Origin of the sequence: Paeniglutamicibacter quisquiliarum, assembly GCF_019084045.1 — a bacterium.
In the GTDB taxonomy this organism is placed as follows: domain Bacteria; phylum Actinomycetota; class Actinomycetes; order Actinomycetales; family Micrococcaceae; genus Paeniglutamicibacter; species Paeniglutamicibacter quisquiliarum.
Map to the genome: position 1 here is coordinate 1 of NZ_JAHRED010000003.1, position 230686 is coordinate 230686.

A 230686-nucleotide genomic window follows, 5' to 3' on the forward strand; every position below is an offset into this window, starting at 1 on the left:
TGAACACACAGTGTTCGGGGGTTCCGATGTTTAACCACCAACCCCATGCCCGCCCGGTCTGGGGTTTCCGCCGTATAGCGCCTTCCAATGTCTCGTAAGCCCCCTTCGAGGCAACAGCCGTTAGTGTTGAGGGATGGACGGACTATTCTCACACGCGGCATCAGCCAACGAACCTGGCTCCCAAGATGATTACCGCTTGCCGGAGCGCCGGCATACGGTCGACGTCCCGGTGTCTGCGGATCAAGCCTTTGAAGGTTTTTCGGAATACATCCACTTGTGGTGGCCAGTAAACAAGTTCTCTCACTTCGGCCCGGGCAGCCACGTTACCTTTGACCAAGGCAGCCTGCTCGAGGAATCGGAAGACGGCGAGCTGCATCTCTGGGGCAAGGTTGTGCATCTTGATGCACCGCACACCATCGTCCTGGACTTCACCCTGGGCATGGAAACTGCCCCTCCCACCCACGTGAGCCTCGATTTCCGTGAGCGGGGGACTGGCGCCGACCTTGTCCTGATACACGACGGTTGGAGCGCCGGTTACGTCGGCCAGGAGCAATACGAGCACTACACGCAGTGGCCAGAGATCCTTGACTACTACGCCCGCTTCATGGGGGCCAACAGCCAGCTCGACCGCTAGACCCACATCGACAAAGACCGCCGCTGCCTGTTTGCGGCACAGCCATTTCAAAATGCTCTGAAAGGGTGGCATGAGCCTCGAATCCGCCGACTCGGCCCTGATTGAAGATCTGACCCTGCACATAGGTGAGGGAGCGGTATCCACTGATCCAAAGGCACTGATGGACCATAGCCACGACTTTGGAAAGATCGTTGACCACCAACTTCCATTGGCTGTTGTTTTCGCCGAGCGGGTGGAAGACGTTCAGACGGCCCTGCGGCTGGCCTCGGCGGCCGGAGTCAAGGTCGTGCCTCGCGGCGCCGGCACGGGCGTCTCAGGCGGTGCCCACGCGACGGCACGCTGCATTGTGCTCTCCCTTGAGCGCATGGACCGGATCCTGGAGATCCGCCCCGAAGACGAAGTGGCAGTGGTTCAGCCCGGTGTCATCAATGCGGTCCTGAACAGGTCCGTTGCGAAGCACGGGCTCATGTATGCACCTGACCCTGCCAGCTACCAGCAATCAACCATCGGGGGCAACGTCGCAACCAACGCCGGAGGACTGCGCTGCGCCAAGTACGGCGTCACCACCGACTCGGTCTTGGGCCTGGACGTTGTCTTGGCTGACGGCACCTTGATCAGCACCGGGCGGAACACTTTCAAGGGCGTAGCCGGCTACGACCTGACCTCGTTGCTGGTGGGTTCGGAAGGGACCCTGGGCGTAGTCGTCTCCGTCACCGTGCGGCTGCGCTACCTCAGTGAAAAGACCTGCTCGATCGCCGCGGTGTTCACTGACGTCGCCCAGGCCGCCGCCGGGGTGGTGGCCATCGCCGGGGTGCGTGTGCAGCCGGCGATCCTGGAGCTGATGGATATCGGGACCATGCGCGTCCTGGATACCGCCTACGGCTCCGACCTCAGCGCCCGGGGCGGAGCCATGTTATTGGTTCGCACCGACGGCCACGGCGCGGAAATCGAGGCAGCCATCGTCCGCTCGGCCCTTGAAGGACTCGGCGCCCAGGTGAGCCAGCCGAACGACGAGGAAGCCGTGCGGTTGATCGAGATGCGCCGGGCCAGCCGCGGGGACGGGCAAGACGACAAGTATCGGGTGGGGGAGGACGTCGCGGTGCCCCGATCCGCCATGGTCGATTACATGGGAACGCTCGACAGGATCGCGGGACGAAACAATGTCATGGTCCGCGTCGTCGCCCATGCCGGGGACGGCAACCTTCACCCCACGTTCTGGGTCGATCCGGACGACGGAGACGAGGGCGTGGCAAGGCTTGACGCCGCCCTGGAGGAATCCATCCGGGCCGCCCTGGACGTAGGCGGAACCATTACCGGCGAGCACGGCGTTGGCACCGCAAAGCGCGACTGGCTGGCATGGGAACAGTCCGATGAGGTCCTGGAACTGCAGCGCAAGATCAAGGCGGTCTTCGACCCACAGGGCATCCTGAACCCCGGCAAGGCGATCGTGTGACGTAGAACCCCTGTCCCGATTAGGTGTTGGAGTGAAAAGTCGGTAAACTTTTTATTCGTTGGTACAACACCGGGATATGGCGCAGCTTGGTAGCGCGCGTCGTTCGGGACGACGAGGTCGCAGGTTCAAATCCTGTTATCCCGACCAATGTGAGCCCCGCAAGAAGCTTCGGTTTCTTGCGGGGCTCGTCCCATTTAATAGCCCATTTTCAAGTTGCTATTGAGTTTCCGCCGAGGTCCACATATTCCACAATGCTTCCAATTTCAGGATCCATTCGAAGCTAATGGCCCCGGGAACAGGAATCCCCGCTATGCCGCGCCAGTTCCGGTAAGCAGGGCTGTCGCGAACACTCGGCCGGATGAGCCACCAGGCGATCGTCCCGGCTCTACGCCTCATAAAAAGGTGGGGCCCGGCGTCCGCCGGGCCCCACCTCAAGGAATCAACAAACTGGCCGGTTACTTGACCAGGTAGCCGCGCAGGTCCTCGAGAACCAGCGAGGCACCAGTCGGGCCCAGGCCCAGGAACCAGACGTCGTCGTTCACGCGCTGCAACTTGCCGGCTTTGACGGCTTCGAGCTTGCTCCAGATGGGGCCCTCGAGTGCGGCCTTCTCGCCGGTGGCCTCGGGGGTTCCGTAGGAGGTGTAGAAGATCCAGTCCGAATCGGCCTCGGCGAGGTTCTCCGCGGAGATTTCCTTGGCCAGGTCGTCGATGTTCTGGTTCTCCGGGCGGGAGAGGCCTGCGTCGTTGAGGATCACGCCGATCAGCGAGGCGTTGCCATAGAGTCGGATCTTTTCGGGCATGAAGCGCAGCAAGGAGATCTTGGGATCCCCCTCGACGTCCTCGCCCAGAGCGGTCGCCTTGTCCTGGTAGCCGTTGAGCACCTCGACGGCCTTGGTCTCCTCACCAAGCGCGGCAGCTGCAAGGCGGAAGTTTTCCTTCCACGGGTAGCCCGGGCGGATGGAGAAGACGGTCGGGGCGATCTGCGAAAGCTGCGGGTAGAGCTTGTCGGCGCGCAGCTGCGAGCCGATGATCAAATCCGGCTTCAGCGCGGCAACGGCCTCGAGGTTCAGTTCCTGGATGGTGCCCACGGTCTTGGCGTCCTTGACAGCGTCTGCCAGGTAGCTGGGGATCGAGTTGGCGCCCTCGGTGGACGGGATGCCGACCGGCGTGATGCCCAGGGAAAGCACGGCGTCGAGCTCGCCGGTGTCCAGCACCACAACGCGCTCGGGCTTCTTGGCGATCTCGGTCTCGCCGTTTGCGTGGTTCAGGGTGCGCGGAAAGACGCCCGGGGCGACGTTGGCGCCGAACTTTGCGGTCGCCTCGTCCGCGGTGGAGAAGCGTTCGCCGCCCACCGCAACATCGGAATTGCCCGGCGCCGTGTCCGTGGCGCCGCCGGCTGCACAGCCTGCGGTCAATGCGATCAGGAATAGTGCGGCTGCCGTCTTGGCGGCGCCGAAGCGGGGCCTGCGGCTCGAAGAAATCAATTTCACCACGCAAATGTATCCTATTGATGTTGCCCGTGCCTAAGCGCTTTTGTTGCCAGTAGGCGGCGGCGCGGTAGTGTGGAACGGTTCGAAGCTAAGGAGATGAATCGTGGCCAGTCCCGCCCCTGCTTCGGTGAACCCGGAAAACTGCCAAGCCAGCGGCGATAAAGCCCGCCCTGGGGGCTTGCCGCCGGCCGCGGGTTCGCTGTTGCCGGCGAAGGTCCCCGGCGCACTTGCGCGCCGGATGGCACTTTTGCTCTGTTTCGGATTATTGCTCGTGCTGTTGGCGCTTTTTTCCCTGGCCGTGGGATCCAAGCACATTGAGCTCTCCGTGGTCGTCGATGCCCTGCTTGCCCCGAACGACTCGGCGGACCACGCCATCATCCGCGACTCGCGGCTCCCTCGAGCGATCCTGGGCGTCCTTGCCGGAAGCGCCCTGGGCATTGCCGGGGCGCTGGTCCAATCCATGACGCGCAATGCGCTGGCCGAACCGGGCATCCTGGGCGTGAACGCCGGCGCCTCGCTGGCCATCGTCATTGCGGTGGGAACCTTCGGGGTGAGCGGGTTCAGCGGTTACGTGTGGTTTGCCTTTGGCGGTGCGGTGCTGGCCACCGGCGCCGTGTACCTGGTCGGGATGGCCGGGGCCCGGTCCAACGATCCGGTTCGGCTGGTGCTGGCGGGGGTGGCGCTCGGGGCGGTGCTTTCGGGAATCGGAACCGCGCTGGCCCTGGTGCACCCCGGGGCATTCGACCAGCTGCGGGCGTGGACCATCGGCTCGCTGGAAGGGCGCTCCACGGAGGTCCTGGCACCGTTGGGCATCGCCGTGCTGGCTGGCTTCGTGCTGGCGGCCTTCACCGGCCGCTCGCTCAATGCCCTGGCGCTGGGGGACGACACGGCCCTGGCCCTGGGCTACAAGGTGGGACGGGCCCGCGTGCTGATCCTGCTTGCCGTCACCGTGCTGGCCGGGGCGGCAACCGCCGCGGTGGGCGCGATCAGTTTCCTGGGTCTCATGGCACCGCACCTGGCCCGCCGCTTCTCCGGCCCCGACGCCCGCTGGATGCTTGCCTACACCGCGGTGCTCGCCCCGATCATCCTGCTCGTCGCCGACGTGCTGGGCCGGGTCATCATTCCCGGTGAATTGGAGGCCGGGGTGGTCTGCGCCTTCGTCGGCGCCCCGGTGCTGATCATGCTGGCCCGCCGCAGGAAGCCGGTGGCGGTATGAGCACCGGGACCAAGGCCCCCGCCGCCACTTCCGGCAACACGTTCGTCAAGGTGCCCGGCAGGGCCAGGCGGCTGGGCCGCGAGGCCGCGCTGTGCCTGCTGCTCGCATCCCTGGCCGTGCTGTTCGCGCTGCTGGTGGTCGGCAGCGGCGACTACCCCATGGGGCCGGGCAAGGTCATCAACGTCATCCTCGGAGGCGGGGAAGGGCTGGAGAGCACCATCGTGTTCCAGTGGCGTGCCCCGCGCGCCGTGGCGGCGCTGGCCTTCGGCGCCGCGCTGGGCGTGGCGGGGGCGGTGTTCCAGTCGCTGACCCGCAACCCGTTGGGCTCGCCCGACATCATCGGCTTTTCCACCGGCGCCTACACCGGGGCGCTGCTGGCGCTGACCCTGGTGGGAGGCAGCTTCCTGGCCACCTCGCTTGGGGCGCTTGCCGGCGGGCTGCTGACCGCCGTTGCGGTGTACTTCCTGGCCTGGCGGCGCGGCTCCCACGGCTTCAGGCTGATCCTGGTGGGCATCGGCATTTCCGCGATGCTCGCGGCCCTGAACCAGTGGCTGGTGCTGCGCGCGGAGATCGAGGTGGCCATGGCCGCGGCCGTCTGGGGTGCCGGCACGCTCAACGGGGTCGGCTGGCCGGTGCTCATCCCGGCGCTTGCCGCCATCGTCCCGGTCCTGGCGCTGACGCTGGCCGGCGGACCGAAGCTGAACATGCTGGAAATGGGCGACGACACCGCCACCGCGCTGGGCGTGCGCGTGGAGCCCACCCGCCTGGCGATGATCGTGCTGGCGGTGCTGCTGACCGCCGCCACCACCGCTGTCGCCGGGCCCATCGCCTTCGTGGCCCTGGTGGCGCCGCAGCTGGCGAAGCGGCTGAACCGCGCCGCCGGCATGCGCCTGGCCCCCGCAGCCTGCATGGGAGCGCTGCTGCTGGTGGCCAGCGACCTGGTGGCCCAGCGCATCTTCGCCCCGGTGCAGCTGCCGGTGGGAGTGGTGACCGTGAGCATCGGCGGCATTTACCTGATCTGGCTGCTGGCCCGCGAGGGGCGTGCGGCCAACCGGACCTAGCCGGCGGGGGCGCGCAGCCAGGCCGCGGCGTTGGCCCCCAGCAGGCCCCCGGCGGCCAGCTCGGCCCCGTCGGCGTCCGAGAAGAGCAGCGGCTCGCCCGCCGGAAGCGGCACCGGGACGGCCGAAAGGTTCAGCACGTTCACGGTCTCCCCGTTGCGGATGGCCAGAACCTCGGGCAGCTCCGGGTTCGCGTAGAAGGCCAGCGATCCCAGCCCCAGTCCCAGCTCGCCGCGCAGGGCCAGCGCCCTGCGGTACAGGTTCAGCGTGGAGGCCGGGTCGTCCTCCTGCAGGTCGCGGGAGAACCCGGACCAGCCTTCCGGCTGCGGCAGCCAGGAGTTCCCGGTGGGGGAGAAGCCGCAGGCCGGTGCGTCGTGCACCCAGGGGATCGGCACGCGGCAGCCGTCGCGCCCGGTGCGCTCCCCGTTGCTGCGCAGGAAGGTGGGGTCCTGGCGGTGGCGGTCCTCCAGCGTGGTGTGGTCGCCCAGGCCCAGCTCCTCGCCCTGGTAGAGGTAGGCGCCCCCCGGCAGCCCCAACATGAACACCGTGGCCGCGCGGGCCCGGGCCAGGCCCAGCACCGTGTCCGGCTGCGGGTCCCGCGGGCCGATCCCGTCGCCCAGGTCCAGGGCCACGCCGTCGAGCCCGAAGCGGGTGGCGTGGCGGGAGACGTCGTGGTTGGAGAGCACCCAGGTGGTGGGCGCCCCCACGGTGTCGAAGGCGGCCAACGAGTCGCCGATGACGGTGGCCAGCGCGTCGCGGTCCCAGAGGGTGCGCAGGTAGTCGAAGTTGAACGACTGGTGCATCTGGCCCGGGGCCACCCAGTCGGCAAGGCGGGTCAGCGGGCGCACATTGGCCTCCGAGCAGAGCACCGGTTCCCCGGGGTACTCCTCGCAGATTTCCCGCCAGCGGGCGAACACCTGGTGCAGCTCCGGCTGGCCGAACATCGGTGCGTCGGCGAAGGGGAAGCCCTCGCGCGGGGTGCCGTCGGGTGCCCCGCCCCAGTCGGGCATGCCGTCCTTCTTGAACATCGCGTGGGCGACGTCGATCCGAAAGCCCCCGGCGCCGGCATCCAGCCAGAAGCGCAGCGTCTTCTCGAATTCCTCCTGCACGGCGGGGTTGCGCCAGTTGAAGTCGGGTTGGGTCGCGTCGAAGAGGTGGAAGTAGTACTGCCCGGGTGTGCCGTCGGCCTCCGTGACCCGCTTCCAGCCGGAGCCGCCGAAGAGCGAGAACCAGTTGTTCGGAGGGGTGTTCCCGCCCTCGCCGCGCCCGTCGGCAAAATGGAACATGGCGCGCTCCGGGGAGCCGGGGCCGGCGGCCAGCGCGGCCTTGAACAAGGCGTGCTCGCTGGAACAGTGGTTGGGGACGATGTCGATGATGGTGCGGATGCCGAAGGACCTTGCGGTGTCGATGAGCGTCCTGGCGTCGTCCATGGTCCCGAAGAGCGCATCCACGCCCCGGTAGTCGGACACGTCGTAGCCGGCGTCCCTTTGCGGGGAGGGGAAGAAGGGGGAGAGCCAGATGGCGTCCACACCCAGGGTCGCGATCTTCGGCAGCTCGGCGGTGATCCCGGCCAGGTCGCCCATGCCGGAACCGGTCGAATCCTTGAAGGAGCGCGGGTAGATCTGGTAGATCACCGCGCGGCGCCACCATTGGTCGCCGGCCGATGGCTCGTGCAGCACCGGCTGCAACGCATAGGGCGGAAGGGCTTCGTTCTGGGCATCCGACGCGCTGGCGGCGTCCACGGGTAGCGACATGGTGTCAAGCCTATCTAGTCGGCGGTGCAATCGGTGGGGCCGGGGCAGTGCGTTACCCGGCGGCCGGAGGCGCCGTGGAGGTGCGCAGCACGAATTCGGTGGGGAAGAATTCGTCGGCCGGCGGGGTGCCGCCCGGGCCGTCCGCGGGGACCTCGCCGAGCAGCTCCATGATGCGGGCGACCGCGGCCTCGCCCTGGGCGGCGGGGTGCTGGGCAATGGTGGTCAGCCCGACGAGCTCGCCGAGTTCGTGCCCGTCGATGCCGATCACCGAGAAGTCGCGGGGCAGCGACAGGCCCAGGTCGCGGGCCGCCATGAGGGCGCCGAAGGCCATCTCGTCCGAGGCGCAGAGCAGTGCCGTGGGCCGCCCGCGCGGGTTGGAGAGCAGGCTGCGGACCTTTTGGTAGGCCCCGGCCGTGGTGAAGTCGGCCTCCAGCAGCCATTGCGGGTTCACCGCGATGTCGGCCTGGTCCAGGGCGTACTCGAATCCGTCCAGGCGCGCCCCGGGAAGCTTGAAGTCCACGTTGAACACGTCGGCCCCGCCCAGGAAGGCGATGTCCGTGTGGCCCAGGGACACCAGGTGCTCGGTGGCCAGGGAGGCGATGTTGAAGTCGTCGACCCTGACGGTCTGGACCTCGGGAAGCAGCCCGCCCAGGGCCACCAGCGGCTTGCCCACGGAGCGCAGCTGGTGCAGCTCCGGTTCGGTGAGCTTGAGCGTGACGGTGATGACCGCGTCGAGGCGCTGGCGCATGAGCAGGTCCTGGAAGACCGCATCGCGGTGCCGCTGCTCGCCGCTGGTGTTGTACAGGGTCAGGTCGTAGCCGCGCTCGTTGAGTTCCTGGGTGGCGCCCTGCAGCACGTTGGCGTAGTACCAGCGCGAGACCGTGGGCATGACGATGCCGATGTTACGGCTGCGCCCGGAGGCCAGCGAGGAGGCGTTGTAGGACAGGACGTAGCCGAGCTCCTTGGCGGCCGTGGCGACGGCCGCACGGGAGGCCGCGGAGACCTTGCCGTTGCCGGACAGGGCGCGGGACACCGTGGCGACGGAGACCCCGGCACGAAGGGCGACGTCCTTGATGCTTGCCATGATGTGCGGCTTCCTTGTCCTCGGGCGGTGCTGTTGTCTGCGGGCTGGTCCGGCTAGGCGTTGTCCGGGCGCAGCCACACGGCGGCATCCGGATTCAGCGCCAGGCCCGACGCGGCATCCGGCCATCCGGCGACCGCCGCTGCGGAACTGGCCAACAAGACCTCTCCGGCCGGCAGCCGCACGGGTTCGGAACCCAGGTTCAGCAGGACCAGCACCCCGGAGTTCCCGAAGCCCAGCAGCCCTCCGCCGTCGGTACCCTCCACCCAGTTTAGGTTGCCCAGTCCCAGGTTGTGGCTCCGGCGGAGTCCAAGCGCCCGGCGGTAGAAGTGCAGCGTGGACTCGGGATCGGCCTCCTGCGCCTGCCGGGAGAGGGCTTCCCAGCCCCCGGGCTGCGGCAGCCAGCCGGCGGCGTCGCCGAAGCCCAGCGACGGGGCCGAGTCGGTCCAGGGCAGCGGGACCCGGCAGCCGTCGCGTCCCAGGCGCTCGCCGTTGGTGCGCGCGTAGGAGGGGTCCTGGCGGTATTCGTGGGGGAGCAGGGTATGGTCGCCCAGCCCCAACTCCTCGCCCTGGTAGAGGTAGGCGCCGCCCGGCAGCCCCAGCATGAAGAGCGTCGCGGCCCGGGCACGCGCAAGGCCGAGCACCGGGTCGGGCTGCACGTCCTCGGGCCCCAGCCCGTCCCCGGGTCGCAGTGCCGGGGAGACGGCGCCCAGCCTGGTGGCGTGGCGGGGCACGTCGTGGTTGGAGAGCACCCAGGTGCTGGGCGCGCCCACGGCGTCGAATGCCTTCAGCGAGCGGGTGATGATGCCCTTCAGCGCGGCGGCGTCCCAGCCGGTGTGCAGGAAGGGGAAATTAAAGGACTGGTGCATCTCGTCCGGGCGCACCCAATCGGCCATGGCCTCGATGGGGTGCACGTTGGCCTCGGCGCACAGCACGCGCTCGCCTGGGTACTCCTCGCAGATGGCGCGCCAGCGCCGGTAGACATCGTGCACGGCGGGCTGGCCGAACATCGGGGCGTCGGCAAACGGGTAGCCGGGGGAATCGGCGCCGTCGGCCCGGCCATGCCAGTCCGGCAGGCCGGAGGCCTTGATGAGGGCGTGGGCCACGTCCACGCGGAACCCGCCGGCGCCGCGGTCCAGCCAGAAGCGCAGGACCGATTCGAACTCGTCGCCGACCGCCGGGTTGTCCCAGTTGAAGTCGGGCTGCGAGGAATCGAAGAGGTGCAGGTAGTACTGGCCGGGGGCACCGTCCGGGTCCGGGACGCGGGTCCAGGCGGAACCGCCGAAGTGCGACTGCCAGTTGTTGGGAGGCAACTGGCCGTCCTTCCCCCGCCCGTCCCGGAAAATGAAGTGCTCCCGGGCCGCCGATCCCCGGGGGGAGGCCAGCGCCTCGCGGAACATGGCGTGTTCGCTGGAGCAGTGGTTGGGCACGATGTCCACCAGGATCTTGACCTCGAGCCGGTTGGCCTCGGCGATCAGCTCGTCAAAGTCGGCGAGTGTTCCGAAGAGCGGGTCCACGGCGCGGTAGTCGGACACGTCGTAGCCGGCGTCCTTTTGCGGGGAGGCGAAGAACGGGGAGAGCCAGATGGCATCGACGCCCAGGGAGGCAATTTGGTGCAGCTCCGCGGTGATGCCGGGGAGGTCTCCGATGCCGCTGCCAGTGGTGTCCCGGAACGAGCGTGGGTAGATCTGGTAAATGACCGATCGGCGCCACCATTCACTCCCGCTCGAAGGCGCGTGGGTCGCGTCCTCGAACCGGGTCTCCGAGTGGGCTGGTGGGGTCGCTGGGTGCTCTTCGGTCTGGGGCATGCGGTCAAGCATAACGAGGAAACCATCAAAAGTGGAAGCGTTTCCATGTTTACTTTTCGAATCTCCGGTATGGGAGCGCCGCGTCAAAGGTTGCCTCTTTGCCGAGTTTTCGCATAAAAAGGGCATTTTTTACACATCCTGGCTGTCGACGGCCAGTTCTTGCTGGAAACTTCTTCATTGTGATCTGGACGACAGCAGTGGAAGCGTTTACACTAGATCTCACGACACCAGCGCTGATGGGATCACCGGGCGCGCAACACTCGAAAGAGGAACCACCATGACGGGAAACAACTCACCCGGTGCACGTCTCACGCGCCGCACCTTTACCCTGGGTGCGGTCGGCGCCCTCTCGGCGCTGGCACTGACCGCCTGCGGCGGCGGTGCGCCGGCTAGCGCACCCTCGAGCAGCGCGGCGGCCACCAGTGCCGCAGCCAGCGTGCCGGCGACCGGGACCAGCCTGACCCTCTGGGTCGACGCCGAGCGCTCGCCGGCGCTGAAGGACATTGCCGCCAAGTTCAAGGCCGAGAAGGGCATCGACGTCAAGCTGGTTGTCAAGGACTTCGCCGCCGTGCGCGACGACTTCATCACCCAGGCACCCACCGGCAAGGGCCCGGACATCATGGTCGGCCCGCACGACTGGCTGGGAAAGCTGGTGCAGAACGGCGTGGTTGCCCCGGTGCAGCTTGGCGACAAGGCAGGGACCTTCGCCGAAAGCTCCATCAAGGCCATGACCTACGACGGGCAGACCTACGGCGTTCCCTACTCCATTGAGAACGTCGCCCTGGTCCGCAACACCAAGCTGGCTCCCGAGGCCAAGACCACCCTTGACGACGTCCTCGCCGAGGGCAAGAAGGCCGTGGCCGCGGGCGATGCCAAGTTCCCGTTCCTGGTCGGACTCGATCCCAAGCAGGCCGACCCGTACCACCTCTACCCGCTGCAGACCTCCTTCGGGGCACCGGTTTTCGCCCAGAACGCCGACGGCAGCTACGACGCCAGCGAGCTGACCCTGGACAACGAGGGCGGCAAGAAGTTCGCCCAGCTCCTGGCCGACCTCGGCGACAAGGGCTCGAAGGTCCTGAATTCCAACATCACCGGCGACATCGCCAAGGAGAAGTTCCTGGCCGGGGAATCCCCGTACTTCCTCACCGGCCCCTGGAACATCCCCGACATCGAGGCCAAGGGCATCAAGTTCGCCGTCGATCCGCTGCCCACCGCCGGGGACAAGCCGGCCCAGCCATTCATTGGCGTGAACGGCTTCTTCATCTCCGCGAAGTCAAAGAATGCCCTGGCCGCCAACGAATTCGTGGTCAACTACCTCTCGCAGCCCGACGCACAGGACGAACTGTTCAAGGTCGGCGGCCGCCCGCCGGCGCTGACCGCGTCCTTCGAGAAGGCCGCCAGCGATCCGGTGGTCAAGGCCTTCGGCGAGATCGGCGCCAACGGCGTGCCGATGCCCGCGGTTCCCGCCATGGACGCCGTCTGGGCCGACTGGGGAGGCACCGAGCTGAACCTGATCAAGGGCAAGGAAGCCGACCCGGCCGCTGCCTGGTCGAAGATGACGGCCAACATCGAGAAGAAGATTTCCGGCGGCAAGTAGCCACCGGAAGCAAGCACCGGCTGCGGGGAACCGGTGGTGCGTTCTCTACGCGCACCACCGGTTTCACGCAGCCGGATCCGGGCCAGCGGCCCGACTCCCATCGCCGGTCGGCGGTCGATCGCACGAGGAAAGATGTTGGACCCCATGGTTGAAATCGAAGAAAAGCCCAGTGCGGCACCGCCGCGGCGAAACGGAAAGCGGCCGCGTTCCGCCGGCCGGGGCCCCGATTCCCTCGGCGGCATCCTCGCCAAGATCATCCTGCTGGGCATCACGGATGCCGTGGCCGCCTTCGTCCTCTTCCAGCTGGCCCTCAGCGCCGAATGGATGATCTTCGGGATTTCCCTGCTCACCACGCTGGTGATCAACTGGATCTACCTGCGCCGTGGGGGACTGCCGGCCAAGTACTTGGCTCCGGGCATCATCTTCCTGCTGGTCTTCCAGGTCTTCGTGATGATCTTCTCCACCTACATCGCCTTCACCAACTACGGTGACGGGCACAATTCGACCAAGGCCGACGCGATCGCCTCCATCCAACTCTCGGCCTCCGAGCGCGTCCCGGATTCCCCGCAATTCCCCACCTCCGTCCTGGAAAAGGGCGGCAGCTACTTCCTGTTGGTCACCACGCCGGAGGGCGAGGCAAGAATCGGCTCGGCCGACAAACCCCTGGAAACGGTGACCCCCTCCGCCACCGGCCCCACGGGTGCCGCGACCGGCGTAGAGGGCTACACGACCCTCGATTTCGCAACCCTGCTGGCCCACCAGCAGGAAATCACCGCCCTCACGGTGCCGATCAGCGAGAACCCCGAGGAAGGGGCGCTGAAGACCGCCGACGGCTCCACCTCCTACGTGTACACGCCCAAGCTCAAGTACGACGCGAGCACCGACACCTTCACCGACACCGCCACCGGGACCACCTACGCCGACAATGGCCGCGGTTCCTTCGTGGCCGAGGACGGCTCTGCGCTGAACACCGGCTGGAAGGTCAACGTGGGACTGGACAACTTCCAGCGCGCGTTCACCGACCCGAACCTCCAGGGCCCGCTGCTGCAAGTGATCGCGTGGACCTTCGCCTTCGCCATTCTCTCGGTGGCCACCACCTTCGCGCTGGGCCTGTTCCTGGCCATCACCTTCAACCGGGCGGATTTGAAGGGGCAGAAAATCTACCGGATCCTGATGATCCTGCCCTACGCGTTCCCCGCCTTCCTCTCCGGACTGGTCTGGTCGGGCCTCCTGAACCCGGAATTCGGGTTCATCAACAACGCCCTGCTCGGCGGGGCGGACATCCCCTGGCTCACCGACCCGGTGCTGGCCAAGATCTCGGTGCTGATGGTCAATCTCTGGCTGGGCTACCCCTACATGTTCCTGGTCTGCACCGGCGCCCTGCAGTCGCTGCCCGAGGAGGTCGACGAGGCCGCCCGCATGGACGGGGCCAGCGTGTGGAAAATCTTCACCGCCATCAAGCTGCCGCTGCTGCTGGTCTCCCTCGCGCCGCTGCTGATCTCCTCCTTCGCCTTCAACTTCAACAACTTCAACGTCATCTACATGCTCACCGGCGGCGGGCCGCGCTTTGACGGCACCACCTTTGACATCGGCTCCACCGACATCCTGATCACCATGGTGTACAAGATCGCCTTCGGCACCGGCACCGGCCGCGACTACGGACTGGCCAGCGCGCTGGCCATCCTGATCTTCATCATCGTCGCCGTGGTGTCCGCGCTGAGCTTCAAGAAGACCAAGGCCCTGGAGGAACTGAACTAATGAGCACCGCGACCGCACCGCACGCCCCGGTGCTCGAAAACCTGCCCGCACCGGCCAAGGCAAACAAGCCCACGTTGGGGCAATGGTTCAGGTCAAAGGGCTGGCGCCACCTGGTGGCCATCGCGGCCACGGCCTTCTCCGTCTTCCCGCTGCTTTATGTCCTCTCCGCGGCGCTGAACCCCACCGGCACGATGGCCGGGGCCAGCACGATGTTCACCGAGTTCGGCTGGGGCAACTTCGAGGCGCTCTTCGCCAACCAGGAACGGCCCTTTGGCCGCTGGTTCGTCAACACCCTGGTCATCGGCCTGGTCACCTCCGCGGCCACGGTGTTCCTCGGGGCGCTGGCCGCCTACGCGTTTTCGCGCATGCGCTTCTCCGGCCGCCGGTTCGGCCTGCTGACGCTGTTGCTGCTGCAGATGTTCCCGCAGCTGCTCACGGTGGTGGCGATCTTCCTGCTGCTGAACTTCATTGGCGACATCATTCCGGCCCTCGGGCTGGGCTCCCAGCTCGGGCTGATCATGGTCTACCTCGGCGGCGCGCTGGGTGTGAACACCTACCTGATGTACGGCTTCTTCAACACCGTGCCAATGTCGCTTGACGAGTCCGCGCGCATCGACGGGGCCAGCCATGTGCAGGTGTTCTTCAGGATCATCATGCCCCTGGTCACCCCGATCCTTGCGGTCGTGGGCCTGCTGGCCTTCATCGGGATCTCCTCCGAGTTCGTGATCGCCTCGGTGGTGCTCACCGACCCCGAATCACAGACCCTGGCGGTTGGCCTGTACTCCTACGTGGCCCAGCAGCGCAGCGAGAACTGGGGCGTCTTCGCCGCCGGCGCAGTGATTGCAGCGGTCCCGGTGATGACCCTCTTCCTCTTCCTGCAGCGCTACATCACCTCCGGCCTGACCGCCGGCGGCGTCAAGGGATAGCGTCCATGCCCGGCACCCGGATGCACGCCATCGACTCGACGTTGTCCCTGCAGCCCCACCACGACGGATCGCCCGCCTATGTGGCCGGCCCGGCGGTGCCGCGGCTGGGGCAGGAATTCCGGGTTCGGCTCCGTGTCCCGGCCGGTGCCGCGGCACCGGTTGCGGTGTGGCTGCGCAGCCTGCGCGACGGGGAACCCCACCTGGAACCGACGGCCAAGACCGCCGGCGACGACACCCACGGCCATTTCGAGGCCACGCTGCCGATGGTGAATCCGGTGCAGCGCTATCGCTGGTACCTGAAATACCTGGACACCGAGGGCGCAGAGCACTACCGGTGGTTGAACGCCGCCGGCCTGCACCGCCGCGATGTGCCCGACGCCTTCGACTTCAGGATCCATGCGGGGCGCGGGACACCGGATTGGGTCAGGGAATCGGTCATGTACCAGGTGTTCCCCGACAGGTTCGCGAATTCCGGAGCCGAAAGGCCCAATGCGGGCTGGATGGTCCGCTGCGACTGGGACACCCCGGTGCAGGGAAACAGCGCGGACACGTCCCGGCAATTCTATGGAGGCGACCTTGCCGGGATCGAAGGCAAGCTCGACCACCTGGTTTCCCTGGGCGCAACGGTGCTCTACCTGACCCCGATCTTCCCCGCTGCCTCCAACCACCGCTACGACGCCTCCTCATTTGACGTGGTCGACCCGCTGCTCGGCGGGGATGCGGCCCTGGTCTCCCTTGTCGAGGCGGCCCATTCGCTTGGTCTGCGCGTGGTCGGCGACCTGACCACCAACCACACCGGGGCCGGGCACCACTGGTTTGTCGATGCCTATAAGAACCCCGGGGCGCCAACGGGAGAGTACTACTACTTCAACGAGGACAACAGCGACTACGAGGCGTGGCTGGGTGTGCCTTCGCTGCCCAAGCTGAATTGGAATTCCGCCGCACTGCGCGAGCGGTTCATCCTGGCCGAGGACTCTGTGGCGGTGCGCTGGCTCAAGGAACCGTTCAACCTCGATGGCTGGCGCATCGACGTGGGCAACATGACCGGTCGCCGCGGGGCAGACGACCTGAACCGCGAGATCGCCCGGATGCTGCGCGAACGCATCGAGGACGTGAAGCCCGGGGCCATGCTGCTGGCCGAATCAACCTCCGACGCGGCGCACGATGTACCGGGGGACGGCTGGCAGGGAGTGGTGAGCTACAGCAATTTCACCCGGCCGCTGTGGCAATGGCTGGCCAGGGATCCGGATCCCGAGGCGTTCAAATGGTTCTTCGGGTTGCCGCAGCCGGGACCGGCGCGCATCGACGCGGCCGACTTCGTGGCGACGCATCGGGAAATGTCAGCGGGATTCAGCTGGGAGGTGCGGCTGGCCAACGCCAACGCCCTGGACACCCACGACACCGCACGGGCCGCCAGCCACATGATTGACGGCGGACAGGAAATCGCGGCCTGCGCGCAATTCACGTTCCCCGGGATCCCGCTGGTGTTTGCCGGCGACGAATTCGGGCTGCACGGATTCAACGGCGAGGATTCCCGCACCCCCATGCCCTGGGAAAAACCCGAAAAGTGGGGCAAGGACCTGCGCCCGCTCTATGCCGAGCTGGCTGCCCTGCGATCCGGCCACCGCGCACTGGTGGACGGTTCGCTGCGATGGATTGCCGCGGAAGGCAACCTGCTTGTCTGGGTTCGTGAACATTCCACCGGTTCGGTGCTCTGCGTGCTGGCCCGCGGCGACGTCCCGGAAACCCGTCTGGGCAACGCGGTGGAACTGGTCGGCGAGCCGGGAAGCGCCCTCGCAGCGGTGGGATTCGCACCCGGTATGGTGCTGAACGAGGCGGGGGAATTGCTGGTCAGCGCCACCGGTCCCGGCGCCTCGTTCCACCTTGCCGCAGCCAGTGGAGCGTGGAGCTAGCGAGCGGGAGCCGAATCCCGGAAACGGACCTGGACGCACTCGGTCATCGCGCTCCCCGCGGCGAACACCAAGACGGCGACCAAGATCGGAAGGAACCCCCGAACCCGTCATCGGACGGCAACCTGAGCCGCAACGGCACAAGGCCGCCACTGCCACGGCAAGCCAGAGAACCAGGACCATGAGTTTCCTGCGCAAGGAAACACCTGCCCACATCGGCACTTCGCCCGCCGGATGGTCTCCGCTGAGTCCAAGCCACTTCAACACCGGAATCTTTTCCCCTCGGGTCGGTTCTCGGCTGCCCGTGTTGGATCCTTGACGCCTGGTGGCAAAGCGCACGCCGGGTCGACCTCTGGGGATCAGCCTATGCCGATAGCGGATTCGAAGGTCCGCTTTTGATGCCAGAGGGAGCGAACCGATGCAAATACTGGCCAAAGGTATTTATGCTCCGGCGTTGCGTGCGGCCCTGGCCGAAGATGGCCAGGCACACACGCAAGCCGCAGCCTAGCGGGCGACCGCGTATTGATTTGCCGCGCGGAGTTCCTTGGAAGCGCTGAACTCGTCCGCGGGTGCATCTTCCTGGTACTCGACAAGCTCCACATGGTGCTCCAGCAGGGCCTCGCGTACCTGTAGCGGCGTTGCGTAGAAATACTCGCGGCGAAGGTTCACCAAGTTCACGCGTTCTGGGGCGAATTTCTGGTGGAGCATGGTCTCGATGCCCACGGCGTCCTTGGAGAAGAACAGGGCATGCACGTCGAAGAGGAAGGGGACGGAGGCGTCGCCCAGCTCCCGGACGCGTTCCATCGGGTTGAGTCGGCGGGTCATGCCGATTTTGATGACCCCCTCGCCGAACGAACCGAGATTCGAGATGACGTACACATAGCCGGCGCGGGTGTTCAGGGCATTGTCTTCGGCGTCGGCGAGCTTGGCTTCGGCCTCGTCCAGTTGGGTCTGAACCCGTTGGACGCCATCAAGGTCGCCGGCCTCCTGCAGCTGCGCGAGCACGGTGGCGTAATGGGTGACTTCCTTTTGCTGCTTGGCTTTCAGCGCTTCCCATTCGCGCTGTGCCTTGGCGGCTTCGCGAGCCTCGGCGCGGGCTTCCGCCTCGAGCTGTTTCTGGATGGCCAGGGCCTGCAGGTGGCGGGCCGCGAGTTCGAGTTCCATGACACGCAGCCGGTGGTAGGCATTGGTGACCTGCAGCCCGATCATGGTGCCGCGTTTTGCGATCTGCTCGCGGGCCTTTTCGAGGCGGGCCTGGGCGGTGTGGAGGTTGCCGGCCTTGACGGTCTTGACGCAGTTTTCGGCCTCGGCGTTGTAGGCACGAAGCAGGAGTGCGGAGAGATCGCGGACGAACTTCCTGCCTTCCTTTTCGGAGTTGTTGAACGTGAATCCGGAGACGGTGGTGACCGCGATCTTGTCTCGCAAGCGGCCCTTGATCTGGTCCCGCACCGTGGCCAGTTCGTTGGCGAGCTTCACGGAGGTTTCGGCGGGATGTTCGTAGTCGTAGAATCCGACGTTGTGCCGGTCGGCAACCTGGCGCACGTCGAGGACCTCGCCTCGGACCGCCGCGAGTTCGATGTTGGCGGCGGCAAGCTCCCGTTGCGCCGCGGCGATGCCCTGCCTCAGCTCGGAGTCGTGGGCTTCCCTGTCGAGGGTGTCCATTGCGCCAATGCGGTTCAGGGCATCGAGCATCTGCGTGTTCGCCAGGTACACCTCGTCGGCGTAAAGCTTCAGTCCCCTTGCCGGGACCGGAGGGGCGCCCATGCTGGTGCGATAGGAGTTCTCTGCGCTCGTAGCGGGGTCCTCTGCAGCCGTGCCGAATGCTTTCTTGTACTGCCTCAGCAGATCAACGAACACCCAGACGACGCCCACTGCGGGGATGAGATTGAACCCATTTGGCACTACGACCATGAGAAGCAGGCTGATGCAAAACCACATGATGTGCTTGCTGAAGCCGCTGGCCTTCTTTTCCCGGTTGACTGGTTGCGGCGGTGGCATAGATGAAAAGTTGGACACGGTTCCCCCAAGGTTGAGTGACAATGCTCAAACCGTAGCAGTCGCCGCCGACGCCAACGCCTCCATGTCTCGCGGGCGCGAAACATAAGGTGGTCCGCGCCGTTTGATGGGGGGCTTAATCAACTGGTTGAGTAATCTCCCAAATATCCAAAACCGGCCGTCTTCGGAAACAATGATCGGGGCCCGCTACGCCGTCGGAGACTCCTCGTCCAGCCCCAACACCAGACGGGCCTCGTCCCTGCGGTGGCGCAGCACGGCCTCCACGTAGGACGCGACCGCCTCCTCCATGGGAACGTTGGAGCCACGCGCCTCGGAAATGTACCAGCGGTGCTCGAGGACCTCGTGCACGATCTGGGCAGGTTCCAGCTTGCCGTGGAACTCGCGGGGGATGGCCCCGGTGATCCGGTCAAAGACGTCGGCGACCCAGCGGGCAGCGGCAATTTCCTCGTCCGCCTCCGGATGTTTCTTGGCCCGGTAGGCATCCATGTCGTTGAGCAGCCTGCGGGCCTGGCCTTCCTCCACGTCCAGCCCGGTCAGGCGCAGGAGCCTGCGGGTGTGGTGCCCTGCGTCCACGACCTTGGGCTGGATGAGCAGCTGGCCGCCGTCGGGGGAGGTCTTGAGGCTGATTTCCTCCACGTCGAAGCCGAGTTCGTTGAGTCGGCGGATGCGCTCGTCGACCCTCCACCGTTCGGAGAGGTCGAAGGATTCCTTGTCGTTCAGTTCGGCCCAGAGCCCGCGGTAGGCGTGCAGGATGTCCTCGCTGGTGGCCACCGGGTCCACGGTGTCCTCGATAAGCCCGGCTTCCATCAGGTCCATGAGTTCCCCGGCGATGTTGACCCGGGCAATTTCCAGGTCGTATTCGCGCTGTCCGGAGGACAGCTCGGGGTACAACTCGCCGGTTTCCGCGTCCACCAGGTAGGCGGCGAAGGACTCGGCGTCGCGCCGGAACAACGTGTTGGACAGGGATACGTCTCCCCAGTAGAACCCGATCAGGTGCAGGCGGACCAGCAGCAGCGCCTGGGCGTCGATGAGCCGGGTGAGGGTGTCCCGGCGCAGCTTCTGGGAGAACAATGCCCGGTAGGGCAGCGAGTATTTCAGGTGCCGGGTGACCAGGACCGGGTCAAGGTCGTTGCCCTCGGTGTCGGTGCGACCGGTGATCACCGCCACCGGTTCCACGCAGGGTGCCGCCAGCCGGCGCAGCTTGCGCAGCATGTGGTACTCGTGCCGGGCCACGTGCTCGCCGGTTTCCTTGATGGCGATCACGGCCTTGCCCATCATTGCGAAGCGCACCACGTGCCGGGAGATGCCGCGCGGCAGCGGGGCCAGGGTGTCGCTCGGCCAGTCCTCCAAGGGGATCTGCCACGGCAGGTTCAGCAGGCCCGGATCGGCCGTGGCCGCGGTGATGGACAGCGAACCGGCAACGGGCGGGGCGGCTGCCGGGGAGGAATCGCGCGGCAACTTGCCGTTCTGGTCATGATTGGTGGGCTCGTCGTGCCAGCTGGCGGTGTGGCGGATCATGGCGTGTGCCGTCCCTTGGTGCGGTGATGAGGGAAATGGGGAAGCGGAAATGCAAAGGCGGCCGCACCCAGCGCTGGGCTGAATACGGCCGCCTTTGGCAGTGAACGTGCAATCACACGATAGCGGGCAGGGACCTAGGCCTCTGTTGCCGCTTGTGCGTGTGCGCCGTTTCGAGAAGGCTCGGCCAGGCGCTCGCCGGAGGCGGTGTCAAAGAGGTGCACATGCCCGATCTTCGGTGCAACGTGGATGGTGTCGCCCTTGAACGGGGGCTTGCGCCCATCGACGCGCACCACCATTTGGTATTCGGTGCCGCCCACGGTGGTGTGCCCGTAGACATAGGCATCGGCTCCAAGTTCCTCGACCACATCGACCTCGACGGCAAGACCCTCGTTCTCGGAGACCTGGTCCAGGTCCTCGGGCCGCACGCCCAAGGTGACCGAGTTGCCCGTTGCCGCTTCCAGCGTTGAAGAGGCCACCGGGTAGATGGATCCTCCGAAGGCCACGCCGCCGTCGGCGACCGGAAGCTCCAGCAGGTTCATGGCGGGGGAACCGATGAAGCCGGCAACGAAGACGTTGGCCGGGCGGTCGTACAGTTCGCGCGGGGTGCCGACCTGCTGCAGCAAGCCGTCCTTGAGGACCGCAACGCGGTCGCCCATGGTCAGTGCCTCGACCTGGTCGTGGGTCACGTACACGGTGGTAACGCCCAGGCGGCGGGTCAGTGAGGCGATCTGCGTACGGGTCTGCACGCGCAACTTGGCATCAAGGTTCGACAAGGGCTCATCCATGAGGAAGACCTGCGGGCTTCGCACGATGGCGCGACCCATGGCGACGCGCTGGCGCTGGCCGCCGGAGAGTGCCTTCGGCTTGCGGTCCAGATAGTCCTCGAGGTCAAGGAGCTTGGCCGCCTCCTGGACGCGGCGGGCGCGCTCTTCCTTGTCGATGCCGGCGATCTTCAGGGCGAAGCCCATGTTGTCGGCGACCGACATGTGCGGGTACAGCGCATAGTTCTGAAAAACCATGGCGATGTCGCGGTCCTTGGGCGGGACGTTGGTGACGTCGCGGTCGCCGATGAGGATTCGTCCGGAATTCACGTCCTCAAGGCCTGCGAGCATGCGCAGCGTGGTGGACTTTCCGCAGCCCGAGGGGCCGACAAGGACCAGGAATTCGCCATCGGCGATTTCCAGGGAGATCTTGTCCACGGAAGGCGTGGTGGCTCCGGGGTAAATGCGTGTGGCCTGGTCAAATGTTACTGATGCCATGAGGCAGCGATCCTTTCACGGGCAGGTACGTGCCCGACGGTCCGTAGTGAATGGAATCACAAGCTTCTCATATCAAGTACCAATTCCAAAAGGGCAGGCAATTCCCCGGGCCCATTAAGTCGGAATTCTGCGGCGGATTTCCCGGAGCCGACTTTTACCCCAATATCTCCTGGGCGGAGCACGGCAAATGCATCCTCGTCAGTGACGTCGTCACCGGCAAAAAGCACGGTGGAGGCGTCTGCAACCTCGCGCAGCCAATTCAGCCCGTCTCCCTTGGTGCCCACCAGCACGCTGGCCTCCAGCACTGCCTTGCCGTCCAGCGCCTGCAGGTTGGCGATGCCGTCAAGTTGCTCGTGGGCAGATCGCAAGGCGGTGGACGCGACCTCGGGGGCAGCCTGTCGCACATGAAGGACGATCGAGGCGGGCTTGTATTCAAGCGTGGTTCCAGGGTTGGACGAGGAAACGGCTTCCAGGATTTCGGTGGCTTTGGCCAGCGCCGACGTTTGTGCGGGGCTGAGATCGATGTGCTCGTCCTCCGCGTCGAAGTCCTTGGGTGCCCAGCGTTCTGTGCCGTGGCTGCCAACCAACAGGGTTTGTTCCGGCGGGTTGCACACGCCACGCAGCGAAGCCAGGTCGCGGCCTGAAATCACGGCGGTTACGGTGTTTTCCAGGGCGGCCAGCTTGGCCAATGACTCGGAGGTTGCCGGCAGCGGGCGGGCATCCTCGGGGCGGTCCACCAAGGGGGCCATGGTGCCGTCGAAGTCCACTGCTACGAGCAGGATCGGGGTTTCGACCAGGGATTCAATGGCATCGGCAAGTTCGGGGGAAATGGGACTCATGGGCAACCGGCTGATCCTTTCGGGCATTCGAGGCGGGTAAGGAGTGGGTAATTGGGCCAAGCAAGGTCACTCGGCGGGACCCAAGACCAACGAATGGAAGCAAGGCGCGGATGCAAGAAGGACGATTTCTCCTTTTGCACCCGCGCCGCGCCGCCAATCAGGCTAGACCAGGGAGTCGACCGGAAGGGGCTGGGCCAGCGAGGACAGGAAGGTCTGTGACCACCTGGCCACGTCGTGGTCCCGCAGGTGCCGGCGCATGCGCCGCATCCGACGGGCGGAGTCCTGCGGATCCATGCGAAGGGCACGCACGATCCCGGATTTCATCCCGTCGATGTCGTGCGGGTTCACCAGCACGGCCTGGGTGAGCTGGTCGGCGGCGCCGGTGAATTCGGAGAGCACCAGCATGCCGGTGTCGTCCGTGTGGGCCGCGACAAATTCCTTGGCGACCAGGTTCATGCCGTCACGCAGGGAAGTCACCAGCATGATGTCCGCGGCCAGGTAGAGGGCAATCATTTCCCGCAGCGGGTAGGAATGGTGCAGGTAGCGGATGGCCGTGTGCTCCATGGTGTCGTGCTCGCCGTTGAGGTTGCCGACCATGAGCTCGACCTGGTCCTTGAGCTGCTGGTAGCGCTCAACATTCTCGCGACTCGGGCTGGCGACCTGTACCAGGCATGCCTCGCCAACGCGGATCTGCCCGTCGGCCAGTAGCTCGCCGTATGCCTTGAGGCGGTGGCGGATTCCCTTGGTGTAGTCGAGGCGGTCCACGCCGAGCATGATGGTTTTCGGGTTGCCCAGCTCCTGGCGGATCTGCTTGGCACGCGCCATGATCTCGGGATCGTGGGCGAGCTCGGCAACCTGTTGGGTGTCGATGGAGATGGGATGAGCCTCGGCCCGGCAGATGTTGGCAGTGGCTCCGCTGTCCTCGGATGCAGCCGGTGGAATCGCCAACGAGCCCTTGACGGTGCGGTCGGTGTAGCGGCGCATGCAACGGAGGAAGTTGCTGGCGTCCGCGGTGCGCTGGAAGCCCACCACATCTGCGCCCGCCAATCCCTCGAGGATCTGCTTCCGCCAAGGCAGTTGGGAGAAGATGCCGGGGGAGGGGAATGGAATATGGTTGAAAAACCCAATGCGCAGGTCCGGACGGGCCTCGCGCAACAACTTGGGCACCAACTGCAACTGGTAGTCCTGCACCCACACCGTGGCGCCTTCCTTGGCTACGCTGGCGGTGGCATCGGCGAATCTCTTGTTGACCTTCTTGTAGGTGTCCCACCATGTTCGGTGGAACTCCGGGGGCACAATGACGTCGTGGTAGAGGGGCCAGAGCGTGGAGTTGGAAAACCCCTCGTAATACAACTGGACGTCGCACTCTTCCAGGGGGACCGGGATCAGATGAATCCCATCGTTTTCAAAGGGTTCAAGTTCTTCATCGGTGGCTCCGTGCCAGCCGACCCAGGCGCCGTCCGACTCCTGCATGACCGGGGCGATGGCGGTGACCAGTCCGCCGGGGGACCGCCGCCATGACAGTTCCCCATCCTCGCCCTGCACTCGGTCCACCGGCAGCCGATTGGCCACCACGATGAAGTCGTAGCTTGGTTTCTCGCTACCGGATGCATAATCACTTGCGTTATCCGCTTGCATGTTGACCCTCCATTCCTAGCTCAAGATTATTCATGAGCTTAGGGGAACCACGTGACGTAAGCGACACCATGGCGCTAAGCTACGCCTGCGCCGTGGCCTAAACTGGTTTGGTCGGGGGAGTACCAAACCAATCTCAAAGGACGTTTTGACCTATGGCATCCAATAGCCAGCGGCCGAGCAAGGCCGAGCGGACATCAAGCGCGCGGGAGCAGGCGCAGGCAATGCGTGTCGCCAAAGAAGCCGCTGACAAGCGCAAGTCATTGTTTATCAAGTTGGGCGTGCTGGTAGCCGTCCTCGCGGTGATTGCCCTGATCGTCGGCATCGTCCTGCAGAACAATGCCGGAAAGGTTGCCGATTCCGGTGCCGTGCCGAAGGGCGGAAATGCGTCCGGCGGCATTACGCTCACCTCCGACACGACCGTTGCCGAGACCTCCGGGCTCACCGTGGACGTCACCAAGGCCGGCACTCGTCCGACCGCGGCGAAGCCGGACGCCCCGCGTGAGGCAGCGGCGGCCCCCAAGGGCGAGCCGATCAACATGCTCATCTATGTCGACGTCAATTGCGTGCACTGCGCCGACTTCGAGACCCAGTATGCCGACCAGATCGGCAACTGGCTGGCGGCCGGAGACGTTCAGGTCGAGTACCGCAACGTTGCCTTCCTGGATGCCGGGTCGCCGACCAACTTCTCTTCCCGCGGCGCCAACGCGCTTGCCTGCGTAGCGGACCAGGCCCCGGCCTCGTACCTGCCATTCGCCAAGGCCGTATTTGCCCACTACCCGCAGGGTGAAATGAAGAACGCGGAACTGGCCCAGCTGGCCGAGGACAACGGAGCGGATGTCGCCGACTGCATCAACGACGGAACCTTCCGCTCGTTCGTAAAGTTCACCGACGAAGCCGCCCGCGTGGATGCCATCGCCGGCACCCCGAGCGTGTTCATCCAGGGCAAGAAATGGGATCCGAACGCCGAGCCTGACTTGGTGGCAACGGTCAATGCGGCAATCGCCGCCAACAAGTAAGAATCCGGGCCCCGGGCCTTCCTGAGATTGGGTGGTTCGCCACAAAGTTGGCGAACCACCCAATCCAAGGTCTTGGGGCCACGGTCGACAACAGCCGGTTTCATCCAGCCGGGGAATGTCGGTTACGCTAGTTCCTGCACTCGGGTCATGAAAGCATGAACCGAGGCAGCGTGCCTCCTTAGCTCAGTTGGCCAGAGCATCGCTCTTGTAAAGCGAGGGTCGCCGGTTCGAATCCGGCAGGGGGCTCCACCGAAATCCCCGTGATTCAGCGGCAAAACCGCCCGGAATCACGGGGATTTCTTGTGCCACGGGTGTTTCGCCACTGCCGCGTACCGCTGCGGGTCCCTGATTTCCTGCTTGGCCTGCCGCCCCCACGCCCAAGATCTTTCAGACACGAAAGCAGAGCAACTATACCGAGCTGCTCTGACGCGCTTCCCCTTGCAGGCGTTCGTTGGCACGGCGCATTTTGCGGGCTCGCGCCGCACTGCTCGCCTTGCCGTATGCCGTCAGTAGGCGGGGCACAATGACGTAGACAGCCATCGGGACCACGACCAGGGTCAGCACGAACGCACGCAGGATCGGATGCCAGGCCTCGGCGAACCACCCCAAGGCGGTCATGCCGAGTGCGACCATCGGGAAGATCGCGCACCATGTGAGGGCTGCCCGCACATGCACCGAGGGGACACCGGGGTTGCGGTGGTGGTGTGCGTCGGTTTCGTCGGCGGCCAGCGCCTTGCCCTCGTGTTCCATGCCATCTCCGAAGATCGTGTCGAGGTTGCATTGCAACGGCGGAAGGAGACATCGAGACGCCGTCGCACCCGCGCGGGCAACGCCGTCAACCTTACAGCTTGGACAGGGAGCCGACATACCCGAGGGCCGACGCCGAGACCGTCCGTGTTCCAGTCACCCGGCCCGCTCCAGCCGGTCAGGCGCGGGTGGAAACGCCCATTTCATCCAGTGCGTTTGACACGGCTTTGCGTCCGGTCTCGTCCAGGCCCTTGACCGGCCTCGGCAGGTTTCCCGGCTTCACCAATCCGAGATCCTCTGCCACTGCCGAGGCGACCCGGAAACTTCCATACCGTGCGATAAGCGCCCACAGGGGTTCCATCGCCGTCGATAGCGATCGCGCCCGTGCCGCCTCACCGGACGCCGCGGCACGCGTGATCGCCAGGCACTGCTCGGGCAGGATCCCCGCCATCACGCTGTACCAGGCATCGCATCCGGACAGAAGCCCGTTGGCGGCCGCACCGTCGCCGCTGATGCCGATGGTGACATGCCCTGGAACCAAGGCGCGCAATGCCGCGACACGTGCCGTCACTTCCGCGGGATCGGCCGACACCGGCGGGATCTTGATCGACGCCACGGCCTTCAGCTGGGCGATCCGTCCGTGCAGTTCGTCGCTGAAATTCACGCGCGTGGTGCCGGGGTTGTCGTAGACAACCAGCGGCACCGACAGGTTCGCCGAAACCTCCTCGTAGAGGCCGAAGACCTCGTCGTCTGTCAGCGGCTGGTAGGTCATCGGCGCCAGCAGCACCGCGGCCGCCCCGGCGTTCTGGGCATCCTCCACGTTGCGCAACACCTGGCGGGTGCCCAGCGCCCCAACCCCGACGATCACCGGAACGCCGTCCGCCCGCTCAACGGCGATGGCAGCCACGCGGGCACGCTCGCTTCGCTCCAGATAGGCGTAACTTCCGGTGGATCCGAGCGCGCCGATCGAGTCGACGCCGGCGGAGACGAGCCGGCCGATGATGCCCTCGAACGCAGACTCGTCAATGCCGGTCTCGGTCAGCGGGGTCAGGGGAAAGGCGCTCAGGCCGGTGACCTTCATGTGGGTCCTTCCGCGGGGGAGAAGAGAAGCAGCGATACGTCGAAGCATATATCGATGTTGCCGGCCCCGCCCCGGCCCCGGGCCGCCGTTGGAAAGGCCGAGCACCGACGCTAGGCTGGGCCGCATGCGAGAGCGGACGCGGCGTCTGGCCGCCACGGGACTGGATTACCTGGCCATCCTGGCATGGATGACGATTCTTGGCGTGGCCTCCCTCGTCGTCTTCCTGGTGCGCGGGGAACTGCCCGACACCCTGGGAACCATTGGCCCGGTCGGCAGCCAACTGGTGTATTTCCTGCTGCTCACGTTCGTGGTCGGCATCTACCTGTACCGGACCGAAGCCGGCCCGCACCACGCGACCTGGGGCAAGAGGAGGATGGGGCTCGAGGTGACGGGAGCGGACGGTGCGGCGCCCAGCCGGGCGAAAATCCTGCTCAGAACGATCGTGAAGCTGCTGCCCTGGGAACTAGCCCACTTTTTTGTGTGGCAAATGATGTACGTGTACTACCGCGAGGGCTACGAATCCGAGCCTCCGCCGTGGATTTTTGTTGGACTCAATGCGGCGTCGGCCGCTGCACTGCTCTACGTCGTAATGGTGCTGGCCACCGGGCGCGGACCCCATGATGCGGCTGCGGGAACGACCGTGCGCTTGCGTGCGGCGGCCGCCACCTGAGAAAGACCTTAGGCCTCCACGGTCGATCCGCGCACCATGAGCGAACTTTCCAGCGTCACCTGCCGGGCTTCGAGTTCCTCGCCGCCGATGAGACGCAACAACTGCTCGGCGGCCCTGCGGCCCAGCAGCTCACCGGGCAGGTTGACGCTGGTCAGGCCGGGGGAGCTGGTGGTCGAGTAGGGCAGGTCGTCGAAGCCGGTCACGGCGAGTTCCCCGGGGATCGAGATGCCGGCGGCCCGGGCTTCCTGCAGCACTCCGTAGGCGTGGGTGTCCGTTGCACAGACCACCGCGCTCACCCCCAGTTTTTTCCACTGCGGCCAGGCCCCGGCGAAGGCGTTGGCTGCCAGGCCGACATTGATGGTCGCTGCGATCCGCGCTCCCTCGGGGACTTCCATGCCCAGGGTTCCGGCGGCCTCGAGGAAGGCGGCCCGGCGGACCTCAAAGGTGGTGGTTCCGGTGGTGCCGTCGATGTAGGCGACCTTCTTGTGCCCGGCGGCCGCAAGGTGCTCGGCCAGGAGCCGTCCGCCCTGGGCCACATCGAGGTTCACCGCCGGGACCTCGGGCCCGAATCCCGGGGCATCAAGCAGCACCAGGGGGCCCGGGGCCGAGAGCTCCTCCAGGAACGACGGATCCGGCGCGTCAACGAGCAGACCGGCCGGGCGCAACCCCAGCAGCCGGCGCGTGTCATCGGCGCTTGGCAATTGCCCGGCATCCGTGACCGAGAGGAGCAGCTGGTAGTGGGAGCCCAGGGCGGCGCGGACCCCGGCAATGACCGTGGCAAAGAAGGGGTTGGAGATATCGGGGGCGACCATGATGACGGTGTTGCTCACGCCCCGGGCGAGCGAACTGCCGATGGAGTCCACCACGTATCCAAGCTCGCGTATGGCCTCGCGGACCTTCGCTTCGTTGCCGGGGGAGACCCGGCCGCTGGCCTTGCCGTTGGCAACCAGCGAAACCGTGGCGGTGGAGACCCCGGCGCGCTCCGCCACCATGGCGGCGGTGACCCGTCGCCGAGTGGGTGCCGTGGCGCGCGGCTTTTGGGTCGAATGCATGGCCTTTATCTTAGTCGAGGCCGGGCGCCGTGCCCGCTGTCCCGTCCCGGCCTCGTCGCCCCGCATTTCCCGCCGGGACCCGCGGAACGCCGGCACCGATCCCGCGCCCGCGGTGCCGGTCACCGGGCGAAGCGCCGTACGTGGCGGATTCCGATTCGGCCGTTCAACGTCAAGCGTTTGACTAGGGAGTTTTTGCCACTCAAGTTAAGCGTTTGACGCGGGGTGCCAAAAGGTGCCAGAATTCCGGGGAAACAGCATTCCCTTTCCGCGGGCGCGATCCGGCGGGAAGTTATCCCCGAAGATGTGGAGAAAACCATGGGCGCACCCCTCGCTTCAACCGAGCCGCGGAAGATCATCCTCGACTGCGATCCCGGGCACGACGACGCCGTTGCGATCCTGCTGGCACACGGCAGCCCCGCGATCGAACTGCTTGCCGTCACCACCGTGGTCGGCAACCAGACCCTGGCCAAGGTCACCAAGAACGCACTCGCGACCGGGACCATCGCCGGGATCACCGGGGTTCCCTTCGCCGCCGGCTGCGACCGCCCGCTGGTGCGCACCATCGAAAACGCGCCCGACATCCACGGCGAATCGGGCATGGATGGCCCGCTGCAGCCCGAATCCGCCATCGAGCTGGACCCCCGCCACGCCGTTGACCTGATCATCGACACGATCATGGCGCACGAGCCGGGCACCGTCACCCTGGTCCCCACCGGCGGCCTGACCAACATCGCCATGGCCGCTCGCAAGGAGCCGCGCATCGTCGAGCGCGTGAAGGAAGTCGTGCTGATGGGCGGCGGCTACCACGTGGGCAACTGGAGCGCCGTGGCCGAATTCAACATCATCATCGACCCCGAGGCCGCGCACATCGTCTTCAACGAGAAGTGGCCGGTGGTCATGGTCGGGCTCGACCTGACCCACCAGGCGCTTGCCACCGACGAGGTCGTCGCGCAGATCGAGGCCGTCGGCACCGGCCCGGCCAAGTTCGTGCGCGAACTCATGGACTTCTTCAAGGCAACCTACAAGGACGCCCAGGGCTTCGACTTCCCGCCGGTCCACGACCCCTGCGCCGTCGCGTACGTCATCGACCCGACCATCGTCACCACCCGCAAGGTGCCGGTGAACATCGAGCTGCAGGGCACCTTGACCCTGGGCATGACGGTGGCCGACTTCCGCGCCCCGGCCCCGGCCGACTGCCACACCTCCGTCGCCGTGGACCTTGACCACGAGCGCTTCTGGAACCTGGTGACCGACGCGCTGGTGCGCATCGGCGACGTCGAGCTCGCAAGCGCATGAGCACGCTGACCGAAAAGGCCACCGGCACCCGCGGCGGCGCCGCGGCGCTGACCGCCGCCCTGCTCACCGCCTGCGTGGCGTTCCAGCTCAACGCCTCCATGCTCAGCCCCGCGCTGGTGACCATGGGCGAGGAACTGGGCACCGACCAGGCGGCCATCGGCCTGTCCCAGACCTGGTTCTTCACCACGGCCGCGCTGTTCTCCCTCTTCCTGCCCCGACTTTCCGACGTGGTGGGCCGCAAGCGCATCCTCGTCATCATGATGCTGCTGACCGCCGTCGGCTCCGTGGTCGCGGCCCTGGCCCCGAACATCGGCTGGCTCTTCGCCGGACGCATCATCCAGGGCATCTCCGGGCCGACCGTCCCGCTCTGCCTGCTGATGCTGCGTTCGGCCGTGCCCAACCCGCGCCGCTACGGCACCCTCATGGGCCTGATCCTCGCCGTCAACGGCGGGGTCGCCGGCGTCGATTCCTTCCTCGGCGGCTACCTCGCCGAGAACCACGGCTTCCGCTCCATCTTCTGGTTCATGGTCGTCCTCGCCGTCCTGGCCGCAGCCGCGGTGGCACTGCTGACCCGCGAGTCCAAGCCGCAGGCGGGCACCAAGATGGACTGGCGCGGCGTGTTCTTCATCGTCGTTGCCGTCGGCGCCCTGCTGACCGCGCTGAACGAGGCCGCCAAGCTGGTCGGCGGCATCGACCCAGCCACCGTGATCACCTCCGTCGTGCTGCTGGCCCTGGCCGCCGCCGCCTTCTACGGCTTCTGGGCCACCGAGAAGCGCGTGGCCGAGCCCATGGTGCAGCTCGAGCACCTGCGCCAGCGCGCCACCTGGGCGCCGCTGCTGACCACGGTGCTGACCATGACCGGCATCTTCGCGGTCATCAACGGCATCGTCCCGGCCTACGTGCAGGCGGCCGGCCCCGGCTTCGGCGTCGGTCCCACCCAGACCGCGCTGCTGATCCTCACCCCCTACGCGTTGCTGGGCTGGATCTTCGGACCCATCAGCGGACGCCTGGCCCCGGTGTGGGGCTACAACAAGGTGCTGCGCATCGGCATGGTCGGCTCGGTGGCCGCGCTGTTGGTCATCGTGTTCTTCGGCATGGATTCGCTTCCCATGATGGTTGCCGGCACCGCGCTGCTGGGCATCATGTACGCCGGCACCGCCAACATCATGCTCAACGGCCTGGGTGTGGTGCTCTCGCCCAAGGGCAACCCCGGCTTCCTGCCGGGCATGAACGCGGGCGCCTTCAACCTGGGTGCCGGGCTGAGCTTCCTGGTGCTCCCCGCGGTGCTCGTGGGAACATCGTCCCTGGGCGACCGCGCCTCCTACGTGACCGTGGTGGTGGTCGGCCTTCTCATCACCGTGGCCGCCTTCGCCGCGTCGCTGTTGATCCCCAAGCCCGTCGATGCAGAGGTGAAGTAGTTGGATACCCAAGCCCCGGACAACCAGGCCGGCCGGATCATCGTGGTCGGCTCGCTGAACGCCGACCTGACCATCTACACCCGGCGACTGCCGGCCCCGGGGGAGACCCTGCACGGTGAGGGCTTCACCGTGAACCCCGGCGGCAAGAGCGCCAACCAGGCGGTTGCCGCCGGGAAGCTCGGCGGCAACGTGGCCCTGGTGGGCGCCGTGGGCCGGGACGCGAACGGAACCATGCTGCTCGAGTCCTGCGCCGCCGCAGGCGTCGACGTCAGCCAGGTCCGCCGCGCCGAGGGCGTGGAGACCGGCGTCGCGGTGGTCACCGTGGATGCGCACGGGGAGAACAGCATCGTGATCTCCGCCGGCGCCAACGGGACCCTGTCCCCGGCCGACGTCGAGGCGGCAGCTGCCGCCTTCGAGGGCGCCGCGGTGCTCTGCCTGTGCCTGGAGGTCGGCCTGGAGACCGTCGAGGCAGCGGCCCGGGCCGGCGCTGATGCAGGCGCGAAGGTGCTGCTGAACCTTTCCCCGTACGCCCCGATCCCCGCCAGCCTGGCCCGGCTCTCGGACGTGCTGCTGGTCAACGCGCACGAGGCCTCGCAATTCCTTGGCGGGGAACGGATCCCGGAACCCGATGCCGAGGCCTCGGCCTGGGAACCGGTCCTGGAGCACCTGGTGGCCCGCGGGCTGCCAAGCGCCGTGGTGACCCTGGGTGCCGAAGGCTCGGTGGTGCTGGACTCCACCGCCGAGACGGGGAAGCGCATTGTCCGCATCTCCCCGACCCGGGTCGACGCGGTGGACACCACCGGCGCCGGCGACGCCTTCACCGGCGGGCTGGCCGCGCGCCTGGCCGCCGGGGACGCCCTGGCCGATGCCGCGGCCTTCGCCTCGGTGGGAGCCGCACTTGCCGCCACCCGGAAGGGCACGCAGGCCGCCTACCCGGATGCCGCCGCGGTCAACGCCAGGCTCAACGCCTAGCCCCTTCCCTGCCCGTCCCCGATCCCCCGGGAAGGGCGGGACCCCCCGGCCGCGCCAGATCCCTCCCGGACCTTTCCCCGGGAGGGATCCGGCGTTAAGCCAAGTGGGCGCAGCATCCCGTTGCGCGTCCACTCGGGTGCACCTAGGCTCAGGGTGAGGGCGCACCACCAGGTGTCCCGGACCGCGGAACCGCACAGCCCGTGAAGGACCCAGCCCATGCCATTCGGCCCGCTCAAGAGGTGGCTCGACGCCAAGAGAAGCGACGACTACATGTACATGACCCGGCCCCGGGCCCGGGCCGCGCTCCGGGAGTTCCTTGACGAACGCCCACCGGCCCTGCGCCGGCTGGAGGAACTGATGACGGTTGACGGCCAGGATCCGGCCGTTGTCCTGGACGGCACCCCGGAGAGCCTGGTTCCGCTGTGGGGCTGGATGCTTTCGAGGTTCACCGCCCGCGAAGCCGCCGGCGCCACCGACCCCGCCTCCGTGGCCAGGGCGGCCTGGCCGTCGTGGGAACGCCATACCAGGGAGGTGGAGCAGACCCTGTCCATTCAGTCGCTGACGCTTCTGGACGGGCTGGTGTCCTACCTTGCCCAGGTGGTGCTGGCCCGCGCGCCGTTGGCACGGTGGGAGATCGCGCATGACAGCCACAAGCGCTACCACCTGGAGAACCACCCGGTGCTGGTCAGCGGGACGGGCAAGAACCACAACTTCCTCCCCGGTCTCCCGGTGGTCCTCGTGGTCAGGATCTTCCACGGGCTTGATGAGCCGCAGGACGACAGCATGGCCCAGTACGCGCGCAGGCTCATCGAGCAGCTGAACCGGGACGAGGAGAGCGACGACGAGCTCGCCGAGCCGGAGCCGCCCTACGAGGTCGAGGACGTCCGCGGCGAGGAGGGGGACTACGACTTCGAGATCGGCCTGGGCGAGGAAATCGCCCACGAACGCTCGCGCGCGGTCGACAGGATGGTCCGCAAGTTGGGCCGAGCGGACGGGGTCAAGGAGGCATTCCGGGAGGACCGGGAGATCATCCTGGTGCGGGCTCCGTCGTGGAGCCTCGACGCGCTGGAGGAATGGCTTTCCCGGCACCTCTGAGGTTCGGCGGCCATCGGTGTTCCCTTTTTTCCGTTCCGTTCAGCGAAGCGGTGCTGCCACGTCGACGAGGGTGATCGTGTCGCGCCCGCGCACGCCCTGGAAGCTGTACTCGCCCCAGCGGACAGACTGCGCCTGCTCGTGCTCGACGGCGCTCCAGTCCCAGCCGAGCACGGCGGGGGAGTCGGCGCCGCATTGCGGCGGGAAGGACTCCATGACGGTCGTGCAGTAAACGGGACCGGTCCCGCCATCCAGCACCGTGCCGGCGAAGGACCGTTCGGGCGCGGGTGACAGCGCGATGAGCAGCGCGAGGACCGCGAGCACCAGCGCAACCGGTGTCATCACGTAGCGCTCCGGCCTGGATCGGGAGATCGCATTCATCACCACCCCGAGGGCAAGGTACCCGAACACGACCCAGCTGCCCACGCGGGAGAGGCCTTCCGGAAACATGTCGAGAATTCCTGCCCGGTGCAGGGCAAGCACCGCGATGAACCCGTAGACCAGGATGGAGAACGCCGAGGCGATCCGGTAGCCGGTCGGCAGGATGCCGGGATGTTGCCCGCCCCACGCGAACCGACCCCACGGCGCCCCACACGCCAAGGCAAGCTGGAAGATGGCCAACAGGGCCAGCACTGCGACGAAGACGACGGCGACGGTCATGGACGGAAGCCTACTATGTGCCCTGGAACGGGCAAGGGGGCGGCTTCCCGCCTTTTTGGGGTCCAGAGTTGAACCTCCGCGTTGGACCACGCGGATTCCACGTGCCAGCCGATTTGTCCATTTAGTACTATCATGCGATAGTTAAAGGTCCCCTAGAGATTTGCCAGAAGAGCGTGAGCAGCGGAATTTTCCGCACGGCCGCTCGTATAGCAGTGCAAACACTTGGGCGGAACGGACAGTTGGGCCGGGATGAATTTGTCAGGGCCGGATGCAGCGCTGAAGGTAGCGACAGCAAATCCCCCGTACCCACGCTCTGCAGCCTGAACCGAAAGCGGGCCGCGCGATCCGATGAAGCACGCCTGCCAGAAATCTTTGCTGACGGGCCCCTGCACATCGCTTCGGATGTCGATTGCACGTTGGAGTTGGCCGGTCAATGGACCGGCGGATCAACGAGGATTGTTCGAAATTCGGCAGGCACCTCCCTCGACGTGGAGGGCCTGCAATAGCACCACTCGGAATGTGCCAACTGTTCGACGCCTCCCGGCGTCGAACACGGCGCTCCCGGCGGTGAACGACGCTGGGCATGCCCCGTCGAATTGCCGCACAGTCACGAAAGGACGGATCAGAATGACACCAGGTCACGAAGCACTCATCATCACCGCCATCGCGATGATCGGCCTACTCAGCGTGCTGACCTTTGCCATGGTCTCGCGCTACCGCAAGGCCCACAACAGGCACGGGGAACCAGGCGCCGAAAAAGCCGCATAGGAATTTAGATGGCACGGGAATGAACGGCCCGGGCCACTGAACAAGAAGAACGGGTGTGCCGGCCATGGATGTGGCAAGCGCACCCGTTTTTCGTGTTTCCGGCGGTCCTTCATCCATCCCTGCAAGGCAACCGATTCCCTCGATGCCTGTTGCCAGTCACCGCAAATACGGGCCGCCTCACCGAGTCGACCGGCGGTTACCTGCATCGAAGGCGCAAAGTGGCCCAAATGTGACGCGATCAGGGACTAAAGTGGCGCGAATGACACGAGGCAACGTGTGTCACACATCTTTAGGAAGGGCAGCCGTGCACGATCGGATCCAATACTCCAAGTTCCTTGACCTTCGAATGACGGCCGAACAGGCCGCGGCCATGGTCAAGCCAGGCATGACGGTGGCAATGAGTGGCTTCACGGGCGCCGGCTACCCCAAGGCCGTCCCCGGCGCACTCGCCGCCCTCATGGAGCAGGAGCAGGCCGCCGGAAATCCGTTCAAGATCAACGTGCTCACCGGCGCCTCCACCGCCCCGGAGCTCGACGGGGTGCTGGCCCGGGCCGGGGGCATGGATCTGCGCCTGCCCTACATGTCGGATCCTGAGCTGCGCCGGCGCATCAACGCCGGCGAGATGGAATACATGGACATCCACCTCTCCCACGTGGCCCAGCACGCCTGGTTCGGCTTCTACGGCAAGATCGACCTGGCGATCATCGAGGTCGTGGGCATCAAGGAGGACGGCAGCCTGATCCCGTCCTCGTCGGTGGGCAACAACAAGACCTGGCTGGACATGGCCGACAAGGTCATCATCGAGGTCAACACCCAGCAGTCCGCCGCCATGGAGGGCATGCACGACATCTACTACGGCACCGCGCTGCCGCCGCGCCGCTTGCCCATCGAGATGACCACCGCCGACCAGCGCATCGGCGAGCCCTACCTGCGCGTGGACCCGGCCAAGATCGTCGCCGTGGTGGAAACCAACGCTCCCGACCGGCTGAGCCCCTTTGCCCCTGTCGATGCGACCAGCACGCAGATCGCCGACCACCTGCTGGACTTCCTTGACCACGAGATCCGGGCAGGCCGCCTCACCGACAAGCTCCTGCCGCTGCAATCTGGCGTGGGAAACATCGCCAACGCGGTGCTCGCCGGCCTGGCCCGCGGCGGTTACAAGGGCCTGCAGGCCTACACCGAGGTCATCCAGGACGGCATGCTGTCCCTGCTCAAGGACGGGACCCTGGGATTCGCCTCTGCGACCTCCTTCTCGCTCTCGTCCGACGGCATCGACGAGTTCAATGCGCACGTGGACTTCTACCGCGAGCGGATCCTGCTGCGCCCGCAGGAAATCTCCAACCACCCCGAGCTGGTGCGCCGGCTGGGGTGCATCGCGCTGAACGGGATGATCGAGGCCGACATCTACGGCAACGTGAACTCCACGAACGTGGTCGGCTCGCACGTCATGAACGGCATCGGCGGCTCCGGCGACTTCGCCCGCAACGGCTACCTTTCGGTGTTCATGTCCCCGTCCACCGCCAAGGGCGGAAAGATCTCCGGCATCGTGCCGATGGCCAGCCACGTCGACCACACCGAGCACGACACCATGATCCTGATTACCGAGCAGGGTCTGGCCGATTTGCGCGGGCTCTCGCCCAAGCAACGCGCCCAGGTGGTCATCGACAACTGCGCCGCACCGGAGTACCGCCCGATGCTGCAGGACTACTTCGACCGGGCAAAGGTTTCCAGCTACGGCAAGCACACCCCGCACCTGCTGGGCGAGGCACTGTCCTGGCACCAGCGCTACATCGACAACGGGGACATGCGTCCGGCCAGCTAAGGACCCGGAACCGGCAACGCCGGGAGCCCGTTTCGCACGCCTTCACGGCTTGGGCGAAGCGGGCTCCCGGCGTTTTGCCGGACCTTGACAGTCCTCGATGGATTTAGGCCGGAACTGCGCTGTCCTGGTCCGTCCCGAACTCCACCGGGCGCGCCTGGTGAATGCCGTGCGGAAGCACGGTGTTCGGCTGGGCCGGGACCAGCGGAGCCAGACCCATGCCGGTGCGGTACCAGGAGGATTCCGTGGACACCCAGATGGTCATGGGAAGCCCGGTGAAGTAGCCGGTGTATTCGCGTTCGCGCGTCCACCGCGGCGATCGCTCGTAGTAACCCCACGAGGCCTGGTTGCGGTTGTCGATCACCGTGACAGGGGTCCCGCCCATGGACAGGGCGTAGGTTAGCCGCGCCTCGGCCATGTACTGGCGGATGCCCAGGCGGCGGTAGGCGGGGTGCACGAACATGCCACCGAGCTCCATGGGGCGCGGCGCCTCGGTGGGTGCCGTGACGGCGTTGTGGACGATTCCCATGCCCACCCGGGTTCCCTCGTGCAACGCGGTGACAACGAACAAGGCATGGTCCATGCGCTCGTGCCAGCGGGCGTCGGGGTTCAGGGTGAGCGCGGACAGGGCATCGCGTTCGATGCCGGTGGGCGCGGAGTAAGACAGGGAATACTCAATGTTGGGAAGCACTGGGAGCGGTCCTCTAAGCAAAAAGAGAGCGAACAAAAGAAGTGGTTCCCGGAATTACGCCGGGCCGGTTCTTTGGCCGGTAGGGGACCGCTGCCGGCGGTTCCCGGCAGCTTCCTTGTAGGGCCCAGTTTGGGCGTCGAAGAATTCGACAGTGAAATTATTACCCGCCGAAAGCCCTGTTGTAAACACGGCTTTGGGGCGACTCGCCGTCCGCTTCGAAAGCTCCGTCGCGAGACACTGTCCCGGACCCCGAAATCCCCCGGAATATCAAGGGTTTTGGTGCTATTGCAGGACCGCGGATTCACCAACAATTCACCCGTTGCTTTTGCGTCCGGGCGTGGCCCCGGCAGCGAGCGATCGGCGCTGCGGCGGCGCGGGCCTGCGTGGGCCGGAACGCGGAAACATCTCGCGCCGATTTGGCGTGCACCGAGGTGCTCGGCTAATCTTGCTAGGTACTCCCTTGGGAGTGGCAGCACGGTTCTTTAGCTCAGTTGGTTAGAGCGCTCGCTTCACACGCGAGAGGTCAGCAGTTCGAGTCTGCTAAGAACCACCAACAGAAAGGAACCCCGGATTTCCGGGGTTCCTTTCGTTGTTAGTGGCGGCTTCCGCCGCAATGGCGGGCCCGGGCCTACTTGGCCTCGAGCATCTCCAGGACCAGGGGCTTGACCTTGGTGCCGAGCAATTCAATGCTGCGCATCATGGTCTCGTGGGGCAGCGAGCCGGCCGAATACTTGATGTCGGCGCGTGAGAGCCCGAGACCGCTCGCAAAGTGGGCAATCTTCCTGGCCACGGTCTCCGGGCTGCCGGCCAGCAGCGAGCCCTCGGGACCGGCCGAGGCCTCGAAGCGCATGCGGCTGGCCGGCGGCCAGCCGCGCTCGGCGCCCAGCCGGTCCATGGTGGTCTTGTAGTGCGGCCACAACAGGTCCAGCGCCTCCTGGTCGCTGTCGGCAACCAATCCGTGGAAGTGCGCACCGATGCGCTGGGGCCGGTGCCCGAACTCCTCCAGCGAGCGCTTGTACAGCCGCGTCAGCGGCTCGAAGGCCATCGGCTGCCCACCGATGATGGCCAGGAACAGCGGCAGGCCGTGCCGTGCCGCGCGCACCACCGATTCGGGGCTGCCGCCAACACCCACCCAGGCATCCAGGGTGCCGTTTTCAATCGGCGGGTAGACCGCCTGGTTCCGCAGTGCGGAGCGGGTCTGGCCGGACCAGCTCACGGGCTCGCCCTTGCGCAGCTTGGCGAAGAGCGCGAGCTTCTCCTCGAAGAGCAGCTCGTAGTCGGAGAGCTCGTAGCCAAAAAGCGGGAACGACTCAATGAAGGAGCCGCGCCCCAGGATGACTTCGGCGCGGCCGTTGGACAGGCCGTCGACAGTTGCGAAGCGCTCGTAGACGCGCACCGGGTCATCTGAGCTCAACACCGTCACAGCGGAGCCCAGCTTGATCTTCTCGGTCACCGAGGCAATGGCGCCCAGGACCACCTCGGGCGCGGAGACCGAGTAGTCGTCGCGGTGGTGTTCGCCCACCCCAAAGAAATCCAGTCCCGCGGCCTCGGCGGCCCTGGCCTCGGCGACCACGTTGCGAAGGACCTGGGACGGGTGCAGCGGCTGGCCGCTGGCGTCGTTGGTGATGTCGCCGAAGGTCTCGATGCCGATCTCAAATTGCTGGGTGTTCGGGGTGGATTCACTCATGGTTTCCCGTCGCTCTCCTGTCGAAAGTTATATGCGTTTGCATTCATTATGGCTCAACTCCGGGCATGGCGCGGATATTCCCGGGGCAGGTGCGGGCACTGTGTCCAAACAGTCAAATGTGAGTTGTGCGGTCCGTGGATCAATGCACCATAAAGCGGCGGTATGGTGGTGGAAACAAGCGCAATCGACAGGAGGAAGCGTGTCTTCAGGTAAGGGGCCGGACACCGCCGCCCCGGCATCCCCGGGCGAGGATCCCAACCCGCAGGTCTCGAGCATTCGCCGCGTCCAGGCGCGGGAAATGGTCCACATCACCCAGGCCCTGAAGGACGCTGCCGCGCACGCGCAAAACGCCCCGAAGTTCCCCGCCATCGACGCGCCCGCCGCCGGCACGCCGGTTGTCGAACCGACGCCCACGAAACCCGTCGCCAAGCAAGAAGCTAAGCCCTCGGGTCGTCCGGCCGGCAAGCGACCAAGCGGCACCAAGCCGCCCAAGGCGCCGAAACCGGCCAAGCCCGCCAAGCGGCCCCGGCCCACCACCCTGGCCCAGGACGCCATCAACGCGAAGACCGGGCAGGTAGGCATCACGTCCAGCGGCGCGCCGGCCCTGCCGCCGCGCGCCAACCCCACCGCCAAGCGCATGATCTCGCGCTGGCTGGCCTCCGACACCCCGCCCACCCAGGCGTTCAACATCGTCGAGCGGCTCAAGGGGACCCCCTATGCCAACCCGAAGGTGAACGCTGCGCAGGATGCCTCGGCGCGCAAGACCCTGGAATTCGCACTTGACCTTGCCGAAACCATGTTCCGCTACGGTGCCGGTGCCCTGGAAGTGGAAACCAGTGTCATTGCCGTGACGGCCGCCCTCGGGCTGAGCTACACGGACGTGGACATCACCAACCAGTCGATCCACCTGAACTTCGCCCCGCCGGAGGGCGAGTCGTTTTCCATGCTGCGCGTGGTGCGGTCCTGGACCAACAACTTTGCCGGACTGGCGGAGGTCCACCGGCTGGTTTCCGACATCGTCTCCGGCGGCGTGACCCGGCAGCAGTCGGTGGACAGGTTGCGGGAGATCTCGCGTCGGCCCAAGCCCTTCCCGCGCTGGATGATCGCCTCGGCCTCCGGCGCCTTTGCCGCCCTCTTCGTGATCTTCATCGGCGGATCCCTGCCCGGGGCCGTCCTGGCTTTCGTCTCATCCCTGGCGGTCGGACAGATCATCAAGCACGCCGCACGCTGGCGGGTGCCGGAGTTCTTCTCGGTTGCCACCGCCAGCTTCGCCGTCACGGCCATTGCGGTGCTCTTCCACGCCCTGAACGCGCCCATGGACCCGGCGCTGGTAGTGGCAGGCGGCATCCTGCTGCTGTTGCCCTCGGCCAGGTTTGTCTCAGCCCTGCAAGATGCGATCAACGGGTTCCCTGTCACCGCGGCCGGACGGTTCTTCTCCGCCGCGCTGACGTATGCCGCGATCCTGACCGGCATCATGACGGCATTGGTGGGAGGCGAGCTGCTCGGCGCCCCGGAACTGGACGTGCGGGTCATCGACACGATTTCCTATCCCGGCTGGCTGCTGGCGGCCCTGGTGGTGGCGGCTGTCATCATGGGCGCGATCACCGAACAATCGGAGCCCAAGCTCCTGCTGCCCACCGGCGGAATCGCCCTGCTGGGCTACCTGATCCTGCTGGGCATCCAGGCACTGGGAGTGGGCGACAGGGCCGCGCCCGCGGTCGCGGCGACCTTCGTCGGCCTGGCCGGGCGCTGGGTGGCCTACAAGATGGGGGCCCCGCAGCTGGTGCTCGCCGCCCCCGCCATCGTGTTCCTGCTGCCCGGGCTGATGATCTTCCGGTCCATGTACGGGATCGTCTTCGAGATCGACGACATGAACTCGGCCATCGTGCAGATGTTCACGGCGTTCACCATCATGATGGCGATTGCCGGGGGCGTGGTCTTCGGCGACACCATCGCCCGCCCGCTGATCGGCGCCGAGGTGCTGGCCGAGCGCCGCAACATCCGCCGCCGCTAGGCCCTGGGCACCGCCAGCGGAAGCGCCCAGTCGATGGGGGCGCCGCCGGCCGCCACCAGCAATTCGTTGGCACGGGTAAAGGGCCTGGAGCCGAAGAAACCGTGCCGCGCCGAAAGCGGTGAGGGGTGGGCGGAGGCAATGATCGGGATTGGGCCCAGCGCCGGTGCCAGCGCCTGGGCGTCCTTTCCCCACAGGATCGCCGCCAGCGGGCCCCCGCGCGCGGCCAGGGCGGACATGGCGGCGTCGGTGACTGCCTCCCAGCCCAGCTTCCGGTGCGACCCCGCGGCGCCTGCACCCACCGTCAACACCCGGTTCAGCAGCACCACGCCCTGGTCGGCCCATGCGGAGAGGTCCCCGTGGGCCGGGATCGGCGCCCCGGTGTCCTCGTGCAGCTCAAGGTAGATGTTCTTCAGGCTGCGCGGCAGCGGGCGGACCTGCGGCAGCGCGGAAAAGCTCAGCCCCATGGAATGCCCCGGCGTGGGGTAGGGGTCCTGCCCCATGATCAGCACCCGGGCCTCGGACAGCGGGCGGCTGAAGGCCCGCAGGATGTCCGGGGGCGCAGGGAGGATGCGCTCGCCGGAGGAGCGCCTGCGCTCCAGCTCCCGCGCCAGGGACACCATGTTGCCTTCCACCGGCGCCAGCGCCTCTGCCCAGTCGGCAGCCACGTAGCCGCCCGCCACGGCCGCGGCGAGCCCGTGGCCGAAGGGGAAGGCGGTGGTGTCGGGTGTCGGCTCGGGGAGCTCGAAGAGGGGCGTTTCGCGGGTGTCCATGACATACATTGTGGGCAGATGCCCAGCCGGATGGGCAAACGGTTTGCGGGGGCGACACGTTAGAATAGTTACAGTTGGGGCAGATTGCCCGGTAGTTCGCCGTGAACCGGGGAACCGGATTGTTGAGGGAAGTGCAATGTCATCCGAGGCACTTGGGCTGGAGTTCGAGCTTGACGAATCCAGCGGTCTGGACGAGCGTTCCCAGCGGATTCTCGCGCTGGAACGCCAGTGGTGGAAGTACGCCGGAGCCAAGGAGCAAGCCATCTCGGAGCTGTTTTCCATCTCCCCGACCAACTACTACCAATTGCTGAACACGCTCATCGACACGGACGCGGCACTGGCCCATGACCCCATGCTGGTCAAGCGATTGCGTAGACTACGAACGACGAGGCATCGCGCTCGGTCGGCGAAACGGCTCGGATCCGAGGCATGATTGCAACGCACGTCTGGCGTTTCGGGGCCAGGCCGCACTTGTATTCCTGCACCCGCGCATGCCCACATTGCAAGCCACATCACCGAGGACGGGCATGACCAACTATCCGCGCGATGAATTTGATCGCGTCCCAGAGTTCAGCAACCGTAGCGGATCGCACCGCGAAAACGGCTGGGCTGCCGCCGCATCCGTGGGCGGGGCCCGATCCGGCTTGCGTTGGCTGATGGTTTTCGGGGCCATTGCCCTGGTCGTGGGACTCTTCTCCTTCATGGTCCTGCCCAAGTTCACGGGCACCCCAACCGATCCGGCATCCGTTGCCGCCAGCTCCTCGGACGCGCAGGAGGCCACGGCGTCTTCCGAGGCAGCGGAATCGCCTTCCGAGTCCGAATCGCCGTCCGAGGCCAGCGAAACGCCTGCCGAAAGCGAATCGGCCGAGCCCACCGAAGCAAGCTCCTCCGCCGAGTCCAGCGAAAGCCCCCTGCCGGAAGACGCTGACACCTCCATGGCCATGGGCGTCTACAACGGCGCGAAGGTCGGCGGCCTTGCCGGCAAGGCGCGTACCGAGCTGCAGAACGCCGGGTTCAGCAACGTCGCGGCTTCCAACTGGACCAAGAAGGTCACCTACTCCACGGTCTACTACCGCTCAGAGACCCACCGGGCCACCGCGGAGGCCGCGGCCGCGGAATTGGACATCACCTCGGTCATGCAGAGCGCAAACATCCCGGGCAATATCGCCATCGTGCTGGGAAGCAACTTCCGCTAGGGAGCGCAGCGCCGCAATACGCTTACGGCAAAGACCCACAGCTTGCACTCCGAGTGGTTGAGTGCCAAGATTTGTATTAGCACTCGCATGCCCCGACTGCTAATTCGATCGAAGATTCGACCGACTACGTGCGGCTTCGGGGCGGTGTTTGAGTGAGTCCTTGACCAGGGCAGCGAGAAGCTTTTGCGATCGTCCCATGACATCGTGGATTCTTCGTCCGTCGCGGGCGTTGCCTCAGGTCGTAGATACGCATGAACGTCCCGAAAGGACATAAGCCGCTATGGCCAAAATCATTGCATTTGATGAGGAAGCACGCCGCGGCCTTGAGCGCGGCCTGAACATCCTGGCTGACGCCGTCAAGGTCACCCTTGGCCCGCGTGGACGCAACGTCGTCCTGGAAAAGAAGTGGGGCGCCCCCACGATCACCAACGACGGTGTCTCCATTGCCAAGGAGATCGAGCTCGAGGATCCGTACGAGAAGATCGGTGCGGAACTCGTCAAGGAAGTTGCCAAGAAGACCGACGACGTCGCAGGCGACGGCACCACCACCGCCACCGTCCTGGCACAGGCATTGGTCAAGGAAGGCCTGCGCAACGTTGCCGCCGGCGCCGACCCGCTGTCCCTGAAGCGCGGCATCGAGAAGGCCGTCGAGGCCGTCACCGTTGAGCTCCTGGCCTCCGCCAAGGAAATCGAAACCAAGGAAGAGATCGCCGCCACCGCATCGATCTCCGCCGGCGACAACGAAATCGGCGCCCTGATCGCCGAGGCACTGGACAAGGTCGGCAAGGAAGGTGTCATCACCGTCGAGGAGTCGAACACCTTCGGCCTCGAGCTTGAGCTCACCGAGGGCATGCGCTTCGACAAGGGCTACATCTCGGCCTACTTCGTCACCGACAACGAGCGCCAGGAAACGGTCCTTGAGGATCCGTACATCCTGATCGTCAACTCGAAGATCACCAACGTCAAGGACATGGTTTCGATCCTTGAGAAGGTCATGCAGTCCAACAAGCCGCTGCTGATCATCGCCGAGGACATCGAGGGCGAAGCCCTTGCCACCCTGATCGTGAACAAGATCCGTGGCCTGTTCAAGTCCGTCGCCGTCAAGGCACCGGGCTTCGGCGACCGCCGCAAGGCCATGCTGGCCGACATCGCCATCCTCACCGGTGGCCAGGTCATCTCCGAGGAAATCGGCCTGAAGCTCGAAAACGCCACCATCGACCTGCTGGGCTCCGCCCGCAAGGTCGTTGTCACCAAGGACGAGACCACCATCGTCGAGGGTGCCGGCGACGCCGAGGAGATCGCCGGTCGCGTGAACCAGATTCGCGCCGAGATCGAGAACTCCGATTCGGACTACGACCGCGAGAAGCTGCAGGAACGCCTGGCCAAGCTGGCCGGCGGCGTTGCAGTCATCAAGGCCGGTGCCGCTACCGAGGTCGAGCTCAAGGAACGCAAGCACCGCATCGAAGATGCAGTGCGCAACGCCAAGGCCGCCGTCGAGGAAGGCATCGTCGCCGGTGGCGGCGTGGCCCTCATCCAGGCCGGCGCTGCTGCATTCGCCAAGCTGGAACTCGTTGGCGACGAGGCAACCGGTGCGAACATCGTTCGCGTTGCCATCGAAGCTCCGCTGAAGCAGATCGCCTTCAACGCCGGCATGGAGCCGGGCGTTGTCGCCGACAAGGTCAAGAGCCTGCCTGCAGGTCACGGCCTGAACGCAGCCACCGGCGTGTACGAGGACCTCCTCGCCGCCGGCGTGAACGACCCTGTAAAGGTTACGCGCTCTGCCCTGCAGAACGCCGCTTCCATCGCCGGCCTGTTCCTGACCACCGAAGCCGTTGTCGCTGACAAGCCGGTTCCGGCAGGCGCAGCAGCACCGGGTGGCGACGACATGGGTGGCATGGGCGGCATGGGCGGATTCTAATCCCCCCTGCCTACCGCGCCTGCCTGCGTTAGCAGCATCTGGCTAATACCGTGAGCCGCTTTCCCGCGGTGCACCGTTCCTCCCCACGGGAGGACGGTACACCGCCCGGGAAGGCGGCTTGCCGCTTTAACAAGGAAGCGACGGGAAAACGGACGCCGCGAAAACGCCCTGCTCCCGGTGCACGGCGCGCCGGAATAGGATGGGGCCATGCCGGAAATCCAAGAGCCGCTGGCCGGCGGGAATGCCGCGGGGGAAGTACTGCGCATCGGCATGACCGTGCGCAAGCCCTGGCTTGAAAGCACGCCCTCGGTACAGAGGTTCATGGCCCACCTCCGCGAGCAGGGTCTCACCGACGTCCCGCTGCCGTTGGGCAAGGACGCCCAGGGCCGGCAGGTTACGGAATTTGCCCCCGGGACACCGGCGCCTCATGACAGGCCCCTGCCGTTGGAGGTCCTGGAGGAGGTCGGGCGCCGGATCCGCCGGATCCACGACACCGCCGAAAGCTTCGAACGGAACCCGGACGATTCCTGGTCCACCGTGATCCCGGTTCCCCACGCGAACCTGATCTGCCACAACGACCTCGCCCCGTGGAACCTGGTTGCCGGGGAGCGCCTGGCCTTCATCGACTGGGACGGCGCGGGTCCGAGTACCCGGCTTTGGGATCTGGCCTATGCGGCACAGTCGTTTGCCTTCCTCGTCGCCGGTGAGGATCCGGGGAGGGCGGCGGCGCGACTGCGGGTGCTTGTTCTCGACGGCTACCGGGCCGACGCCGATCTGCGCGCCCGATTGCCCGGTGCCCTGGGGGAGCGCACCATGGCCATGTACGATTTCCTCCACGAGGCCCACCGCAGGGACATTCGGCCGTGGGCCGGAATGTTCGTCGACGGGCATGGCCGCCATTGGGCGGGTGCCGCGCGGTTCGTGCGGGAAAACGAACCGCTCTGGGCGTCAACGCTTGGGGGAAACGGGGCCGGGCAGCGACCGCGGACTACTGCGCCGGGGCGTCAAGTTCCCTGAGCTCGGCCGACAGGTTGGCCCGCGCCGCATCTTCCCAGAGCGCCCGCCCTCGTTCGCTGGAGAACAGGGAACCGCCGTCGAGCAGCCCGCGCAGGATGGCGGAGCGCCCGCGGGCAAAGTCGGCGTCGGGCACGTGGGCGTATTCGCGGCGGACCGCGGCGGTGTACCGCCTGTAGGCAGCGGGGGGCCGGGCCAGGACCTCCAGGTCCGCATCGCAGAGCAGGGCACCGGCAGCATCGCCGGGTTCGGGCTTGTGCGTCTTGGTGAGCAGGACGAGGCGCCTGACCTCGCCCGCCACGGGAGCGGCGATGCCGTGGCCGGGCAGGAGCGCTGTGGCCAGCGCCGCCGAATCCTCTTCATCCGTTGCCGCGCCGCGATACACGGCATCGTGGAACCACGCCGCCAGGTATACCGGCAGGTGCGCCCCTCCGGCCGCCGTCCCGCCGGTCAGGGTGTCCAGGGCCGTCAACACCGCCAGCAGGTGCGCCCGGTCGTGGTAGACGCGCTGCTCTTGGCTCCAACATTCCAGCAGCTCACGGCCCAGCTCCGGGGCACCGAGCCCCAGAGCGTCCCAGCGGGCGAGCAACACCGTGTCCAGGCGTTCGGGCCGTTCCCTGGCGCGCACCCGCAGCCCCGAGGCTATGAGCCGGCGCACCAGCTCGGTGGCGGGGAGCGGGACGGCGCCAGCCGCGACCAGATCGTCGTGGCGCTTTTGCGGCACGTCGTAGTGGTCCCGGTCGAAGGCGCGCTCGGGCAGGCCCTGGTCCCGGGCAAAGTCGTGCAATTCTTCAAGCGATGCATCGGAGACCAGATGCGAGAAGAACGTTCCGTGGGCCGGCCAGGACGGGGGATCAATGAGGATGGACACGTCCCCAGACTAATACGCGCGTGCATCGCGCCCCGGCGACTGGCCGCCCCAGGAGGTCAGTACGTGAAGAGGGACGCGTTGGCGGCCTCGGCCTCGTCGTATTGCACCGAGGCCCGGTTCAGTGCGGTTCCGATGGAGGCCAGCGACTCCTCCACCCGTGCCTGGGTGTTGCGCCAGTCGGCCACCACGGACTGGAAATTGGCCGAGGCCGCTCCTTGCCAGGTGCCCTGCAGGTCCTGCAGCGAGGAGGTCAACGAGTTCACCTCCGCCCGGACGCGCTCGATGGTGGCATGCAGGTTCATGGACCGGGCCTGCATTTCGTTGGTGTTGGCGGCAAAGGTGCTCATGATGGGCTTCACTCCCGTGCAATGGCGAATTGGCACCGGTCCGCGGGCGACAATCCCGCACAGGGCCCGGAGGGAAGCGCGCTTTGGTTGGATGCGTGCCTCCGTTTTCAGGCTAGGGCACGCACCCCCGCCGCGGTCCGGGGGCCGCAACGGGGTGTGGACAACGCCAGGCGGAGGATCAGTCCTCGTCCTCGTCCGGCTCGTCCTCGGGCTTGACGTAGGGCAGGTGGATCGACAGGGTGGCCCCGCCGCCCGGGGTGTCGCTGAGCCGGATGGAACCGTCATGCTGCGCGGCGATCGCCGCGACGATGGCCAGCCCCAGCCCGGTCCCGCCGGTCTCGCGCTGCCGCGAGGAATCGGCGCGGTAGAACCGCTCGAACACCCGCCCCGCGTCCTCCTCGGAAATGCCCGGGCCGTGGTCGCGGATTTCCAGCACCGCGTCGGACCTCCCGTCGATCACGGGCTTGACGCCGACGGCGATCTCGATGTCGCTGCCCTCGGGGGTGTATCGCAGTGCGTTGGTCATCAGGTTGGCCACGACCTGCCGCAGCCTGGCCTCGTCCCCGGAAGTGGGTGCAGGCTGCGGGGCCCCGCCGTCCAGGCCGATCAGGCGGACCTTGCGGTCCACGGCATTGACCCGGGTGTCCTCGGCTGCGTCCCCGGCCAGCAGGAGCAGGTCGATGGGCTTGCGCTCCAGCGGGCGCTGCTCGTCCAGCCTCGCCAGGGTCAGCAGGTCCTCCACCAGCTGGGCCATGCGCTTGGACTCGGCCTCGATGCGCCCCATCGCGGTGCGCAGCATCTCCGGGTCGTTGAGCCCGCCCTGCCGGTAGAACTCGGAATACCCCTGGATGGTCACCAGCGGGGTGCGCAGCTCGTGGGAAGCGTCCTGGATGAAGCGGCGCATCTTGCGCTCCGAGGCCGCCCGCCCGCGGAAGGCGTGCTCGATGTGCGCCAGCATCGCGTTCAGCGAGCGCGAGAGCCGCCCGACCTCGGTTTCCGGCGGGTAGTCCTCCACGCGGCGGGAGAGGTCCCCGGCGGCAATGGCCGCCGCAGTGCGTTCGACGCGCAGCAGCGGCAGCAGCGCCCGGGTGGTGATTCCGTAGGCGATCATCGACATCAGCAACGTGGCAAGCATGCCGGTGGACATCACCAGCATCGTGGCCTTGGTGACGGTGTCCTGCACCGAGGTCATCGGCAGCGCATAGATCAAGTCGTAATCGGTGCGCGGCAGATCCACGATGCGCACCCGCCACCCGGCCGAACCGAGGTTGGTGCCGCGCACCGAGATCGAGGCGGCCGGGTCCTCCCGCATCCGCGCGATTTCCCCGGCGTCGACGGCCGGGGCATCCAGCGGCTTGTTGTCCGTGGCGGCCTTGCGCGGCATGGTGTAGAGGATCTCGCCGGACTCGTTGCGCAGGTCCCCGTAGAAGCGCGCGAGCCCGTTGGACTTGGGGTTGATCTCGGCGATGCCCGCATAGTCGTTGAGCATGGTGGCGGTGATGGTCGCGCTGTTGGACTTCAGGTCCGTGTCCAGCTGGGCGGTGAGCATCAACCGCAGCGACTGGGCCGAGCCGACGGCGGTGACCACGATCCCCACGATCATCAGGGAGCTCATGAGCGCCACGAGCTTGGTCCGCAACGACACCTGTCGCCAGAATCTGCGGGCACTTTCCACGTGGGGAACCGGCCTTTCGTCTTAGCGGCGGTCGGCAGTCCGCATGAGGTAGCCGACACCGCGCTTGGTCTGGATCAGCGAGGGCCATTCGGCTCGGGAGTCGATCTTGCGGCGCAGGTAGGAAATGTAGGACTCCACGATCGAGGCGTCCCCATTGAAGTCGTATTCCCACACATGGTCAAGGATTTGCGCCTTGGAGAGCACCCGGTTGGGGTTCATCATCAGGTAGCGCAGCAGCTTGAACTCGGTGGGGGAGAGCTCGATGACCTCGCCGGAGCGGCGGACCTCGTGAGCGTCGTCGTCCAGTTCGAGGTCGTCCACGCGAATGATGGCGCTGTCCTCCTCGGCCGGCTGGGTGCGGCGCAGCACCGCGCGGATGCGGGCCACGACCTCGTCGAGGCTGAAGGGCTTGGTGACGTAGTCGTCCCCGCCGACGGTCAGTCCGGTGACCTTGTCCTCGGTGTCGTCGCGGGCGGTGAGGAAGAGCACCGGGAAGTGCTTGCCTGCGGCGCGCAGCCGGCGGGTGATGGTGAAACCGTCCATGTCCGGGAGCATCACGTCGAGCACGGCCAGGTCGGGGGTGTCGGCTTCCACCGCGGCCAGGGCTTCGCGCCCGTTGGCCGCCGCAACCACCTCGAAGCCCGCGAAACGCAGGGAGGTGGAAAGCAATTCACGGATGTTTGGTTCGTCGTCGACGACCAGGAGCTTTGCTTCGGGGGTTTTGGCATTCATGGTTACCAGTCTGCAACCGCTATCTGTAAGAATCCTGTGTGTTTCTTGTGTGCGCAAGGGTTCCCGGCCCGGCGAACGCCCCCAAGATGCCCGGAGTCCGCAGGGCGTTACGTGGGATTCCGGGACATGTGGACTAGCGGGAACGGCGACGTTGGCGGAAGTTCAGCACCAGGATCACCATGAGCAGGATGAATGCCAGCGGCAGTCCATAGAGCGACACGGCAATCAGCGCCGGGGCCGGGGCCAGCTGCATGGCGTACTGGACGAGAATGACGGCCAGGGCGGCGAGCGAGATGATGGCAACGCCGCCGGCCAGGAAGGTCAGGATGCGCTGGGATGCTGGGGTGTCGGCGGTGGTGTTCACCCCTTAAAACTACCGCGCACCTGCGAAACAGCCACATTGGGGCCCCGCCCCCGCGGATGGGAAGGGGCAAAGCCGCTGATGTCGTACCCTAGAAGATATAGACTTCCCCGGACGCATGAGCCCGCCCGCAAGCCCCCTTCGGGGGACGGGCTGCGTGGTTTCGCGCCGGGAGATCGCCAGAAATGGGAACGCGGAACTTTCTTGACCCCCGTCGTTGCCCATTGAGACGCAAGAACGAGGTAGTTAGACGTGCCAACCGGCAAAGTGAAATGGTACGAACCCTCCAAGGGGTTCGGGTTCCTGGTAACCGACGAAGGCCAGGAAGTGTATCTGAACGCCTCGGCGCTGCCCGCGGGCACGACCGAGCTGCGTGCAGGTACCCGCATGGAATTTGGCGTCGCCGAGGGCCGCAAGGGAGCGCAGGCCCTGAGCGTGCGCATCATTGATGACGCGCCCTCCGTGGCCCGTGCCAAGCGCAAGCCGGCCGAGGACACCGCAGTGCTGATCGAGGACCTCATCAAGGTGCTCGACTCGGTCTCCAACGGACTGCGCAGGGGCCGTTACCCAGAAAAAGCCCAGGGTGCCAAGGTCGCAGCTGTGCTGCGCGCCGTAGCCGACGATTTGGATGCCTGATCACATGGCCCGCAAAGCAATACTCGACACGACACTGGCAAAGGCCGTTGAGCCCGCACGCAAGGCGTTGCTGGAAATCACGGACGACGCCAGCATTGGTGAATACATCGATGCCGTCAACGACGGCGAACGCCTGGTGACCCACCGCTTCGAGGCGCTGCTCCCCGGCTACGAGGGCTGGAGCTGGTTTGCCACGCTGACCCGTGTCCCGCGCGCCCAGGCCAAGGACCTGACGGTGTGCGAGGTCGGGATCCTTCCCGGCGAAGACGCGCTTCTGGCGCCGGCCTGGGTGCCGTGGGCCGAGAGGGTTCGCCCGGAGGAGATGGACGCCGAGCGCCGCGCCGCCGAGGAGGCCGCGGCCGCGGCCGAAGGCACTGGTGTCGATGCCGACGCCGAGGCCCACGGGGCGTCCAACCCGGCCGCCGCGGACGGAGAGACCCCGGAAGGCGAACAGGAGTCAGCGGCAGCGGTGGACGAAGCCACCGCGGACGTGGCGGCCGTCGAGTCGGATGCCGACTCCAAGTAGATGAATAAGCAACCAGGGGATTGATCTCCTGGAGCGCCTCAGGAAACGGGCGGCGGTCACCAGATCGCCGCCCGTTTCCTTTGCCGTATCGCCGGCAGCCTCCGGCCGAAAAAGAGGGCGCCGACCTGACGCGGGATCATTCCCGCGTCAGGTCGGCGCCCTCTATGTTCCCGGAGGAAGCTAGCTGTTCTTCAGTACGTACTCGATGCACTTGAGCAGGGCGGAGACGTCGTCGGGCTCAATTGCCACGAAGGTCGCCACGCGCAGCTGGTTGCGGCCGAGCTTGCGGTACGGCTCCACATCCACCACGCCGTTGGCGCGCAGTGTCTTGGCCACCGCCGCGGCATCGATCGAATCGTCGAAGTCGATGGTGGCGATGACGTTGGAACGTTCCTCGGGAGCGGCGACGTAGGGGGTAGCCACATCGGAGGCCTCTGCCCAGTCGTAGATGCGGGAAGCGGAGTCGGCCGTGCGGGCGGCGGCGAACTTCAGGCCGCCGTTGCCGTTGAGCCACTGCAACTGGGCATTGAGCGAGACCAGGGTGGAGAGTGCCGGGGTGTTGTAGGTCTGGTTCAGGCGCGAGTTGTCGATCGCCGTCTTCAGGTTCAGGAAGTCGGGGATCCAACGGCCGGAAGCGGCGATCTCCTCTGCCCGGGCGATGGCCGCGGGGGAGAAGAGAGCAATCCACAGGCCGCCGTCGGAGGCGAAGTTCTTCTGCGGGGCGAAGTAGTAAACATCGGCCTGCGAGACGTCGACGTCCAGGCCGCCGGCGGCGGACGTTGCGTCAATGAGGACCAGTGATCCCTCGTCGGCCCCTTCGACGCGGTGCACCGGTGCTGCGACGCCCGTGGAGGTCTCGTTTTGGGGCCAAGCGTATACATCCACGCCGGTTTCGGCCACGGGGACGGGACGGGTCCCTGGCTCGGAGACGATGATCGTGGACGGTTCCAGGAACGGGGCCTTGTTGGTCGCGGCGGCGAATTTCGAACCGAACTCGCCGAAGGACAGGTGCTGGGCCTTGTTGCGGACCAGGCCGAAGGCGGCGATGTCCCAGAAGGCGGTGGAGCCGCCCACGCCCAGGACCACTTCGTAGTCGGAGGGGGCGTTGAAGAAGGTCTTGAGTCCCTCTTGGATGTCGCGAACCAGGTTCTTCACCGGGGCCTGGCGGTGGGATGTTCCCAGGAGCTGCGTGCCCGCGTCGAGGAGCGCCTGTACCTGTTCGGGGCGGACCTTGGAGGGTCCTGCGCCGAATCGGCCGTCCACGGGCAAAAGGTCTTGGGGAATAGTCACGCCGGTGCTCATGTTGCTCCTCATAAGGGGGTTTTACGCTTTGGACACTTCCGCTGCCGCAATCCGATGCGCATTGAGGGTGCCCAGTGCTTCAATAATCCCGCACCGGAGGGCCCAATGTGTAATAGCGAGACGCCAATGTGAACGCGGGTAGAGTGGAAAGCGTAGTGAACTCTTGTAACAATCAACCCATGCGGGAGCTGCAAACGTGTCAGATTTGATCGATACCACCGAAATGTACCTGCGCACCATTCTGGAACTCCAGGAGGAGGGCATCGTTGCCTTGCGCGCACGTATTGCCGAACGACTTGGGCATTCCGGGCCCACGGTTTCGCAAACGGTGGCCCGCATGGAACGCGACGGCCTGGTCGTGGTGACCACCGACCGCCACCTTGAACTGACCGAGCATGGCGCCGACGTTGCCACCGGCGTGATGCGCAAGCACCGCCTGGCCGAGCGCCTGCTGGCCGATGTCATCGGCCTGGAATGGGAGTACGTCCACGAGGAAGCCTGCCGCTGGGAGCACGTGATGAGCGAGCGCGTGGAGCAGCGGCTGTACAAGCTGCTCGGTGCGCCCGAGTCCTCGCCCTATGGAAACCCGATCCCCGGACTGGAGACCCTGGGCGGTCCGGGACTGGCGGAAATCTCGGTAGGTGTCCAAAGTCTCGATTCGGCCCTTGTCGACGGAAACCTCGGCCCGGTCCGGGTGGAGCGCCTTGCCGAAACCATCCAGGTCGAACCCGAGCTGCTGGTGCAACTCGATGAGGGCGGCATCCGCCCGGGGGCCCTAGTCACCCTCGAACGGGCCGGCGATTACGTGGTCGTTCGGGTGCAGGGGATCGAGGGCGCGCTGGAGCTTCCGACCGAAGTCAGCGCCCATGTGTTTGTCCGCCGCATGGATTGATAACGGAATTGTAACTTTGGCATAAATCCCGGTAGTGTCTTACGTTGGGTTGCACTTAGGTAATCCAGTCCCGATCCGATTCGCATAACCCTACCGGCGGATCGCGGAGTCAGAATTCCCGGTAGGGGCGGAGGACCCAATCAACCGTTCCTGGTCTTCGACCATGGATCTTGGGGTGAAGCTGAGTCCGCCTTGGTGGGCTCTGCCGAGTTGATCTCATGACTCGAATCCGACAGCTAACTTCGCAGGCGATATATGAGAGGTTGACATTTGACTCAGCAGCACACTGCCGGTCGCCGACGTGCGTCCGGTCCCGTTGATGCTTCGCCTGCTGAAGGCTCAATAGAGCAGATCGTGGACACCGCCCTGAGCGGTGAAACTACTTCCCGACGTGCCGGTCGACGCGCCCTGAGCGTGGTCCCGGATTCCGTTGAGGCCCAGGATGCCACGCAGTACACCGGCCGCCGCTTTGCGGCCGGCCTGCGTTACGGCGCATCCCCGGACGCGGCAGCCATTGCCGCAACCGAAATTCCCGTCGCCCTGGCTGCGCCCGCCGCACCGATTGCCGCTCCGGCCGAAGCCGACGAGCTGGATGACGTCCTGAAGCTCGCGCCCCGGCCGCAACGCCCCCGCATCGGGTTCACGCACAAGCTTGCCGCAGTCGCCGCAGTGTCCGGCCTTGCATTCGCTGCCGCCTCACCCGCGAAGGATGCCGAGACGGCAACCGCGGGCACCGAGCGCGTCGCCCAGTCCGTCGTGGTTGACGTCAAGGCCCCGGCCGACGATCAGGTGAAAATCGAGCGAGCCTCGCTGACCAGTGAATTCACCGAGGAAGACAAGCTGGCAACAATCATGACCGCTGCCGGTGGAGATGTCACCAAGATCGCTGCCGGCGGGGTCTTGGCCCAGCCGGTGGACAACATTCGCCTGACCTCGCGCTTCGGATTCCGCAAGAATCCAACGGGCCCGGGCTTCATGAACCACAATGGCCTGGACTACGCCGTGCCGATGGGCACCCCGATCAAGGCCAGCGCCGCCGGCACCGTGGTGCAGGCCGCCTGGGCCGGCCACTCCGGTTTCCGCGTGGAGATCGACCACGGCAACGGCTTGCACACCAGCTACAACCACAACTCGGCCCTGAAGGTCTCAGTGGGACAAAAGGTCAAGCGCGGCGATGTCGTCTCCCTGAGTGGCAGCACGGGCAATTCAACGGGCCCCCACCTGCACCTTGAGGTCATCGTCAACGGCAAGTGGGTCAACCCCGAGGGCTGGTTATAACGGCAATTGTCACCGTTCCGTGATCAGAACGTGACTTTTGGATTCGCTTCATATATTCTAAGTAAGTGATCAGGGAACAACCCTGCTCACCGCCGCGGGAAGTGCCGAGCACTGCCAGCCCACGGTGTCCGTTCAAAACTCGTTTGGCAGTGGCGGGGGACCCACTTTCGGTTTCCACACCAGGAAGCCTTGGGGTTAAGTGGTTCGGCCTGGCGGCCGGATTGCCGAGTGACTCCCACTCGAACCCGACAGCTCACCTCGCAGGCATCAGGAGAGGCATTACTACGTGACTACACGTCAAGCATTGGGCCGCCACCGCGCGACCCCGGTTCGGACCAACCCACTCGAATCCATCTCGAAGGCTGTTGCCTCGAATGCTGGATCCGTTGGCCGCCAGGCAGCAGTCATTGCAGCCGCATCCGGCCTGGTACTGACTTTGGGCGTTCCGGCCCAGGGCGATGTTTCCCGCGAAGCAAGCGCGGTTCCCGTTGAAGGCCTCTCCGCAGAGCGCGTAGCCGTCAAGGCCGTTTCGGTCTCGGCTTCCAAGGCCAAGGACCTGAACATCGAGCGCGCGGCGTTCACCTCCAAGCCAGCACCGGCTCCGGTCGTCATCGCCGTGGCCAATGAGGTCTCGACTCGCTCCAACAACACCGCCCCGGAGACCCGTTCCAGCAACAGCTCGGACGCCTTCGCACCGGTCACGCGCTCGAACCGCGATAGCGCTCCGGCGGCCTCGGCCCCGAAGCCCAAGAGCGAATCGATGAACACCGCCAACCTCTCGGGCATCGCGGCTACAGCGGCCAAGTACGTCGGCGTCCCCTACGTATGGGGCGGCAACACCCCGTCGGGCTGGGATTGCTCCGGCTTCGTCAAGTATGTCTACGCACAGCACGGCATCAACATCGCCCGCGGCACCTCGGCAATCCGCGCCTCCGGCCAGTTCGTGCGCACCAGCTCCCCGAAGCCGGGCGACCTGGTCTTCCAGAACGGTGGCGGCCACGTCGGCATCTACCTCGGTGGCGGCAAGATGATCGGTGCACAGAACCCGACCGTCGACACCATGCTCCACGACGTCTCCCGCAACCCCCTCTACGGTTACTACACCCTCAAGGGCTAAGTTCAAGCGTTCCAAGGCCCCCGGGTGATCCGCAAGGATCGAGCGGGGGCCTTGTTGTTTAAAACGGCAATCCCGATGGAGCAATACCCCGGATGGGTATATGGTTGGTGATGTGAAAATGTTGCAATCAGGCTCCGCATCGTGGTCAGGGCGACCTTGGGTTCGCTCGCTCCTGCTGTGCATATTCTTTCTGGGCCTGTTTTCCATGCACGTCCTGGGCGCGGCCTGGGGCTCCGCTTCCGGACACGAAGGTCGCGACGGGAGTCATTCAAGTGGCACTCACGTCACAGTCTCCGTCGATCCCGGTGCGGGCCCCGAAAGTCTGACCACGATCCAGGCCCCGGGGCACATCGAAGTGGTGGGGCTTGGCGAATGCACCGTCGCCGGGGCGTGTGCCTTGTGTCTGTTGCTGGCCTTCAGGCTCGCCCGGCCCGTACCGGGAGCCAAGGTGTCTCGCGCCTGGCCCCTGAGCCGGTTCCTCGGGGTGCTCCCGCGGATGGACTATATCCCCGCCGGCCCCTCGCCATTGCGGCTCGGCATCAGCCGAAGATGAGAGGTCCGGACGCACCGGACCAGATTTCTCATCCATACGCAAGGAAAAGCCGTTGAAGAATACCAAGACCACATTGTCGATTTCCGCTGCCTTCCTGGCAGGATCCGTACTGCTGGCTGGCTGCGCGACTGCCGGAACGGAGCACACCGGCACGGATCACGCGGCGGGGACGGAAGCCTCCCGGCAGGCGCCTGTCGAGGCGCACAACAGCGCCGACACGATGTTCGCGCAAATGATGATCCCGCACCACGAACAGGCGGTGGAGATGAGCGAGATCATGCTGGACAAGGCCTCAGTGAGCCCGGAACTTGCCAAGCTGGCCACCCAGATCAAGGATGCGCAGGCACCGGAAATCTCGTTGATGGAATCCTGGTTGACTGCTTGGGGAGAATCCCGAACCGTGGACCATGGCATGGCGATGGACGGAATGCTCGGCGAGGCGGAGCTCGACTCGCTTAAGTCCGCCCGCGGAGGCCAGTCAGAGGAACTCTTCCTTCAGCAAATGATCGAGCACCACCTGGGAGCTACAAAAATGGCCGAAGAGGCCCTGGCCTCCGGCAAGAACTCGAAGGTCCTCGACCTGTCGCGCGCGATCATCACCACACAGAACGCCGAGATCAGCCACATGCGCGAAATGCTGAAGAAGTAGGCGGGAGCCACGGCCGTGAAGTTGCTCCCCATTAACAAATCCATGATCCTGCCGCTGTCGCTGTTAGGGGCATTGGTGCTGGGCGGCTGCGCAGTCGCGCCACAATCCCAGGGCGCAACCGCCGGCAACAGCCTCAACCCGGCGGCCGCGCCGGGCGAGGCGGCCGTCACGGTCGAGGGTTATCCCCGCGCCCATGTCCACGGCATTGCAGCCATCGGTGACAACAAGGTCCTTCTTGCCACCCATGAGGGACTGTATGACGTGTCGGTCAGCCCGGCCAGGCGCATCGGTCCCCTCGTCGACTGGATGGGATTCAGCCTCGGAGCCAACGAATTCTATGCCTCCGGACACCCCGGCCCGGGAACCGACCTGGAAAATCCGTTGGGACTGATGCGGTCCACCGATGGCGGCGAGACCTGGGACACCCTCTCGCGCTCCGGGATCTCGGACTTCCACGCGCTCACGGTGTCCAGGAATGCCATCATCGGTTTTGACGGAGCGTTGCGCTCCACCGCGGACGGCAAAAACTGGCAGGATCGCGACCCCCGGATCCGGCCGGCAACCCTGGCTGCAGACCCGAGCGGGACCACCGTGCTGGCAACCACCGAACAGGGCATCTGGCGTTCCACCGACGACGGGCAGTCCTTCTCCGAGCCGAACCCCGGCGCGCCCGTGCTGCAGTACGTGGCGTTGGCCGGGCAGACAGCCGTGGGCTTCACCCCGGACAACGTCGCGTGGACCAGCACCGACGGTGGAGTGAACTGGAGCGAGGGCGCACGGGCCGCGGGGATGGTTGACGCGGTCGCGCTGGGCAGAGGAGGAAAAGACATCTGGGTCTCAAGTTCCGCCGGTGTCGAGTATTCGACCAACGCCGCCAAGGGTTTCACGGTTCACTTTACGTCCGGCCGGTGACCTATGTTCCTCTGGCGCGGGGCCCGACCCCGCGCCGGAGGGCGGGGCCGGGCATCCTTCGCCCGCCACATGTGCAGGTGGTGTACGGCGGGAAAAATTATGGTGGCAATTTCAACTGGTTTACACCAAAAACGCGCAAAACGGCGGTTTCTTGTTTTAGGCTAGGGCTCAGGAGCCAAAGCCGAGTGCCGCGTGCGCCACCGTGAGGGATTTCCGTCGTGGACGGGTCCCTCTGTTGCGCCGGGTCAGGATCTAAGGATGCGCGCATGCGAACCCTAGTACTGAATGCAGGATTTGAACCGCTGGCGGTCATCACCTTCCGCCGGGCACTTCTCCTTGTCCTCACCGGCAAGGCCACCGTCCTTGCCGATGACGACCGCGACCCGGTCGTCGGAGTGAACCAGGTGATGCCCCGGCCCACTGTGATCCTGCTGAATCGGTACATTCGTCTTCCCTACCGCAACTCCATCAACGTCTCACGCCGCGGGGTGCTGCGCCGCGACGGACACCGCTGCGGCTATTGCGGGCGCAGCGCCAACACGATCGACCACATCATGCCGCGGAGCCGCGGCGGGGAGGATTCGTGGGAGAATCTAGTAGCGGCATGCCAGGGCTGCAACAGCGCCAAGGGAGACCGGACGCTTGCACAGCTGGGCTGGAAGCTGCGGTTCGCCCCGAGCCGACCGCGAGGCGCCCAATGGTTCATCACCGAACTTGAGCGCCCCGCAGAAGCCTGGAGTCCTTTCTTACGGAGTGCAGCATGAAATTCGATGCGATCATCGTGGCCGGCGGCCGCGGATCCCGCCTGGGCGGGGTCAGCAAACCCCTTTTGGAGCACCGCGGCGAGACGCTGCTCGAACATTCCCTGAATGCCGTCCGCGACGCCCAGGCGATCGCGGTGGTCGGCGCCCACGCGTTGGCCGAAGCCGTCACCCGGTACATGGATACCGCACCGGATTTCCAGCGCGTGGTCATCACCCGCGAATACCCCACCTTTGCGGGTCCCGCGGCGGCGGTCGCCGCCGGGCGGGCCGCCCTGGACGACGGCCCCGACGACGAGAACGCCCAGCGCCAGAATCAGGCCTCCGAGCTGACCTTGGTGCTGGCCTCTGACCTGTTGGACCCCGGTCCGGTCGTGGTCGCGCTGCTTGCCGCCACCGAGAACCCCGCCGCGGGCATCGAGGCATGGGTGCCGCAGGATGCCTCCGGCGTGCTCCAGACGCTTTCCTGCGCCATTCTCACCCCTTCGCTCCGCCGAGCGATCGACCTGGCCGCCGAGCCCCGCGGAAGTCTCGAAAATGCATCAATGATGCGTCTGCTTGCTACAGTGCAGATGGAGCGCCTGAAGCTTCCCGACGCGGACTTCAGCGACATCGACACGCCCGGGGATGCCGGGCGGCACGGGATAGCGGTGGCCAACGGCCACTAACAAGGAGATTGCACAATGCCTGCAGCGGAACTCGAGGAATGGGTCAGGGAACTTTTGGCGGCCTTTGAACTCACCGACACCCAGGTCGACATCGACCAGGTGCTTTCGCTTGCAGGGGTTGCGGCACACACCATCGTTCGTCCTGCTGCACCGCTGACCACCTACCTGGCCGGCTACGCGGCCGGCCTTGCCGTCGGCAGCGCCCGGTCGGGCGAAAAGCCCGCCATGGACGCGGCCGATTCGCTTGCCCGAGCGGTCCTTGCCGCGCGCACGCCCTCCTCCGACAACGCCTAGCAAAGACACCGTGGAAGACCACCAGTGGGCGGCCGCGCGCGAGGACGCACACGCGCTGGGTGCCCGGATTGCAGGCGCCCCCGAATCAGTTCCCCTGCACCAGGCCGGCGGGCGCATCCTGGCCGCCGACCTCGTAACCGCATACCCGATGCCGCATTGCGCCACCTCCGCCATGGACGGCTATGCGGTCAACGGGCCCGGGCCATGGAGGCTGCTCAAGGCGCTGGCAGCCAACCCCGGCGCCGGGGACAACACGGCGCTGTCCGCAGGCGAGGCCACCGCCGTGGTCACCGGCTCCCTGATCCCCGAGGGCGCCACCTCCATCCTGCGCGTCGAACACTCGACGCTTGAGGGCGCCACACTCACCAGCGACAGGACGCTGCGCGCGGGTGCCGACATCCGGCCCTCCGGAACCGAGGCGGTCGCGGGCGAACTTCTGGCGGCCGCCGGCACCCTGCTGCGCGCCGGCGTCATCGCCACCGCGGCGGTGGCGGGTCACGACGAACTGTTGGTGGCGGCCGTCCCGGCCGTCCACCTGGTGTTCACCGGGGACGAGGTCATCACCTCCGGGCACCCGGGTCCGGGCCAGGTCCGTGACGGATTCTCCCCGGTGCTGCCCCAGGTCGTCGCAGCCCTTGGGGGCAGTGTTGCAAGCAGCTCCCGCATCGGAGACACCCTTGCGGCCACGGTTGCAGCCATTGACGGCGACGAGGCCCGGGCGGCCGCCCTGGTGGTGACCACCGGAGGCACCGGGTTCTCCGACCGCGACTTCGTGCGGGCGGCGGTGCGGTCCATCGGCGGGGAGGAAATCATCTCCTCGGTGGCCATGCGTCCCGGCCACCCGTCAATGGTTGCCCTCCTGCCCGGAAACCGCCTGCTGGTGGCGCTGCCCGGGAACCCGTTGGCGGCGCTCATGGCCGTGGCAACGCTCGTTGACCCGATCCTGCGCGGGGCGTGCGGCAGCGAATTGGCCACACTGGGTTCGGCGTCCTCGGCCACCGACTTCGCCGTGCTGCCGGGACGGACTCGCCTGGTCCCGGCCCGCTGGGTCCCGGCCTCCGGCGCGCGCGGCCCCGATTTGCTGGCACCGGCGGAGCACGTGGCACCGGCCATGCTGCGCGGCCTGGCCGCTGCCGATGCCATCCTGGTGGTCGGTCCGGGCGGCGTCGCTGCCGGCGACCCCGTGCCCTATCTTCGGTTACCTTGGTAGGTGTGCGGTCGCGGCACCGAGCAAGGTGCGGAACGCGGCCATCGCAAGGAAAGGCAATGAGGACATGGGACGGAAAATAACCCGCAGGCGCATCGTCCGCGCAACGCTGGACGGCGCACGGATCGCCCGCGAGGAAAAACTCGCGGTCGAGGAACCGCTGGAAATACGCTTCAACGGGACATCCTTCACCACCTCCATGCGCACCCCCGGCGACGACTTCGACATGGTTGCAGGTTTCCTGCTCGCCGAGGGAATCATCAGCCGCACCGAGCACCTGGTTTCCATGCGTTATTGCGCCGGCACCGACGAGGAAGGAAACCAGACCTTCAACGTCATCGACGTGCAGGTCGGCTTCGGTGCCCAGGCTCCGGACCTTTCCGCGGCGCGAAACGTGGTCACCTCCTCGGCCTGCGGGATCTGCGGCACCAACTCCATCGACGAGGTCTCCAAGAAATCCTCCTATCCGCTGGACCCCGCCCGGGGCCACCTGGACGTGAAGGTGCTGTTGGGCCTGCCCTACACCCTGCGTGAGGCCCAGAACCTTTTCAGCGCCACCGGGGGAGTGCATGCGGCCGGCCTGTTCACCACCGCGGGGGAGCTGCTGGTGCTGCGTGAGGACGTGGGACGGCACAACGCGGTGGACAAGGTCATCGGGGCCGGGCTGCGCGAGCAAAAATTACCGCTTCATGACACCATCCTGCAGGTCTCTGGGCGCGCATCCTTCGAGCTGGTGCAAAAGGCCGCGATGGCCGGGATTCCGGTGCTGTCTGCCGTCAGTGCACCGTCTTCGCTGGCAGTGGAACTGGCCGATGAAACCGGGTTGACGCTTGCGGCTTTCTCCCGGGGTAGTACGGTGAACTTGTATACGCATGCCGACAGGGTGAAGACCGGCTCCTAGACCGAATCGGGCACCCGGATTTCCGGCACGCGCGCGACTACGGTCAAAGACACCGCACATCGACGTGGAGGACACATGCATCGGCCAGCCCCAACGCAGGACATCAACGAAGACGACCTGAAAGTCACCGAGCCCAAACGCAGCGCGGCCGGCGTCGAGGCCGTGATGGTGTCCATGAAACGCGGTTTCGCCGAGGCCGGCGTCGGCCGGACGCTGAGCTCGATGTTGCGCATCAACCAGCGCGGCGGCTTCGACTGCCCGGGCTGCGCCTGGCCTGAATCCATCACCGGGGCGCGCAAGCCCGCCGAATTCTGCGAAAACGGCGCCAAGGCCATCGCCGAGGAAGCCAGCGCCCGCACCGTGACCCCCGAATGGTGGGCCAAGCACCCCATCAACGTCCTGCGCGAGAAGACCGAGTACTGGCTCGGGTCCCAGGGCCGGATCACCGAACCCATGATCATCCGCGAGGGCGAAAGCCACTACACGCCCATCACCTGGGCGCAGGCCTTTGCCACCATCGGCGAGCACGTGAACGCGACCACGCCGGACAAGTGCGTCTTCTACACCTCGGGGCGCACCGCCAACGAGACGGCTTTCATGTACCAGCTGCTGGCCCGATCCCTGGGCACCAACAACCTGCCAGACTGCTCCAACATGTGCCACGAGTCCTCGGGATCGGCGCTGAACCCCACCATCGGCATCGGCAAGGGCACCGTGTCCCTGGAGGACTTCGAGCACGCCGAGCTGATTTTCGTCATCGGCCAGAACCCCGGAACCAACCACCCGCGGATGCTCTCGGCGCTGGCCGATGCGCGCAAGCGCGGCGCCCACGTCGTGGCGGTCAACCCGCTGCCCGAGGCAGGCTTCTTCGGGTTCAAGGACCCGCAGACCGTCGGCGGCATGCTCGGACGCCCCGACGACGTGAGCAACCATTTCCTGCAGATCAAGGTCGGCGGGGACCTGGCGCTCTTCCAGGCCTTCGGACACCTGCTCTTCGAGGCCGAGGCCAAGAACCCCGGAACCGTGATCGACAAGGCCTTCATCGATTCGGCCACGGACGGCTACGAGGCCTACAGGGAAGCGCGGTCCACGCTGGACTGGGAAGCCACCGAGGAAGCCACCGGACTGACCCGGGCCGAGATCACCACCGTCGCCGAGCTGCTCATCAAGTCCAAGGCCTCGATCTTCTGCTGGGCGCTGGGACTGACCCAGCAGCCGCACTCGGTGCCGACGCTGAAGGAAATCATCAACCTGCTGCTGGTGCAGGGCAACTTCGGCAAGCCCGGCGCCGGCGCCTGCCCGGTGCGAGGCCACTCCAACGTCCAGGGCGACCGGACCATGGGCATCTGGGAAAAGCCCGGCGAGGCGCTGCTGGCCGCCCTCGATTCCGAATTCGGGATCGACTCCCCGCGCGCCCACGGCTACGACTCCACCGAGGCGCTGCATGCCTTCGAGCAGGACTCCGTTGACGTGTTCGTGTCCATGGGTGGCAACTTTGCCCTGGCGAACTCGGAAACCGAGGCGCTGGAGGCGGGCATGCAGCGCGCCAAGCTCACCGTGCACATCTCCACCAAGCCCAACCGCTCCCACGTGGTGCACGGGCAGACCTCGCTGATCCTGCCCACGCTCGGACGCACGGACCGCGACGACAAGCACCCCGGCGGACCGCAGTTCCTCTCCGTGGAGGACTCCATGTCCGTCATCCACTCCACGCAGGGCCGGCTCAAGCCGGTCTCGGAGCACCTGCTGGCCGAACCTGTCATCGTGGCCAGGATGGCCACCGCCATTCTCGGCGAGGACCACGTGGTGGACTGGAAGGCCATGGCCGACGACTACGACGTGGTCCGCGACCACATCTCCCGGGTGCTGCCGGGCTTCGAGGACTTCAACCGCAGGGTGCGCGGACGCAACGGCTTTGTGCTGCCCAACCCGCCGCGCGATTCGCGCTCCTTCGCCACCGACATCGGCAAGGGCAAGTTCACGGTCTCGCCCTTCGAGGCACTCTACGCGCCGGAGGGCCACCTGGTCCTGCAGACCATGCGCAGCCACGACCAGTACAACACCACGTTCTACGGGCTGGACGACCGCTACCGCGGCATCAAGGACGGCCGTCGGGTCATCCTGATCAACCCGCAGGACCTCGTTGAACTCGGCTTGGAGGACAAAGCGCTGGTTGACGTCATTTCCACCTTCGGCGGCACCGAACGCCGAGCCAACCGCTTCCGGCTGGTTTCCTACCCGACCGCCAAGGGCTGCGCCGCCGCCTACTTCCCCGAGGCCAATGCGCTGGTCCACCGCGACCTGGTGGCCCGCGAATCCAACACCCCCGGGTTCAAGGCCATCATGGTGCGCTTCGTGCCGCACGAGCTGGCCCCGGGCCCGACGCTCGACAGCTAGCAATGTGCGGCGGGCGAGGCCGAACCGTGCCGGGACCGGTTCCTGGCACGGCACGGCCTGTCTCCGCGCCCCGGCCGTCCCGACGCGGAAAGGACGCGTGGATCCCCGCGGGGCAACCACCCGGCTAGCCTCCCGGACCTGTCCGGCCACCTTCTTCTGAAACCCTGGCCAAGCGCTGGTCAAGCCCGCGTTGCGGGCGACTGTCGAGCACGTGGAACAAGTTCGGTTTGGCGCGCCGGTGCCGATGCCGGCGCACGAATCGTCGGCTAATATCGTGCCTAGCGAGCACCACGCTTCGCAAGGGCCATTCCGGTGGTCCCATGGCGCATCCCACGTTCCCAAGGAGCTTTGCCATCCGCTTCCCCGCCCTGGTCTTCGCCGCAGCGCTGGTATTGGCGCTGGTTGCTCCGTCCCCGGCTCCCGCCGCCCACCGGACCGCCGTACCGACGCCCTCCGTTTCCGCCGCGGCGGCGATGCCGTCGGCCTCGACATCGGGCGGCAGGGTGGCAACCGCTAAGCGGGGCGCCACCTTGAACACCACTTCCACCAAAGGTCGATCGGTCCAGGCCGGTGTCCGCGGCATGACCGGATGGTTCCCGCTGGCCAACACGAAACGGCTGCCACGGCACACACATGAGGCACTCAGGAAGACGAGCCTGCGCAAATCACCGGGCAAGGGGGCTGTGGTGGCGGTTGTGCCCCGGGGCCAAATGCTGGCGGCCACTGGACTAACCAGCCGGGCCCACACCCAGTTCTACATCGCCGGTACGAAGGGATGGGCCCGGTCTGCCGATATCCGGCGGGCCAGCATGGCAAAATACCAGACCTCCTCCGTCACGGCGCTGTATCAGTCGGCCCGTTCAAGGAAGCAGCTGGCGAGGATCCCGGCAGACTACACGCTTGGCAGTCCGACCAATGCCAGGTCGAACGGCCGGGTGCAGGTCCAGTACGCAGGCCGGACGGGGTGGGTCAAGTCCTCCCAGGCAGCCAGGGTTGCCGGGAACGTCCGGATCGGAAGGCTGAGCTGGGAGGCCTCGGCGGCGAAGAACATTGCCAAATGGTGCAGGGGAGTGCCCATCACCGCGGGCCCGAACCGACCCAACGAGGCCGAGGCCAGTGGTTGGATCGGCAACATGAAGGAAAGAATCAGCCTGGACACGAACGGCTTCCGCGGGAAGAAGCTCGACCCGAACCATCCGCTGGCTCTTTCCATCCAGTATCACGAGTGCGCCCACATCCTGCAGTACCGTGCCTACAAGTACGATTTCACCCGGATGGACAAGGGCATGGACAAGGCCTACGGCAAACCCAGGACCGCCTCCGGGACCGAGCACATGGCGGATTGCATGGCGGTGGCCATGGGCGCCCGGCTGAAGGGTTCGGAGTATGATCCCCGTTCTGGGTACACGACGACGTGGCGCTCGGGATACGGCGGGGCATGCAAGCCCGGGCACTTGGATGCCGCCAGAAAGATCATCGCCGGCAGAGCGCTCTGACCCACGGCCCGTGGCGGGCCCGTGGTCCCGACGGCTGGATCGGAGGGCCGGGGCATGGCCTAAATTCGTCCCCGGGGACTCGAGCCACGGGAGCCGGTCGCCGCGCGGGGAAGAATCCGGGCCCCCGGGTGGTTATGTCGGTGGCGGGGCCATGCGTATGCTGGCCCACAATCGATGACTTTTTAATTGCCTCGCGGGATCTTCCGCGTGGTGCGGCAAGACGACCTGGCTGGATGGCGAGAACAAATACATGAGCATGGAATCTGCGGCCTGGCATTCGTTGTGGCGAATGTCCGGGCCGGACAAGGGCAAGGCATACGCGGCCACGACACCGCGGAGGGTAGTGGCCTTTGCCGCGAGCTACAAGAACAGGCTGCTGGTCTTCGTGCTCTTCTCGGTGATCTCGGCCGTCCTGGCGGTGGTCACCCCGGTGTTGGCCGGCCGCGTGGTCGATGCCATCGTCGCCCAGACCGGGATTCAGGTCGTCTTGAAACTGGCGGCGATCATTGCGTTGGTGGCCGTGCTGGATGCCGTCGTCTCGCTCGTGGTGCGCTGGTTTTCCTCGAGGCTGGGCGAGGGGATCATTTTCGACCTGCGCACCGCGGTTTTTGACCACGTGCAGAAGATGCCGGTGGCGTTCTTTACCCGCACCCGGACCGGCGCGCTGGTCAGCAGGCTGAACAACGACGTGATCGGTGCCCAATCCGCGTTCGCCGGGACCCTCTCGGGCCTGGTGTCCAACACCGTGGCGCTGTTGTTGACTGCGGGCGTCATGTTTTCCACCTCCTGGCAGGTCACGGCGCTGGCGCTGGTCCTGCTTCCGGTCTTCCTGCTTCCCGCCCGCCACTTCGGAAAGTCCCTGGCGCTGCTGCGCAAGGAATCGGCCGACCTGAACGCGTCCATGGGCACCCAGATGACGGAACGCTTCTCCGCCCCCGGAGCCACCCTGATCAAGCTCTTCGGGCGCCCTGCGGACGAATCGGCGCAATTTGCAACTCGCGCCGGACGGGTGCGGGACATCGGGGTGAAGATGGCCATGCGCCAGTTCTTCTTTGTCTCCATGCTCACCCTGGTCGCCGCCCTGGCCCTGGCTCTCGTGTACGGGCTCGGTGGCGTCTATGCGATGCGCGGCGAGCTGGCCGCCGGCGACGTGGTCGTGTTGGCGTTGCTGCTGACCCGGCTTTACGCCCCGCTCACCGCCCTGGCCAACGCCCGGGTGGAGATCACCAGCGCACTGGTGAGCTTTGACAGGGTCTTTGAGATCCTCGACCTCAAGCCCCTGATCACCGACGCGCCCCATGCCAGGGTTCTGGATCCGGGCCCGGTGTCGGTGAAGTTCTCGAACGTGTCCTTTGCCTACCCCAGCGCCGAAAAGGTTTCCCTGGCCTCACTGGAAGACGTCTCGGTGCTCGACACCCGGGGCGGGGAAACGGTGCTGCACGGCATCGACTTCGAGATCCCGGCCGGGACCACGGTGGCACTTGTCGGCTCCTCGGGGGCCGGGAAATCAACCATCGCCTCGCTGCTGGCACGACTCTACGACGTTGATGCGGGCAGTGTGCAGTTGGCCGGGGTCGACATCCGCGAGCTCAAGCTTGGCTCGTTGCGCTCCACCGTGTCGATGGTCACCCAGGACGGTCACCTGTTCCACGAGACCATCGGATCCAATCTTCGCCTTGCCAAGCCGGAGGCCAGCGACGCGGAGCTCTGGCAGGCGCTGCGGCGTGCCCGGTTGGAACCCACCATCGAAGCGCTTCCCGACGGGCTGGACACCGTGGTGGGGGAGCGCGGCTACCGGCTTTCGGGCGGGGAGCGCCAGCGCATGACCATTGCGCGGCTGCTGCTGGCTGCACCGCAGGTGGTCATTCTCGATGAGGCCACCGCGGCACTGGATTCCTCCAACGAGGCAGCGGTCCAGGCGGCCCTGGCCGAGGCCCTGGAAAACCGGACCGCGCTGGTTATCGCGCACCGACTCTCGACCATCCGCACGGCCGACTTGATCCTGGTCATTGAGGATGGACGGATTGCCGAACGCGGCACCCACGCCGAGCTCTTGGCGGCACGCGGCCGGTACGCCGAATTGCACGACACGCAGTTCGCGCAGTAACGCCGGGCGTCAAAGTCCCAGCAGGCCGGGAAGGACCTTCTCGCGCAGTAGCGGCGCGATGTCGGATCGGGCCATCGCCGCTGCCGGGTCGAGCCACAGCATCTGCTCGATTTCGGCCTGGATCCTCGGCGTGTCAAGGGTTCGGGCGGCGAACAGGTGGGCGTGGATGTCGGTGTCGGCTTCGTTGGCCGCCGGCCCGATCCACAGGCCCATGGAGGTGACCTGGCCGGGAGTGAAAACCAGGTCCAATTCCTCCTGCACTTCGCGCAATACTGCGGCCAATGGGCTTTCGCCGGGTTCGAGCTTCCCTCCCGGTTGCATGAACATGGTGGTCCCCTCCTTGCGCACCAGCAGGATGCGTCCGGAGGGGTCTAGTAGCTGCAGGGCTGCGATGGTAAGAATCTTTGGCACAACTTGAGCTTAACAAGCACCAAAAGCACAGTTGGTGGTGGTAGCGTGCTTTGAGGACAAGTCTCGGGGCGCGTTTTTCCATTTAATCGTGGATACTGGAGTCAATTCGTTAACGCGCCATGTTCACGGAACCTCACTAGTCATTGGGGACAGGTGGTTCAGGTACGGCCGATGGGGGATCAAATGTGGATCTACAAATGGAGAATTGATGCAGCGGGGCACCAACTTAGGTCGACTCGGGGATTTTAATCAGGCGGTCATTTTTGAATCGATCCGTCGTGCGGTCGACGGGGTCAGTCGCGTAGAGCTTGCAGGCTCCACCGGACTTTCCCCGCAAACCATTTCAAACGTCGTGCGCCGTCTTCTTGACGAGGGCCTGGTCCGCGAGGACCGCACGATTGTGTCGGGACCGGGCAAGCCGCGTACCGTCTTGGAGCTCGAGGCAAATCGCATGGTTGCCGTGGGCATCCACCTCGATCCCGGTGTTATCACCGTGGTGATCTTGAACCTGCGGGGTGAAATCCTGCACTCGCGTCGCCTGGATATCCCCGCCGTCGAGAATCCGGAAAAGACCATCGAAACCATGGCCCTGACCGTGGACGAGATCATTGCCGAATCGGGCGTTCCACGCGCCAACGTGCTGGGCGTCGGCGTCGTCGTCCCCGGCCCCCTCGATCCCGAACGCGGAGTCATGATCGACCCGCCGCTGCTCGACGGATGGAAAGACGTCGACATGGTCGGGCCACTGCACCGGCTGCTCAAGCTCGACGTCGTCATTGAAAAAGACACCATTGCCGCCTCCATCGCGGAACAGTGGAAGGGCAACGACGCCGAACGAGACAACTTCGTCACGATGTATATCGGTGCCGGAATCGGCGCAGGCATGGTCCTGAACGGGGAAATCCACCGCGGGATCAGCAACAACGCAGGCGAGATCGGGCATTTCTCCACCGGCGTTGTCGCCCAGGAATGCGACATTTGCGGACGCAACGATTGCTTGCATGCCTCCTTGGCGTTCAACATGATCGCGCAGAAGGCCCGCGATCGCGGCCTGAACCTCACGGTGCCCGATGACGGCAACGCGGCAGAACGTGCGGCCGGAATGGTCGAGCTCGTGCGCCTTGCGAAAGCCGGGAACGAAGCCGCCGTGGAACTGATCCGCGAATGCATGGGTCACGTGGGCCAGGTTGCCGGGCAGCTGTGCAACACCCTCGACATCGGATTGGTGATCCTGGCCGGCCCCTTGTGGTCCGAGGTCGGCGAATGGTGCCTCGAAGACCTGCGTGCGATCATCAACGACCGCTTCAGCTCCAAGAACGTCCACACGATCGAGGTTCGTTCCTCGACACTGGGCCACGAAGTCGGGGCGATCGGCGGGGCCTGTGCCATCATGGACGCGAGCCTTTCGCCCAAGGCCGCGGCGCTGTTGTTGCGCTAGGCCGTCGCATATTACGTCAAAGGGTCGTTCATTACCGTTTTGAACGACCCTTTGACTTATTACTCACGGGTCAGTTGACAAACTTTCTCTAATGAATTTAGATGACCAATAAGAGTTGGTGGCAACCGAGCTGCCCACCGTTGTTTTCGCATAGGTCTTGTTTATCAGCGAAGGCAGTGCGTGGGGGAACGGCAGGTCGGCTGCTGGGGACCCGGCTCTTAACGCCGTCGACCGGTGCCGTAGGATGTAATGGGAGTTATCCCACGGATTCACCGGTCGACGGCACCTCTTTTTAACCCTCACCCTCGAGTCAAGGTCCGGCCGATGGACCACAAAACGGGTTTGTACGTTGCTGCCAGGGGCCGAAGCCCCGAGATGGACGACGTGCCCCGCATTTCTGCGACAGGGGCATCCGCAACCGGCCGACGAGGTGGCCGGACCGCGCAACCAGCGCGCGTGAGGCATCCGCGCCGCACCCTTTGGACCCTTCGGCACAATTCGCCCAGGGGGTCATCCGGTCGGCTGCCCGCATCGGGCCAGCTCGCTGCGGTGGCGCGGGCGGTCGAGAGAGGGAAACATCCCTCCGCGGGGCCACGGACGACTTCGGATCAGGGTTGCCCTCATGCCCGGACGTCCCCGGGGCAGGAATATGGATTGGGTCGCAAGTCTGTTGCTTAAACGAGACGCGACCTGCATGTATGCAGGTCGCGTCTCCGTGGTGCCCCTGGCCGGAATTGAACCGACGGCCTACTCTTTAGGAGAGAGTCGCTCTATCCAACTGAGCTACAGAGGCCCGTTTCGTCAAAAACGATCCGAATCAATTCTAACGGCATTTTGCCGAAGCTTGGTTAATGCGACACCGCGTGCCGAGCCGGCGCCGCATAACCGTCGGCCTAGAGCAGGCCCCGCTTGGACAATTCCCACTTCTCGCGGAACGTCCGCCCAAACGAAGCGATGAGCACCGCGAACAAGATTGCCGCCGTTGCAAAGAGCAGGAGCCACCGGCTCGTGGTCAGCGTGGAGGCCAGGGACACCGCGGCCGGGTCCAGCGTGCCGATGAACAAGGCGTCGATGGCCCGGTTCTCCCACAGGTCCACTACCGCGAAGGCCATGGGCACGGCCCACAGGATCCAGCGGACCGCGCCGCGGGCGGTATTGATGTTCACCGCCAGCATGGTGATCAGTGCCAGGAAAAGCGGGAAGAGCAGGCCGGCGGTCTTGTGCACGTAGTTCAACTGCCCGGCGGCGTCGGCATCCATGGCCTGGCGCAACGCCTCGATATGCTCAACCGCGTAGCCGCCGACCATTTGGTCGGGCATGGTCAGCCCGTTGGACAAGTCGGTCATCTGGTTCAGGACCAGCAGGTGGAAGTATCCGAAGAGGAAGAGCGTGACGACCAACCCGGCAATCAGGATCAGGTTGGCGTTCCCCGCTGCCTTCTCCGGCGATCGCTGTGTGGAGGGATTGGCCGGTGGGGCAACCGGGGCAGGACGGTTGTACTGTTTCTTTTTCTTCTGTGACTTGGCCATAACCCCAATTATGCCGCCAATCGAACGGAACCCGGCCAACCCGTGGCCGCACCGCCGTAGACTAGGGCGCATCATGGATTTCCTTTTCGATGACTTCGTCGCGCCCGCTCCAGCCCCACACCTGCCAGGCACCCAAGAGCTGCTTGCCGGTTTGAACCCCGAGCAGGAGCAGGCAGTCAAACATTCCGGCTCCCCGTTGCTGATCGTCGCCGGGGCCGGGTCGGGCAAGACCCGGGTGCTTTCCCACCGCATTGCCTATCTCCTGGCGACGGGACGGTCGCGTCCGCACGAGATCCTTGCCATCACCTTCACCAACAAGGCCGCCGCCGAAATGCGCGAACGCATCTCCGCACTGGTTGGCGAGGACGTGGCCAAGAAGATGTGGGTCTCGACCTTCCACTCCTCGTGCGTGCGCATCCTTCGCCGCGAGGCGGCCTCGGTGGGACTGAAGTCCAGCTTCTCCATCTACGACTCCGCCGATTCCCTGCGGTTGATCACCCTGGTGTCCAAGGGGCTGGAGCTGGATCCCAAGAAGTTCACGCCCAAATCCATCGCACACAAGATTTCCGCGCTGAAAAATGAGCTCATCGACGATGAGCAATATGCTGCCACCGTCGCCAGCAACGACCCGTTCGCCTCGGCGGTCCTCCAGGTGTACCGCGGTTACACCGAGCGCTTGCGCGCCGCCAACGCCCTGGACTTCGATGACCTGATTGCCCACGTGGTCAACATCTTCCGCGCCTTCCCGGCGGTCGCCGACAACTACCGCCGGCGTTTCCGCCATGTGATGGTCGACGAATACCAGGACACCAACCACGCCCAGTACGCCCTGGTGCGCGAGCTGACCGGACCGGACGGACCGACCCCGGGCGGGGAACTGACCGTGGTGGGCGACTCGGACCAGTCGATCTATGCCTTCCGTGGCGCAGACATCCGCAACATCAACGAGTTCTCCAAGGACTATCCGGACGCCGAAACGATCAAGCTCGAGCAGAACTACCGCTCGACGCAAACCATCCTTTCGGCAGCCAACGAGGTCATCAAGCGCAATCCGGACCGGCCCGAAAAGCGTCTCTGGACCGCCGAGGGCGACGGCGAACTGATCATTGGCTACGTGGGCGAATCCGAGTCGGACGAGGCGCGCTGGATTGCCGACGAAATCCTGCGCCTGAATGACGAAGAGGGCATCCGCCCCGGGGACGTGGCCGTCTTCTACCGGACCAACGCCCAATCACGTTCCCTGGAGGAACAGCTGATCCGCGTGGACCTGAAGTACAAGGTCATTGGCGGGACCCGCTTCTACGACCGCAAGGAGGTCAAGGACGCCCTGGCCTACTTGCGGGTGCTGGTGAACCCGGAAGACGACATCAACGTGAGGCGCATCCTCAACGAGCCCAAGCGCGGCATCGGGGACCGGGCCGAATACTCGGTGGCGGCGTTGGCCGAGCGCGAGCGGATCTCCTTCATGGAGGCGCTGCGCCGTGCCGAAGACGCCCCCGGGCTGGGGACGCGCGGCCAGAACATGATCGGCGCGTTCGTGAAGATCATGGACGACCTTGCCGTGGTTGCCGAGGGCTCTGGCCCCGCCGAGGCGCTGGAAGCGGTGCTGGAGCAGACCGGATACCTGGAAATGCTCCGCTCCTCCAACGACCCGCAGGATGAGTCGCGCGTCGAAAACCTCGCCGAACTCGTGGCAGTGGTCCGGGACTTCATGAAGGAGAACCCCGAGGGAACGCTCACCGATTTCCTGGAACGCGTCGCGCTGGTGGCCGACGCCGATTCCATCCCGGAGGCACCAAGCGATGCGGAGGGCGTCGACATGGCCCACCGTGAGGGAATGGTCACGCTCATGACCTTGCACACGGCCAAGGGGCTGGAATTCCCCGTGGTCTTCCTCACCGGCATGGAACACGGGATCTTCCCGCACCAGCGCTCGCTGACGGATGAGAAGGAGCTGGCGGAGGAACGCCGGTTGGCCTACGTGGGGCTCACCCGTGCCCGCCAGCGCCTCTATTTGACGCGCGCCGAATACCGCAGCCTCTGGGGCCAGTCACAGTACAACCCGGCCAGCCAGTTCCTCGAGGAAATCCCCGGAAACCTGGTGGACTGGAAGCGCGAGGGCACCAAGCGGGCAAGCTTTGAATCCTTCGGCGGGCGCAACAACTTTGCCACCAGCCGCTATGAGTCGGGTTCCTATTGGGGTGCGGGTTCCGGCGCCGGCGGCGGGGGCAGGCTTTCCGGGGCCCCGGAAATTCACACGCTGAGCACCGCACCGGTGGCGCGGGCCAAGGGTCGCGTGCAGCCGAACAAGGAAATCATCGCCCTGAGCGTTGGCGACAAGGTGACACATGGCACCTTCGGCCAGGGTGTTGTCCTGGCGCTCGAGGGTGCCGGGGACAAGACCGTGGCGAAGGTTAAGTTCGCCGATGCGGAGAAGCGCTTGTTGCTTCGGTATGCCCCGTTAACCAAGCTTGACTAGCCAATTCATGGCCATTGCCCGCAGCGGCGCCGGGGCCCGTGCGGGAGGGCTTGTGGCAGTGGTCACGCACCCGTTGGCTCTACGGATTGTAGAACTGTGTCAATGGGCGCGAACGCGTTAGGCTGAGGACGGAGCCTGGCCTTATCCCAGGCGGGGCTCTACCCCCTCGATGCATGGAATCGTATCTACGGAGCCATGCCTTGAGTCAGCATAGACTTCGACAAGAAGGACACAAGCCCGTGGACCTGTATGAATACCAGGCGCGCGATATGTTCGAGTCGCACGGCGTACCCGTGCTGGCCGGCATCGTTGCCTACACTCCTGAAGAAGCCAAGGCCGCAGCCGAGAAAATCGGCGGCGTCGTGGTTGTTAAAGCCCAGGTAAAGGTCGGAGGCCGCGGCAAGGCCGGCGGCGTCAAGGTCGCAAAGACCGCCGACGAGGCATTCGCATACGCAACCGACATTCTCGGCATGGACATCAAGGGCCACACCGTGAACAAGGTCATGATCGCCCAGGGCGCCGACATCGCCGAGGAGTTCTACTTCTCGGTGCTGCTGGACCGCGCGAACCGCAACTACCTGGCCATGTGCTCGGTTGAGGGCGGCATGGAAATCGAGGACCTCGCCGTTGAGCGTCCCGAGGCCCTGGCCCGCATTGCAGTTGACCCGGCCGTGGGCATCGACCAGGCCAAGGCCGACGAAATCGTCGCCGCGGCAGGCTTCGCCCCGGAGCTGACCGAAAAGGTCGCCTCCGCCATCCTGAAGCTGTGGGACGTCTTCAAGAAGGAAGACGCCACCCTGGTTGAGGTCAACCCGCTGGTTCGCACCGGCGCCGGCGACATCGTCGCCCTCGACGGCAAGGTCTCCATCGACGAGAACGCCGAGTTCCGCCACCCGCACCACGTCGAGCTCGAAGACAAGGACGCAGCGGATCCGCTCGAGGCCAAGGCCAAGGCGATGGACCTGAACTACGTCAAGCTGGACGGCGAAGTTGGCATCATCGGCAACGGTGCAGGCCTGGTCATGTCGACCCTGGACGTCGTTGCCTACGCCGGCGAAAACCACGGCAACGTGAAGCCCGCCAACTTCCTGGACATCGGCGGCGGAGCCTCTGCCGAGGTCATGGCCGCTGGCCTGGACGTCATCCTGAACGACAAGCAGGTCAAGTCGGTCTTCGTGAACGTCTTCGGCGGCATCACCGCATGTGACGCCGTTGCCAAGGGCATCGTCGGCGCACTGGCCGAACTCGGTTCCTCCGCCAACAAGCCGCTGGTCGTGCGCCTCGACGGCAACAACGTCGAAGAGGGCCGCCGCATCCTGGCCGAGGCCAACCACCCGTTGGTCACCCTGGCAGCAACCATGGACGAGGGCGCCGACAAGGCCGCCGAGCTCGCCAACGCAGCGAAGTAAGTAGGGATACGCGAACATGAGCATTTACCTTAACAAGGACTCCAAGGTCATCGTTCAGGGCATCACCGGTGGCGAGGGCACCAAGCACACCGCACTGATGCTCAAGGCCGGCACCAACATCGTCGGCGGCGTCAACGCCCGCAAGGCAGGCACCACCGTGCTGCACGGCGACAAGGAAATCAAGGTCTTCGGCGCAGTGGCGGAAGCCATGGCCGAAACCGGCGCAGACGTTTCCATCGTCTTCGTTCCGCCGGCATTCACCAAGGATGCCGTCGTTGAGGCCATCGAGGCAGGCATCGGCCTGGTCGTTGTCATCACCGAGGGCGTTCCGGTCCAGGATTCGGCCGAGTTCTGGGCACTGGCCCAGTCCAAGGTCGACGCCGACGGCAACCAGGTCACCCGCATCATTGGCCCGAACTGCCCCGGCATCATCACCCCGGGCGAGGCACTGGTCGGCATCACGCCGAACAACATCACCCAGAAGGGCCCGATCGGCTTGGTCTCCAAGTCCGGCACCCTGACCTACCAGATGATGTACGAACTGCGCGACCTGGGCTTCTCCACCGCCATCGGCATTGGCGGCGACCCGGTCATCGGCACCACCCACATCGACGCCCTGGCTGCGTTCGAGGCGGACCCGGAGACCAAGGCCATCGTGATGATCGGCGAAATCGGCGGCGACGCCGAAGAGCGTGCAGCCGACTTCATCAAGGCCAACGTCACCAAGCCGGTCGTCGGCTACGTGGCTGGCTTCACCGCACCGGAGGGCAAGACCATGGGCCACGCCGGCGCCATCGTCTCGGGCTCGGCCGGTACCGCACAGGCCAAGAAGGAAGCACTTGAGGCTGCAGGCGTGAAGGTCGGCAAGACCCCGTCGGAAACCGCAACGCTGCTGCGCGAAGTTTTCGCCGCCCTCTAAGGCAATAGCACTATCCGCCGACGGCGGTTGGACACCCGGGGTTCCGGATGGCCAACCGCCGTCGGCCGTTAAGCACCGTCCGGCCGCCGGCCCTTCCCGCCCTGCGGGATCGCGGGTTGTTCGCCGGGCCGCAGCGATGCCTAGGATGCGGGGGAGGAAAGTGTCCCCGCATCGAAAGGCAGGCGGCCCCGCGTCATGAAACGTTCGCTCACCAGGCTTCCGGCGGCGCTGGCCCAGCTGAAGTTCAAGCCATTTCCGAAACCCGGCACGAGCCCGGCGCGCGGGGCGCTGAACATGGAAGACCTGCGGCAGCTGGCCAGGCGCCGCACCCCCACCGCGGCCTTCGACTATGCGGATGGCGGTTCCTACGCCGAAGAGGCCCTGGAACGGAACTACCGCGCATACCGGAACACGGAATTGCTCCCCGGGATCCTGCGCGACGTCAGCGCGGTGGACCCCTCCGTGGCCGTGGCCGGCGGGCGATTCTCGTTGCCCGTGGGCATCGCCCCCACCGGGCTGACGCGCCTGATGCATGCCGCCGGTGAACGCGCCGGGGCAGCAGCAGCGGCAAGGCACAACATCCCCTTCACCCTTTCCACCATGGGCACCGTGTCCATCGAGGAAACCGCCGCCGCGGCGCCACAGGGCACCCGCTGGTTCCAGCTGTACCTCGGCCAGGATCGTGCGGTCTCCGTTGACATGATGAGCAGGGCCCGGGAGGCCGGCTACAGCGCCCTGCTCCTGACGGTGGACACCGCCGTGACGTCCACCCGCGTTCGGGACCAGCGAAACGGCATGACCCTGCCGCCGACCCTCGGTGCGCGAACCATGCTCGATGCGCTCAGGCGCCCCGGCTGGTGCCTGGACTTCCTCACCACCGAACCCCTGGGCTTCGCCAACTTTCCGCACAACACGGGAAATATCAGCGCCCGGTTCGACACGATGTTTGACGCATCCCTGAACTACGCCGACCTCGCCTGGGTGCGGGAGGCATGGCCGGGCACGTTGATCGTCAAGGGCGTGCAGGGGCCCGAGGACGCGGTGGCATGCTTCGGGCACGGTGTCGACGGCGTGGTGGTCTCCAACCATGGCGGACGCCAGCTGGACAGGGCGCCGGTGCCGGTGTTGCAGCTTCCGGCCATCCGCGCCGCGGTGGGGCCGGACCGGCTCCTCATCGCCGATTCGGGAATCATGAGCGGGGGCGACGTGGTGGCGACGCTGGCCGCGGGGGCGAACTTCACCCTCATCGGCAGGGCCTACCTCTACGGCTTGATGGCCGGGGGACAGGCAGGGGTGGAACGCACCCTGGAGATCCTGGAACGGGAGATCCGGCAAACCATGGCCCTGCTGGGCGTGCGCACCCTGGCGGAACTGGGCCCGCAACACGTGCGCATGGGCGTGGGCGAGGGGTGAATCCGCCGGCAGCCGGCGACCGACCGGCACGTTGTCCCCGCGAACCGCTCGGGGACATCGCGCCGGTCGCTTCCTAAAAGGCCGTGGCCGCCTAGGCGGCGGCGACCCGCACCGGAATGGATTTCCAGCCGCGCAACGTGGTGTGCATGAATTGCTCCGGCTCGGCCGTCAACTCGATGGACTTCACCCGGCGCGCCAGTTCGGTGATGAGCACATCCATTTCGAGTCGCGACAACGGCTGGCCCACACACTGGTGGATGCCCATGCCGAAGGCCAGGTGCCCGCCCGCGGCCCGGGTGATGTCGTACTCGTTCGCGGTCGGCCCCCAGCGCCGCTCATCGCGGTTCGCGGCGCCAACGAATACCGCAACCTTGGTCTCGGCCGGGATGGCCATGCCCCCGATTTCCGCGGGCTGGCTCGTCGTGCGGTAGAAGGACTGAAACGGCGACTCGTAGCGGAAGGCCTCGTCGATGGCGAACTTCACGAGCTTGGGATTCTCGTGGACCTTCGCGTATTGCCCCGGGTGGCGGACCAAGGCCAGCAATGTTGCTCCCAGCGAGAAGATCGTGGTGTCGAGGCCCGCCGAAAGCATGGCGCGCACCAGCAGCGGGGCCTGGTCCGCGGTGATCTCGCCGCGGTCCGCGTAGTCCCAGATCTGCGCACCCAGGCTGCCGGGGCTCAGCCGTTCACGGGCGGTGTTGGCCATGGCCCAGTCGTTGGTGCCGGCCCCCGCGGAAAAGTGCTCCCGGGCCAGCGGCGTGTCGGGTCCGAAGGTGGAGAAGTTGGCCGCGCCCAGCGCCAGGAGGTTCTCGGCCCGGCCCTCGCGCGGAATGCCGACGGCATCCCCGAAGGCGCGCAGGGGGAAGACCTCCGACATGTCCTTGACCAGATCGAATTCCCCGCGATCCAGCAGCTCGTCGACGAGTTCGGTCGCATATTGCTCGAAGCCCGCGCGCAGCGAACGGACCCCGCGGGGCGAAATGACTCCCGCTATGGCATGGCGCATCTGGGTGTGGATCGGGGGATCCGACTCCATGATGCCCTGGGCCCGCCAGCTGGGTTCGCGGTGAAGGTTCCGCGGCCCGGCTCCCGCGCCGGAGATAAAGGTGCGGTAGTCCTCCAGGACTTCCTTGCACTCATCGAAGCGCGTCACGGCCAGGACGTCGTGTTCCTCGAGCCGGACCACCGGGCCGGCGTCGCGCATGCGTTCGAAGAGCCCGTATGGTTCGGCCAAATGTGCCAGGGAATAGGGGTCTTCCGTAAATAGCGGCGCCGTGGCAGCGGCCAGGGTCGAGTCCATGGGTTCCTCCCGAGATCGTGGTGACTGCCCTCAACCTAGCGCGCAGCGGTTCAGCGGGTAAGCGTGGTTCTCACTATGTGAGAGTCGGAATTGTTCTTCGCTCCCGCAGCATGCAACATCGAATCAGTGCCCGAGCATATGTCGCGCATCACATCTCATCTTGGGTTGGAAGGGAGGCTTGGGACACATGTCAACGTCTTTTGAACGGGGTTTGAGAATCCTGTCCGAGGTCATAGAACACGGGGACGCCTCGGTCGAGGCCGTGGCCAGGAAGCTCGGCATTCCAGCAAGCTCCGCATACCGGTATTTCAAGGTGTTGCGTGAACAGAATTTCGTCTGCGAGGAAGACGGGCGCTACCGGCCGGGACCGGTGCTTCTCAAGTCCGCCGGCCGCCACCATGCCCAGTCCTACCTCGCCGAGGTGGGCAATGCGGTGCTTCGCGAAATCGTGGACCAGGTCGGGGAAACGGCAGTGATGATCGTGCGGATCGGATCCCAGGCCATGTGCCTTCGGCGCGTGGAGCCGGAGAAGTCCCTGAAATACTCCTTCGCCGTCAACGAATTGCTGCCGCTGCATGCGGGGGCGGGGCAGCGCGTGTTGCTGGCCTGGGCACCCCCCGAAGTGGTTCATGAGGTGCTCTCCGGATCCATGACCCGGTTCACCGCCAAGACCATGAACCGCGAGCAAATCCTGGCGTCCATTCCGCAGACCCGGTCCTCCGGATATGTGCTGTCCCGCGGCGAATTGGATCAGGGATCGCTGTCCATCGCCATCCCGGTGACCAGCCACGGAGAAGTCGTCTGCTCGATCAACGTCGCCGGTCCCGAGGGGACTTGCAGTTCCCGCTTCTGGATTTCCTCCACGCTGCGCACCATGCAGGAATCGGCCAACAAACTTACCCAGGCATTGCAAGAGTGCACGCCGAACAAATCAACCAGGGAGACCCTTGATGACTACAGCAGTATTGGCTGAAACGGCACCGGTGACCATTGGCCTTCACCGTGCCACGCTCGACGACCTCATTCAGGTGGCCCGGCATCGACGCCCCGTCATCATCGACGATGCTGTCTTCGGCGCCATGGCCCCCAGCCGGGAATGGCTGGACGGCATCGTCGATGCGATGGGACCGGGCAAGCAGACACCGCCGATCTATTCCATCAACACCGGCTTCGGGTCATTGGCCGGACGCAAGGCCTTCGCCGAGCCGGCCGACGCCGCCGAACTGTCCCGGCGCCTGGTGCTCTCCAACGCCGCGGGCGTGGGCAGGTACGTCGACGAGGAAGTCGTGCGCGCGACGATGTTCATCCGCATCGTCAGCCTGACCCAAGGACACTCGGGGGTGCGGCCCGAAATCGTCACCACCCTGGCCCGGATGCTCAACGCGGGGGTCTGCCCGGCGATTCCGGAGTACGGCTCGCTCGGCGCTTCCGGGGACCTCATCCCGCTGGCGCACGTGGCCATCGTGATGTCCCGGTCGCACACCGGGGAGGACCTGGAGCTGGATTCGGGGGAGGCCCTGGTGGACGGCAACGTGGTCAGCGGCATCGCCGCGATGCGCCACGCCGGCATCGAGCGGCTGCCGCTGGGGGCCAAGGACGGACTCGCCCTACTCAACGGCACCTCGTTCTCCTGCGCCCAGGCGGCCCTTGCCCTCTACGACGCACAGAACCTGCTGGAAACGGCGCAAATCACCGCGGCCATGACCATCGAGGCGCTCATGGGGTTCGGCGACGCCTTCATTGACGAGTTGCACCAGGCCCGCGGCCAGCGGGGGCAAATCGAGGTTGCCGCGCGCATCCGCGAATTGCTGTCGGGGTCCACCCTCATCGACGGCAACGCGTCAACCGACCCGGTCCGCCAACCGCCCCAGGATGCCTACTCGCTGCGCTGCATCCCGCAGGTCTTCGGCCCGATCAAGGACACCCTGGCCTTCGCGGCCGGGATCATCGACAACGAAATCAACGCGGCCACGGACAACCCGCTGATCTTCCCGTCGCTGCCCGACACCCGCAAACTCAAGGCCGTCTCGGGCGGGAACTTCCACGCCGAGTACGTGGCCTTCGCCGCCGACTTCATTTCCATAGTCGTCACCGAGATCGGCAACATCACCGAGCGCCGGCTCTTCCGCCTCGACGACGGAACGCTGAACCGGGGGCTGCCCGACATGCTCATCGACAGCGAGCAAACGGGCATGGACTGCGGCTACATGCTGCCGCAATACCTGGCCGCTGCCCTGGTGTCCGACTGCAAGACCCTGGCCCACCCCGACTCGGTCGATTCCATCCCGACCTGCGCCAACCAGGAAGACCACGTCTCAATGGCCAACAACGCCGGACGACATGCCCGGCAGATCGTGGCCAACATCGAATCCGTGGTCGGCATCGAATTGCTCATGGCCGCCCAGGCGCTGGAGCTGCGTGCCGCGCACCCGGACACCGGGGACGCCCGCCCGGGCGCGGCTAGCGCCGCGGCCCTGGCGCTGGTGCGCGGCAGCAATTCGGCCGACGGACGGCCGATCGACCACATCCGCGCCGACGTGGTCATGTACCCACGGGTCAGGATGGCCCTTGACCTGGTGCACAGCGGGTTGGTCGTTGAAACCGTGAACAAGGTTCTCGCCGGCTAGCCGCCCCCGAAAGGTTCCCCCCAGCACACCGCCGAAGTCGGTGGCTCTACTTCCCATGCCCAAAAAATCCGTGAACGCCACGGATTCCGCGGGATTCACCCCCAAGAAAGTCCCATCCGCTCCAGCAGTTCAGAACGCATCCATCAGGAGGAAAACATCATGAAAAACTCCACTCGCACCATCCGTTCCGGCGCACTTGGTGCACTTGCCCTGGCAGGCCTGCTCGCGCTTTCCGCCTGCGGCGGGACCGCGGAGGCCGAAAAGCCGGCCGCGGCCAACGCCAGTGCGCCCCTGTTTGGCCAGCTGCCGGAGAAGATCCAAAAGGCCGGGGCCATCAACGTGGCCAGCAACGTCGAATATCCGCCGTTCGAGTCCTTTGACACGGACGGCACCACCGTCATCGGCATCGACAGGGAAATCGCCGACGAGCTGGAGAAGCAGTTGGGCGTCACCATGGACTTCGACAACATCGCCTTCGACGCGATCATCCCGGGACTCGCCTCGGCACGCTACGACATGGCCATGTCGGCGATGTCCGACACCGTCGAACGCCAGAAGCAGGTCAACTTCATCGACTACTTCTCCGCGGGAGGAGGCGTCATGACCTCGGCAGCAAACGCCGAGAAGCTCAAGACGCTCGATGACCTGTGCGGCGCCCACGTGGGCATCGTGAAGGGCACCACCGAGGACGCCGACGCCGCCGAGGCCTCCAAGAAGTGCGAGGAAGCCGGCAAACCGAAGGTCGAGGTGACGATCTTCGCCGGACAGAACCAGGCGGTGCTGGCCCTGCAGTCAAACCGCGTGGACGCCTTCCTGGTCGATTCGACCTCCGGGTCGGTCATTGCCGCCGAGTCCAAGGGCGCCCTGGCCATGGGCGAGCGCTACCAAGACCTGGCCTTCGGCATCGTCTTCCCCAAGGACCAGGAACAGCTCATGATCACCATCCAAAAGGGACTCGAGGCCATCAAGGCCGACGGTAGCTACGACAAGATCCTGGCCAAGTACAACATGGCCGACCACACCATGGAGTCCTTCCCCGTCAACGGGGTCAAGCAATGACCACGCGGACCCCTGAACCGCAGGAGAACGGTCTGGTCATCGTGCCGGCCCGCTATCTGGGCCGCTGGATTGCCGCGGTGGCAGTCGTCGGCATCCTCCTGATGCTGATCTACTCGATGTTCGCCAACGAACGCTTCCACTGGGACGTGGTGGGCGAGTACCTCTTCGCGGCGCCGGTGATGGCCGGCCTGGGCCGGACCCTGATGCTCACCGCCATCTCCATGCTCATCGGCATCGTGCTGGGGATCGTGGTGGCGGTCTGCAGGCTCTCGGCAAACCCGATCCTGTCCACCGCGGCCTGGGCGTACTCGTGGTTCTTCCGCGGGACGCCGCTGATGGTGCAGCTGCTGTTCTGGTTCTTCCTGGCGGCGCTGATCCCCAACATCGGGCTCGGCATCCCCTTCGGGCCCCAGCTACTGAGCATCGACACCAACTCGGTGATCTCCCCGTTCACCGCCGCCCTGCTGGGCCTGAGCCTCAATGAGGGCGCCTACATGGGCGAGATCGTTCGCTCGGGCATCCGGTCCATCGCCGCGGGCCAGACCGAGGCGGCCAAGGCGATCGGCATGTCCCGCCTGCAGACCATGCGCCGGGTGATCCTGCCGCAGGCCATGCGCGTGATCATCCCGCCGACCGGCAACGAAACCATCGGCATGCTCAAGTACACCTCGCTGGTCATCGTCATCGGGTACTCGGAGCTGCTGACCAGCGTCTCGATCATCTACTCGCGCAATTTCCAGACCATCCCGCTGCTCATCGTGGCGGCCATCTGGTACCTGGCGGTCACCGCGGTGCTCTCCGTCGGCCAGTACTTCGTCGAACGCCACTTTGAACGCGGCTTCACGCCCATCAAGGGCAAGAAGCCAGCGGCGCCCGCGGCCTCGGCGACCGGCCCCGTCACGGGGCCGACCCCAGCGCCAAGCATCGAGCCGGAATTGGAGCCGAGCAAATGAACGAACCAGTCCTGCGCGCCCACAATGTGCGCAAGTCCTTCGGCCACCTGGAAATCCTCAAGGGCATCACCCTGGAGGTGCAGGCCGGACAGGTCGCCTGCCTGCTGGGGCCCTCCGGCTCGGGAAAAAGCACGTTCCTGCGGTGCATCAACCACCTGGAAAAAATCAGCGACGGGGAAATGTGGGTCCACGGGGATCGCATTGGATATCGCCGGGCGGGGAACAAGTTGCACGAACTGAAGGAAAACGAAACGGCCAAGCAGCGTGCGTCCGTCGGCATGGTCTTCCAGCAATTCAACCTGTTCCCGCACCGGACCGCCCTGGAGAACGTGATCGAGGGACCGACAATCGTGCAGCGCAAATCCCGGGCCAAGGCCATGGCCGAGGGCATGGAACTGCTGGACCGGGTGGGATTGGCCGACAAGTACCAGCACTACCCCTCGCAGCTTTCCGGGGGCCAGCAGCAACGCGTGGCCATTGCCCGGGCCCTGGCCCTGAAGCCGAAGCTCATGCTCTTCGACGAGCCGACCTCCGCGCTCGACCCGGAGCTGGTGGGGGAGGTGCTGGAGGTCATGACCTCCCTGGCGGCCTCGGGGATGACCATGATCGTGGTGACCCACGAAATGGGCTTCGCCAAGGAAGTAGGGGACGTCGTCCACTTCATGGCGGACGGGCAGCTGGTCGAGTCCGGCAGCCCCCGACAGGTCCTTGAAGACCCCCGCGAACCCCGAACCCAGGCCTTCCTGTCCAAGGTCCTGGCCTAGAAGCGAAGGAAAGACCCGATGTCCAACGAGCAATCCGGCGCCGGCGAGGCGACGCCCCGGCCGCGCACCCTGGTGCAGATGCTGCCGAGCTATTCGCGCTCGCCGGCCGCCGGAAAGGCGCGGTGGGTGGCCTCCTCCAACGAATCCTGGATGTCGCCCTCGCCCGCCGCCCTTGCGGCCATGGCGGACAGCGTGCAACGCTCCAACCGCTATCCGAGCCTGGCCGGGGACCGGTTGGTGGCCGCGCTGGCCGACACCCTGGGACTATCCGAGACCCAGGTTGCGGTGGGGGCAGGGTCCCTGGCCCTGCTGGGCCAGGTCCTCGCGGCTTTCGCGGGCCCGGGCGACGAGGTGCTGTACGCCTGGCGCAGCTATGAGGCGTATCCGATCCTGGTCACGCTGGCAGGGGCCAGGAGCGTCGAGGTGCCGCTGGATGCGGCCCATCGCCACGACACGGCGGCCATGCGCCGGGCCATCACCGAACGCACCACGGTGGTGCTGCTGTGCAATCCCAACAACCCCACCGGAACGGTGCTGGCGATCGGCGAGGTCGAATCCTTTCTCGCGGGGGTTCCGGGCCACGTACTCGTGGTGCTCGACGAGGCCTACGTCGAGTTCTCCGGATCCAGTGGGGACACCGTGCCGCTGCTGACCAAGCACCCCAACCTGGTGATCCTGCGGACCTTCTCCAAGGCCCATGCACTGGCCGGGGCGCGGGCCGGATACCTGCTGGGGCCGGAGGACGTCGTCCGGGCCATCCGCAAGGTGGCTCCGCCCTTCGGGCTCAGTGCGGTGGCAGAGGCCGGCGCCGTGGCGGCCCTCGCCGACACCGACTACCTGCTCGGCACCGTGGCCGCGGTGTCGGGGGAACGCGAATTCCTGCACCGGGAACTGGAGGCCCTCGGCCTGCGCGTCCCCGACAGCGGGGGCAACTTCCTCTGGATCCCGGAAAACGGGCGGCGGGCCGCGGACATCGAACGCGCGTGCGCAGCACACGGGGTGTCGGTCCGTGCCTTTGACGGCGAGGGGGTGCGGGTGACCATCGGCCCGCGCCAGGCCTCGCTGGCGGTCCTGGCCGCGCTGGACGAGCCGGGAACGGCACGGTGCGCGGAAACACGGCAGGCAGTACCCACCACATACCCACACCACAGCACTGGAGGTGCATCGTGATCAGCACAAGTGAAAAGCATGCCATCGGGGAACCGGGGCCAGTCATCCGGATGGCCGAGGACGGATTCTTCGTCGTGGACGTGGTGGACATCAAGCGGGAATCGGAGTCTGTGCTCTCCCTGGGCATTGCCCGCCCCGACGGGCTCGCGCTGCCGGACTGGAGTCCGGGATCGCACATCGACGTCCTGCTTCCCAACGGGCTGCTGCGCCAGTATTCCCTGTGCTCCGCCCCCGGGGACCGGCACTGGCGATTGGGGGTGTTGCGGGAACCCGCCGGCCGCGGCGGATCCGCCTACGTCCACGACCAGCTGAGGCCCGGCGCGCAACTGCGGGTCAGGAGCCCGCGCAACAACTTCGTGCTCGGGCCGGCGCCCGAATACATGTTCATCGCCGGCGGCATCGGCATCACGCCCATCCTGCCCATGCTGCGCGCGGCCGAGGCCTCCGGAGCAGCATGGCGGCTGCTCTACCTGGGGCGCAGCCGCGATTCCATGGCATTCCTCGGCGAACTGGCGCACTACGGGGACAAGGTCCACGTGCACGCCGACGACGAATCCGGGCTCTATCCCCTGGCCGAGCTGCTCGGTGACCCGGAGGCGGGATTCCACGCCTATGTGTGCGGCCCCGGACCGCTGTTGGACTACATCGCCACGCTCACCTCCGGCTGGCGGAACCCCGCGCGGTTCCACTTCGAACGCTTTGTCGCCGACCCTGCCGCGAGCGCGCCGGCCGCGGGGGACCACGAATTCACGGTGGAAACCACCGGCGGCCTCCAGGCACGGGTGCCGGTGGGCACCAGCATCCTGGCCGCCTTGGAGGACGTCGGGGTGCAGGTGCTGAACTCCTGCCGGGAGGGAATCTGCGGGACCTGCGAGACCCCGGTGGTCTCGGGGGAGATCGACCACCGCGATTCGCTGCTCAGCGAGGAGGAGCGGGATGCCGGAGACACCATGATGATCTGCGTGTCGCGCTGCAAGGGCGGGCGCCTGGTGCTGGATATCTAGCGCCTGCGCCCCCGGGGCATCAGGCGCGCAGGCGGAAGAACGAGCTTCCGACAAGCTCGTGCGCACCGGGGAGCAGTGCCACCAGCAGCTCGGGGTTGAACTGGACCTCGACGGGGCCGCGGCCCGCCAGTGCCGCCGAGAGCTTGTGCGGGGCGAGTGCCTCAAGCACCCACTCGTCGGGACCGGCCCCCACGTGCAGCAGGTCGGTCTCGGGGTCGAGGTCAAGCCAGGCAGTGATCCAGTCGCCGGTGAAGCGCGGCAGCGGATTCCTGGTGGGGGATGAGTCCAGGGTGGGGCTGTACATGATGTGCACACGTCCTTGAAGATCGTTGTCCTTGCCCCTGCGTGCGGGATGCGCGCCAAGGCCGCTTCGTCATCCGAACCACCCGCCGTGCAACTATGGGGTTGGTGCCTGGTCAGTCGGAGCTTTGCGCAGTGCAACCAGATCTCGTGAAGCTGTCTCCAGCCTACGGCGGGGCGGGGACGGTTGGCCACCGCGGGGCTGCGGGGAGCAACAAACCGTCATCTGCGACGGCCAGTGACCCCGCCCTCCCGAGGCGGGCCCGCAGCACCGCCGTCACCGGTTCCTGCTGGGTGATGCAGTGGATGCCGCCGCCGCGGGCCAAGAGCCCGCTGGCATAGGCTGGAAGCGACACCCGCCAGCCCCCACACCCTGCGGAGGAACACATGCGCGCCACCCTGATCCACGGACCGCGGGACATCCGCGTCGAGGACTGCCCCGAGCCGACCTTGCGTGCCGACACCGACGCCATCGTGCGCGTCAGCGCCGCCTGCGTCTGCGGTTCCGACCTCTGGCCGTACCGCGGCGTCAGCCCCACGCCCAGGCCCCGGCGCATCGGGCACGAATTCATCGGCCGCATTGAGGCGGTTGGCCCGAGGGTCTCGACCCTGGCTGTGGGCGACTTCGTGGTGGCCCCGTGGGCCAACAGCTGCGGCACCTGCCCGCCGTGCCGCGACGGCGTGCAGGTCGCCTGCGAACACCGGGCGCACTGGGGCGGGGCCGACGAGAACGGCCTGCCCGTCGACGGCGGGCAGGGCGAGGCGGTGCGGGTCCCCAACGCCGACGGCACGCTCGTCGCTGTCCCCGGGGTGGCCGAGCCCGACGAAGCCCTGTCCAAGTCGCTGCTGGCACTCTCGGACGTCATGGGCACCGGGCACCACGCCGCGCTGGGTGCGCGGGTTGCGCCCGGCCGGAGTGTGGTCGTGGTCGGCGACGGGGCAGTGGGATTGTGCGGGGTGCTCGCCGCCAAGCGGCTGGGCGCCACGCGCATCATCGCCATGTCCCGGCACGCCGACCGTGCGGCCCTGGCCCGGGACTTCGGGGCCACCGATGTGGTCGCCGAGCGCGGGGCCGATGCCGCAGCCAAGGTGCGCGAACTGCTCGGGGGAGTGCTGGCGGACTCGGTGCTCGAATGCGTGGGCACCGCCGAGTCCATGGACCAGGCATTGCGCTGCACCCGACCCGGCGGGTCGCTGGGCTTTGTGGGCGTCCCGCACGGCGATGACCCGCTGCCGATCTCCGTGCTCTTCGCGAAGAACATCTCGGTGGCCGGAGGCGCGGCCAGCACCCGGGCGTACCTGCCCGAACTGCTTGCCGACGTGTTGGCCGGCAGCATCAACCCGGGACTGGTCTTCGATGCCGTCATGGGGCTGGAGCAGGCGCCGGAGGCCTATGCGGCGATGGACGAGCGGCGCGCGATCAAGGTCATGCTCGTGCCCTAGCGGCGTTCTTGCCGGCGGTGGCGCGACGCCCCGGGGGCTGAACTGCAGCCGGGCATTCCGGCGTCGTAGGTGCCCCTGCGCCGGGTCCGGCCCTTGCGCTATGCTCGTTGTGAAGCGGCGCGGCCGATCCGTTGACATTTTCTCCTGGGGCGACGTCGAGACGAAGGCAACTGGCGGGCAGTCGTCGAACGGCTTCGCAGCGACTTCCGGGCTATGGCTGCAACGCCGTTGTTGCAAGTCTCACGAATGCGAGTCTTGTCATCGTGATCATTTTGTGACATTTGCGGCGATGTACTAGCGTTGGGCATCGATGCCAGCTTTTACTGAAAATCATGTCCTAGGATCGTCCAGCGCCACCAATGAACCCGTATTCGTCGACCCGTCGGGTAGGCGCCTGCAGCGGGCCAAAAAGGTCGGCGTCGTGGTCATCGGGCTGATGTTCCTGTATGTGCTGTTGCTCTTGTTCTCGTTCCTTGGCGGTTCCACGAACGCGGCACCGCACCTGCCCAAGTCGGCCAAGTCCGGGGCGGATTCGACGGTTTCGGAGCCAACGACAAGTCCGCGCCCGACCCCGTCGCCGACACCGACGCGTCAAGAGGCGGCAGCGGCGATGGCGACAGGCAGTGCCGAGACCACTACCGCAGCCGAGGCCACGACTGCGTCCGGGAGCACCGCCGCGACCAAGGGCACCGCGGCGGCCGAGACCACGGCAAGCACCGCGGATCCCAGCCCCACTGCCGCCACGCAGGCCGCGCCGAGCACCGATTCCGCGAACGCCACCCCGAGCCCCAGCGAATCGGCGGCCCCCGCCACCGGCGAAACGGCCCCGGGCAAAAGTGCAACCGCTCCGGGCCGTGGCGAGACCGGACCGGGCAAGCCGACCCGGCCGTCCCGCCCGTGAGCCCTGGACGCAGGTCCGCCCGCACCGGTGGCATCGGGGCGCACTGGATTCTGATGGTGACCGTCGTGCTGACGCTGGGACTGTCAATGGCGGTCCAGGGGTACATGAACCACCTCTCCGGCATCGACGAGCCCCGGGGGCAAGTGAGTCGTGCCACCGGAGGCGTCCCCGGGGCCGTTGCCGAGGGTGGCCCGGTTGTGGACCCCCGTGGCGACGGCGTCCGCACGGCGACCCCGTCCGACCACACCGTGGCCTTGACGTTCGACGATGGGCCGGACCCGGTATGGACGCCACGGATCCTGGATGTCCTGCGTGAACACGGGGTCCACGCCACCTTCTTCGTTACCGGATCCTCGGCGATCAAGCACCCCGAGATTGTCCGGCGCATGGCCGCCGAGGGCCATGAGATCGGCATCCAGACACTCACGCACACCGACCTGTCCGCTGCGCCCTCGTGGCGGCTCCAGCTCGAGACCAGGGGTGCCCAAAAGGTCGTGGCGGGGATCACGGGGAACTCGCCGTCCTTGCTGCGACCGCCGCACACGTCCACCAACGCAACCACCACCGACGGCCAGTGGTCGGCCATGGACGCCGCCGCGGACCAGGGATTCCTCACGGTCCTCAATACCGTCAACAGCGGCGACTGGCGTCGCCCTGGCGCGGAGGTGATCACTGGCCTCTTGCTGCAGCCTGGGGTGCAGGGGCAGGTGGTCCTGATGCACGACGGTGGCGGAAACCGGTCCCAAACCGTCGACGCCCTGTCCGCCGCACTGGAGCGCCAGGAAAAATCCGGCATCAGCTTCACCTCGGTCGGTGACTCCATCGGCATTGACAGCACGCGGAAAGCGTCGGTCGGCGATGCGATCCTGGGCAAGGCCTTCGTCTGGGGGATTCGGCTCACCGACGCCGTGGTCGCTGCAATCTCGTGGGGTCTCGTGGCCGCCGGGATCGTGACGCTCCTGCGGGCCGTGCTGGTGATGGTCGTCGCCGCAAGGCACAGCCGCGCCGTGCGCAAAAGCCGCGAGGCCGAGCGCAATCGCGGCTGGTTCGAACCGCCACTTCGCGTCGAGGTGACCGAACCGGTCAGCGTGATCGTCCCCGCATACAACGAATCGGCCGGGATCGAGGCGGCCGTGAGGTCGATCGCCGCGTCGACCCATCCGGTCCAGGTCATCGTGGTCGATGACGGATCCACGGACGGCACCGCCGACATCGTCGAGGCGCTGGAATTGCCGAACGTCCAGGTCATCCGCAAGGAGAACGGCGGGAAGCCCTCGGCACTGAACGCCGGCATCGCCGCGGCCCACCACGAACTGGTGGTGATGGTCGACGGCGACACCGTCTTCGAGCTCGACACCGTCCACGTCCTTATCCAGCGCTTCGCCGATCCGCGGGTTGGCGCGATCTCGGGCAACACCAAGATCGCCAACCGCGGAGGCATCCTCGGCGCCTGGCAGCACATCGAATATGTCGTCGGGTTCAACCTTGACCTCCGCCTGTTCGACGTCGCCGAATGCATGCCCACGGTTCCCGGCGCGATCGGCGCTTTCCGCCGCGAGGCCCTGGCCCGGGTGGGCGGGGTCAGCCACGACACCCTGGCCGAGGACACCGACCTGACCATGGCCCTGTGCCGCGACGGCTGGCGGGTTGTGTACGAGGACGACGCCCTGGCCTGGACCGAGGCCCCGGCCACCCTCGGTGCCCTGTGGAAGCAGCGCTACCGCTGGTGCTACGGAACGCTGCAGGCCATGTGGAAGCACCGCGGCGCCATTGCCCAGTCGGGGCCGGCGGGCAAGCTCGGGCGCAGGGGGATCGGCTATCTCTTTGTCTTCCAGGTGCTGCTGCCCCTGTTCGCGCCCATCGTCGACGTCTTCGCGATCTACGGACTGGTCTTCCTGGATCCCGTCCGTATCGCCGTGGTCTGGGGGATCTTCCTGCTGATCCAATTCATCATGGCTGCCTACGCGTTCAGGCTCGACCGCGAGCCGATGCGCGCCCTGTGGACGCTCCCGCTCCAGCAGTTCGTCTACCGGCAGCTCATGTACCTGGTGGTGATCCAGTCGGTGGTCACCGCGCTGGCGGGCGTTCGCCTGCGCTGGCACCGGATGGAACGGTACGGCAGCCTGCGCGTCCCGGCGGCGACCCAGGAACGGTCCTAGGGCAACGCTCTACCCCGCCCGTAACCTAACGGCGGGCAGTGGCCGTATATTTGTTTACGAGGCGCGTGGCAAATATCATACTTATTGGTTCTTTTGGCGATCGTTACACGAGGTCAATGACCTTCCGGGGCAAGACTCGGCGGGGAGCCAAGGATTTCGGCCGTTGGGCCGGTTGCACACCTCAAAGGAGCGGTATGTCTGTCAGCACCCCCGCGTCGCACCATCTGGGCGACGAGACCAAGGATCCGTACGCGCTGGATCCCTCCTCGATCCAGGATCCGCCCACCCGTTGGCGGGACAGGTTCAAGTTCCTGGGCCCGGGCATGATCACCTCTGCCGCCGTCGTCGGATCCGGCGAGCTGCTCACGGCCACGACCCTCGGCGCCAAGGCCGGCTTCATGCTGCTGTGGCTGGTGCTGGCCTCCACCTTCATCAAGGTGTGGGTGCAGGTCGAACTGGGCCGCTGGTCCATCTCCACCGGCAAGGTCGCGGTGACCGGCTACGACGAGGTCCCGCCGCGGATCGGCAAGCGCGGCTGGATGGCCTGGCTCATCCTGCTGATGTTCGTGCAGTTCCTGACCAGCCAGGCCGGCGTCATCACCGCCTCGGCCTTCGCCTTCTCCTCGCTGATGCCCTTCGGGCCCGACCCGTACTCGTTCATGTCGATCGGGATCTGGGTGGCCATCCTGGTGGTCATCGCCATCGCGATCCACCTGGGCAACAAGTACGTCGTGGTCGAGGGCATCTCCACGGTGTTGGTCTTCCTGGTGACGATCTTCGCCGTGGTGATGGTCTTCGCCATCCAGGGCACCGAATTCAGCTGGAACGCCGGGGACCTGGCCGACGGCATGCGCTTCCAGATCGCCCTGGGCTCCATGGGTGTGGCCCTGTCCATGTTCGGCCTCACCGGCGTGGGCGCCGGGGAAATCACCGCGTACACCTACTGGTGCGTGGAAAAGGGCTACGCGTCCTGGACCGGCCCGAACGACGGCTCCGAGGCCTGGGTCAAGCGCGCCCGCGGCTGGATCTCCGTGATGAAGCTCGACGCCTGGGTCTCCTGGGTCGTCTACACCGTGTCCACCGCCGCCCTGTACATGCTCGGCGCCGCGGTGCTGCACCCGCAGGGCCTGGAGCCCAAGGGGGACGAGGTCATGACCACGATCTCCTCCATCTTCTCCACGAACGTGGGCCAATGGGGAGCCGTGGTGTTCCTCGTCGGCGCCGGCATCGCGCTGTTCAAGACCATCATCGCCAACGTCCCCTCGCTGGGCCGCCAGGTCGGCAACACCCTCGCGGTCTTCGGCGCCTTCGACTGGAACAACCGCAAGCAGCGCGACCGCTGGATGCGCGTGATCATGATCGTGCTGCCCATCGTCTGGGGCCTGTTCGGCACCGTCGTCTCCTCGCCGCTGGCGCTGGTGATCTTCGCCGGAATCCTCAACGCCATCTTCCTGATGGGCGTCGCCGCGGCAACCATCTACCTCTCGCACAAGCAGACCGACCCGCGGGTCAAGGACGGCAAGGCCTTCACGGCAATGCTGATCCTCTCGGCCGCGGCCGTCTTCTTCGTCGGCGTCATGGGTCTGGTCAACACGTTCTAGGGCGCCACCCGGCGCAGTAAAGGAGTACCCTCGCATGCAGGCAGTTGTGGTGCACGGCAAGGACGACCTGAGGGTCGAGGAGATCGCGGACCCCGTCTGCGGCGACAGCGCGGTCCTGGTGGCCATGGAGTGGGGCGGGATCTGCGGTTCGGACATCGCCTACTGGAAGACGGGGGCCTCGGGCACCGCGGTGCTCTCCGCGCCCCTGGTGCTGGGCCACGAGGTCTCCGGCACCGTGGCGCAGATCGGCGCCGGGGCCGCCGCGTCGCTGGCGGCACGCGGGATCCGGGTCGGCACCCCGGTGACGATCCACCCCGCGACGCTGGTCGGCGAGCACCAGGTGCCCGCGGAAACCGCGGACCGCACCAACCTGTGGCCCGAGGTCCGCTACTTCGGCTCCGCGGCATTCGAGCCCCACGAGCAGGGCGGCTTCAGCCGCTTCCGCGCGGTGCGCCCGGACCAGTTGCGCGTGGTCCCGGACGGGGTCTCGCTCAAGGCGGCGGCGCTGGCCGAACCCTTCGCCGTGGCGCTGCACGCTGTCTCCCGGGCCGGGGACGTGGCGGGGAAGACCGTGCTGGTCAACGGCGCCGGGCCGATCGGCGCGCTTGCCGTTGCCGCGGCCAAGGCCGCCGGCGCCGCACGCGTCATCGCCGCCGACCTCTCCGCCGCCGCCCTGGACATCGCCGGGCGGATGGGCGCGGATGTGTGCGTGAACCCGGCCGAGGGGGGCGTGCTGCCCACCGACGTCGATGTTGCCATCGAGGCCTCCGGCGCCCCGCGCGCCCTGGGCCCGGTGATCGCCGCGGTGCGCCGCGGCGGGGTCATGGTGCAGGTCGGGAACCTGCCCGCCGGGGAAATCCCCGCGGCCCTGGGCAACATCGTGACCCGCGAGATCGACTACCGCGGCTCCTACCGCTTCGTCGAGGAGATCTCGGCGGCCCTGGATCTCATGGCCGGAGGCATCGACCTGTCGCCGCTGATGACCCACGAGGTGGTACTGGCGCAGGCGGTGGCCGGGTTCGAGCTGGCGGCGGACCGCTCCTCGGGCTCCTCGAAGGTCATGATTTTCCTGGGCTGATCCCTCCGGACCGATGCCCCCAAGGCAGTGGCCGCCCCCTTTTCGAGGGGGCGGCCACTGCTTTCTTCACGCAGGTTCCTAGCGCAGCAGCGCGCGGATGTCGTCCGCGTTGAGCACCTTGCCGAAGCCCGCGCCCTCGTCCATGACCGAGGAGATCAGCTGGCGCTTGGAATCCTGCAGGGCCACCACCTTCTCCTCGATGGTGTTCTTGGCGACCATCCGGTAGACCATCACGTTGCGGGTCTGCCCGATGCGGTGGGCGCGGTCCACCGCCTGGGACTCCGCGGCGGGGTTCCACCACGGGTCCAGCAGGAAGCAGTAGTCGGCCTCGGTGAGGTTCAGCCCGAAGCCGCCGGCCTTCAGCGAGATCAGGAACACCGGCGCCTGGCCCGACTTGAAGGAGTCGATGACCTCGGCGCGCTTGCGCGTGGAGCCGTCCAGGTAGGCGTAGGGCACCCCCGCTGCATCCAGCCGGTCCGCGGCCTTCTTCAGGAAGGAGGTGAACTGGGAGAAGATCAGCGCGCGGTGGCCCTCGGCCAGCACGTCCTCGAGCTGCTCGAAGAGCACATCCAGCTTGGCGCTGGGCACGTGCGCGTACTCAGGGTCCACCAGCGAGGCATCCAGCGAGAGCATGCGCAGCAGGGTCAGCGACTGGAAGATCGTGAACCGGTTCTTGTCCATGTCATCGACCAGGCGCAGCACCTTCTGGCGCTCGCGCTGCAGGTGCGTGTCATAGACCCGGCGGTGCTCCTCGCCCAGCTCCACGTGCAGGACCTGTTCCTGCTTCGGCGGCAGGTCGGTGACCACCGCGTCCTTGGTCCGCCGCAACATGAACGGGCGGATCCTCCGGCGCAGCCGCACCAGCGGCTCGTCAAGCCCCTGGCGTTCGATGGGCCGCTGGTAGTTCTCCGCGAAGCGCACGGCCGAGGGGAAGAGGCCGGGGGAGACGATGGCGAAGATCGACCAGAGCTCCATGAGGTTGTTTTCCATCGGCGTGCCGGTGATCGCCAGCTTGAAGCGGGCGGGCATGTCCCGGGCCACGTGGTGCGCCTTGGTGGCCTTGTTCTTCACGAACTGGGCCTCGTCCAGGATCAGCCCGGCCCAGGCGATGTCCGCATAGGCGTCGTCGTCAAGGCGCAGCAGCGTGTAGGAGGTGACCACGACGTCGTAGTCCCTGGCCAGCTGCGCCAGCGAGGCAGCGGCGCGCGACTCGGTGTCGGTGACCGCCACGACCCGCAGGGACGGGGCGAAGCGCGCCGCCTCGTCCTTCCAGTTGGAGACCACCGAGGTCGGGGCGACCACCAGGAAGGGTGCCCGCTTGCCGGCCTGGGGGCTGATGCCCTCGAACGCCGCGGGGTTCGCCCACACCTGGTGCGCGTGCAGGATCAGCGCCAGGGTCTGCAGGGTCTTGCCCAGGCCCATGTCATCGGCCAGCACCCCGCCCAGCCCGTTGCGCCAGAGCGTGGCAAGCCAGCCGAAGCCCTCCACCTGGTAGGGGCGCAGCGTCGCATTCAGCGTCGGGGGCAGGTCGGCGACCGCCGTGGTCTTCAGGTTCACCAGCGAGTTCAGCGCGCCCACCCACGCGTCCGGGCCCTCGATGCGGGAGGCCAGGTCCTCGAGTTCCTCCCACATGGAGAACTGGTAGGGGGTCAGCGAGATGTCCGCTTCCTTGTCCTTCATGTCCCGCAGGCCGCCGGCCTCGGAGACCAGGGCGCGCAGCTTGTCAAAGAGCGGGTCGGTGAGGGAGAAGTAGCTGCGGTCCGGCATCAACAGCTTGGTCTGCCCCTGGATCAGGGCGCGCAGGATGTCGGCGAAGGGGATCTGGCGGTCCCCGATGGAAATCAGCAGGCCCAGGTCGAACCAGTCGCGGCGGTCCGATTCCACGGTGGTGATGACCAGCTCGGGCGCCTCGGTGAGCTCGTGGAACTCCGGGCGGATCCCGCTCTCCTGGAGCACCAGGTCCTTGACCGCGGCAAGTTCGGGCAGCACCCGGCGCACGAAGTCGATGACCTCCAGGCCCTGGAAGTGCCGGGGCCCGAGCACCGAGGACTCGAAGGCGGGGTGCCGGTTCAGGATCTGCAGCACCTCCGATTCCAGGGCGGTTTCCACGAGGGTGTCGCGGTCCGCCGCATCGACGACCATGCCGTTGTAGTCGAAGACCCAGTCCACGTCGACGGTTTCCCGCGAGCCGTAGCGGATCTTGGCCACCAGCTTGGGCGGCAGCACCGCGGGCAGCGCAACGGAGGCATCAGGGCTGGTGACCCGCAGCTTGCGGGCCAGGCGCGGGAAGACGCGGGAGAAGAACTCCTCGGTTTCCGCCTCCGGCACGTTCAGGGTCTCGGGATGTTCGAGCATGGCAAGCTCGCTGTGGCCCAGCCCGCCGGGGACCTGGCCCAGGAAGATCTCCGTGTGGTCCTCGTTGGCCACGTAGACGCCGTGGTTGCCGATGGACCCGGCGGCGCTGTGGGCATCGAGGATGAAGCCGTGTCCGCCCAGGGACACCGAGGGCGCCAGGGCCAGGCCGTCCTCGGTGGCCCGCGTGCCCAGGGACACCTGCGCGGGGGAGGCCAGCAGGATCCTGGTGTAGGTCCGGGTGCCGACCAGCGCCACGCCCAGGGACTTGGCCTCGGCCAGCAGTTCCCAGAGCAGGGCGGAGGAGTACTCGTCGAGGTAGAGCCAGTCGTTGTCCTCGCCGAAGTAGAGTTCCCCCTTGGCGCGGTAGAGCGGCACGAACTGGCAGAACCAGCGGTGCTGTTCAACGTCCAGGTTCAACCCGAAGGTCTTGAAGCTGATGGTGTTCCAGCGCAGGTTCGACCGCGCCCAGCGATCGTCGGCGGAACGCACCACCGGGCGCACGCCCAGGCGCCAGCGCCGGGAGGCGGCCTTCAGCTGCCCCACCCCGGAGCCCGGTGCCCACTGCTGGTGGGCCGAAAGCGTGGTGTCCTGCAGCTCGAACTGCAGGCCCATCTGCAGCACCGGGTGCTTGGAGTTGGGGCCGCCCAGGGACTTGGCCGCCGCCGGGGCCGGGGCGAGCAGCTGCTGCAGGGACTGCTGCCAGGCGGGGACCGCGACGGCGGTGTTGCGGTACACCACGTCCTTGGCGCGCAGGTGCATCGAGTTGGAGTAGATGAGCACCGCCGCCACGTGCCGGCACTTGGGTGCCTCGCCGCAGGGGCAGGTGGCGTCGTCGATGACGCGCTCGCCCTTTTTCACCGCCAGCGTGATGTGCACGGCGCATGCGGGCTCCCCGTCCTCGGACACCGTCCCGGAGAGGATCTGGTGATCCGGATCCCACAGGAACTCGCTCAGCGCGGCGTCGGTGGCCAGCACCTTGCCGCGGGTGAAGGAGACACCGCCGACGACACGCAGGATTTCACGCGCATCGACCATGGGAAAAGCAGATTCGGTCATCCTGCCATCGTTTCACGTTCTGCACCCCCAGCACGAACCCGGATGGGTTGAAGTGCAACAAGTTTGCGCGCCAGGGACCCGAAAGTCGCCTAGTCTAGGGTGTCATGAACAGCACTCCGGCCCTGCACCCGCTCCCGCGCGTCATTGAGATTGCGTCGCTGGCCGATTTCGACAGGCATGCAGCCAATGCGCTTGCCCTCACCGACAGGCGCCTGGCCGCCTCCATGCACGGCTGGCACGTGCAGTCGGTTGACCTGCGCGCACGCGGCGCGGTGCTGGAAAAGCTGCGGTCGGCCGGCTCGGTGTTCATGGGGTGCGAGATGGAGGGCAAGACCGAGCGCCGCCTGCGCGGGGGCGGGGCGCTGGTCTTCCCCGAGATCCCCGGGCTGCCCTTCGACCCGTATCGCGGGGAGCTGTACACCGGGGCCGAGCTCTATGCGGGTCTGGATGCCGGGCCCTACGAATCGGTGCCCGACGCGCGGATCTATGCCTGGCTCTCGCACCGCTACGGGGCCGGGGCCCACGACGCGCTGAATGCCGCGTTGTCCTCCACGCTTCACGACCACGCCATCGGCTCCCGGCTGGACTCGCAGATCCGCGACGGCGCGCTGGCCCACGCCCCGTTGGTCGGTGTCATGGGCGGGCACGCCCAGCAACGCGGCAGCGCTGGCTACGAGCGGGCCGCGCGGCTTGGCCATGCCCTCTCCGGCGCGGGATTCATCGTGGCCACCGGGGGCGGGCCCGGGGCCATGGAGGCCGCGAACCTGGGTGCCTACCTGGGCGCGGGCAGCACCCAAAACCTGGTCGAGGCGCTGAAAATTCTGGAGACGGAGCCCGGCTTCGCCCCGTCGGTGACCAACTGGGCGCGCGCCGCCGCACGCGTGCGCGAACGCTGGCCCGCGGGCCTGCCGAACCTGGGGATCCCCACCTGGTTCTACGGGCACGAGCCGCCGAACATGTTCGCCACCCACATTGCCAAGTTCTTTGCCAACGCCACCCGCGAATCCGTGCTGCTGGAAAAGTGTTCGGGCGGAGTGGTGTTCCTGCCCGGGGCCGCCGGGACGGTGCAGGAAATTTTCCAGGATGCCTGCGAAAACTACTACGGTGCCGCAGGCAGCATCAGCCCGATGGTGCTGGTCGGCGTCGAACACTGGACCAAGACGCTGCCCGCCTACCCGCTGCTTGCCGAGTTGGCCGCGGGCCGGGCGATGGAGGAGAAGATCTTCCTGGTCGACGATGCGGCCGAGGCGGTGCGCATCCTGGTGGAGCTGAACGACGGCTCGATCTCCGGCGTGCGGGGGCTTGCATGAGTGCCGCGGAACCTGCCATCGGCATCGACATCGGCGGCACCAAGATTGCCGCCGGACTGGTTGACGGCCACGGGAGGGTATCCCGGCGCACCAGGCATGCCACCGTCGGGCACGAGCCGGACGAGGTCCTGGACACCGTGGCCGCCCTGGTCGCCGAACTCGGCGCGGGCTATCCGGAGGCCGCGGTGGGCGTGGGGGCGGCCGGCTGGCTGGACCCGGCCGGGCGCACCGTGCTTTTCTCCCCGCACCTGGCGTGGCGCAACGAGCCGCTGCATGCGAAGCTCGAGGCAGCCACCGGCAGGCCCGTGCTGCTGAGCAACGACGCGGATGCCGCCGGCTGGGCCGAGTACCGTTTTGGTGCCGCCCGCGGACAACAGCATGTGGTCTGCCTGACCCTCGGCACTGGGATCGGCGGGTCGATTGTGATCGACGGGAAACTGCAGCGCGGAAGGTTCGGGGTCGCGGCCGAATTCGGCCACCAGATCATCGTGCCCGGCGGACAGCGCTGCGCCTGCGGCAACCGCGGATGCTGGGAACAGTACGCGTCGGGCAATGCGCTGGCACGCGAGGGAAGGAGCCTCATGGCAGTGCACTCGCCGGTGGCCCATGCACTTCGCGAGGCGGCAGGGAACGACCCCCGCCTGGTGACTGGTGAACTTGTCACCACCCTTGCCGCCGCCGGGGATCCGGCCTGCCGCGAGTTGCTCATCGAAGCCGGCCAATGGCTGGGCCGGGGGATGGCCAACCTGGCCGCGGTGCTGGATCCGGGCATCTTCGTCATCGGCGGCGGGCTGGGTGCCGCGGTTCCGTTGCTGGTGGAAACGGCCGAGGCGACGTATCGCGAAAACCTCAGTGGGCGGGGCTACCGGCCCTTTGCCCAGGTGGCCCGCGCAGAGCTTGGGCCGGATGCAGGGTTGGTGGGTGCCGCGGACCTGGCCCGCGGGGCGCTCGCCGGCTGATTCGTGGCCTCGCGCGTCCATGGGCGCAGGGCCGTTCCGGGGATGCGTGGGTGCATCCCCGGTGGCGTGGGGCGTGGGTTTTCCGCGCGTTGCGGAGGGCGGCTATTTTCGCTGAAGTGGCCGGCCCATGCCGGTCGTTGGCCGCGGTGGCGGAGCCGTGGAAGTGTAGCTGTGGCCGCTGGGGGTGGTGATCCTGAAGGAATGGCGGCCCCGTCCGGGCAATGGTTCCTCGTCCCAGCCGGGTGCTTCCTTGGTTTGGTTGCACGTACGACAGCGACCAGCGGCATTGAGCTCGGTGGTCTTGCCGTTGCGGTGCACCTGCACGACGTGGTCGAGTTCCTGGATGCGGCCGTTGCAGTGCGGGGTGCGACAGCGTTGGTCGCGGAAGGTGATGAAGCGCTTGAGATTTCCGGCGAAGTTGCGGGCCGCCGAGTCCATGGCGACCAGCTTGCCGGTGTCCGGGGCGGCGTAGAGGCGCCGGCACCAGGTGTCCAGGGGGTGCTCCGGATCGCCAGCCACCAGTGACCTGGCCTTGGTGGCGCTGATGTATCCGTGGCCCGGGATCAGCGCCGGTTCGTCGCCGTCGCCGGTGAGGCTCTCTGCGTCCATCATCAGCAGCAGCTCCACCGGCCGGGAACCGGTGGCCTTGGTGTCGGTAATCGCCTCGAAGACGGTGTCTGCCGCGACCTGCGCGTTGGTGCGGTCGTCCCCGGGCTTTCGGGGACGACCGGTTTCGCGGCTGAGGACCTGCAGGATCGGAACGCCTTGGTCCAGGGGGAACTCGCCAATGATCCTCACGGTGTTTTCATTCACCCGGTAGCCGCTGGCGTATCGCTTTTCGGTGGCGTCCGCTTCCTCTTGCTCGGCAGTTTCCGGTTCGAGGACGAGAGCCCAGTAATTGACCATTTCACGCAGGGCCGCGGTCCCGGACTGGAAGCACGTGTGGGTGTCCTCCCACAACAGCTCATCGATCATTCTCCGGTTTTCGATCTTGAGGTTCCGGGTGCCGCTGACAACCACGCGTGCCTGGTCCCAGGTCATGATGCCCTGGCGCAGCCCCTGATGGGAGAGTGGCAGGTCTTCGGCGAGGATCCGGAAGTCGCTGGTGCGTTTGGACCCGCTGTGCGGGGACAGGTGCATCGCCAGGGCGACGTCCCCGCTGGATCCCCAGGCCGGGTTCTTCTCCCTGACGCCTGTGCACTGTCGATGGGCGATCAGGGAGTCCTGGTAGGCGACGCTGTGGTCGGCCTGTTTCGCCGTGGCGGCGCATTTCAAGGTTTCCAGTGCGCCGACGGCGGACACCGCCTCATGGACACCCGTCAGCACCGGGGCGTCGTTCACCGCGGCGGCCAGGGACAGGATTCCGTCTGTGCCGGTGCGGGCAAGATGCTCGGCAACCAGTGCGTCCATGTCCGCCCCGTCGGCCAGCAGTGCATCGTAGCCCAGGTCCTTTCCGGCACCAGAGGTGCCGGCGGAAGGGATGCCGCTCGATGACGTCGTTGCCATGCTTCCATTATAGAACGGGTCGCCGACAATTGGAACATAGTTTCTTTAAAAATAGAAAATATGTTCTACTGCTTGCGAGGGGCGCCTGACCTTACCTGCAAACAACATCCCGCGCGGGCGCCGGAAGCCAAAAGGGTGCCGCCGAATCCCGGATCCAGGGAAATGGCGGCACCCGGCGTTGAGTCCGTCGTGGGACCGTCAGGCCACGGAGCCGCCGAAGAGCAGGCCGAGGGCGTAGGTGACCGCCGCGGCGCCCAGGCCGATGGCCAGCTGGCGCAGGCCGCGCTTGGCCGGGGACGCGCCTGAAAGCAGGCCCACGATGCCGCCGGTTGCCAGCAGGGCCAGGCCGACCAATGCGGCGGAGAGCAGGATCGCCGGCGTGCCGCCCATGCCGAAGATGAACGGCAGGATCGGGATCACCGCACCGGAGGCAAAGAAGCAGAACGATGCGGAGGCGGCACCCATGGCGGAGCCGATTTCCTCGTGCTCGACCTTGGCGGATTCCTGCTCGAGCTCGGGATGCAGGGAGAGCGAGGCGTTGCAGTCGCAGGAGTAGATGCCCATGCGCTCGGCCGCACGGTGCGCCGCATCCTCGTCGCTCATGCCGCGGGCCTTGTAGACCAGCACCAGTTCGTTGGCATCCAGGTCCAGGTCCGGGGCGGCGGAAAGGGTCACCTGGGTGGGCTTCGACGCCGAGAGCAGTTCGCGCTGCGACCGGACCGAGACGTATTCGCCGGCGGCCATCGACAGGGCGCCCGCGAGTAGGCCGGCGATGCCGGAGAAGAGCACCATGGAGGTGGCGACGCCGGTCGCTCCGATGCCCATGACCAGGGCCAGGTTGGACACCAGACCGTCGTTCGCGCCGAAGACGGCGGCACGGAAGTTGCCCGAGAGCCGGTTGCGGCCGCGGGTGGCCAGGCCGCGGACGACCTCTTCGTGGACGAGCTCGTCGGCGGCCATTTGGCGGCTGGCGTCGGTGTCCGCGGCGTAGGGGGAGTTTCCCTCGGCGCGCTGGGCCAGGGCCAGGACGAAGACCGAGCCGAAGTGGCGGGCCAGGAAACGGAGCATGGTGCGCCGGATCGAGGGCCGGGTCCGCTTCCCGGCGTGCTCGCCCAGCAGCGAGCGCCAGTGTTCCTCGTGGCGGGTTTCGGCGGCGGCAAGTCCCAGCAGGACCGCGCGTTCCTCGCCCTGGCGCTTGTTGGCAAGTTCGCGGTAGACCGCGCCCTCGGCGATTTCGTCGGCCAGGTACTGGCGCCAGCGTTTGATCTGGGCGGGAGTGGGGGTTGGCGCTGTTTGCGTCATGCTCTCATCCTCATGTGGGCGTTCACGGCCCCGCGGGACCGTGTGATGGGGAGGCCCGGCATGAATGCTTTTTGGGTGCGTTGAGCCTCGGGCCACCAATGTGTGGACCGAAGGTCTCGTTCGCCTGGGGCCGGACGGGAATGCCCGTTGCCGCAGGTGGTTTGCCGGGTTACCGCGTTGTAACCAGTATGTCGACGCACCGCTTTCCCGCCGGGTGGGCGGGTTTGGGAACTACTCCCCTTCAACCCACGAGTGTAGCGTCCGGAAGGGCAAGGGAGAATTCGCTGAGACTAAAAACCAGGGCCTGGCCAGCGGGGTTGCCTGCCCGGGGGATCCGCACCGACAGCTGGCCGGCGGCAGGGTCCCATCGCGGGGAACCGGCGGCGTTGGCCAGCGCCGCGGCCAGCGCGGGGGCGTCGGCAACGTGGTAGCTGTGCCAGCAACCCGCGAGGCGCAGTTCAACGACCGCACGGTGGACATCGAGCAGGGGCAACACGAGGATGGAACGTGCCATGGCGGGGTCGAAGACCTTTCGTCAGCTCTTGCCGCGCCTTGTGGCCACGGCCGCTTCTTCATCCGAACCACCCATGAACCTGGGGTTGGTGCGCGTCTTAGTCGGAGCTTGCCGACGCGTCTCGTGAAGCTGGGAACTACATTACCGCGATTCGGAGGCCCGCAGGATGTTTTCGTGCAATTGGGTCCAGCCCGCAGGATCGTAGGGAGGTATGTTCGTGTTCTCTTGGCGCATTCCGGTGGAGCCGTCAATGAGCTCCCGCAGGATGTCTGCATGCCCCGCGTGGCGTGCGGTCTCCACATTCATGTGCAGCAGCAGGCGACCGAGGGTCGTGTCGCGCTTTTCCGGCTTCCACCAGGGAATCGTGGCCGGGGCATCCAGCGGCAATGCGGCAATGTTGTGGTTTGCCGCGTCGATGGCCCGGCGGTAGAAGGCGAGGATCTCGGAGCACGGGACGTCGCCGGGAACCCACATGTCGGCGCTGGCCTCGGGGTCGGCCATCAGCGCGTCGTAGCGTTCGTCGTCAACCGTGAATCCGAGGCATTCGACGAAGTAGCCGTACTCGACCGAGGCCAGGTGCTGGATGAGGCCCAGGATATTGGTGCCGGAGCCGACCATGGGGCGGGTCATTTCCCTGTCGCTGAGTCCCTCGACCTTCCAGAGCATGGCTTCGCGGGTGTGGTTCAGGTACGTGGAGAGGTGGTCCTTGAGATCGTCCATGGTACCCACCCTAGGAGCGCCGGGGCATGGCTGGGAAGGGGGAACCGTGGCAAAAGGGGAGCCCGTCGCCGCGCATGGTGCGCGGGGACGGGCTCCCTCAACCGGGATTTTCCGGGGTCAGGGTCCGGTGCTAGCGTCCGGCAACCTCGGTGAGGTCCGCGCCCTCGGCGTCCGCCTGGCCGGCGACCCGCGCATTCCAGCGGGTGATGACCGCCGGGTTGGTGGGACGCGTGAGCAGGGAGACGACGACGAAGGTCAGCGCCGAGGCAATCAGCCCGAAGTAGATCGGCTCGTTGGCGTAGATGCCATCGAAGCGCTCTTCGGCCTGGATTTCCAGGACGATCATGGTGCCCAGGGTGACGATGGAGCCGGCGGCCATCGAGGCGGCGGCCCCCAGCCCGTTCCCGCGCTTCCAGACCAGACCGCCGATGATGGCCACCAGCAGGCCGCCCACCAGGATGTCATAGGCGATGGTCAGCGCCGCGACCACGTCGGAAACCATGATGGCCAGCACGATTGTGACCACTCCCAGCAGCAGCACCCAGATGCGGTTGGCGCGCACGTCGTGCTCGGGGTTCTCGTTGGTGTTGACGTGCAGCTGCTTGCCGAACCAGCTGGCCACGAACGGGGTGACGTCGGTGCGGGCTACGGTTGCAGCGGCAATCAGCGCGCCGGAGGCGGTGGACATCATGGCTGCGACAGCGGCCGCCAGCACCAGACCGCCGACGGCGACGGGCAGCAGCTGCGTGGCGACCTCCGCGTAGACCACGTCCTTGTTGGTGTCCGCGCCGATGATGTCCGGCAGGGCGACCTTGGCGGCCATGCCGATGATGGCGCCGGCGGCCCCGTAGAGCACGCAGTAGATGCCGGCGGTGGTGCCGCCCCAGCGGGCCACCTTCGGCGTCTTGGCGGTGAAGACGCGCTGCCAGATGTCCTGGCCGATGAGCAGGCCCAGGGTGTAGACCACGAAGTAGGTGATGATCGTCTGCACGCCGATGCCGGTGAAGCTGAAGAACTCGGCCCCGACGCGTTCGCGGATCCCGGACATGCCCCCGGCGGCGTTCAGCGCGAAGGGCAGCATCAGGAAGAAGATGCCCACGGTCTTGATGACGAACTGGACCTGGTCGGCCAGGGTGATCGACCACATGCCGCCGATGGTGGAGTAGATGACCACGATGACCCCGCCGATGGCGATGGCCATCCAGCGTTCCCAGCCGAAGAGGACCACGAAGATCGTCGCATAGGCGCTGGTGGAGGTGGCGCAGAGCATCAGCGTGTAGGCGAGCATGACGATGCCGGAGGTGTTCGTCGCCGACTTGCTGCCGTAGCGCAGGGTGAGCATCTGCGAGACGGTGAAGATCTTCAGGCGCTGCAGGGTCGGGGCAAAGAGCAGCGAGAGCAGGATGACGCCGGCGCCGATTGCCACGACCAGCCACATGCCGGAGATTCCGAACTTGTAGCCCAGGCCGACGCCGCCCACGGTGGATGCCCCGCCCAGGACGACCGCCGCCATCGTGCCCGTGTACAGGAACGGGCCGAGGCGCCTGCCTGCCACGAGGTAGTCGCTGCTGTTCTTGGTGCGCGATTTTCCCCACCAGCCGAAGATGAGCATGGCCGCCAAGTAGGCGGCGACGATCGTGCCATTGATGAATTCCATGGGTGAGCCTTTGCTGGGAACGAAACCGGGTGCGCACCTCTGGGATGCCTGATAGTAAACTTTTGTTGTTCTATAGGCTAATGTGAGGTGTCGCACACGTCAATTGCACCTAAGCTGGATGAACGCATTATTTCCTTCGAGCCCACCCTGGAGACCCGCGCCGATGAAAGCCCTGCCCGTTGAGCCCAGCAGTGCTGCCCTCGCCATTGGCTCGCGGATCCGGGCGGCGCGTCACGCCCAGCGCCTGACCATCGACCAGATCGCCGAATCCACGGGATTGACCAAGGGTTTTCTCTCCCGGGTGGAGCGCGACTTGACCAGCCCCTCGGTGGCATCGCTGGTGACGCTGTGCCAGGTGCTGTCCCTGGAGGTAGGGGAGCTTTTCACCCAGCCGGACACCCACGTCGTCAGGCTTGCCGAGGCGCCGCGCATCTCACTGGGCGGCGAAGGCATTGTCGAGAGGCTGGTGACGGCGCGTTCGGAGCGGCGCCTGCAGGTGATTCGCGCCGTCATCGCCCCGCACGGCGAGGGCGAAAAGGAACTTTACTCGGTGGATTGCGAGGTCGAGGTGCTCCACGTCCTCTCCGGGCGCTTCGTGCTGATTTTCGCCAACGAGCGGTTTGACCTCGACGCGGGGGACACCGTGACCTTCCCGGGGCGCGAGCCGCACAGCTGGAAGAACCCGACGGGCGAGGAAGCCATCGTCACCTGGACGCTGGTCCCCGCCGCGTCGCGTTAACCCACGTGCACCCAGGGCCGCTTGCCGATTGCCGGTTCGGCCTCGCGCAGCACCTCGCGCGTCAACGGGGCGATCTCGCCCTGGCCCAGGAACAGGAAGCGCAACAGGTTGTGCACCGGGTTGCCCTCGGTCCAGCGGAAGTAGATGTGCGGCATCACGCCGGTCCGGTCGCGGATTTCAAGGCAGATCGCGGCAATCGCGGTGGGCACCGAAGGGGCCTCCGCCTGCAGGATCTTGTAGCCGTGCCGGGTGGTCCCGGAAACCACGATGTCCTGGGCGAAGTCCGAGAAGTCCGAGACCCTGATCTCGATGAAGACCACCGGGGCATCCTCGGGCAGGTGGCTGGCCATTTTGGCGTGGGCCAGCTTGTGCCGGTAGCGGGCGGCCGAGAGGCGGACCGGCTCGTGGGCAATGATCCGCACCATTGAATCCCGGCTGGAGGTCTCGATGATCTTCAGGGCCTCCTCGTCCAGGGTCACCGAGGTGGCGCGCAGTTCCGTGGAGCGCCGGAAGCGCGAAACCATGGAGACGATGATGATCCCCGCGATGAAGAACCCGGCTATCCGGATGCCGTCGGGCCGCTCCACGACATTGGCGCCGGTAGTGTAGATGAAGATGGCCGAAATGATCCCGAAGCCCATGGCCCGCCACCGCTGGCCCTTGCGCTTGGCGGAAATGGTGACTGCCACCGCTGCCGAGACCATGAGCACCAGCACGCCGGTGGCGTAGGCGGCGCCCTGGGCGTCCACGCTTGCCTCGAACAGGAGGGTGATGACCACTGCAATGCCGATGAGTACCAGCACCAGGGGGCGGATGGCACGTGCCCACTCCGGGGCCATGCCAAAGCGGGGCAGGTAGCGGGGGATGAGGTTGAGCATCCCCGCCAGGGCCGAGGCGCCGGCAAACCACAGGATCAGGATGGTGGACAGGTCATAGACGCTGCCGAAGCCGTCGCCGAGCATCGAGTGGGCGAGGAACGACAGGGCGCGGCCATTTGCCTCTCCACCGGGCTGGAATTCCGGGGCGGGTATCAGCAGGGTGGTGACGATCGAGGAGGAAACCAGGAACACGCTCATGGTCAGTGCCGCGGTAAGCAGGAGCTTCTTGGCCCCGGCGATGCGTGCGCGCGGATTGGCCTCGGTGTCCCCGGGTGCCTTCCGGATCTGGGGCATCACTGCAACGCCGGTTTCAAAGCCGGACAGGCCCAAGGCCAACTTGGGGAAAACGAGCAGGGCAATGGCAACCATCATCCAGGGGTTTGAATGCGTGGCCGTCAGGTTCAGCCACCAGTGATCCACGGGGGCGGGGTCGTGCACCAGTGACGCCACTGCGACGGCAATGACGACGAGGTTGAGGAACAGGTAGGCGGCGACCAGGCCAACGGCCAGCCAGATGACCTCGTGGAAGCCGCGCAGGAACAGTGCCCCCAGCAACAGGATGAGAACCAGCGTAATAATGACTTGCTGCCCGTGGAACGCGTCGGGGGTGAAGGGGTTTTCGATGATGTGCGCCGTGGCATCGGCCGAGGACAGCGTAATGGTGATCATGAAGTCCGTGGCCGCGAAACCCAGCAGCACCAGGACAAAGACCTTGCCCTTCCAGTGCGGCAGCAGGCGCTCGAGCATCGCGATCGACCCCTGGCCGTGCGGGGATTCGCTGGCCACGCGGCGATACACCGGCAGCGCCGCGCCCAGAGTGACGGCGACGAGCAAGAGCGTTGCAAGCGGGGCCAGGGCGCCGGCCGCCAACGCGGCAATGGCCGGCTGGTAGCCCAGCGTCGAAAAGTAATCCAGGCCGGAGAGGCACATGACCTGCCACCAGCGGTGTCCCGTCGGCTTGGTGCCGGGGGTTTCGGCGTGTTCCTGGCCTGCGTCGGTGTCCTGGAGCCACCCCGACAGGCGGGCGTTGAGGGGTTTGGTCCGTGTGGGCGACGCAGGTCTGGAAACGCCCGATAATTTCTTCACGAATGGGAACGCTACGCCTACACCGAGCGGTCTGGATATAGCTGGTGACAAATAGTTTTGGTGATGTGCGCGACAGTTTCCGCTTTGACATTCAGCCTGTGAAAAGCAACCATTTTGTAGCGGCATACGCAGGGAAGTCCTTCCCTCGGTTGCACCCGCCTGCTTAAGGACATTGCTTGTGAGTTCCCTGCCCGAAGACCCCGCCTCGGTTCCCTGGCGACCCAAGCGGCTCTGGGCGCCATGGTGGCTGGCACTGATCCTGGGTACGGCAGTGGGGGTCACGCTGACATTGCTGCGGGCCTCAAGGGCATTTGTGATTCCCGGGGCGATTGCCTTGGCCATGATCATTATCGTGATCAGCGTCGCCACGATCCTGCGCCGGCAATTTCATCCCGAGGCCCTGGAGCCCCCGATGTCGTTGTCCTACGTGCTGTGGATGGTGCTGCTGATTTTCCTGGTGGGGCCCATCCAGGTGATGCTACTGCCCATGAATCCGCAGGAAATCGCCGCCAAGGCCTTGGCCTTGTCCCTTGGCATCTCCGTCTGCATGTATGCGGCGGACCGGGCCTTGTTTTCCGGGTTTTCGCGGCGCACTAGTCCCAAAGAGACGCCCGGGGCTTGACTTTCCGTTGTGGAAAGGCAAGTCTTTCCACAACGGAAAGAGAAATCTGGGATGCCTGACGAAGCGCGCTGGCCCGCCGACTTCGATCCTCGCGCGGCGCTCGCCGAAGCCAGCGGTGCCTCCGGTGCCATGGTGGACAATACCGAAGCCCCCCGATCCTTTGCTGCCGCGATGGCCGCGATTGTTTCGGCGATCTTCGCCCTGATCCATGCTGTCCCCTGGGGCGCTACGTTGGGTGTGGCCGCTCTTCTGCTCCCGCTGGGAATTTGGTATTACCTGCTGGTGCGGGGACGGCCAAAGCCACGCACCGTTCTCAGCCACTCCGGAACGTACGTGGGTCACTGCCTGCTGATGGGCCTGGGCCTGCAGGTGGCCAGGTTCTGGGAAGCGCTGTCGTGGTGGGAAGTCGGGGCCAAGTGGCTCCTGCTGTTTGTGGTGCTCTACTTCTGCCTGTCCCGCATGCGCTCCGCTGCCATCAGGAACCGACTCGAGGACGCCAATGAACGTCCCGTCTAGCCCCGCTTCGTTCGATGACTTGATCCATGCCCCGGTGCGCTTGCGCATCTGCGCCAGCCTCGCCCCGGTCCAGTGGGTCGAGTTTGCGCAATTGCGCGGTGCGCTCGCGATTGCCGACTCGGTCTTGAGCAAGCACCTCAAGCAGCTGGCCGATGCGGGATACGTCGACATCGAAAGATTCGCCAAGGGCGGGCGCAGCCATGTCAGGGTCGCTCTGACCGTTACCGGGCGCAAGGCCTATGTGGGACACGTGGCAGCGCTGCGAAACATGCTCGAGCCCGACGCGTAGTTCCCCAAGCCAGGCCAGCGCCTTGACTGTTGCGCGCGCCACAAATAGCATACAGGGCAACGGTTGTTTCATATTGAGCAACAAGGCATGTTCGGCGCTCGGTGCTGCCGGAAACCCTGAGGGAGAAGAACGTGGAAGAAATCCGCATTGAAGAAAACGGAAACATCGGGCCCATCGATGCCTCAAGGATTCCGCGTTTTGCCGGGCTGGGCACCTACGCCCGGCTCCCGCGCATCGACCAGGTCCCGGACGCCGACATCAAGGTGGTGGGTGTGCCTTTCGACGCGGGCGTCTCCTACCGCCCCGGTGCGCGCTTCGGATCCACGCACATCCGTGAATCCTCCCGGCTGCTGCGCCCGTACAACCCGGCACTGGATGTCTCGCCCTTCGCCCGGACCCAGGTCGTGGACGCCGGCGACATGGCCGTGAACCCCTTCAACATCAACGAGGCCATCGAGACCATCCAGCAAAACGCGCTGGACCTCACGGCCGACGGCTCCACCCTGGTGACCCTGGGCGGGGACCACACCATCGCGTTGCCGCTGCTGCGCGCCGCCGCCGAACGCGCGGGAAACCCAGTGGCGATGCTGCACTTCGATGCGCACCTTGACACCTGGGACACCTACTTCGGTGCCGAGTACACCCACGGCACCCCCTTCCGCCGCGCGGTGGAAGAGGGCATCCTCGACACCGAGGCCATCTCCCACGTGGGCACCCGCGGCCCGCTCTATGGCAAGAAGGACCTCGAGGACGACAAGCGCTTCGGCTTCGGCATCGTCACCAGCTCGGACGTCTACTACCAGGGCGTGAACGAAATCGTGCACAAGCTGCGCGACCGCATCGGCAACCGTCCGCTCTACATCTCGGTGGACATCGACGTGCTGGACCCGGCCCACGCCCCGGGCACCGGGACCCCCGAGGCAGGCGGCATCACCAGCCGCGAGCTGCTCGAGATCATCCGCGGACTGCGCGGCATGAACATCGTCGGCGCCGACATCGTCGAGGTCGCCCCCGCCTACGACCACGCGGAGATGACGGGCGTTGCCGCCTCCCACGTCGCCTACGACCTGATTTCGCTGATTGCCGACAAGCGCGCCAACGACAAGGCAGGGAACGCATGAGCCAGCAGGAGCAGGGCACGGTCTCCGAGCGCAACGGCGGGGACCTGGTCATCGAGACCCTCGAGGCGCTCGGCGCCCACACGGTTTTCGGCATCCCCGGACAGCATGCGCTGGGCCTATTCGATGCACTCTCACGCTCGAGGCTGCACTTCGTCTCCTCCCGAGTGGAAAACAACTCCGCCTTCGCCGCCGACGGCTATGCCCGGGCCACCGGCGAGGTCGGGGTGCTCTTCCTGTCCACCGGGCCCGGCGCGCTAACCTCCCTTGCCGGGTTGCAGGAGGCCTACGCCACTTCCGTGCCGATGGTCGTGGTGGCCAGCCAGATCCCGCTGGACGGGCTCGGCGCCCGCCGCAAGGGCATGCTGCACCAGCTCGATGACCAGAAGGCCTCCGCGGCGAACGTCACCAAGTCCCAGCGCACCGTCCACCACGCCTCCGGCATCCCCTCTGCCATCCAGGACGCCTGGGCCGACGCGATCACCGTGCCGCAGGGCCCGGTCTGGGTCGAGGTCCCGCAGGACGTCTTGCTGGCCCCGGTGCTGGTGCCGCCGGTCATCGACGCGCTGGCCGAAGCCTACGAGCACCCGCCGCGCGTGGAACTCATCGACGAAGCGGTCCGCTGGCTCGCCAAGGCGGCCCGCCCGGTCATCGTGGCCGGCGGCGGCGTGCGCCGCGCAGGTGCCAAGGACGCGCTGCTGGCGGTGGCCGAGTCCCTGGGCGCCCCCGTGGTCTGCTCGCCCGGCGGCAACGGCGCCTTCCCCTGGAACCACCCGCTGTCCCTGCAGTCCTGGGTCGAGGACCGGCACGTCACCGAGGTCCTGGAGGACGCCGACGTGCTGATCGTGGTGGGCTCCGCCCTGGGCGAGGTCACCAGCAACTACTTCACCCTGGAACCGCGCGGGCACCTGATCCAGATCGACGCCGAGCCGCGCGTGCTCGAATCCAACCGTCCCGCCCTGGGCATCCGGGCCGACGCCAAGGCCGCGCTCGAATACCTGGGCGAGGCGCTGGGCAGACTCGAGGGCGGAACCGGGGCCGACTGGCACGGGCAGGGACCCGAAAAGGTGGTTGCCGACACCCTGGCCAAGGTCTACGCACGGCTCGACGCGCAGGACCTGGCCAAGGAACGCACCTTCATGGCCGACATCCGCGCCGCGGTTCCCGATGACATGCAAACGTTCTGGGACATGACGATTTCCGCCTACTGGGGCTGGAGCTGCTGGGATGCCAAGAGCGGGGAATTCCACTCCGCGCAGGGCGCCGGCGGTCTGGGCTTCGGCTTCCCCTCGGCCATCGGCGGGGCGCTGGGACTGCAGGTCGCGGGCAAGACCCCGGCGCAGGCGCGCGTGCTGGCGGTCTCCGGCGACGGCTCGGCCATGTACTCGATTGCCGAGCTGGCCACCGCCAAGCAGCACCAGGCCCCCGTCACCTGGCTGATCGTCGACGACGGAGGCTACGGGATCCTGCGCGAATACATGGAAGGGGCCTTCGGGAAGGCCACCGCCACCGAGCTGGCCCGCCCGGACTTCGTGGCGTTGGCCGAATCCTTCGGGATCCCGGCCCGCCTGGTGGAGCCCGAAAACGTGCGCGAGGCGCTCGAGGAATCCTTCGCCGCCGACGGCCCCAACGTGGTGGTGGTGCAAACGCTGCTGAAGATGTTCGCGCCAACGCACCTGTAGCAGGCGGCACGCCTCCCTGCGGTGGTGCCGGCCCCGGATCGATGGATGCATCGATCCGGGGCCGCACTTTTTCGGCTACGGCATCGTCTTGCTGTAGATCGCCAGGGCGTCGCGCACGAAGGTTGCGCCCTCGATGCCGCCGTAGTTCGCGGCGAAGCGCTCGTCGGCCACGTACATCTCCGCCAGGCCCAGGACGTACCCCTTGGTGTCGCCGCCCGGGTCCGCCGCCGGGGTTCCCGGGATGCCGGTGAGCCACTGGACGTGGCGCCGGGCCAGGTCCTGGGCCTGCGGGGAATCCGGGGTGATACCGGCATCCCGGGCCGCGGCGATCCAGTCGTTCCCCAGTTCCTTCAACCGGAGCTTCCAGTCCTCCTGTCCGTCCTTGCCCAACCCGCGCCACCAGGCGTCGGAGCGGGCATAGGCTTCCTTGCCCCAGCGCTGCTCCACCTCGTCCCGGTGCACCGTATGGTCAAATCCGTCGAACATGTTTTTTGCCATGAGCGTTCCCCTTCCTTTCAGTGAATCGATGGTGTGCTGCACCGCGGCAATCCGTCGGGCGAGGCGGTCTTGTTCGGCGCGCAGCAGGGCCAGATGCGTTCCCAGCGCCGCGGCCTCGTCCGCCTCGGCCTCGATGACCTGGTGGATCTGCGGCAGGCCGAGTCCCAGCTCGCGCAGCAGCAGCACGCGCTGCAGCCGGATCAGGGCCGCCTCGTTGTAGTACCGGTACCCGTTGTGTCCGATGCGGCTGGGCGGCAGCAGGCCGATGTCGTCGTAGTGGCGCAGCGTGCGGCTGGTGGTGCCGGCGAGCCTGGCGACCTGTTGTATCGACCGTTCCATGGAATCAACGGTAAATCTTGACGCAACGTCAATGTCAAGAGGTGCGCCGAGACGCAGTTGGCGCCCACCCCGGTGGGGATGGGTGCCAACCGCGCGGGTCGCCGGGGCCGTGCCGGCTACCGCCTGCGGTCCGCCTCGAGGCCGGCGCCGGGGCGCAGGTCCAGACGGCGCAGCAACTGCGCATTCAGGGCCACCACGACGGTGGAAACCGACATCAGCACCGCACCGACGGACATCGGCAGGACGAAGCCGATGCCGGCAAGCGCCCCGGCGGCCAGGGGAACGGATACCAGGTTGTAACCGGCCGCCCACCACAGGTTCTGCTTCATCTTGCGGTAGCTGGCCGCCGAGAGCTCCAGGACGGAGAGCACCGAGCGCGGATCGTCGCTGGCCAGGATGACCCCGGCCGAGGCAATGGCCACGTCGGTGCCGGCCCCGATGGCTATGCCAACATCGGCCTGGGCCAGCGCCGGTGCGTCATTGACGCCGTCCCCGACCATGGCGACCTTCTGCCCCTCGGCCTGCAGGCCGGCGACCTTCGCTGCCTTGTTTTCCGGGCGCACCCCGGCAAGGACCCTGTCGATGCCCAGCTCGCTGGCCACCGCGTCGGCCACCTCCTCGGCGTCACCGGTGATCATGACCACCTGAATCCCCCTGGCGTGGAGCGCGTTGACGGCCTCGCGGGATTCGGGGCGGATCTCATCGCTCAGGGCCAGTGCCCCGATGACGCGGCCGTCGGCGATCACGTGCAGGATGGTCGCCCCGCGGGCCTTCCAGACCTCGCTTGCCTCCAGTGGTTCAAGGGAATGGGTGGCCAGGAGGTGCGGTCCGCCGACCCCGATGGCGGCGCCGTCCACCGAGGCCCGGACGCCCTCGGCGGGCGAGGAGTGGAAGCCGGTGGTCGGGGAGAGGTGCAGCGAACGTTCGCCCGCGGCCCGCGTGATGGCCTTGGCCAGGGGGTGTTCGGAGTCGGATTCGGCGGCCGCTGCCAGGGCCAGGACCTGGTCCTCGGAGTGGCCGAGCACGGTGGCAACATCGATGACGACGGGTTCGCCGACGGTCAGGGTGCCGGTCTTGTCGAAGAGCACCGTTCCCACCTGGCGCATGCCCTCCAGAGCAAGCCGGTCCTTGATGAGCACCCCGCCCTTGGCTGCGCGCTCGGTTGCGATGGAAACCACCAGCGGAATGGCCAGCCCCAGGGCGTGCGGGCAGGCAATGACCAGCACCGTGACGGTCCGGATGACCGCTGCGTCGGGATCGCCCAGCAGCGACCAGACGGCGGCGGTGCCGAGGGCCGCGCCCAGGGCGAACCAGAACAACCAGCCGGCGGCCGTGTCGGCCACGCGTTGTGCCCGCGAGCTCGAGGCCTGTGCGTCCGAGACCAGGCGCTGGATGCCCGCCAGCGCCGTGTCGGCGCCGATCGCGGTGACCTGCACGCGGACCGCGGTGTCGGTGGAGACTGTCCCCGCCACCACGGGGGCGCCGGGTCCGCGGGACACCGTGCGGGACTCTCCGGTGATCATCGATTCATCCATTTCGGCGGTTCCGTCGGTGATCTTCCCGTCGGCCGGGATGCGTCCGCCGGGGCGCACGACCACCACGTCGCCCAGTTCCAGCTCGCCGGGGGCGACCTGCTGGATGCCGCCGTCAACGACGCGTTCGGCGGTGTCGGGCAACAGCGCGGCCAGCGAATCCAGCGCCGAAGCGGTTTGGGCCAGCGAGCGCATCTCGATCCAGTGGCCCAGCAGCATGATGACGATCAGCAGGGCGAGTTCCCACCAGAAGTCCAGTCCGTGGTCCAGGAGGCCGAGGCTCGCACCCCAGGAGGACAGGAAGGCGACCGTGATGCCCAGGGAGATCAGCAGCATCATCCCCGGCTTGCGGGCCTTGAGTTCGTCCTTGGCGCCGGAGAGGAACGGCCGCCCGCCCCAGAGGTACATGAGCGTGCCCAGGACGGGGGAGACCCACGGGATCCACGCAGTTCGGGGCAAGGTGACGCCAATGAGCATGGTGAACATGGCGTTGAAGGCCAGAACCGGGATCGAGATGGCCAGCATGACCCAAAAGAGCTTCCTGAAGACCGCAACGTGGTCTCCGTGCCCGCCGTGGCCCGAGTGGTCACCCTGCCCGGGGCCGGCATGTTCATGGTGGACCATGCTTGCGTGGTCGTGTTCCGGATGTGCCGAATGCGGTCCATCGCCAAACCGGCGGTTTTCCGGTTCCGGCGGGGCCGCCGTGCTGTGCTGGTGTTCGTTCATGCCGTCAACATATACCCCTAGGGGGTATATGTCAACGGCTCGCAAGGAAGTTCAGGAGGGCGTCCCGCGCATTAAACGCCTTCGGGCCGGCGGGAACCCGAAGGATCCCGCCGGCCCGAAGGTCGGAACGCATGGTAGTGCGTTTGTTAGCGCAGCACCACGGTGCGGTTGGAGTAGAGGAACACGCGTCCCTCGCAGTGCCACTTGACCGCGTTGGACAGGGCCTTGCATTCGGTGTCGCGCCCTGCCGCCACCAGGTCCGCGGGGGAGTAGGTGTGGTCGACGTCCTGGACCTGCTGGGAGATGATCGGGCCCTCGTCGAGCTCGGCGTTGACGTAGTGGGCGGTGGCGCCCACGGTCTTGACCCCGCGGTCCCAGGCCTGGTGGTAGGGCTTGGCGCCCTTGAAGGACGGCAGGAACGAGTGGTGGATGTTGATGGTCTTTCCGGTGAGCTTGCGGCTGAGCTCGTCGCTGAGCACCTGCATGTAGCGGGCCAGCACCACCAGTTCCACGTCGAACTCGTCGATGAGTTCGAGCAGGCGCGCCTCGGCGGCCGGCTTGGTGTCCGGGGTGACCGGCACGTGGAAGAAGGGGATGTTGTGCCACTGCGCCAGGGACTGGTGGTCGGTGTGGTTGGAGACCACCGCAACCACGTCGATCGGCAGCTCGCCCAACCGCGCGCGGTGCAACAGGTCGTTGAGGCAGTGGTCGAACTTGGAGACCATGATCAGCACGCGCTTCTTGGTGCCCTTGGGCGCCAGCGTCCAGTCGATGCCGTATTCGTCGGCCAGCGCCGCGAAGTCGGCGCGCATGGACTCGGTCAGGCCCGGTGCGTCGGGTCCGGCAAAATCTACGCGCATGAAGAACTGCCCGGCGCGGCGGTCCCCGAAATGCTTGAGCTCGACGATGTCGCGGCCCTGGGCAAGCAGGAACCCGGCCACCGCATGGACGATGCCCGGGCGCTCCGGGCAGGCGACGGTGAGGATGTGTTCGACTTCAGTTTGTGTTTCCACTTTCGGCACTCCGATGCATGCGCGGCCGCCGGGGCCGCGCGAAGGGTGGTCTGTTGATTGCTGCTGGTATTCCGCTCGTTATCTTAGGTGCCGCTCGCCCGCAACCCCGCATCCTTCGCGGCGGTGTTGCGTCCACGGCCGCGGGCGGGCGGCCCCACCCCCGGTGAGGGGAGGGGGCCGCCCGCCCAAGGGGCGGCTTGCCGGAAAGGCGGGCGCCTAGTCGATGGGGGCGGAAGCGAATTCCGCCATGGCATCGAGCAGCCAGCGCGCCGTGTAGTCGGCGAAGGACGCACGCGGCAGCACCCGGAAGGTGTCCTCGGCGCTCTTCCACAGCACCACCGGGACCGGGCCGAGTACCGTGGTGATCGCCGTTCCCGCGGTGAAGCTGCGCGGGTGCAGGTCCGCCGGGCAGCCCTTCTCCAACACTTCTCGGGCACTGGGGCCCGAGAGCTCGATGACGGTGCGGTTGGCCGAGAGGTCGACCACCTGCCCCGGGGCCTGTCCCAGCGCCTGGACCAGGTCGGCGAACAGCTCGGTGCCCTCCGGGGCCACGGCCAGGAACTCGTCCGGACCGCTCCAGATCACCGCGGTGCCCTCCGGGTTCCCGGCGACCTGGCCCACCGAGGCGGGCAGGCCCACGCCGGTTGCCGCGGACAGCGCCGCGTGCGCCTCGGTCCCCGGCTCGGCGCGCACCCCGATCTGGGTGGTGAACGCGATCTCGCGCAGCTTCACGCCGCGTTCGCCTTGCACCGAGCCCTGCTCGAGTGCGGATGCCAGGTGCGCCAGCGGACTGGTGCGCAACACGGAAATATCAGTCAAAACCTGCTCAGCCATCTCGACGGCTCCCTTCGGAATCAAAAAGTACGGTATCGCCCACGACGACGTCGACCAGCTGGCCGTCGACGTACGCCTGCAGTTCCTCGCCGATGCGGTTTCGGCCGTTGGAAATCAGCGCCATCGCAAAGCTGCGGCCCAGCGCCGGGGAGTGGTAGCTGGAGGTGACGAAGCCCTGCATCTTCACCGGAGCGATCTCCGGGGTGATACTGGTTCCGGCGTTCACCAGCTGGGTTCCCTCGGGCAGGCGGAACGACTTGTCCGCGGGCAGCACGGTGACCAGCTGCTTGCGGTCCTCGCGCTGGTTGTCCTTGCGGTCGAAGGACCGCTTGCCCACGAAGTCCTTGACCTTGGACACGACCCATTCCATCGAGGCGTCCTGCGGGGTCACGGTGCCGTCGGTGTCCTGGCCGACGATGATGAAGCCCTTCTCCGCGCGCAGCACGTGCATGGTCTCGGTGCCGTAGGGGGTGATGTTGAATTCCTCCCCGGCCGCCGCCACGTCTTCCCAGACCTTCAGGCCGTACCAGGACGGCACGTTGATCTCGTAGGCGAGTTCGCCGGAGAAGGAGATGCGGCAGACCCGGGCGGCGATGCCCGAGGCCAGCACGGTCTCCTTGAAGGCCATGAAGGGGAAGGACTCGTTGTCCAGGTCCAGCTCCGGGGCGAGCTTGGCCAGCACGGCGCGGGACTTCGGCCCCACGACCGCGACGGTCGATACCTGCTCGGTGACCGAGGTGCACTTGACGTCCAGTTCCGGCCATTCGGTCTGCAGCCATTCCTCCAGCCAGTCCAGCACTCCGGCGGCCCCGCCGGTGGTGGTGGTCATGAAGAAGCGGTCCTCGTCCAGGCGCAGGGTCACCCCGTCGTCGAAGATCATGCCGTCGGCCTTGCACATCAACCCGTAGCGGGCCAGCCCGGGCTTGAGCTTCTTGAACGCGTTGGTGTACATGCGGTTCAGGAACTCGCCGGCGTCCTTGCCGCGGATCTCGATCTTGCCCAGCGTGGAGGCGTCCATGAAGCCCACCGAGTCGCGCACGGCCTTGGACTCGCGATACACCGCGGTGTCCATGTCCTCGCCTTCCAGCGGGTAGTACCAGGGGCGCTTCCACTGCCCGACGTCCTCGAAGAGAGCGCCGCGGGCCACGTGCCACGGGTGCATGCTGGTCAGGCGGGCCGGGTCGAAGAGCTCCCCGCGCTCGCGCCCGGCCAGGGCCGCGAAGGCCACCGGGGTGTAGGGGGCGCGGAAGGCGGTGGTGCCGATGCCCGCCACGTCGGTGGTGCCCAGCGCCGCGGCGATCACGCCGATGGCGTTCACCCCGCTGGTCTTGCCCTGGTCGTTGGCCGTGGAGATGGAGGTGTAGCGCTTCACGTGCTCCACCGAGCGCATGCCCGCGCCGGTGGACCGCAGCACGTCGGCCACGGTCTGGTCGCGCTGGAAGTCCACGAAGTGGTTCTTGTAGTCCGCGGCCTCGCCCTTCAGCGAGGGCACCAGCCACAGGGCGCGGGAAGCGCCCGGGGTCTCCACCGGTGCGCTGGGCACCGAGGCGGTGGTGCTGAACCCTGCGGCGGTTGCCGCGTCGGCGCCGGCGCGGGCGCCCTCGGCCAGCGCGGAGGCCAGCTCGAAGCGACCGTTCATGGCGCCGGCCGTCTGCTGGTTGGCCACCGGGTGCGCCGGGACGAAGGCGGAGATCGCCTCGTTCCAGCCCAGCCGGCGCTCGCGCTGGGAGTGCAGGTGGACCACGGGGTTCCAGCCGCCGGAGACCGCCAGGACATCCGCGTGGATGGTCTCGGTGTCCCCGGCCAGCGCACCCTCGGCATCGAGCCGGGCGACGGTGAGCGAGGCCAGCGAGCCGTCGGTGCCGGCCGCGGTGTCGGCAACGACGGAGCCGAGGATCACGCGCACGCCGCGGGCCGAGAGCTCGGTGGCGCGGACCGAGGGTTCGGTGCGGGCGTCGATGACCGCGGCGACCGCGGTGCCGGCGGCCAGCAGGTCCTCGACCAGCGCGTAGGCCGAGTCGTTGGTGGTGGCCACGACGATGTTGCCGCCCACCAGCACGCCGTAGCGGTTCAGGTAGGAGCGGGCCGCGGCGGCCAGCATGATGCCCGGGCGGTCGTTGTTCTCGAACACCAGCGGGCGTTCGTGGGCGCCGGTGGCCAGCACGACCTGCTTGGCGCGGATGTGCCAGATGCGCTCGCGGGAAACCCCGGCGCCCAGCTCGCCGGTGAGGTGGTCGGTGCGGCGCTGGACGGCCACGAAGTAGTTGGCGTCGTAGCTGCCGAACGCGGTGCTGCGCGAAAGGTGGGTGAACTCCTCGGCTTCCGCCAGTGCCTTTCGGGTCTCGGCGATCCACTGCGCGGCGCTCTTGCCGTCGATGGTTTCGGTGGAGGCCGAAAGCAGCGAGCCTCCGGCCTCGGGCTGCTCGTCGATGAGGATGACGCGGGCGCCGGACTTGGCCGCCTCGCGGGCGGCCGCCAGTCCGGCGGGGCCGGCCCCGACGATGAGCACGTCGGTGTGCACGTGCTTGCGGTCGTAGATGGCCGTATCGGTGCGCGGGTCAAGCTGGCCCAGGCCCTGCAGCAGGGTCACGTCCATGCCGTCGGTGAGCTCCACCGTGGTGGCAGGGAGCATCGATTCGTTCACATGGCCGGCCCAGCGGGCGCCGATCTTGACCAGCGCGTTGGATTCCTCGACGCCGGCGGAGACGATGCCGCGCGGGCGCTTGAGGTAGAGCGAGTCGCCGCAGGAGCGGATGCCGGCGCCGAGCATGGCCGAGGCCACGGTGTCCCCGGCGAAGCCGGAGAAGGACTTGCCGTCAACGGTGAAGGAGAGTTCGCGGGTGCGGTCGATGCGGGCCGAAGCCGTTGCTTCCGCGCCGAGTCGGTGCGAAGAGGTGGTGCTCACTTGGTTCCTCCCTGTGCCGGGGCGTTGGTGGTCTTGAGGGGCTGGGGCTCGCCGGGCTTGTAGACGGCCTTGAATTCATAGGTCACGGTGTCGCGCACCGCGTTGAACCAGCGGCGGCAGCCGGCGGAGTGGACCCAGCGTTCGGCGAAGAGCCCCTTGGGGTTCTGCCGGTAGAACAGGTACTTGGCCCATTCATTGTCGTTCAGGGCCGAGGGGTCTGACGGGTAGGCCACGTGGGCTTCGCCGCCGTAGCCGTATTCGGTCTCGTTTCGGGGCCCACACCAGGGGCATTCGATGAGCATCATTTTGTGTGGATCCCTTTCTAGTGGGCCACGGCTGCGGCGCCGTGTTCGTCGATGAGGTGGCCGGTCTCGAAGCGCTCGATGGAGAAGCCCGCGTTGAGCTCGTGCGCCTCGTCGTTGGCTATGGTGTGGGCGAAGGTGTAGCCGGCGCCCGGGGTGCCCTTGAAGCCGCCGGTTCCCCAGCCGCAGTTCACATAGAGCTGGTCGATCGGGGTCTTGGAGACGATCGGGGAGGCGTCCATGGTGGTGTCCACGATGCCGCCCCAGGTGCGCAAAACATGCGCCCGGGCGAAGATCGGGAAGAGCTCGACGGCCGCGGCCATCTGCTCCTCGATCACGTGGAAGGCGCCGCGCTGGCCGTAGCCGTTGTAGCTGTCGATGCCCGCGCCCATGACCAGTTCGCCCTTGTGGGCCTGGGAGACGTAGACGTGCACGTGGTTGGACATGACGACCGTCGGGTGGACCGGTTCGTGCAGTTCGGAGACCAGTGCCTGCAGCGGGTGGGACTGGATCGGCAGGTCGAAGCCGGCCTGCTCGGCCAGCACCGAGGAGTGCCCGGCGCCGCAGAGCGCGACCTTGCCGGCGTTGATGGTGCCGCGGCTGGTCTTGACCCCGGTGACCCGGTTGCCGTCCTTGATGAAGCCGGTGACTTCGCAGTTCTGGATGATGTCCACGCCCATCTCGTCGCACTTGCGGGCGAAGGCCCAGGCGACGTGGTCGTGCTTGGCGATGCCCGCACGCGGCTGGTAGGTGGCGCCCATGACCGGGTAGCGGATGTCGTCCCCGATGTTGATGATCGGGCACAGCTCCTTGACCTGCTCGGGGGTGATCCACTCGGCGTCCACGCCGTTGAGCTGGTTGGCCCCGACCCGGCGCATCGATTCGCGCACATCTCCCAGGGTGTGGGCCAGGTTCATGACCCCGCGCTGGGAGAAGAGGAAGTCGTATTCCAGTTCCTCGGGCAGCTGCTCCCAAAGCTTCAGGGAGTGCTCGTAGATGCCCGCGGATTCGTCCCAGAGGTAGTTGGAACGAATGATGGTGGTGTTGCGGGCCATGTTGCCGCCGGCCAGCCAGCCGCGTTCCAGGACGGCGATGTTTGTCATGCCGTGGTTCTTGGCCAGGTAGTAGGCGGTGGCCAGGCCGTGCCCGCCGCCGCCGACGATGACTGCGTCGTAGGAGGACTTGGGTTCCGGGTTGCGCCAGAGGAATTCGGGGTGCTCGGGGAGGATGTCGGCCATGTTCTTATGCTCCAATCGGGGCGAGATTTGGGTAGAGGGGGTGTGCGTTGGCCAGGGCGTGGACGCGGTCCTTCAGGGCCGCGAGCGTTGCCTCGTTGTTTTCCTGGGTGCCGGCGATGAGGGTCTCGGCGATGATGTCCGCGACCTCCACGAAGGCGGCCTCGGAGAAGCCGCGGGTGGCCAGCGCCGGGGTGCCGATGCGCAGCCCGGAGGTGACCATCGGCGGACGCGGGTCGAACGGGACCGCGTTGCGGTTCACCGTGATCTCCACCTTTGCCAGCAGGTCCTCGCCCTGCTGCCCGTCCAGCTCCGAGTTCCGCAGGTCCACCAGGACCAGGTGCACGTCGGTGCCGCCGGTCAGCACGCTGATGCCCACGGCCGCGACATCCGCGGCGCCCAGGCGCTCGGCCAGGATCTTCGCCCCGGCCAGGGTGCGTTCCTGGCGCTCCTTGAATTCCTCGGTCGCGGCGATCTTGAACGCCACGGCCTTGCCCGCGATCACGTGCTCCAGCGGGCCGCCCTGCTGGCCGGGGAACACCGCCGAGTTGACCTTCTTGGCGATGTCCGCGTCATTGGTCAGGATGATCCCGCCGCGCGGACCTGCCAGGGTCTTGTGCGTGGTGGAGGACACCACGTGGGCGTGCGGCACCGGCGAGGGGTGCAACCCGGCGGCCACCAGGCCGGCGAAGTGCGCCATGTCCACGAACAGGTACGCACCGACCTTGTCGGCGATCTCGCGGAACCGCGCGAAGTCCAGCTGCCGCGGGTAGGCGGACCAGCCGGCGACGATCATCTTCGGCCGGTGCTCCAGGGCCAGGGCCTCGACCTTGTCCATGTCCACCACCAGGGTGTCCTCCTCGACGCCGTACGGGACGATGTTGTAGAGGCGGCCGGAGAAGTTGATCTTCATGCCGTGGGTCAGGTGCCCGCCGTGGGCCAGGTTCAGGCCCATGACGGTGTCGCCCGGGCGGATCAGCGCGTGCATCACCGAGGCGTTGGCCTGCGCGCCGGAGTGCGGCTGCACGTTGGCGAACTCGGCACCGAAGAGCGCCTTGACGCGTTCCAGGGCGAGGGTCTCGACGACGTCGACCTCCTCGCAGCCGCCGTAGTAGCGCTTGCCCGGGTAGCCCTCGGCGTACTTGTTGGTCAGCACCGAACCCTGCGCCTGCATCACCGCAAGGGCCGTGTGGTTCTCCGAGGCGATCATCTCCAGCCCGCGCTGCTGGCGCGCCAGCTCCGCGTCGATGCGCTCCGCGATCTCCGGATCCAGGGTGGCAATGCTTTGGGTCAGCGTTGACTCGACAAGCGTGGTGTTCAGGGCCGTCATCCAGTATTCACTCCTTGAAGTACAAGTTGTTTATGATTGATATATCAGAACTGGTTGCAATGCTATGATGGGGATCACATGGTGTCAATGGCCATCGCAAATAAGTCGTGAAGCCGATCGAACTACAGTGAATCCGTACCTCGGCAAAGTGAAGGAGACATCCGCATGAGTACTGTCACCGCAAGCCCGGAGGTGTTGGGCGAACGCGTATCCCTGGCCGAGCAGTCCTACCGCGACATCCGCGACCGCCTGATCATGCTCGACATCCGCCCCGGGGAGCCGATCAACGACGGCCAGCTGGCCCTCGAACTGGGGGTCGGGCGCACCCCGGTGCGCGAGGCGCTCAAGCGCCTGGAGATCGACCACCTGGTCATTTCCTATCCGCGCCGCGGCACGTTTGCCACGATCGTGGACATCACCGAACTTGCCGACGTCTCCGAGCTGCGCCGTTCCCTCGAGCCGCTGGCCGCCCGCAAGGCCGCGCTCAGCGCCTCGGACGCGGACCGCGACGCTCTCCGCGCGTTGGCCAAGGACATCGGACGGCTGGGGGACAAGAAGGTCGACAAGCGCGGATTGATGCAATATGACCTCAGCGTCCACCGACTGATCTACCGGGCCGCGGGAAACCCCCACCTCGAGGAAACGCTGATCCGCCTGGACAACCTGGCCACCCGCATCTGGTGCCTGGTGCTGGACAAGGTCCCGTCGGTCTCCGGGCACATTGAGGAACATGTCGACCTGCTCGAAGCCATCGTCGCCGGCGAGGCCGACAAGGCCGAGGCCATGGCGCTGGATCACATCACCAGCTTCGAGCGGACGATTCGCGCGGTGCTGTAGGGCGGGAACTGTCGGCGCGGACGCGGGGAGAAGAGTCCGCGCGGCGGGGAACCTACTTTCCGCCGGCCATGTTGGACGTGGCCAGCTTGGTGGCCAGTTGCAGGGCCGCGAGGCGCGAGGTGCCGCGGGGATCGCCGCCCAGCAGCTCGAAGATCTTGTTCAGCCGCTTGTGCAGCGTCTGGCGTTCCATGAAGAGGGACGCGGCGGCGGCCGTGGAATTGCACCCCGAGGTAAGCCACGCATCCAGGGTCGCCACCAGGTCGCCGGCGCGCATGGTGTCGTGGCCGATCAGGTCCGAAAGGTTCTCCTGGACAAAGCGGTCCACCGAGTCGCGCCCCAGCTCCCGGACGCAGAGGCGTTCAAGGACCACTTCCCCGCAATCACGCAGCCCGCCGGAATCCGGCATGGGCAGGGCCAGCCGCTCGGTCAGGAACGCCTCCTGCAGCGACCACGAACCGTGCGTGGCATCGGCTACCCATGGACCAAAGACGCCTTGAACGGGCACCGCACCGATTTCACCGCGCAACCCCCTGAGGATCTTCCGCCTCTCATCTTTGGGGGAGCGGCCCCTGAGCGGGATGAGCCCATAGAGGTAGTCGCCATCGAGGTACGTCTTGATGTCCGGGCTGTTGCGCCGCAGGATCCGTTCCAGGGTACTGCGCATCCGGCCCAGCTCGACGCCGCGGAAAATGACCACGGCCACCGGGACATTCACCTCGAGCCCGACCCTCGTGCACAGGTCCTTGACCTCGCCGTCGCCCGAGTTGCGGATGATGGCCTGCATCAGTGCCGAATCGGCGATTTGCGAGCGCGTGGGCCGGTGGTGCTGGGAAAGGGCCAATGCCAGGATGCTGCCCAGCCTCTCGGCAACCGTGGTCAGCAGTTCCCGCTCGGACGGGTGCCGGCTTTCCAGGTGCAGCCTGGCGCCGACCACGTTGCTGACGAAGATGTCGGAGACGATTTCCATCCCGATCTCGTCCTCGGGGAGCGCGCGGCTGCTGGCCAGGGTGATGCCGCCCAGGTCCACCAGAAGGGCGTTCGCCTCCAGGGCCTCCGCGATCAACGAAATCAACGGAGCCAGGTTGGGGCCGGAGGTGGCGATCTGGTGGGCCAGGCGCTGGGAGATCTCGTCGGCACGCTGCAGCGCCAAGGCATGGGCGGAGACGATGCTGCGGTTGATGGTTTCCGCGAGTTCCACAAAAGGAACCGTGGCGCGCAATTCGATCAGGGGCAGTCCGGCGGCTTCCGCTGCATCTATGAGCTCTCGGGAGAGGCTCTTGTTCAGTCCGGCGGTCTCAATGGCCAGCGCCGCGACCTTTCGCTCCGCCAGGCTCTGGATGTATTGGACCTGGGCTTCGGGGCGCAGAGCCAGGAGCGTCTGGCCGCCACTGAGCAATAGTTCCTCACCCCGTAACAGTGGCGCAATCTCGAGGACCTCGCTGGAGTGCACCCAGCGGACCCCGTTGTGCGGGACCTGGTCGGCGCCGGCGACGACGCGCGGCCGCGCCTTGGCGAAGAGGGGACTGGCCAGAACGTCCTTGAGGCGGAGAAGCATGCACGGATCCTTGGGGTGGAAACGGAACGATTGATGGGCGGAAGCGCCGCTAGGTGACACTTTGTCACCGAGACTGGATTATAAATATACATTTTGAGTGTACTAGGTGGTGAAGATCACTCCTACGCTGGTGGGTAAGTTCTTGTCGAACCACCGCAGTCGAGAGAGTGAACCAATGAGTAGAGATGTTGCCAGTTCATCTGAAAGCGTGACCCATGAGGTCGAGGACTCCCTTCAGCCGATACCCGAATCCGCCAGGACCACCAAGCTTTCCGGGCAGTTCTGGATCTGGGCCGGGGCCAATGTCGCCCCCATCAACTGGATCCTCGGAGCCTTGGGCATCCACCTGGGCCTGGGCCTTGCCGATACCCTGACCGTGCTGATTGCCGGAAACGTCATCGGCATGCTCGGCTTCGGATTCTTCGTCGTTCTGGGGCAGAAGACCGGCGCCACCGGCATGCTGCTGGCCCGAGGCGCATTTGGCCGCCGCGGGGCCTACCTGCCGGCCGCCATCCAGGCTGTCATTGCCATCGGCTGGTCCGCGGTCAACACCTGGGTCATCCTCGACTTGATCATGGCCCTGTTCGGCATGATCGGTTGGGTCGATCCGACCGCAGGCAACCTGCTGTGGAAGATCTCGACGGCGGCGGTCATCATGGCCATCCAAGTGGCCATCTGCTACCGCGGCTACAAGGCCATCGCCCGCTTCGAGCGCATCACCATGCCGCCGACCATCATCGTGCTGATCGCCATGTCGATTCTCGCCTGGACCCAGCTCGACATCGACTGGAGCTACCAGGGCCCCGTCGGCGAGGTCCTCACCGGCATGCCGCGCATCGCGGCAATGTCCTCGATCATGACCGCCATCGGGATTGGCTGGGGAATCGGCTGGTTCACCTACGCACCGGACTACTCCCGCTTCGTCTCAAAGCGCATCAAGACCCACAAGCTCTACCTCGTCAGTGTCCTTGGCCAGTTCCTCCCGGTCGTCTGGCTCGGCATCCTGGGCGCCAGCCTCGCCACCAAGAACGGCACCGCCGATCCCGGCCAGCTGATCGTGGAATCCTTCGGCACCCTGTCGATCCCCGTGATCCTGCTGGTCATCCACGGGCCGATCGCCACCAACATCATCAACATGTACACCTTCGGTGTTGCAACGCAGGCACTGGACATCAACGTCTCGCGAAAGAAGCTTTCCCTCTTGGTTGGCGTCCTGTCCATGGCCGCCGTCATCGCATTCCTCTTCGCCCACGACTTTGCCGAGGTCCTGCACAACTGGATCATTGCCATCGCGGCCTGGGTTGCCACCTGGGGCGGGATCATGGCGGTGCACTACTTCGTCTTCGAACGCCGCCACAAGGACTTCTCCTACCTGTTCCTTGATCCCAGGTCGACCAAGCTCAAGTCCTTCAACCCCGCTGCATTCATTGCCTTCGCCGGCGGCATCTTCATGACCTGGATGTGCATGTACGGGTCGATCCCGCCCCTGCAGGGCCCGATCGCCACCGCGGTGGGCGGCATCGACTTCTCCTGGCTGGCCGGAACCGCCACCAGCGCCGGCTTGTATTACTTCTTGGGACTGAGCCGATTCAAGTCCCGCATCGAACAGGGAGTGCCGCTGGGACTGAAGATTGACTGCTCCGACGCGGAGTTCATTCGCCAGCATGGCAGCGCGGAATTCCTGCTCGCCGAGCAGCGGATCGACGACGAGGTTTCGCACCCGGAGCCGGCATCCGCAAAGCACAAGATCGGCTCCTAGGGGCCGGTGAAGACCAGTGGGTCCCGTGGCCGAAGCATCGGCCGCGGGACCCGCACCACCATGCCACGGGCTGGAGTGCCGTGATGATCAACGCGGCCAAGTTGCTTTGATCGCCATTGGATTTCCCAGGCCCAATCCCATAAATCGCATGGCGCGGGGCGAATCAGCGACGGGACGCCACGCGCCAACACCACAAGGAGTACCTCGATGCAGTCGGTTTTTCTGGAAGACATTGATGCGGAAACCTTTGCCGCATACGTAGTCCAGCCCCAAGCAACGGTCATCATTCCCACCGGCGCCACCGAACAACATGGCCCACATATGCCGCTGGGCGTTGACGCGATGCTGTCGCGCGCCATTGCCGGAGTGGTGGCCGAGAAGCTGGGCGCCCTGGTGGCGCCGACCCTTTCCTATGGATACAAGTCGCAGCCGCGCTCCGGAGGGGGTAATCACAGGGTCGGAACCACGAGCCTGAGCGGGGCAACGCTCACCGGCCAGGTGGAAGACATTGCCCGCTCCTTCCTCGGGCAGGGGTTCACCAAGGTGGTCATACTCAACGGCCACTTCGAAAACTACCAATTCATTTACGAGGGGCTGGAAATTGCGGTGGGCCGGGCCCGGGAAGCAGGAGGCGATGCGCGGGCGATGCTGCTCTCCTATTGGGACTTCGTTGACGCGGAGACGCTGGAAAAGGTCTTCCCTGATGGTTTCCTTGGCTGGGACATTGAGCACGGCGGGGTGCTGGAAACTTCCCTCATGCTGCTGTTGCACCCTGAAAAGGTCGACATGTCCCGTGCGGTCGACCACCCGCCGGCGCAGCTGAAGCCCTACGACATCTTCCCCGAGGATCCGGCGCGCACCCCGGCCAGCGGATGCCTGTCCTCGCCACTGGGCGCCAGCGCCGAACGAGGGAAGTTGCTCCTGGACGCCGTGACCAACGGCGTGGCCCGGGCCATCGAGGACGAATACTCCTTGGCACTGGAATCCCTGGCTGTCAGGTAGCGGCCATTGTGGCCGGTCATGCCGGCATGGCGCATCGTCGGCGAGCGTGAGCGGGCTTGTCGACGGTTCCGTAGGGCATGAATATCGTGCAAGTTTGGGCGCCCGGGAGACCGGGCGTCCAAACTTTTTAACGCCACGGGCAACAAATGTGGAGCGGGCCAAGCGCGACCCTTGACAGTGATGCGGGACACAAATAAAGTGAGCGCAACAGTGTTGCAACGAATGCAACCAAAATAAACTCTGGTGGTTCCCAAATGATTCAGCGCAACAACTCCGCGGACGGCAACGGTGCCCGCGCGCGTTCTGCAATGAGCACGCTCACCAATAGCCAGGCCTCCGACCTCGGCCCAACGCTCAGCGGGCAGGGCCGTCCGGACCCGGCCGGGATCGGCAAGAAAACCCGCACCAAGGTCGTTGCCGCCAGCTTCATCGGCAACTTCGTGGAATGGTTCGACTATGCCGTCTACGGCTACCTTGCCGTGACCATCACGGCGGTCTTCTTCCCGGACTCCGACCCGGCAACCGGCCTGATGCTCACCTTCGCACTCTTCGCGATCTCGTTCCTGGTCCGTCCCTTGGGCGGATTCGTCTGGGGCCACCTGGGAGACAAGATCGGCCGGCGCGAGGCGCTCTCGTGGTCGATCCTGATCATGTCCGCGGCAACCTTCTGCATTGCCTTGATTCCCTCCTACAACACCATCGGGATCTGGGCGCCGATCCTGCTGCTGATCATCCGAGTCGTCCAGGGGTTCTCCGCCTCCGGCGAATACGCGGGAGCCTCCGCCTTCCTGGTGGAATATGCACCGGCCAACCGGCGAGGCCTCTACGCCGCCGTTGTTCCGGCAAGCACCGCCACCGGCCTGCTACTCGGCTCGCTGCTTGCGGCGCTGCTGACGGGCATGCTGGAACCCGAGCAAATGCAGTCCTGGGGCTGGCGTCTGCCGTTCCTGCTGGCCGCACCCATGGGCTTGATCGGGCGCTATATCCGGACCAAGCTCGAGGACTCGCCGGTCTTCAAGGAACTGGCCAAGGAAGACAATGCAGTCAAGGCCCCGGTCAGCTCGCTGTTCAAGAACCACTGGCGCCAGCTCGTGCAGGCCGTCGGTGCGGTGCTGCTCAATGCCGTGGGTTTCTACCTGATCCTCAGCTACATGCCCACCCACCTTTCCCAAAACATCGGGCTGAGCGAAACCGCATCCTATGTCGCCACCACCGTGGCACTGGCCACGTACATCGGATTCATCTTCGTGGTGGGAATGCTCTCGGACCGCTTTGGGCGCAAGAAGGTCTTGATGAGCGCATCGATCCTGTTCGTGGTGCTGACGGTCCCGTCGTTCATGCTGCTGGAAACCGGCAACTTCCTCGTCGTCGTCCTGGTGCAGATCCTGCTCGGCGCGATGCTGAGCCTCAATGACGGGACGCTACCCAGCTTCCTGGCCGAAATGTTCCCCACCCGGGTCCGCTACTCCGGATTCGCCGTGAGCTTCAATCTGTCCAATGCGCTCTTCGGTGGCACCGCGCCCTTCGTGGCAACCGTCCTGATCGCCAGCTCCGGCACCGACCTGGCCCCCGGCTGGTACCTCATGGGAGCAGCCGTCATCTCCCTGGTCGCGGTCGCCTTCTCGGTCGAAACCAGCAAGAAGCCGCTGAGCTAAACGCGGTTGTCACCTAGGTTGTAGATGCCCGAAAGGGTGGGTTGATGGCCGGGAAGATCGTCTTGGAGGTGCCATAACTTGTCGCCGGACAAGGCGACTCGGCATTCGGCCTTGAGTGCCGAAACCGATTGCGGCGCCAAGTCCGCTGTGTCGGTGGGGCTTCTTCGCTTCATCAGGGCGACGCCGTGCAAACCGGCGCAATCATCGGTGCGTTCCCGTTTCCATAAGTGATCATTCTGATGATCATCAAGCTGATCCGGCGACTGCTCAAGCGTGACAAGGCGATCGGGCAGCTGGAAAGTTTCATCAACAACCCTGACCTGGCTCTGGTCTTCGTTCCCGATTCGAGGGAGGAGGGCAACGGCGACACTGGGCTACGCGGGGCCGGCTGGTCGCGTGAAGGTCGCGTGAGGGTCGCGGTGTCCGCAATGGCGGAGACCGCGACCTTTGCTTTTGTCGTGGGGCAGGCTCCTTGAAAGTAACCGCAAAAGGCCCCGTCGAGCAGCCCTGGTCGGAAATCTTTCGAAGTTCGCCGGAAACCACTTGACAGTGAGCTGGGGCACACATAATCTGAGTGCAACGGCGTTGCAATGAGTGCAACAGTCCGAAACTTTCTCCGGCGGTTCCCAAGAATCCACGCAATCCTTTTGATTGGGCCGGTCTCCATTGCCACCTGTTTACTTCTAAGGAGTCAATACCTTGACCACCACCGCTCACAGCGCCACCAACGTTTCCGACCTCGAGCGCCTCAAGACGCTGCACAACGGCACCAAGCAGCAGCTGACCTTCTCGGATGCCGAGTTCGAGCGCCGCCTGACCGGCCTGCGCAAGATCATGGCCGCCAAGGAACTGGATGCGGTCATCCTGACCAGCTACCACGGCATCAAGTACTACTCCGACTTCCTCTACACCACCTTTGGACGCAACTACGCCCTGGTGGTCACCGCGAACAACTCCACCACCGTGACCGCGAACATCGACGCCGGCATGCCATGGCGCACCAGCTACGGCGACAACATCGTCTACACGGACTGGAAGCGCGACAACTTCTACTACGGTCTGCAGGAAGCCCTGAAGCGCGACGGCGTGAAGGCCGCGCGCATCGGCGTCGAGGACGACGCCCTGGCCCTGTTCACCCGCCAGGCAATCGGCGCGGCCTTTGAGGGCGCCACCCTGGTGGATGTCTCGCAGGACGCCATGCGCCAGCGCATGATCAAGTCCGCCGAGGAAATCGAGGTCATCAAGCACGGTGCGCGCATCGGCGACCTGGGCGGCGAGGCCATCAAGGCCGCGATCCGCGAGGGCATCACCGAATACGAGGTCGCCCTCATCGGCACCGAGGCCATGGTCCACGAGATCGCCAAGACCTTCCCGCACCGCGAAGTGCGCGACACGTGGGTCTGGTTCCAGTCCGGCATCAACACCGACGGCGCCCACAACTGGGCAACCACCCGCAAGCTTGAGCGCGGGGACATCCTTTCGCTGAACTGCTTCCCGATGACTTCCGGCTACTACACCGCCCTGGAGCGCACCCTGTTCCTCGGCGAGCCGGACGCCCGATCCCTGGAGCTGTGGAACGTCAACGTCGAGGTGCACAAGCGCGGCCTGGAACTCATCAAGCCCGGAGCGGTCTGCAAGGACATTGCCGCCGAGCTCAACGAGATCTTCATCGGCCACGGCCTGCTGCCCAACCGCACCTTCGGCTACGGCCACTCCTTCGGGGTGCTGTCGCACTACTACGGCCGCGAAGCGGGCCTGGAGCTGCGCGAGGACATCGACACGGTCCTTGAACCGGGCATGGTTGTCTCCATGGAACCGATGATCACCGTCCTGGACGGCGAGCCGGGAGCCGGCGGATACCGCGAACACGACATCCTGGTCATCGGCGAGGACGGCGGAGTCGAGAACATCACCAAGTTCGGCTTCGGTCCGGAAAACAACATCATTGATGCCTAGCATCGAACTGGCATGATGGAGGGGGCGGTGGAGTGCACGCGTGTGCCCCACCGCCCCCTTTCCGATGGCCACCGTCATCCCCGCTTCCGACGAAGAATCGAGCCCCTCGCCATGATCCTGGACGAACACGACCGCGCCGGATACGCCACCGCCCTTGAACAGGCCCGCCTGGGTGCCGGCGAGGGCGGGGTGCCCATTGGATCGAGCATCTTCGAGAACGGCGTGATGCTGGGGGCCGGCCGCAACCGCCGCGTGCAAAACGGGGATCCGACGGCGCACGGGGAAATCGACGCGCTGCGCAATGCCGGGCGTCGGGCCTCCTACGCCGGTACCACCCTGTACTCCACGCTGGCGCCCTGCGCCATGTGCTCCGGATCGATCATCCTCTTCGGCATCCGGCGCGTGGTGGTCGGGGAGAACCGGAATTTCCCCGGCGAGCTCGAACTGCTGCGCTCCCGCGGCGTGGAAGTCGTGGTCATCGACGATGCCCGGGCCACCACACTCATGGAAGACTTCGTCACCCAGAACCCGGGACTTTGGAACGAAGACATCGGCGTCGACGAGGCGCAACCCGACACGGCCCGGTAGCGTACAACCGTGAACGCACCAACCAGCACCCCACCCACCGGAGGAATCCCCATGGTTGCCCAAGCGGCTGAAACCACCACCGCGGAACCGCGCGGCGCCTCGGTCATCGTCAACGTCATCGACGTGCTGCGGTGCTTCACGGTTGAGAACCCGGTGCTGGGCGTCACGGAAATCGCCGCCCGGGTGGGCTTGCACAAATCCAGCATCTCGAGGATCCTGGCCACGCTGGAGCAGGAACGCATCGTGGCCCGCGACGAGGCCACCCGCAAATACTCGCTGGGACTGGGGCTCATCGCGGTCGCCGGACCGCTGCTGGCCAACCTCGACGTGCGGCGGGTGTCCTACCCCTTCCTGGCCGAACTGGCCGCGGATACCGGGGAAACCGCGGTGCTGACCATCTGGGACGGCGCCGAATCCGTCTCGGTCGAGCAGATCCCCAGCATCCACCAGGTCAAGCACACCTCGGCCATGGGCAGCCGCTACAACACCGCGCTCAGCGCCTCGGTCCAGGTCTTCCTGGCCCACGAGGCGCCCGACCGCGCCGCGGGCCTGCTGGAATCCGGCGCCGTGCTGCTGCCCGCGAACACCGCCGGCGCACGGGCCACCTACCTCAAGCGCCTGGAGACGGTGCGGGAGCGGGGTTACGCGGCGAATCACGGAGAGACCTCGCCCGACGAGGTCGGCGTGGCCGCGCCGATTTTCGACCACCGCGGCACCGTGGTGGCAAGCGCCATGATCGCGGCCCCGTACTACCGGGTCTCGAAGGAACAGCTGGACGAACTCGGTGCCGCCTGCGTGCGGGCGGCACGGCAAATCAGCATGCGCCTGGGCGCATCGCCGGCCTGAGCGGACGGCGCAACCATCGAATAGGGGGAGCGGCATGTTTGAACCACGTGGTGCACACACCTTTGAATACGCCCTGCACGAGGGCACCGAGACCCGCATGCAATTCCATTTCGTCGACGAGATGAAGATGCCCGTCGCCATCCAGACCTGGGAACTGGCGCCCGGCGGACACGAGGGCATGCACACCCACCACCGCCACGACATGGCCCTGGAGGAGTTCTACCTGGTGCTGTCGGGCACCGCGTCGATGCGCGTGGGCCAGGAACACCACGAACTGCGGGCCGGGGACAGCGTCCTGGCCCCGGCCGGGGTGGAACACGACCTGCGCAACACCGGGGACGAAACCCTGCGGGTGCTGGTGGTCTGGGGCGAGGAAGGGCACAAGGACTTCTCCGCCTTCGGTTCGGTCGCCAAGGCCAGGGCCGCACGAGCAGGAACGCCGTAGGGCCCAGCCGGGCGCCGGTTCAACCAGGCAGTGGGGATTCCATGAGCTTGAGCCACCTCTCGAGCAGGTCGTGCGTGAGTTCGGGCTGGTCGAGGTGCGCGTTGTGGCCGGCACCCTCGAGGACCGAAAGCGTGGCCCGCGGGTAGTGCCTCGCCAGAGCCATCTGGTCCGCAAACCCCACGACGTGGTCCTGCCGCCCGGCGATGATCAGGGTGGGGGCAGGGAACTTGCCGGAACGTTCCTCGGGTTCCCGGGTCAGCGCGTAGCGTCCGGCGATACGGCCGATGGCCGAACGGTCGAATGACCGCAGCCCCGGAAGCACCGAGTCGCGGAAACGGGCCCAGTTCTCGGGCGACTGGATGACGGCCATGTCCGCGTAGGCCTTGGCGTCTTCGGGGTCCAGCGTCGCCAGAAGGCCCGGGTCGGAGCGCAACACGGTTTGCCCCGGCAAGACCCGGCGTCTGTGCTCCGCCGCGGCCACCGGACAAAGCAGGGCAAGTCCAAGCACCTGGTCGCCGAATTCGGCCGCCAGGTGGCGGGCGATCATTCCGCCAAACGAATTGCCGAGTATCGCGAATCGCTCGCTGCCGAAGGTCTTTCGCGCGAAGGACGCGACCGCGTCGGCGACGTCGTCGGAGCTCCGGATGCCGGGTCCGGCAATGGACTCGCCCATTCCCGGTAGGTCGATGTAGACCCGTCGCCACCGGCCACGCGCGGCAAACACGGGATCGAGCCCCAGCAGCAGGCGATGATCGACGCAGAATCCGTGGATCAGCAACAGCGGGATCCCGGAACCATGTTCAACGAAGTGCACGAGTGAAGGCTAGCAGCCGGCGCGGCGTCCGGCTTTGGGGAAACGTAATGGACACGGCGTCCCTGGGCGGCGGCGGGCGGATTTCGTGCAAGGACGGAGGCCGAGCATTGGTTCCGGCGGTGTCGGACGGAGACTCCGGCGGCGCTGGCCAGCGGGCCATTGATGTGGCCCGCGCCACTTCGGCGCTATCGTGGATCCATGTCGAACATCCCGCATTCGCAACACTTCGATGTCATTGTCGTCGGTGCCGGCCTGGCCGGGCTGGTGGCGGCCACCGAGGCCACCGCGGCCGGCGCGCGCGTGCTGCTGCTGGACCAGGAATCCGAGGCGAACCTCGGCGGGCAGGCCCATTGGAGCTTTGGCGGGATCTTCCTGGTCGATTCGCCGGAACAGCGTCGGCTGGGTGTCAAGGACTCGAAGGAATTGGCGCTGCAGGACTGGGCCAACACCGCAGGGTTCGATCGCGACGAGGACGACTGGGGCCGCAAATGGGCGAGCGCCTACGTCCGCTGGGCGGCCGGCGGCAAGCGGCAGTGGCTGCATGAACGCGGCATCCGGTTCTTCCCGGTGGTCGGGTGGGCCGAACGCGGCGGGGCGGGCGCGCAGGGACCGGGAAACTCGGTGCCGAGATTCCACATCACCTGGGGGACCGGGCCGGGGCTGTTGGCTCCGTTCATCCGGGCGGCCCGGATCGCCGAGGCCAAGGGCCAGCTGACCATGCTCTGGCGGCACCAACTCGACGAGTTGGCCTCCGCCAACGGTGCCGTCAACGGTGTGCGCGGCAGCATCCTGGCGAATGACCCGGCGCCGCGCGGGGAGGACAGCAACCGCACCAAGGCCGGGGACTTCGAATACTTTGCCCCCTCCGTCGTCGTTGCCACCGGCGGCATCGGAGGGAACCTTTCCAAGGTGCGCGCGGCCTGGCCGGAACGCCTGGGCAGCCCGCCGCGGGACCTGGTCTCCGGAGTGCCCGCGCACGTGGACGGGCGCGGCCTGGACATCGCCCACCGGGCCGGTGCCCGACTGGTCAACGGGGACCGGATGTGGCACTACACCGAGGGAATCGCCAACTGGAACCCGGTGTGGAAGCGCCACGGAATCCGCATCCTACCCGGGCCCAGTTCCCTGTGGCTGGATGCCACCGGCAAGCGCCTGCCCGACCCGCTGTGGCCCGGCTTCGACACGCTCGGGACCCTCGAACACCTGCGCGGCACCGGGCACGACCACAGTTGGTTCATCCTCAACCGACGCATTATCGGCAAGGAATTCGCGCTCTCCGGCTCCGAGCAAAACCCCGACCTCACCGGCAAGGACATCCGCGCCGTGCTGGCGCGGGCGCGAGTGGATGTTCCCGGCCCCGTCCAGGACTTCCTGGACCAAGGCGAGGACTTCGTCCAGGCGGCTACACTCGATGAGCTGGTGGCCAAGATGAACCGGCTGGCCGGGGAGGACCTCCTGGATCCGGCCCAGGTTGCCGGGGTGCTCGCGACCAGGGACTCGGCCACGGCGAATGGATTCGGCAAGGACGGCCAGATCTCGGCCATCACCTCGGCCAGGAACTACCTGGGCGACAAGCTGGTGCGCAGCGTCAAGCCGCACCCCATCACGGACCCGAAAGCCGGCCCGCTGATCGCCGTGCGATTGAGGATCCTGACGCGCAAGTCGTTGGGCGGGATCCAGACGGACCTGGATTCGCGGGTGCTGGACGCCGGCGGGAACCCGGTCCCGGGACTCTATGCGGCGGGAGAGGCGGCGGGTTTCGGCGGCGGGGGCATCCACGGCTACCGTGCGCTCGAGGGCACCTTCCTGGGCGGCTGCCTCTTCAGCGGCAGGGCGGCCGTCCGGCACGCGGCGGGGGCCTGGAAGCGGACATAGGGCGAGCCACCAACGTCCCGCCCCTGATGTCGGGGGTCTGGGATGTTCGTGGCCCGGCGAGGTGGGTTCGGTCAGTGCGTGAAGTGGTACGCCGTGCCAAAGAGCACTGCCGAAAGGCCGAAGGCGATGCCGATCATCATCGGTTCCCAGGCCCCTTGTACGGCAAACAGGAAGATGGCGAATATCGCGAACAACAACATCGCCAGGATTCCGCCAAGGATGATCGATCCGCCGCCGTGGTGGTGCACGGCAGTCTGCGCATTTCGATGAAATAGAGTAGCCATGTCCTCAGGGTAAGCCGAACAACAAGGAAAAACGAGGGATAGACCATGAAGGATCCAGTGCAGGAATCCGCGGGGGACTGGCGCCAGGTTTTTGGTGCCTTGGCCAACGAGGAGACCCGCCGTTACTACGCCCAGCAGGTCCTGGGATTGGAGAGCGACCTGCGGCCCGAACGCCGGGCCAAGGCCCGGCAAAACCTCGCTAGCGCCGGCCTGCTCGATGGACGGGGCCTGGTGGACGAGCAGGTCTTTGCCCGCGTGCTGGCCGCCGGAGCACGTAGGGATCAGCAGACGGGCAGCGAGCGCTACTTCGACGAAGCGGGCCGCATCGACCGCTATCCCCGGAAGCACGAGGAACGCCTGGGCCTGCTGCGCGTGATTGCAGGCAAGGTCTTGCGGCACGGGCAGCGGCTCACCGAGGTCGAACTGACCTCGAAGCTGGAGGAGTTCACCGACGACCCGGTGCTCCTGCGCCGCTACTTGGTCGACTACGGGATGCTGCTGCGCCAGCCGGACGGGTCCGCGTACCGGCTGGCGGACGGCTCGGACTAGCGGAGGATGTTTGTGTCCACGGCTCACAAGGGAGTAATTTCTTATGTGTACGGATTGCGGCACCTGCCGCTCCGTTCCCATACATTCCAGGAGTCCCATGTCTGACCCGTATGCCCGCCCGGGCGGCGATCCCCACCACGGATCGTGGTCGTCTCCCGGCGGGTACGCGGGGCGGCCCGCACCCGGGCAGCAGCCGTACCCCGGCCAGTACCAGGGCGCGTATCCGGGCCAGTATCCGCCGGGCGGATACTACGGGCACTACGGCAACGGCGGCAACCAGCCGCCGCTGCGCACATACGGGATGACGACCTTCGCGATGGTGACCGGCATCGTGGCGGCCGCGGTGTCCCTGGTCCCGTTTCTCGGCTTCGTCTCCTTCGTGCTGGGTCCCCTGGCGATGGTGTTGGGCATCGTGGGCATCGCCAAGCGGATCAGGAGCCGCGGTTTCAGCGTCACGGCATTGGTGACCGGCACGTTCGGGCTGCTGGTCTCGATCCTCTACGCCGTGCTGCTTTCCACGATCCTCTCGTTCTACGACAACACGCAGAGCTTTGAGTTCGAAGCGGAGGGCACCGACGAATATGTGCTCTCGTTGACGACGACCTCGGCCATGCCGGAAACGACCAACCATTCCGACCCGTTTCGCAGCACCGTGGATGCGTCGACGCTCTTTGGCGGCCTCGTCGTCACGAACGTGGACGGCAAGCGGGGAGAGGTCAGCTGCCGGATCTACGACACGGCGGGAAACCTGTTGGTGGAAAGCACCGATGCCGGAAGCGACGCGGTGGCCGAATGCATGCTCAGCGACGTCCTGGTCCGCAAGGTCGAGGACCTGGACTTCCCCGAGGAGATCAGCGCCCGCGACCTAGGCTGACCCGCCCGCGCCCGCCGCGTTGCGGGCGGCGATGATCCGGCGGATCGATCCATCCAGCACCGGGTAGTCTGCACCCGGTCCCAAGGCCAGGAAGCACGGCGCCTCGTGGTCCGGCAGGGTCTGCCCGTCGTAGCGGTAGCCCAGGTACCTGCCGCCGGCGCGGCGCACCAGCAGGGCCCCGGCGGCGATGTCCCAGGGCTTGGTGTCGAAGCCAATGGTTGCATCGCACCAGCCGGCCGCGACATGGGCCAGGGCCAGGGCGGCGGAGACCTTGCGGCGCACGGTGGCAAAGGCGCCGACCCAGGCGCCGAACTCGCGCAGCCCAGCCTCCCCGTCGAGTTCGAGGGCCTCGGCCGAGGGGTAGTCGGTCATGATGTTCGCGTGATGCTGGTCCGGGCGGGCGCCGGGAGACAGGATCGCGCCGTTCAGGTAGGCGTGTTGCGCATCGGCGGTGAATTCCAGCCCGGCGACTGGGTCAAGCACGACGGCCGCCAGCAGCACCCCGTCGCGGGCAGCCGCAATGGAGATGCAGAAGAAGGCGACCCCGTGGGTGAAATTGCTGGTGCCGTCGATGGGGTCGACTATCCACTGGATGCTTCCGGCACCCGTGCTGCCGCCCTCTTCGCCCAGGACCCGGGAGTCGGGCTCGGCCGCCAGCAGGTGTCCACGGATGATCTCTTCGCTGCGCCTGTCGAATGCCGTCACCAGGTCATGGGCGTTGGTCTTGTTTTCCCGTTCCACGTCCTGGCGGAACGCCCCGCGCAGGACCGGTGCGGCGAGCCGCGCCGCGTCCAGCGCAATCGAGCGCAGCCGTGCGGCCAAGGCGATGTCGGAGGTGCTGAAATTTTCGGTGCTCACGATCCACCAGCCTAGCGCCGCTGTGAGTTGCGCCAAATTAGTTTGACGGGGCAACTAAATTCACCATATGGTTGCAGAAGGCAACATTAGCCTTGGTCAACTATATTTGCGAAGGAGAACGATCCGTTGCCACGCGGCGAAACCCCAACATTTGAACTGGTCGAAAGCCTCACCGCGCTCAAGCGCACGCTGCGCTGCGTCGAGCACCTCGGCGAAGGAAAGCAGTCGGTGGGCTTCGCGGGCCTGGGCGTGCTGGCCTACATCCAGCGCAACCAGCCCACCCGCGCCACCGACATCGCCCAGTGGATCGGCATCGGACCCGCGGCGCTCAGCCGCCAAGTCGTTGAGCTGGAAGGCTCCGGATTGCTGGTGCGCACCCCCAGCCCCACCGACGCCCGCGCCCAATTGATTTCCCTCACGCCCCGCGGCGCTGAGGAGCTCGATTCCGCCTACGACAGGCGCGCCACGGTGCTGGCCGGGCTGCTCAAGGACTGGGACGAAGCGGAAATCGCCGCGGCCGCGGCCACCGTGAACAACATCCAACAGGTGCTGCGTGCCGGCCTGGATTCCATCCACGTCAAGAACGCCACGGCCCCCAACGGCCCGGAGGAGAACCCCCATGTCTGAGCAGCAATCAGTCGACCGGACGCGGGAGCGCCCCGGCGACCAGCCCCAAATGAGCCAGAAGGAGGTGCTGCGCTCGATCACCGGCGTGCTGGCATCCTTCTTCGCCGCCATGCTGGCAACCACGATTGTCTCCATTGCGCTGCCGACGATCATGGACGCGCTGGAAGGCACGCAGACCGACTTCAACTGGGTGCTCACCGCGGCCCTGCTGGCCAACGCCGCAACCACCCCGATCTGGGGCAAGCTGGCGGACCTCTTCGACAAGAAGAAGCTGCTGCAAATCAGCATCGTCATCTTCGTGTGCGGTTCCATGCTGGCCGGGTTCGCCATCAACATCCCCATGCTCATGAGCGCCCGCGTCATCCAGGGCATCGGCATGGGCGGGCTCACCGCCATGGGCATGGCGGTCATCGGCACCGTCATCCCGCCGCGCGAGCGCGGCAAGTACTCGGGCTACTTCGGCGGCGTCATGGCCGCGGCGACCGCCGGCGGCCCGTTGCTGGGCGGGCTGATCGTCGATTCCCCGCTGGGCTGGCGCTGGACCTTCTTCATCGGGGTGCCCATTGCCGTCATCTCCATGTGGCTGATCCACAAGACCCTGCACATCGCACACGTCCCGCGGAAGGTCTACATCGACTGGGCCGGCGCGGTGCTGGTGACCATTTCGGTTTCCGTGCTGCTGATCTGGGTCTCCTACGTGGGCAAGGCGGGCTTCTACGAGTTCAACTCCTGGCAGACCTACGCGATGGTCGGCGGCTCGCTGGTGCTCATTGCCCTGCTGCTCTGGGTCGAGGGCCGGGTCCCGGAACCGGTGATCCCACTGCGCATCATCGCCACCCGCACCACCGCCCTGGCGATCCTCGCCTCGATTTCCATCGGCGTGGCGATGTTCGGCTCCGGCGCCTTCCTGGGCCAATACTTCCAGGTGGCCCGCGAGGCGAGCCCCACCCTGGCCGGGGTCATGACCCTGCCGATGATCGCGGGAAACCTGTTCGGATCGGTCTTTTCCGGCCAGCTGATCTCCCGCTTCGGGCGCTGGAAGATCTTCCTGGTCATCGGCGCCATCCTCAACGTCGGAGCGCTGGGGCTGCTGGGCATGATGTCCCACGACACCAACTACTGGATCCTGGCCACCGGCATGTTCTTCAACGGCCTGGGCATGGGTTTCATGCTGCAGAACCTGGTCCTTGCGGTGCAGAACACCGTCAAGGTCACCGACATCGGCACCGCCAGCTCCTCGGTCGCCTTCTTCCGCGCCGTCGGCGGGGCCGCGGGCGTGGCGGTGCTCGGGGCCATGCTCTCGGACAAGGTCGGGGCGCTGGTGCTCGATGCATTGAAGTCCGCGCACCTGGTCTCACCCGACGGTTCCACCGGCGTTGCCGCAGGCGGAACGTCGCTGAACCTCTCGGAGATGCCCCCTGCCGTGCGCCTGATGTACGAGACGGCCTTCGGCGATGCCACCGGCGTGGTGTTCATGACCTCGGCCATCGTCGCCGTCGTCGGGCTGGTGTGCATCCTGTTCATCAAGGAAGTCCCGCTGCGCCGGACGGTCTGATTCCGGAGCAGGGGCTTCCGTCAGGGTCCCGGGCACCAAGGGAAAACCCCTGGTGCCCGGGACCTGCTGCGTTGGCCGGCGTTCCCGTTGGAGAGACAGGAAATGTCGGCGGCTTTGGATGAACCGGCCAAGGGATTGGATGATCTGTCCGAGACTTCTGTCACTTTCCTTGCGTAGTGTGTGCTGGGTCGTACACACGGAAGGAACCGCGATGACCAGCAGTCACACGCAAGACACCACCGAAACACCGAAACTCAAGAAGGTCCTGGGCCGTTGGGACACCCTCGCCATCGGCGTGGGAGCCATGATTGGCTTCGGCTGGGTGGTGCTCACGGGTGACTGGATCACCACCGCCGGCCCGCTCGGCGCCTCCCTGGCCATGGTCGTCGGCGGCGGCATCATGGCCGTGGTCGGGCTGACCTACGCAGAACTGGTCGCCGCGATGCCGCGGGCCGGAGGCGAGCACAACTACCTGCTACGCGCCATGGGCGCCCGCTGGTCCTTCGCCGGGTCCTGGGCCATCGTCGGCGGCTACATCACCATCGTCGCCTTCGAGGCGGTGGCCCTGCCCAAGACGGCGCTGTACCTCTTCCCCGACCTGAACCGCATCAAGCTCTGGGACATCGCCGGCTCCGAGGTCTACCTGACCTGGGCGCTGGTCGGCGTGCTCGGCGCGGTGGTCATCACCGCCATCAACATCCGCGGCATCAAGACCGCCGGGGTGGTGCAGACCTTCGTGGTGCTCTTCCTCTTCGCCATCGGCGCGGTGCTGCTCTTCGGTTCCTTCGCCGGCGGATCCACCCAAACCATGGAGCCGTTCTTCAGCAACGGGGTTGCCGGGTTCTTCGGGGTGATGATCATCGTGCCGTTCATGTTCGTGGGCTTCGACGTCATCCCGCAATCGGCCGAGGAATGCGACATCGAACCGCGGCGCATCGGCAAGTACGTCGTGATCGCCGTCCTCATCGCCACCGCCTGGTACGTCATGGTCATCCTGGCCACCTCCTCCGGCATGGGCGCCGCGGCGCTGGCCGGCTCCGAACTGGCCACCGCCGATGCCATGGGCGCGCTTTTCGGCTCGGAGATGATGGCAAAGGTGCTGATCTCAGGCGGCATCGCCGGAATCCTCACCTCCTGGAACTCGCTGCTGATGGGCGCCTCCCGTCTGCTCTACGCCATGGCCGGCTCCGGCATGCTGCCGGGTTGGTTCGCGAAGCTGCACCCCAAGTACGGCACCCCGGTCAACGCCCTGCTGTTCATCGGCGGGCTCTCGGTGCTCGCCCCGTTCTTCGGTTCGGCCATGCTCGGCTGGCTGGTCGACTCCGGCTCGCCCTCGATCGTGATCGCCTACCTGCTGGTCGGGGTCGCCTTCGTGATCCTGCGCCGGCGCGAACCGATGATGGAGCGCCCGCTGCGCATCGGCGGGAAGGGCAACTTCGGCCAGGCCATCGGCGTCACCTCGGTGCTCTTCTGCGCCGCGCTGATCAGTCTCTACCTGCCGGGGATGCCCGCGGCCATCGGCATCCAGCCGTGGCTGCTCTTCGGGGCCTGGTGGGTCCTGGGCTTCGTCTTCCTGTTGCGGGTGCCGCGCGGTGTGGTCCCGGGCATCGACGCCGAGGAGGAACTGCTCACCCGCCTGGCGATGCGCAAGGCCGCCAAGGCGGAGGCCGTCTACGGCCAGGCCCCGCCGGCGGTGCCGGCCAGGAACAACGTGAAGGACTCGGAACACGCATGAACAAGATCCGTCCCCTCGAGGGAATCATCGTCGCGGACTTCTCCCGGGTCCTGGCCGGACCGCTGTGCACCATGACGCTGGCCGACATGGGTGCAACCGTCATCAAGGTCGAGCGTCCCGGGACCGGGGACGACACCCGCAGCTGGGGGCCGCCGTTCTCCGCCACCGGCTCCACCTACTTCGAGTCGGTGAACCGCAACAAGCAGTCGGTCGCCCTTGACCTCACCGATCCGGCGGACCGCGAGGTGGCACGGGAATTGGCGCTGCGCGCCGACGTGCTGGTGGAGAACTTCAAGCCCGGCGGCATGGACAAGCTGGGGCTGGGGTATGCGGAGCTCTCGGCACTGAACCCGGGGCTGGTCTATGCCTCGATTTCCGGATTCGGGTCCGCCGGCGGGGCGCACCTGCCCGGCTACGACTTCATCGTCCAGGCCCTGGGCGGGCTGATGTCCATCACCGGCGAGGCCGGGGAGGAGCCCATGAAGGCAGGGGTCGCGCTGGTGGACGTGCTCACCGCCAAGGACGCAAGCATCGGGGTGCTGGCGGCGCTGCACGCCCGCGCCTCCTCCGGCACCGGCGCCCACGTGGAGGTCAACCTGCTCTCCAGCCTGCAGGGCGCGCTGGCCAACCAGGGCCAGGCCTACCTGGGGGCGGGCAAGGTTGCCGCTCGCATGGGCAACGAGCACCCCTCGATCGTGCCCTACCAGTTGCTGTCATGCGCCGACGGATCGGTGGCGGTGGCCTGCGGCAACGACGGCCAGTTTGCCAGGCTCTGCGCCGAGATCGGAAAACCGGAGTTGGCCGAGGACTCCCGCTTCGCCACCAACTCGGCCCGCGTGGCCCATCGCGAAAAACTCATCCCGTTGCTTGAGGACGCGCTGGGCGCGGACACCGGGGCGAGGTGGCAGACCCGGTTCACCGCCGTGGGCGTGCCGGCGGGCAAGGTCGCGGGCATCGACGAGGGCCTGGACTACGCCGAATCCCTGGGACTGGACCCGGTCATCGAGGTGCACAACTCGCAAGGGGACACCGTGGGCAGGCAGGTGCGCCACCCGATCACCTGGACCCCGGCGCTGGATGCCCCTGCCATGGCGCCGCCGCAGCTGGGCGAACACACCGAAACCGTCCGGGCCTGGCTGGGCAGCGACGCGGAATCGATGGCGGAGTTCCAGTCCCTAGCCCAGCCCCGGCCCTGAGGTCTCGCGGCGCAGCGCCAGCCACAGATGCGCCGCGACATCCGGGTCGTCCAGGTCCACGCCAATGAGCGTGGTGGCCACCGAAATCCGGTGGCGCAGGGAATTGCGGTGGATGCCCAGGGCCCGTGCCGCATCCTCCCAGGTGCCGCGCGCCGCGAGGTAGGCGCGCACCGTGCCCAACAGGTCGGCGCGGTGGTAGTCGGCCAGCAGGCGAACCCAGCCGGCGGCCTTGGCATCCTCGCTGGCGTTGACCGCAACCAGCCGTCCGGCCGGGGCCTGCAGCGTGGCCCGGCGCAACACCGCAAGGTTGCCCGGGATCTCTCCCAGGCTCACGGGGTCGCCCAGCGCGGCGGCCAGCGATCCGGAGACCTCGGGGTCGGCCAGGGCAGGCAGCCCCAACAGGGCATTTTGCTCCAGGGACTCGCCGGGCCCGTCCGCGGGCTTGCTGCCGATCCCGGAGGCCGGCAGTACCAGGTAAAGGACCTCGTCCTGGACGTGGCGCAGCGTGCAGGCATCCACCGCGGCGGACAGGTCCGGCAACCCCGGATCCGCGAGAAGCCGGGCCGCGGCCCGTGCCGCCAGCCCCGGGTCGTCCCCGGGTGAGAGCCTGATGCCCAGCAGGCGGACCCGGTTGGGAAGCTCGGCCAGTCCCAGGTCCTCGGCCACCATGTGGGCCGCCTCGGTCTGCCCGTGCAGCAGCAGCTTGGTCGTCGCGGCGCCCAGCGCATGGGCGGTGCCGACGACCACCTCGCGCTGCCTGGCCCGCAGGGCCAGCAACGTGGAGACCGTCATGATGATCTGCCGGTCGGCGCGGGTCAGCGTGCGCCCCGAGCCGATGCACAGGAACCCGTGGATCCGCGCACCGAGCAGGATCGGGTACAACACCACCGGCTGGCCGTGGAGCTCAAACGTGGCGGCCGAGGGGACGCCTGCCTTGTTGAAGCGAATCGACTCGGCGCGCAGGTCCTCGACCAGGGCGCTTGCGGAGGCGGGCCACACGGTCTCGGTTCCGGCATCCGCCGGAAGATAGGCGGCCCAGCCGCCGAGCGCCTGGGCGAGTCCGCGGACCACTGCGCTGGTGGCGTCGGGGCGCATGGCCGCCCGGGCCAGCGCCGTTTGCGTGCCGAGCGAATCCATGAGGTTGGCGGTGTCGTCCCGGGTGGACAGCCGCCAATATGCGCGCGAGACATGCTGGAACGGCACCCCGTCGGGGACGATCGCCAGCTCGATGCCCGCCGCGCGGCTGGCGGCCAGTACGTGCCCGGGCACCTGCTTCAGCCATGGGCCCAGGCCCAGCCCCACGGCACGAACCTCCTTTGACCCGAGCCGCTTCATGTATGCGAGCGAGAGCGCCGCCGACTTTGCGAAGGGCATGCCGGTGGTCAGCAACAGCTCGCCGCCCTCCAGGTACGGGGTGGGGTCCTCCAGCTCGGAGACATGGACTCCCGTCACCGGCTTGGCGCTGAATTCGGACCCGGGGCTGGGCACAAGTTCGGGTCCGAGTTCGGCACCCAACTGCAACAAGGAAATCATGGGTTGAATTATCCAACAGAGTGGGTCGTGTTGGGCAAATCATCCAATGACGTGTGTCACGTCCTGGCATAACGTGGAGCCCATGACCGAAACACTTCTGGCCGTTGACGCCGAGACGCTCCCGCAGACCCGCCACCTTGCCACCTCCATCCCCGGCCCGCGCTCCACGGCCCTGCACGCCGAACGCACCGCACAGGTGACCAACGGCTTCGGCATCACCCTGCCGGTCTTCGTGGCCCGCGCGGACGGCGGAATCGTCGAGGACGTCGACGGCAACCGGCTCATCGACTTCGCCTCCGGCATTGCCGTGACCTCGCTGGGCGCCAGCAACAAGCGCGTGGCAGAACGCGTTGCCGCGCAGCTGGACGCCTTCACCCACACCTGCTTCATGGTCACCGAATACGAATCCTTCACCCAGGTCTGCAAGTGGCTCAACGCCAACACCCCCGGCGACTTCGACAAGCGCACCGGGCTGTTCTCCACCGGCGCCGAGGCCGTGGAAAACGCCGTCAAGATCGCCCGTGCCGCCACCGGACGGCCCAACGTGTTGGTCTTCGACGAGGCCTACCACGGCCGCTCTCTGCTTACCATGGCCATGACCGCCAAGGTCAACCCCTACAAGCTGAACTTCGGTCCGCTTCCCGCGGAGATCATCCGCGCCGCCTCGGCCAACCCGCTGCGTCCCGCCGAGGGCCTCGAGTCCGGCGCCGAAGCGGCACTGGAATCCGTGGAGGCCACCATCCTGGAACACGGCGCGGACACCTTCGCCGCCATGGTCATCGAGCCGATCCAGGGCGAGGGCGGCTTCATCGTCCCGGCCGCCGGCTTCATCCCGGGCCTGCGCAAACTCGCCGACAAGTACGGCATCGTGCTGGTCATCGACGAAATCCAGGCCGGCATGGGCCGCACCGGAACGCTCTTCGCCTCCGAACACGAGGGCGTTGCGGGGGACATGATCCTCACCGCCAAGGCACTGGCCAACGGCGTCCCGCTCTCCGCCGTCACCGGACGCACCGAGCTGATGAACGCGCCGCACGCCGGGGGACTGGGCGGCACCTATGCCGGAAACCCGCTGGCCTGCGAGGCCGCGCTGGCGGTCTTCGAGCAGTTCGAGGACGGATCACTGCTGGCCAACGCCCGCCACATCGAGGCGGTCGCCCGCGAAATCCTTGAGCCGTTGCTTTCCTCCACCGGCATCGTTGCCGAGGTCCGCGGCCGCGGCGCCATGCTCGCCATCGAACTGGCCGACGCCGGGACCCTGGCCCCGCGCGCGGATAAGGCCAAGGAGATCTCCGCCGCCTGCCACGCCGCCGGTGTGCTCACCCTGACCTGCGGCACCCACGGCAACGTCGTGCGCCTGCTGCCCCCGCTGGTCATCGGCGAGGAGCTGCTGCGCGACGGGCTGGACGTGCTCGCCCAGGCAATCACCGACGCCGCCAACTAGCACCGGACCACTTCACCCCCCCCGAACTTTTTGGAGAACACCATGACCCTCACCATGCACGACCACGAAACCCACCAGTTGGACCCGGCGGATTTGATCAACTTCGATGCGCTGCTCACCGCCGAGGAGCTCGCGCTGCGTTCCAAGGTGCGGACCTTCGTCGACGAGGCCATCAAGCCGAACATCGCCGGTTGGTACGCCGACGCGGTCTTCCCGCTGGAGATCGTCCCGGAAATGGCCAAGCTCGGCCTGCTGGGCATGCACTTGAAGGGCTATGGCTGCGCCGGGGGCACCGCGGTGGAGTACGGATTGGCAGGTTCCGAGCTGGAGGCAGGGGACTCGGGGCTGCGCACCTTCGTCTCGGTGCAGGGTTCGCTGGCCATGAGCGCGATCTACAAGCACGGCTCCGAGGAACAGAAGCAGGAGTGGCTGCCGAAGATGGCGGCGGGGCAGGCCATCGGCTGCTTCGGGCTGACCGAGCCCACTGCCGGCTCTGACCCCTCGGCGATGAAGACCTTCGCCCGCAAGGACGGGAACGACTGGGTCATCAACGGCACCAAGCGCTGGATCGGGCTGGCAAACGTCGCCCAGGTCGCGGTCATCTGGGCACAGACCGACGAGGGCATCCGCGGTTTTGTGGTCCCCACCCAGACCGCCGGGTTCAAGGCGACCCCGATCGAGCCCAAGCTCTCGATGCGCGCCTCCATCCAGTGCGAGATCGAGCTGACCGACGTGCGCCTGCCCGCGACCGCGGTGCTGCCGAACGTCACGGGGCTAAAGGGACCGTTCTCCTGCCTGAATGAGGCCCGCTACGGCATCATCTGGGGCGCCATGGGAGCGGCCCGCGACTCCTTCGAGGATGCCCTGGCGTACTCGCAGCAGCGCATGCAGTTCGACAAGCCGCTGGCCGGGTACCAGATGACCCAGCAGAAGCTGGTGGACATGGCCCTGGAAATCAACAAGGGCTACCTGCTGGCCCTGCACATCGGGCGCATGAAGGACGCAGGCACCCTGGATCTGCACCAGATCTCGGTGGGCAAGCTCAACAACTGCCGCGAGGCCATCAAGATCGCCCGCGAGGCCCGCACCATCCTTGGCGGCAACGGCATCACCCTGGAGTACTCGCCTCTGCGCCACGCCAACAACCTGGAATCGGTGCGCACCTACGAGGGCACCGACGAGGTCCACACCCTCATCCTCGGAAACAAGCTCACCGGCGTCCCGGCCTTCCGCTAAACAACCCCCACCATCGTTTCGAGAGGAACGCCATGACCGAAACCATGACGCACACCGACACCGTTCCGCTGCGCCTGCTCATCGACGGGCAATGGATAGACGGCACCGGTGCGGGCCTGGAATCCACCTCGCCCGCGAACCCCGGGCACGTGGTCGCCGCCGGAGGCACCGCCACGGTGGACAACGTGCGCACCGCCGTGGCGGCCGCGCGTGCGGCGGCCACCGAATGGGCCGCAACCCCGATGGCCGAACGCGGGGGATACCTGGCCCGTGCCGCGGCGATCATCACGGCCAACGCCGACGCGTGGGGCGGCGAGCTGGCCCGCGAGGAAGGAAAGACCGCAGCGGAGGGCACCGGAGAGGTGCTGCGCGCCGCGCAGATCCTTTCTTATTACTCCGCCGAGTCCGACCGCCTGGCCGGGGAGGTCTTCTCCTCCCCGCGCCGCGGCGAGCAGATCCTGGTGACCCGCAAACCACTGGGCGTCGTTGGAGTCATCACCCCGTTCAACTTCCCCATCGCCATCCCGGCCTGGAAGATCGCCCCGGCACTGGTATTCGGCAACACCGTGGTGTGGAAGCCCGCCTCCACCGTGCCGCTGCTGGCCATGCGCCTGACCCAGGCCCTCGTGGAGGCCGGCCTGCCGGCCGGCGTGTTGAACCTCGTCATCGGATCCGGTGCGCTGGGCAACGAGATCGTGAACCACCCGGAGCTTGACGGGCTCACCTTCACCGGCTCCACGGGAGTGGGCCGCAAGCTCGCCGCCGCAGCCGCCGGACGGGGCGTGCCGATCCAGGCGGAAATGGGCGGCAAGAATGCCTCGGTCGTGCTCGAGGACGCGGATCTTGAGCTCGCCGTGGAACAGGTGCTCCTCGGCGCCTTCCGCTCCACCGGGCAGAAGTGCACCGCCACCTCGCGGCTGATCCTGCAGGAGAAAATTGCCGATGCGTTCCTGGCGCGCCTGTGCCAACGCCTCGGCGAGTGGAAAACCGGGGACCCGACGGATTCCTCCGTGCACATGGGGCCGGTGGTTTCGGGTGCGGCCGCGGAGCAGATCCGTGCGGGCATCGCCGCCTCGATCGCCCAAGGTGCTCGCCTAGCCTTCGAGGGCGATATCGCGGGCCTGGGGGACGCCTTCGTGGCCCCGACCGTCCTGGAGCTGCCGACCGGGGAGAACAATGCCTGGCGCGAGGAGTTCTTCGGTCCCGTGCTGGCCGTGCGCCGGGCGCCAACCACCGAGCAGGCGTTCGAGCTGGCCAACGATTCGGAATATGGACTGAGCTGTGCGCTGTTCACCCGGGACCTCTCCAAGGCGCTGGCGGCCATGGAACAAATCGATGTGGGCGTCCTGCACGTGAATTCGGAATCGGCCGGAGCGGACCCGCACGTGCCCTTCGGCGGGGCCAAGAAGAGCGGCTACGGGCCCAAGGAACAGGGCGGTGCGGCGAAGGAATTCTTCACCCACACCACCACGGTGTACCTGCGCGGAGCGTAGGAAACCAAGTTCGGGGCACCCGCCGTCATCCAGCCTGGCCGGATGCGGCGGGTGCCCCGAGTCATGTCTAGGATTGGCAACGGGCATGGCAGAAACGTGAGCCAGCGAACAATTGACGAAAGTGCGGAGCCAAGAATGAGCGTAGAGACCGGCATCGAGAACATTTCCACCATCCTGGTCATTGGCGCGGGCACCATGGGACGGCAGATCGCGATGACCGCGGCCCTGGCCGGGTACGCGACCACCATCCAGGACATCTCCGCCGACGGCCTCGCCGCGGCGCGCGCCGAACTCGAGGGCTGGGCGGCCTCGCGGGTGGCCAAGGGCAAGCTGGAGAAGGCTGCGGCCACCGCGGCCCTGGACGCACTGGCCTACAGCACCGACCTGGACGAGGCTGCCGCCAACGCCGACTTCGTCATCGAGGCCGCCACCGAGCGCCTGGAGATCAAGACGGCGATCTTCGAAAAGCTCGGCGTGCTGGCCCCGGCCCACGCCATCCTGGCCACCAACTCCTCGACCCTCGGCTCCTCCAAGGTCGCGGCGGCCACCGGTCGGCCGGCACAGGTCTGCAACATGCACTTCTTCAACCCGGCCCTGGTCATGAAGTGCGTCGAGGTGGTCCGCCACGGGGAAACCAGCGACGCGACCGTGGCCACCACCATGGAGCTGGCCCGGCGCCTGGGCAAGGAGCCGGTGCTGATCAACCGCGAGATCCCCGGCTTCATCGCCAACCGCCTGATGGGCGCGATCCAGCGCGAGGCGCTGTTCCTGGCCGATGAGGGCATTGCCAGCATCGAGGACATCGACACCACCGCCCGCACGGCGCTGGGCCACCCGATGGGTCCGTTTGCGCTGATGGACATGGTCGGGCTGGACGTCATCGACTTCATCGCCCAGGCCACCCACGCGGAGACCGGCGCGGCCGAGGACGCCCCCAACGAGCGGATCGCGGCACTGGTGGCCGAGGGCAAGCTGGGCCGCAAGTCCGGCGCCGGGTTCTACCACTACGCCTAGACTGATTCCAAAGTCTTACGAGCACGGGCGAGGGCGTCCGGGATTGAGTTGAACCAGCCAAATCGCCGATTTGGGGAAATCAGCTGGGCAAAGACCTGGACACCCTTGCGACAGCGTTGTGCGCCTAGCCGGATGACTTTTTGAAGGGTCATACTAAACTTGCCCCGTGGCGGCCCGCAGTCGGGTTGCGACCCTGGATCACTGATGCAGGCCCTGCCTGGCTGGAATCGGGTGAAACGGCTGACGCGGGTACGTTCCAAGTGCTGGCAGTGTCGGGAAAGAGTGGGCCGGAGGACGAAATTTTCCCCCGGCCCTGCGGTCAACCGAGCCATCGGGACCGACCATCGGGACAAGGCCACGACGCGGGACCTGTATGAAATAAACCCTTGATTCCAGGTGATTCAAATGGGCCGATTACTGTCCAAGTCGATTGAGCAGCTGCTCGTCGCGCCACGCGACACGGTCTTCCCAGCGATCCAGCGGCAGCATCTGGCGACGTTGAGAAGTTACCTCTGCGACCAAATCCGGGGTCCATTCCGACGTATCGCCTCGTTCTTGGCCCATCCGGCGATAGGTGGGGCCCATGTTCTTGGCGTGTGCCGAAATTCCGCCCCTGGTATTTAGGTCAACCGTTTCGAAGGGACCCATGAAGGTCCAACGGCGTCCCAGCCCGTCGCGTACCACGGTGTCCACATCATCGACGCTCGCGACTCCATCTCTGACCAGCGCATAGGCCTCTCGCAGGATCGCGCCCTGCAGCCGATTAAAGATGAACCCCTCACATTCCTTGTTCACCAGCACCGGCGACATCCCGGCGCCGGCGTAAATAGCGTGTGCTCGCTGCACAACCTCGGCACGGGTCTGTGGGCTGGGCACCAACTCAATGACCGGAATGGCAAATGGCGGGTTGCCCGGGTGCGCAACCAGTGCCCGGGACTCCACTCCAGTGCTACCCGCCGAAGTCGTCGTGGTCATGAACGATGATGAGGACGCCACTATGCACCGATCATCGGTAAGTTCGGCCAGCTGGGCAAACAATGGACGCTTGATGTCCTCACGCTCGGGAACACATTCCTGCACCAGGTCGGCACCGCTTACGGCATCGGAGATGTCTGCGATCACGCGCAACCGTTCCGAAATCGCTTCAACCGGCTCCTCGAGCAACCCGTAAGATTCCAGGGTTCGGAGCCGGGCTGTCAGTTCCCCGGGAATGGCCGAGCGGCGGGTCGGATCGGGATCGGTAATGGTCGTCGAGTATCCGGCGCGCGTGAATACCACCGCGAACCCGACGCCGATGGAACCGCCACCGATGATCGCGGTCTTCAGCGCTGGAAACTTCCTAGCCATGGTGTGCTCCTATGGTCATTCCGCCACAAACGTAGAGCGTCTGGCCAGTGACAAATCCCGAACGATCATCGAGTAGGTAACTCACCGCATGTGCAACATCCCGGGGGGTTCCCATCCGGCGCACGGGAACAGAGCCGACGATGGCCTGGGTTTCCGGGGAATCAGCGGGGTTGGCTTTGCTAAAGAGATCAGTGGCAATCGGTCCCGGACCAACCGCATTGGCAGTGATTCCATGGGCACCTTCTTCCAATGCCCAGGTTCGAGTCATTCCTTGCAAACCTGCCTTGGTAGCCGCGTAAGCCGTGCGCCGCTCTTTGCCAAGTGCCGCGCGTGACGACATGGCAACAATGCGGCCGAATCCCGCTTCCCGCATTCCCGGGAGCAATGCCTGTGCGCACAGGAAGGCACTACGCAGATTCAGCGCGACGGCAGCGTCAAACTCGTCCAGGGTCTGGTCTTCCAAGAGATTCGGGAACACCGCACCAACATTATTCACCAGGCGCGTGATCGGACCGTCCTGCAACGCCACCTCGAGTGCGCTTCTCGTGGATTGCGCGTCCGATAGGTCACAAGGAATGGCCCCGGTGCCCTCACGATCCAGAATAATTGGCTGATAGCCGTCTTCCACGCACCGCTGGGCAATTGCTGCCCCAATCCCATTGGCACCACCGGTGATTAACACGCGCCGTGGTGCAGCTTTTTCTCTTGACATCAATTCCTCACTGTCCGAAATTTATCCCTATCGGACGATTATTTCCAGAACGCTCTTGGCCGGCCCGCTGCATGCATCGCAAGTGCCCGGTGGCGCTGGCGATGACGAACTGACCGGCCAAGAGCAATTAGGCCCGAACCGACGGCGCTTCGGCCATGAGGCGCTGCGCATCTCGGCTGGGGTTCATGAAGATCATTGCGATGATCGCGCCAACGATCGACACGAGCCCAAAGACTTGGAAGGACTGCGCATAGCCTGCGGCTGCGGTGGCTGCACCATCCACAATCGCACCGGTGATCGGGGGAGCCACGATGCCGGCGACTGCTTGAAGCGCCAGGAACACCCCAAGCGCACCGGCCACCTGGTCGGGAGGGCAGATCTGTGAAATTGCGGCGTTGGTGATTGGTGTGACGATGCAACCAACGCCGTAAGCGGCCGACACCACCAAAACCACGGTCATCGGAACATGGATCATCGGCAGGACGACCATTGTTGCACCGCAGAGCAGCAAGCCGACGCCCGGGACGATACCCCGGACGATCTTGGAGCTCACCCCGCGCACCATCAACTTGTCCGTGATCGCGGTGCTGACAAACATTGCGATCAGGGCGGCGATGCTCGGAAAGCCAAACATCGCTCCTGCCTGCAAACGGGTGAAGCCCAAGCCGACCTCGAAATAGGATGGGAGCCAGGTCAAGACGACGGTGATCAGGCCGTACATCGGCACGGCCGCAGCCAGAGCGCCAAGAAAGGTCCGGCTCAAGAAGATCCTGCTCCACTTGACTGCCGGCTTTTTTGCCTTGCCCTCAAGCTTAATCGCGGTGTTCTTGATAGCCGCGTAGGGGCCCGGCTTCCACACGAAGTACCAGAGGACACACCACAGAACGCCCAGACCGGCCAGCGCCAGGAACGAATAATGCCAACCGAAGCGGGCAATGATCAGGGCAAGCAACGGAGCCATGGCGATCTTGGCGGTCGAATTTGCTGCCGAGATGAAGGCACTTGGCAGTCCTCGCTTCTCCACCGGGTGCCAAGTGTAGGTTGCCGACAATACCAGTGCCCCGGAAGGCCCTTCGGCAAAGCCCAAGATTGCTCGCGTGACCAGGAGGACCGTGAAGCTGCCGACAACCACCATGGGCAACATCATGGCCGCCCAGATCAATGCCAATCCGATGAGGGCCCACTTCAGGCTGAACAACTTGTTGATCGAGCCAGCGAAGAATCCTCCAATGGTGAATGCGAAGAAGAAAACGCTGGCGGTAAGGCCGATCTGGCTTGAGGTCAGACCCAGTTCTTCCTTCAGCGGCTGGGCAACCAGCCCCAGCAACAATTTGTCGCTGTAGTTGATGGTGTAAAGGGCCATGAGCACCATGGTTAGGCCCCATGCGGTAGCTCGCGACTCGGGATTCTTCCCGGGCAGGGTTCTCGGCGTCTTCGTGGTGACTTGCGATTGCTCCGGAGGGGATCCGTTCGTTACGTTTGACATTTTCTACTCCCGTTCGTGAATATGGTTGCCGTCGTTTGGTTGGGACAGGCGACGGGTGTTAAGGGTGAGTTGGTATTTTGGGTCCTTGGTGAATCTCAGAGTCGTTCCAGGACCATGGCCATGCCCTGGCCGCCGGCCGTGCACATGGTTTCCAATCCGAACTGCTGGTCCGTGGATTGCAGGCCATTGATGAGCGTGGCTGTGATCCGTGCACCGGTCATGCCGAAGGGATGACCCAACGCGATCGCACCTCCATGGACATTGAGCTTGTCTTCCTCGATGTCCAGGGCGCGGGCGCTGCCGATGACCTGCACCGCGAAGGCCTCATTGATTTCAACGAGGTCGATGTCGCGCATACTTAACCCGGCGTGGGCAAGTGCCTGCTTGGAGGCCTCGATGGGGCCCAAACCCATGATCTCCGCCGACAGGGCCGATACTCCCGTGGAAACAATGCGGGCCACGGGCTTGAGTCCCAGCGACTTCGCCTTGGCGCCGCTGAGGATGATCGCCGCGGCCGCACCGTCATTCAACGGGCAGGCATTGGCAGCGGTCACCGTCCCGTTCTCACGGAAGACCGGCTTCAGCCCGCTGACCGAATCGAGTGTCGTGCCAAACCGGGGGCCGTCATCCTTGGAGACAATCGTGCCATCGGGCAGCGTCAGCGGGGTGATCTCACGTTCGAAGAAGCCTGCCTTGATTGCTGCTTCGGCACGATTCTGGCTCAGTACCGCCCACTGGTCCTGCTCTTCTCGGCTGATGCGAAGATGCTGTGCGACATTTTCGGCCGTTTGTCCCATGGAGATATATGCGTCGGGTACGAATCCCAGTTCGTGAGGATCTTGCCAGATGCCATCACCGGTTGCCAACCGGGCCGTTCGTTCTGCAGCCTGGCTGAACCGCGGGTTCTTGGTGTCCGGCCATGCATCCGAGGTTCCTTTGCCGAACCGGGACACCCCTTCAACACCGGCGGAGATGAAGGCATCGCCCTCTCCCGCCTTGATGGCGTGGAAGGCCATGCGGCTGGTTTGCAACGATGAGGCGCAGTAGCGTTGCACTGTCGTGGCAGGAATCCAATCCAGCCCAAGGATCTCGGCGACGATGCGCCCCACGTTGAATCCGGTCTCTCCGCCGGGCTGGCCGCATCCCATCATCAAATCGTTGATCAGATGCGTATCTAGTTCCGGAACCTGGTCAAGGGCAGCTCGAACCATCTGCGCCGCCATCTCGTCGCCGCGCAAGCTTGCCAGCGAGCCCTTGTGGGCTCGCCCGATAGGGGAGCGGGCAATGGAGACGATTACTGCGTCGTTGTCCTTGATCGCACTCATGCTGGTTGTTCCGTCGTTTCCAGCTGCACACCGGGAATCAGGCTGATGAATTCGGCGATACACACCGGCTTGGCGATGCCGTCTGCTTCGAGACGCACTTCGAACTTCAGCTGGATCCCGGCTCGTACCGATTCAACTGACTTCAAAGTCGTAAAACCGCGCAACACCGAGTCCACCGGAACGGAAGCCGGGAATCGTACTCGGTCCAATCCGTAGTTCAGGCGGCTCTTTGCATCCGGAATGCTCAGCAGCTGCTGGTTCACGCCGGCGATCAAGGAGAGCACCAGGAACCCATGGGCAATGGTGGAGCCGGCGGGAGTTGCGGCGGCCTTTTCAGGGTCCGTGTGGATCCACTGCCAGTCGCCGGTCGCTTCGGCGAAGCGGTTGATCCTGTCCTGGGTAATGACCTCGTCGGACGACGGACCGAGTTCGACGCCTACTAAGTTGCGCAGCTCGGGGATGGCCACCGATGCCTGTTGCTGGGTGTTAATGGGGTTCATGATGCGAGTTCCTTTAGGTATTTCTTTGCAGTGAGCGGGCCTACTGCTTCGGCAACGAAGACGGTGCTTCCGGAGCTGGTTCGCGCCTCGAATGAGCAGTGAACGTGAACCGTATCGCCGTTGGTCACCCGATGCGCGGTGGGGATGATGGTGACCGTTTCCCCGGTGATGCTGCTGCCCACGATCTTCGCGGCAAGCTTGCCGGAGCTTAGCCATTGGCTTGGCGAGGAGAATCGCGTCATGGTTTGGGAGGCAAGTTCGAAGAGATACATGCCCTGCAGGATCGTGCCCCCGAATTGTTCGGTGGCAATCCGCGAGTCGGTGTGGATTGGCCCGTCGGTAGCGGTCACGCGCCCAAATTCGTCAAGCAGCGACTGCACCACGACAAACTCGACGGTTTCCACCTGCCTCTTCGGGCCGGCCTGGCCGGGGTTTGTCCCTGCAGTGAACAACCCGAAATCGAATGAACGGCTGGTCGAGGAGTCGGGCTCCTCGGTTTTCCCTGGAACCACGAAGCTCTTGAAGGCGGAGATGACGTGGTGGGAGCCGGTGAAGACGCGGCACTCCAGGGTGAAGTTCTTCCTTCCGCGGCGGACGCTCTTGTCGGCCACCAGGACCAGCACGGTTGCCGGCTGATCTACCAATGCGGGAGCATGGAATTCCACGGATTCCTTGGAATGCACGGTTCCCTGTGGGAGTTCGATAAAGTCCTTGACCGCATGCAGCGTGTCGTAGGCCAGGCTGGGCGCCGTCCCGTCGGTGTATACCTGCTGCTGCGGGTCGACGATGTGCGCGAACTCCCGTGTGTGCTCGGCGTCAAAGGTTGAGCGGAACACTCCGAGCGTTTCTCCGGTGACCATGCTGTCCCATGACAACTGAACTTTGGAAGACATTGGGGGTTACCTCCGGTAATGGTGGTTGGTTAGATCAGGTGATGGGGGGAGGGCAGGTCATTCTTGCGAATCTTGCCGGTTGCGGTCATCGGAAGTTCAGCCAGGAGGTGGACCCTTGGCACCTTGTAGGTAGCCATGGATTCCCGGGCCCAATCCTGAATCTGTTCCGCAGTGGCTTTTGATCCGGAATGCAGCTTCACGAACGCGTGAACACTCTGCCCGGTCTTCCCATCGAGATGTCCCACGACGGCGACCGCTTCGATGTCTGGGTTTCGTGACATCAAGACCTCTACCTCGCTGGGAAAGACGCTCATGCCGTTGACCTTGAGCATTTCCTTCTGGCGTCCCAGGTAGTGCAGTGCACCATCGGCGGAGAGCTTGCCGGTGTCTCCGGTGAATACCCAGCCGTCCCTGAGCACGGCGGCGTTTTTCCCGGCGACTTGCCAGTAACCCTTGAAATTCGAGGGGGAGCGCAGGACGATTTCGCCGGCTTCCCCGAGCGGTATCGGCTCTCCGGTTGCCGGATCGACGATGATGAAATCCGTGCCGGGCATGGGCAGGCCCACGAAGACCGGCTCACTGAGAAGATCAAAGTCGTCGACTTCGAGTCCCGTGGTAAACGTATTGGAAGTATGTGACTCGGTCATTCCGAAACTGGATTCCCGCAGCACGCTGTTGCCTCCGGTGGCGCCTTCCCACTGGCGACGAATGTCCATGGACAGCCGGCGGGAGAAGGACATGGCGCGCAGGTGACGCAGCGAGCCGAGCTGCCGGGCGCTGTCTTCGGAGTTTTCCAAGAGTTCGAGGAAACTTTCCACGACCCCGCTCATGGCGGTCACCCGGTACTTCTCGATGGCCTGCAGACCGGCGGTAACATCCCAGCGCGCCAACAGGACAATCGTTGCTCCGGCAAAGAGGGGTGCGAGGATGCCATTGTTCTCACCGGAGATCCAGAAGATCGGGGTGAATGCGATGACCGCCTCATGTTCCACAGCCTCGGGGCCAATCAATCCCCATGCGATGGCGCAGTTGTGTCCCGCTACCACCATGTTGCGTTGCGTGTGCATGCAACCCTTGGGCTCGCCGGTGGTCCCACCGGTATAGTTCAGTGCCGCAAGCCCGTCGGGATCCATCTCCACCGGGGTAAGCGTCTGTCCGGAAATGAGACCTTCCCAAACGTTCTCGGTTGACTCGCTGGTGGTGTCAGGCTCAAGGAACTTGGGCAGTCGAATGGTTGGTTCATTCGGGACGAGGTCCTGAATATTGATCGGTGCGATGTGCCGTACGGTGGTCATATCCGCTGCACTTACAACGTTCATGAGGTAATTGGGAGCAACAAGGATACTAATGGCCGCGTCGTTGGCCTCGTACTCTAGTTCGCTGCGCTTGAACATCGGGTTGATCGGAACGTGAACGGCTCCGGCCTTGAGCGTTCCCAGCATGAGAACTATGAATTGCGGGCAATTGGGCAGGAATAGTCCGACCCGGTCACCGGGACGAACCTTATGGCGTTGCAACCATCCGGCAAAGCTGTCGCTCCACTGGTCGAGTTGGGCGTAGGTGATGTTGGTGCCGTAGAACTGGATGGCCGTGCGATCCGAGTAGTCGCGTGCGTTGCGCCGGAATATCTCGATGAATGTTTGGCCCTCGAGCTCCTGCGGGAAATCCCGAGGGATGTGAGTCGGCCAGATCGCTTCCTGGAGCTGACGGATTTCCCTAAGTTGTGCCTCGACCCGGAGGATCCACTGCTGGTCGTTAGATGTGGCGCCCACCGGCAACCTCCACAACGATTCCGGTGATGTAGCTGCTCAAATCAGAGCCGAGGAAAAGGGCGGCGTTGGCGATGTCGCGTGGATCGCCGGCACGGCCCAACGGGATTTCCTTCTCGCGGGCGGCAAAGATGTCTGCGGGCATTGCTGCGGTCATCGCCGTCTTAATCAGGCCCGGCTGGATCGCATTGACGCGTACGCCCTTGAACCCAACTTCCTTTGCTGCGGACTTGGTAAGACCGACGATACCTGCCTTGGCTGCGGCGTAGTTGGTCTGGCCGATGTTTCCGACCTTTCCGGACATCGAGGACATATTCACGATGGAACCGTGACCCTGCTCTCGCATGATGTCGGAGGCTGCCTTGGTGCCAAGCCAGCATCCAAGCAGGTGGACCTGAATGACTTGGTTGAACTGTTCCATGCTCATCTTGCGCATGGTGGCATCGCGGGTGATACCTGCGTTGTTAACCATGACGTCCAGTGAGCCGAATTCGGTAACTGCACAGTTTACAAGTGCTCGAACGTCTTCCTCGTTGGTGACGTCACAGCCGATCGCCTTGGCCTGGAAGCCTGCATCGTTGAGTTCTTGAGCGGCTTTCTGTGCGCCTTCTATATTGACGTCCGAGACGACAACCTTGGCTCCCTGCTCGGCAAATACCTGACTGATTTCGCGGCCAATACCTTGGCTGGCACCCGTAACAACCGCAACTTTTCCATCGAGCATTTTCATGGATTCTCCTGATTTGTGGCTTTGACTAGAGATGGACGCGACTGAGATCTAGAACTCAGTCGGTGGTGACTGAAGCCACACCATCACTCGTTGTTTATACAATATATGATATTCGAAATTTGGCAACACCTTGCTAGGGAAGGTGCGGTCGGCCCTTTTCTGGCAATCCAGGTTGCCCAAGCTTGCGGGACTCGTTCCTTGGTAAGCGTGGTGGCCGCGCTAGGATATTAGATATGTCTTATAGGAAATTGTCGTGAGCCAGTCCATGCCGTCGGGGATTCTTCAGCCTAAGCAGCTCAGTAACCACATTGCGGAGCGCATTCGCGCCGACATTCTCGGAGGCGTGAGACATCCTGGCGAGTTTTTGCGCCTTGATGAGGTTGCCCAGCAGCTCGGCGTAAGTGTTACTCCGGTCCGTGAGGCGCTCATGGGCCTTAGTGTCGAGGGGTTTGTTCGACATGCGGAGCGACGTGGCTTCATTGTGTCTGCGTTGAAGCGCGGAGACCTGGAGGATCTCTACACGCTGCTTGCGGAAGTGTCCGGACGCCTGACCGAGCGTGCGGCTTCAGCTGCGACGCCCCACGATCTTGAACAGCTAGAGATCGTTCACAATCGAATGATCCGAGCCGCCGAGCTTGAGGATTTCGAAAATGTCGAACGGGCGAACGACGAATTTCACCGAATAATCAACAGGGCGGCGGACTCGGCCAAATTGGCGTGGATTCTCCTGAGCATCCTTAAGTACGTCCCAACGCGCTTTTATGCCAACATTACTGGCCTGACGAACATGCTTATCGAGCAACATGGCAACATCCTCGAAGCGATCAAAGGCCAAGATCCCAAGGCTGCCTATGAGGCCATGTATGAGCACGAGAAGCTTGCCATGCGGGAAGTCATTGAGAATCTCGAGCGCCGGGGAATCTTCGAATTGGAACCACAGGAATAGCGATTCCGGCTCCCCCTGGCCCCCCGCCCGCAGAATCATATAAAGTATATGAAGATGCCTCGTTGGATTCGCCCGCGGCAACCGTAACCAGAAATTGGGTCCCACTATGCATGCGACAGAGTATGAGGTCCGCGTTCCTGTTCGATGGTCGGACCAGGACATTAACGGGCACGTCAACAATGCCACCATCGTCACGCTGATCGAGGAATCTCGCATCCAGTGGTTGAACAGGGACGCCGAAGCCCAAGGGCTCGTGTTGTTCGCGGGCCCCAAAGTGGTTGTTTCCCTCAATGTGGACTACACAAATTCGGTAACCTCAAAGACCGATCTGAGCGTATCAATCTCAACCGAAAAAATCGGTGAGACGTCATTCACGTTGCGTTACCGCGGCATGCAAAATGGTCTCGAGGTATTCCGCGCCCGCACCGTCCTAGTCGCGCTGGACCCGGAAACGCAGAAGCCACGACCGATCTCCGCAGGCGAAGCCGCGTACCTTCAATCACGGCTTGTTCCGGCTGGCTGACAGCCCGTTCTGCGGGGCATCTAAACGCCAGCCGTTTCAAGTTCGAGTTCCCTCGGTGAATCTTTGGGCCGGAATGCGGGCAACGTATCGAACCGCTGACTAGGCTCCCAGATCTGGAACGCACGGCCGGAGGCTAGCCAAAGATCAAAGCTGAATTACCCAACTGCCTCATGGGATCTCCGCAAAAGTCCAGAGGCCTTCGGTCGCACCGACAGTCGAGCGTGATCGCGTGAGGCATCCCGGCGAACCGGGCAGCTCAATCAGCGTGACGTTTTCCAGAGGATGTTTTCTGGGGTGTGGTCGACGAAGTAGGCCAGCCTTCGGGGGCCTTGATGGGCGGAATGCTGGCAGTCAGTGTTCACCTGCGCCGGAAAGCCCGTAGATGCGGGTCCTGCCCCAAGGGAGGAGCCGCTCGCGCGAGTTTCCGTTGCCTGCGATGCGGGTTCGCCAGTCGCGGGCGTCCGTTGAAGCGAAAGGCTCGCCAGCTCGCCCCTCGACATCGAAGGAGCCGGGGCGGGGCTGACGGAATTCGGCCATGGTTACGATTCATTGACTTGACGTTTCTGATCTCCGCATTCGCGGACATGCTGGTGAGCCCGCTTGTTCGCCTTGCCGGCGGAGCGCTGGCGCTTCCCTGGATTGCACTACTTGCGTTTTCAGTACCTTGAATCCGTTCAGGGTGTTCGGCTTTCCGTGTGATGTGGGGCTTGCTGGCCTACGAAACCGGGCGAGCCAAGCCCGGAATCTGCACGATGAGGAAGTAGATCGGCCCCGGCGGTCGCGAAGTCAATCGCCGGCTCGATCATATTGGCCGCGGACCTGATCGATGGCATCGCGTTGGCGCCGGTGCATTTGAGCGTGCGGCGTCATGGTTTCTGGCGTTGAACCACCCCCATCAGGAGGGGCAGAGCGGCCGTTCGGCAGGTGCGGAACCACCGCATCCGCATGGTGGGATCCAACTACCACATGAAGCATGACACGGATCACAGTCACTGCTATGGTCGGAACATGTCCATGGGAGACACCTACAGATGGTCGTTAACCACCGGGAGTGTTTCTGACCGGGCGGCTGGCGGTTCCGGACACAGCGGGTTTGCCGGTCCATTCAATGGAAACGACAGGGAGTCACAGCTGTGAACAACAAGACGGCCGGCCTGCAACACGGAGGCTGCAGCCGAGCGCAGCAAACTCCCGCGAACTTTTTGACTGTTTTGTGAACCAACCACATGGATGATCGGAAAATGTCGGAGGACCTCATGGGTGGAACGATCGCTTGGCCGAAAGGGCAGATTGCCCACGGAGCCTAAGCTGGCCTGCGCACAGCGAGCCAGCTGACCCGGACTCCGGCTCCTGACGCTGATACGCAGGCCGCTTTGTTGGGTGCCCATTATCGATCGTTCGTACACAGGGCTTTCCGCTCGGCGGGAAGCAGGAGGAAGCGGCATGACCGCCAAACCAACCACAGAATCCCAGTGCTTGATCACCGTTAACGGAACGGTGCGGGAATTTACCGGACCAACGCATACCAACGCCCTGGACTTCCTTCGCGGTGAAGGACTTACCTCCTGCAAGGAAGGCTGCGCCGAGGGCGAATGCGGGGCCTGTTCCATCCTGGTGGCCCGAGCAGACGGAGATGCCACACGCTGGACCGCACTAAACGCCTGTCTTCTGCCCGCCGTGGCCCTCGACGGGCAGGAAGTGATTACGGCCGAGGGGTTGGGGGACCGCACCGACCTGCATCCGGTCCAGCAACAGATGGTCGAGCACGGTGGATCCCAATGCGGGTACTGCACCCCGGGATTCGTCTGCAGCATGGCCGCCGAATACTACCGTCCGGAACGAGCTGCCCCCGCAGGCACCCCGCCGGACGAAGAAGACGCAGCCGACCACCACTGTGGGCCAAATGGGTTCGACCTGCATGCGCTTTCAGGCAACCTGTGCCGGTGCACCGGGTACCGGCCCATTCGTGATGCCGCCTTCGCACTCGGCACGCCGGCGGCGGACGATGCGCTCGCTGCCCGCCGCTACCGGCCAGCGCCGGCCGTGGTGAACACAGACCTGTCTCGCGCCGATACCCCTGCAGGCCAGCTCGGCCGTTACCGGAGGCCCGGAACCCTGCAGGAGGCCCTGCGGATCCTGTCCGAGGAACCCGAGGTGCTGCCGCTCGCCGGTGGAACCGACTGGGGCGTGGAGGTCAACATCAAGGGGGCACGGGCCCGTTCCCTGCTGGCCATCGACCGGCTGAGCGAACTGCGGCAACTGGATGTCACGGACACGCATCTTGAGATCGGGGCGGCCTGCACGCTCAGTGAACTGGAGCGTGGACTGCAAGGGCGGATCCCCCTGCTGGACAAGCTCTTTGGCCAATTCGCTTCCCGGCTCATCCGCAACAGCGCGACCATCGGCGGGAACCTGGGCACCGGTTCACCCATCGGCGACACTCCTCCGGCCTTGTTGGCCCTGGAAGCCGAGCTGGTGCTCAGCTCGGTGGCGGACCAGCGGATGGTGCCATTGGCCGACTACTTCACCGGCTACCGGCAAACGGTCCGCCGGCCCGGCGAGCTGATCAGCGCCATCCGCATCCCGCTGCCGCTGTCCAAACTGACGTCCTTCCAAAAAATCTCCAAGCGCCGCTTTGACGACATCTCCAGCGTGGCCATCGGCTATGCGCTCGCCGTCGAGGGCGGCATCATCACCAAGGCGCGGATCGGCCTGGGCGGCGTGGCGGCCACCCCGTTGCGCGCGACCGCCACCGAAATGGTGCTCGAAGGCCGGGCCTGGGAGCTGGAAACGATCCGCGCCGCGGCACGGGTGATGGGCGAGGAAGGTACCCCGATGGATGACCACCGGGCCAGCGCCGAATACCGGAAGGCCATGCTTGCCTCCTCGCTGGAACGGTTCTTCGCCGCACAACTGCAAGAGACCGGCCGGTTGACGGGAGAAGGCAAATGAGCCAGCTGTCCCAACGTCCCGAGCGGCCAATCGTCGGGGAGTGGCATCCGCATGAATCCGCCGTGGACCATGCCACCGGAAGCGCCTTGTACACCGATGACCTGGATCGGCGGTTGGTCGGGGTGCTGCATGCCTACCCGGTGCAGTCGACGCAGGCGCACGCAAAAATCCTGGATGTGGGTATCGACGGGGCCTACCGGGTTCCCGGCGTGGTCCGGGTGATCACGGCAGCGGACATCCCCGGGGTCAATGACCAAGGTGCCAAACACGATGAACCGATGCTGCCGGTGGACGAGGTCATGTTCTACGGCCAGCCCGTGGTGTGGGTTCTCGGTGAGGACCTGGAAACAGCCAAGGCCGGGGCAGCCGCCGTTGAGGTGGACTACGAACCGCTCGACTCGTTGATCACCCTGCAGGACGCGATCGCCGCGCAAAGCTTCCACGGAATCCAGCCGGTGATCGACAAGGGCGACAGCCATGCCGCATTCGGGGACGCCGCGCGGGTGTTTGAGGGGGAGTTCGAGTTCGCCGGGCAGGAACACTTCTACCTGGAGACCCAGAACTCGCTGGCCATGATGGATGAAATCGGCCAGGTGATGATCCATTCATCCACCCAACACCCCACCGAAGCCCAGGACATCGTCTCCCACATACTGGGAATCCCCGCGCACCGGGTCACCGTCCAGGTGCTGCGCATGGGCGGCGCCTTCGGCGGCAAGGAAATGCAGTCGCATGGGTTTGCCGCGGTGGCGGCCCTCGGGGCCATGCTCACCGGGCGGCCGGTGCGGGTGCGGCTGGACCGGACGGTGGATATCACCATGACCGGCAAACGCCACGGTTTTCATGCCAGCTGGAAAGCCGGTTTTGACGAGGAAGGCAGGATCCTGGGCCTGGATGCGACGCTGACCGCTGACGGCGGGTGGAGCCTGGATTTGTCCGAGCCGGTGCTGACCCGGGCGCTGTGCCACATTGACAATGCCTACTGGATACCGAACATCCGGGTTCACGGCCGGGTCGCCAAATGCCACAAGACCTCGCAAACGGCGTTCCGCGGCTTCGGGGGACCACAGGGCATGCTGGTCATGGAGGACATCCTGGGACGGGTGGCCCCGCAACTCGGGATAAGCGCCAGGGAACTGCGGCGCCGGAATTTCTACGTCCAGGGGCAGGACACCCCGTACTACCAGCCGGTGCGCCATCCCGAACGGATGGAGGCCGCCTGGCAGCAGCTGCTGGAGGGTGCGCAGATCGAACGTCGCGAAGCAGAGATTGGCCACTTCAACGAGAGCCATGAGCATGCAAAGCGGGCCTTGGCCCTGACCCCGGTGAAATTCGGGATCTCCTTCAACCTCACCGCCTTCAACCAGGCCGGCGCCCTGGTGCTGGTCTACAAGGACGGTTCGGTGCTGGTGAACCACGGTGGCACCGAAATGGGGCAGGGGCTGCACACCAAGATACTGCAGGTGGCAGCCACCACCCTCGGAGTCACCCTCGATACCGTGCGGATCGCACCGACTCGTACCGACAAGGTTCCGAACACCTCGGCCACGGCGGCCAGCTCGGGCAGCGACCTGAACGGCGGGGCAGTAAAGGATGCGTGCGAGCAGATCCGTGAACGACTCGCCCAGGTGGCGGCCGTCAAGCTGGGTGTTCCAGCGCACGAGATCCGGTTCAGTCGCGGTACCGTCTCCAGCCTCGGCGGACGTGAATCCATCACGTGGCAGGAACTGGTAAACACCGCGTACTTCCAGCGGGTCCAGCTGTCCGCCGCGGGCTTTTACCGGACCGAGGGACTGCACTGGGACCTGGACATCATGAAGGGGGAACCGTTCAAGTACTTCGCCTATGGGGCGGCGGCCAGTGAAGTGGAGATCAGCCGTTTCGACGGTTCATACACCCTGCGCCGGGTGGACGTGGTGCATGACGTGGGGGATTCGCTCTCCCCGCTGATCGACCTGGGACAGATCGAAGGCGGATTCGTGCAGGGGGCGGGGTGGTTGACCCTGGAGGACCTGCGCTGGGACACCAGCGACCGGCCCGCCAGGGGGCGGCTGGCGACCCAGAGCGCCAGCACCTACAAGATCCCGAGCCTGTCGGAAATGCCCGAAGTCTTCAACGTCTCGCTACTGGACAAGGCCCATGAAGAGGGCGCGGTCTACGGTTCCAAGGCGGTAGGCGAGCCCCCACTGATGTTGTCCCTTTCTGTGCGCGAGGCATTGCGCCAAGCCATCGCGGAATTTGCCCCGTCCGGAACCAGTGTGGAGCTGGCTTCGCCTGCCACGCCCGAAGCGGTGTTCTGGGCGGTCCAGGCGGCCCGCGAGCACAGCGAAATGATCAGCGGACGATCCTCATGACCTGGATTGATGCGGTGACGCGGCTTCGGGCACGTCGCGCCCCGGCGGTGTTGATCACCGTGGTCCAAGTACGCGGGCATGCACCGCGTGAAGCCGGAACCAAGATGGTTGCCACCAGTGACGAGCTTTTTGAAACCATCGGTGGCGGCAACCTGGAGATGATCGCGGTGACACGGGCACGGCAAATGCTCACCGAGTCGCTGCACGTGCCCGAAACCATGACCTTGCGGCTGAATGACAAGGCTCCTGCGACCTACGGTCGACAATGCTGTGGAGGAGAAGTGACGATCTTGCTTGAACCACTGGCCGTGCCCCCGGCGGTGGCGGTCTTTGGCGTTGGCCATGTGGGTCTTGAACTCGCCCGCATCCTTTCGCGGCAGGACATTGAACTGTATTTGAGCGATTCCCGCGAGGAAAACCTGCGGGGCCTGCAAGCTCTTGAACCGGCGGTGGCGCGCATTCATCCGAAACTGGCCGTCATTGGTGAAGAAGTGCTCAGTCGGTTGCCCAGTGGAACCCATGTGCTGATCATGACCCATGACCACGCGGAGGATTTCCACCTCTGTGATGCTGCGTTGCGGCATCCGAGTCTTGGCTCGATCGGCCTGATCGGGTCCAACGCCAAATGGCAGCGATTCCGCAAGAATCTTGCGGAAAGCGGACATGAGGCAGCCGTGATTGGAAGGATAGACTGCCCCATCGGAGACCCGGAGGTGGTGGGCAAGGACCCTGCCACGATTGCGGTCAGCGTAGCAGCCGTCCTTCTCAAACGCATGAACAAGGTCAGCGCCGTCAAGGTCTGATCACCAGCCGTTCGGCCCAGTGGATGTGGGGGCCGTATGCGGCAATGTCCCCTAATCCGCCTCGGGTTGTTCCCCGAGGAGGAAATGGCGCCCGGAGATGCTGGTGGCCTCGATCTTGACCCAGGCATGCTTCTGCGTGGGGGTCCAGGGGGAGACGCCTGAACTGCGCGCTTCCTCGATCTCTGCGCTGGTCTGCAACTGGTGCGCGTTTCCGTGCACCACTACCGACCAGGCCTCGTCGGAGAGGATGCCGTCGGCCTCGAACGCAACCGCATCGTGCACCGTCAGAGCGGCGAGCTTTTCGCCCGGTGCCGTGCGCAGATAGATGGTCCGATCCAGCAAGCCGAAGTTCAGCGGGAATATGTCGACGGTGCTGCCCACTGCCGTGGCCAGGCGGCCGTGGCCGGTGCGCTCGAGGAGGCTCCAGGCCTGATCCTCGGTGAGCACCAGCACTGGTTGATCTGTCTCGTGGTCAAACATCATGGGCTCATTCTTCTACGGAACGTAGAATAATGCCAGTGTTATCGGGCCTGGTCTTTTTCACGCAGTGGCGGCGAGTCATCCTTTCGATCCACCGCATGCCCCCGGCTCATGAAAGACTGGACATCATGGTCAAGGAAACAGGATCCGAACGTGCCCGGCATATTGCAGCACGCTTCGAGGATCGCCTTTACGAGCTTCGCGCGGAGCGCGCCCGCGAACGTGGCATGGTTCCCACGGTCCTGCCCTACACCGGCTACGGCTTGTCGGATCCGGAGAACGGCTGGGTGCGCATCTTCGCCCGCGTGGTGTTGGCAAAGCCCGGTGCCTTCGATGCCGGGCGCCACCTGGCGAAGGTCATCGCCGACGGGGTGCGCGGCTGGCGCAACTTCATGGCCCCGATCGTGCCGCACGGCGAGGTCGAGGTGCACATCAACGGCGAGCGCTTCGCGGTCCAGGCCGACCGCGGGGGAGTGCTCGATGTCCGGGTGGCCGCCTCGCTGGAACCGGGGTGGAACGAGATCAGCCTGCATACCGAGGGCGGGGCCGCCGTCACCGCGCCGATCATGGTCGTTGACGGGGCGCAGGAATTCGGGGTGCTCTCGGATGTGGACGACACGGTCGTGGTCACCGCGCTGCCGCGCCCGCTGCTGGCGGCCTGGAACTCCTTCGTGCTCTCCGAGCACGCCCGCCTGGCCACCCCGGGGATGCCGGTGATGATGGAGCGGCTGATGCGCGACAAGCCCGGCGCCCCCACCTTCTACCTCTCCACCGGGGCCTGGAACGTGGCCCAGACCCTCACCCGCTTCCTCTCGCGCAACCTCTACCCGCAGGGCCCCCTGCTGCTCACCGACTGGGGCGCGACCGAGCGCAGCTGGTTCCGCTCGGGCATGCAGCACAAGGCCGACCAGTTGCGGCGCCTCGCCGCCGAGTTCCCGAACATGAAGTGGCTGCTGATCGGCGACGACGGACAGCACGATCCGTACCTCTACGCCGAATTCGCCAGGCGCTACCCGCACCATGTCGAAGCCATCGTCATCCGCCAGCTGACGCCCTCCGAGGCGGTGCTGGCCGGCGGGCGCAGCCAGGGGATCCTGAACTCCACACCCGGGGTGCCATGGGTCTACGAGCCGGACGGGGCGCGCATTGCCCAGAAGCTGGAGGCGCTGGGCATCATCTGCCCCGATGACCAGGCAAGGATCGACTGAATGCCCGAACAGAAGATCCGCGTCGAGGTCCCCATGCGCTGGGGGGACATGGACGCGTACGGCCACATCAACAACGTGAACCTGGTTCGCATGATGGAAGAGGCACGCATTGCCGGGTTCGGGGTGCCCGGCGGCACCGGAAAGCCCGGCATCATGCCCCAGGTCGACCTGTTCTCGACGGTCCCGGAGAACACGCAGATCCTGGTCGTCGAGCACCGGGTCCGCTACCTCAAGCCGCTGGACTACCGCAACGTCCCGGCCCACGTGGATTTGTGGATCAGCACCATCAAGGGCGCGAGCTTCGACATCAGCTACGAGTTCCACGATCCCGTGGACGGCGGGGTGTGCGTGCGCGCCGCCACGACCCTGGCATTCTTTTCCGTCGACGAACAGCGCCTGTTGCGCCTGAGCCCGGGCAACAAGGAAGCGCTGGCGCGCTACGCCGCCGATCCGATCTTTCGCTAGGACAGCTGCAGGTCGGCCGTGAGGGACTCGAAGTCCCGGGCCAGTGCCTCGTCGCGCTCGAAGTTGCAGGCCGACAGCGGTTCGGTGCTGAACGAGAAGTAGCGCAACCCGGCGCTGTGCCGCGGGTCCGCGGGAAGCGCGATCGCGCTGTTGTGGAAATTGACCCGCCCCAGCGACAGACCGGGGGCCGGCTGCGGCGCAACGCGCAGCAGGTGGGAAATCTCCGGCAGGTCGTGGGCGAACACCTGGTGGTGCGTCCCGCCGGCAAAGACGTGCAGCGTCAGTCCGTGGGCCATCGACATCGCGACCTCGACGTCCGCGGGGGCCCACAGCGTGGGGCGGGACATGAGGCTCCTGATGGCGCGGGGGTTGGTGCGGTGCCCGGAGTGGAACGAGGTACAGGTGTCGGTGGAACGTGACTGATTGCGCAAGGGGCGGCGCCTTTCGTGTGCTCTTGTCCCCAGGGCAGCGGCTGCTGCCAGGACCGCTTCGTCATCCGAACCACCCGTGAAGCATGGGGTTGGTGCGCGCGCCGGGTCGGAGCCCAAGTCTGGCGTGCATCTCGTGAAGCTGGATTCATCGTACCAAATCACCGGCGACGATTTAGAGTGAATGAATGAGACTCATCTTGATCCGCCACGGGCAGACCGCCTCGAACGTGGCACAGGCCCTGGACACCGCGGCCCCCGGCGCCCCGCTGGATGAGACGGGCCTGGCCCAGGTTCGGGAACTCGTGAAGCGGCTCGGTGCTGAGGATGTCGACGCGGTTTTCTCCTCGCCGTTGCTGCGCGCCAAGATGACTGCCACGCCCCTGGCCGAGTCGCGCGGCCTGATCATGGCCGAGCATGCGGGATTGAGCGAGATCTCCGCCGGGGAACTGGAAATGCGCAACGACCCCGAGGCCCAGCTGGCCTACCGCGACGTTTTTTTCCGCTGGCTCTCCGGCGACCTGGCAGCCAAGGTTGCAGGCGGCGAAGATGCACACACCGCGCTGGAGCGCTTCAACGTGGTCATCGAGCAGGCCCGCGCCGCGGGGACCGGGAAGCTCGTGGTGGTCAGCCACGCAGCCATGCTGGTGACCTGGCTTGCGTCCAGGAGCACCAACTTCGACCCCGGCTTGCTGCGTCCGACGCCCCTGGCCAACACCGGCGTGGTGACGCTGGATGCGGCAGCCAAATCCCGCTGGACCATGCGCAGTTGGCAGGACCGGCACCTGGACTAGAAGGTCCCGCCCCGCAAACGGCGGTGCCGCCCGCACGATGCCGGAACTTCGTGGGGCGGCATTTCCGGGTCGGCGTCAGTCCTCGAAGGAAAGCTTCGGCGGGGTGGTGCGGAAGCCCTTGGTGCGGATGGCCAAAAAGCCTATTCCTGCCGCGAACCACATCAGTCCCACCACGAGGCTGACGCCGGAAAGCGAGGTCCACAACCAAATGGTCAGCGCGAATCCCACCAGGGGCATGAGCAGGTAGAGCAACACCGAGCGGGCACCGCGCGACTTCGCATCCATGAAGAAGGTCTTGATGACCGAAAGGTTCACCATGGAGAACGCAACCAGGGCCCCGAAGCTGACCACCGAGGCCGCAGTCTCCAAGCTGACGAAGAGGTAGGTCAGCGACACCGCGGAGACTACGAGGGTGGCATAGACGGGGGTGGAAAAACGGCGGTTGAGCATGCCCATGCGGCGCGGCAGCAATCCGTCGCGGCCCATGGAGTACAGGATTCGGGTCACGCTGGCCTGCGAGGCCATGGCCGAACCAAATGACCCCACCACGTAGACCGCCACGAAAATCGCGGTGAGCACCGAACCGCCGACCCCTGCCATGAGCTCGACGCCCGCGGCATCCGGGTCGGCGAAGGTGGTGTGGTCCGGGTGGATCAATGCCCCGGCCCAGCCAACGACGATGAAGATCAGACCGCCGGCCAAGGTGGTGAGCACGATCGCGGCGGGAATCGTCTTGCCGGGATTCCTCGCATCCTCCGACAAGGTCGAAATAGCATCGAATCCCAGGAACGAGAGCGAGAGGATGGCAGCGCCGGAGAAGATTGGGCCCAGGCCGTCGGCGCCAAAGGAGAACGGTGCCAACAGGCTTGGGGCATCGGCGTTGAGGACCTGGTTGAGCACCAGGGCCACGAAGACGCCGATCATGAGCACCGAGGAGGCGACCACCGTGGCGCTGAGCCGGCCGATGAACTTGATGCCGATGATGTTCAGGCCCAGCACCAGCACGAGGGACACCAGCGAGAACGCCCAGGCGGGAACCGCGGGGAATTGCGTGTTGAGGTAGATCCCGATGAGCAGGAAATTGATCATCGGGATGAACAAGTAGTCGAGCATCAGGGTCCAGCCGGTGGCAAAGCCGACAGTTCCGCCGAAGGCCTGCTGGGTGTAGGCGTAGGCGGATCCGGCTTGGGGCACGGCCCGGGACATCTGGGCATAACTGAAGGCGGTGAAAAGCATGGTCACCAGCCCCACGATGTAGGCGGCCGGCAGATGTCCGTTGGTCACCCCGGTCACCACGCCGTAGGTGGTGAACACCGTCACGGGTGCCATGTAGGTCAGTCCGAAGAGCACCAGGAAGGGAATGCCCAGGACCCGCTTGAGCTCGGTGGGACGGGAGCCGTGGATGCTGCCGACTGCAGGGACGTGGGCCGAGACCTTGGTGTTCATCGTGTTCCTTCCAATATTCGATCGGGTGCTGCCAAATAGGTGGGGTTGCCTGCGAGCCAGGTGCCAAGGACCTTCACGCCGGCCACGTCGTGTTCCGCGCTGGAGCGCGGATCGCTCTCCAGCCAGACCAGGTCCGCGATCTGCCCCGCTGCCAGGGTTCCGCGTTCGTGGTCGGCAAAGGCCTGGTAGGCCACCTGGGTGCTGTAGGAGTCCAGGGCATCGACAACGCAGTAGGGGGCCCCGGCCAGCGGAGGAACGTCGGGGTCGGCCAGCCCTGTGCGGGTCACTGCCGTGCCGATGCCCAGCATCGGGTGGTGGTGTGTGACGGGCCAGTCGCTGCCAAAGGACACCTTGACGCCCGAGGCGGCGACCTCGCCGATCTGGAACTGCCGTGACGCGCGTTCGGCTCCAAGCCGCGGGAAGGTCAGTTCGGTCATGACGGTGTCCCGCTGGGCCCACAGCGGCTCGAAGTTCGCGATGACGCCCAGTTCCCTGAACCGTGGCAGGTCGGTGGGGGAGATGGACTGCAGGTGGGCCATGACCGGTCGGCGGTCGCGTGGGCCGTTGGCGGCAACGACCGCCGCAATGGTGTCCAGTCCCTGACGCACGGCGGCGTCTCCGATGGCGTGCAGGTGCAACTGGAAACCCATGGCATCCACGGCGATCGCCGCATCAATGAGTGAGTGGTCTTCCCAATTGGGCAGGCCGCGGCTGCCGGGGCAGTCCGCATAGGCATCGATCATGTGGGCCGTGTGCGATTCAACGATCCCGTCCAGGAAGAACTTGATGGTGTTTGCGCTGAGCAGTTCCCCACCGGCGGCGACCACGCGGTCCCTGGCTGCGGCAAATTCGGGCAGTTGCCGTGCCCAGCGCAACGGGTCCGCGCGGAAGGCAAGGTTCACCCGGGTGTGCAACGCCCCCTGTCGTGCGGCGGCGAGGTAGGCGTCGAGGGATTCCGTTTCCACCCATGCGTCTTGCACCCAGCTGACACCGGCCCGGGCAAATGCCGAGGTGGCCCTGGTGAGGGCCGAGACCAAGGTGTCCTGGCCGTGTGCGGGAACATGGGCGGCAACCAGGTCGATGGCGCCGGGTTCGCACAGCGTCCCCAGGGGGGACCCGTCCGGGCGACGGATGATACGGCCGAGCTCGGGCTCTGGCGTCTCCGAGGTGACCCCGGAAATTTCCAGTGCCCGGGAATTGACCCATACCGTGTGGTAGTCCCAGGCGCGCAAGAGTACGGGGCGGTCGGAAACGACGCTGTCGAGCCATCGGGCATCGAAGCATCCGTCTTCGGACAATGTTGCGTCGTAGCTGGCACCGACGATCCATTCGTCCCCGGGGTGCTCGTCCGCCCAGCGTGCGACCGCGGCCAGGATTTCGTCGAGGTCCGTGCAGTGGCGGATCTGGGGACCGACGTCCTCGAGCCCGGCAAAGAGGGGGTGGGCGTGGCCGTCGCCGAAGGCGGGCCCCAGGTAGCCGCCGCGCAGGTCATGGAGGACATCGGCGATCGATGCCAGGTCCCCGGCGGCCGGTCCGATGGCGGTGATGATTCCGTCGGTGACCGCCACGGCGGTCGTTTGCCCCGCAGGGGCACCGGCAACCGAGCCCGAATGAAAGACTGTCAAGGTCAAGGGGTACAGCTCCCAACTAAATTTAATAAGATTAAATAAACTGTCGCCTACCTTATCTGTGGGCGGAGTCACACGCAAGGGGTTTTGGTGGATTCGTCAGAAGTTCGTCGCGCCGGTCGGCCGCGCACCTCGGTGCTCGACCGCGAAAGGATCCTCGTCGCGGCCCTTAGGCTGCTCAATTCAGTGGGGCCGGAGAAGTTCTCCATGGCAGCGCTCGCCGGCGAGCTTGGGGTCAAGCCGCCCGCGCTCTACCACCACGTCAAGAACAAGCAGGCGCTGTTGGTGGGGATGCGCGAGGTGGTCAATGAGAGCATTGATGTCAGTGGTTTCGGAAACTTGTCCTGGCGCGAAGCCGTGGAGCGCTGGGCCCGGTCCTACCGGGCCGCGTTCTCCGCACACCCAAATGCCATTGCCCTGTTGGCCACCGAGCCCATCACAGGGGCGACTCGAACCTTGGCCATGTATGAATGCGTAGTGCAGGGATTCCTTGCCGCCGGCTGGGAGGCGTCCGCAGTTATGGGCGACATGGTGGCATTGGAGTCGTTCATCCTGGGGTCCGCGCTTGATGTGGTTGCCCCGGATGACATGTTCGATCCCGGCGAGGCCGCTGCGCAAACCCCGGGGCTGGCCGGAGTCCTCGCTGCGCAGTCTGCGCTTGAGGGCTCGCGCGCGGACCATTCATTTGAGGTCGGGCTGGCGATCATGATCGACGGTCTGGCCCGGCGCAATGGAGTAGGCATGTGAAGTTGGCATTGGCTTGGTCGATGCCCCATCGAATAGGATAGGTTTACCTTCCCTAATCCAAGAAAGTGGTAATTAGTGAGTACGCAGCGTTCAGCACGTCCGGTTCGGCCCCAGGTAGTCCTCGAGGTTTTGGCGAGCGAGCGACTGAGTCCCCACATGATGCGACTGACCTTCGGCGGGCCGGGGTTCGTGAACTTCCAGGACAAGGCCGTCTCCGACCGCTACGTCAAGATCCTTTTTGCCAAGCCGGAACTTGGTCTGGTGCCCCCGTTCGACCTCGACGCCTTGCGCGAGCAGCTGGCCCCGGAAGATTTTCCGGTTCGCCGCACCTACACCCTGCGCCACGTGGATCTTGGTGCCCAAACCGTGCAGATCGACTTCGTCATCCACGGTGATCAGGGACTGGCGGGCCCCTGGGCCCAAAATGCCAAGATCGGTGACCTGATCTGCTTCACCAGTCCCGGCGGACTCTACACGCCAGACCCGGCATTTGACCGCCATCTGCTGATCGGGGATGAGACCGCTCTTCCGGCGATTTCCGCGGCCGTCGAGGACATGACCCCGGACATGGTGGGGGACATCTACCTTGAGGTAATTGGCCCCGAGGATGAGGTGCAGTTGGACGTTCCTGCAGGGGTCAACGTCCACTGGCTGCACCGCGGCGGCTACTTCACTCCGGAAAGCACACGGCTCGAGGCAGTGGTGCGTGATGCGCCCTGGCGCGAGGGAACCATCCAGGTCTTTGCCCATGGCGAGCGTGAAACCATGAAGTCGTTGCGTGCCTACCTCAATGGCGAACGCGGCGTGGACCGCAGGGCCATGTCCCTGTCCGCCTACTGGGCCTACGGGCGTGCCGAGGACGAGTTCCAGGCAGAGAAGAAGTCGCCCATCGGACAGATCTTTCCCGAGGCGCTAAGCGCGTAGCCCGGTTGCGAACCGGGGCCACTCAGGTCCCCTGGCCACCCGGCCTGGAGAGGGCGGGCGGCAGTGGGGCCCCCGGGTCCGAGGCCCAAAGATGGACCATGGCGTAGGACCGGTATGGTGCCCATGATTCCGCCAACCTGGATGCCTCGCGTTCGGTGATCCGGTTCAACGCCCTGCGGGCGACAAGGTCACCGGGTACGAAGGCATCCGGATCGCTGCGACCGCGCATCTGAAGGTAATCGGCCGTCCAGGGGCCGACGCCGCGCAACGCCAGAAGCTCGGCGCGGTCCAGCGGGATGCCGGCGGCACCGGAAAAATCCTTGGCGGCGAAACTTTCCGCCATGGCGAACAAGGTGGCAGCACGGGACTTGGTGAGCCCAATGGTCTCTCGCAAGATGTCGACGCCCTGCGCAACCACCGCCTCGGGTGTCGGGAAGATGCGCAGGCCGCCTGGCCCGTCGCTTCCGTAGGCGCCCACGAATCGCCCGCCAAAGGTCCTGCCCGCCGCCAGTGATACCTGCTGGCCAAGAATCGTGGTGGCCGCTGCCTCGAAGCCATTGAGGTATCCGACCAGGCGCAACCATGGCCGGGCCCGGACCAGGGGGCCGAGCAGGGCGTCCCGGTCGAAGTGACCTTGCATGCGCGCGAGGTCCGAATCCAGATCCAGCCAGGCGCGCACGATGCCTTCGAGCTGGCCGAGGTCATGCGCGCTCGCCTCGGCGCAGGTAAGTTGCACGCCATCCTCGGCAAATTCCAGCTCGACGGTCCTCGGGCCAGAAGCAATCGACACCACTCGGGTGTGCCGAAGTGCGCGCGGCTCGTGGATATCGAGGGTAGGGATCGAATGAATGCCCAGCGTGCGCAACATGTGGGCGGGGTCCAACGGGCCGTTGGACTCCAGAAAGCGCGAGCTCATGCCGGCCAGATGCCCGAGGTGCCGCGACGGTGCGAGCCCACCAGGTGGGTGTCCACGATGCCCAGTGCCTCCATGAGCGCGAACATGGTCGTGGGCCCCACGAAGGCGAAGCCGCGCTTTTTCAGCGCCTTGGACAGGGCCACGGATTCGGGGCTGGTGGTGGGGATGTCCTCCAGTGCGTTGGGAGCCGGGGTGGAATCGGGCTGGAACGACCAAATGAACTCGGCCAGGCCGCCGTCCTCGCGCAGCGCGATCGTGGCCTTCGCGTTCTTGATGGTCGCCAGGATCTTGGCGCGGTTGCGGATGATCCCGGCGTTGCCCAGCAGCTCTTCGACCTTCGCATCGCCGAATCGCTCGATGACCTCGGGGTCGAACCCGGAGAAGGCCTCGCGGAAATTTTCTCGCTTGCGCAATATGGTTGCCCAGGACAGTCCTGCCTGGAAGGCCTCGAGGCTCAGCCGTTCAAAGACGCCATGCTCGTCACGCACCGGCATTCCCCACTCGGTGTCGTAGTACGTGCGCATCATCGGGTCCGTTGCCGCCCAGGACGGTCGGGCAAGACTGTCTTCTCCAATGATTATTCCGGTGCTCATGTTCCAATCCTGCCACGGCTGTTCTCCGTTGGCTTTATCGCCACAAATCGCTATCATCGTAATATGACGATGCTAGACCGAGCGGACCATGGACGCCAGAACGCCCTCGAGGGCCATGCCGCGGCGGCGGCCCTTTTCCATGGACTGGCCGATCCCACGAGACTGATGATCCTGGCGCACCTGCGGACCGGGGAGCACAAGGTCAAGGAACTCACCGAGCACCTGGGCCTGGCCCAGAGCACTGTCAGCGCCCACCTTTCCTGCCTCCGTGACTGCGGACTGGTGACCTCGCGGGCACAGGGCCGCGCCAGCTTGTTCTCGCTGGCAAACCCGCAGTTGTTGCAGAAGCTTCTGGGGGACGCGAACCACTACATCGGCATCAGCGACGGCCATGAACTCGAAACGCACGACTTCACCGCGGTCCATGGTCCCTCGCCGGTACCGGAAGGAGCGCGCCCATGAGCCACGACCACGACCATGGTTCGGCAACGACCAACCGGAAGAAACTTGCATGGGCATTTGGCATCACCGCGACCATCCTCATCGCCGAGGTTGTCGGTGCGTTCATCACCAACTCGTTGGCCCTGCTCGTTGACGCCGTCCACATGCTCACCGATTCCACCGGCCTGCTGCTGGCATTGACCGCGGCAACGCTGGTCATGCGGAAGCCCACCGCAAAGCGCACCTGGGGCTTTCGCCGGGCGGAGGTGCTTTCCGCGACCCTCCAATCGGCCCTGCTGCTCGGCGTGGGCGTCTACGCGCTGGTCGACGGCATCCGCCGTCTCTTCGAGCCGACGGAGATAGCCGGGGGCGGCTTGCTCGTTTTCGGCATCATCGGCCTGCTTGGCAATGTTGCCTCGATGCTGATCCTGGCCTCCGGCAAGGACGACAACCTGAATATGCGTGCAGCCTTCCTGGAGGTCGTCAACGACGCATTGGGATCCGTTGCCGTGATCATCTCGGCGATCGTCATTTCCGCGACGGGCTGGATGCAGGCGGACTCGATTGCCGCCATGCTGATAGCCGCCCTGATCATCCCGCGCGCACTGAAATTGCTGGGGGAGACCACCCACATCCTGCTGGAATCCACGCCCAGGGGGCTTGACCTCGAAGACGTCCGTGCCCACCTGGTCGCGCACCCGCTGGTGTTGGCTGTCCACGACCTGCACGCCAGCCAGATTGCCACGAACCTGCCGATCCTCTCCGCCCACGTCGTGGTGGAAGACGAGGCGTTCCACACCGGTGCCGCGGCCACCCTTCTTGGCGAATTGCAGTCGTGCGTGGCCGAGCACTTCGAGGTGAGCATCGAGCATTCGACCTTCCAGATCGAGTCACACAGGCACCAGGCCCCGGAGCACGAGGGGCACGACTAGCGGATTCGCACCTGACCCGCGTGAGGAGATTTACGGCACCGGCGACGCGCCCGTGGTCCAGTTCTTGAAACTGGACCACGGGCGCTTTGTTTTGTCCGCCCCTCGCCCGAGTGTCCACGGATAAGAATCCTCGGATCGGTTTTGCCTCATGGTCGGGTGGTTGTGCGCACCCGTTGAATTTTACCTTCGGAAATGAAGTTTATATCCCCATTCGCATTGCTGGGAAGGCCGGTGCGGTTGGTTTTTGCATGCAGGAAGTTGAGTATTCCGCCCCGAAGTGAATGATCTTTGAGGTGAAAGGGCCATATATGGCCGTAGATGTCAGTTTGGCCCGCTGTGGAAACTTGTCGGAGGGCTTGCGCTCTAAATCATTCACGGATACAGTTTTTATTTACCAGAGGCCGCGTGATGTACATCACAAGGGTGCGTGGCTCTGTTCACTCGACCAAACCACCGAAATCCAACTAGGAGACGTCGTGTCCATAGAGTCACGTAAAGTACCTGAGGCCTCATCGCATGTGCATGACGAGGACGCCGCCCACCTGGCATCTCTCGGCTACGAGTATGAAGCCCAGTTCAAGCGAGAGATGACGTTCTGGGGGAACGTCTCGCTGGGGTTCACTTACTTATCGCCCGTGGTGGGAATCTATTCGCTCTTTGCGATCGCATTGGGCACCGCGGGGCCCCCGATGTTTTGGTCGTTGCTCATAGTTGGAGCCGGGCAGATGTTCGTCGCCATGGTCTTTGGTGAAATCGTGTCAAACTACCCGGTCGCCGGCGGGGTCTACCCGTGGTCGCGACGCCTGTGGGGCCGCAAGTGGGGCTGGATGAATGGCTGGGTTTACCTTGTCGCGCTTCTGACGACGATCGCCTCCGTGGCATACGGCGCAGGCCCGTACCTTGCGGCCTTCCTCGGAATGGAAAGCAGCGTCGACGCGACCATCCTCGCCGCGCTGGTCATTATCGCGCTGGCAACTTGCCTCAACCTCCTCGGCACCGGCGTACTGAACAAGGTCGCCATGCTCGGCCTGATCGCGGAACTCGGTGGTGCAGTTGTCGTGGGCCTCTGGTTGATTATCGGCCACCGCAATCATGACCTGGGCGTGCTCTTTGAGACCTTCGGCGCCGGTGAGGGTTCCGACTACTTCGTGGCCTTCGCAGCAGCCGGATTGATAGGTATCTTCCAGTACTACGGCTTTGAGGCCTGCGGCGACGTGGCGGAAGAAGTCCCGAACCCCGGTCGCACCATTCCCAAGGCCATGCGCATGACCATTTACATAGGGGGAGCGGCGGCGATGTTCGTCTGTCTCTCGCTCATCCTCGCCGTCCCCGACTTCGGGGCAGTGATTTCAGGTGCCGACTCCGACCCGCTCGTGGGAGTCCTGATGGCGGCATTCGGCCCTGTTGGTTACAAAGTCGTGCTCGGGGTGGTGCTGGTTTCCTTCGTCTCGTGCGTCTTGAGCCTCCAGGCTGCTGCGAGCCGCCTGACCTACTCCATGGCCCGCGACGGAATCCTGCCATTCAGTTCCCTGCTCAGCCGATTCAGCGATCGCCGCCACGTACCGCCGTACGCGCTGCTGATCGCCGGTGTGTTTCCCGCGCTGGTCGTGATCGGTTCCAAGATTTCCGAAGATGCACTGGTCGCCATCATCTCCTTCGCGGCCATGGGAATGTACCTGGGCTTCCAAATGGTCGTGCTGGCCTCACTGCGGGCCAGGCTCAAGGGCTGGAAGCCGGCAGGCAAGTACCAGCTAGGTCGCTGGGGCATTCCGGTCAATGTGATGGCACTCCTGTGGGGGGTCTTGGGCATGATCAACATGGCCTGGCCACGGACACCGGAAGCCGGATGGTTCGCCAACTACATCGTCTTGATTTCCTCAATCTTCGTCCTGGGAATCGGAGGACTCTATCTTGCGCTTCGCAAACCCCACCTCAAGGGGAACGCTCCCGCCGCGGATGCCTGTAGCGCTCTCGAAACTGTCGGCGGAAGCTAAAAACGCGAAGCCACTATCAGCCGATGGGCGACCGCCCAAGAAGACCAGTACCACCACGAAAGGATCGCACCATGAGTGTCGAAACCGCCCCGAACCAACTCAACGTCCCTTATCTCGACATCTCGGATCCGAGCTTCGCTATGCAGTCCGAAGAGCTCCGCAACGCCCGCGAGGCCAGCTGGTATGCAAAGACCAACTACGGCATCGCCGTGTTGCGCTACGAGGAAGTCAGCAAGCTGCTCAAGAGCCCCAAGCTCATCCAGGGCAGTGCCAAGTGGCCCGCCCACAACGGAGTGCATGGCGGACTATTCTTTGACTGGTGGACCAAGAACCTGCTCGTATTGGAGGGAGAAGACCACCACCGGATCCGGCGTCTCCTCAACCCGGCCTTTTCCCCGCGGCTGATCAAGGACCTGGTTCCACGCTTTCAGGCGCTGGCGAACGAACTTATTGACGAATTCATCGACAGTGGCTCCTGCGAGTTCATCGGAGACTTTGCGGAACCGTACGCCACTCGCGTGCTGACCATCTTGCTGGGCATACCGGAAAGCGAATGGCCGACCATTGCCCGGCTTGCCTCCACCATTGGACTGGCACTTGGCGTCACCTTCAAGCAGGACCTGGACAAGGTCGACGCGGCGGTGGCCGAGCTGTATGACTACGCCGAAGACCTCATCAAGGACCGCCAAGCAAATCCGGGCGAGGACTTTGTCTCCCGGCTGGTCCTGGCCAGCCGGGATGGCGACAAGCTCAACGACGAGGAATTGCGCAACGCGCTGGTGCTGCTGATTTTCGGCGGCATGGACACCACCCGCAACCAGTTAGGGCTTGCCATGCAATCCTTCATGCGGAACCCGGAGCAGTGGGAACTGTTGTCGGCGCGGCCTGAGCTCGGCGCCAAGGCCGTCGAAGAGGTCATGCGCATCAACCCAACCGTCACCTGGGTAACCCGCGAGGCAGTTGAGGACTTCACCTATCAGGGACTGGAGATTGCCGCCGGCACCACCGTGCACCTTTTCACCCAAGCTTCCGGCACCGATCCTCTCGCATTCCCCAACCCTGAACTGGACCTGCTTGGTGAACACCCCGCCCACTACGGGTTCGGCGGTGGAGTGCACCACTGCCTCGGCCACTTCGTGGCCCGCGCCGACATGAGCGAGGCACTTCCGCTTTTGGCCGGCCGCCTGGGCAATCCGCACCTGACCGGAGGGGACGAATGGCTGCCCGACTCGGGCAACACCGGTCCGATTCGGCTACCCATCGGTTTCACCAAGCGCATCTAGGCCCCGCCTGCCTTTCCACATCACCGCCAGCACCAAGGAAACGAGCTTCACCATGTCACAGATCACCGTCGACCGTAAACTATGCGACAACCACGGCCAGTGTGCCATCGCCGCCCCGAAAGTCTTCTCGATGAACGACGAAGGAGTCCTTGAATTCGAGGAAATCTTCGACGATGCATTGCTTGACGAAGTCGAGGAAGCCATCGACGTGTGTCCGGTCCAAGCCATCTTCGTGAAGGACTAGCCATGGGCCAGCGGATCATCGTCGCCGGGGCTTCGCTCGGGGGACTACGCGCCGCCGAACAGCTGCGGGCAACCGGCTGGGAGGGCGAAATCCTGGTCATCGGGGAGGAAAACCATCCCCCCTACAACCGGCCACCGCTCTCCAAGGAGGTCCTGGCCGCACCCGGAACCCCGAAAGAGGTACTTTCCAAGCTGGCCTTCCGGCCCCGGCGCAGTGCCACCGGAATCCAGTGGCGCTTGGGAACCCGCATCACTGCTTCCAACCTCGCCGGCCGTACCATCACCCTTGACGACGGGGAGGAAATCAGTTTCGACGGGTTGGTGATTGCCACGGGGCTGCGTCCGGCGCGGGTTGCGGTCCCCGGTCCCCTGGACGGGCGTCACGTCTTGCGCAGCATCGACGATGCCCTGGCCCTGCACACGGTGCTGTTGCCAGGAACCCGGGTCGGGGTCATCGGCTCGGGGTTCATCGGATGCGAAAGCGCGGCCACCGCGGCCTCGCTGGGCTGCGCGGTGACCCTCGTGGAGGGACGCACCGGCCCCATGGAGCGACCTCTGGGTTCGGCACTTTCCGCCGGGGTGCGGGAGATGCTCTCGCGCCGCGGTGTGGACTGCCGGGAGGCGGTCTCCGTAGTCGCCTACAGGGGCGATGGATCCTGCACCGGGATCGAGCTTTCCGATGGCCGCACGGTGTCTGCAGAGGTGATCATCGAGGCCGTGGGATCCCATGCCAATGTCGAATGGCTGCAGGGAAACGGACTGGACCTCGGCGACGGCGTGGAATGCGACGGGCACCTGCGCGTCCTGGCCGCCGACGGGCAACCGGTGCCATGCGTTGTCGCCATTGGTGACATTGCCCGTTACCCCGATGTCCGTAACGGGCTTCCCGCCCGGCGAGTGGAGCACTGGGCGACGCCCACCGACACCGCCAAGATTGCTGCCCCTGCGCTGGTCGCCGGGATCGCCGGCCGGACGCCGGCAGAGGCCCCAGCCCCGCTTCCGTCTTTCTGGACCGACATCTTCGGCACCCGGATCAACGGAGTCGGTTCCCCTGCCGACGCCGAGGAAACCCGAATCCTCGAGGGCGACCCCGGCAAGCCCCAGGAGGGGGTCGCGGTGGGCTACTACCGCGGGAACACGCTCATAGGCGTCGTCAATGCCGGCCTGCCAGCCTCGCGGCACTTGCATTACCGCCAGCTGGTGCTCGACGCCGGCGCACTAGTCACCAACTAAGACTTCCAGTAGAAACGAGTTGAGTCCCATGACCTTGCAAGCACTGAGAACCGAATCCGACGCCACGCTGGACCGTGAAGCCTTTTCCCGGCACCAGGCCCGCAACCTCGCACTCGAGGTCGTCAAGGACCTTGCGGCGAAGATCGAGGCCGCCGGGGTCGAGTACATCTATTACGCGCTGCCCACCATCGGATCGCGCGTCGTGGCCAAGATGGTTCCCGCCAACCACTTCCGCCGCAACCTGGAAAAGGGAATCTGTTTCCACCGCACGGCGCTCTCCGACCTGCAAAACGACCGTCATGGAAACTTGATCGGCGGCGGCATCGAGGCCCGCGAGTTCTGGGCCCTGCCGGAGCCAGAATCCTTTGTGGTGCTCCCCTGGGACACCTCGGTCGCCCGAATCTTCTGCACCGCCTATGAGCCCCCGCACCTGCCGGAGGTCGGCGGCCGTCCGCTGGCCATCGACACGCGTTCACTCTTGGCCCGGACCCACGCCGCGTTCACTGAACGCACCGGATTCGAAGTGCGCTCGGGCACCGAACCGGAAATGACCTGGGAAGGACCCGGCCTCGAGGTCGTCAAGCGGCCCGGCTCCAGCCCCGCCTACCAGGTCGAGAATCTCGAGCGCATGCGCCCGATCTACAAGAAGCTTGTCACCTACTCCAAGGCCATGGGCCTGGACATGATCGAGGGCGACTACGAGGACGACGGGCAGCTCGAACTGAACTGGATGTACGACCGCGTGGAGAACACCGCGGACCGGCTGGTCACGTACCGACAGATCTGCAAGCAGGTAGCCCGCGAATTCGGGGTCACCGCCTCCTTCATGCCCAAGCCCTACAACGGCCAGATGGGCAATGGCTGCCACCACAACCTCAGCCTCTGGGACGGGGACACCAACGTCATCGAGGACGCTGGACGTCTGGAACTGCACGTTTCGGAGACCGCCCGGCACGCCATTGGCGGCATGCTGGCCCACGCCCAGGGATCCATGGCCGTGATGGCCTCCACCGTGAACTCCTACAAACGGTTCTGGGACGCCGGGCAATTCGCGCCTTCCACTGCCAACTGGGGCCTTGACTCGCGCGGCTGCCTAATCCGCATCTCCGCCAACGGCCGGATGGAGTACAGGGTTCCGGACGCAGCGGTGAACCCCTATTTGTCCCACACGTTGCTGATCGCCTCGATGGAGGACGGGATCAACCGCAAGCTTGAACCGGGCGCTCCCGACGAGGCCTGCGACAGCGCGCCGGCGCTCGGCGCCCAGTTGCCACTGACCCTCGGCGATGCCATCGGGGCGTTCGTCTCGGACACCTACCTGACCTCGCAGCTGCCGGCGGACCTGGTTTCGATCTACACCAAGCTCAAAGAAGAGGAATGGGCCCGCTACTGCGGCTCGATCACCGAATGGGACCGCGAAATGTACTGGGAGACGATGCCGTAATGACAACGCTCAAACTGGCCTGCATCGACGCGGTCGCACCCCCACTCTTTTCGTTGATCGATGACAACGGCCAGCGCACCGGCTACGAGCCGGCCGCCGCCGAGCTTGTTGCCTCGCGCATGGGCAGGAACATCGAGTGGGTCGTCATGGGATGGGACGAGATGCTGCCCTCGGTGCGCGACCACCAGGTGGATGCGGTGTGGTGCGGACAGGGCATCATTCCCGAACGCCAGGCCATCGTGGATTTCACCCGCCCGTATGCGGTCTTCGATGAAACGGTACTGGTGCGCAAGGACGACCCTGCACGAACCCCGGCTGACCTGGCCGGGTATCGGGTGGCCGCCATCGACGGCAGCGCCAACATGGCATTGGCACGAACCTTCGAAGGGGCGATCCTCGTTCCCTTCAGCGGGGACACCGTTTACGAAGACATGCTGGCGGCGGTCGCCGACTCGAGCGTCGATGCCATGGTCGATGACGACGTGGTGCTGGTGCCGCTGGGGGACGACCCGCGCTACGACGTGGCCTTCACCGTGGCAACCCGCAACCCGTGGGGGATCGGGGTCGCCAAGGACAACCTTTTCCTGCGCGAGGAACTCAACGTGGCCCTGGCTGCCGTGATTGCCGACGGCAGCCTGCGCGAGGTGTGGGACACCTGGATGCCAACGCTCGACTTTCCCTTGGGCCACAGCATCGAGGCAATCGCGGGCAGCCGGGCATGACGGGGGGTCCAGGGCCCGCCCGACGCCCGCTGATAGGCGTCCCGGGCATGTGGTCGGCCAAGGTGCAGGGCATGCGCTTCGCGGGGGCTGCAGTGGCCGTGGCCGTGCTGGCCGGCATTGACCGGGCCGGAGGTGAACCCGTTGTCCTGTTTCCAGGCAGCAGCGAGTCGGCGGCCGACCAGCTCGCCCGGCTGGACGGAGTGGTCATAGCCGGCGGGGCCGACGTCGACCCGCGTCGCTATGGAAGTGAGCCGGACGAGCACTATTGGCCGGCCGACTACCCGGGACAGGACGACTACGAAGCCGGCCTCCTGCAGGCCTGCCTCGAATCAGGAATCCCGACCCTGGCCATCTGCCGGGGCATGCAATTACTTAATGTCGTCCACGGCGGAACGCTTGTGGGCCATTTGGCGCCCGGCGAGATCCAGCACCGCGGCGCCCAGCACCCGGTAACCTGCGAGCCCGGCACGCTCCTTGCCTCGGTCTTGGGGCATGCCCCCGTGTGTACCTCCTCGTACCACCACCAGTCGGTCGACCGCATCGGAGCGGGGCTGCGGGTTGCCGCCACGGCACCGGACGGAGTCATTGAGGCATTGGAGCTTCCGGACGCTTCGCTGCTGGCCGTCCAATGGCATCCCGAGGACCTGGCCGAGGCCTCGGCCACCGACCACGCACTATTCAGCTGGGTCGTCGAGGCAGCCGGGACCTTCCGTGCCGCGGCGTCCTCGCGCGAGCAGACGAACACCTTGGAGGTTTTGGGTTTATGAGTACCGATCCACGAGAAGACCGGGTATTGACCCTGGAAGAAGTCATCCCGGAAGGGTTCGACTTGCTTCCCCCGGATGCTCCACTGGTGGCAGTGGTGGTCTCATTGACTTTCCCCGGCATGGTTGGCGAAAGCCACAGGATCATGCGCGACTTCACTCGCAGTGCCTTCGACCAATTGCTGGAAAGCGGGGCCCGCGCTATCTTGATCGACAGCTCCGCGGCGGATCCTCGGGCGGCGCTGGCCGCCGAGGAAGCGGACGCTGTGCTGTTTCTCGGCGGCGGTGACGTGGACGGGTCGCTGTACGAACTTCAGGGCCCGATCCCCAAGGCCTACGGTGTGGACCGCACTGCCGATGAATTCTGCATCGCCCTGATCCACCGGACCCTGGAGAAGGACCAACCGCTGCTTGCCATCTGCCGGGGATCCCAGCTCTTGAACGTGGCTCTCGGCGGGACATTGGTGCCGGACATCGTTCCCTCGACCTTGCACCAGGGTCAATCCGGCCAGCCGATGTTCCTCGACGAAGGGGTGACTCTTGCCGAGGGCAGCAAGATCCGCGGGATCCTGGGCCGTGGGCGAGTCACCGTGCGTTCCGGTCATCACCAGGCCGTGGACCGCGTGGCCGCGGACTTGATCGTCAGCGCCGTGGCCGACGACGGGATCGTGGAGGGCACCGAACACCCCGGGAAAACATGGGCCGTGGCCGTTCAATGGCATCCGGAAGACCGCGACGGATCAGCGGAGGACCGCCGCGCGATCTTCGGCGCCCTGGTGGATCAGGGCATCCTGCGTCGCCGGCAAGTCGCGCAGCTCGCGCAGTGGGCCTGACTGGCGTGGCGGGTCGAAATGTCTTCGACCCGCCACGAAGCTAGGCGGGAACCAACAGGGACAAACCCAGGTGGGGGACTTCCAAGGGCACGATCCGGCTTTCGCTGGGCGTGGCCTTGATCCTTTCCCCCACCAGGTAGGCACCGGAGTTGCCGATGATGACCCGATCGCTGGAGTTCAAAAGGGCCGCATGGCCGGGGATCGAACGCAAGGTGGGAAGAAAAATGTCTTCCAGTGCCCGCACCGTCACGTCATAGCCGGCAACACCCGCAAATTCCCCATGGATTTCGAACGGGGCGGTGTGCGTGAGGATGTACTCGTCCGATCCCAGGTAATCGACGTACGGTCCCCAGATCGTTACTTCGCCGGTTCTCTCCGCGGCGCTGAAAAAGGGAAGATGCTCATAGTCGTAGAACCTCTCCCCGCCCGGATCAAGGTCAAATACCAACTTTTCGGCCCCGTTGGGTCCAGGGGTCCACCATTCGAGGACGCCTTGTCCCGCGCTCATCCGAGCCGAGTAAAAAGTTGCCCCGGACCCAACGGCGTACGGATGCCGCTGCAGGAAATCGGAGGCCAGGGTCTTCAGGCCGGCCAGATCGTCCTTGGTGACAAGTGCGCTCGGGGCTACTTCTCGTGTGAGCAGTTCGGTAACTGCGGCGGCCATAGCGTAGGTAGCCGTCGACGCCTCGTTAAACCAGCTGGAAATGTTTCCCAAGGCTGCAACTGTTGGTTGGGGGAGGCTCATGGGGTTTCCTTCACGTCTGTTGCATAGCTCAGGGCCAACTTCGTATCAATGAGATGGTGCGTGCTGCGCCGGATATGGTCGATCACCAATTGTTGCCCTTGTTGGCTGTGATTTTCGGACACTGCACGCACCAGCGCGAGATGTTCCGCGGTGGCCCGCTCCGCATCAAACTCATCGACCAACGGAGACCAGAGAACCTCCACCGTTTCGGCCTGCAACCGGATTTCGGCGTTCGCCAATCTGGTGGATTGGGCAGTCACCGCCAATTCAATGTGAAAGCGACTGTCGGCACGTGCCCGCGCCTGGGCGTTTTCGGCCAAGACCAATGAGCGGGCCATATCCTGCAGTCTCTCCAATTCATGCGGCTCGGCCCGGTCGCAGGCCAGGCGGACGGTGGCGGCGGCTATGGCCGACTGTTCGTCTCCGAGATCCCGGATCTCGGCAATCGATGTGGCCATTAGCCACTTGCGCATGGCATCGAGCTGGAATTGCGGTTGCTTCAGAATGAATGTCCCGCCGCTGCGACCGCGTCTGGTCTCGACGATACCTTGGTCGCGCAAGACAGCCAGGGCGTCACGCAGGGTTGCCGCGGCCACGCCGAACATCTCAGACATCTCGATCTCGTTGGGCAGGCGTTCCCCCACGCGCAGCATGCCGAGCGTGATGGCCTTGGAAATGCGGTTGACGATGGCATCGGAACGTTCCAGATCTGGCAAGGAGCGATAGATCTGCGACTGGAAAGACATGTTCAAGGCCAAACCGGGTACTCCAAGCCAAACAAACGGAAATTCAGGCCAGTCTATCGGCTAGATCCGGTGAACCGTGGAACGCGAGTCCCCAGATGGAGAAGAAAACCGGATTGACGCGCACCGAGATGGAAAGCAAGCAAAGCGGGGCGAACTTCAACAATTCGTCCCCGGGTGCGTAGCCCGTCATTCGAGGCCCGGAGCATGGATGTCGAGGTCCGCATGGAGGACCCGGACAGGGAGTCGGATCTGTATGGGGATGTCCGGCATGCCTGCGACGGGGAGCACGCCGTGGAACACGTTCCTGGATCCGGTGGTTGCGGAATGCGCGATATTACCTCTTTAGCAATGGCTCCTGGCTGGATGCATCTGCCGCGCTCCGCCTTCCCCTGGCCATCGACACCAAGGCCCATCCGATCACTGCCGCAATAAACCCGCCGGCGGTGTTGGTGATGATGTCTGTGATGTCCGAGGCGCGATTGTTGCGCAGCGCCAGCTGGGTGGCTTCAACGCAGATCGACATGCCCAACACCAGCAGGGTGGTCTTCAGTACCGCAAACCGACGCCAACAGAAGGCCAACATCATGCCCAGCGGGGCAAAGAGGCCGAGGTTCGCCAGCAGCTCCACGCCCAGGGAGCGCTCCCGGTGCGCCAGGAACGGAATCCAGTTGAAGGTGCCGGCCGGGATCGAAGGATCCGGCGTCGGAGCGGCGGGAAACACCGCCACGGCCAGGCCAACGGCCCACACGGGAATGGCCACGAGCAGCACGTGGCGCTGGGCGCGGGAATTGCCACCGGAAGCGAACCAAAGAAGGACGGCCAGCAGGGCGATGCTTGCGGCAAGGCCCAGCACGACAAGCAGCGCAACGGTGGGGACGGCGAAATAGAGCATAGACATAGGATCGTATCGGCGTAGCCTGTGAGCCCGCTGTCTCATACCCGGGTATGAGCCAAGCGGTGGATAAAAGGGTCCCCTAGGATGATCCAAAACCATACAGTGGCCACATAACGTGGAACCATGACCATTACTGCACCACACACCAGCACCGATTTCGCTGTCCACGCGACGGGCCTGACCAAGATCTATGGCGAGGGAACCACCCGCGTCGAGGCGCTGCGAGGCGTCGACGTCTCCTTCGCCCGCGGCAAGTTCACCGCCATCATGGGCCCCTCGGGATCCGGAAAGTCCACGCTCATGCATTGCCTGGCCGGCCTGGATGATGCCAGCGGCGGGCAGATCTTCATCGGCGGGACGGACATCTCCAAGCTGAATGACGATGCACTGACCAAGATGCGCCGCGAAAAGGTCGGCTTCGTTTTCCAGTCCTTCAACCTGGTTCCCACGCTCACCGCGGAAGCCAACATCCTGCTGCCGCTGGCACTGGCCGGCAAGAAACACGACAAGGAATGGCTGCAGAGAATCGTCACCACCCTTGGACTGACCGACCGCCTGAACCACAAGCCCCACGAGCTCTCCGGCGGCCAGCAGCAGCGCGTGGCCGTGGCCCGCGCCCTGCTCACCCGCCCCGAGGTCGTCTTCGGGGACGAACCGACCGGCAACCTTGACTCGCGCACCGGCGCCGAGGTGCTCTCGCTGCTGCGTTCCTCCACCCGCGAGATGGGCCAGACCATCATCATGGTCACCCACGACGCCGTGGCCGCCTCCTACGCCGACACCGTGTTGTTGATGAAGGACGGCGAACTGGTGGGCCAGCTCGAGGCCCCGACCGTCGAATCCGTGACCCAGGCGCTTTCCGGGCTGGGTGCATAGCCTTGCTGCAGCTAGCACTAGCCAACCTCAAGACCTATTCCCGGCGATTCATCGCGGTCACCCTGGCGGTCATGATCGGCACGGCCTTCCTGGCCGCCACCCTCATGGTCAACGCCTCGGCCACCGAAACGCTGAAGAACAGCCTCGGGTCCTCGTACGCAAATGCCGACCTCGTGGTCTCCGGAGACTACTCCGCAGCTTATGACGCGGCCACCGCCGACGGCGGCGACGCAGAACCGAAGGAATCCTCATACCAGCTCGGCGCCGCGGCGCTGGAAGCCATCGAAAAGGTGGACGGCGTGTCCGCCGTCCACGGCGCCAGCGAGGTGGGAGTCAGCGTCCGCGCCGGAAGCAAGGACTACTACGCGTCGGTGAACACCGCGGCCAAGGATCCGGCGTTGAGCAACACCGTGTTGGAATCCGGGGCACTGCCCACCGGCGGCGAACAGGCCGCAGTCGATTCCACCTACGCCAAGGAATACAACATCTCCATCGGCGATGTCCTGGATCTGGGCGCCGTGACCTCCGATGAGAAGCAGGTCAACCGCCAGGTCAAGATCACCGGAACCACCGCGAGCTCCAACGACCCGATGTCCGGTTCCGTCATGAACCTGACCGTCAGCGGCTCGCTGCTGAATGCACTGGGCGGGGACGCGCCAACGGTCTACAACCAGATCGTGCTGAAAGTCAACGACCCGGCGGCCCTCGCCGGAACCAAGGATTCGATCGCTTCCGCGCTGAAGGGCACCGGCCTGGAATTTGTCCAGGTGCTGACCCCCGATGAGCAGATCGTCAAGGACGTGGCCAGCTTCTCCGGCGGAAGCGACCAGCTCACCATCGTGCTCTTGGTCTTCGCGCTCATCGCCCTGGTGGTCACCGGGCTGGTGGTCATGAACACCTTCGCCGTGCTCATCGCCCAGCGCACGCGTGAACTTGCCCTGATGCGCACCCTGGGTGCCGTGCGCTCGCAGATCCGCTCATCCGTGCTCGTCGAAGCCCTCGTGATTGGCGTGCTGGCCTCGGCCGGCGGCGTGCTGCTGGCCGTGGGCATCATGGCGACACTGATCGCAATCCTCTCGAGCACCGTGGAGGAAATGTCCTTCGTGACGCTGGCCGTGAGCCCGGTCTCGATCATTGTTCCGATGCTTGCGGGCACGGTCATCACCCTGGTTGCGGCCTGGGTCCCGGCAGGCAAGGCCATGTCAGTCTCCCCGCTGGCGGCCTTGCGTCCGGCGGAGGACGTCGCCGTGGGGAACAAGGCCGGCAAGCTGCGCATCATCTTCGGCTTCCTGCTGGTGCTCGCCGGTGCGGCGGCCCTGGCCTATGGTGCCATCCAGGGCGACATCCTGATTGCCTTCGGCGGCGGGCTGCTTTCCTTCCCCGGCGTGTTGATGCTTGGCTCCCTCTTCCTGCCCAAGGCCGTTTCGGCCATCGGCGCCCTGACCTCCGGCGGAACCGTGCCGGGCAAGCTGGCCAGCCTGAATGCCGTCCGCAACCCGGGGCGCACCACGGCAACGGCCACCGCCCTGCTCATCGGCGTCACCTTGGTCTCGATGATGATGGTTGGCGCCCAGACCGCCAAGTCGTCGCTGGGCGATGCCCTGGGCAGCGAGTTCCTGGTGGACGTGGTGGTTGACGACTACCAAACCGTTTCCTTCACCGACGAGGAACTGGAGAAGGTCAGGGCCCTCAACGGGGTCCAGGCACTTTCCGCGCTCACCTACGTGGGGGACTCCGCCAATGGCCAGCCGATCCTGGCCGCCGATCCTGAAACCCTGAAATCTGTGCTCAACAGTGACAAGCAGGTACCGGGCAACGGCGAGGTCCTGGTCGGCTCGAACAACGAGGGCGACACCATGGAAGCCAGCTCCTTCACCGGCGGATCCGGCGAGTTGAAGATGCTGATCAGCGAAAGCAGCGACATGGGGGCCGTCATCACCTGGGAGACGGCAGGCTCGGTGCTGGGCATCGACCGGGCCGCTGCGGCAAAGGGCGAAATGGCCCGCACGCAGCTGTGGGTCAAGACCGACGACTCGCTGGATGCGGCAGCCCTTCGCACGCTCTCCACGGACATGGCCGGTGCGCTGGGCGTGGAGGAATTCGCGATCGGCGGCGGCGTCATGATGAAGCAGATGTTCAACACCGTCATCGACATGCTGCTGATGATCGTCTCCGGCCTGCTGGCCGTGGCGGTGCTGATCGCCCTGATCGGCGTGGCCAACACGTTGAGCCTCTCGGTGCTCGAGCGGACGCGGGAAAATTCGCTGCTGCGTGCCCTGGGCCTGACCCGCCGGCAGCTGAAGTCGATGCTGGCCACCGAGGCCGTGCTGATTGGCGGCGTCGCCGCACTGATCGGCGTGGTGCTTGGGTCCGTCTACGGGCTGCTCGGGGCCCAGTCGGTCATGGGGGCCTTCGGCGCCATGAGCATCTCGATCCCGTGGCTCCAGCTGGTCGCGGTCATCGCCGTCAGCGTGGTGGCGGCACTTGCCGCTTCCATCGTCCCGGCCCGCCGGGCCGCCAAGCTGGCCCCGGTGCAGGGGCTCGCCAGCGAGTAACGGCTGGGGGACGGCTGGTTCCCCTGGAGGGCAGGGCACTTCACCGCGAAGCGCCCTGCCCTCGGCCGTTCCCCGGCAGAAGGGAGCCGGGCGTACTGGCACCGGTGGGCCCGGGCCCTGGGGGCCAGGCCTGCCGCGCGACGGCTACCGCCCCACGCACCCGCAATCCCGCGAAAAACGGCCGCCCACTGGACTATTCCCCGCCTGTACCGCGGTCCCGCTCGAGGTCGAGCAGGACCTTCTTGGCCTCCAGGCCGCCCAGGTACCCGCCGAGGGACCCGTCGCTGCGCAGCACGCGGTGGCAGGGGACCACGATCGGCAGCGGGTTGGTGGCGCACGCGGTGCCCACCGCACGCACCGCCGCCGGGCGGCCGGTGGTTGCGGCCAGTTCCTTGTAGCTCACGGTGTGCCCGTACCCGATCGAGGGCAGGGCGAGCTGGACCTCCAGGCGGTAGCCGCTGGACAGCCGGTGGTCCAGGGACAGCTCGAAGCCCCGGCGCGCATGTCCGAAGTATTCATCGAGTTGGGCCGCCGCCGCATCCAGCGGTGCGGCTCGGTGCAGCACGCGCACCCCGACCTTCTCGGCCAGGGTTCCGAGCACCGCATCGAAGTCCTCGGCGGCGAAGGCGACGCGCACGATGCCGCGCTCGGTGGCGGCAAGCAGCAACTGGCCCAGCGGGGAGTCCACCAGCCGGTAGGAAACATCGATCAGCCCCTCGGCGGCGGCCCGCTCGGCCAGTTGCTGCCGCAGGACATCCATTTCGTGCATGGCAAGTTCGCTCATGATTCTTCCTCCGCTTCGTGGTGTTGGCTGCGCAGGGCCTTGATGCCGTCCGCGGCGGCCCGGCGCAGCGAGGCGGGATTGCCGCCCAGGAACGCCGGGATCTCCTCATAGGGGAACCCGAGCAGGTAGTGGTAGCCGATGACCTTGCGTTGCAGCTCGCTCAGCGAGGCGAGGGAATCCAGCAGCTGCAGCCCTCCCAGGCCCGCCGGCAGCACCGCGGATTCCGGGAGCTCGTCCAGGGGGACGGGGTGGTTGGCGCGCAGGATGTCGATGGCCTTGTGCCGGGCGATGGTGATCAGCCACGCCTCGATGTTGGCGCCGATGGCCAGGGACGGGTAGGCGCGCAGGGCCGCCAGGAACGTTTCGCTCCAGGCATCCTGCGCATCGGGTCCCGGGCCCAGCAGGGCGGTGCACATGCGCAGCACCGAGGTGCCGTGCCTGCGCACCACCAGCTCGAAGGCGGGGTTCGTTGTCATCTCCACACCCTGTAAACGCCCCGGCGCACCATTTTGTGAGGTGCTATCGCAAAATGATGCTCGTGGCCACGGCCGGGGAGCGGCCCGAGGCCACGAATCCGGAGACGTTGGATTCGGGGTGCTTGATGATGTCGCACACCGAACCCAGGTGCCGGGAGAGATCGATCTTGTCCTCGGGCGCCGCGAGCAGCAGCTGGAACCCGAATTCCTGCAGCGCGTTGATGCCCGCGGCCGCGTATTCGGAGTTCGCCTGGATGAACGCCTCGTCGATCATCACGGTGCCGTAGGCGGTGAACCCGGCGGTGGCGAAGCCCAGCTGGTAGGCCAGGGCCGCGCCCATGATGAAGGAAGTGAAGCGCTGGCCCTCGCCGCCGGAAAGCGTTCCCGGCTCCAGGCCGGTCTCGACCTCGCCGTTGGGCTTGTGCTCGTTGCAGCTGATCGTCACGTGCTGGCGCACGTCCAGCACGGTGTCGCGCCACGCGGCCCGCGAGGAATCGTCCAGCGCGTCGACCAGGGCCTCGAGCGCCTTGTAGCTCTCGCTCAGGGTCCCGGCGCCGCGGGAGGAATACGCACCGGCGAGGGCATCCTTCAGGGCCTGGCGGAAGGCCCGCGCCTCGTCGGGGACCGTCGTGGTGACCTCGAGGGCAAGCCTGGACCCGTGCTCGAAGGTGACGTCGGCGAGGATCTGGTTCAGCGGGGAGATGCGTTCGGCAATCGACCGGCGTTCCTCCTCCAGCAGCTGCAACAGGTCCGAGAAGCGCTCGTAGGAGCGGTTGGAGAAGTACTCGCGGAACTCCTCCTCGTGCTGCGGCAGCCCCTGCTCGATGATGCCCTGGTGCAGGGCGACGTAGTGCTCGGCCGCCTCCACCGAGGTGCCGAAGGAAACGGCGGCGGAATTGCCGAATTCGCGGGCGAAGGCACGGAAGGTGTCCTTCAGCGAGGCCTCCAGCGTGTAGGCCTCGCGCTTGAGCTCGGCCCCGGACTCGGACAGGGCCAGGGCCAGTGCGCTCAGCGCGGCCTCCAACTCGGTGGTTCCCACCGGGGAACCCTCGTCCAGGCGCTTGACCAGTGGCGCCAGCTGTTCGCTGCCCGCCAGTTTCTCCGCCGCCCAGTCCTCGGTCTGGGTGTCGCGCACGCCGGCGGCACGCAGCGCGCTCCAGGCCTTCTCCAGGGCGGCGGACAGCGTGCCCGCCTCGGCGCGGGCCACCGCCAGGGTGCCCACGCACTCCTCGAGTTCGGCACGTGCCGCCTCCAGGGAGCGGCGCACATGGGACAGGTCCCCGGACCTGGACAGCGCCTCGGCCATGCGCGCCTCGAGGTCCTGCAGGACGTTCAGGGCGCCTGAGGCGTCCAGCGAGGCGAAGGACCTGTCGTCGCTGGCCAGGGTGCCCAGCAGCGCCAGCTTGGCGGAAAGCTGGTCCTTGGCCGCGGAGCGGTCGTCCGCCACCGCGGCGGCCTTCGCGGTCTCTGCCTCGAGCTTGGCCAGCTTGGCCTCGAGCTCGGAGATCTTTTCCGCGTTGGTGAAGCCGAGCAGGTAGTCGGAGGCCGCGACCGGGCGGGTGTCGCGCTCGAAGGTCCCGGAGCCGGTCTTGATGGTGCCGGCCAGGGAGATGGCCTTGTCGTGGATGTGCAGGCCGGCATCCGACTCCACGCAGGCCAGCGGGTAGTCTGCGGCGATCTTGGCGCGCAGCCAGGTTCCCGCCTCCGAGTGCTTGAAATCGAGCTTGCCCACCAGGTCCCCGGGGCCGGCGACGACCTCGCGCGGGATCCGGGAAATATCCATCCAGCGGATCCGGCCCAGGCCCGAGAGCGAGTCGATGGCCCGCGTGACCGACTTGATGTCCTCGCCCTTCACCAGCAGCGTCGTGGCCAGGGAGCGCAGCGCCTTTTCGGCCGAGGGCCGCCACTGCCCGTGGGCGGGGGAGAGGTCGATGAGTTCGCCGGCAAAGGGCAGGTCCTCGATGTCCAGCTTCGTGGCGGCGGCGATCGCGCGGCGGGCGGCAATGGAGCGGTCATCGATGTTGGAGCCGCGCTTGGCGTAGGAGTCGATCTGGAGCCGGAGCTTGTTGGCCCGGTCCTTCAGGTTCATCACCGAGGCCATGGCCTCGTATTCCATGGTGCGCGCGTCCTTGGCGATCGAGGCAAGGTTCTCGGCGCTGACCGCGGCCTGGCGGCGCATGGCCTGCAGGCCCGAGGAGGTGAACGTGAAGTTCAGCCCCACGGCCTCGAAGTTTTCCCGCAGCGTGCGCAGCACCGCCTCGCGGTCGGCCAGGTTCTTGCGCGCCGCCTCGGCCTCGCGTTCCAGCAGCGCCAGCCCGGCACCGCCGCCGGCCTCGTGCTGCTCATTGAGCGAGGAGACCTTGGCCTCCAGCGCGGCCTTGCGGACGCCGCTTTCCTCGATCAACGTCGTGTTGGTCTCGACGGCGGCGGTGAGCATGGCGCTTTCCCCGCGCAGCGCCCGGGTGGCCAGCTGGGCGCCGAAGGCCGGAAGCTGCGTGGTGACCAGTGCGTTGAGCGTGGCCAGCTCGGCGCTCAGCTCGTCGTGGCGCAGCTTCTGCTCGGGCACCGAGGCCAGGGCGTCGCGCTGGGCGCGGGCCTCCTCCAGCTGGCGGTGGATGCCGCGCAGGTGGGAGAAGTCCTCGATGGCGCCGGTGGCGGCCTTCATCGTCGCGGGGATTTCCAGCACCTCGTAGCGGAAGAACTGGTTGACGCCCTTGTCCAGTCCCTTGCCGTTCTGCAGGGTGCGCAGCAGGGAGAACGCCTTGTCGTTGTCGATGCCCAGTCGGCGGCGGAACTTCTCGGCGAAGGCGCGGTGCACGTCGAAGGCCTCGAAGCCGGGCAGCGACTTCTGCAGCGAGGAGGGGGTGAAGCGGCGCGCCCCGTGGTCCTCGAGGGCAGCGGTGTCCAGCACCCGGTCGCCCATGACGTAGTGCTTGCCGACCTGGCCCTCCAGGCCGTTGGCCGGCAGGTCGAAGATCGCCCCGATGCACACATTCGAGCCCAGCCCGTCCTCGTACACCAGTGCCAGCGCGCTCCAGGTGGCGCCGGGGCGCTGGTACAGGGTCCCGGCCTCGGTCTTGAAGCGGCGCCCGCGCATGTAGGAGTACGTGGTGCGGCGGTCCTTGCGGGTGGAGGCCTCGTGCGCGGATTCGTTCAGCCGCGGGGCGGCATGGAAGATGTGCCCGATGCCGTCGAAGAGGGTCGACTTGCCCACGCCGGGGTGACCGGTGAGCAGTGTCCCGGCCCGGTCCACGTAGAGGGTGTGCCGGCCGTGGAAGGTTCCCCAGTTGATGACCTGGATCTGGGTGAGCCGGTGCTGCCCCGGGTTCAGCGCGTCGGAGAGCGGGAGGGTCATTTCAATGCTCATAGCTCGTCTGTCTCCAACTCGAATTCTTCGGTGTCATCGGTGCCCACGCGCTCAATGGCCTTGATGTACTCGGGGATTTCCTCGACCGCCGCAAACGGCAGGGCGAGGGCCAGCGCCCCGGAGACCTTGTACTCGTCGCCCAGCTCGGTGGGCAGGATGAGCTTGAGGTTCAGCAGCCGGGTGAGGGCGGCGTCGGTGTTCTCCTCGAGCTTCTTGTCGTCGGTGTCCCCGGGGGCACGGTGCTCGAGCAGGATTTCCCGTGCCGCCTCCCGGGTGATCACCGCGTCGGTGCCCGACCCGGCGTGGCGCTCCAGCAACAGGCGCAGGCGCAGGGCCAGCAGCGTTTCCTCGCGCTTCAGGGCGCGGCGCGGGGCGATCGCGGTGGTGTGCGCTGCCTCCAGGTCCACCGGGGCAAGCAACGCGATCTTGCGGTTGGCATCGACCTCGAGCACCAGGAAGATCTCGGCGACGTAGGCGGCGATGTCCTCCCGCCGGTCCAGCACCAGTTGCCAGAGCCGCGGCTCGGCGACGCCGTCCAGGTACGGGCCGCGCAGCAGGCGCACCAGCAGCTGGCGCAGCGGCAGCTCGAAGGAACCGGTGTCGCCCTCGAAGAGGCGGCGTTCGTCGATCGCGCCGGTGGGAAGTGGGCTGCTCATGCGGGATCCTTCGTGAAGCTCATGGCCGGCACCAACGCTGTGCGCGTGGCGCCGTCGACCTGGGTGAAGCTGATTTCCTCGAGGCTGGCCTCGTCGATGTGGTCCCCGCCGTTGCGGGCCGTCTCGATGAGGTACCTGATGGTGTTCAGGTGCCGGTGTTCGTCGCCGAGGCTGTTGTAGGTTTCGCGCAGGCCCACCGAACCGCCGGCCCTGAGGCGCGACGCGGCGATGGCATTCTTCAGCGCCGGGATGTCGGGGCCCGGGGTGGAAGGGGTGCGCCTGATGTCGGCGATCGACAGCGGCGGCGGGGCAGCCAGCTTGGGCGGTGCGACGTGTTCGTCGGGGTCGTAGATGCCCAGCGCCGCAATCGAGGTGAAGCGCGGGGCATAGAGCCTGATCGGGGCCACCGGCGTGCGCGAGTGCAGCACGCGGGAGGAGGACACGGCGACCTCCGCGGCGCGCACCGCCTCGCGCAGGATGGCAGCTTCCTTGAACTCCGCCGATTGCACGTAGGCGTGCAGCGACTCGGACAGCCGGCCGTAGGACTGGTGGACCTCGGAGGCCTGGCGGCGCAGCTCGCGCAGCAGGTTGGCCAGCGTGTGGCGTTCCTGGGCGTCGAGCGCGTCGACGAAGTCGCGTTCGAGGACCTCGTTGACGGCCTCGCGGAAGCGCGCCTGGGCCTCGGGGGAGTTCAGGAACTCGGTGAAGCCGCGGAAGGTCTCGCCCTGCGGGGTGCTGCGCAACTGCTTGTCGCCCTCCAGCACCGCGCCGACGGCAACGCCCTTGACGGAGGAGGATTCCATGATTTCCCCGCGCAGGGCGTGGAGCATCTCCTGGACCCCGTCGCGCATGCGCTTGAAGTCCGCCGGCAGCCCGGAGGCCATGTCCAGCACCGAGCGGGTGGCTGCCAGTGCGCCCTCGCGGGGGAGCACCGCCGGGGAGGTCCCGTCGCGCAGCGAGGCGATCTTTTCCTGGCGCTGGGCGATCTCCGCCTCGAGCGCGCGGATGCGCGCGGCGGGGTCCGGGTCGGTCTCGTGGGCCAGGGACTCCAGGGACGTGAGGAGCGTGTTCAGCCGCGAGGAGTTCAGGTTGGTGCGGTCCCCGGAGAAGTCGGCGAGGAACTTCAGCACGCGCGCGGTCTGCGCGGTCGGCTCGTAGACGAAGTGGCCGTCAACCAGCGGACGGGCCAGGAACTGGTTGCGCACCCAGGCATCGGCGTATTGCGCCGCCCCCATCGAGTCGCCGAAGGCCGGGTCCTCGGAGCGCACGACCTTGAGAAAGGATTCGAGGGAGGCATGGAAGACCTCCAGCCCCACGCGGGGCTTGGCGCTGGTGAATTCGGCGCGCAGGAAGGCCACGGCCCAGGGGGCGGTGGAGAGCAATTTCCAGGCTGCGGACGACCTGAATTGTTGCGTCTGACTCCACAGCGGGCTCGCCTGGTGGGTAGGTCGCATCACGGTCCTTTTGCTGGGGATTGACCAAACAATCCTAGTCCATCGGCGCGCCGATTTAAGGTCCGCCCCCAACCCGGTAGGGTCGGTTGAACCACACCGGAGACCGGGCCGTGGGATGGTTTTTCCTTCTGGCCCGGGATTTATGGGAGGGAAAGTGATGAAACCACGCATCCGCCCGCGAGCGGCCGCCGCCCTGGTGGCGGCCTCGGGACTAATCCTGTCCGGGTGCGTCCCGCCGCCCTATATTCCGCCGAGCCAATACGACCCGACTGCCATCGGTGAGGCCCCGCAATCCCTTGTATTCCCAAGCCAGGACGCCGAAGGGCCAACCGAGGCGGAGCGGATCGAGAAGGCCGGAAGGCTCGCGGCGGGATACGACTACGCCGCGGCGACGAAGCTCCTGGCCGGTGCCGAGGGGGCAGCGGCCCGGGACGCCCGGGCCGAAATCGAGGCGGCCGAGGCGGGGACGGTGGTGTGGGAGGACAATTCGAAGATCTCGCACCTTTTTGTCCACTCGCTGATCGTCGATCCCCGGCGGGCCTTTGACGGTGATTCGCGCCAGCAGGGCTACCTGGATTACATGGTCACCCTGGACGAGTTCAGGAAGGTGGTCGCCGAGCTTCACCGGCGCGGCTTCGTGCTGGTGAATCCGGCGGATATCGCTGCAGTGGATGCCAACGGGAAGCTGACGTACAAGGACATCCGGCTGCTCAGGGGCAGGAAGCCGCTGGTGCTCTCCGAGGACGACGTGAGCTACTACGAATACATGGAGGGCGACGGGTTCGCCACCAGGCTGTTGATCGACGGGGACGGCAAGGTCAAGAACGAATACGAGGACGCGGCGGGAAAGAAACACATCGGTGCCTACGACGTGGCCCCGGTCATCGACGAATTTGTTGAGAAGAACCCGGACTTTTCCTACCGCGGTGCGAAGGGGGTGCTGGCCCTGACCGGCTACAACGGGGTGCTGGGCTACCGCACCTCGACGAGCGAATATGCCGATTCCAAGACCCTGGCCAGCGACATCGAGGCGGCCACCAAGGTCGCGACGGCCTTGAAGGAAGACGGCTGGGTCTTCGCCTCCCACACCTGGGGGCACATCAACATGGCGGCGAGCCCGGTGCAGCGCATCAAGCGCGACCTGGCGCGGTGGGAAGCGGAAGTGCGCCCCATCCTGGGGGACACCGACCAGTTCGTCTTCCCCTTCGGGGCCGACATTTCCGGCGTCCAGAAGTACACGGGCGACAAGTACGAGATGCTCCGGAAGGCCGGATTCAAGTTCTTCCACGGCATCGACGGCACGACCGCGGCGTGGATGCAAAAGGATGCTGACTATCTGCGCCAGGCACGCATCAACGTCGACGGCCTGCAATTCGCCAAGGAGGAACGCGGGGACCGGCCGGTCCTGAAGAACTTCTTCGAGGTCAAGAAGGTCATCGACCCCCGCCGGCCCACGTCGAAGTAGCGGGCCTAGCTGGCGGCCTGGAATTCCTCGCTGTCTATGGTCTTCTGCTGGTGGACGTTGTACCGCGCACCGGCAATCGTGGACTGGTTGATGATCTCCCCGGCCTCCGCCAGCTCGGCGGGGGAAAGCGAAAGCCGGAGCGCTCCGAGGTTCTCGGTGAAGTGGCCGGGGTTCTTGGTTCCGGGGATGGCGTGGACGTGTTCGCCCTGCGCCAGCACCCAGGCCAGCGAGAGCGCGGCGGCAGTGGTCCCCAGGCGCGTGGCCAACCGCGCGAGGCTGTCGACCAGCTCGAGGTTGTGCGGGTAGTTTTCCTCGCTGAAGCGCGGCATGTGATGCCGCATGTCGCCTTCCGGAAGCGAGCCGATGCCCCGCAGGTTGCCCGAGAGGTACCCCCGGTAAAGCGGGGAAAAGGCCACGAACGCGGAGCCCAGTTCCGCGCAGGCCTCCACCATGCCCAATTCGGGGTTGCGCGTGGCCAGCGAGTATTCGTTTTGCACCGCGGCAATCGGGTGGACCTCGTGGGCGGCGCGCAGCGTGGAAACCGAGATCTCCGACAACCCGATGCTGCCGATCTTTCCCTGCGCCACGGCGTCGGCCAGGGCTCCCACCGAATCCTGGATCGGGACCTCGGGGTCGAGCCGGTGCAGGTAGTACAGGTCGATGTGCTCGGTTTGCAGGCGCTGCAGCGAGGCATCGACCTGGGCCCGGAGGGTCTCGGGGCGCCCGTCGATGTGCCCGCGGCCATCGACGAGAGCCAGCCCGCCCTTGGAGGCTAGCAGGTACTCGCCGCGGCGCTGCCTCAGGTATTGGCCTATGAGGTTTTCGCTGCGGTGTCCGCCGTACAGGGTTGCCGTGTCGAGGTGGTCGACCCCGGCATCCAGCACCTGGTGCAGCAGCCGCCCGGCCTCTTGGTCGGTGGGGAAGTCCGAGTAGCCGTGGGCAATGTTCATGGCCCCGAAGCCGAGGGGATTGACGTTCTTGCCAGCCAGTACACGCGTAGTCATGCGTTCATTTCTAGCATGGGCCGGGGCATCCCCGGCCATCACCGAGCATCAATTCGTCATGGTTGCCGGGCGGGTGCCCGGCTGGCCGCCGGTGCTCCCCGCCGCAAGATCCGGGTGAAGGGCGCCGTCCTGGCGGCGTTGGCCCGGAAGCGGGGAATGCGCCCCGGGGCGGGTGGACAACGACGGGACGCAGGTGGTGGCGGCACGGCGGTTGCGCCGCAGTTCGACGGCCAGGGCGTGACGGGCTGCGGGTTGGGTGGCGAAGATGCGGCTGTCCAGGGGCGTCTTGGAAATGCTCATGCCCCAGCTTCTCCGATGAATGTGTCCCAGCGGCGAACCGGGCATGAAATCCGCGGATCGCCGCCCCGGTGGCCGCTCAGGATCCCAGGGCCAGGAACGCCCCGAGTTGTGCGAAGGCCGCCGGGGTGCCGGGCAGGAAGCGCGTGAGCGCGGGGGATCGCACGATGACGGCGCGCCATTGGCCGCGCGAGACCGCCACGTTGATCCGATTGCGGTTCAGCAGGAAGTCGATGCCGCGGGCGGCATCGTCGGCCGAGGAGCACGCCATGGACACGATGACCACCGGGGCTTCCTGGCCCTGGAACTTGTCCACGGTGCCGACCTTGACGTCTTCCAGTCCGGCGTTGTCGAGCTCGGTGCGCAGCAGGTTGACCTGCGCGTTGTAGGCGGCAACGACCAGGATGTCTTCGGCCAGCAGCTGCCGCGGCGCGGCGCCTTCGCCGCCCACCCAGGACAATCCCACGTGGGCCCGCACCTGGTTGATGACCTCGTGCGCTTCCTCCAGGGACTGGGTCGTGTTGCCCCGGTGCTCCACCAGCGCGGTGGACACCCCTGCCGGCACGCCGGAGAGCGAGCGCTTGGCCGCGGCTGCGGCCGACTGCAGTTTGGACTCGTAGCTCAGTGCCGAGACCTTGGCACACAGCTCGGGGTGCATGCGCCACGAATCGGCCAGGAAGTAGCCCAGCTCCCCGGGCAGCGTGGGGTGCCCGGCGCTGAGCCAGCCCAGCGCCGACTCGTCCACCGGTTGCGGGTGGGAACCCTGGGTGACCTGCGGCAGCTGCTGCGGGTCGCCCAGCAGGAGCAGGCGGGTCGCGGCGCGGGAAACCGCCAGGGTGTTGGCCAGCGAATACTGGCCCGCCTCGTCGATGACCAGCAAATCCAGCGAGCCCTCCGGAACCCGCTTGCCGGTCATGGTCCAGGCGGTGCCGCCGATCAGCGCGCCTTGATCCGAGTTGAGCAGTTCCTCCACGGCGTCGTCCGTGGTTCCGGACCAGGGGACCTCGGACTTGTCCCCGGCCTTCAGTTTCTTCGCCACCTGCTCCGGGTGCACCCCGGCGCCGGTGATGGCCTTGGTGAGCACGTTGTCCACCACCGCGTGGGACTGGGCCACGACCCCGACCTTCCAGCCCTGCTTCACCAGGGCGGCAATGACGTGGGATGCCACGAAGGTCTTTCCGGTGCCCGGCGGACCCTGGACGGCGAGGTAGGAATGGTCCAGGTCGTTCAGGGCCTCGACGATCGCGCCGACGATGTTTGGCCGCCCGTCGACGGGCTCCGGGGCCGGCGGGGCGGAAAGCGTCTTGAAGCGCGGTGCGGACTTGCGCAGGATGTCGATGCCCGGGTGCTTCGGCAGGGAGGGCAGGGCGCCGCCGACGGTGCGCGCCAGCTCGGCCAGGGCCTCGCGCAGCGAGGTGGTATTGATGGGCTGGTCGGGGGTCAGTGCCACCGGCAGCGTCCCGAAGGGCTGCACCTTCTTGCTGGACTTCTCGGCAATGACGAGCCGGTCCTCGTTCTGACGCACCACCGCATTGAACAGCCCGGCCCGCCCGGCGGTGCTGGGCTCGAGTTCCGGGGGCAGGGGATCGGCATACATGGCGAACCAGGAACTGCCCGGGCGGAAGTCCGATCCCTCGGCCATGGTGCCGGCCAGGCAGGTGACGCGGGTTTCCACCTGCGCCCGGGCCGTGGACTTGTGCCAGTCCTCCAGCACCGCCGCGTCGTCGACCACGAACACGTTGCGGGTCTCCGCCCAAACATCGAAGGGCTGATCCAGCCGGTCGAAGTGCTCCCACCAGAATTGCTTGGCCTCGCGCCGGTGGTAGCCGGTGGCGGCGGCGACCATGGCGATGGCCCGCTCGTCGTTGCTCAGCGTGCGGTCCTGGGGAAGGGATTCGAGGTACTCGCGCAGCGCGATTTCCTCCGGGCTCGGCTCGACGTCGTCGACCCCGGGGAGGGGAGTCTCGTCCACCCATTCGGTGCGCGGTTCGTGCGGCACCAGGCCCAGCAGCCAGTCGCGCAGCCGCAGCGTGGAGAGGCAGTCGTATTCGTTGTAGTCGCGGATGGATTCCAGGATCCGCCCGGCCTCCGCCCCGTCGATTTCCAGCTGCTCGCAGTACTTGGCGTAGGCGACCACGGAGGCGCCGGCGTCCTTGACGTCCCCGCCGCGCAGGTGCTCGCCCATGTAGAGCGGCTCGAGCTTCTTGATCGAATAGGAGCGCTCGGAGATCAGCAGGGAGTGGCGAACCGTGTCATAGAGGTCCACCAGCAGCCCGTCGCGCAGCCACTGGTCGATGGTGTCCTCGTCGACCACGTGGCGCAGCGACAGGTTTCGCAGCGCGCTCTTCTCATAGGGCGCGTAGTGGTAGATCTTCATCTGCGGGTAGATCGCGCGCCGCGCCTCGACGTAGGCGACGAAGTCGGTGAAGGCCTTGCGTTCCTCGGCCCGGGAATGGGCCCAGAAAGGCTTGAAGACCGGTTCGTCCGTGTCGATCTCGATGACCCCGAAGAGGTATTCCAGACCCCAGGACTCGTCAAAGGGGTCCTGCCACAGCGGGTCGCCCTCGAAGTCGAAGAAGATGTCCCCGGTGCTGGGTTCCGGGAGCCGGGAAATGGTTTGGGTGGCGCTGACCTTGTAGGCGACCCCGCCGATGGTTCCGTCGGTGGCGCCGAGCCCGACCTGCATGCGGGCCTGCTCGGCGAGCTTGTGGTGCGGGTCGCGTGCCTTGGTGTTGGAGGCGGCGAGCTCGTCGATGGTGTTGATTCCGGCTTCCATGAGCTTCCTGCGCTTGGCGGTGCTCATGCCGGCGACCAGCAGCAGGTCGCGGTGTTTGGCGACCTGCTCGGCGCAGTAGTCGCAGCGACCGCAGGCGCCGATGCCCTCCTGCCCCCAGGCAACGGGGTCGGAAGCGGCCCGGTGGGCAGCGGTGAGGGCCTTGAAGCGGGACCGGCGGTCCTTGAACACCGGAAGCAGCTCGTGCATCTGGTGCACCGAATGGGTCTTGTCCCCGAGCACCAGGGTGGTCTGCGCGGCGACGGGGATCCCCGAGGTGATGAGCTGGTCGCCGTAGGCGGCCAGCTGGAGCAGGGCGGTGACGCGGGCGTGGCGGGCCAGCTTGGTGTCCCACACCGCGTAGGTACCGTCGGCCTCGCGGATGAGGAAGTCGGCAAAGCCGACGAATTCCCCGTCGAAGAAGGTCGCCTGGAACACCACGTCGGCGCCCTTGAGCAGTGCTTGGTGGGTTTCCTCGTGGGCTGCCTCCAGCGAGGCGCGGTCCCCGCGGACGCCGGCGGCGAGCATCTTCACGCCGCGTCCGGTGGCCGGGTCATAGTCACCGAACCGAGCACGGAGTTCCTCGAGGACCTTGTGTTCGTGGGCGTCTCCCAGTACCGCGGTGCGGTCGAGCATCTCGTCGGGGCCGAAGTCGGCCTTGGCGCTGCGTCCCAGGCGTTCATCGAGCTTGCTCAGCGAGGCGAATTCGCAGCCGGCAGCCACCACGAGATCGGATGCGGAGTAGATCAGATCCTGATCGAGGAAAAACACGGGACGGTGCTCCTTAGGATTGGCGTAGCTTCGAAACTAACACCCCAGGTCCGACAAAATGGATTTGCCCGGGGGAGCGGAGGCAGGCCCACGGATGGGGCGCACTGCGTTTGGCGGCCGGCCCGGTGCGGCGAGGGCACGACCCGGCGGGCAGCCAACGGCTTCTAGTGCTTGGCCAGCTGCCTGAGGATGAAATCGGCGGTGGCTTCGGCCAGTCCGGCCCCGTCCTCGGAAACGGTGCGGCCGGAGCGTGCGACCTTGAAGGAGTGGTCGCCGCCTTCGAACCAGACCAGTTCGCTGTCCGGGTTAAGGTTGGAAACCACCCGGGTCATGATTTCCGGGTTCGCGAACGGGTCACGGGTTCCTTCCAAGAAGAGCATCGGCACCTGCAACGGGTAGAGGTGTTCGTCGCGCAGCTTGTCTTCCTTTTTCGGGGCATGCAGGGGGTACCCCAAGAAAATCAGCGACCGGGTGTCCATGCCTTCGGCGACGGCCAATGAAGCCATGCGACCGCCAAACGACTTGCCGGCAGCGAACACCGCAAGTTCCTTTGACAGGTTCTGGCCGACCCATTCGCGGACCTGTTTCCACACGTCGATCGCGACGGGTGCGCGGTCCGGAAATTTCTTGCCGGCATCCATGTACGGGAAGTTGAATCGCAGTACCGAGATGCGTTTTTGGGCGACTGCCCGAGCGTAGCCGGCCATGAAATCGTGGTCCTTGCCGGCGCCGGATCCGTGGGCAACGATCAGGAAAGCCAGGGGATCCTCGGCTTCATCAAGTAGAGCGGTGACGCTTTCGGTGCCATACGGGATGTTCAGTTCCTGACTCATGCATTCAAGCCTAGGGCGTACTGGCCGGTTCGTTCTAAGCCTGGTTTCCTTGGTCAGAGTGCACCTGGTCATGCATTCGCGGATCGTCACCTTCTCCGCCCACGCCTTCGGCGCTTGGAACAACGATGCTGGGCACCTTCGGAGATAGGGACACCCTGCCGCAAAGGTTGTAGGTTTCCGTGGATTCGGATGACGCTCGGATTACGCACTGGCCGGGGAGAGCCGTAGAGGTAGAGCCACATGGGCGCATCTTCGACACCACCTCGAGCCCCGATCATTTGGCCAATGGCACCCGATCAGGAACTTCCCGATTGCTGGTGGATCATGGTTGCGACATGCAGTGTGGCAAGATCCTGGCCGTCATCCAGACGGCGGTCGAGAAGTCCTTCGACCAGAGCCAGGCGCTGGTAGAAAACCGACCGCGAAAGGTGGCTTTCTGCGGCAGCCAACGTCCGGTTTGTAGGGTGCTTGAGGTAGGCGATTAGTGTGCGCAAAAGATCCGATCCTGTACTGGCATCGTGCAGCAGCACCGGGCCTAGTATGCGTTCGGGGAATCCCCGGATCGAGGGTTCTGCACGCATCTTGTGCAGGAGCAGTGCCAGCTCCTGTGACCTGGGTTGCAGAATGTCACCGGCGGCACTCTTGCCGGTGCCCAGGGTCATCAGGGCGATGGCTTCCTCGAGGGAAGCGAGCAGCCCAGGCATGCTGGTTGAGGGGTTTCCAGTCGTGGCCCGCGTCGACACCGGTGAACCTGCACGAAAGCGTTTGAGCAGTTCTGCAATTGTCGCTTGTGGTTCCTTGGCGGGGCGGAACGACAACGCTGCCAAGATCATGGGAATGTCTGCCTGCCGACCTGCACACAGGACGTCGAGACCGAGTGAGGCTGCAGCCGAGCGCAGCGAGTTCAACTCTGCGTGGACACTGTAGGAGTCGGGTGCACTGTCGGTGCCCGGTAGCTCAATGGCCAGCCCCAACACTGTTCTGCCACCGAACTCGAACCCGGCTGCCTCGAATTCGTGCTCGAGCTCGTTCCAGTTCGACAACTCCCGTTCCAAGAGCCCCTCAAGCAGCCGCTGGTGCGAGACCTTGGTCCAGTAATCGTCATGCTGTTGGCTGAGCAATTCCATGGACAGGGCGGTGGCTGCCTGTGCTAAAACAAAACCTGTACCGGCCGCGTGTTCCGGGCTTCCCAAGGCAATGATCCTGCCCCACTGTCTTCCCCGAGCCTGGATAGGAGCACAAGCCCTCCCTTCGACGGGATTCCCAGCGGCTACGCGTGAACGCACCCGCCAATTCTCCATGATTTCGTGGTCGTCCCCCGGGCCGCGAGCGTGTGAGACCACTTGATGGGCCAAGTCCTCCAGTACGACCGTCGCCCCCAGGATCCGCGATGTTTCGGCAACGATATGCTGCACCGGGGAACCGATGTCCATTAGCTGAGTGAATCGGCTGCTGACCGAGTCCCGGGCCTGAAGCGCATGCATTTGCTGAGTGAGGAGGACCCGGTGGACGGCCTCGGTTATTGTGATAAATCTGGTGCGTTGGTGCAGGGCGATCAGCGGCAAGCGGTGCTGTTCACAAGCCTTCGCCAAGCCCTGCGGGATCTGTTGGTACCTAATACCGAGTTCCAGAACCAATCCGGCGACTCCGGAAGCCACCAGGGAACGAACGTAGTGCTGGAAGTCGATGTCAGCTGCCCAGCCAACGGCAGTGCTCAGCACCAGTTCCCCTCCAGAGAGAAAATCCATCACCGAAGACGATTCGAGCACGTGAACCCATCGGATCCGGGCGTCCAATTCTCGCGCCCCGGCCACCAATTGTGGACTTCCGGCGAGAAGCTCGGGCAGTTCCAAAACGTCCCGGACGGTCAGTGAACTCTTTGCCGGACAAACTGTCTGGTTCTTTGCTGGATTCAGTGGAAGCGTCTGGATTTCAATCACTCTATCTGTGTCAGACTTCATTTCACTAGAGGTTATGTGATTCAGGGCACTTTGTGTTGGTTGGTGTCGCTGGGAGACGCAAAAGGAGGTGGCGCAGTGTTTGGATTACCGACATTTACGACTGCGGTGATTGTGGGTGTACCAGCCTTCTGGGTCTTGTACACCTTGGGGTTCATGTGGATTTCAAGGGGCTGGAAGGCCGAGGACGTCGAGGTGGACCATGAAAATTGAGCTGGTGTTCCTGGTTGTCTATTTCGTAGCCATGGCCGGCATCGGCGTGTGGGTCATGCGCAGGAGCAGCGCCGGGGCCGAGGAATATCTCTTGGGCGGGCGCAGCCTAGGTCCGGGGGTTACCGCTCTTCGCCTGCAGAGTTCCTCAATGTCCGGCTACATGTTCATGGGTGCCGGCTCACTGGGCTACTCGCAAGGTTACTTCGGCATGTGGTACGCGCTCGGCGATCTCGGTGGCGGCGTACTGAACCTCTCGGTCCTTGGCCGGCGCATGCGCAAGCTTTCCCAGATATTGGGGTCGATCACTTCGATCGAATATCTTGAACACCGCTACCCGTCCAAATGGACACGTGCCATTGCCGCGCCGATCGCTCTGTTCTGCATCTTCTTCTATGTCCTGGCCCAGTTCATCGCCGGCGGACGCGGACTGGAAATGGTTTCGGGTGTCTCGTATCCCGTCGCATTGGCGGTGGCCATCGGAGTGATCGTGCTGTACACATTCCTCGGCGGCTACCTCGCGGTGGCCTACACCGACTTCGTCCAGGCCATCATCATGCTTATCGGCATGATGTGGATCCTGATCGGCACGCTGAACGCCGTCGGTGGTTTCACTGCTGGCAACAAGGGCGTAGGCGAACTTGATCCAACAATGCTGACCATGTGGGGAAAGGGCCTGGCCTTCGAAGGGCAATGGGGCATCATCATTGGCGCCTTGTTGATCTTCTCTATCGGATACATGGGCTGGCCGCACGTGGTGGTGAGCCACATGGCGATGAAGCGTCCCAGCGTTGCCCGTCGTGCCGGCGCTTACTCGCTGCTCTTCAACCTGGCTTTCATTCCCGGTCCGTACCTTGTCGGCATGTTTGCATTGCTCCTGGTCCCGACCTTGGCCAATCCGGAAACAGCGGTCTTCGCCGTGGCCGAGGCCGTGCTCCCATCCTTTGCGGTGGGAATCGTGATGGCCGCGATCATGGCGGCTATCATGTCCACCGCGGATGCACTGCTACTGCAGGCCGGCACGATTGCCAGCCAAGACCTCTACGCCCGGTTCGTGAACAGGAAGATGAATGACGGGCAGATGGTCTGGGTTTCGCGGATCATCGTGCTGCTCCTGGCCGTGGTCGGCTACATCATTGCCGCCTTCGACCCGCCGGCAGTAGCAGAGATCGTGATTTTCTCCACGACGGTGCTTGGGAGCGCGTTCGTCCCCGCATATATCTGTGCCGTGTGGTGGAAGAAGGCGAACACCGGGGGCGCCATCTGCTCGATGCTCGCAGGCACCGTTGCGGCCGTGGGATGGGAGATGGCGGGCATGGCCGCCATCACCGGGCTGGACCCGATGGTCGTGGGCATTGTGTGCTCAACGATCGCAATGGTGATCGGTTCCCTGGCCACACAGGCGCGGCACCCGGTTCCGGAATCGATCGTACGCGCGTTGGACGAGACGGCGAAGCTCGGCCCGATCCCCACCTCGCTGATGCTGGGCCAGGACCAGACCCTTGCCGCCCAGGCCGAAATCGCCGGACGTATCCAGTGATCGAGGCAGAATTCCCGGCCCTGCTCACCCGGGAACAAGCCGGCGCTGCGGTGCGGGCCAGGGCGGCGGCATTCGAGGTTGAATCCGCGTCCCTGTCCTTCCACCCCTTTGCCGGGTTCATCCACGCCTTGACGCTGCCCCGGACACGGGCGGAATCGACGATCCACACCTTGGTGGACCGGTTGACCGGCAAGACGTTCATCACCGACCCTTGGCCCGAACTGCGACACACCGGTTCGGGCCAAGGACGGGTGGACGACCCTCGGTGGAACAGCATCAGCTTCGAGAATGCACGGTTGAGATCGAGGCGCCTGGTGGCCACCGCCTCGCTGCGCAAGATGAAGCTCGGACACAACTCGAGGATCCGGGAGATCCAGAGCTACGAGATGATCTGGAAGCCGAATTGGCTGCTGGCAGGGAAGGTCGGCGACCAGGAACTAAAGGTCCTCGTGGATGGCATGAACGGCGGGTACTACGTCGTTGGATGCTAGGTGGGCAAGACGTGGTCCGGATCTTTCCGGACCACGTCTTGTGCCGGCCACAGGCATGCCGATATCGGGTCGGCCGCCGGGAAATCTTAGTGCAGCGGGAAATTCGAATCCTTGATGTTCGCCTCCACCCGGGTGTAGGCATCGCGCGCCACCGCCTTCCAAAAGCGCAAGGCGGTTCCCGGGTCATCGGCCTCCAGCCGGGCGATCGACGCGGCCGAGAGCACCTTCAGGTGCAGCCGGCCCACCGCGGTGACCCTGGTGGTCTGTTCGCCCTCGCCGCCCAGGGCAATCTCGCCGAAGGTCATGCCGGCCGACAGCGTGGCGTGCCGCACCGGCTTGCCGTTCTGCAGGGTTGAGGTGACGACCTTGCCGCTGAGGATGAAGTACACGCCGCCGAATTCCTGGCCGGGGGTGCGGATGATCCGACCGTCCTCGATCCGGCTTTCCTCCATCAGGGATTCGAGGAGGGCGATGTCCGCGGAATCCAGCGGGTCCAGCGCCGCGAAGTCGCGGACCGCGACCTCGCTGGGCACCAGGTCCTCGCTGCCGTGGCGCTGCAGCAGGATGGTCTCGGCCCACTCCACCGCATCGTTGCGGCTGGGGAAGCAACGCAGCGACTCCAGCGGCTCGAAGGCCTTTTCCTGCACCAGCGCCAGGGTGCGTCCCTCGGCCTCCATCTCCCGTCCCAACTGGTGGATCATCTGCACCGCGATCCGGTCGATCTCATCAACCCGGCGCAAGTCCAGGATCACCAGCTCCACAGACTCCTCCAGCCCGCTGACCTCGCGCACCATGGATTCGGTGCCGGCGAAGAGCAGGTCCCCGGCCAGCTCCACGATGTGCGCGCGCTCGCCGTATTCGGCCAGCAGCCGGTTGGCGGCATCGCTGTGGCGGGTGTACGACGGGGCATCGGTGATGTCGTAGTGGTCGCGGATCACCGAGCGGCCCAGCCGGGCGGCGCGCACGAAGTGCAGCCCCATGTCGGCGCTGATGCGCTCGCTGGCGGCGACCCCGCGCACCGAGGAACCGTGGGCGTCCAGGGCGGGGGAGTAGATGGCCAGGCCCACCTGGCCCGGCAGCACCGCAATCAGCCCGCCGCCGACACCTGACTTGGCCGGCAGCCCCACGGCCGAAATCCACGACCCGGCGTCGTCGTACATCCCGCAGGTGGTCATGACCGACAGGGTGCGCTGGACAGCCTCCTTGCTCATGGCCTGCACCCCGGTGCGCGGCTGGGTGCCGCCGTTGGCCAGGGTCGCTGCCATCATGGCCAGGTCCTGGGTGTTGACCATGACCGAGCAGGCGCGGAAGTAGTCCTCCAGCACCGGCGTCGGGTCGGTCTCGATGATGTCGAAGGAGCGCAGCAGGTAGGCCAGCGCGCGGTTGCGGTGACCGGTCAGCGCCTCGGAGGCGTAGATCGAATCGCTGAGCTCCAGCCGCCTGCCGGCCGCGGCGGAGAAGTGCTCCAGGATGCGGTCAAAGCGGCCGGTGTCCCGGTCCCGGATCAGCGAGATCGTGGCGATGGCCCCGGCGTTGATCATGGCGTTGGCGGGGCGCCCGCTTTCACGGGCCAGGGAGATCTCGTTGAACGCGTCGCCGCTGGGCTCCACGTCGATCTTGCGGTCCACCGCGTCCAGGCCGATGTCATCCAGCGCCAGCGCGTAGGAAAAGGGCTTGGAAATGGATTGGATCGAAAATTCCATCTCCGCGTCCCCGACCTGGTACACGTGGCCGTCGACGGTGGCCATGGCAATGGCGAACTTCGAGGGGTCGGCGTTCGCCATCGCCGGGATGCCCTGGTAGGGGGTCCCGGAGGTGAGGTCCAGCAGGTCGGCATACAGGTCAGCGAGGTAGCTGTCGATGGGGGAACGCATGGTTCCTAGCCTAGGGGGTCGACCCCTGGCGTGTCCGCGATGGCCTGCATGGGCTTGGTGGTCAGCGCCTGGCCAATGGCGGCGCCCAGGATCCGTGCACCTTCGACATTGGGATGCACCCCGTCGTCGCTGAGTCCCGGAATGAAGGTCCCGGCCTCACTTCGCAGCCCGGCGGCGGCATCCACGTACATCCACCCGCGCTCGCCGGCCAGCGTGCGCAGGAATTCGTTGTAGGCGAGCGTGGCGGCCACCGCGTCGTCGCGCGGCGGGATGCTACTCAGCAGCACCATCGGTGCGCGCACGATGCGTGCGATCCGGGCGAGGTTCTCCCCGATCCGTGCGTGTCCGGTGCCGTGGGCCAGGTCGTTGGTGCCGGCCAGAATGACCAGGGCGTCCGCGCTTCCGGGGCGCAGGGCGGCGGCCATGTCCCCGGACTGGGCCCCGCCCAGCGCCCAGCCGCCTGCCCACACCAAGGTGGCGGGTGTGCCGGGTGCATTGACGTAGTTGACCCAGGAGGCCTCCCCGACATGGCCCGCGGCCACGGTGTGGCTTCCCGCCGCGGTGATGGAGTCCCCGGCCACCCTGAAGGTGCTGTGGTCTCCACCGACCGACACGGCGATGGCCTGCGGCATCGGCTCGTCGGCGCGCGGCCCGCCGGTCAGCCCCAGCAAGCCGATGAAAACAGCCACACATGTAAATATCAAGAAGGGTTTGCGAGTTCCCAAGGTGTTGCCCCTTTCCTGCATTAAGCGTAGTGGGACAGGGGGCGTGATTTGGACTCGTTCCTGCAACGATTGCCGCGCGGACACAACAGATCACGGCCGCTTTCCGGGAATTCAATCTCCGGGAAGCGACCGTGACCTGGGACGGAATTTGGTGGTGCGGCTACTTGCGCCGCCCGGCCAGCAGCGAGGCAAGCACCACGGCGGCGGTGACGGAATTGACCGCGGGCCAGGCACCGATCTTCTTCGCCAGCGGGTGCGATGCACCGAAGGCGGCAAGATAGAGCCCTGTCAGGGCCACGGCCCTCGGGGTCCCTGCGTTGGCCTTCCACATCAGGAAGGCGCCGGTGCCGGCAACGGCCAGGACCGCCCCGCCCAGTGGGCGGTTCTTGGTGGTGCGGGCGGTGGCGAAGCCGCCGATGAGTCCGGTTCCGGCAAGGGCCGAGGGTAGGAATGACATGGTTGGGTGTTCTCCTTTTTCCTTCTAGCTTAGATGCCGATGCCGCCGGTGCACGGGGCGCCGGGTTCGAGGGTCTGGGGCCCCTGGCGGTACTTGGTGATGAAGGTCTTGATGCGGGGATCGTCCGGGGAATCGACGCTGAGCTGTTCGCCCCAGGCCGTGAGCTTGATCTTTGCGCCCTGGCCGGGGAAGGGACTCAGGATGAGGTACGTCTTTTCTCCCACCGCGTCCTTCAGCGCCGAGACCTCTGCGTCGCCGATGCCGTCGTAGGTGATCCACACGGCACCGTGTTCCATGGAGTGCACCGCATTGTTCTCCGGGACCGGTGCCTCATAGATCCCGCAATTGAGCCAGACGGGATTGTGGTCCCCGCCCACGCCGGGTTTCTGGTCGTAGGCGACCTTCGTATCGACGTGGTTGGCCGAGGCCACCTCGAAGGTCTTGACGCCGTCGATGGGGGCGGCGGCCGCTGCGGTGGCCGCCGATTTTTCCTGGGCGGCGCCGCTGAGGACCACGGTGGTGGGGACGACGATGGCCAGGGCGGCGGCGGCGATCACCGCGACGGTCAGCAATTTGGTTCGTTTTTCCTTGGCCTTTGCCTTGGCAAGGACCATTTGGGCTTCTGCGCGCTTGTTCATGGGAAGGAGTCCTTTAGCTCAGCTGGGCAAGCAGCTGGGTCAGGGCCGAGATTTCGGCCTGTTGTGTCGTGACGATTTTGTTGGCGAACGCGGCGACCATGGGGTTGTTTCCGCGTTGCAGGTAGGCCTCGGCCATTTCGACGCCGCCCTTGTGGTGGGCGACCATCAGGGTCAGGAATTGCCGGTCGGCGGTTTCGCCGCGGGCGGTGGTGAGCCTCTGGATGTCGGCTTCGCTGGCCATGCCCATGGAGGCCATGGTGTGGGGCTCTCCGGGGGCGACGCTGCCGTGCCCCGCATGCGACGCTTCCTCGCTGAGCAATCCATTCATCCACGTCATTGATTCACCGGTCTGGGGCAGGCCCCAGGTTTCAAGCCAGGCGAACATTTGCCCCGACTGCTGTTGCTGCGTCAAGGCCATGTCGTAGGCCATCGAGCGCACGGCAGTGTTGGTCGAGTGCTCGCGAATGATCATGGAAAGCTGCACGGCCTGGTGGTGGTGCGTTTGCATGTCCCGGGCGAAGCCCGCCTCGGGGGAGGCCTCGGAGGGCAGGTTGCTGCGTGGATTGGAGGAGCCCAGAATCCAACCGCCGGTGGCCATGGCGAGCATGAGGGCCACCAGGGCAATGACCAGGGCGCGAGAGGTTTTGGGTTCGGACATAGGGGGTCCTTGGAACGAAGAGTGCGGTGCGCCCGATATCGGGGCGCGCGGACGGCAGGGCTAGGGAAGCCGGGTTCTACGTTCGGGAAATGGACAGCGCGTGCAAATCCGGTGCCCGCGCTTGCTGCGGCTCGGACATGCCGGAACGTGCCGCCGAGGTTGCGGGTAGTGCGCCGAATGCCCCGGAGCTGTCAGGCCTCGGCGCAATCTGGACTGTGTTCAACTGCGGATCCGCGTGTGGTGCGCAGTGGTGCTGGGTGGGCATGTCCGTCGGGCAGTGCGACGTCCCGGCAGCGGGTGCCGCCTCCGCGTGGATCGGCGAGGCGGATCCGATGTCACCCAATCCGAAGGCGCCGCCCAGGGGCAGCAGCACCGACAGGGCAAGCAGCAGGCCAAGGAATCGCTTCACGTGCACGCCGCCCTTCGGATCCGCTGGAAAATGTTGGTTGAGGAATCAACGATATAAATGCCAGTTGTGCATTAGCTGTGAGAGTGCTTTTGAGAGCTCGCCCGCGACTGGCCCGGTGCAACCGGTGCACGGCCCAAGCCATAGGCTGGGTGGATGGAAATCATTGACCGGTGGTGGCAAGCGGTGCTGGCCGGCTTCAGCAAGAGCGACCCGTTGACGCTGACGCCGTGGCCGCTGCTGGGCCTGGTTGCCCTGTGTGTGCTGCTCACGGTGCCACGGGCCAGCTGGCGAATCTTTGGGCTGTATGTGACATTCGTTCACGAACTGGGGCATGCGGTTGCGGCGTTGGTGACCGGACGGTTTATTCACGGACTGAAGATCAGGCTGGATCACTCGGGCGAGCTTGTCAGCAGCGGCAAGCCGGGATTCTCCGCGGTGTTCAGCGGATTCTGGGGATACCCGGCACCCGCCGTGGTGGGCCTGTCGCTGGTTGGTGCGACGTATTTCGGCCATGCCTCCGCGGCCTTGTCCATTGGGGCCTTGGCCTTGCTTGGTTCGCTGATCTTCCTGCGGAACTGGGCGGGCATCGCGGTGGCGCTGTGCTCCGCCCTGGCCGCACAGCTGCTGGTGGTTTTCACCCCGGCCCGGGCCATGGCCTGGGTGGTCCTTGGACTGGGCCTGATGCTCTTGGTCGGTTCGGTGCGCGACCTCCTAAAGGTCATCGGGGTCCATACCCGCCGGCGCGGGCTGGTCGCTTCCTCGGACGCCTACATCCTGGCCACCCGCAGCTGGCTCCCGGCCTGGTTCTGGCTCCTGGGCTTCATCGTGGTGATTGGTGGCGCGGTAATGATTTCGGGCCGGATGATCTTCCTGATGCTGCGCTAGAGCCTTGCCGTGCGAGGTTCCCGCGCGGCGCCCTGACCTGCAGCACCGATCAGGCGGGGCGCCGGATGTCGGGATGTCCGTGGATGAAATGCAATGCGAGGGCCCGCCGAATCTCCGGTTCGTCCACCCCGTAGGCCCGGGCTATCTGCTCAAGCGTCCACCCGGCAGTGCGCAGTTCCATAAGGGTTGGATAGGCGGGCATGCCGCTGGCCATTTTCACCGCTCCCTTCGACTGGATCGATAAGTCCATCCAACACCACGGCACCGACACTTTGGAGCGTGACGAAACGTTGCGGCCCCGCACGTGGCCCTGCCGCGGGGCGAGGCTTTGGCCTAGTGTAAGTTGCAGGGGACAGCGACGCGAGAAAAGGGATGCATACGGCCATGGCAATCTTCGAATACACGACGCATCTGCCCTACCCGCGGGAAACGGTTTTCCGCTGGTTTGAACGTCCCGGTGCCCTGCCCCGGCTCTCGGCACCCTTCTCCGGAACGGTCAGGCAGGAACCGGACAAGGGCCTTGCCGTGGGTTCGCGGGCCGTCATCGACGTGGCCGCACCCGGGACCCTGGGCACCTCCTTGGCCGCCGCCGTCGGTGCCGCGGCGCTGGCCCTGGGGCTGCCCGGCCGGATACGCGCCGAAATCCCGTGGCATGCCAAGCACATCTCCCTGAATCCCGGCCGCGACTTCACCGACATCATGGAGTCGGGTCCACTGGCCCGCTGGGAACACCAACACTTCTTCGCCGACGACAGCAACTCGCCAATGCCCGGAACAGTGATGCGCGACGTCGTGGAGTTCGAGCTCCCGCTGCTTGGCCGGCTGCCCGGGAACAAGGCGCAAAGGCTCGCGGAACGGGTCTTCAAGCATGAACTGAGCCAGGTCTTCCGGTACAGGGAACGGACGCTCAGGGGCGACCTGGCATTCCACGCAAGCCACGAAACCCAGCCCTTGACCATTGCGGTTGCCGGTGCCTCCGGATTGATCGGCACCCAGCTCTGTGCCTTGCTGGGAGGCGGCGGGCACCGCGTCAAGCGCCTGGTGCGCGACCGCCGGGCCGCCAACGGCGAGGACACGATCTTCTGGGCCCCGGAGTACGCGGTGCTGGACCCCGAGGAGCTGCGCGACGTCGACGCGGTGGTGAACCTGGCCGGGCACACGATTGGCTCACGGTTCACCGCGAGCGCCAAGGAGGAAATCCGCGCTTCACGCGTGCTGGGCACTGGCCTGCTCGCCCGCGCCCTGGCATCCCTGGCAAAGGACGGCAGGCAACGCAGCCTCATCGTGGCCTCGGGCATCGGCATCTACGGCGCGACACCGCACGCCAACGGGCCGGCGGTTCCCCTGGACGAGGACGCCGCACCCGGAACCGATTTCATCGCCGGGGTGTGCACGGCCTGGGAAGACGCGTGTTCGCCCGCGCGCCAGGCCGGGGTTCGCGTGGTCAATGTGCGCACCGGCCTGGTGCAATCACCTGCCACCGGTGCCCTGCAACGGATGCTGCCGCTCTTCGCCCTGGGCCTGGGCGGACCCTTGGGGTCGGAGGCCTGGCAGTCCTGGATCAGCGTCGACGACGTGGTGGGCATCTACGCCCACGCACTGCTCACCAAGTCGCTGGAAGGCCCCGTCAATGCGGTGGCGCCACACCCGGTCCAGGCCAAGGAATACGCCGAGGTCCTGGGCAAGGTGGTGCGCCGTCCGGCTCGCGTTCAGGTCCCTGCCTTCGGGCCCAGGCTCCTGCTGGGCAAGCAAGGCGCAAGGGAACTGGCCTTCGCCGACCAGCGCGTCTCCAGCCAAAAGATCCAGGACAGCGGCTACGTGTTCAGGCACGTCGACCTGGAATCGGCACTGCGACACGTGCTGGGGCATTCCTAGACGGGCGCGGTCAGCGTCCGTTGCCGTGGCGCCTGCCCAGCAGGTACACCCCGACAGCGCCGGCCGCCCCGGTCAGCAGTCCCCAGGGCAGGCGCGGACCGGGCAGATCCGCTTCCGGGTGCGCGTCCCCGCCGGCGCGAACCCGCAGGGCGCGGCCGCTGTCACGATCATCGAGCAGGGCCAGTTGCGCCTTGGCGATCTCCGTGTCGTCGCGGGTCGGCAACGCGAGCTGGTCCTCCGCGGGCAGCCCCTGGCGTAATTCCCGGGCACGTTCAAGTTCGGCGTCAAGCTCCGAACCCAGCAGCAGGGAAATGTTGGCCAGCCAGATCCAGAGCAGCAGGATGATGACGCCGCCCACCGCGCCGTAAGCGCTCTGGTACTTGCTGAAGTTCACCACGTAGTAGAAGAACCCCGCGGTGCTCAGCGCCAGGACCAGCAGTGCGCCCAGCGACCCGGCGCTGATCCAGCGGAACTTCGGCTGCCGGACGTTGGGCGTGAAGTGGTAGAGCAGGGCGACCATGAGAACGGCGATCAGCAGCAGCACCGGCCACTTGGCAATGTTCCAGGCGAGCAGCGTTGCCTCGCCGAGCCCCAGCACCGAGCCGATTCCCTCCGCGACGGGTCCCGAAAGCACCAGGATGGCAATGGCCAGCACCGCCAGGCACAGGATCACCAGGGTCAACAGGTACATCTGCGGCCGCAGCTTCCACAGCGGACGGCCCTCGGCGGTGCCATAGGTGCGGTTCAGGGCCCGGCCGAACGCGCCCACGTAGGCGGAGGCCGACCACAGGGCCACCAGCAGGCCAATGACAAGCGTCCAACCGGCCCCCGTCTGCCCCCCGAGCTGGGTCAGCAGGGCCTCGGCGTTATCGCCCATTTCGCGGGTGCTGATCTGGCGGATCGTCTCAACCATCCACGCCCGGGTCTCGGGTCCGCTGCTGATCAGCGAGAGCATCGAGAGCAACGCCAGCAATCCCGGAACCAGTGAAAGCACCGAGTAGTAGGTCAGCGCGGCAGCAAGATCGGTGGCGCCGTCCCGGGAGAACTCGCGCATGGTGCGCTTCGCGGCATACAGCCAGGCATCCCTGCGCAATTCAAGTTCGCTGCTTTGTGACTGGTCCACTGGGGAATACACCTGCTTCCGGCAAGGCTTTCATGGTCTTTTCCCACCTTACGTCCTAGTTGCCCCGGCGCAAGGAACGTGTGGAGCGGAAGCCGTCGGCGGCCAGCACGACCAGGGCCAGGATGATGGGTGCGTAGGTGAGGGTGTCGCGGGCAAAAAGCTGTTCTCCCATCGCCACCGCTGCCACCAGGAGCAACACCGGTTCAACGTAGCTGAGCAGCCCGAATACCGACAGGGAGAGCAGGGAGGCGGCGCCCAGGTACAGGAACATGGCCACCGCCCCCAACACCCCAATGGACAGCACCGGCAGCAGGGTTGCCTCCGGCCCGCGGTCACCGGTGAGGATGAAATAGACGGCCAGGGGCGTGAGGAACAGGATCTCGAGCGTGAAGGCGGCATTGGACTCAAAGCGCGCGGCGCGCCGTGCAGCAAAGTACACGGGATACCCGAGGCAAATCAGCAAGGTGGGCCAGGCCAGGCCGCCGGCGAAGAGCAATTGGTGGCCCACGCCGAGAACCGCCAGGGCCACGGCGATTTTCTGTCCCCGCGACAGTCGCTCGGCGAAGGCCGCCCGCCCCACCACCACCATGACCAGGGGGAGCAGGAAGTAACCGAGCGACGTCGCCAATGCATACCCGTTCATGGGCGCATACATGAAGAGCCAGAGCTGGAGGCCCACCAGCGAGCTGGCCACGGCTCCGTAAACCAGCAGGCCGGGCCTGGCCTTGATGCGCCCGAGCAAGGCAACCATTTGGGCGCGGCGGCCCGGAACCAGCGCATAGAACGGGGCAACTATCAGCAGGGTCAGTACGATTCGCCACCCGTAGACCTCCGTGTGTCCGATGTCCCTCAGGGAACCGGAAATGAGGAAGATGGCTGCGAACAGCCCCGAGGCCGCCAGGGAGGCAAGAACGCCGCGATTCATCGATGACGCTCCAAAATAGACCGGGAACCGAGCACGGCCCTTAGTCTAGCGTCGATCAATAGGGAGGGAATCCCGCTGCTCCGCCGCGGACGCACGGCTTGGCCGACTGATGCAGCATTGCAGCCTCCTCGCTTCATGGAGTTTCGGGGTCACGGGAAGCGGCGGGAATGTCAGTCTTTCCAGCGAGCCTGAGACGGTCGCCGACCTTTACCACCCCTGTCCGGGGGACGCGGGTTTAGAGCACTACACGGTCCTAGACGCCGGCGGCGAATTCCGGAGCACCTCCGCCGCAGTGGACCGACTTGGCACGCGCACGGGAGCCAAGGCCTGCAAGCAGCACAGCAGCGGATGACAGCGGGGCCAGCACTGTAGCCGGTGGTAGTGGGTGGAGGGGGATACAGGCCTCCGGGCTAGACCTGAGCGTCGCATCACATGGTGCCCGGGGGCAGGGCTCGACTGGAAGTGGGGCCCTGGCCCTTTGCTATTCCGAGCATGAAGAACACGAGGACCAATTCGAGCGTGCCGAGGCCGAAATAGATGGCCTGCAGGAACGAATACTCGAGAATGATCGCCAGCTCCACGAACACCCAAATGATCATCCCGAATCCCGCAACGGCGGACCACAGCATGGATGAAGGGTGGTGTGCCCTCAGCAACGCGGCCGCAAGGCCCTGCGTACCGCCGACGACTACTCCCAGGATGATCCCGGGGACCATGAACGAGTCGAAGGGACTGCCCTGAAGGTATTCCAGGGGAACTCCCGCACCCTTGAAGACGATGGCCATCACGGCACCCGCGAATGCGGACAACGAGCCAAAGAGCAGGAGCACCAGGAGCGCGGTCCGCGTAGCACTGCCATTCATTCGCCCGATCCTAGTTCCTCCGGGGGAATCGCACCCAGGCGCGCACCCCACTCCCGCGCCCGGTGCTCCTCACCTGCGAGCAGATGGGTCGCCTTATCGACAAGGAAGCTCTCGGATTCGACAGCCAGTTCGAATCCCGAGGCCCGCAACAATCTCGATATGCCTCTGGACGCCCTGCCGGTCAACAGTGCCGCAGCATCGAAACGCGTGCCAAAGGCCGCTGCCCTGCCTTCGACACCGGAGAAGGAAGTCAGCCAATCGTGGATTCCCATGCCAGCAGAGTCGGGCTCAAGCGAAAGATCACCCGCGGAGCGAGTTACGGTGGTCCGTGCCGCGTTGCGGGTCGATTCCCGGCTCAAGCCGTGGGCATGCGTGGGTCCTCCCACGATGAGCAGGTCGAGTTCGGCGGGGTTGATTCCATTGGTCTTGGACACCGGCAGGGAGGGTACGTTACCTGCTGGGTCGATGCCGCGGGCAATGGTCTCGGCGACCTGTCGCGTATTGCCGTACATTGACTCGTTAACGACGATTGCGCGCATCTTTGCGTCTCCTGATCGATGGATGGGGGATGAAAGTGGCCTATCTTTGGTGCCCCGGCTGTGAACCTGAGGCCACAGCGGTTCGCAGGAGAACAATGATTTCCACGAGCACACCGAGGACACATCCGGCGATGGCCACCACAATCAGCACCCGTGTCACCATGCCCCAGTCGATGCCGGAGCTGCCGAAAGCGAAGGGAAAGAGCCTCCACAGCCGGGTCAGCACGGCCAACGCGAAGACACTGGTGACGATGTCTCCCACGGCCTTGACCCAGGCGATGTCCAAGACCAAATTGATGAAATTCACCACCGCGCCGGCGATCAATGCGGCCACCGCCACACCGATGACCTGTAGGGTGTCCTCGGTGAGGAACGGCAACGCCCGCCAGCCCGGCGAACCGGTGACTAGCAAGACCAACACGACATTCACCAGCATGGCGACGAGATAGCCTCCCCTGCGGGCCCCAGCGCGTTGTCGAACCTTCGGTCCCCGACTTGCCCGTCTCCCCGTGTCCCTGGCCATGAACACCATGGTGCTCGCGAATTGCGCCCGGCCACAGGGCCGAAGGTCATACCGGGGAGCGGTAGCTAAGGACATCGTCTCGGGCCCGGGCTTTGTGGCCCAAGCCGCCCTTGAAGCCTCGGACTCGGCCATGGTTCTCATGTGCAGCCCACCGGACGACGGAGGTGAGGTCGAGGTGCTCGCAGGCCACGGTGAGGCGTCGTCGGGGATGGTTGGCCGACGTCTGAAGCTGGAATCAGCGGCCGTTCGAAACGTTGTGTCTTCGGGCAGGCCGGAAGCCTTTGAAAAGGCATCAGGCTTGCTGGGGCCGAGGTACTCCAAAGGATACGGTCCTGCCCTTCTGGCACGACTGGGTACGGAAGACGCGGCCCAGGGAGTGCTGGTGCTAGTGCGGGGCAACGGCGGCATGTTGTACTCATCGGTGATTATCGAAATGGTCGCCGTCTTTTGTGCCCAGTCGGCCTTGTCACTAGAACTGGCAAAGTCACGCAAACTTCACGAACAACTGATCCTGTATACGGACAGGGACCGCATCGCCCAGGATCTACACGATGTCGTGATCCAGCGCCTCTTCGCCGCAGGATTGAATGTACAAAGTCTTGGCCGATTCATCAACGATCCGCAGGGACTTGCGCGCATCCACAACATCACCGATGAACTGGACGCAACGATCAAGGAACTGCGCGAAACCATCTATTCGCTTAAGGCCTATGCCGGCGAAACAGAACTCTTGAGCAGCCGAATTGTGAATGCCATCAGAGAAGTCTCCAAACCGCTTTCGTTTACGCCCCGCATTGTCTTGTCCGGGCCCCTCGACTCACAAGTCCCGCTGAATGTTGTGCAAAATTTGCTCGCGGTGGTGACTGAGGGCGTTAGCAATGCCGTTAGGCATTCGCAGGCCGACGAAATCGATGTCGCCGTGACCATGGACGATTCCAACTTGAGCATCACGGTCGAAGACAACGGTCGAGGAATTGTCGAACCGGCCAAGAGCAGTGGATTGGAAAACTTGGAAACTCGTGCCCTGAAGTTTAACGGAGTGTTTCAAATCGAAAGCGGAACCGGCCAGGGAACACGATTGTCTTGGTCCATTCCGTTGTCCCAGCATGGTCCTGCTCGAGTTCGAGCGACCTTTCCCGACGATTCGGCCAAGTAGCGAGTCGGGGCGGGGCTTATCTTCGTCCATCCGCAGCAACAGCACATCGTCAGGCCAGGGGGCGCCGTGCCCCCGGCCTGGAAGTCCACGCCAGATAGCCGCCCATGGCTCCCAAGGCTCCGACGCCACCGGCAAGCAACCTGTTTTGCCATGAATTGAATCGATCACGGTCGGCAGTTGTCAGATCACCGATTCCGCGAATGAAGGCGGCAAGGATCATGCCGGCCACGAGCCGATTTCCGATGCGTTCAGCCCTGGCAAGCAACGGCATGAGGTCATCGGAACGGAGTCGGACTTCGGGGCCGTCGTCGAGGTTGCGAAGCACATGCTCCAAGATTTCGGGCAGTTCTGCTCCAAAGTCCGCGGCGTCAAGTCCCCACTTCTTGAGCACGCCAGGTAGCTTGCGCGGATTGAGCCGTTCGAAGGCCAGCCTGCCGGCATACGGTTTGAGCGCCTCACCGAGATTGAACTCGGGATTGAGCCGAACGCCCATGCCTTCGGTCATCAAGATCATCTTTGTCAGCATGGCCAATTCGGTGGGTAACTGAAGACGATGCGTACGCAGGATGGTCAAGAGGGTAGTGACGAGGGCAGAGAGCTGTATTTCACCAAGAAGTTTCCCCTCGTACTGTCGAATGAAGTGTCCGATGTCCCGCACGAGCCGTTCCCGGTCTGGGATATTCGTATTGACGGAGAGCTGAATTAGGCGACGGGATATCCGGTCCGCGTCACTCCTGCTGAACGCGAAAAGGAGCTTGCCGAGTTGGTCTCGAAGACGGTCGTCCAACTCGCCGACCATGCCAAAATCGATCAATCCAATACGACCCGTTGCTTCAATAAATAAGTTTCCGGGGTGTGGATCTGCGTGGAAGAACCCGTCATCGAAAATCATCTTGGCGATTGCTCGTGTGGCTCGGTCGGCCAACTGGTCCCGCTCGACCAAGGGCATGGAACGTACCGCTTCATCATCGATCTTGAGACCGCGGATCCGTTCGATCGTCAGCACGCGGGAAGTAGTAGTCTCCCAAAATACTTTCGGAATATGGATACTTTCGTCTCCGGCAAAGTTATTGGCGAATCGTTCTGCGTTTTGGCCCTCTTTGAGGTAGTCCAATTCGGCCCGGAGTGTTGCCGCAAATGCTGCCGCTACCGACTCCACGTTGTAGTCCGCCACAACGGGCCAGTTACGGCTTGCCTGATGGGCCAGATTCTGCAGGATTTCAAGGTCTTCCTGCACCTGCGCGACTACGCCGGGCTTACGAACCTTCACGACGACAGCTGTGCCGTCATGAAGAGTCGCCGCATGGGCTTGGCCGATGGAAGCGCTGGCTAGAGGAACATCGCTGAAGTCTGCAAAGAATCGCTCGGGAGATGCGCCCAATTCCTGCGCGATCAGGGAACGGATGACATCCGAAGGAACGGGAGATGTACCATCTTGGAGCCTGGACAGCGCCGCAAGATAGTTGGGCGGAAGCATGTCCGGCCGTGTGGAAAGCACCTGTCCAAGCTTGATGAATGTGGGGCCCAGCTCTTCCAGAGCCTGGACCAAACGATCTGGATTGCCTAACCGGCCGGTCGATCCGGGTGCCGAACGCATGTGCAACCGCTCCAGGCCCAAGCCGGTCGCCAACGATTCCAAACCGTGCCGGACGAGGATTTCCGCAACTTCAGCGTAACGTTCAAAGTGCGTGGTCATGGCTTTCTCCAAGACTTGAGTGCTTCGGTCAGGCGCGGCAGAAACTGAGGACGGGAGCCCAAAACCAGACCACTAACATGTGGGACAGCGTAGCCCCGGGGGCGGCTGGGAGCATAGGGCGGGGGCAACTGCTCGCCGATCACCGCTGCACGGCCTCGCTGCAACGGTGAACGGCGGGACTGGACACGACGTTGGGTTCTAGACGCCTCTTGGTCCTGGTGTCGGTATAGATGTTCGCTGTTTGAGTAGGGAAACATGAATGAATCTCGTTGCCGGGACGGGGACAGCGATCGACTACGGACTCGGCTGTGCTCGGTCTCCGGAACAAGGCGATGAGGGCCTGAATGCTGGTGAAGTCCCAGCATCCCTTGCATGTGCAGGAAGGTCAATTGGACAGTGCATCGATACGGTTCTTGCACCCCCGGTTGCCTCGCCGCATTGAAGTCGCGACCACCATTCAGGAAGTGTCCGGGGGCTAGAGGTGAGTGGCCTCGCTGATGGCTCAGTGGGGGCCGACGGTGCATTGGAATACCCGGAGGGATAGGTCGACAACGGTGCGCTCAAGATGGCGGTTGGTGAAGTCCTGGAATCCGGGTGCGGGCGCATGACGCTGCCGGCCGGCGAGGCTGTGCAGGGTTTCAAAGTTGAGGGCAGTCTTGTTGGGGTGATCAGTTCGGTGTACGTCACCAGTTCGGCCGGCAGCGTGACGCGTCCCAACACTGCGCATTTTGGCGCAATGAAGCGGAAGCTTTGTGGCGGTATCGACCGGGGGGTCCGGCGGTGGGAAGTGGTGGGTGCGTTTCATACATGCGCATCGCGACGACTAGGGCTGCCGCGGCGCTGAGGGTGGCGGCCATCCAAATGGCCGCGTGCAGGCCCAGCAGGTCGGCAACGATTCCGCCGGCGATGGCTCCGACGGCGTATCCGAGGTCGCGCCAGACCCGGTAGACGCCCACCGCCCGTCCCCGCCAAGCGGGGTGTGCGACGTCGCCGACGGCGGCCAGCAGCGTGGGGTAGACCATGGCGGTTCCCGCCCCGAGCAACACTGTTCCGGCCGCCCACCCTCCAAAGCCGCTTCCGAGCGCGATGAAGGCCAGAGCCCCGGCCTGGGCCAGCATGCCGGCGGTGATGAGGTGCTTGCGCCCAATCCGGTCCGAGAGGGCCCCGGTGAACATCTGGCCAATGCCCCACACGCCGGGATACAGGGCGAAGAGCAGGCCGATCTGGCTGGTGCCGAAGTCCGCAGTGGCGAACAGGATCGGGAACAGGCCCCAGGAAAGTCCGAAATTCAGGTTGTTCACCAAGCCGGCCAGGCTCGCCGAAGACAAGGCCGGTTCCCGGAAGCTGGCCAGGGCAAACACTTGGCGGTTGGTCAGGTCCGAGTCCATGCCATGCCTCGCGGAGGTGCCTCGGAAGGCAATGTTTCCGGCATCCAGGAGGGCGTGCGGGCGGGTCTCGCGGACGAACACCCCCGACAGCAGCAGTGCCAGCGCGGTGTAGGCGAGGCCCAGGAGGAAGGGTGCGGGGCGCAGCCCGTATTGCCCGGCGAGGTATCCGGCCAGCATGGAGGTGGCGGCAACGGCCCCGTAGCCGGCGGCCTCGTTCAGGCCCATGGCCAGGCCTCGCTGGGCCGGACCCACCAGGTCGATTTTCATGATGACGGTGGTGGACCAGGTCAGGCCCTGGTTGATGCCCAGCAGCACGTTCGCGGCGATGACCCAGCCCCAATCCGGGGCAAGGATGAGCATCAGCGGCACCGGGATGGCGACCAGCCAGCCGGCCAACAGCACGGGCTTGCGCCCGTAGCGGTCCGAGAGGGTTCCGGCGAACCAGTTGGAGGTTGCCTTGGCAATCCCGAAGGCCGCGACGTAGGCGAAGAGGAACGTGTATCCGCTGAGGCCGAATTCGGTGTGGGCCAGCAGCGGCAGGACGGTTTGCTGCTGCCCGACCATGCCACCAACCAGTGCGTTGACCGCGACGAGCAGGGCGAACTGGGCCGCGTTGGCGCGCAGGCCCAGGACGGGGAGGATCTTGGTGGTGGACGGCTTCATGCGCGGGCTCCTGGGGTGCCGGGGTTGGAGGGGAAACACGGCGAGGAGCCGGTGGCTAGTGGGCTTCGGTTGCCGTGGTGGTGGTGGCGGGCGAGCCCATGGTTGCGCGCCGCAAGGGGCAAACGGGGATTGCGAACCAGCACAGGGCCGCAACGGCAGCGGTTGCGCCGGTGGTGATGCCCAGGATGAGGTTGGCCGGTGAGGGCAGTTCCTGGACGAGGACGAAGACGCCCATGGCCAGGACGAAGAAACCAAAGCCCTTGCGCAGGGCCGCTTCGGGGATGCGTCCGGCCAGGCGGGAGCCGAGGAAGGAGCCGAGGATCGCGGCGGCCGTGACCCCGCCGACCAGTGCCCAGTCCAGGGTGACGGTGGTGAGGTAGCCGCCAAGTCCGGCGAAGGACTTCATGGCGATAACCACCAGCGAGGTGCCGACCGCGACGGGCATCGACAGGCCGCCGAGCAGGGCGAGTGCCGGGACGACGAGGAAGCCGCCGCCGGCGCCGACGAGCCCGGTGACCATGCCCACGATCAGGCCCTCGATGATGACCTTGAATACGGGCAACTCGGCGTCGTGGGTGGCGCCGGTGTGGTTCTTGCGGCCGCGGATCATGGCCAGGGATGTGGCGACCATCATGAGCGCGAAGGCGATCATGAGGATCGTTCCGGGGATGTGGCCCCCGAGCAGGCCTCCGCCGAAGGCCCCGGCCATGCCGGCGGCCCCGAAGACCAGCCCGGTGCGCCATTTGACGCGCTTCTTGCGGGCGTGGGTCACGGCGCTGACGGCGGAGGTGGCACCGACGACGAAGAGCGAGGCTGCGATGGCTTCCTTGGGGTTCATGCCTGCAACGTAGGTGAGGATCGGGACGGTGAGGATGGACCCGCCCCCGCCGAGCAGGCCGAGCGAGAGCCCGATCAGCACCGAAAGCAGGAGGGTGAGTACGAGGGTGAGGGTCATGGAGGTGGCCTTGTCTGGGGAGGGGGCGTGCGGGGTGGCGCCGGCGCGAGCTTTTAGGTGACGGGCAGGCCGGCGCGTTGCCAGGCGATCATGCCGCCGGCCATGGTGTCTGCGGTGAATCCGGCCCCGGTGAGGGCGTCGGCGACGCGGGCGCTGCGGTTGCCGCTGCGGCAGATGACGATGACGGGGCGGGTCCGGTCGAGCTCGTCCAGGCGGGTGTTGAGTTCGCCCATGGGGATGTGGAGGGCGCCGGGGATCATGCCCTCGGTGATTTCGAAGTCTTCGCGGACGTCAAGGAGCTGGTCCGTGGGGCGTCGCTGGTCGGTGTCGGTAATGGTGATTTCTGGCATGGTCTGCTCCTTCGGGGCGTGTTCAAGCGGTGCGGGGGGTGGTTTCCGGGCCCGGATCAACGCGATCCGGGCCCGGAAGCCGGGAGGGACCCGGTGGGCCAGGGGCCTACCGGGTGTGTGCTACGACTTCTTGGGCGGAAGCTGGGCGAGCACCGATGCGCGGGTCGGTTCGTTGCCGGTCTTGTTCCACGGCATCTTGGCCAGGGCCTTGCCCATGGCGCAGGTGTTGGTTGCCGCGGAGAAGGTCAAGCCCGCCCCGATGACCCCGGCGACGGTGCGGATCTGCGGGGAGAGGAACCTGCCCCCGGCCAGCCCGGCGATCACCAGGGAACCGGCGGCCATGCGCACCTGGCGTTCCAGGTCCCAGCGTTTGGAACCTTCCACGGTCCGGCCGCCGGCCTGTTTGTAGGCCGGGACGCCGCCGGCCAAGACATGGGCGTTGCCGAATCCGACTGACGCGAGGTTGGTCTTGGCTTCGGTGGCGCGCACGCCGGATTGGCAGACCAGAACCACCTTGGTGTCAAGCCTCGAAGCGAGTTCCTCGGTGTGTTCGGCCAACAACGGGAGGGGGACGTTGTATGAGCCCAGGATGTGCAGGGATTCGAATTCGGCGGCGGAGCGCACGTCGAGCACCACGACGTCGGAGCCGGCGGAAATCCAGTCCTTGAGTTCTTCGGGGCTGGTGGTCTGGGGAACGGGGTTCATGGCTTGTGGGCCCTTTCTGCCGGGCATGGCGCCCGGCCGGTCCCGCATCCGGAAAGGAAAATGAGGGACCGGAAATACGTAGGATCTATGGTTGAGGGAGGGGCGGGCGAGGACTTAGGCGTTTTGCATTTGCTTCCAGTCGGCCCAGCCGGCGTAGCTGCCCTCGAGCTCGACTACGTCGAACCCGGCACGGCGCAGCGTGGAGGCTGCCACGGAGTTGCGGACCCCGGACTGGCAGTAGCTCACGATCGCGCCGGCGGACGGAAGGTTCTCGGTGTTCCAGAGCACCCGTCCGGCGTTGAGCTGTTCGGAACCCGGCACGTGCCCGGCGGCGTGCTCGGTCTTGTTGCGCACATCCAGCAGCAGGGCGGCATCGAACCCCGCCAGCTCGGCCGGGGAGACCGTGCGAGGCACGTAGACCGGCAGGCCGTCCAGGGACGTGATGTATCCGGCGACCTTGTCGATGCCCACCCGGATGAGATGGTCCCACATCTCGGTGGCGCTTTCGCTGTTCGGGGCCAGCAGCACCAGCGGGCGCTGGTCGGTTTCCGGGTCCACGGCCCAGGCGCCGTAGCTGGCGGCCTTGGTGCCGGCCGGGATGTTCAGTGCCCCTGCGGCGGTGCCCTCGTGGACCAGGGTGTGGTGGCGGGTGTCGACCACGCCGATTTCGTCGCCGGCCAGGGCGGCGGCGACGTCCTCGGTGGCCAGCTCGGCCAGCGGTGCGCGGTCGCCTAGGACGGCCGGACCCTGGCGGTTTTCGCGTTTCATGCGGCCGAAGTAGGCATGGGCGTCGGGCTGCCCGTCAAGTAGGGCCTCGACGAAGCCGGCCTCGTCGTTTGCCTCCAGGTAGGGGCCCCACCACGCGAAGTTGCGTTCGTAGCCGACAGTGGAGGAAGGGATCGCGCCCAGCGCCTTGCCGCAGGCGCTGCCGGCGCCGTGGCCCGGGTAGACCTGTACGTAGTCGGGCAGGGTCAGGAACTTGTTCTTCAGGGAGCTGAACAGGTCGTGGGCCCCGGCGAAGCGGGTGTCGGTCCCGCCGGCGGCCTCGTCGAGCAGGTCCGGGCGGCCCAGGTCGCCGGAGAAGACGAAGTCGCCCGAGAGCAGGAAGCCAGGTTTGTCGCTGAAGGCGCCGTCGGTAACCAGGAAAGAAAGGTGCTCGGGGGTGTGCCCGGGGGTGTGCAGTGCGGTGATGGTGATGTTGCCTAGCGTGATGGTGGACTGGTCGAGGAGGCGTTCTGCCTCGAACTCGTACTGCCAGTCCGTCCCGCCCTCGCCCGAGACGAAGAGCTTCGCGCCGGTTGCCGCGGCCAGTTCCCGGGTGCCCGAAAGGTAGTCCGCGTGGATGTGGGTCTCGGTGACGGCAACAATCTTCATGCCGTTTCTTGCGGCGAGGTCCTGGTAGACCTGGATGTCGCGGCGGGCGTCCACCACGAGGGCTTCACCCTTGGCCTGGCAGCCGATGAGATAGCTGGCTTGTGCGAGGTCTTCGTCATAGATGCGTTCCAGAAGCATTGGTTCTCCTTGTTGTCGGTCGTGGTTGGTTCACCTGCCCGTGATACCCCTAGGGGTATACGATTCATTTCAAACAATAATACCCCTAGGGGTATGCGTCAAGTCATCCATCGTCCGGACCCTGGGATCGCTTGCCCAGCAAAAAGCGGCGCTCGGCGCCATTCTCGCTGGCGCCGAGCGCCGCGCGGCATGGTGCGGCCGGGGCCTATCGGCCAAAGAGGCGCGCGAGGAACCCGCCTTCCTTGCTGGAGACTTTCGGAGCACTTGGATCGCAGGAGCAGCGCTCATTGCGCGGCACATGTGCCATGACCTGCTTGACGTGCTGGCCGCATCCGGCCCAGGTGGTTTTCTGGCACTTGTGGCATTTGGTCGCTCGACACATGGGGTGGTTCCTTCGGCTTGGGGTTGTAGGTGGAGGCTCGTCCGCCCCCTCGGTGGTTGTTCGGGGTGCATACCCTTGGGGGTATTTAGATTCCGCTGTCGATGTTACCCCAGGAAACCCCCGGGGGTATATAATTGAGTAAATGACTACCCGGGAGGTACCCATCATGGATCTTGAAGTGGACACTATGAAGCCCGTCATCAACAGGCTCAAGCGCGCCCAAGGCCAGCTGAACGCGGTGATCCGCATGCTGGAGGAAGGCAGTGACTGCCGTGCAGTTGTCACCCAGCTTTCCGCGGCGTCAAAGGCCATCGATCGCGCCGGGTTTGCCATCATCGCCACCGGACTGGAGCAGTGCCTCAAGAGCGAGGACCCCTCGGCAGACCGTGCCGACATGGAAAAG

General features: G+C 65.7%; 200 protein-coding genes, 4 tRNA genes and 5 riboswitches (1 of these 209 cut by a window edge). Of the genes, 113 read left to right on the forward strand and 91 right to left on the reverse strand.

Annotated features, from left to right (window positions below):
• Window positions 1–133: 133 nt before the first annotated feature.
• From KRR55_RS06700 to KRR55_RS06710, 3 genes are all read left to right on the forward strand, one after another.
• A complete protein-coding gene (locus tag KRR55_RS06700) occupies window positions 134–634 on the forward strand; it encodes an SRPBCC domain-containing protein (RefSeq protein WP_217388311.1) in 501 nt (166 codons plus the stop codon).
• 70 nt (window positions 635–704) lie between these two features.
• On the forward strand, window positions 705–2087 hold the full coding sequence (locus KRR55_RS06705; RefSeq protein WP_217388312.1) for an FAD-binding oxidoreductase: 1383 nt from the start codon (window positions 705–707) through the stop codon (window positions 2085–2087).
• A 70-nt stretch (window positions 2088–2157) separates the two neighbouring features.
• Window positions 2158–2234: transfer RNA gene (locus KRR55_RS06710), tRNA-Pro, on the forward strand.
• Window positions 2235–2542: 308 nt separating this feature from the next.
• Here KRR55_RS06710 and KRR55_RS06715 read toward each other — a convergent pair.
• On the reverse strand, window positions 2543–3577 hold the full coding sequence (locus KRR55_RS06715; RefSeq protein WP_472857761.1) for an ABC transporter substrate-binding protein: 1035 nt from the start codon (window positions 3575–3577) through the stop codon (window positions 2543–2545).
• 103 nt (window positions 3578–3680) lie between these two features.
• Between KRR55_RS06715 and KRR55_RS06720 the strand changes: the two genes are divergently transcribed.
• Window positions 3681–4793: an iron chelate uptake ABC transporter family permease subunit gene (locus KRR55_RS06720; protein WP_217388313.1), complete on the forward strand. Its 1113-nt coding sequence runs from the start codon at window positions 3681–3683 to the stop codon at window positions 4791–4793.
• Window positions 4790–5854 (forward strand): FecCD family ABC transporter permease, encoded by a 1065-nt coding sequence (locus KRR55_RS06725; RefSeq protein ID WP_217388314.1) that lies wholly within the window; start codon window positions 4790–4792, stop codon window positions 5852–5854. The genes KRR55_RS06720 and KRR55_RS06725 overlap by 4 nt, the downstream gene beginning before the upstream one ends.
• On the opposite strand, the gene KRR55_RS06730 is transcribed toward KRR55_RS06725, so the two are convergent.
• From KRR55_RS06730 to KRR55_RS06740, 3 genes are read right to left on the reverse strand one after another with little or no spacing between them, the layout of a single operon-like run.
• Window positions 5851–7605 (reverse strand): glycoside hydrolase family 13 protein, encoded by a 1755-nt coding sequence (locus tag KRR55_RS06730; protein WP_217388315.1) that lies wholly within the window; start codon window positions 7603–7605, stop codon window positions 5851–5853. The genes KRR55_RS06725 and KRR55_RS06730 overlap by 4 nt on opposite strands.
• 52 nt (window positions 7606–7657) lie before the next feature.
• On the reverse strand, window positions 7658–8689 hold the full coding sequence (locus KRR55_RS06735; protein ID WP_217388316.1) for a LacI family DNA-binding transcriptional regulator: 1032 nt from the start codon (window positions 8687–8689) through the stop codon (window positions 7658–7660).
• Between the two features lie 53 nt (window positions 8690–8742).
• Window positions 8743–10494, reverse strand: coding sequence for a glycoside hydrolase family 13 protein (locus KRR55_RS06740; RefSeq protein ID WP_217388317.1), 1752 nt, complete (start codon window positions 10492–10494; stop codon window positions 8743–8745).
• A 277-nt stretch (window positions 10495–10771) separates the two neighbouring features.
• On the opposite strand from KRR55_RS06740, the gene KRR55_RS06745 reads away from it, so the two are divergent.
• From KRR55_RS06745 to KRR55_RS06760, 4 genes are all read left to right on the forward strand, one after another.
• The gene (locus KRR55_RS06745; RefSeq protein WP_217388318.1) at window positions 10772–12091 is read left to right on the forward strand and encodes a sugar ABC transporter substrate-binding protein; all 1320 of its coding nucleotides are present in this window, start codon (window positions 10772–10774) and stop codon (window positions 12089–12091) included.
• A 144-nt stretch (window positions 12092–12235) separates the two neighbouring features.
• Complete coding sequence (locus KRR55_RS06750; protein WP_254455947.1) at window positions 12236–13849, forward strand: ABC transporter permease subunit; 1614 nt, start codon at window positions 12236–12238, stop codon at window positions 13847–13849.
• The gene (locus tag KRR55_RS06755; protein WP_217388320.1) at window positions 13849–14775 is read left to right on the forward strand and encodes a sugar ABC transporter permease; all 927 of its coding nucleotides are present in this window, start codon (window positions 13849–13851) and stop codon (window positions 14773–14775) included. The genes KRR55_RS06750 and KRR55_RS06755 overlap by 1 nt, the downstream gene beginning before the upstream one ends.
• Window positions 14776–14780: 5 nt before the next feature.
• Window positions 14781–16688, forward strand: a complete 1908-nt coding sequence (locus KRR55_RS06760; protein WP_217388321.1) for a glycoside hydrolase family 13 protein — start codon at window positions 14781–14783, stop codon at window positions 16686–16688.
• Window positions 16689–17189: 501 nt separating this feature from the next.
• Here the strand turns inward: KRR55_RS06760 and KRR55_RS06765 are convergent.
• The 5 genes from KRR55_RS06765 to KRR55_RS06785 form a co-directional block, all read right to left on the reverse strand.
• Window positions 17190–18596, reverse strand: coding sequence for an SNIPE associated domain-containing protein (locus tag KRR55_RS06765; protein ID WP_217388322.1), 1407 nt, complete (start codon window positions 18594–18596; stop codon window positions 17190–17192).
• Window positions 18597–18887: 291 nt separating this feature from the next.
• Window positions 18888–20219: a DUF4032 domain-containing protein gene (locus tag KRR55_RS06770; protein ID WP_217388323.1), complete on the reverse strand. Its 1332-nt coding sequence runs from the start codon at window positions 20217–20219 to the stop codon at window positions 18888–18890.
• A gap of 134 nt (window positions 20220–20353) precedes the next feature.
• Window positions 20354–21478 carry an ABC transporter ATP-binding protein gene (locus KRR55_RS06775; RefSeq protein ID WP_217388324.1) on the reverse strand — a complete coding sequence of 375 codons (1125 nt, stop codon included), beginning with the start codon at window positions 21476–21478 and terminating at the stop codon, window positions 20354–20356.
• A gap of 56 nt (window positions 21479–21534) precedes the next feature.
• Window positions 21535–22317 (reverse strand): trehalose-phosphatase, encoded by a 783-nt coding sequence (otsB, locus tag KRR55_RS06780; protein WP_254455948.1) that lies wholly within the window; start codon window positions 22315–22317, stop codon window positions 21535–21537.
• Window positions 22318–22479: 162 nt separating this feature from the next.
• A complete protein-coding gene (locus tag KRR55_RS06785; RefSeq protein WP_217388326.1) occupies window positions 22480–23955 on the reverse strand; it encodes an alpha,alpha-trehalose-phosphate synthase (UDP-forming) in 1476 nt (491 codons plus the stop codon).
• A 152-nt stretch (window positions 23956–24107) separates the two neighbouring features.
• On the opposite strand from KRR55_RS06785, the gene KRR55_RS06790 reads away from it, so the two are divergent.
• Window positions 24108–24971, forward strand: coding sequence for a DsbA family protein (locus tag KRR55_RS06790; protein ID WP_217388327.1), 864 nt, complete (start codon window positions 24108–24110; stop codon window positions 24969–24971).
• 172 nt (window positions 24972–25143) lie between these two features.
• Window positions 25144–25220: transfer RNA gene (locus KRR55_RS06795), tRNA-Thr, on the forward strand.
• 159 nt (window positions 25221–25379) lie between these two features.
• Here KRR55_RS06795 and KRR55_RS06800 read toward each other — a convergent pair.
• The gene (locus KRR55_RS06800; RefSeq protein WP_217388328.1) at window positions 25380–25721 is read right to left on the reverse strand and encodes a putative antibiotic biosynthesis monooxygenase; all 342 of its coding nucleotides are present in this window, start codon (window positions 25719–25721) and stop codon (window positions 25380–25382) included.
• Between the two features lie 175 nt (window positions 25722–25896).
• On the reverse strand, window positions 25897–26799 hold the full coding sequence (locus tag KRR55_RS06805) for a dihydrodipicolinate synthase family protein (protein ID WP_217388329.1): 903 nt from the start codon (window positions 26797–26799) through the stop codon (window positions 25897–25899).
• A gap of 124 nt (window positions 26800–26923) precedes the next feature.
• Between KRR55_RS06805 and KRR55_RS06810 the strand changes: the two genes are divergently transcribed.
• Complete coding sequence (locus KRR55_RS06810; protein WP_217388330.1) at window positions 26924–27469, forward strand: RDD family protein; 546 nt, start codon at window positions 26924–26926, stop codon at window positions 27467–27469.
• An 8-nt stretch (window positions 27470–27477) separates the two neighbouring features.
• Here KRR55_RS06810 and KRR55_RS06815 read toward each other — a convergent pair whose 3' ends face one another.
• Window positions 27478–28521, reverse strand: a complete 1044-nt coding sequence (locus KRR55_RS06815; RefSeq protein WP_254455949.1) for a LacI family DNA-binding transcriptional regulator — start codon at window positions 28519–28521, stop codon at window positions 27478–27480.
• Window positions 28522–28836: 315 nt separating this feature from the next.
• Here KRR55_RS06815 and uriH point away from each other — a divergent pair, with 315 nt between their 5' ends.
• From uriH to KRR55_RS06835, 4 genes are all read left to right on the forward strand, one after another.
• On the forward strand, window positions 28837–29817 hold the full coding sequence (uriH, locus tag KRR55_RS06820) for a uridine-preferring nucleoside hydrolase UriH (RefSeq protein WP_217388331.1): 981 nt from the start codon (window positions 28837–28839) through the stop codon (window positions 29815–29817).
• Window positions 29814–31235 carry a uridine transporter UriT gene (uriT, locus tag KRR55_RS06825; protein WP_217388332.1) on the forward strand — a complete coding sequence of 474 codons (1422 nt, stop codon included), beginning with the start codon at window positions 29814–29816 and terminating at the stop codon, window positions 31233–31235. The genes uriH and uriT overlap by 4 nt, the downstream gene beginning before the upstream one ends.
• On the forward strand, window positions 31236–32207 hold the full coding sequence (locus KRR55_RS06830; protein ID WP_217388333.1) for a ribokinase: 972 nt from the start codon (window positions 31236–31238) through the stop codon (window positions 32205–32207). It begins immediately after the preceding gene.
• Window positions 32208–32423: 216 nt separating this feature from the next.
• Window positions 32424–33302 carry a hypothetical protein gene (locus KRR55_RS06835; protein ID WP_217388334.1) on the forward strand — a complete coding sequence of 293 codons (879 nt, stop codon included), beginning with the start codon at window positions 32424–32426 and terminating at the stop codon, window positions 33300–33302.
• Window positions 33303–33341: 39 nt separating this feature from the next.
• On the opposite strand, the gene KRR55_RS20250 is transcribed toward KRR55_RS06835, so the two are convergent.
• Window positions 33342–33959, reverse strand: coding sequence for a hypothetical protein (locus KRR55_RS20250; RefSeq protein ID WP_254455950.1), 618 nt, complete (start codon window positions 33957–33959; stop codon window positions 33342–33344).
• A 627-nt stretch (window positions 33960–34586) separates the two neighbouring features.
• Between KRR55_RS20250 and KRR55_RS06845 the strand changes: the two genes are divergently transcribed.
• Window positions 34587–34727: a hypothetical protein gene (locus KRR55_RS06845; RefSeq protein ID WP_217388335.1), complete on the forward strand. Its 141-nt coding sequence runs from the start codon at window positions 34587–34589 to the stop codon at window positions 34725–34727.
• A 259-nt stretch (window positions 34728–34986) separates the two neighbouring features.
• A complete protein-coding gene (locus KRR55_RS06850) occupies window positions 34987–36549 on the forward strand; it encodes an acetyl-CoA hydrolase/transferase family protein (RefSeq protein WP_217388336.1) in 1563 nt (520 codons plus the stop codon).
• A 103-nt stretch (window positions 36550–36652) separates the two neighbouring features.
• On the opposite strand, the gene KRR55_RS06855 is transcribed toward KRR55_RS06850, so the two are convergent.
• The gene (locus KRR55_RS06855; RefSeq protein ID WP_217388337.1) at window positions 36653–37237 is read right to left on the reverse strand and encodes a GNAT family N-acetyltransferase; all 585 of its coding nucleotides are present in this window, start codon (window positions 37235–37237) and stop codon (window positions 36653–36655) included.
• A 476-nt stretch (window positions 37238–37713) separates the two neighbouring features.
• Between KRR55_RS06855 and KRR55_RS06860 the strand changes: the two genes are divergently transcribed.
• A tRNA-Val gene (locus tag KRR55_RS06860) sits at window positions 37714–37790 on the forward strand.
• 75 nt (window positions 37791–37865) lie between these two features.
• Here KRR55_RS06860 and KRR55_RS06865 read toward each other — a convergent pair.
• Complete coding sequence (locus KRR55_RS06865) at window positions 37866–38924, reverse strand: LLM class flavin-dependent oxidoreductase (protein WP_217388338.1); 1059 nt, start codon at window positions 38922–38924, stop codon at window positions 37866–37868.
• A 199-nt stretch (window positions 38925–39123) separates the two neighbouring features.
• Here KRR55_RS06865 and KRR55_RS06870 point away from each other — a divergent pair, with 199 nt between their 5' ends.
• Window positions 39124–40938, forward strand: coding sequence for a threonine/serine exporter family protein (locus tag KRR55_RS06870; RefSeq protein WP_217388339.1), 1815 nt, complete (start codon window positions 39124–39126; stop codon window positions 40936–40938).
• On the opposite strand, the gene KRR55_RS06875 is transcribed toward KRR55_RS06870, so the two are convergent.
• A complete protein-coding gene (locus tag KRR55_RS06875) occupies window positions 40935–41708 on the reverse strand; it encodes a uracil-DNA glycosylase (protein WP_217388340.1) in 774 nt (257 codons plus the stop codon). The genes KRR55_RS06870 and KRR55_RS06875 overlap by 4 nt on opposite strands.
• A gap of 136 nt (window positions 41709–41844) precedes the next feature.
• Between KRR55_RS06875 and KRR55_RS06880 the strand changes: the two genes are divergently transcribed.
• The 4 genes from KRR55_RS06880 (at window position 41845) to KRR55_RS06895 (ending at window position 45839) form a co-directional block, all read left to right on the forward strand.
• A complete protein-coding gene (locus tag KRR55_RS06880; protein ID WP_217388341.1) occupies window positions 41845–42141 on the forward strand; it encodes a DUF3263 domain-containing protein in 297 nt (98 codons plus the stop codon).
• A gap of 94 nt (window positions 42142–42235) precedes the next feature.
• Entirely contained in the window at window positions 42236–42904 is a 669-nt protein-coding gene (locus KRR55_RS06885) for a LytR C-terminal domain-containing protein (protein WP_217388342.1), read from the forward strand.
• 280 nt (window positions 42905–43184) lie between these two features.
• Window positions 43185–44822, forward strand: a complete 1638-nt coding sequence (gene groL, locus KRR55_RS06890) for a chaperonin GroEL (RefSeq protein WP_217388343.1) — start codon at window positions 43185–43187, stop codon at window positions 44820–44822.
• A gap of 207 nt (window positions 44823–45029) precedes the next feature.
• On the forward strand, window positions 45030–45839 hold the full coding sequence (locus KRR55_RS06895; RefSeq protein WP_217388344.1) for a phosphotransferase: 810 nt from the start codon (window positions 45030–45032) through the stop codon (window positions 45837–45839).
• Here KRR55_RS06895 and KRR55_RS06900 read toward each other — a convergent pair.
• The 5 genes from KRR55_RS06900 to KRR55_RS06920 all read right to left on the reverse strand — a co-directional run bounded on the left by KRR55_RS06900 (window position 45811) and on the right by KRR55_RS06920 (window position 49825).
• Complete coding sequence (locus KRR55_RS06900) at window positions 45811–46707, reverse strand: DUF4031 domain-containing protein (protein WP_217388345.1); 897 nt, start codon at window positions 46705–46707, stop codon at window positions 45811–45813. The genes KRR55_RS06895 and KRR55_RS06900 overlap by 29 nt on opposite strands.
• Before the next feature lie 56 nt (window positions 46708–46763).
• Window positions 46764–47054: a WXG100 family type VII secretion target gene (locus KRR55_RS06905; RefSeq protein WP_217388346.1), complete on the reverse strand. Its 291-nt coding sequence runs from the start codon at window positions 47052–47054 to the stop codon at window positions 46764–46766.
• A gap of 178 nt (window positions 47055–47232) precedes the next feature.
• Complete coding sequence (locus KRR55_RS06910) at window positions 47233–48669, reverse strand: sensor histidine kinase (protein ID WP_254455984.1); 1437 nt, start codon at window positions 48667–48669, stop codon at window positions 47233–47235.
• 81 nt (window positions 48670–48750) lie between these two features.
• Window positions 48751–49461 carry a response regulator transcription factor gene (locus KRR55_RS06915; RefSeq protein WP_217388348.1) on the reverse strand — a complete coding sequence of 237 codons (711 nt, stop codon included), beginning with the start codon at window positions 49459–49461 and terminating at the stop codon, window positions 48751–48753.
• Window positions 49462–49594: 133 nt separating this feature from the next.
• On the reverse strand, window positions 49595–49825 hold the full coding sequence (locus KRR55_RS06920; RefSeq protein WP_217388349.1) for a hypothetical protein: 231 nt from the start codon (window positions 49823–49825) through the stop codon (window positions 49595–49597).
• 249 nt (window positions 49826–50074) lie between these two features.
• Between KRR55_RS06920 and KRR55_RS06925 the strand changes: the two genes are divergently transcribed.
• Both KRR55_RS06925 and KRR55_RS06930 read left to right on the forward strand, forming a co-directional pair.
• A complete protein-coding gene (locus KRR55_RS06925) occupies window positions 50075–50458 on the forward strand; it encodes a cold-shock protein (RefSeq protein ID WP_217388350.1) in 384 nt (127 codons plus the stop codon).
• Window positions 50459–50462: 4 nt separating this feature from the next.
• Entirely contained in the window at window positions 50463–50984 is a 522-nt protein-coding gene (locus tag KRR55_RS06930) for a DUF3027 domain-containing protein (protein WP_217388351.1), read from the forward strand.
• Between the two features lie 180 nt (window positions 50985–51164).
• Here the strand turns inward: KRR55_RS06930 and serC are convergent, their stop codons facing one another.
• A complete protein-coding gene (gene serC / locus KRR55_RS06935) occupies window positions 51165–52286 on the reverse strand; it encodes a phosphoserine transaminase (RefSeq protein ID WP_217388352.1) in 1122 nt (373 codons plus the stop codon).
• Between the two features lie 196 nt (window positions 52287–52482).
• Here serC and KRR55_RS06940 point away from each other — a divergent pair, with 196 nt between their 5' ends.
• The 13 genes from KRR55_RS06940 (at window position 52483) to KRR55_RS07000 (ending at window position 67518) form a co-directional block, all read left to right on the forward strand.
• Window positions 52483–53178, forward strand: coding sequence for a metal-dependent transcriptional regulator (locus tag KRR55_RS06940; protein ID WP_217388353.1), 696 nt, complete (start codon window positions 52483–52485; stop codon window positions 53176–53178).
• Between the two features lie 92 nt (window positions 53179–53270).
• Window positions 53271–53445, forward strand: a riboswitch (cyclic di-AMP (ydaO/yuaA leader).
• A gap of 87 nt (window positions 53446–53532) precedes the next feature.
• The gene (locus KRR55_RS20645) at window positions 53533–54456 is read left to right on the forward strand and encodes a M23 family metallopeptidase (RefSeq protein ID WP_336245056.1); all 924 of its coding nucleotides are present in this window, start codon (window positions 53533–53535) and stop codon (window positions 54454–54456) included.
• 119 nt (window positions 54457–54575) lie between these two features.
• Window positions 54576–54737: riboswitch (cyclic di-AMP (ydaO/yuaA leader) on the forward strand.
• Window positions 54738–54742: 5 nt separating this feature from the next.
• Window positions 54743–55573 carry a C40 family peptidase gene (locus tag KRR55_RS06950; RefSeq protein ID WP_217388354.1) on the forward strand — a complete coding sequence of 277 codons (831 nt, stop codon included), beginning with the start codon at window positions 54743–54745 and terminating at the stop codon, window positions 55571–55573.
• 605 nt (window positions 55574–56178) lie between these two features.
• Window positions 56179–56775 (forward strand): DUF305 domain-containing protein, encoded by a 597-nt coding sequence (locus KRR55_RS06955; RefSeq protein WP_254455951.1) that lies wholly within the window; start codon window positions 56179–56181, stop codon window positions 56773–56775.
• A 15-nt stretch (window positions 56776–56790) separates the two neighbouring features.
• Entirely contained in the window at window positions 56791–57687 is an 897-nt protein-coding gene (locus KRR55_RS06960) for a F510_1955 family glycosylhydrolase (protein ID WP_217388355.1), read from the forward strand.
• 266 nt (window positions 57688–57953) lie between these two features.
• A complete protein-coding gene (locus KRR55_RS06965) occupies window positions 57954–58451 on the forward strand; it encodes an HNH endonuclease (protein ID WP_217388356.1) in 498 nt (165 codons plus the stop codon).
• Window positions 58448–59116: a molybdenum cofactor guanylyltransferase gene (mobA, locus tag KRR55_RS06970; protein WP_217388357.1), complete on the forward strand. Its 669-nt coding sequence runs from the start codon at window positions 58448–58450 to the stop codon at window positions 59114–59116. Before KRR55_RS06965 ends, mobA begins: the two co-directional genes overlap by 4 nt.
• Window positions 59117–59131: 15 nt before the next feature.
• On the forward strand, window positions 59132–59410 hold the full coding sequence (locus tag KRR55_RS06975) for a DUF6457 domain-containing protein (protein ID WP_217388358.1): 279 nt from the start codon (window positions 59132–59134) through the stop codon (window positions 59408–59410).
• 10 nt (window positions 59411–59420) lie between these two features.
• Window positions 59421–60620, forward strand: a complete 1200-nt coding sequence (locus KRR55_RS06980; protein ID WP_217388359.1) for a molybdopterin molybdotransferase MoeA — start codon at window positions 59421–59423, stop codon at window positions 60618–60620.
• A gap of 64 nt (window positions 60621–60684) precedes the next feature.
• A complete protein-coding gene (gene fdhD / locus KRR55_RS06985; RefSeq protein WP_217388360.1) occupies window positions 60685–61518 on the forward strand; it encodes a formate dehydrogenase accessory sulfurtransferase FdhD in 834 nt (277 codons plus the stop codon).
• 75 nt (window positions 61519–61593) lie between these two features.
• Window positions 61594–63915, forward strand: a complete 2322-nt coding sequence (locus KRR55_RS06990) for an FdhF/YdeP family oxidoreductase (RefSeq protein ID WP_217388361.1) — start codon at window positions 61594–61596, stop codon at window positions 63913–63915.
• An 809-nt stretch (window positions 63916–64724) separates the two neighbouring features.
• Window positions 64725–65411, forward strand: coding sequence for a hypothetical protein (locus tag KRR55_RS06995; protein ID WP_217388362.1), 687 nt, complete (start codon window positions 64725–64727; stop codon window positions 65409–65411).
• A 250-nt stretch (window positions 65412–65661) separates the two neighbouring features.
• A complete protein-coding gene (locus tag KRR55_RS07000) occupies window positions 65662–67518 on the forward strand; it encodes an ABC transporter ATP-binding protein (protein WP_217388363.1) in 1857 nt (618 codons plus the stop codon).
• Between the two features lie 9 nt (window positions 67519–67527).
• Here KRR55_RS07000 and KRR55_RS07005 read toward each other — a convergent pair whose 3' ends face one another.
• Entirely contained in the window at window positions 67528–67929 is a 402-nt protein-coding gene (locus KRR55_RS07005; RefSeq protein WP_217388364.1) for an NUDIX hydrolase, read from the reverse strand.
• Between the two features lie 208 nt (window positions 67930–68137).
• Here KRR55_RS07005 and KRR55_RS07010 point away from each other — a divergent pair, with 208 nt between their 5' ends.
• Window positions 68138–69367 (forward strand): ROK family transcriptional regulator, encoded by a 1230-nt coding sequence (locus KRR55_RS07010; RefSeq protein WP_217388365.1) that lies wholly within the window; start codon window positions 68138–68140, stop codon window positions 69365–69367.
• A gap of 716 nt (window positions 69368–70083) precedes the next feature.
• Here KRR55_RS07010 and KRR55_RS07015 read toward each other — a convergent pair.
• Window positions 70084–70160 (reverse strand) — tRNA-Arg (locus tag KRR55_RS07015).
• A gap of 100 nt (window positions 70161–70260) precedes the next feature.
• Window positions 70261–70896: a hypothetical protein gene (locus tag KRR55_RS07020; protein WP_254455952.1), complete on the reverse strand. Its 636-nt coding sequence runs from the start codon at window positions 70894–70896 to the stop codon at window positions 70261–70263.
• A 73-nt stretch (window positions 70897–70969) separates the two neighbouring features.
• On the opposite strand from KRR55_RS07020, the gene pcrA reads away from it, so the two are divergent.
• The 4 genes from pcrA (at window position 70970) to KRR55_RS07040 (ending at window position 77116) form a co-directional block, all read left to right on the forward strand.
• Window positions 70970–73375: a DNA helicase PcrA gene (pcrA, locus tag KRR55_RS07025; protein ID WP_217388366.1), complete on the forward strand. Its 2406-nt coding sequence runs from the start codon at window positions 70970–70972 to the stop codon at window positions 73373–73375.
• A 239-nt stretch (window positions 73376–73614) separates the two neighbouring features.
• Complete coding sequence (sucC, locus tag KRR55_RS07030) at window positions 73615–74784, forward strand: ADP-forming succinate--CoA ligase subunit beta (protein WP_217388367.1); 1170 nt, start codon at window positions 73615–73617, stop codon at window positions 74782–74784.
• 16 nt (window positions 74785–74800) lie between these two features.
• Entirely contained in the window at window positions 74801–75703 is a 903-nt protein-coding gene (gene sucD / locus KRR55_RS07035; protein WP_217388368.1) for a succinate--CoA ligase subunit alpha, read from the forward strand.
• Window positions 75704–75898: 195 nt separating this feature from the next.
• Window positions 75899–77116, forward strand: a complete 1218-nt coding sequence (locus tag KRR55_RS07040) for an alpha-hydroxy acid oxidase (protein WP_217388369.1) — start codon at window positions 75899–75901, stop codon at window positions 77114–77116.
• A 91-nt stretch (window positions 77117–77207) separates the two neighbouring features.
• Here the strand turns inward: KRR55_RS07040 and KRR55_RS07045 are convergent, their stop codons facing one another.
• Complete coding sequence (locus tag KRR55_RS07045; RefSeq protein ID WP_217388370.1) at window positions 77208–78416, reverse strand: cytochrome P450; 1209 nt, start codon at window positions 78414–78416, stop codon at window positions 77208–77210.
• Between the two features lie 187 nt (window positions 78417–78603).
• Between KRR55_RS07045 and KRR55_RS07050 the strand changes: the two genes are divergently transcribed.
• The 7 genes from KRR55_RS07050 to KRR55_RS07080 all read left to right on the forward strand — a co-directional run bounded on the left by KRR55_RS07050 (window position 78604) and on the right by KRR55_RS07080 (window position 85993).
• Window positions 78604–79389, forward strand: a complete 786-nt coding sequence (locus tag KRR55_RS07050; protein WP_217388371.1) for an IclR family transcriptional regulator — start codon at window positions 78604–78606, stop codon at window positions 79387–79389.
• Entirely contained in the window at window positions 79367–81043 is a 1677-nt protein-coding gene (locus KRR55_RS07055; RefSeq protein WP_217388372.1) for an HAL/PAL/TAL family ammonia-lyase, read from the forward strand. Before KRR55_RS07050 ends, KRR55_RS07055 begins: the two co-directional genes overlap by 23 nt.
• Before the next feature lie 159 nt (window positions 81044–81202).
• Window positions 81203–82102: an ABC transporter substrate-binding protein gene (locus KRR55_RS07060; RefSeq protein WP_217388373.1), complete on the forward strand. Its 900-nt coding sequence runs from the start codon at window positions 81203–81205 to the stop codon at window positions 82100–82102.
• Window positions 82099–83055, forward strand: a complete 957-nt coding sequence (locus KRR55_RS07065) for an amino acid ABC transporter permease (protein ID WP_217388374.1) — start codon at window positions 82099–82101, stop codon at window positions 83053–83055. Before KRR55_RS07060 ends, KRR55_RS07065 begins: the two co-directional genes overlap by 4 nt.
• Entirely contained in the window at window positions 83052–83819 is a 768-nt protein-coding gene (locus KRR55_RS07070; protein ID WP_217388375.1) for an amino acid ABC transporter ATP-binding protein, read from the forward strand. The genes KRR55_RS07065 and KRR55_RS07070 overlap by 4 nt, the downstream gene beginning before the upstream one ends.
• Before the next feature lie 18 nt (window positions 83820–83837).
• The gene (locus tag KRR55_RS07075; protein WP_217388376.1) at window positions 83838–84989 is read left to right on the forward strand and encodes a histidinol-phosphate transaminase; all 1152 of its coding nucleotides are present in this window, start codon (window positions 83838–83840) and stop codon (window positions 84987–84989) included.
• A complete protein-coding gene (locus KRR55_RS07080; protein WP_336245057.1) occupies window positions 84986–85993 on the forward strand; it encodes a PDR/VanB family oxidoreductase in 1008 nt (335 codons plus the stop codon). Before KRR55_RS07075 ends, KRR55_RS07080 begins: the two co-directional genes overlap by 4 nt.
• Before the next feature lie 19 nt (window positions 85994–86012).
• Here KRR55_RS07080 and KRR55_RS07085 read toward each other — a convergent pair whose 3' ends face one another.
• On the reverse strand, window positions 86013–86297 hold the full coding sequence (locus KRR55_RS07085) for a hypothetical protein (RefSeq protein WP_217388377.1): 285 nt from the start codon (window positions 86295–86297) through the stop codon (window positions 86013–86015).
• Between the two features lie 22 nt (window positions 86298–86319).
• Window positions 86320–86449, reverse strand: a riboswitch (SAM riboswitch).
• A 231-nt stretch (window positions 86450–86680) separates the two neighbouring features.
• On the opposite strand from KRR55_RS07085, the gene KRR55_RS07090 reads away from it, so the two are divergent.
• The 5 genes from KRR55_RS07090 to KRR55_RS07110 all read left to right on the forward strand — a co-directional run bounded on the left by KRR55_RS07090 (window position 86681) and on the right by KRR55_RS07110 (window position 93475).
• On the forward strand, window positions 86681–87736 hold the full coding sequence (locus tag KRR55_RS07090) for a zinc-dependent alcohol dehydrogenase family protein (RefSeq protein WP_217388378.1): 1056 nt from the start codon (window positions 86681–86683) through the stop codon (window positions 87734–87736).
• A 310-nt stretch (window positions 87737–88046) separates the two neighbouring features.
• The gene (locus tag KRR55_RS07095; RefSeq protein WP_217388379.1) at window positions 88047–88637 is read left to right on the forward strand and encodes a hypothetical protein; all 591 of its coding nucleotides are present in this window, start codon (window positions 88047–88049) and stop codon (window positions 88635–88637) included.
• Entirely contained in the window at window positions 88634–90796 is a 2163-nt protein-coding gene (locus KRR55_RS07100) for a bifunctional polysaccharide deacetylase/glycosyltransferase family 2 protein (RefSeq protein WP_336245058.1), read from the forward strand. The genes KRR55_RS07095 and KRR55_RS07100 overlap by 4 nt, the downstream gene beginning before the upstream one ends.
• A 194-nt stretch (window positions 90797–90990) precedes the next feature.
• Window positions 90991–92397 carry an Nramp family divalent metal transporter gene (locus KRR55_RS07105; RefSeq protein WP_217388380.1) on the forward strand — a complete coding sequence of 469 codons (1407 nt, stop codon included), beginning with the start codon at window positions 90991–90993 and terminating at the stop codon, window positions 92395–92397.
• Between the two features lie 34 nt (window positions 92398–92431).
• The gene (locus KRR55_RS07110; protein ID WP_217388381.1) at window positions 92432–93475 is read left to right on the forward strand and encodes a zinc-binding dehydrogenase; all 1044 of its coding nucleotides are present in this window, start codon (window positions 92432–92434) and stop codon (window positions 93473–93475) included.
• 78 nt (window positions 93476–93553) lie between these two features.
• On the opposite strand, the gene KRR55_RS07115 is transcribed toward KRR55_RS07110, so the two are convergent.
• Window positions 93554–96886, reverse strand: coding sequence for a DEAD/DEAH box helicase (locus KRR55_RS07115; protein ID WP_217388382.1), 3333 nt, complete (start codon window positions 96884–96886; stop codon window positions 93554–93556).
• 104 nt (window positions 96887–96990) lie between these two features.
• Here KRR55_RS07115 and KRR55_RS07120 point away from each other — a divergent pair, with 104 nt between their 5' ends.
• Both KRR55_RS07120 and KRR55_RS07125 read left to right on the forward strand, forming a co-directional pair.
• Window positions 96991–98196, forward strand: coding sequence for an LOG family protein (locus tag KRR55_RS07120; RefSeq protein ID WP_217388383.1), 1206 nt, complete (start codon window positions 96991–96993; stop codon window positions 98194–98196).
• Window positions 98193–99155: an ROK family protein gene (locus KRR55_RS07125; protein WP_217388384.1), complete on the forward strand. Its 963-nt coding sequence runs from the start codon at window positions 98193–98195 to the stop codon at window positions 99153–99155. The genes KRR55_RS07120 and KRR55_RS07125 overlap by 4 nt, the downstream gene beginning before the upstream one ends.
• A 102-nt stretch (window positions 99156–99257) precedes the next feature.
• On the opposite strand, the gene KRR55_RS07130 is transcribed toward KRR55_RS07125, so the two are convergent.
• The 5 genes from KRR55_RS07130 to KRR55_RS07150 all read right to left on the reverse strand — a co-directional run bounded on the left by KRR55_RS07130 (window position 99258) and on the right by KRR55_RS07150 (window position 104854).
• Entirely contained in the window at window positions 99258–100661 is a 1404-nt protein-coding gene (locus KRR55_RS07130) for an HNH endonuclease (RefSeq protein ID WP_217388385.1), read from the reverse strand.
• 198 nt (window positions 100662–100859) lie between these two features.
• A complete protein-coding gene (locus tag KRR55_RS07135) occupies window positions 100860–101963 on the reverse strand; it encodes a VIT1/CCC1 transporter family protein (RefSeq protein ID WP_217388386.1) in 1104 nt (367 codons plus the stop codon).
• A gap of 241 nt (window positions 101964–102204) precedes the next feature.
• A complete protein-coding gene (locus tag KRR55_RS07140; RefSeq protein WP_217388387.1) occupies window positions 102205–102477 on the reverse strand; it encodes a hypothetical protein in 273 nt (90 codons plus the stop codon).
• 19 nt (window positions 102478–102496) lie between these two features.
• Window positions 102497–102606, reverse strand: a riboswitch (SAM riboswitch).
• A gap of 12 nt (window positions 102607–102618) precedes the next feature.
• Window positions 102619–103197, reverse strand: a complete 579-nt coding sequence (locus tag KRR55_RS07145) for a DinB family protein (RefSeq protein WP_217388388.1) — start codon at window positions 103195–103197, stop codon at window positions 102619–102621.
• Between the two features lie 130 nt (window positions 103198–103327).
• Window positions 103328–104854 (reverse strand): sodium:solute symporter family protein, encoded by a 1527-nt coding sequence (locus KRR55_RS07150; protein ID WP_217388389.1) that lies wholly within the window; start codon window positions 104852–104854, stop codon window positions 103328–103330.
• A 163-nt stretch (window positions 104855–105017) separates the two neighbouring features.
• On the opposite strand from KRR55_RS07150, the gene KRR55_RS07155 reads away from it, so the two are divergent.
• Window positions 105018–105593, forward strand: a complete 576-nt coding sequence (locus KRR55_RS07155; RefSeq protein WP_217388390.1) for a cupin domain-containing protein — start codon at window positions 105018–105020, stop codon at window positions 105591–105593.
• Here the strand turns inward: KRR55_RS07155 and KRR55_RS07160 are convergent.
• On the reverse strand, window positions 105590–107401 hold the full coding sequence (locus KRR55_RS07160; protein ID WP_217388720.1) for an amino acid permease: 1812 nt from the start codon (window positions 107399–107401) through the stop codon (window positions 105590–105592). The genes KRR55_RS07155 and KRR55_RS07160 overlap by 4 nt on opposite strands.
• A gap of 334 nt (window positions 107402–107735) precedes the next feature.
• On the opposite strand from KRR55_RS07160, the gene KRR55_RS07165 reads away from it, so the two are divergent.
• The 5 genes from KRR55_RS07165 (at window position 107736) to KRR55_RS07185 (ending at window position 111784) form a co-directional block, all read left to right on the forward strand.
• On the forward strand, window positions 107736–108179 hold the full coding sequence (locus KRR55_RS07165) for a hypothetical protein (RefSeq protein WP_217388391.1): 444 nt from the start codon (window positions 107736–107738) through the stop codon (window positions 108177–108179).
• 51 nt (window positions 108180–108230) lie between these two features.
• Window positions 108231–108695 carry a hypothetical protein gene (locus KRR55_RS07170; RefSeq protein ID WP_217388392.1) on the forward strand — a complete coding sequence of 155 codons (465 nt, stop codon included), beginning with the start codon at window positions 108231–108233 and terminating at the stop codon, window positions 108693–108695.
• Window positions 108679–108984 carry a transcriptional regulator gene (locus tag KRR55_RS07175; RefSeq protein WP_217388393.1) on the forward strand — a complete coding sequence of 102 codons (306 nt, stop codon included), beginning with the start codon at window positions 108679–108681 and terminating at the stop codon, window positions 108982–108984. The genes KRR55_RS07170 and KRR55_RS07175 overlap by 17 nt, the downstream gene beginning before the upstream one ends.
• Window positions 108985–109115: 131 nt before the next feature.
• Window positions 109116–110105: an agmatinase gene (speB, locus tag KRR55_RS07180; protein WP_217388394.1), complete on the forward strand. Its 990-nt coding sequence runs from the start codon at window positions 109116–109118 to the stop codon at window positions 110103–110105.
• Window positions 110102–111784: a thiamine pyrophosphate-binding protein gene (locus tag KRR55_RS07185; RefSeq protein ID WP_217388395.1), complete on the forward strand. Its 1683-nt coding sequence runs from the start codon at window positions 110102–110104 to the stop codon at window positions 111782–111784. Before speB ends, KRR55_RS07185 begins: the two co-directional genes overlap by 4 nt.
• Window positions 111785–111859: 75 nt before the next feature.
• On the opposite strand, the gene KRR55_RS07190 is transcribed toward KRR55_RS07185, so the two are convergent.
• The 8 genes from KRR55_RS07190 to glyA all read right to left on the reverse strand — a co-directional run bounded on the left by KRR55_RS07190 (window position 111860) and on the right by glyA (window position 122498).
• On the reverse strand, window positions 111860–112621 hold the full coding sequence (locus KRR55_RS07190) for a MerR family transcriptional regulator (protein WP_217388396.1): 762 nt from the start codon (window positions 112619–112621) through the stop codon (window positions 111860–111862).
• Window positions 112622–112737: 116 nt separating this feature from the next.
• Window positions 112738–114879, reverse strand: a complete 2142-nt coding sequence (locus KRR55_RS07195; protein ID WP_217388397.1) for a heavy metal translocating P-type ATPase — start codon at window positions 114877–114879, stop codon at window positions 112738–112740.
• A 146-nt stretch (window positions 114880–115025) separates the two neighbouring features.
• Entirely contained in the window at window positions 115026–115892 is an 867-nt protein-coding gene (gene purU, locus KRR55_RS07200; RefSeq protein ID WP_217388398.1) for a formyltetrahydrofolate deformylase, read from the reverse strand.
• Between the two features lie 216 nt (window positions 115893–116108).
• A complete protein-coding gene (locus KRR55_RS07205; protein ID WP_217388399.1) occupies window positions 116109–116726 on the reverse strand; it encodes a sarcosine oxidase subunit gamma in 618 nt (205 codons plus the stop codon).
• Entirely contained in the window at window positions 116719–119631 is a 2913-nt protein-coding gene (locus KRR55_RS07210) for a sarcosine oxidase subunit alpha family protein (protein ID WP_217388400.1), read from the reverse strand. Before KRR55_RS07210 ends, KRR55_RS07205 begins: the two co-directional genes overlap by 8 nt.
• Window positions 119628–119936 (reverse strand): sarcosine oxidase subunit delta, encoded by a 309-nt coding sequence (locus KRR55_RS07215; RefSeq protein WP_217388401.1) that lies wholly within the window; start codon window positions 119934–119936, stop codon window positions 119628–119630. The genes KRR55_RS07210 and KRR55_RS07215 overlap by 4 nt, the downstream gene beginning before the upstream one ends.
• 17 nt (window positions 119937–119953) lie before the next feature.
• The gene (locus KRR55_RS07220; RefSeq protein WP_217388402.1) at window positions 119954–121171 is read right to left on the reverse strand and encodes a sarcosine oxidase subunit beta family protein; all 1218 of its coding nucleotides are present in this window, start codon (window positions 121169–121171) and stop codon (window positions 119954–119956) included.
• A gap of 4 nt (window positions 121172–121175) precedes the next feature.
• Window positions 121176–122498, reverse strand: a complete 1323-nt coding sequence (glyA, locus tag KRR55_RS07225) for a serine hydroxymethyltransferase (protein ID WP_217388403.1) — start codon at window positions 122496–122498, stop codon at window positions 121176–121178.
• A gap of 165 nt (window positions 122499–122663) precedes the next feature.
• Between glyA and KRR55_RS07230 the strand changes: the two genes are divergently transcribed.
• Window positions 122664–123335, forward strand: coding sequence for a GntR family transcriptional regulator (locus tag KRR55_RS07230; RefSeq protein ID WP_217388404.1), 672 nt, complete (start codon window positions 122664–122666; stop codon window positions 123333–123335).
• Between the two features lie 52 nt (window positions 123336–123387).
• On the opposite strand, the gene KRR55_RS07235 is transcribed toward KRR55_RS07230, so the two are convergent.
• Window positions 123388–124890 (reverse strand): PucR family transcriptional regulator, encoded by a 1503-nt coding sequence (locus KRR55_RS07235; RefSeq protein WP_217388405.1) that lies wholly within the window; start codon window positions 124888–124890, stop codon window positions 123388–123390.
• Window positions 124891–125065: 175 nt separating this feature from the next.
• Between KRR55_RS07235 and KRR55_RS07240 the strand changes: the two genes are divergently transcribed.
• The 8 genes from KRR55_RS07240 (at window position 125066) to KRR55_RS07275 (ending at window position 133141) form a co-directional block, all read left to right on the forward strand.
• Window positions 125066–126649: a purine-cytosine permease family protein gene (locus tag KRR55_RS07240; protein ID WP_217388406.1), complete on the forward strand. Its 1584-nt coding sequence runs from the start codon at window positions 125066–125068 to the stop codon at window positions 126647–126649.
• A gap of 207 nt (window positions 126650–126856) precedes the next feature.
• The gene (locus KRR55_RS07245) at window positions 126857–127651 is read left to right on the forward strand and encodes a creatininase (RefSeq protein WP_217388407.1); all 795 of its coding nucleotides are present in this window, start codon (window positions 126857–126859) and stop codon (window positions 127649–127651) included.
• 254 nt (window positions 127652–127905) lie between these two features.
• Window positions 127906–129306, forward strand: a complete 1401-nt coding sequence (locus KRR55_RS07250; RefSeq protein WP_254455953.1) for an MFS transporter — start codon at window positions 127906–127908, stop codon at window positions 129304–129306.
• 239 nt (window positions 129307–129545) lie between these two features.
• Window positions 129546–129782, forward strand: coding sequence for a hypothetical protein (locus KRR55_RS07255; RefSeq protein ID WP_217388408.1), 237 nt, complete (start codon window positions 129546–129548; stop codon window positions 129780–129782).
• Window positions 129783–130005: 223 nt separating this feature from the next.
• A complete protein-coding gene (locus KRR55_RS07260) occupies window positions 130006–131262 on the forward strand; it encodes an aminopeptidase P family protein (RefSeq protein ID WP_217388409.1) in 1257 nt (418 codons plus the stop codon).
• Between the two features lie 111 nt (window positions 131263–131373).
• Window positions 131374–131850, forward strand: coding sequence for a nucleoside deaminase (locus KRR55_RS07265; RefSeq protein WP_217388410.1), 477 nt, complete (start codon window positions 131374–131376; stop codon window positions 131848–131850).
• A gap of 51 nt (window positions 131851–131901) precedes the next feature.
• Window positions 131902–132696, forward strand: coding sequence for an IclR family transcriptional regulator (locus tag KRR55_RS07270; protein ID WP_217388411.1), 795 nt, complete (start codon window positions 131902–131904; stop codon window positions 132694–132696).
• 34 nt (window positions 132697–132730) lie between these two features.
• On the forward strand, window positions 132731–133141 hold the full coding sequence (locus tag KRR55_RS07275) for a cupin domain-containing protein (protein WP_217388412.1): 411 nt from the start codon (window positions 132731–132733) through the stop codon (window positions 133139–133141).
• 19 nt (window positions 133142–133160) lie between these two features.
• Here KRR55_RS07275 and KRR55_RS07280 read toward each other — a convergent pair whose 3' ends face one another.
• Entirely contained in the window at window positions 133161–133955 is a 795-nt protein-coding gene (locus KRR55_RS07280; protein ID WP_217388413.1) for an alpha/beta fold hydrolase, read from the reverse strand.
• A gap of 198 nt (window positions 133956–134153) precedes the next feature.
• On the opposite strand from KRR55_RS07280, the gene KRR55_RS07285 reads away from it, so the two are divergent.
• Window positions 134154–135830: an FAD-binding dehydrogenase gene (locus KRR55_RS07285; RefSeq protein ID WP_217388414.1), complete on the forward strand. Its 1677-nt coding sequence runs from the start codon at window positions 134154–134156 to the stop codon at window positions 135828–135830.
• Between the two features lie 71 nt (window positions 135831–135901).
• On the opposite strand, the gene KRR55_RS07290 is transcribed toward KRR55_RS07285, so the two are convergent.
• Window positions 135902–136114, reverse strand: a complete 213-nt coding sequence (locus tag KRR55_RS07290) for a hypothetical protein (RefSeq protein ID WP_217388415.1) — start codon at window positions 136112–136114, stop codon at window positions 135902–135904.
• Window positions 136115–136159: 45 nt separating this feature from the next.
• Here KRR55_RS07290 and KRR55_RS07295 point away from each other — a divergent pair, with 45 nt between their 5' ends.
• Together KRR55_RS07295 and KRR55_RS07300 are read left to right on the forward strand one after the other, a co-directional pair.
• Window positions 136160–136663 carry a DUF2087 domain-containing protein gene (locus tag KRR55_RS07295; RefSeq protein WP_217388416.1) on the forward strand — a complete coding sequence of 168 codons (504 nt, stop codon included), beginning with the start codon at window positions 136160–136162 and terminating at the stop codon, window positions 136661–136663.
• Between the two features lie 97 nt (window positions 136664–136760).
• Complete coding sequence (locus tag KRR55_RS07300) at window positions 136761–137537, forward strand: hypothetical protein (protein ID WP_217388417.1); 777 nt, start codon at window positions 136761–136763, stop codon at window positions 137535–137537.
• Here the strand turns inward: KRR55_RS07300 and KRR55_RS07305 are convergent.
• A complete protein-coding gene (locus KRR55_RS07305; RefSeq protein ID WP_217388418.1) occupies window positions 137529–138395 on the reverse strand; it encodes an inositol monophosphatase family protein in 867 nt (288 codons plus the stop codon). The two genes, KRR55_RS07300 and KRR55_RS07305, sit on opposite strands and share 9 nt — an antisense overlap.
• Window positions 138396–138521: 126 nt before the next feature.
• Here KRR55_RS07305 and KRR55_RS07310 point away from each other — a divergent pair, with 126 nt between their 5' ends.
• The 4 genes from KRR55_RS07310 (at window position 138522) to KRR55_RS07325 (ending at window position 143508) form a co-directional block, all read left to right on the forward strand.
• On the forward strand, window positions 138522–139022 hold the full coding sequence (locus tag KRR55_RS07310; RefSeq protein ID WP_217388419.1) for a MarR family winged helix-turn-helix transcriptional regulator: 501 nt from the start codon (window positions 138522–138524) through the stop codon (window positions 139020–139022).
• Window positions 139015–140577, forward strand: a complete 1563-nt coding sequence (locus KRR55_RS07315; RefSeq protein ID WP_217388420.1) for an MFS transporter — start codon at window positions 139015–139017, stop codon at window positions 140575–140577. The genes KRR55_RS07310 and KRR55_RS07315 overlap by 8 nt, the downstream gene beginning before the upstream one ends.
• Window positions 140578–140788: 211 nt before the next feature.
• Window positions 140789–142312 carry an APC family permease gene (locus KRR55_RS07320; protein WP_254455954.1) on the forward strand — a complete coding sequence of 508 codons (1524 nt, stop codon included), beginning with the start codon at window positions 140789–140791 and terminating at the stop codon, window positions 142310–142312.
• Window positions 142309–143508, forward strand: coding sequence for a CaiB/BaiF CoA transferase family protein (locus tag KRR55_RS07325; protein WP_217388421.1), 1200 nt, complete (start codon window positions 142309–142311; stop codon window positions 143506–143508). The genes KRR55_RS07320 and KRR55_RS07325 overlap by 4 nt, the downstream gene beginning before the upstream one ends.
• Here KRR55_RS07325 and KRR55_RS07330 read toward each other — a convergent pair.
• Complete coding sequence (locus KRR55_RS07330) at window positions 143488–145041, reverse strand: PucR family transcriptional regulator (protein WP_217388422.1); 1554 nt, start codon at window positions 145039–145041, stop codon at window positions 143488–143490. The two genes, KRR55_RS07325 and KRR55_RS07330, sit on opposite strands and share 21 nt — an antisense overlap.
• Window positions 145042–145123: 82 nt before the next feature.
• On the opposite strand from KRR55_RS07330, the gene KRR55_RS07335 reads away from it, so the two are divergent.
• The 4 genes from KRR55_RS07335 (at window position 145124) to KRR55_RS07350 (ending at window position 150228) form a co-directional block, all read left to right on the forward strand.
• Window positions 145124–146485, forward strand: a complete 1362-nt coding sequence (locus tag KRR55_RS07335) for an aminotransferase class III-fold pyridoxal phosphate-dependent enzyme (protein ID WP_217388423.1) — start codon at window positions 145124–145126, stop codon at window positions 146483–146485.
• A 42-nt stretch (window positions 146486–146527) separates the two neighbouring features.
• Window positions 146528–147721, forward strand: coding sequence for an acyl-CoA dehydrogenase family protein (locus KRR55_RS07340; RefSeq protein ID WP_217388424.1), 1194 nt, complete (start codon window positions 146528–146530; stop codon window positions 147719–147721).
• Between the two features lie 32 nt (window positions 147722–147753).
• On the forward strand, window positions 147754–149214 hold the full coding sequence (locus tag KRR55_RS07345) for an aldehyde dehydrogenase family protein (protein ID WP_217388425.1): 1461 nt from the start codon (window positions 147754–147756) through the stop codon (window positions 149212–149214).
• A gap of 135 nt (window positions 149215–149349) precedes the next feature.
• Entirely contained in the window at window positions 149350–150228 is an 879-nt protein-coding gene (locus tag KRR55_RS07350) for a 3-hydroxyacyl-CoA dehydrogenase family protein (RefSeq protein WP_217388426.1), read from the forward strand.
• A gap of 414 nt (window positions 150229–150642) precedes the next feature.
• On the opposite strand, the gene KRR55_RS07355 is transcribed toward KRR55_RS07350, so the two are convergent.
• The 8 genes from KRR55_RS07355 to fabG all read right to left on the reverse strand — a co-directional run bounded on the left by KRR55_RS07355 (window position 150643) and on the right by fabG (window position 158990).
• Window positions 150643–151575 carry a 3-hydroxyacyl-CoA dehydrogenase gene (locus KRR55_RS07355; RefSeq protein WP_217388427.1) on the reverse strand — a complete coding sequence of 311 codons (933 nt, stop codon included), beginning with the start codon at window positions 151573–151575 and terminating at the stop codon, window positions 150643–150645.
• Window positions 151568–152287 carry an SDR family NAD(P)-dependent oxidoreductase gene (locus KRR55_RS07360; protein WP_217388428.1) on the reverse strand — a complete coding sequence of 240 codons (720 nt, stop codon included), beginning with the start codon at window positions 152285–152287 and terminating at the stop codon, window positions 151568–151570. The genes KRR55_RS07355 and KRR55_RS07360 overlap by 8 nt, the downstream gene beginning before the upstream one ends.
• Before the next feature lie 127 nt (window positions 152288–152414).
• Window positions 152415–153650, reverse strand: a complete 1236-nt coding sequence (locus KRR55_RS07365) for an MFS transporter (protein WP_254455955.1) — start codon at window positions 153648–153650, stop codon at window positions 152415–152417.
• A 218-nt stretch (window positions 153651–153868) separates the two neighbouring features.
• On the reverse strand, window positions 153869–155098 hold the full coding sequence (locus tag KRR55_RS07370) for an acetyl-CoA C-acetyltransferase (RefSeq protein ID WP_217388430.1): 1230 nt from the start codon (window positions 155096–155098) through the stop codon (window positions 153869–153871).
• Window positions 155095–155598, reverse strand: a complete 504-nt coding sequence (locus KRR55_RS07375; protein WP_217388431.1) for a MaoC family dehydratase — start codon at window positions 155596–155598, stop codon at window positions 155095–155097. The genes KRR55_RS07370 and KRR55_RS07375 overlap by 4 nt, the downstream gene beginning before the upstream one ends.
• Window positions 155595–156491: a hypothetical protein gene (locus KRR55_RS07380; RefSeq protein WP_217388432.1), complete on the reverse strand. Its 897-nt coding sequence runs from the start codon at window positions 156489–156491 to the stop codon at window positions 155595–155597. Before KRR55_RS07380 ends, KRR55_RS07375 begins: the two co-directional genes overlap by 4 nt.
• 29 nt (window positions 156492–156520) lie before the next feature.
• Complete coding sequence (locus tag KRR55_RS07385) at window positions 156521–158263, reverse strand: AMP-binding protein (protein WP_217388433.1); 1743 nt, start codon at window positions 158261–158263, stop codon at window positions 156521–156523.
• Window positions 158247–158990: a 3-oxoacyl-ACP reductase FabG gene (gene fabG / locus KRR55_RS07390; RefSeq protein WP_217388434.1), complete on the reverse strand. Its 744-nt coding sequence runs from the start codon at window positions 158988–158990 to the stop codon at window positions 158247–158249. Before fabG ends, KRR55_RS07385 begins: the two co-directional genes overlap by 17 nt.
• A gap of 253 nt (window positions 158991–159243) precedes the next feature.
• Here fabG and KRR55_RS07395 point away from each other — a divergent pair, with 253 nt between their 5' ends.
• From KRR55_RS07395 to xdhC, 5 genes are all read left to right on the forward strand, one after another.
• Window positions 159244–159936 carry a GntR family transcriptional regulator gene (locus KRR55_RS07395; protein WP_217388435.1) on the forward strand — a complete coding sequence of 231 codons (693 nt, stop codon included), beginning with the start codon at window positions 159244–159246 and terminating at the stop codon, window positions 159934–159936.
• Between the two features lie 106 nt (window positions 159937–160042).
• Complete coding sequence (locus KRR55_RS07400) at window positions 160043–160459, forward strand: acyl-CoA thioesterase (RefSeq protein ID WP_217388436.1); 417 nt, start codon at window positions 160043–160045, stop codon at window positions 160457–160459.
• Between the two features lie 1443 nt (window positions 160460–161902).
• Window positions 161903–163411: a xanthine dehydrogenase small subunit gene (locus KRR55_RS07405; RefSeq protein WP_217388437.1), complete on the forward strand. Its 1509-nt coding sequence runs from the start codon at window positions 161903–161905 to the stop codon at window positions 163409–163411.
• Window positions 163408–165765 (forward strand): xanthine dehydrogenase molybdopterin binding subunit, encoded by a 2358-nt coding sequence (gene xdhB / locus KRR55_RS07410; RefSeq protein WP_217388438.1) that lies wholly within the window; start codon window positions 163408–163410, stop codon window positions 165763–165765. The genes KRR55_RS07405 and xdhB overlap by 4 nt, the downstream gene beginning before the upstream one ends.
• Window positions 165762–166568, forward strand: coding sequence for a xanthine dehydrogenase accessory protein XdhC (xdhC, locus tag KRR55_RS07415; RefSeq protein WP_217388439.1), 807 nt, complete (start codon window positions 165762–165764; stop codon window positions 166566–166568). The genes xdhB and xdhC overlap by 4 nt, the downstream gene beginning before the upstream one ends.
• A gap of 51 nt (window positions 166569–166619) precedes the next feature.
• Here the strand turns inward: xdhC and KRR55_RS07420 are convergent, their stop codons facing one another.
• Window positions 166620–167051 (reverse strand): pyridoxamine 5'-phosphate oxidase family protein, encoded by a 432-nt coding sequence (locus KRR55_RS07420; RefSeq protein ID WP_217388440.1) that lies wholly within the window; start codon window positions 167049–167051, stop codon window positions 166620–166622.
• Window positions 167052–167176: 125 nt separating this feature from the next.
• Between KRR55_RS07420 and KRR55_RS07425 the strand changes: the two genes are divergently transcribed.
• Window positions 167177–168256, forward strand: coding sequence for an App1 family protein (locus KRR55_RS07425; RefSeq protein ID WP_217388441.1), 1080 nt, complete (start codon window positions 167177–167179; stop codon window positions 168254–168256).
• Entirely contained in the window at window positions 168257–168721 is a 465-nt protein-coding gene (locus tag KRR55_RS07430) for an acyl-CoA thioesterase (protein ID WP_217388442.1), read from the forward strand. It begins immediately after the preceding gene.
• Here KRR55_RS07430 and KRR55_RS07435 read toward each other — a convergent pair.
• Entirely contained in the window at window positions 168718–169152 is a 435-nt protein-coding gene (locus KRR55_RS07435) for a hypothetical protein (RefSeq protein ID WP_217388443.1), read from the reverse strand. The two genes, KRR55_RS07430 and KRR55_RS07435, sit on opposite strands and share 4 nt — an antisense overlap.
• Window positions 169153–169166: 14 nt before the next feature.
• A riboswitch (SAM riboswitch) is annotated at window positions 169167–169291 on the reverse strand.
• Between the two features lie 46 nt (window positions 169292–169337).
• On the opposite strand from KRR55_RS07435, the gene KRR55_RS07440 reads away from it, so the two are divergent.
• Window positions 169338–169943, forward strand: a complete 606-nt coding sequence (locus KRR55_RS07440) for a histidine phosphatase family protein (protein WP_217388444.1) — start codon at window positions 169338–169340, stop codon at window positions 169941–169943.
• A 75-nt stretch (window positions 169944–170018) separates the two neighbouring features.
• Here KRR55_RS07440 and KRR55_RS07445 read toward each other — a convergent pair whose 3' ends face one another.
• On the reverse strand, window positions 170019–171389 hold the full coding sequence (locus KRR55_RS07445) for an APC family permease (RefSeq protein ID WP_217388445.1): 1371 nt from the start codon (window positions 171387–171389) through the stop codon (window positions 170019–170021).
• Complete coding sequence (locus KRR55_RS07450; RefSeq protein ID WP_336245059.1) at window positions 171386–173014, reverse strand: amidohydrolase; 1629 nt, start codon at window positions 173012–173014, stop codon at window positions 171386–171388. Before KRR55_RS07450 ends, KRR55_RS07445 begins: the two co-directional genes overlap by 4 nt.
• A gap of 93 nt (window positions 173015–173107) precedes the next feature.
• On the opposite strand from KRR55_RS07450, the gene KRR55_RS07455 reads away from it, so the two are divergent.
• The gene (locus KRR55_RS07455; RefSeq protein ID WP_336245060.1) at window positions 173108–173764 is read left to right on the forward strand and encodes a TetR/AcrR family transcriptional regulator C-terminal domain-containing protein; all 657 of its coding nucleotides are present in this window, start codon (window positions 173108–173110) and stop codon (window positions 173762–173764) included.
• 75 nt (window positions 173765–173839) lie between these two features.
• Complete coding sequence (locus tag KRR55_RS07460) at window positions 173840–174688, forward strand: siderophore-interacting protein (protein ID WP_336245061.1); 849 nt, start codon at window positions 173840–173842, stop codon at window positions 174686–174688.
• 22 nt (window positions 174689–174710) lie between these two features.
• Here the strand turns inward: KRR55_RS07460 and KRR55_RS07465 are convergent, their stop codons facing one another.
• Both KRR55_RS07465 and KRR55_RS07470 read right to left on the reverse strand, forming a co-directional pair.
• Complete coding sequence (locus tag KRR55_RS07465; RefSeq protein WP_217388449.1) at window positions 174711–175604, reverse strand: DNA-3-methyladenine glycosylase family protein; 894 nt, start codon at window positions 175602–175604, stop codon at window positions 174711–174713.
• Window positions 175601–176197, reverse strand: coding sequence for a DNA-3-methyladenine glycosylase I (locus tag KRR55_RS07470; protein ID WP_217388450.1), 597 nt, complete (start codon window positions 176195–176197; stop codon window positions 175601–175603). Before KRR55_RS07470 ends, KRR55_RS07465 begins: the two co-directional genes overlap by 4 nt.
• 63 nt (window positions 176198–176260) lie before the next feature.
• On the opposite strand from KRR55_RS07470, the gene KRR55_RS07475 reads away from it, so the two are divergent.
• The 10 genes from KRR55_RS07475 (at window position 176261) to KRR55_RS07520 (ending at window position 186086) form a co-directional block, all read left to right on the forward strand.
• Window positions 176261–176659, forward strand: a complete 399-nt coding sequence (locus KRR55_RS07475) for an ArsR/SmtB family transcription factor (protein WP_217388451.1) — start codon at window positions 176261–176263, stop codon at window positions 176657–176659.
• Complete coding sequence (locus KRR55_RS07480) at window positions 176656–177570, forward strand: cation diffusion facilitator family transporter (protein ID WP_217388452.1); 915 nt, start codon at window positions 176656–176658, stop codon at window positions 177568–177570. The genes KRR55_RS07475 and KRR55_RS07480 overlap by 4 nt, the downstream gene beginning before the upstream one ends.
• Before the next feature lie 476 nt (window positions 177571–178046).
• Window positions 178047–179564: an APC family permease gene (locus KRR55_RS07485; RefSeq protein ID WP_217388453.1), complete on the forward strand. Its 1518-nt coding sequence runs from the start codon at window positions 178047–178049 to the stop codon at window positions 179562–179564.
• 71 nt (window positions 179565–179635) lie between these two features.
• Entirely contained in the window at window positions 179636–180847 is a 1212-nt protein-coding gene (locus tag KRR55_RS07490; RefSeq protein ID WP_217388454.1) for a cytochrome P450, read from the forward strand.
• A 52-nt stretch (window positions 180848–180899) separates the two neighbouring features.
• Window positions 180900–181091 carry a ferredoxin gene (locus KRR55_RS07495; RefSeq protein ID WP_217388455.1) on the forward strand — a complete coding sequence of 64 codons (192 nt, stop codon included), beginning with the start codon at window positions 180900–180902 and terminating at the stop codon, window positions 181089–181091.
• A gap of 2 nt (window positions 181092–181093) precedes the next feature.
• Window positions 181094–182323, forward strand: a complete 1230-nt coding sequence (locus KRR55_RS07500; RefSeq protein WP_217388456.1) for an NAD(P)/FAD-dependent oxidoreductase — start codon at window positions 181094–181096, stop codon at window positions 182321–182323.
• A gap of 28 nt (window positions 182324–182351) precedes the next feature.
• Entirely contained in the window at window positions 182352–183767 is a 1416-nt protein-coding gene (locus KRR55_RS07505) for a glutamine synthetase family protein (RefSeq protein ID WP_217388457.1), read from the forward strand.
• Window positions 183767–184489: an ABC transporter substrate-binding protein gene (locus KRR55_RS07510; RefSeq protein ID WP_217388458.1), complete on the forward strand. Its 723-nt coding sequence runs from the start codon at window positions 183767–183769 to the stop codon at window positions 184487–184489. The genes KRR55_RS07505 and KRR55_RS07510 overlap by 1 nt, the downstream gene beginning before the upstream one ends.
• On the forward strand, window positions 184486–185256 hold the full coding sequence (locus KRR55_RS07515) for a gamma-glutamyl-gamma-aminobutyrate hydrolase family protein (protein WP_217388459.1): 771 nt from the start codon (window positions 184486–184488) through the stop codon (window positions 185254–185256). The genes KRR55_RS07510 and KRR55_RS07515 overlap by 4 nt, the downstream gene beginning before the upstream one ends.
• Window positions 185253–186086 (forward strand): gamma-glutamyl-gamma-aminobutyrate hydrolase family protein, encoded by an 834-nt coding sequence (locus KRR55_RS07520; RefSeq protein ID WP_217388460.1) that lies wholly within the window; start codon window positions 185253–185255, stop codon window positions 186084–186086. Before KRR55_RS07515 ends, KRR55_RS07520 begins: the two co-directional genes overlap by 4 nt.
• Window positions 186087–186126: 40 nt before the next feature.
• On the opposite strand, the gene KRR55_RS07525 is transcribed toward KRR55_RS07520, so the two are convergent.
• The 3 genes from KRR55_RS07525 to KRR55_RS07535 form a co-directional block, all read right to left on the reverse strand.
• Window positions 186127–186831 carry a cache domain-containing protein gene (locus KRR55_RS07525; protein WP_217388461.1) on the reverse strand — a complete coding sequence of 235 codons (705 nt, stop codon included), beginning with the start codon at window positions 186829–186831 and terminating at the stop codon, window positions 186127–186129.
• Window positions 186828–187577 (reverse strand): FadR/GntR family transcriptional regulator, encoded by a 750-nt coding sequence (locus KRR55_RS07530; RefSeq protein ID WP_217388462.1) that lies wholly within the window; start codon window positions 187575–187577, stop codon window positions 186828–186830. The genes KRR55_RS07525 and KRR55_RS07530 overlap by 4 nt, the downstream gene beginning before the upstream one ends.
• A gap of 334 nt (window positions 187578–187911) precedes the next feature.
• Window positions 187912–188469 carry a VanZ family protein gene (locus tag KRR55_RS07535; protein ID WP_217388463.1) on the reverse strand — a complete coding sequence of 186 codons (558 nt, stop codon included), beginning with the start codon at window positions 188467–188469 and terminating at the stop codon, window positions 187912–187914.
• 126 nt (window positions 188470–188595) lie between these two features.
• On the opposite strand from KRR55_RS07535, the gene KRR55_RS07540 reads away from it, so the two are divergent.
• Together KRR55_RS07540 and KRR55_RS07545 are read left to right on the forward strand one after the other, a co-directional pair.
• Complete coding sequence (locus KRR55_RS07540; RefSeq protein ID WP_217388464.1) at window positions 188596–189348, forward strand: ABC transporter ATP-binding protein; 753 nt, start codon at window positions 188596–188598, stop codon at window positions 189346–189348.
• A gap of 2 nt (window positions 189349–189350) precedes the next feature.
• On the forward strand, window positions 189351–191903 hold the full coding sequence (locus KRR55_RS07545) for an ABC transporter permease (RefSeq protein ID WP_217388465.1): 2553 nt from the start codon (window positions 189351–189353) through the stop codon (window positions 191901–191903).
• Between the two features lie 193 nt (window positions 191904–192096).
• Here KRR55_RS07545 and KRR55_RS07550 read toward each other — a convergent pair whose 3' ends face one another.
• From KRR55_RS07550 to KRR55_RS07570, 5 genes are read right to left on the reverse strand one after another with little or no spacing between them, the layout of a single operon-like run.
• Complete coding sequence (locus KRR55_RS07550; protein ID WP_217388466.1) at window positions 192097–192687, reverse strand: methylated-DNA--[protein]-cysteine S-methyltransferase; 591 nt, start codon at window positions 192685–192687, stop codon at window positions 192097–192099.
• Window positions 192684–193163, reverse strand: coding sequence for an RNA polymerase sigma factor (locus KRR55_RS07555; RefSeq protein ID WP_217388467.1), 480 nt, complete (start codon window positions 193161–193163; stop codon window positions 192684–192686). The genes KRR55_RS07550 and KRR55_RS07555 overlap by 4 nt, the downstream gene beginning before the upstream one ends.
• Window positions 193164–193206: 43 nt before the next feature.
• The gene (locus tag KRR55_RS07560; RefSeq protein ID WP_217388468.1) at window positions 193207–196530 is read right to left on the reverse strand and encodes an ATP-binding protein; all 3324 of its coding nucleotides are present in this window, start codon (window positions 196528–196530) and stop codon (window positions 193207–193209) included.
• A complete protein-coding gene (locus KRR55_RS07565; RefSeq protein ID WP_217388469.1) occupies window positions 196527–197186 on the reverse strand; it encodes a DUF4194 domain-containing protein in 660 nt (219 codons plus the stop codon). Before KRR55_RS07565 ends, KRR55_RS07560 begins: the two co-directional genes overlap by 4 nt.
• Window positions 197183–198640, reverse strand: a complete 1458-nt coding sequence (locus KRR55_RS07570; protein WP_217388470.1) for a DUF3375 domain-containing protein — start codon at window positions 198638–198640, stop codon at window positions 197183–197185. Before KRR55_RS07570 ends, KRR55_RS07565 begins: the two co-directional genes overlap by 4 nt.
• Window positions 198641–198797: 157 nt before the next feature.
• Between KRR55_RS07570 and KRR55_RS07575 the strand changes: the two genes are divergently transcribed.
• Window positions 198798–200105, forward strand: a complete 1308-nt coding sequence (locus KRR55_RS07575; protein ID WP_217388471.1) for a polysaccharide deacetylase family protein — start codon at window positions 198798–198800, stop codon at window positions 200103–200105.
• Between the two features lie 5 nt (window positions 200106–200110).
• Here the strand turns inward: KRR55_RS07575 and KRR55_RS07580 are convergent, their stop codons facing one another.
• From KRR55_RS07580 to KRR55_RS07600, 5 genes are all read right to left on the reverse strand, one after another.
• Window positions 200111–201109, reverse strand: a complete 999-nt coding sequence (locus tag KRR55_RS07580) for an aldo/keto reductase (RefSeq protein ID WP_217388472.1) — start codon at window positions 201107–201109, stop codon at window positions 200111–200113.
• Between the two features lie 48 nt (window positions 201110–201157).
• Window positions 201158–201409, reverse strand: a complete 252-nt coding sequence (locus tag KRR55_RS07585) for a hypothetical protein (RefSeq protein ID WP_217388473.1) — start codon at window positions 201407–201409, stop codon at window positions 201158–201160.
• Between the two features lie 76 nt (window positions 201410–201485).
• A complete protein-coding gene (locus KRR55_RS07590) occupies window positions 201486–204950 on the reverse strand; it encodes a TM0106 family RecB-like putative nuclease (RefSeq protein WP_217388474.1) in 3465 nt (1154 codons plus the stop codon).
• 164 nt (window positions 204951–205114) lie between these two features.
• Window positions 205115–205783, reverse strand: a complete 669-nt coding sequence (locus tag KRR55_RS07595; RefSeq protein WP_217388475.1) for an alpha/beta hydrolase family protein — start codon at window positions 205781–205783, stop codon at window positions 205115–205117.
• Window positions 205784–206079: 296 nt separating this feature from the next.
• Window positions 206080–207723 carry a PucR family transcriptional regulator gene (locus tag KRR55_RS07600; protein ID WP_217388476.1) on the reverse strand — a complete coding sequence of 548 codons (1644 nt, stop codon included), beginning with the start codon at window positions 207721–207723 and terminating at the stop codon, window positions 206080–206082.
• A gap of 220 nt (window positions 207724–207943) precedes the next feature.
• Between KRR55_RS07600 and KRR55_RS07605 the strand changes: the two genes are divergently transcribed.
• Together KRR55_RS07605 and KRR55_RS07610 are read left to right on the forward strand one after the other, a co-directional pair.
• Window positions 207944–209491 carry a sodium/proline symporter gene (locus tag KRR55_RS07605; RefSeq protein WP_217388477.1) on the forward strand — a complete coding sequence of 516 codons (1548 nt, stop codon included), beginning with the start codon at window positions 207944–207946 and terminating at the stop codon, window positions 209489–209491.
• On the forward strand, window positions 209488–209982 hold the full coding sequence (locus tag KRR55_RS07610) for a hypothetical protein (protein WP_217388478.1): 495 nt from the start codon (window positions 209488–209490) through the stop codon (window positions 209980–209982). The genes KRR55_RS07605 and KRR55_RS07610 overlap by 4 nt, the downstream gene beginning before the upstream one ends.
• Window positions 209983–210068: 86 nt before the next feature.
• Here the strand turns inward: KRR55_RS07610 and glsA are convergent, their stop codons facing one another.
• The 6 genes from glsA to KRR55_RS07640 form a co-directional block, all read right to left on the reverse strand.
• A complete protein-coding gene (glsA, locus tag KRR55_RS07615) occupies window positions 210069–211856 on the reverse strand; it encodes a glutaminase A (RefSeq protein ID WP_217388479.1) in 1788 nt (595 codons plus the stop codon).
• Window positions 211857–211861: 5 nt separating this feature from the next.
• Window positions 211862–212545 carry an SGNH/GDSL hydrolase family protein gene (locus KRR55_RS07620; RefSeq protein ID WP_217388480.1) on the reverse strand — a complete coding sequence of 228 codons (684 nt, stop codon included), beginning with the start codon at window positions 212543–212545 and terminating at the stop codon, window positions 211862–211864.
• Window positions 212546–212741: 196 nt separating this feature from the next.
• Window positions 212742–213038 carry a hypothetical protein gene (locus KRR55_RS07625; protein WP_217388481.1) on the reverse strand — a complete coding sequence of 99 codons (297 nt, stop codon included), beginning with the start codon at window positions 213036–213038 and terminating at the stop codon, window positions 212742–212744.
• A 29-nt stretch (window positions 213039–213067) separates the two neighbouring features.
• Window positions 213068–213676, reverse strand: coding sequence for a DUF3105 domain-containing protein (locus tag KRR55_RS07630; protein WP_217388482.1), 609 nt, complete (start codon window positions 213674–213676; stop codon window positions 213068–213070).
• A gap of 13 nt (window positions 213677–213689) precedes the next feature.
• The gene (locus KRR55_RS07635; protein ID WP_217388483.1) at window positions 213690–214334 is read right to left on the reverse strand and encodes a DUF305 domain-containing protein; all 645 of its coding nucleotides are present in this window, start codon (window positions 214332–214334) and stop codon (window positions 213690–213692) included.
• Window positions 214335–214410: 76 nt separating this feature from the next.
• The gene (locus KRR55_RS07640) at window positions 214411–214743 is read right to left on the reverse strand and encodes a hypothetical protein (RefSeq protein WP_217388484.1); all 333 of its coding nucleotides are present in this window, start codon (window positions 214741–214743) and stop codon (window positions 214411–214413) included.
• A gap of 153 nt (window positions 214744–214896) precedes the next feature.
• Between KRR55_RS07640 and KRR55_RS07645 the strand changes: the two genes are divergently transcribed.
• Window positions 214897–215628, forward strand: coding sequence for a M50 family metallopeptidase (locus tag KRR55_RS07645; protein ID WP_217388485.1), 732 nt, complete (start codon window positions 214897–214899; stop codon window positions 215626–215628).
• A 384-nt stretch (window positions 215629–216012) separates the two neighbouring features.
• On the forward strand, window positions 216013–217503 hold the full coding sequence (locus KRR55_RS07650) for a TIGR01777 family oxidoreductase (protein WP_217388486.1): 1491 nt from the start codon (window positions 216013–216015) through the stop codon (window positions 217501–217503).
• A gap of 10 nt (window positions 217504–217513) precedes the next feature.
• On the opposite strand, the gene KRR55_RS07655 is transcribed toward KRR55_RS07650, so the two are convergent.
• From KRR55_RS07655 to KRR55_RS07675, 5 genes are all read right to left on the reverse strand, one after another.
• Window positions 217514–218626, reverse strand: a complete 1113-nt coding sequence (locus KRR55_RS07655; RefSeq protein ID WP_217388487.1) for a YihY/virulence factor BrkB family protein — start codon at window positions 218624–218626, stop codon at window positions 217514–217516.
• Window positions 218627–218681: 55 nt separating this feature from the next.
• Entirely contained in the window at window positions 218682–219551 is an 870-nt protein-coding gene (rarD, locus tag KRR55_RS07660; RefSeq protein ID WP_217388488.1) for an EamA family transporter RarD, read from the reverse strand.
• Between the two features lie 428 nt (window positions 219552–219979).
• A complete protein-coding gene (locus KRR55_RS07665) occupies window positions 219980–220414 on the reverse strand; it encodes a hypothetical protein (RefSeq protein ID WP_217388489.1) in 435 nt (144 codons plus the stop codon).
• A complete protein-coding gene (locus KRR55_RS07670; protein ID WP_217388490.1) occupies window positions 220411–220953 on the reverse strand; it encodes a flavodoxin family protein in 543 nt (180 codons plus the stop codon). Before KRR55_RS07670 ends, KRR55_RS07665 begins: the two co-directional genes overlap by 4 nt.
• 40 nt (window positions 220954–220993) lie before the next feature.
• The gene (locus KRR55_RS07675) at window positions 220994–221389 is read right to left on the reverse strand and encodes a hypothetical protein (RefSeq protein WP_217388491.1); all 396 of its coding nucleotides are present in this window, start codon (window positions 221387–221389) and stop codon (window positions 220994–220996) included.
• An 85-nt stretch (window positions 221390–221474) separates the two neighbouring features.
• On the opposite strand from KRR55_RS07675, the gene KRR55_RS07680 reads away from it, so the two are divergent.
• On the forward strand, window positions 221475–222632 hold the full coding sequence (locus tag KRR55_RS07680) for a sensor histidine kinase (protein ID WP_217388492.1): 1158 nt from the start codon (window positions 221475–221477) through the stop codon (window positions 222630–222632).
• Window positions 222633–222681: 49 nt separating this feature from the next.
• On the opposite strand, the gene KRR55_RS07685 is transcribed toward KRR55_RS07680, so the two are convergent.
• From KRR55_RS07685 to KRR55_RS07710, 6 genes are all read right to left on the reverse strand, one after another.
• Window positions 222682–224328: an ABC1 kinase family protein gene (locus tag KRR55_RS07685; RefSeq protein ID WP_217388493.1), complete on the reverse strand. Its 1647-nt coding sequence runs from the start codon at window positions 224326–224328 to the stop codon at window positions 222682–222684.
• A 683-nt stretch (window positions 224329–225011) separates the two neighbouring features.
• Entirely contained in the window at window positions 225012–226379 is a 1368-nt protein-coding gene (locus tag KRR55_RS07690) for an MFS transporter (protein ID WP_254455959.1), read from the reverse strand.
• A 55-nt stretch (window positions 226380–226434) separates the two neighbouring features.
• Window positions 226435–227334 carry a sulfite exporter TauE/SafE family protein gene (locus KRR55_RS07695; RefSeq protein ID WP_217388494.1) on the reverse strand — a complete coding sequence of 300 codons (900 nt, stop codon included), beginning with the start codon at window positions 227332–227334 and terminating at the stop codon, window positions 226435–226437.
• A 53-nt stretch (window positions 227335–227387) separates the two neighbouring features.
• A complete protein-coding gene (locus KRR55_RS07700; protein WP_217388495.1) occupies window positions 227388–227684 on the reverse strand; it encodes a rhodanese-like domain-containing protein in 297 nt (98 codons plus the stop codon).
• A gap of 120 nt (window positions 227685–227804) precedes the next feature.
• Window positions 227805–228389 (reverse strand): rhodanese-like domain-containing protein, encoded by a 585-nt coding sequence (locus KRR55_RS07705; RefSeq protein ID WP_217388496.1) that lies wholly within the window; start codon window positions 228387–228389, stop codon window positions 227805–227807.
• Window positions 228390–228503: 114 nt separating this feature from the next.
• On the reverse strand, window positions 228504–229901 hold the full coding sequence (locus KRR55_RS07710) for an MBL fold metallo-hydrolase (RefSeq protein WP_217388497.1): 1398 nt from the start codon (window positions 229899–229901) through the stop codon (window positions 228504–228506).
• 548 nt (window positions 229902–230449) lie between these two features.
• Between KRR55_RS07710 and KRR55_RS07715 the strand changes: the two genes are divergently transcribed.
• Window positions 230450–230686: the 5' portion of a metal-sensitive transcriptional regulator gene (locus KRR55_RS07715; RefSeq protein ID WP_217388722.1), read on the forward strand. Its footprint extends 21 nt past the window's final position; 237 of the gene's 258 nt are visible here — the first part of the coding sequence; it begins with the start codon at window positions 230450–230452; its stop codon lies off the right edge, out of view.

Bases quoted from the DNA above. Each gene is read 5' to 3' on its own strand.
- KRR55_RS07605 (WP_217388477.1), top strand. From the start codon at position 207,944: ATGAAAATTGAGCTGGTGTTCCTGGTTGTCTATTTCGTAGCCATGGCC.
- KRR55_RS07295 (WP_217388416.1), top strand. From the start codon at position 136,160: ATGAAGGATCCAGTGCAGGAATCCGCGGGGGACTGGCGCCAGGTTTTT.
- KRR55_RS07150 (WP_217388389.1), bottom strand. From the start codon at position 104,854: ATGGAATTCATCAATGGCACGATCGTCGCCGCCTACTTGGCGGCCATG.
- KRR55_RS07355 (WP_217388427.1), bottom strand. From the start codon at position 151,575: ATGGCTAGGAAGTTTCCAGCGCTGAAGACCGCGATCATCGGTGGCGGT.
- KRR55_RS07070 (WP_217388375.1), top strand. From the start codon at position 83,052: ATGAACGAACCAGTCCTGCGCGCCCACAATGTGCGCAAGTCCTTCGGC.
- KRR55_RS07490 (WP_217388454.1), top strand. From the start codon at position 179,636: ATGAGTGTCGAAACCGCCCCGAACCAACTCAACGTCCCTTATCTCGAC.
- KRR55_RS06755 (WP_217388320.1), top strand. From the start codon at position 13,849: ATGAGCACCGCGACCGCACCGCACGCCCCGGTGCTCGAAAACCTGCCC.
- KRR55_RS07665 (WP_217388489.1), bottom strand. From the start codon at position 220,414: ATGAATGGCAGTGCTACGCGGACCGCGCTCCTGGTGCTCCTGCTCTTT.
- KRR55_RS06845 (WP_217388335.1), top strand. From the start codon at position 34,587: ATGACACCAGGTCACGAAGCACTCATCATCACCGCCATCGCGATGATC.
- KRR55_RS07560 (WP_217388468.1), bottom strand. From the start codon at position 196,530: ATGAGCATTGAAATGACCCTCCCGCTCTCCGACGCGCTGAACCCGGGG.
- KRR55_RS07630 (WP_217388482.1), bottom strand. From the start codon at position 213,676: ATGAACAAGCGCGCAGAAGCCCAAATGGTCCTTGCCAAGGCAAAGGCC.
- KRR55_RS06875 (WP_217388340.1), bottom strand. From the start codon at position 41,708: ATGGACACCCGCGAAACGCCCCTCTTCGAGCTCCCCGAGCCGACACCC.
- KRR55_RS07710 (WP_217388497.1), bottom strand. From the start codon at position 229,901: ATGCTTCTGGAACGCATCTATGACGAAGACCTCGCACAAGCCAGCTAT.
- KRR55_RS07115 (WP_217388382.1), bottom strand. From the start codon at position 96,886: ATGACCGAATCTGCTTTTCCCATGGTCGATGCGCGTGAAATCCTGCGT.
- KRR55_RS07550 (WP_217388466.1), bottom strand. From the start codon at position 192,687: ATGAGCGAACTTGCCATGCACGAAATGGATGTCCTGCGGCAGCAACTG.
- KRR55_RS07185 (WP_217388395.1), top strand. From the start codon at position 110,102: ATGAGCCAGCAGGAGCAGGGCACGGTCTCCGAGCGCAACGGCGGGGAC.
- KRR55_RS07235 (WP_217388405.1), bottom strand. From the start codon at position 124,890: ATGCTTCTCCGCCTCAAGGACGTTCTGGCCAGTCCCCTCTTCGCCAAG.
- KRR55_RS06995 (WP_217388362.1), top strand. From the start codon at position 64,725: ATGGCAAAATACCAGACCTCCTCCGTCACGGCGCTGTATCAGTCGGCC.
- KRR55_RS07400 (WP_217388436.1), top strand. From the start codon at position 160,043: ATGCATGCGACAGAGTATGAGGTCCGCGTTCCTGTTCGATGGTCGGAC.
- KRR55_RS07130 (WP_217388385.1), bottom strand. From the start codon at position 100,661: ATGGCAACGACGTCATCGAGCGGCATCCCTTCCGCCGGCACCTCTGGT.
- KRR55_RS07255 (WP_217388408.1), top strand. From the start codon at position 129,546: ATGATCATCAAGCTGATCCGGCGACTGCTCAAGCGTGACAAGGCGATC.
- KRR55_RS07680 (WP_217388492.1), top strand. From the start codon at position 221,475: ATGAACACCATGGTGCTCGCGAATTGCGCCCGGCCACAGGGCCGAAGG.
- KRR55_RS07520 (WP_217388460.1), top strand. From the start codon at position 185,253: ATGAGTACCGATCCACGAGAAGACCGGGTATTGACCCTGGAAGAAGTC.
- KRR55_RS07465 (WP_217388449.1), bottom strand. From the start codon at position 175,604: ATGAGCTCGCGCTTTCTGGAGTCCAACGGCCCGTTGGACCCCGCCCAC.
- xdhB (WP_217388438.1), top strand. From the start codon at position 163,408: ATGAGCCAGCTGTCCCAACGTCCCGAGCGGCCAATCGTCGGGGAGTGG.
- KRR55_RS07425 (WP_217388441.1), top strand. From the start codon at position 167,177: ATGGTCAAGGAAACAGGATCCGAACGTGCCCGGCATATTGCAGCACGC.
- KRR55_RS07110 (WP_217388381.1), top strand. From the start codon at position 92,432: ATGCAGGCAGTTGTGGTGCACGGCAAGGACGACCTGAGGGTCGAGGAG.
- KRR55_RS07010 (WP_217388365.1), top strand. From the start codon at position 68,138: ATGCAGCGGGGCACCAACTTAGGTCGACTCGGGGATTTTAATCAGGCG.
- KRR55_RS06930 (WP_217388351.1), top strand. From the start codon at position 50,463: ATGGCCCGCAAAGCAATACTCGACACGACACTGGCAAAGGCCGTTGAG.
- KRR55_RS07285 (WP_217388414.1), top strand. From the start codon at position 134,154: ATGTCGAACATCCCGCATTCGCAACACTTCGATGTCATTGTCGTCGGT.
- KRR55_RS06905 (WP_217388346.1), bottom strand. From the start codon at position 47,054: ATGAGCACCTTTGCCGCCAACACCAACGAAATGCAGGCCCGGTCCATG.
- KRR55_RS07155 (WP_217388390.1), top strand. From the start codon at position 105,018: ATGAAAGCCCTGCCCGTTGAGCCCAGCAGTGCTGCCCTCGCCATTGGC.
- xdhC (WP_217388439.1), top strand. From the start codon at position 165,762: ATGACCTGGATTGATGCGGTGACGCGGCTTCGGGCACGTCGCGCCCCG.
- KRR55_RS07675 (WP_217388491.1), bottom strand. From the start codon at position 221,389: ATGCTGGTGAATGTCGTGTTGGTCTTGCTAGTCACCGGTTCGCCGGGC.
- KRR55_RS06815 (WP_254455949.1), bottom strand. From the start codon at position 28,521: ATGCATTCGACCCAAAAGCCGCGCGCCACGGCACCCACTCGGCGACGG.
- KRR55_RS06885 (WP_217388342.1), top strand. From the start codon at position 42,236: ATGACCAACTATCCGCGCGATGAATTTGATCGCGTCCCAGAGTTCAGC.
- KRR55_RS07500 (WP_217388456.1), top strand. From the start codon at position 181,094: ATGGGCCAGCGGATCATCGTCGCCGGGGCTTCGCTCGGGGGACTACGC.
- glyA (WP_217388403.1), bottom strand. From the start codon at position 122,498: ATGACGGCCCTGAACACCACGCTTGTCGAGTCAACGCTGACCCAAAGC.
- KRR55_RS06990 (WP_217388361.1), top strand. From the start codon at position 61,594: ATGCATCGGCCAGCCCCAACGCAGGACATCAACGAAGACGACCTGAAA.
- KRR55_RS06775 (WP_217388324.1), bottom strand. From the start codon at position 21,478: ATGGCATCAGTAACATTTGACCAGGCCACACGCATTTACCCCGGAGCC.
- KRR55_RS07240 (WP_217388406.1), top strand. From the start codon at position 125,066: ATGAGTAGAGATGTTGCCAGTTCATCTGAAAGCGTGACCCATGAGGTC.
- glsA (WP_217388479.1), bottom strand. From the start codon at position 211,856: ATGCGTTCCCCCATCGACAGCTACCTCGCTGACCTGTATGCCGACCTG.
- otsB (WP_254455948.1), bottom strand. From the start codon at position 22,317: ATGAGTCCCATTTCCCCCGAACTTGCCGATGCCATTGAATCCCTGGTC.
- KRR55_RS07370 (WP_217388430.1), bottom strand. From the start codon at position 155,098: ATGAGTGCGATCAAGGACAACGACGCAGTAATCGTCTCCATTGCCCGC.
- KRR55_RS07685 (WP_217388493.1), bottom strand. From the start codon at position 224,328: ATGACCACGCACTTTGAACGTTACGCTGAAGTTGCGGAAATCCTCGTC.
- KRR55_RS07335 (WP_217388423.1), top strand. From the start codon at position 145,124: ATGACCGAAACACTTCTGGCCGTTGACGCCGAGACGCTCCCGCAGACC.
- KRR55_RS07510 (WP_217388458.1), top strand. From the start codon at position 183,767: ATGACAACGCTCAAACTGGCCTGCATCGACGCGGTCGCACCCCCACTC.
- KRR55_RS07495 (WP_217388455.1), top strand. From the start codon at position 180,900: ATGTCACAGATCACCGTCGACCGTAAACTATGCGACAACCACGGCCAG.
- KRR55_RS07175 (WP_217388393.1), top strand. From the start codon at position 108,679: ATGAACGTCCCGTCTAGCCCCGCTTCGTTCGATGACTTGATCCATGCC.
- KRR55_RS07475 (WP_217388451.1), top strand. From the start codon at position 176,261: ATGACGATGCTAGACCGAGCGGACCATGGACGCCAGAACGCCCTCGAG.
- KRR55_RS06915 (WP_217388348.1), bottom strand. From the start codon at position 49,461: ATGAATGCCAAAACCCCCGAAGCAAAGCTCCTGGTCGTCGACGACGAA.
- KRR55_RS06800 (WP_217388328.1), bottom strand. From the start codon at position 25,721: ATGGAACACGAGGGCAAGGCGCTGGCCGCCGACGAAACCGACGCACAC.
- KRR55_RS07135 (WP_217388386.1), bottom strand. From the start codon at position 101,963: ATGACGCAAACAGCGCCAACCCCCACTCCCGCCCAGATCAAACGCTGG.
- KRR55_RS07325 (WP_217388421.1), top strand. From the start codon at position 142,309: ATGAACAAGATCCGTCCCCTCGAGGGAATCATCGTCGCGGACTTCTCC.
- uriH (WP_217388331.1), top strand. From the start codon at position 28,837: ATGGGCGCACCCCTCGCTTCAACCGAGCCGCGGAAGATCATCCTCGAC.
- KRR55_RS07580 (WP_217388472.1), bottom strand. From the start codon at position 201,109: ATGACTACGCGTGTACTGGCTGGCAAGAACGTCAATCCCCTCGGCTTC.
- KRR55_RS06700 (WP_217388311.1), top strand. From the start codon at position 134: ATGGACGGACTATTCTCACACGCGGCATCAGCCAACGAACCTGGCTCC.
- KRR55_RS07480 (WP_217388452.1), top strand. From the start codon at position 176,656: ATGAGCCACGACCACGACCATGGTTCGGCAACGACCAACCGGAAGAAA.
- KRR55_RS06835 (WP_217388334.1), top strand. From the start codon at position 32,424: ATGCCATTCGGCCCGCTCAAGAGGTGGCTCGACGCCAAGAGAAGCGAC.
- KRR55_RS07570 (WP_217388470.1), bottom strand. From the start codon at position 198,640: ATGCGACCTACCCACCAGGCGAGCCCGCTGTGGAGTCAGACGCAACAA.
- KRR55_RS07125 (WP_217388384.1), top strand. From the start codon at position 98,193: ATGAGTGCCGCGGAACCTGCCATCGGCATCGACATCGGCGGCACCAAG.
- KRR55_RS07575 (WP_217388471.1), top strand. From the start codon at position 198,798: ATGAAACCACGCATCCGCCCGCGAGCGGCCGCCGCCCTGGTGGCGGCC.
- KRR55_RS07195 (WP_217388397.1), bottom strand. From the start codon at position 114,879: ATGAACGAACACCAGCACAGCACGGCGGCCCCGCCGGAACCGGAAAAC.
- KRR55_RS07405 (WP_217388437.1), top strand. From the start codon at position 161,903: ATGACCGCCAAACCAACCACAGAATCCCAGTGCTTGATCACCGTTAAC.
- KRR55_RS07050 (WP_217388371.1), top strand. From the start codon at position 78,604: ATGTCAACGTCTTTTGAACGGGGTTTGAGAATCCTGTCCGAGGTCATA.
- KRR55_RS07085 (WP_217388377.1), bottom strand. From the start codon at position 86,297: ATGTACAGCCCCACCCTGGACTCATCCCCCACCAGGAATCCGCTGCCG.
- KRR55_RS07535 (WP_217388463.1), bottom strand. From the start codon at position 188,469: ATGCTCTATTTCGCCGTCCCCACCGTTGCGCTGCTTGTCGTGCTGGGC.
- KRR55_RS07360 (WP_217388428.1), bottom strand. From the start codon at position 152,287: ATGTCAAGAGAAAAAGCTGCACCACGGCGCGTGTTAATCACCGGTGGT.
- sucD (WP_217388368.1), top strand. From the start codon at position 74,801: ATGAGCATTTACCTTAACAAGGACTCCAAGGTCATCGTTCAGGGCATC.
- KRR55_RS07440 (WP_217388444.1), top strand. From the start codon at position 169,338: ATGAGACTCATCTTGATCCGCCACGGGCAGACCGCCTCGAACGTGGCA.
- KRR55_RS07270 (WP_217388411.1), top strand. From the start codon at position 131,902: ATGGTTGCCCAAGCGGCTGAAACCACCACCGCGGAACCGCGCGGCGCC.
- KRR55_RS06865 (WP_217388338.1), bottom strand. From the start codon at position 38,924: ATGAGTGAATCCACCCCGAACACCCAGCAATTTGAGATCGGCATCGAG.
- KRR55_RS07145 (WP_217388388.1), bottom strand. From the start codon at position 103,197: ATGGACGATCTCAAGGACCACCTCTCCACGTACCTGAACCACACCCGC.
- KRR55_RS20250 (WP_254455950.1), bottom strand. From the start codon at position 33,959: ATGACCGTCGCCGTCGTCTTCGTCGCAGTGCTGGCCCTGTTGGCCATC.
- KRR55_RS07555 (WP_217388467.1), bottom strand. From the start codon at position 193,163: ATGACAACGAACCCCGCCTTCGAGCTGGTGGTGCGCAGGCACGGCACC.
- KRR55_RS07635 (WP_217388483.1), bottom strand. From the start codon at position 214,334: ATGTCCGAACCCAAAACCTCTCGCGCCCTGGTCATTGCCCTGGTGGCC.
- serC (WP_217388352.1), bottom strand. From the start codon at position 52,286: ATGAGCACCGGCGTGACTATTCCCCAAGACCTTTTGCCCGTGGACGGC.
- KRR55_RS07245 (WP_217388407.1), top strand. From the start codon at position 126,857: ATGCAGTCGGTTTTTCTGGAAGACATTGATGCGGAAACCTTTGCCGCA.
- KRR55_RS07345 (WP_217388425.1), top strand. From the start codon at position 147,754: ATGACCGAAACCATGACGCACACCGACACCGTTCCGCTGCGCCTGCTC.
- KRR55_RS06790 (WP_217388327.1), top strand. From the start codon at position 24,108: ATGGCATCCAATAGCCAGCGGCCGAGCAAGGCCGAGCGGACATCAAGC.
- KRR55_RS07695 (WP_217388494.1), bottom strand. From the start codon at position 227,334: ATGACCCTCACCCTCGTACTCACCCTCCTGCTTTCGGTGCTGATCGGG.
- KRR55_RS07300 (WP_217388417.1), top strand. From the start codon at position 136,761: ATGTCTGACCCGTATGCCCGCCCGGGCGGCGATCCCCACCACGGATCG.
- KRR55_RS07505 (WP_217388457.1), top strand. From the start codon at position 182,352: ATGACCTTGCAAGCACTGAGAACCGAATCCGACGCCACGCTGGACCGT.
- KRR55_RS07055 (WP_217388372.1), top strand. From the start codon at position 79,367: ATGACTACAGCAGTATTGGCTGAAACGGCACCGGTGACCATTGGCCTT.
- KRR55_RS07565 (WP_217388469.1), bottom strand. From the start codon at position 197,186: ATGAGCAGCCCACTTCCCACCGGCGCGATCGACGAACGCCGCCTCTTC.
- KRR55_RS06730 (WP_217388315.1), bottom strand. From the start codon at position 7,605: ATGTCGCTACCCGTGGACGCCGCCAGCGCGTCGGATGCCCAGAACGAA.
- uriT (WP_217388332.1), top strand. From the start codon at position 29,814: ATGAGCACGCTGACCGAAAAGGCCACCGGCACCCGCGGCGGCGCCGCG.
- KRR55_RS06760 (WP_217388321.1), top strand. From the start codon at position 14,781: ATGCCCGGCACCCGGATGCACGCCATCGACTCGACGTTGTCCCTGCAG.
- KRR55_RS07340 (WP_217388424.1), top strand. From the start codon at position 146,528: ATGACCCTCACCATGCACGACCACGAAACCCACCAGTTGGACCCGGCG.
- KRR55_RS06785 (WP_217388326.1), bottom strand. From the start codon at position 23,955: ATGCAAGCGGATAACGCAAGTGATTATGCATCCGGTAGCGAGAAACCA.
- KRR55_RS07420 (WP_217388440.1), bottom strand. From the start codon at position 167,051: ATGATGTTTGACCACGAGACAGATCAACCAGTGCTGGTGCTCACCGAG.
- KRR55_RS07020 (WP_254455952.1), bottom strand. From the start codon at position 70,896: ATGGCCAAGTCACAGAAGAAAAAGAAACAGTACAACCGTCCTGCCCCG.
- rarD (WP_217388488.1), bottom strand. From the start codon at position 219,551: ATGAATCGCGGCGTTCTTGCCTCCCTGGCGGCCTCGGGGCTGTTCGCA.
- KRR55_RS07690 (WP_254455959.1), bottom strand. From the start codon at position 226,379: ATGAAGCCGTCCACCACCAAGATCCTCCCCGTCCTGGGCCTGCGCGCC.
- KRR55_RS06770 (WP_217388323.1), bottom strand. From the start codon at position 20,219: ATGATCCGCCACACCGCCAGCTGGCACGACGAGCCCACCAATCATGAC.
- KRR55_RS07220 (WP_217388402.1), bottom strand. From the start codon at position 121,171: ATGGCCGACATCCTCCCCGAGCACCCCGAATTCCTCTGGCGCAACCCG.
- KRR55_RS07275 (WP_217388412.1), top strand. From the start codon at position 132,731: ATGTTTGAACCACGTGGTGCACACACCTTTGAATACGCCCTGCACGAG.
- KRR55_RS07670 (WP_217388490.1), bottom strand. From the start codon at position 220,953: ATGCGCGCAATCGTCGTTAACGAGTCAATGTACGGCAATACGCGACAG.
- KRR55_RS06750 (WP_254455947.1), top strand. From the start codon at position 12,236: ATGGTTGAAATCGAAGAAAAGCCCAGTGCGGCACCGCCGCGGCGAAAC.
- KRR55_RS07250 (WP_254455953.1), top strand. From the start codon at position 127,906: ATGATTCAGCGCAACAACTCCGCGGACGGCAACGGTGCCCGCGCGCGT.
- KRR55_RS06705 (WP_217388312.1), top strand. From the start codon at position 705: ATGAGCCTCGAATCCGCCGACTCGGCCCTGATTGAAGATCTGACCCTG.
- groL (WP_217388343.1), top strand. From the start codon at position 43,185: ATGGCCAAAATCATTGCATTTGATGAGGAAGCACGCCGCGGCCTTGAG.
- KRR55_RS06740 (WP_217388317.1), bottom strand. From the start codon at position 10,494: ATGCCCCAGACCGAAGAGCACCCAGCGACCCCACCAGCCCACTCGGAG.
- KRR55_RS07075 (WP_217388376.1), top strand. From the start codon at position 83,838: ATGTCCAACGAGCAATCCGGCGCCGGCGAGGCGACGCCCCGGCCGCGC.
- KRR55_RS06910 (WP_254455984.1), bottom strand. From the start codon at position 48,669: ATGAGCTCCCTGATGATCGTGGGGATCGTGGTCACCGCCGTCGGCTCG.
- KRR55_RS07380 (WP_217388432.1), bottom strand. From the start codon at position 156,491: ATGTCTTCCAAAGTTCAGTTGTCATGGGACAGCATGGTCACCGGAGAA.
- KRR55_RS07530 (WP_217388462.1), bottom strand. From the start codon at position 187,577: ATGTCTTTCCAGTCGCAGATCTATCGCTCCTTGCCAGATCTGGAACGT.
- KRR55_RS07625 (WP_217388481.1), bottom strand. From the start codon at position 213,038: ATGTCATTCCTACCCTCGGCCCTTGCCGGAACCGGACTCATCGGCGGC.
- KRR55_RS06965 (WP_217388356.1), top strand. From the start codon at position 57,954: ATGCGAACCCTAGTACTGAATGCAGGATTTGAACCGCTGGCGGTCATC.
- KRR55_RS07700 (WP_217388495.1), bottom strand. From the start codon at position 227,684: ATGCCAGAAATCACCATTACCGACACCGACCAGCGACGCCCCACGGAC.
- KRR55_RS07540 (WP_217388464.1), top strand. From the start codon at position 188,596: ATGACCATTACTGCACCACACACCAGCACCGATTTCGCTGTCCACGCG.
- pcrA (WP_217388366.1), top strand. From the start codon at position 70,970: ATGGATTTCCTTTTCGATGACTTCGTCGCGCCCGCTCCAGCCCCACAC.
- KRR55_RS06735 (WP_217388316.1), bottom strand. From the start codon at position 8,689: ATGGCAAGCATCAAGGACGTCGCCCTTCGTGCCGGGGTCTCCGTCGCC.
- fabG (WP_217388434.1), bottom strand. From the start codon at position 158,990: ATGAAAATGCTCGATGGAAAAGTTGCGGTTGTTACGGGTGCCAGCCAA.
- KRR55_RS07705 (WP_217388496.1), bottom strand. From the start codon at position 228,389: ATGAACCCCGTTCCCCAGACCACCAGCCCCGAAGAACTCAAGGACTGG.
- KRR55_RS07445 (WP_217388445.1), bottom strand. From the start codon at position 171,389: ATGAACACCAAGGTCTCGGCCCACGTCCCTGCAGTCGGCAGCATCCAC.
- KRR55_RS07470 (WP_217388450.1), bottom strand. From the start codon at position 176,197: ATGAGCACCGGAATAATCATTGGAGAAGACAGTCTTGCCCGACCGTCC.
- KRR55_RS07650 (WP_217388486.1), top strand. From the start codon at position 216,013: ATGGCAATCTTCGAATACACGACGCATCTGCCCTACCCGCGGGAAACG.
- KRR55_RS06975 (WP_217388358.1), top strand. From the start codon at position 59,132: ATGCCTGCAGCGGAACTCGAGGAATGGGTCAGGGAACTTTTGGCGGCC.
- KRR55_RS07090 (WP_217388378.1), top strand. From the start codon at position 86,681: ATGCGCGCCACCCTGATCCACGGACCGCGGGACATCCGCGTCGAGGAC.
- KRR55_RS07430 (WP_217388442.1), top strand. From the start codon at position 168,257: ATGCCCGAACAGAAGATCCGCGTCGAGGTCCCCATGCGCTGGGGGGAC.
- KRR55_RS07160 (WP_217388720.1), bottom strand. From the start codon at position 107,401: ATGTGCCTCTCCGGCCTGGATTACTTTTCGACGCTGGGCTACCAGCCG.
- KRR55_RS07065 (WP_217388374.1), top strand. From the start codon at position 82,099: ATGACCACGCGGACCCCTGAACCGCAGGAGAACGGTCTGGTCATCGTG.
- KRR55_RS07230 (WP_217388404.1), top strand. From the start codon at position 122,664: ATGAGTACTGTCACCGCAAGCCCGGAGGTGTTGGGCGAACGCGTATCC.
- KRR55_RS07290 (WP_217388415.1), bottom strand. From the start codon at position 136,114: ATGGCTACTCTATTTCATCGAAATGCGCAGACTGCCGTGCACCACCAC.
- KRR55_RS07040 (WP_217388369.1), top strand. From the start codon at position 75,899: ATGAAACGTTCGCTCACCAGGCTTCCGGCGGCGCTGGCCCAGCTGAAG.
- KRR55_RS07045 (WP_217388370.1), bottom strand. From the start codon at position 78,416: ATGGACTCGACCCTGGCCGCTGCCACGGCGCCGCTATTTACGGAAGAC.
- KRR55_RS07205 (WP_217388399.1), bottom strand. From the start codon at position 116,726: ATGGCTGAGCAGGTTTTGACTGATATTTCCGTGTTGCGCACCAGTCCG.
- KRR55_RS07095 (WP_217388379.1), top strand. From the start codon at position 88,047: ATGCCAGCTTTTACTGAAAATCATGTCCTAGGATCGTCCAGCGCCACC.
- KRR55_RS07170 (WP_217388392.1), top strand. From the start codon at position 108,231: ATGCCTGACGAAGCGCGCTGGCCCGCCGACTTCGATCCTCGCGCGGCG.
- KRR55_RS07000 (WP_217388363.1), top strand. From the start codon at position 65,662: ATGAGCATGGAATCTGCGGCCTGGCATTCGTTGTGGCGAATGTCCGGG.
- KRR55_RS07105 (WP_217388380.1), top strand. From the start codon at position 90,991: ATGTCTGTCAGCACCCCCGCGTCGCACCATCTGGGCGACGAGACCAAG.
- KRR55_RS06895 (WP_217388344.1), top strand. From the start codon at position 45,030: ATGCCGGAAATCCAAGAGCCGCTGGCCGGCGGGAATGCCGCGGGGGAA.
- fdhD (WP_217388360.1), top strand. From the start codon at position 60,685: ATGGGACGGAAAATAACCCGCAGGCGCATCGTCCGCGCAACGCTGGAC.
- KRR55_RS07375 (WP_217388431.1), bottom strand. From the start codon at position 155,598: ATGAACCCCATTAACACCCAGCAACAGGCATCGGTGGCCATCCCCGAG.
- KRR55_RS07140 (WP_217388387.1), bottom strand. From the start codon at position 102,477: ATGGCACGTTCCATCCTCGTGTTGCCCCTGCTCGATGTCCACCGTGCG.
- KRR55_RS07350 (WP_217388426.1), top strand. From the start codon at position 149,350: ATGAGCGTAGAGACCGGCATCGAGAACATTTCCACCATCCTGGTCATT.
- KRR55_RS07525 (WP_217388461.1), bottom strand. From the start codon at position 186,831: ATGAGCCTCCCCCAACCAACAGTTGCAGCCTTGGGAAACATTTCCAGC.
- KRR55_RS07315 (WP_217388420.1), top strand. From the start codon at position 139,015: ATGTCTGAGCAGCAATCAGTCGACCGGACGCGGGAGCGCCCCGGCGAC.
- KRR55_RS07595 (WP_217388475.1), bottom strand. From the start codon at position 205,783: ATGAGTCAGGAACTGAACATCCCGTATGGCACCGAAAGCGTCACCGCT.
- KRR55_RS07190 (WP_217388396.1), bottom strand. From the start codon at position 112,621: ATGGAACGGTCGATACAACAGGTCGCCAGGCTCGCCGGCACCACCAGC.
- KRR55_RS07645 (WP_217388485.1), top strand. From the start codon at position 214,897: ATGGAAATCATTGACCGGTGGTGGCAAGCGGTGCTGGCCGGCTTCAGC.
- KRR55_RS07365 (WP_254455955.1), bottom strand. From the start codon at position 153,650: ATGGCCCTTTACACCATCAACTACAGCGACAAATTGTTGCTGGGGCTG.
- KRR55_RS07215 (WP_217388401.1), bottom strand. From the start codon at position 119,936: ATGATGCTCATCGAATGCCCCTGGTGTGGGCCCCGAAACGAGACCGAA.
- KRR55_RS07120 (WP_217388383.1), top strand. From the start codon at position 96,991: ATGAACAGCACTCCGGCCCTGCACCCGCTCCCGCGCGTCATTGAGATT.
- KRR55_RS07320 (WP_254455954.1), top strand. From the start codon at position 140,789: ATGACCAGCAGTCACACGCAAGACACCACCGAAACACCGAAACTCAAG.
- mobA (WP_217388357.1), top strand. From the start codon at position 58,448: ATGAAATTCGATGCGATCATCGTGGCCGGCGGCCGCGGATCCCGCCTG.
- KRR55_RS07330 (WP_217388422.1), bottom strand. From the start codon at position 145,041: ATGATTTCCTTGTTGCAGTTGGGTGCCGAACTCGGACCCGAACTTGTG.
- KRR55_RS06850 (WP_217388336.1), top strand. From the start codon at position 34,987: ATGACACGAGGCAACGTGTGTCACACATCTTTAGGAAGGGCAGCCGTG.
- KRR55_RS07265 (WP_217388410.1), top strand. From the start codon at position 131,374: ATGATCCTGGACGAACACGACCGCGCCGGATACGCCACCGCCCTTGAA.
- KRR55_RS06805 (WP_217388329.1), bottom strand. From the start codon at position 26,799: ATGAAGGTCACCGGCCTGAGCGCCTTTCCCCTGACCCCGCTGACCGAG.
- KRR55_RS06765 (WP_217388322.1), bottom strand. From the start codon at position 18,596: ATGGTCGTAGTGCCAAATGGGTTCAATCTCATCCCCGCAGTGGGCGTC.
- KRR55_RS07585 (WP_217388473.1), bottom strand. From the start codon at position 201,409: ATGAGCATTTCCAAGACGCCCCTGGACAGCCGCATCTTCGCCACCCAA.
- KRR55_RS06725 (WP_217388314.1), top strand. From the start codon at position 4,790: ATGAGCACCGGGACCAAGGCCCCCGCCGCCACTTCCGGCAACACGTTC.
- KRR55_RS06810 (WP_217388330.1), top strand. From the start codon at position 26,924: ATGCGAGAGCGGACGCGGCGTCTGGCCGCCACGGGACTGGATTACCTG.
- KRR55_RS07060 (WP_217388373.1), top strand. From the start codon at position 81,203: ATGAAAAACTCCACTCGCACCATCCGTTCCGGCGCACTTGGTGCACTT.
- KRR55_RS06745 (WP_217388318.1), top strand. From the start codon at position 10,772: ATGACGGGAAACAACTCACCCGGTGCACGTCTCACGCGCCGCACCTTT.
- KRR55_RS07515 (WP_217388459.1), top strand. From the start codon at position 184,486: ATGACGGGGGGTCCAGGGCCCGCCCGACGCCCGCTGATAGGCGTCCCG.
- KRR55_RS06880 (WP_217388341.1), top strand. From the start codon at position 41,845: ATGTCATCCGAGGCACTTGGGCTGGAGTTCGAGCTTGACGAATCCAGC.